The 230,686-nt window shown below is 31.0% G+C and carries 185 protein-coding genes, 7 tRNA genes, 6 rRNA genes, 1 other RNA gene and 1 CRISPR repeat array (2 of these 200 running past the window's edge); of the genes, 97 read left to right on the top strand and 102 right to left on the bottom strand.

Features of this window, described 5'->3' with window-relative positions; all coding sequences use genetic code 11:
• From fucP to WG945_RS15160, 3 genes are all read right to left on the bottom strand, one after another.
• Positions 1 to 654, bottom strand: partial view of an L-fucose:H+ symporter permease gene (gene fucP, locus WG945_RS15150; RefSeq protein ID WP_068451651.1) — the 5' portion only. 645 nt of this gene lie to the left of the window's left edge; the window shows 654 of its 1,299 coding nt (coding positions 1-654); the start codon lies at positions 652 to 654; the stop codon falls past the left edge of the window.
• Positions 655 to 754: 100 nt separating this feature from the next.
• Positions 755 to 2,194: an aldehyde dehydrogenase gene (aldA, locus tag WG945_RS15155; protein WP_068451653.1), complete on the bottom strand. Its 1,440-nt coding sequence runs from the start codon at positions 2,192 to 2,194 to the stop codon at positions 755 to 757.
• Between the two features lie 586 nt (positions 2,195 to 2,780).
• Complete coding sequence (locus tag WG945_RS15160) at positions 2,781 to 3,668, bottom strand: sugar phosphate nucleotidyltransferase (RefSeq protein ID WP_068451655.1); 888 nt, start codon at positions 3,666 to 3,668, stop codon at positions 2,781 to 2,783.
• A gap of 67 nt (positions 3,669 to 3,735) precedes the next feature.
• On the opposite strand from WG945_RS15160, the gene WG945_RS15165 reads away from it, so the two are divergent.
• On the top strand, positions 3,736 to 4,338 hold the full coding sequence (locus tag WG945_RS15165) for an alpha-ketoglutarate-dependent dioxygenase AlkB family protein (RefSeq protein ID WP_068451657.1): 603 nt from the start codon (positions 3,736 to 3,738) through the stop codon (positions 4,336 to 4,338).
• Positions 4,339 to 4,340: 2 nt separating this feature from the next.
• Here the strand turns inward: WG945_RS15165 and WG945_RS15170 are convergent, their stop codons facing one another.
• The 3 genes from WG945_RS15170 to WG945_RS15180 form a co-directional block, all read right to left on the bottom strand.
• Positions 4,341 to 5,048 carry a LytR/AlgR family response regulator transcription factor gene (locus tag WG945_RS15170; protein ID WP_068451659.1) on the bottom strand — a complete coding sequence of 236 codons (708 nt, stop codon included), beginning with the start codon at positions 5,046 to 5,048 and terminating at the stop codon, positions 4,341 to 4,343.
• A gap of 3 nt (positions 5,049 to 5,051) precedes the next feature.
• A complete protein-coding gene (locus WG945_RS15175) occupies positions 5,052 to 6,086 on the bottom strand; it encodes a histidine kinase (protein ID WP_197482109.1) in 1,035 nt (344 codons plus the stop codon).
• 159 nt (positions 6,087 to 6,245) lie between these two features.
• The gene (locus WG945_RS15180) at positions 6,246 to 7,253 is read right to left on the bottom strand and encodes a Kelch repeat-containing protein (RefSeq protein WP_068451664.1); all 1,008 of its coding nucleotides are present in this window, start codon (positions 7,251 to 7,253) and stop codon (positions 6,246 to 6,248) included.
• Positions 7,254 to 7,501: 248 nt separating this feature from the next.
• On the opposite strand from WG945_RS15180, the gene WG945_RS15185 reads away from it, so the two are divergent.
• The 7 genes from WG945_RS15185 to WG945_RS15215 all read left to right on the top strand — a co-directional run bounded on the left by WG945_RS15185 (position 7,502) and on the right by WG945_RS15215 (position 15,535).
• A complete protein-coding gene (locus WG945_RS15185; protein WP_068451665.1) occupies positions 7,502 to 8,824 on the top strand; it encodes a DUF4270 family protein in 1,323 nt (440 codons plus the stop codon).
• Position 8,825: 1 nt separating this feature from the next.
• Positions 8,826 to 10,070: a hypothetical protein gene (locus tag WG945_RS15190; RefSeq protein WP_068451668.1), complete on the top strand. Its 1,245-nt coding sequence runs from the start codon at positions 8,826 to 8,828 to the stop codon at positions 10,068 to 10,070.
• A gap of 76 nt (positions 10,071 to 10,146) precedes the next feature.
• Positions 10,147 to 11,037, top strand: coding sequence for a 23S rRNA pseudouridine(2604) synthase RluF (gene rluF, locus WG945_RS15195; RefSeq protein ID WP_082864295.1), 891 nt, complete (start codon positions 10,147 to 10,149; stop codon positions 11,035 to 11,037).
• 300 nt (positions 11,038 to 11,337) lie between these two features.
• Positions 11,338 to 12,468 (top strand): tRNA guanosine(34) transglycosylase Tgt, encoded by a 1,131-nt coding sequence (tgt, locus tag WG945_RS15200; protein ID WP_068451671.1) that lies wholly within the window; start codon positions 11,338 to 11,340, stop codon positions 12,466 to 12,468.
• 46 nt (positions 12,469 to 12,514) lie between these two features.
• Positions 12,515 to 13,606: an LptF/LptG family permease gene (locus WG945_RS15205; protein ID WP_197482110.1), complete on the top strand. Its 1,092-nt coding sequence runs from the start codon at positions 12,515 to 12,517 to the stop codon at positions 13,604 to 13,606.
• Positions 13,593 to 14,507 carry a DMT family transporter gene (locus WG945_RS15210; RefSeq protein ID WP_068451679.1) on the top strand — a complete coding sequence of 305 codons (915 nt, stop codon included), beginning with the start codon at positions 13,593 to 13,595 and terminating at the stop codon, positions 14,505 to 14,507. Before WG945_RS15205 ends, WG945_RS15210 begins: the two co-directional genes overlap by 14 nt.
• Positions 14,508 to 14,581: 74 nt before the next feature.
• Positions 14,582 to 15,535, top strand: a complete 954-nt coding sequence (locus WG945_RS15215) for an acetyl-CoA carboxylase carboxyltransferase subunit alpha (protein ID WP_068451681.1) — start codon at positions 14,582 to 14,584, stop codon at positions 15,533 to 15,535.
• Positions 15,536 to 15,610: 75 nt separating this feature from the next.
• On the opposite strand, the gene WG945_RS15220 is transcribed toward WG945_RS15215, so the two are convergent.
• From WG945_RS15220 to WG945_RS15230, 3 genes are all read right to left on the bottom strand, one after another.
• Positions 15,611 to 16,639, bottom strand: a complete 1,029-nt coding sequence (locus tag WG945_RS15220; RefSeq protein ID WP_068451684.1) for a TlpA family protein disulfide reductase — start codon at positions 16,637 to 16,639, stop codon at positions 15,611 to 15,613.
• A 159-nt stretch (positions 16,640 to 16,798) separates the two neighbouring features.
• Positions 16,799 to 17,521, bottom strand: coding sequence for an NYN domain-containing protein (locus WG945_RS15225; RefSeq protein WP_068451686.1), 723 nt, complete (start codon positions 17,519 to 17,521; stop codon positions 16,799 to 16,801).
• Between the two features lie 183 nt (positions 17,522 to 17,704).
• Positions 17,705 to 18,505, bottom strand: a complete 801-nt coding sequence (locus tag WG945_RS15230; protein ID WP_068451688.1) for a DeoR/GlpR family DNA-binding transcription regulator — start codon at positions 18,503 to 18,505, stop codon at positions 17,705 to 17,707.
• A gap of 296 nt (positions 18,506 to 18,801) precedes the next feature.
• On the opposite strand from WG945_RS15230, the gene WG945_RS15235 reads away from it, so the two are divergent.
• The 4 genes from WG945_RS15235 to WG945_RS15250 are packed head-to-tail and all read left to right on the top strand — an operon-like array spanning position 18,802 to position 23,459.
• Positions 18,802 to 20,361, top strand: a complete 1,560-nt coding sequence (locus WG945_RS15235) for a glycerol-3-phosphate dehydrogenase/oxidase (RefSeq protein ID WP_068451757.1) — start codon at positions 18,802 to 18,804, stop codon at positions 20,359 to 20,361.
• A 36-nt stretch (positions 20,362 to 20,397) separates the two neighbouring features.
• Positions 20,398 to 21,894, top strand: coding sequence for a glycerol kinase GlpK (glpK, locus tag WG945_RS15240; protein WP_068451690.1), 1,497 nt, complete (start codon positions 20,398 to 20,400; stop codon positions 21,892 to 21,894).
• 32 nt (positions 21,895 to 21,926) lie between these two features.
• Positions 21,927 to 22,664, top strand: coding sequence for an MIP/aquaporin family protein (locus tag WG945_RS15245; protein ID WP_068451693.1), 738 nt, complete (start codon positions 21,927 to 21,929; stop codon positions 22,662 to 22,664).
• Between the two features lie 24 nt (positions 22,665 to 22,688).
• Positions 22,689 to 23,459: a hypothetical protein gene (locus WG945_RS15250; protein WP_068451695.1), complete on the top strand. Its 771-nt coding sequence runs from the start codon at positions 22,689 to 22,691 to the stop codon at positions 23,457 to 23,459.
• A 150-nt stretch (positions 23,460 to 23,609) separates the two neighbouring features.
• On the opposite strand, the gene WG945_RS15255 is transcribed toward WG945_RS15250, so the two are convergent.
• From WG945_RS15255 to WG945_RS15265, 3 genes are all read right to left on the bottom strand, one after another.
• Positions 23,610 to 24,992: a M64 family metallopeptidase gene (locus WG945_RS15255; RefSeq protein ID WP_068451696.1), complete on the bottom strand. Its 1,383-nt coding sequence runs from the start codon at positions 24,990 to 24,992 to the stop codon at positions 23,610 to 23,612.
• On the bottom strand, positions 24,989 to 25,465 hold the full coding sequence (locus WG945_RS15260; RefSeq protein WP_068451699.1) for a hypothetical protein: 477 nt from the start codon (positions 25,463 to 25,465) through the stop codon (positions 24,989 to 24,991). Before WG945_RS15260 ends, WG945_RS15255 begins: the two co-directional genes overlap by 4 nt.
• 172 nt (positions 25,466 to 25,637) lie before the next feature.
• The gene (locus WG945_RS15265) at positions 25,638 to 28,202 is read right to left on the bottom strand and encodes an ATP-dependent Clp protease ATP-binding subunit (RefSeq protein ID WP_068451701.1); all 2,565 of its coding nucleotides are present in this window, start codon (positions 28,200 to 28,202) and stop codon (positions 25,638 to 25,640) included.
• Between the two features lie 273 nt (positions 28,203 to 28,475).
• Here WG945_RS15265 and gyrA point away from each other — a divergent pair, with 273 nt between their 5' ends.
• Together gyrA and WG945_RS15275 are read left to right on the top strand one after the other, a co-directional pair.
• A complete protein-coding gene (gene gyrA, locus WG945_RS15270; RefSeq protein WP_068451704.1) occupies positions 28,476 to 31,013 on the top strand; it encodes a DNA gyrase subunit A in 2,538 nt (845 codons plus the stop codon).
• Positions 30,997 to 32,280, top strand: coding sequence for a tetratricopeptide repeat protein (locus tag WG945_RS15275; protein WP_231874689.1), 1,284 nt, complete (start codon positions 30,997 to 30,999; stop codon positions 32,278 to 32,280). Before gyrA ends, WG945_RS15275 begins: the two co-directional genes overlap by 17 nt.
• A gap of 52 nt (positions 32,281 to 32,332) precedes the next feature.
• On the opposite strand, the gene WG945_RS15280 is transcribed toward WG945_RS15275, so the two are convergent.
• Both WG945_RS15280 and WG945_RS15285 read right to left on the bottom strand, forming a co-directional pair.
• On the bottom strand, positions 32,333 to 33,103 hold the full coding sequence (locus WG945_RS15280) for a C40 family peptidase (RefSeq protein ID WP_068451707.1): 771 nt from the start codon (positions 33,101 to 33,103) through the stop codon (positions 32,333 to 32,335).
• Between the two features lie 37 nt (positions 33,104 to 33,140).
• Positions 33,141 to 34,319, bottom strand: a complete 1,179-nt coding sequence (locus WG945_RS15285; protein ID WP_068451710.1) for an acetyl-CoA C-acyltransferase — start codon at positions 34,317 to 34,319, stop codon at positions 33,141 to 33,143.
• 134 nt (positions 34,320 to 34,453) lie between these two features.
• Here WG945_RS15285 and WG945_RS15290 point away from each other — a divergent pair, with 134 nt between their 5' ends.
• The 4 genes from WG945_RS15290 to WG945_RS15305 all read left to right on the top strand — a co-directional run bounded on the left by WG945_RS15290 (position 34,454) and on the right by WG945_RS15305 (position 36,897).
• The gene (locus tag WG945_RS15290; RefSeq protein ID WP_068451713.1) at positions 34,454 to 36,517 is read left to right on the top strand and encodes an HD family phosphohydrolase; all 2,064 of its coding nucleotides are present in this window, start codon (positions 34,454 to 34,456) and stop codon (positions 36,515 to 36,517) included.
• A 104-nt stretch (positions 36,518 to 36,621) separates the two neighbouring features.
• A tRNA-Ser gene (locus WG945_RS15295) sits at positions 36,622 to 36,703 on the top strand.
• A gap of 15 nt (positions 36,704 to 36,718) precedes the next feature.
• Positions 36,719 to 36,793 (top strand) — tRNA-Pro (locus tag WG945_RS15300).
• Between the two features lie 30 nt (positions 36,794 to 36,823).
• A tRNA-Arg gene (locus WG945_RS15305) sits at positions 36,824 to 36,897 on the top strand.
• A gap of 224 nt (positions 36,898 to 37,121) precedes the next feature.
• Here the strand turns inward: WG945_RS15305 and WG945_RS15310 are convergent.
• Positions 37,122 to 37,451, bottom strand: coding sequence for a YegP family protein (locus tag WG945_RS15310; RefSeq protein ID WP_068451714.1), 330 nt, complete (start codon positions 37,449 to 37,451; stop codon positions 37,122 to 37,124).
• A gap of 101 nt (positions 37,452 to 37,552) precedes the next feature.
• Between WG945_RS15310 and WG945_RS15315 the strand changes: the two genes are divergently transcribed.
• A complete protein-coding gene (locus tag WG945_RS15315) occupies positions 37,553 to 38,734 on the top strand; it encodes a site-specific integrase (protein WP_068451715.1) in 1,182 nt (393 codons plus the stop codon).
• Positions 38,735 to 38,815: 81 nt separating this feature from the next.
• Here the strand turns inward: WG945_RS15315 and WG945_RS15320 are convergent, their stop codons facing one another.
• Entirely contained in the window at positions 38,816 to 39,016 is a 201-nt protein-coding gene (locus WG945_RS15320) for a helix-turn-helix domain-containing protein (protein ID WP_068451716.1), read from the bottom strand.
• 109 nt (positions 39,017 to 39,125) lie between these two features.
• On the opposite strand from WG945_RS15320, the gene WG945_RS15325 reads away from it, so the two are divergent.
• From WG945_RS15325 to cas9, 11 genes are all read left to right on the top strand, one after another.
• Positions 39,126 to 39,686, top strand: a complete 561-nt coding sequence (locus tag WG945_RS15325; RefSeq protein ID WP_157603705.1) for a hypothetical protein — start codon at positions 39,126 to 39,128, stop codon at positions 39,684 to 39,686.
• Positions 39,687 to 39,699: 13 nt separating this feature from the next.
• Positions 39,700 to 40,044 (top strand): hypothetical protein, encoded by a 345-nt coding sequence (locus WG945_RS15330; RefSeq protein WP_157603706.1) that lies wholly within the window; start codon positions 39,700 to 39,702, stop codon positions 40,042 to 40,044.
• A gap of 30 nt (positions 40,045 to 40,074) precedes the next feature.
• Entirely contained in the window at positions 40,075 to 40,620 is a 546-nt protein-coding gene (locus WG945_RS15335; RefSeq protein WP_068451728.1) for an XAC2610-related protein, read from the top strand.
• Positions 40,621 to 40,808: 188 nt separating this feature from the next.
• Positions 40,809 to 41,552 (top strand): hypothetical protein, encoded by a 744-nt coding sequence (locus WG945_RS15340; protein WP_068451731.1) that lies wholly within the window; start codon positions 40,809 to 40,811, stop codon positions 41,550 to 41,552.
• A 186-nt stretch (positions 41,553 to 41,738) separates the two neighbouring features.
• Positions 41,739 to 42,083 carry a hypothetical protein gene (locus WG945_RS15345; RefSeq protein WP_068451734.1) on the top strand — a complete coding sequence of 115 codons (345 nt, stop codon included), beginning with the start codon at positions 41,739 to 41,741 and terminating at the stop codon, positions 42,081 to 42,083.
• Between the two features lie 119 nt (positions 42,084 to 42,202).
• Positions 42,203 to 43,093, top strand: a complete 891-nt coding sequence (locus WG945_RS15350) for an AAA family ATPase (protein WP_068451736.1) — start codon at positions 42,203 to 42,205, stop codon at positions 43,091 to 43,093.
• Positions 43,077 to 44,066 (top strand): DUF3871 family protein, encoded by a 990-nt coding sequence (locus WG945_RS15355; RefSeq protein ID WP_068451739.1) that lies wholly within the window; start codon positions 43,077 to 43,079, stop codon positions 44,064 to 44,066. Before WG945_RS15350 ends, WG945_RS15355 begins: the two co-directional genes overlap by 17 nt.
• Positions 44,067 to 44,103: 37 nt before the next feature.
• Positions 44,104 to 44,364, top strand: coding sequence for a hypothetical protein (locus tag WG945_RS15360; protein ID WP_068451743.1), 261 nt, complete (start codon positions 44,104 to 44,106; stop codon positions 44,362 to 44,364).
• Positions 44,365 to 44,884: 520 nt separating this feature from the next.
• Positions 44,885 to 45,991: an AAA family ATPase gene (locus tag WG945_RS15365; protein WP_068451746.1), complete on the top strand. Its 1,107-nt coding sequence runs from the start codon at positions 44,885 to 44,887 to the stop codon at positions 45,989 to 45,991.
• Positions 45,969 to 46,643, top strand: coding sequence for an NUMOD1 domain-containing DNA-binding protein (locus WG945_RS15370; RefSeq protein ID WP_231874690.1), 675 nt, complete (start codon positions 45,969 to 45,971; stop codon positions 46,641 to 46,643). The genes WG945_RS15365 and WG945_RS15370 overlap by 23 nt, the downstream gene beginning before the upstream one ends.
• A gap of 217 nt (positions 46,644 to 46,860) precedes the next feature.
• Positions 46,861 to 50,253, top strand: a complete 3,393-nt coding sequence (gene cas9 / locus WG945_RS15375) for a type II CRISPR RNA-guided endonuclease Cas9 (protein ID WP_068451749.1) — start codon at positions 46,861 to 46,863, stop codon at positions 50,251 to 50,253.
• A 12-nt stretch (positions 50,254 to 50,265) separates the two neighbouring features.
• A CRISPR array of direct repeats spans positions 50,266 to 52,009; the repeat unit is 36 nt; unit sequence GTTGTGGTTTGATTAAAGATTAGAAAAAACGATATT.
• Between the two features lie 160 nt (positions 52,010 to 52,169).
• On the opposite strand, the gene WG945_RS15380 is transcribed toward cas9, so the two are convergent.
• From WG945_RS15380 to cas1, 3 genes are all read right to left on the bottom strand, one after another.
• A complete protein-coding gene (locus tag WG945_RS15380; RefSeq protein WP_038527458.1) occupies positions 52,170 to 53,366 on the bottom strand; it encodes an IS256 family transposase in 1,197 nt (398 codons plus the stop codon).
• A gap of 100 nt (positions 53,367 to 53,466) precedes the next feature.
• Positions 53,467 to 53,796 (bottom strand): CRISPR-associated endonuclease Cas2, encoded by a 330-nt coding sequence (gene cas2, locus WG945_RS15385; protein ID WP_068453079.1) that lies wholly within the window; start codon positions 53,794 to 53,796, stop codon positions 53,467 to 53,469.
• Positions 53,787 to 54,674: a type II CRISPR-associated endonuclease Cas1 gene (gene cas1 / locus WG945_RS15390; protein WP_068453082.1), complete on the bottom strand. Its 888-nt coding sequence runs from the start codon at positions 54,672 to 54,674 to the stop codon at positions 53,787 to 53,789. The genes cas2 and cas1 overlap by 10 nt, the downstream gene beginning before the upstream one ends.
• 432 nt (positions 54,675 to 55,106) lie before the next feature.
• On the opposite strand from cas1, the gene WG945_RS15395 reads away from it, so the two are divergent.
• From WG945_RS15395 to rrf (WG945_RS15445), 11 genes are all read left to right on the top strand, one after another.
• Complete coding sequence (locus WG945_RS15395; protein WP_068453084.1) at positions 55,107 to 58,082, top strand: AAA domain-containing protein; 2,976 nt, start codon at positions 55,107 to 55,109, stop codon at positions 58,080 to 58,082.
• 1,333 nt (positions 58,083 to 59,415) lie between these two features.
• Positions 59,416 to 60,933 (top strand): 16S ribosomal RNA (locus tag WG945_RS15400).
• A gap of 84 nt (positions 60,934 to 61,017) precedes the next feature.
• Positions 61,018 to 61,091 (top strand) — tRNA-Ile (locus tag WG945_RS15405).
• Between the two features lie 81 nt (positions 61,092 to 61,172).
• Positions 61,173 to 61,249 (top strand) — tRNA-Ala (locus WG945_RS15410).
• A gap of 227 nt (positions 61,250 to 61,476) precedes the next feature.
• Positions 61,477 to 64,361: ribosomal RNA gene (locus tag WG945_RS15415) — 23S ribosomal RNA — on the top strand.
• A 107-nt stretch (positions 64,362 to 64,468) separates the two neighbouring features.
• A 5S ribosomal RNA gene (gene rrf, locus WG945_RS15420) occupies positions 64,469 to 64,578 on the top strand.
• A 1,155-nt stretch (positions 64,579 to 65,733) separates the two neighbouring features.
• A 16S ribosomal RNA gene (locus WG945_RS15425) occupies positions 65,734 to 67,251 on the top strand.
• An 84-nt stretch (positions 67,252 to 67,335) separates the two neighbouring features.
• Positions 67,336 to 67,409: transfer RNA gene (locus WG945_RS15430), tRNA-Ile, on the top strand.
• Between the two features lie 81 nt (positions 67,410 to 67,490).
• A tRNA-Ala gene (locus WG945_RS15435) sits at positions 67,491 to 67,567 on the top strand.
• 227 nt (positions 67,568 to 67,794) lie between these two features.
• Positions 67,795 to 70,679: ribosomal RNA gene (locus tag WG945_RS15440) — 23S ribosomal RNA — on the top strand.
• A gap of 107 nt (positions 70,680 to 70,786) precedes the next feature.
• Positions 70,787 to 70,896, top strand: a 5S ribosomal RNA gene (gene rrf, locus WG945_RS15445).
• Together the 16S, 23S and 5S rRNA genes with 4 tRNA genes alongside form the textbook arrangement of a ribosomal RNA operon.
• Positions 70,897 to 71,748: 852 nt before the next feature.
• Here rrf (WG945_RS15445) and WG945_RS15450 read toward each other — a convergent pair.
• The 4 genes from WG945_RS15450 to WG945_RS15465 all read right to left on the bottom strand — a co-directional run bounded on the left by WG945_RS15450 (position 71,749) and on the right by WG945_RS15465 (position 80,428).
• On the bottom strand, positions 71,749 to 72,618 hold the full coding sequence (locus tag WG945_RS15450; protein WP_068450077.1) for a hypothetical protein: 870 nt from the start codon (positions 72,616 to 72,618) through the stop codon (positions 71,749 to 71,751).
• A gap of 31 nt (positions 72,619 to 72,649) precedes the next feature.
• The gene (locus tag WG945_RS15455) at positions 72,650 to 74,518 is read right to left on the bottom strand and encodes a SusD/RagB family nutrient-binding outer membrane lipoprotein (protein ID WP_068450079.1); all 1,869 of its coding nucleotides are present in this window, start codon (positions 74,516 to 74,518) and stop codon (positions 72,650 to 72,652) included.
• Positions 74,519 to 74,530: 12 nt separating this feature from the next.
• Positions 74,531 to 77,533, bottom strand: coding sequence for a SusC/RagA family TonB-linked outer membrane protein (locus tag WG945_RS15460; protein WP_197482086.1), 3,003 nt, complete (start codon positions 77,531 to 77,533; stop codon positions 74,531 to 74,533).
• A gap of 891 nt (positions 77,534 to 78,424) precedes the next feature.
• Positions 78,425 to 80,428, bottom strand: a complete 2,004-nt coding sequence (locus WG945_RS15465; RefSeq protein WP_068450083.1) for a BCCT family transporter — start codon at positions 80,426 to 80,428, stop codon at positions 78,425 to 78,427.
• Positions 80,429 to 80,973: 545 nt separating this feature from the next.
• Here WG945_RS15465 and porQ point away from each other — a divergent pair.
• Positions 80,974 to 81,996, top strand: a complete 1,023-nt coding sequence (gene porQ, locus WG945_RS15470) for a type IX secretion system protein PorQ (protein WP_068450085.1) — start codon at positions 80,974 to 80,976, stop codon at positions 81,994 to 81,996.
• 1 nt (position 81,997) lies between these two features.
• Positions 81,998 to 82,690 (top strand): (d)CMP kinase, encoded by a 693-nt coding sequence (gene cmk, locus WG945_RS15475; protein WP_068450087.1) that lies wholly within the window; start codon positions 81,998 to 82,000, stop codon positions 82,688 to 82,690.
• Between the two features lie 192 nt (positions 82,691 to 82,882).
• Here cmk and WG945_RS15480 read toward each other — a convergent pair whose 3' ends face one another.
• Positions 82,883 to 83,512, bottom strand: coding sequence for a 7-carboxy-7-deazaguanine synthase QueE (locus WG945_RS15480; protein ID WP_068450089.1), 630 nt, complete (start codon positions 83,510 to 83,512; stop codon positions 82,883 to 82,885).
• A gap of 243 nt (positions 83,513 to 83,755) precedes the next feature.
• Between WG945_RS15480 and rpsA the strand changes: the two genes are divergently transcribed.
• The 3 genes from rpsA (at position 83,756) to WG945_RS15495 (ending at position 88,247) form a co-directional block, all read left to right on the top strand.
• Positions 83,756 to 85,567, top strand: a complete 1,812-nt coding sequence (gene rpsA / locus WG945_RS15485) for a 30S ribosomal protein S1 (RefSeq protein WP_068450091.1) — start codon at positions 83,756 to 83,758, stop codon at positions 85,565 to 85,567.
• 423 nt (positions 85,568 to 85,990) lie between these two features.
• Positions 85,991 to 87,382, top strand: coding sequence for a phosphoglucosamine mutase (glmM, locus tag WG945_RS15490; RefSeq protein ID WP_068450093.1), 1,392 nt, complete (start codon positions 85,991 to 85,993; stop codon positions 87,380 to 87,382).
• Positions 87,383 to 87,386: 4 nt separating this feature from the next.
• Complete coding sequence (locus WG945_RS15495) at positions 87,387 to 88,247, top strand: hypothetical protein (RefSeq protein WP_231874655.1); 861 nt, start codon at positions 87,387 to 87,389, stop codon at positions 88,245 to 88,247.
• A gap of 83 nt (positions 88,248 to 88,330) precedes the next feature.
• Here WG945_RS15495 and WG945_RS15500 read toward each other — a convergent pair whose 3' ends face one another.
• Together WG945_RS15500 and WG945_RS15505 are read right to left on the bottom strand one after the other, a co-directional pair.
• Positions 88,331 to 89,110: a lysophospholipid acyltransferase family protein gene (locus WG945_RS15500; RefSeq protein WP_157603641.1), complete on the bottom strand. Its 780-nt coding sequence runs from the start codon at positions 89,108 to 89,110 to the stop codon at positions 88,331 to 88,333.
• A 73-nt stretch (positions 89,111 to 89,183) separates the two neighbouring features.
• On the bottom strand, positions 89,184 to 90,077 hold the full coding sequence (locus WG945_RS15505; protein WP_068450097.1) for a lysophospholipid acyltransferase family protein: 894 nt from the start codon (positions 90,075 to 90,077) through the stop codon (positions 89,184 to 89,186).
• Positions 90,078 to 90,161: 84 nt separating this feature from the next.
• Between WG945_RS15505 and WG945_RS15510 the strand changes: the two genes are divergently transcribed.
• The 3 genes from WG945_RS15510 to WG945_RS15520 all read left to right on the top strand — a co-directional run bounded on the left by WG945_RS15510 (position 90,162) and on the right by WG945_RS15520 (position 92,755).
• Positions 90,162 to 90,818 carry a rhomboid family intramembrane serine protease gene (locus tag WG945_RS15510; RefSeq protein WP_068450099.1) on the top strand — a complete coding sequence of 219 codons (657 nt, stop codon included), beginning with the start codon at positions 90,162 to 90,164 and terminating at the stop codon, positions 90,816 to 90,818.
• Positions 90,819 to 91,071: 253 nt separating this feature from the next.
• The gene (locus tag WG945_RS15515) at positions 91,072 to 91,617 is read left to right on the top strand and encodes a Smr/MutS family protein (RefSeq protein ID WP_068450101.1); all 546 of its coding nucleotides are present in this window, start codon (positions 91,072 to 91,074) and stop codon (positions 91,615 to 91,617) included.
• A gap of 4 nt (positions 91,618 to 91,621) precedes the next feature.
• Positions 91,622 to 92,755: a cysteine desulfurase family protein gene (locus WG945_RS15520; protein WP_068450103.1), complete on the top strand. Its 1,134-nt coding sequence runs from the start codon at positions 91,622 to 91,624 to the stop codon at positions 92,753 to 92,755.
• Positions 92,756 to 92,822: 67 nt separating this feature from the next.
• On the opposite strand, the gene WG945_RS15525 is transcribed toward WG945_RS15520, so the two are convergent.
• The 11 genes from WG945_RS15525 to dnaN form a co-directional block, all read right to left on the bottom strand.
• Positions 92,823 to 94,367: a hypothetical protein gene (locus WG945_RS15525; protein WP_068450105.1), complete on the bottom strand. Its 1,545-nt coding sequence runs from the start codon at positions 94,365 to 94,367 to the stop codon at positions 92,823 to 92,825.
• 8 nt (positions 94,368 to 94,375) lie between these two features.
• The gene (locus tag WG945_RS15530) at positions 94,376 to 96,667 is read right to left on the bottom strand and encodes an FdhF/YdeP family oxidoreductase (RefSeq protein WP_068450107.1); all 2,292 of its coding nucleotides are present in this window, start codon (positions 96,665 to 96,667) and stop codon (positions 94,376 to 94,378) included.
• Positions 96,660 to 97,469 carry a formate dehydrogenase accessory sulfurtransferase FdhD gene (gene fdhD / locus WG945_RS15535; protein WP_068450109.1) on the bottom strand — a complete coding sequence of 270 codons (810 nt, stop codon included), beginning with the start codon at positions 97,467 to 97,469 and terminating at the stop codon, positions 96,660 to 96,662. The genes WG945_RS15530 and fdhD overlap by 8 nt, the downstream gene beginning before the upstream one ends.
• A 203-nt stretch (positions 97,470 to 97,672) precedes the next feature.
• The gene (locus tag WG945_RS15540; protein WP_068450110.1) at positions 97,673 to 98,860 is read right to left on the bottom strand and encodes a class I SAM-dependent methyltransferase; all 1,188 of its coding nucleotides are present in this window, start codon (positions 98,858 to 98,860) and stop codon (positions 97,673 to 97,675) included.
• Between the two features lie 6 nt (positions 98,861 to 98,866).
• A complete protein-coding gene (locus WG945_RS15545) occupies positions 98,867 to 99,949 on the bottom strand; it encodes an AI-2E family transporter (RefSeq protein WP_068450112.1) in 1,083 nt (360 codons plus the stop codon).
• On the bottom strand, positions 99,949 to 101,226 hold the full coding sequence (locus WG945_RS15550) for a hypothetical protein (protein WP_068450114.1): 1,278 nt from the start codon (positions 101,224 to 101,226) through the stop codon (positions 99,949 to 99,951). Before WG945_RS15550 ends, WG945_RS15545 begins: the two co-directional genes overlap by 1 nt.
• A gap of 113 nt (positions 101,227 to 101,339) precedes the next feature.
• Entirely contained in the window at positions 101,340 to 102,203 is an 864-nt protein-coding gene (locus tag WG945_RS15555) for an RluA family pseudouridine synthase (RefSeq protein ID WP_068450116.1), read from the bottom strand.
• Entirely contained in the window at positions 102,203 to 102,613 is a 411-nt protein-coding gene (locus tag WG945_RS15560) for a VOC family protein (protein ID WP_068450117.1), read from the bottom strand. The genes WG945_RS15555 and WG945_RS15560 overlap by 1 nt, the downstream gene beginning before the upstream one ends.
• A 32-nt stretch (positions 102,614 to 102,645) precedes the next feature.
• Positions 102,646 to 104,337 (bottom strand): gamma-glutamyltransferase, encoded by a 1,692-nt coding sequence (gene ggt / locus WG945_RS15565; RefSeq protein WP_068450119.1) that lies wholly within the window; start codon positions 104,335 to 104,337, stop codon positions 102,646 to 102,648.
• A 123-nt stretch (positions 104,338 to 104,460) separates the two neighbouring features.
• Positions 104,461 to 105,075, bottom strand: a complete 615-nt coding sequence (locus tag WG945_RS15570) for an ACP phosphodiesterase (protein WP_422894424.1) — start codon at positions 105,073 to 105,075, stop codon at positions 104,461 to 104,463.
• 117 nt (positions 105,076 to 105,192) lie between these two features.
• Positions 105,193 to 106,311 carry a DNA polymerase III subunit beta gene (gene dnaN, locus WG945_RS15575; protein ID WP_068450122.1) on the bottom strand — a complete coding sequence of 373 codons (1,119 nt, stop codon included), beginning with the start codon at positions 106,309 to 106,311 and terminating at the stop codon, positions 105,193 to 105,195.
• 266 nt (positions 106,312 to 106,577) lie between these two features.
• Between dnaN and WG945_RS15580 the strand changes: the two genes are divergently transcribed.
• The 3 genes from WG945_RS15580 to WG945_RS15590 all read left to right on the top strand — a co-directional run bounded on the left by WG945_RS15580 (position 106,578) and on the right by WG945_RS15590 (position 112,355).
• Positions 106,578 to 109,073: a PIG-L family deacetylase gene (locus tag WG945_RS15580; protein ID WP_068450124.1), complete on the top strand. Its 2,496-nt coding sequence runs from the start codon at positions 106,578 to 106,580 to the stop codon at positions 109,071 to 109,073.
• 338 nt (positions 109,074 to 109,411) lie between these two features.
• Positions 109,412 to 111,298 carry a sodium:solute symporter gene (locus tag WG945_RS15585; RefSeq protein ID WP_068450126.1) on the top strand — a complete coding sequence of 629 codons (1,887 nt, stop codon included), beginning with the start codon at positions 109,412 to 109,414 and terminating at the stop codon, positions 111,296 to 111,298.
• Positions 111,299 to 111,383: 85 nt separating this feature from the next.
• Positions 111,384 to 112,355: a Gfo/Idh/MocA family protein gene (locus WG945_RS15590; protein WP_068450127.1), complete on the top strand. Its 972-nt coding sequence runs from the start codon at positions 111,384 to 111,386 to the stop codon at positions 112,353 to 112,355.
• A 40-nt stretch (positions 112,356 to 112,395) separates the two neighbouring features.
• On the opposite strand, the gene WG945_RS15595 is transcribed toward WG945_RS15590, so the two are convergent.
• The 5 genes from WG945_RS15595 to WG945_RS15615 form a co-directional block, all read right to left on the bottom strand.
• On the bottom strand, positions 112,396 to 113,067 hold the full coding sequence (locus WG945_RS15595; RefSeq protein ID WP_068450129.1) for a 3'-5' exonuclease: 672 nt from the start codon (positions 113,065 to 113,067) through the stop codon (positions 112,396 to 112,398).
• Positions 113,068 to 113,069: 2 nt separating this feature from the next.
• Positions 113,070 to 114,986, bottom strand: a complete 1,917-nt coding sequence (locus WG945_RS15600) for a DUF294 nucleotidyltransferase-like domain-containing protein (RefSeq protein ID WP_068450131.1) — start codon at positions 114,984 to 114,986, stop codon at positions 113,070 to 113,072.
• Between the two features lie 30 nt (positions 114,987 to 115,016).
• Positions 115,017 to 115,784: a hypothetical protein gene (locus WG945_RS15605; RefSeq protein ID WP_068450133.1), complete on the bottom strand. Its 768-nt coding sequence runs from the start codon at positions 115,782 to 115,784 to the stop codon at positions 115,017 to 115,019.
• Positions 115,771 to 116,337, bottom strand: coding sequence for an NUDIX hydrolase (locus tag WG945_RS15610; RefSeq protein ID WP_068450134.1), 567 nt, complete (start codon positions 116,335 to 116,337; stop codon positions 115,771 to 115,773). Before WG945_RS15610 ends, WG945_RS15605 begins: the two co-directional genes overlap by 14 nt.
• Before the next feature lie 225 nt (positions 116,338 to 116,562).
• Positions 116,563 to 117,651 carry a M42 family metallopeptidase gene (locus tag WG945_RS15615; protein ID WP_068450136.1) on the bottom strand — a complete coding sequence of 363 codons (1,089 nt, stop codon included), beginning with the start codon at positions 117,649 to 117,651 and terminating at the stop codon, positions 116,563 to 116,565.
• Between the two features lie 228 nt (positions 117,652 to 117,879).
• Between WG945_RS15615 and WG945_RS15620 the strand changes: the two genes are divergently transcribed.
• From WG945_RS15620 to WG945_RS15680, 13 genes are all read left to right on the top strand, one after another.
• Positions 117,880 to 118,767 carry an ABC transporter ATP-binding protein gene (locus WG945_RS15620; RefSeq protein ID WP_068450138.1) on the top strand — a complete coding sequence of 296 codons (888 nt, stop codon included), beginning with the start codon at positions 117,880 to 117,882 and terminating at the stop codon, positions 118,765 to 118,767.
• Positions 118,768 to 118,850: 83 nt separating this feature from the next.
• Positions 118,851 to 122,504: an ABC transporter permease/M1 family aminopeptidase gene (locus tag WG945_RS15625; protein ID WP_068450140.1), complete on the top strand. Its 3,654-nt coding sequence runs from the start codon at positions 118,851 to 118,853 to the stop codon at positions 122,502 to 122,504.
• Positions 122,504 to 123,175 (top strand): lysoplasmalogenase, encoded by a 672-nt coding sequence (locus WG945_RS15630; protein ID WP_068450142.1) that lies wholly within the window; start codon positions 122,504 to 122,506, stop codon positions 123,173 to 123,175. Before WG945_RS15625 ends, WG945_RS15630 begins: the two co-directional genes overlap by 1 nt.
• A gap of 9 nt (positions 123,176 to 123,184) precedes the next feature.
• Positions 123,185 to 124,267 (top strand): esterase-like activity of phytase family protein, encoded by a 1,083-nt coding sequence (locus WG945_RS15635; RefSeq protein WP_068450145.1) that lies wholly within the window; start codon positions 123,185 to 123,187, stop codon positions 124,265 to 124,267.
• A 34-nt stretch (positions 124,268 to 124,301) separates the two neighbouring features.
• The gene (locus WG945_RS15640; RefSeq protein WP_068450147.1) at positions 124,302 to 124,823 is read left to right on the top strand and encodes a DUF6913 domain-containing protein; all 522 of its coding nucleotides are present in this window, start codon (positions 124,302 to 124,304) and stop codon (positions 124,821 to 124,823) included.
• Positions 124,824 to 124,922: 99 nt separating this feature from the next.
• On the top strand, positions 124,923 to 125,801 hold the full coding sequence (dapA, locus tag WG945_RS15645) for a 4-hydroxy-tetrahydrodipicolinate synthase (RefSeq protein WP_068450149.1): 879 nt from the start codon (positions 124,923 to 124,925) through the stop codon (positions 125,799 to 125,801).
• 5 nt (positions 125,802 to 125,806) lie between these two features.
• Positions 125,807 to 126,319 (top strand): ferritin, encoded by a 513-nt coding sequence (locus WG945_RS15650; RefSeq protein ID WP_068450151.1) that lies wholly within the window; start codon positions 125,807 to 125,809, stop codon positions 126,317 to 126,319.
• A gap of 239 nt (positions 126,320 to 126,558) precedes the next feature.
• Positions 126,559 to 127,419, top strand: coding sequence for an outer membrane protein assembly factor BamD (locus WG945_RS15655; protein WP_068450153.1), 861 nt, complete (start codon positions 126,559 to 126,561; stop codon positions 127,417 to 127,419).
• Between the two features lie 9 nt (positions 127,420 to 127,428).
• Complete coding sequence (locus tag WG945_RS15660; RefSeq protein ID WP_068450155.1) at positions 127,429 to 127,749, top strand: DNA-directed RNA polymerase subunit omega; 321 nt, start codon at positions 127,429 to 127,431, stop codon at positions 127,747 to 127,749.
• Positions 127,749 to 128,960, top strand: a complete 1,212-nt coding sequence (gene coaBC / locus WG945_RS15665; protein WP_068450157.1) for a bifunctional phosphopantothenoylcysteine decarboxylase/phosphopantothenate--cysteine ligase CoaBC — start codon at positions 127,749 to 127,751, stop codon at positions 128,958 to 128,960. The genes WG945_RS15660 and coaBC overlap by 1 nt, the downstream gene beginning before the upstream one ends.
• An 83-nt stretch (positions 128,961 to 129,043) precedes the next feature.
• Positions 129,044 to 129,934 carry a DUF4835 family protein gene (locus WG945_RS15670; RefSeq protein ID WP_068450159.1) on the top strand — a complete coding sequence of 297 codons (891 nt, stop codon included), beginning with the start codon at positions 129,044 to 129,046 and terminating at the stop codon, positions 129,932 to 129,934.
• A 72-nt stretch (positions 129,935 to 130,006) separates the two neighbouring features.
• Positions 130,007 to 131,659, top strand: coding sequence for a DNA repair protein RecN (gene recN, locus WG945_RS15675; protein WP_068450161.1), 1,653 nt, complete (start codon positions 130,007 to 130,009; stop codon positions 131,657 to 131,659).
• 87 nt (positions 131,660 to 131,746) lie between these two features.
• Complete coding sequence (locus WG945_RS15680) at positions 131,747 to 132,553, top strand: enoyl-ACP reductase FabI (RefSeq protein ID WP_068450163.1); 807 nt, start codon at positions 131,747 to 131,749, stop codon at positions 132,551 to 132,553.
• 244 nt (positions 132,554 to 132,797) lie between these two features.
• On the opposite strand, the gene WG945_RS15685 is transcribed toward WG945_RS15680, so the two are convergent.
• Positions 132,798 to 135,116, bottom strand: a complete 2,319-nt coding sequence (locus tag WG945_RS15685) for a DUF1566 domain-containing protein (protein ID WP_157603643.1) — start codon at positions 135,114 to 135,116, stop codon at positions 132,798 to 132,800.
• A gap of 727 nt (positions 135,117 to 135,843) precedes the next feature.
• Here WG945_RS15685 and leuC point away from each other — a divergent pair.
• The 4 genes from leuC to leuB all read left to right on the top strand — a co-directional run bounded on the left by leuC (position 135,844) and on the right by leuB (position 140,756).
• On the top strand, positions 135,844 to 137,250 hold the full coding sequence (leuC, locus tag WG945_RS15690) for a 3-isopropylmalate dehydratase large subunit (RefSeq protein ID WP_068450166.1): 1,407 nt from the start codon (positions 135,844 to 135,846) through the stop codon (positions 137,248 to 137,250).
• Positions 137,251 to 137,261: 11 nt separating this feature from the next.
• On the top strand, positions 137,262 to 137,861 hold the full coding sequence (leuD, locus tag WG945_RS15695; RefSeq protein WP_068450168.1) for a 3-isopropylmalate dehydratase small subunit: 600 nt from the start codon (positions 137,262 to 137,264) through the stop codon (positions 137,859 to 137,861).
• 197 nt (positions 137,862 to 138,058) lie between these two features.
• A complete protein-coding gene (locus WG945_RS15700; RefSeq protein WP_068450170.1) occupies positions 138,059 to 139,579 on the top strand; it encodes an alpha-isopropylmalate synthase regulatory domain-containing protein in 1,521 nt (506 codons plus the stop codon).
• Positions 139,580 to 139,700: 121 nt separating this feature from the next.
• Complete coding sequence (gene leuB / locus WG945_RS15705; protein WP_068450172.1) at positions 139,701 to 140,756, top strand: 3-isopropylmalate dehydrogenase; 1,056 nt, start codon at positions 139,701 to 139,703, stop codon at positions 140,754 to 140,756.
• A 74-nt stretch (positions 140,757 to 140,830) separates the two neighbouring features.
• Here the strand turns inward: leuB and WG945_RS15710 are convergent, their stop codons facing one another.
• The 9 genes from WG945_RS15710 to WG945_RS15750 all read right to left on the bottom strand — a co-directional run bounded on the left by WG945_RS15710 (position 140,831) and on the right by WG945_RS15750 (position 159,137).
• Positions 140,831 to 143,044: an endonuclease MutS2 gene (locus WG945_RS15710; RefSeq protein WP_068450174.1), complete on the bottom strand. Its 2,214-nt coding sequence runs from the start codon at positions 143,042 to 143,044 to the stop codon at positions 140,831 to 140,833.
• Positions 143,045 to 143,056: 12 nt separating this feature from the next.
• A complete protein-coding gene (locus WG945_RS15715; RefSeq protein WP_068450176.1) occupies positions 143,057 to 143,800 on the bottom strand; it encodes a LytR/AlgR family response regulator transcription factor in 744 nt (247 codons plus the stop codon).
• Position 143,801: 1 nt separating this feature from the next.
• Positions 143,802 to 146,642, bottom strand: a complete 2,841-nt coding sequence (locus WG945_RS15720) for a sensor histidine kinase (protein WP_082864244.1) — start codon at positions 146,640 to 146,642, stop codon at positions 143,802 to 143,804.
• A gap of 135 nt (positions 146,643 to 146,777) precedes the next feature.
• Positions 146,778 to 147,455, bottom strand: coding sequence for a putative metal-binding motif-containing protein (locus WG945_RS15725; protein ID WP_068450178.1), 678 nt, complete (start codon positions 147,453 to 147,455; stop codon positions 146,778 to 146,780).
• A gap of 10 nt (positions 147,456 to 147,465) precedes the next feature.
• Entirely contained in the window at positions 147,466 to 148,215 is a 750-nt protein-coding gene (locus WG945_RS15730; RefSeq protein WP_068450180.1) for a prolipoprotein diacylglyceryl transferase, read from the bottom strand.
• A gap of 242 nt (positions 148,216 to 148,457) precedes the next feature.
• Positions 148,458 to 150,563, bottom strand: coding sequence for a fibronectin type III domain-containing protein (locus tag WG945_RS15735; RefSeq protein ID WP_157603645.1), 2,106 nt, complete (start codon positions 150,561 to 150,563; stop codon positions 148,458 to 148,460).
• Between the two features lie 11 nt (positions 150,564 to 150,574).
• Entirely contained in the window at positions 150,575 to 156,181 is a 5,607-nt protein-coding gene (locus WG945_RS15740) for a hypothetical protein (protein ID WP_068450184.1), read from the bottom strand.
• 3 nt (positions 156,182 to 156,184) lie between these two features.
• On the bottom strand, positions 156,185 to 157,438 hold the full coding sequence (locus WG945_RS15745; protein WP_068450186.1) for a hypothetical protein: 1,254 nt from the start codon (positions 157,436 to 157,438) through the stop codon (positions 156,185 to 156,187).
• A gap of 1 nt (position 157,439) precedes the next feature.
• The gene (locus WG945_RS15750) at positions 157,440 to 159,137 is read right to left on the bottom strand and encodes a hypothetical protein (protein WP_068450188.1); all 1,698 of its coding nucleotides are present in this window, start codon (positions 159,135 to 159,137) and stop codon (positions 157,440 to 157,442) included.
• Between the two features lie 233 nt (positions 159,138 to 159,370).
• On the opposite strand from WG945_RS15750, the gene WG945_RS15755 reads away from it, so the two are divergent.
• On the top strand, positions 159,371 to 160,033 hold the full coding sequence (locus WG945_RS15755; protein ID WP_068450269.1) for a uracil-DNA glycosylase: 663 nt from the start codon (positions 159,371 to 159,373) through the stop codon (positions 160,031 to 160,033).
• Here WG945_RS15755 and WG945_RS15760 read toward each other — a convergent pair.
• From WG945_RS15760 to WG945_RS15810, 11 genes are all read right to left on the bottom strand, one after another.
• Entirely contained in the window at positions 160,017 to 161,030 is a 1,014-nt protein-coding gene (locus WG945_RS15760) for a glycosyltransferase family protein (RefSeq protein WP_068450189.1), read from the bottom strand. The genes WG945_RS15755 and WG945_RS15760 overlap by 17 nt on opposite strands.
• 6 nt (positions 161,031 to 161,036) lie before the next feature.
• Positions 161,037 to 161,915, bottom strand: a complete 879-nt coding sequence (locus WG945_RS15765) for a UDP-2,3-diacylglucosamine diphosphatase (RefSeq protein ID WP_068450271.1) — start codon at positions 161,913 to 161,915, stop codon at positions 161,037 to 161,039.
• Between the two features lie 288 nt (positions 161,916 to 162,203).
• Positions 162,204 to 162,344: a hypothetical protein gene (locus WG945_RS15770; protein WP_157603647.1), complete on the bottom strand. Its 141-nt coding sequence runs from the start codon at positions 162,342 to 162,344 to the stop codon at positions 162,204 to 162,206.
• Positions 162,345 to 162,362: 18 nt separating this feature from the next.
• Positions 162,363 to 163,223: a substrate-binding domain-containing protein gene (locus tag WG945_RS15775; protein ID WP_068450191.1), complete on the bottom strand. Its 861-nt coding sequence runs from the start codon at positions 163,221 to 163,223 to the stop codon at positions 162,363 to 162,365.
• Entirely contained in the window at positions 163,224 to 164,093 is an 870-nt protein-coding gene (locus tag WG945_RS15780) for a nucleoside phosphorylase (protein ID WP_068450193.1), read from the bottom strand.
• Positions 164,094 to 165,038 (bottom strand): DUF1835 domain-containing protein, encoded by a 945-nt coding sequence (locus WG945_RS15785; RefSeq protein WP_068450195.1) that lies wholly within the window; start codon positions 165,036 to 165,038, stop codon positions 164,094 to 164,096.
• A 50-nt stretch (positions 165,039 to 165,088) separates the two neighbouring features.
• Positions 165,089 to 165,412, bottom strand: coding sequence for a translation initiation factor (locus WG945_RS15790; protein ID WP_068450198.1), 324 nt, complete (start codon positions 165,410 to 165,412; stop codon positions 165,089 to 165,091).
• A gap of 78 nt (positions 165,413 to 165,490) precedes the next feature.
• Positions 165,491 to 166,438: an isopenicillin N synthase family dioxygenase gene (locus WG945_RS15795; protein WP_068450200.1), complete on the bottom strand. Its 948-nt coding sequence runs from the start codon at positions 166,436 to 166,438 to the stop codon at positions 165,491 to 165,493.
• A 61-nt stretch (positions 166,439 to 166,499) separates the two neighbouring features.
• A complete protein-coding gene (locus tag WG945_RS15800; protein WP_068450201.1) occupies positions 166,500 to 167,207 on the bottom strand; it encodes a DUF6048 family protein in 708 nt (235 codons plus the stop codon).
• The gene (locus WG945_RS15805; protein WP_231874657.1) at positions 167,188 to 167,661 is read right to left on the bottom strand and encodes a DUF6452 family protein; all 474 of its coding nucleotides are present in this window, start codon (positions 167,659 to 167,661) and stop codon (positions 167,188 to 167,190) included. Before WG945_RS15805 ends, WG945_RS15800 begins: the two co-directional genes overlap by 20 nt.
• On the bottom strand, positions 167,651 to 167,941 hold the full coding sequence (locus WG945_RS15810) for a 4a-hydroxytetrahydrobiopterin dehydratase (RefSeq protein ID WP_068450203.1): 291 nt from the start codon (positions 167,939 to 167,941) through the stop codon (positions 167,651 to 167,653). Before WG945_RS15810 ends, WG945_RS15805 begins: the two co-directional genes overlap by 11 nt.
• 252 nt (positions 167,942 to 168,193) lie before the next feature.
• Between WG945_RS15810 and WG945_RS15815 the strand changes: the two genes are divergently transcribed.
• Together WG945_RS15815 and WG945_RS15820 are read left to right on the top strand one after the other, a co-directional pair.
• A complete protein-coding gene (locus WG945_RS15815; RefSeq protein WP_068450205.1) occupies positions 168,194 to 170,776 on the top strand; it encodes a sulfatase-like hydrolase/transferase in 2,583 nt (860 codons plus the stop codon).
• Positions 170,773 to 171,234, top strand: coding sequence for a DUF6702 family protein (locus WG945_RS15820; RefSeq protein WP_157603649.1), 462 nt, complete (start codon positions 170,773 to 170,775; stop codon positions 171,232 to 171,234). The genes WG945_RS15815 and WG945_RS15820 overlap by 4 nt, the downstream gene beginning before the upstream one ends.
• A gap of 40 nt (positions 171,235 to 171,274) precedes the next feature.
• On the opposite strand, the gene WG945_RS17800 is transcribed toward WG945_RS15820, so the two are convergent.
• The 6 genes from WG945_RS17800 to WG945_RS15845 form a co-directional block, all read right to left on the bottom strand.
• Complete coding sequence (locus tag WG945_RS17800; RefSeq protein WP_082864246.1) at positions 171,275 to 171,484, bottom strand: type II toxin-antitoxin system RelE/ParE family toxin; 210 nt, start codon at positions 171,482 to 171,484, stop codon at positions 171,275 to 171,277.
• Complete coding sequence (locus WG945_RS15825) at positions 171,424 to 171,582, bottom strand: hypothetical protein (RefSeq protein WP_157603651.1); 159 nt, start codon at positions 171,580 to 171,582, stop codon at positions 171,424 to 171,426. The genes WG945_RS17800 and WG945_RS15825 overlap by 61 nt, the downstream gene beginning before the upstream one ends.
• A 1-nt stretch (position 171,583) precedes the next feature.
• Entirely contained in the window at positions 171,584 to 171,808 is a 225-nt protein-coding gene (locus WG945_RS15830; protein ID WP_068450209.1) for a type II toxin-antitoxin system ParD family antitoxin, read from the bottom strand.
• An 85-nt stretch (positions 171,809 to 171,893) separates the two neighbouring features.
• Positions 171,894 to 173,345, bottom strand: a complete 1,452-nt coding sequence (rlmD, locus tag WG945_RS15835) for a 23S rRNA (uracil(1939)-C(5))-methyltransferase RlmD (protein WP_068450211.1) — start codon at positions 173,343 to 173,345, stop codon at positions 171,894 to 171,896.
• 99 nt (positions 173,346 to 173,444) lie between these two features.
• Positions 173,445 to 174,140: an OmpA family protein gene (locus WG945_RS15840; protein WP_068450213.1), complete on the bottom strand. Its 696-nt coding sequence runs from the start codon at positions 174,138 to 174,140 to the stop codon at positions 173,445 to 173,447.
• 16 nt (positions 174,141 to 174,156) lie between these two features.
• A complete protein-coding gene (locus WG945_RS15845) occupies positions 174,157 to 174,633 on the bottom strand; it encodes a lipocalin family protein (RefSeq protein WP_068450215.1) in 477 nt (158 codons plus the stop codon).
• A 288-nt stretch (positions 174,634 to 174,921) separates the two neighbouring features.
• Between WG945_RS15845 and WG945_RS15850 the strand changes: the two genes are divergently transcribed.
• Positions 174,922 to 175,080: a YqaE/Pmp3 family membrane protein gene (locus tag WG945_RS15850; RefSeq protein ID WP_082864245.1), complete on the top strand. Its 159-nt coding sequence runs from the start codon at positions 174,922 to 174,924 to the stop codon at positions 175,078 to 175,080.
• 58 nt (positions 175,081 to 175,138) lie between these two features.
• Here WG945_RS15850 and WG945_RS15855 read toward each other — a convergent pair whose 3' ends face one another.
• Both WG945_RS15855 and WG945_RS15860 read right to left on the bottom strand, forming a co-directional pair.
• Entirely contained in the window at positions 175,139 to 175,477 is a 339-nt protein-coding gene (locus WG945_RS15855) for a tRNA-binding protein (protein ID WP_068450217.1), read from the bottom strand.
• Position 175,478: 1 nt separating this feature from the next.
• Positions 175,479 to 176,015, bottom strand: coding sequence for a YfiT family bacillithiol transferase (locus WG945_RS15860; protein ID WP_068450219.1), 537 nt, complete (start codon positions 176,013 to 176,015; stop codon positions 175,479 to 175,481).
• Positions 176,016 to 176,304: 289 nt separating this feature from the next.
• On the opposite strand from WG945_RS15860, the gene WG945_RS15865 reads away from it, so the two are divergent.
• Both WG945_RS15865 and WG945_RS15870 read left to right on the top strand, forming a co-directional pair.
• Complete coding sequence (locus WG945_RS15865; RefSeq protein WP_157603654.1) at positions 176,305 to 176,574, top strand: LysE family translocator; 270 nt, start codon at positions 176,305 to 176,307, stop codon at positions 176,572 to 176,574.
• A gap of 360 nt (positions 176,575 to 176,934) precedes the next feature.
• Positions 176,935 to 177,897 carry a glycosyltransferase gene (locus WG945_RS15870; protein WP_068450221.1) on the top strand — a complete coding sequence of 321 codons (963 nt, stop codon included), beginning with the start codon at positions 176,935 to 176,937 and terminating at the stop codon, positions 177,895 to 177,897.
• Between the two features lie 53 nt (positions 177,898 to 177,950).
• Here WG945_RS15870 and mazG read toward each other — a convergent pair whose 3' ends face one another.
• The 4 genes from mazG to ruvX form a co-directional block, all read right to left on the bottom strand.
• A complete protein-coding gene (gene mazG / locus WG945_RS15875; protein WP_068450223.1) occupies positions 177,951 to 178,730 on the bottom strand; it encodes a nucleoside triphosphate pyrophosphohydrolase in 780 nt (259 codons plus the stop codon).
• Between the two features lie 25 nt (positions 178,731 to 178,755).
• Complete coding sequence (locus WG945_RS15880; protein ID WP_068450225.1) at positions 178,756 to 179,175, bottom strand: DUF5606 domain-containing protein; 420 nt, start codon at positions 179,173 to 179,175, stop codon at positions 178,756 to 178,758.
• 56 nt (positions 179,176 to 179,231) lie between these two features.
• Positions 179,232 to 179,822 (bottom strand): peptide deformylase, encoded by a 591-nt coding sequence (gene def / locus WG945_RS15885; protein ID WP_068450275.1) that lies wholly within the window; start codon positions 179,820 to 179,822, stop codon positions 179,232 to 179,234.
• A gap of 265 nt (positions 179,823 to 180,087) precedes the next feature.
• The gene (gene ruvX, locus WG945_RS15890; protein ID WP_068450227.1) at positions 180,088 to 180,498 is read right to left on the bottom strand and encodes a Holliday junction resolvase RuvX; all 411 of its coding nucleotides are present in this window, start codon (positions 180,496 to 180,498) and stop codon (positions 180,088 to 180,090) included.
• Between the two features lie 199 nt (positions 180,499 to 180,697).
• Here ruvX and WG945_RS15895 point away from each other — a divergent pair, with 199 nt between their 5' ends.
• Together WG945_RS15895 and WG945_RS15900 are read left to right on the top strand one after the other, a co-directional pair.
• Positions 180,698 to 181,513, top strand: coding sequence for a 2,3,4,5-tetrahydropyridine-2,6-dicarboxylate N-succinyltransferase (locus tag WG945_RS15895; RefSeq protein ID WP_068450230.1), 816 nt, complete (start codon positions 180,698 to 180,700; stop codon positions 181,511 to 181,513).
• Between the two features lie 12 nt (positions 181,514 to 181,525).
• Positions 181,526 to 182,281 (top strand): glycosyltransferase family 2 protein, encoded by a 756-nt coding sequence (locus tag WG945_RS15900; RefSeq protein ID WP_068450232.1) that lies wholly within the window; start codon positions 181,526 to 181,528, stop codon positions 182,279 to 182,281.
• Here WG945_RS15900 and WG945_RS15905 read toward each other — a convergent pair.
• The 3 genes from WG945_RS15905 to WG945_RS15915 form a co-directional block, all read right to left on the bottom strand.
• The gene (locus WG945_RS15905) at positions 182,278 to 183,024 is read right to left on the bottom strand and encodes a glycosyltransferase family 25 protein (protein ID WP_231874658.1); all 747 of its coding nucleotides are present in this window, start codon (positions 183,022 to 183,024) and stop codon (positions 182,278 to 182,280) included. The two genes, WG945_RS15900 and WG945_RS15905, sit on opposite strands and share 4 nt — an antisense overlap.
• Entirely contained in the window at positions 183,021 to 183,824 is an 804-nt protein-coding gene (locus tag WG945_RS15910) for an alpha-1,2-fucosyltransferase (protein WP_068450236.1), read from the bottom strand. Before WG945_RS15910 ends, WG945_RS15905 begins: the two co-directional genes overlap by 4 nt.
• Positions 183,825 to 183,948: 124 nt before the next feature.
• Positions 183,949 to 185,964, bottom strand: coding sequence for an LTA synthase family protein (locus WG945_RS15915; protein ID WP_068450238.1), 2,016 nt, complete (start codon positions 185,962 to 185,964; stop codon positions 183,949 to 183,951).
• A gap of 369 nt (positions 185,965 to 186,333) precedes the next feature.
• Between WG945_RS15915 and WG945_RS15920 the strand changes: the two genes are divergently transcribed.
• Positions 186,334 to 187,755: a CCA tRNA nucleotidyltransferase gene (locus tag WG945_RS15920; protein ID WP_068450240.1), complete on the top strand. Its 1,422-nt coding sequence runs from the start codon at positions 186,334 to 186,336 to the stop codon at positions 187,753 to 187,755.
• Here WG945_RS15920 and WG945_RS15925 read toward each other — a convergent pair.
• From WG945_RS15925 to WG945_RS15960, 8 genes are all read right to left on the bottom strand, one after another.
• Entirely contained in the window at positions 187,752 to 188,525 is a 774-nt protein-coding gene (locus WG945_RS15925; protein WP_068450242.1) for a WlaTC/HtrL family glycosyltransferase, read from the bottom strand. The genes WG945_RS15920 and WG945_RS15925 overlap by 4 nt on opposite strands.
• A 62-nt stretch (positions 188,526 to 188,587) precedes the next feature.
• Positions 188,588 to 189,376 carry a polysaccharide deacetylase family protein gene (locus WG945_RS15930; RefSeq protein WP_068450244.1) on the bottom strand — a complete coding sequence of 263 codons (789 nt, stop codon included), beginning with the start codon at positions 189,374 to 189,376 and terminating at the stop codon, positions 188,588 to 188,590.
• Positions 189,376 to 190,071 carry a glycosyltransferase family 2 protein gene (locus tag WG945_RS15935; RefSeq protein WP_068450246.1) on the bottom strand — a complete coding sequence of 232 codons (696 nt, stop codon included), beginning with the start codon at positions 190,069 to 190,071 and terminating at the stop codon, positions 189,376 to 189,378. The genes WG945_RS15930 and WG945_RS15935 overlap by 1 nt, the downstream gene beginning before the upstream one ends.
• On the bottom strand, positions 190,055 to 191,248 hold the full coding sequence (locus tag WG945_RS15940; RefSeq protein WP_068450248.1) for a glycosyltransferase family 87 protein: 1,194 nt from the start codon (positions 191,246 to 191,248) through the stop codon (positions 190,055 to 190,057). Before WG945_RS15940 ends, WG945_RS15935 begins: the two co-directional genes overlap by 17 nt.
• Before the next feature lie 3 nt (positions 191,249 to 191,251).
• The gene (locus WG945_RS15945) at positions 191,252 to 193,081 is read right to left on the bottom strand and encodes an ABC transporter ATP-binding protein (RefSeq protein ID WP_068450251.1); all 1,830 of its coding nucleotides are present in this window, start codon (positions 193,079 to 193,081) and stop codon (positions 191,252 to 191,254) included.
• Positions 193,081 to 194,796: a phospho-sugar mutase gene (locus WG945_RS15950; RefSeq protein ID WP_068450253.1), complete on the bottom strand. Its 1,716-nt coding sequence runs from the start codon at positions 194,794 to 194,796 to the stop codon at positions 193,081 to 193,083. The genes WG945_RS15945 and WG945_RS15950 overlap by 1 nt, the downstream gene beginning before the upstream one ends.
• Positions 194,797 to 194,839: 43 nt before the next feature.
• Positions 194,840 to 195,796, bottom strand: a complete 957-nt coding sequence (locus tag WG945_RS15955; RefSeq protein ID WP_068450255.1) for a glycosyltransferase family 2 protein — start codon at positions 195,794 to 195,796, stop codon at positions 194,840 to 194,842.
• A 69-nt stretch (positions 195,797 to 195,865) separates the two neighbouring features.
• Positions 195,866 to 196,387: a DUF4199 domain-containing protein gene (locus WG945_RS15960; RefSeq protein ID WP_068450257.1), complete on the bottom strand. Its 522-nt coding sequence runs from the start codon at positions 196,385 to 196,387 to the stop codon at positions 195,866 to 195,868.
• Between the two features lie 173 nt (positions 196,388 to 196,560).
• Between WG945_RS15960 and ffs the strand changes: the two genes are divergently transcribed.
• The 6 genes from ffs to WG945_RS15990 all read left to right on the top strand — a co-directional run bounded on the left by ffs (position 196,561) and on the right by WG945_RS15990 (position 202,362).
• Positions 196,561 to 196,659: signal recognition particle sRNA small type (gene ffs, locus WG945_RS15965), an RNA gene on the top strand.
• A gap of 155 nt (positions 196,660 to 196,814) precedes the next feature.
• On the top strand, positions 196,815 to 197,618 hold the full coding sequence (locus WG945_RS15970) for an SDR family oxidoreductase (protein WP_068450259.1): 804 nt from the start codon (positions 196,815 to 196,817) through the stop codon (positions 197,616 to 197,618).
• A 286-nt stretch (positions 197,619 to 197,904) separates the two neighbouring features.
• Positions 197,905 to 198,558, top strand: a complete 654-nt coding sequence (gene fsa, locus WG945_RS15975) for a fructose-6-phosphate aldolase (protein WP_068450261.1) — start codon at positions 197,905 to 197,907, stop codon at positions 198,556 to 198,558.
• A gap of 284 nt (positions 198,559 to 198,842) precedes the next feature.
• Positions 198,843 to 200,531 (top strand): 2-succinyl-5-enolpyruvyl-6-hydroxy-3-cyclohexene-1-carboxylic-acid synthase, encoded by a 1,689-nt coding sequence (menD, locus tag WG945_RS15980; protein WP_068450263.1) that lies wholly within the window; start codon positions 198,843 to 198,845, stop codon positions 200,529 to 200,531.
• Positions 200,531 to 201,022, top strand: coding sequence for a DNA-binding protein (locus WG945_RS15985; RefSeq protein WP_231874659.1), 492 nt, complete (start codon positions 200,531 to 200,533; stop codon positions 201,020 to 201,022). Before menD ends, WG945_RS15985 begins: the two co-directional genes overlap by 1 nt.
• 143 nt (positions 201,023 to 201,165) lie before the next feature.
• Positions 201,166 to 202,362 (top strand): IS256 family transposase, encoded by a 1,197-nt coding sequence (locus WG945_RS15990; protein ID WP_038527458.1) that lies wholly within the window; start codon positions 201,166 to 201,168, stop codon positions 202,360 to 202,362.
• Positions 202,363 to 202,466: 104 nt separating this feature from the next.
• Here WG945_RS15990 and WG945_RS15995 read toward each other — a convergent pair whose 3' ends face one another.
• Positions 202,467 to 203,594, bottom strand: coding sequence for an alpha/beta hydrolase-fold protein (locus tag WG945_RS15995; protein WP_231874651.1), 1,128 nt, complete (start codon positions 203,592 to 203,594; stop codon positions 202,467 to 202,469).
• 98 nt (positions 203,595 to 203,692) lie between these two features.
• Between WG945_RS15995 and WG945_RS16000 the strand changes: the two genes are divergently transcribed.
• The 8 genes from WG945_RS16000 to ftsY all read left to right on the top strand — a co-directional run bounded on the left by WG945_RS16000 (position 203,693) and on the right by ftsY (position 209,766).
• Positions 203,693 to 204,532, top strand: coding sequence for a 1,4-dihydroxy-2-naphthoyl-CoA synthase (locus WG945_RS16000; RefSeq protein WP_068449909.1), 840 nt, complete (start codon positions 203,693 to 203,695; stop codon positions 204,530 to 204,532).
• Between the two features lie 79 nt (positions 204,533 to 204,611).
• Positions 204,612 to 205,481 (top strand): formyltetrahydrofolate deformylase, encoded by an 870-nt coding sequence (gene purU / locus WG945_RS16005; RefSeq protein WP_068449910.1) that lies wholly within the window; start codon positions 204,612 to 204,614, stop codon positions 205,479 to 205,481.
• Positions 205,482 to 205,576: 95 nt separating this feature from the next.
• Positions 205,577 to 206,185 (top strand): fumarylacetoacetate hydrolase family protein, encoded by a 609-nt coding sequence (locus WG945_RS16010; protein ID WP_068449911.1) that lies wholly within the window; start codon positions 205,577 to 205,579, stop codon positions 206,183 to 206,185.
• 315 nt (positions 206,186 to 206,500) lie between these two features.
• Entirely contained in the window at positions 206,501 to 207,748 is a 1,248-nt protein-coding gene (locus WG945_RS16015) for a competence/damage-inducible protein A (RefSeq protein WP_068449913.1), read from the top strand.
• Between the two features lie 82 nt (positions 207,749 to 207,830).
• The gene (gene rpmB / locus WG945_RS16020) at positions 207,831 to 208,070 is read left to right on the top strand and encodes a 50S ribosomal protein L28 (protein WP_068449914.1); all 240 of its coding nucleotides are present in this window, start codon (positions 207,831 to 207,833) and stop codon (positions 208,068 to 208,070) included.
• Positions 208,071 to 208,099: 29 nt separating this feature from the next.
• On the top strand, positions 208,100 to 208,282 hold the full coding sequence (gene rpmG / locus WG945_RS16025) for a 50S ribosomal protein L33 (RefSeq protein ID WP_068449915.1): 183 nt from the start codon (positions 208,100 to 208,102) through the stop codon (positions 208,280 to 208,282).
• A 50-nt stretch (positions 208,283 to 208,332) separates the two neighbouring features.
• On the top strand, positions 208,333 to 208,485 hold the full coding sequence (locus WG945_RS16030; protein ID WP_082864237.1) for a DUF4295 domain-containing protein: 153 nt from the start codon (positions 208,333 to 208,335) through the stop codon (positions 208,483 to 208,485).
• 306 nt (positions 208,486 to 208,791) lie between these two features.
• A complete protein-coding gene (gene ftsY / locus WG945_RS16035; protein ID WP_068449916.1) occupies positions 208,792 to 209,766 on the top strand; it encodes a signal recognition particle-docking protein FtsY in 975 nt (324 codons plus the stop codon).
• Between the two features lie 89 nt (positions 209,767 to 209,855).
• On the opposite strand, the gene cysK is transcribed toward ftsY, so the two are convergent.
• From cysK to WG945_RS16070, 7 genes are all read right to left on the bottom strand, one after another.
• Positions 209,856 to 210,782 (bottom strand): cysteine synthase A, encoded by a 927-nt coding sequence (gene cysK, locus WG945_RS16040; RefSeq protein ID WP_068449917.1) that lies wholly within the window; start codon positions 210,780 to 210,782, stop codon positions 209,856 to 209,858.
• A 324-nt stretch (positions 210,783 to 211,106) separates the two neighbouring features.
• Positions 211,107 to 213,308 carry a M1 family metallopeptidase gene (locus WG945_RS16045; protein ID WP_068449918.1) on the bottom strand — a complete coding sequence of 734 codons (2,202 nt, stop codon included), beginning with the start codon at positions 213,306 to 213,308 and terminating at the stop codon, positions 211,107 to 211,109.
• Positions 213,309 to 213,441: 133 nt separating this feature from the next.
• On the bottom strand, positions 213,442 to 215,571 hold the full coding sequence (locus tag WG945_RS16050) for a M1 family metallopeptidase (protein WP_068449919.1): 2,130 nt from the start codon (positions 215,569 to 215,571) through the stop codon (positions 213,442 to 213,444).
• 61 nt (positions 215,572 to 215,632) lie between these two features.
• On the bottom strand, positions 215,633 to 216,130 hold the full coding sequence (locus tag WG945_RS16055) for a DUF6702 family protein (RefSeq protein WP_068449920.1): 498 nt from the start codon (positions 216,128 to 216,130) through the stop codon (positions 215,633 to 215,635).
• A 29-nt stretch (positions 216,131 to 216,159) separates the two neighbouring features.
• Complete coding sequence (locus WG945_RS16060) at positions 216,160 to 216,954, bottom strand: hypothetical protein (RefSeq protein ID WP_068449921.1); 795 nt, start codon at positions 216,952 to 216,954, stop codon at positions 216,160 to 216,162.
• Positions 216,955 to 216,965: 11 nt separating this feature from the next.
• A complete protein-coding gene (locus WG945_RS16065) occupies positions 216,966 to 217,778 on the bottom strand; it encodes a hypothetical protein (RefSeq protein ID WP_068449922.1) in 813 nt (270 codons plus the stop codon).
• Between the two features lie 9 nt (positions 217,779 to 217,787).
• A complete protein-coding gene (locus WG945_RS16070) occupies positions 217,788 to 218,570 on the bottom strand; it encodes a carboxypeptidase-like regulatory domain-containing protein (protein ID WP_068449923.1) in 783 nt (260 codons plus the stop codon).
• 93 nt (positions 218,571 to 218,663) lie between these two features.
• On the opposite strand from WG945_RS16070, the gene pepE reads away from it, so the two are divergent.
• Positions 218,664 to 219,365: a dipeptidase PepE gene (gene pepE / locus WG945_RS16075; RefSeq protein WP_068449924.1), complete on the top strand. Its 702-nt coding sequence runs from the start codon at positions 218,664 to 218,666 to the stop codon at positions 219,363 to 219,365.
• A 3-nt stretch (positions 219,366 to 219,368) separates the two neighbouring features.
• Here pepE and WG945_RS16080 read toward each other — a convergent pair whose 3' ends face one another.
• The 8 genes from WG945_RS16080 to tpx all read right to left on the bottom strand — a co-directional run bounded on the left by WG945_RS16080 (position 219,369) and on the right by tpx (position 227,692).
• Complete coding sequence (locus tag WG945_RS16080; protein ID WP_068449925.1) at positions 219,369 to 220,103, bottom strand: SDR family oxidoreductase; 735 nt, start codon at positions 220,101 to 220,103, stop codon at positions 219,369 to 219,371.
• Positions 220,104 to 220,156: 53 nt separating this feature from the next.
• Entirely contained in the window at positions 220,157 to 220,759 is a 603-nt protein-coding gene (locus WG945_RS16085) for a TetR/AcrR family transcriptional regulator (RefSeq protein ID WP_068449926.1), read from the bottom strand.
• A gap of 158 nt (positions 220,760 to 220,917) precedes the next feature.
• The gene (gene ribB, locus WG945_RS16090; protein WP_068449927.1) at positions 220,918 to 222,063 is read right to left on the bottom strand and encodes a 3,4-dihydroxy-2-butanone-4-phosphate synthase; all 1,146 of its coding nucleotides are present in this window, start codon (positions 222,061 to 222,063) and stop codon (positions 220,918 to 220,920) included.
• A gap of 6 nt (positions 222,064 to 222,069) precedes the next feature.
• Positions 222,070 to 223,533 (bottom strand): LptF/LptG family permease, encoded by a 1,464-nt coding sequence (locus WG945_RS16095; protein ID WP_068449928.1) that lies wholly within the window; start codon positions 223,531 to 223,533, stop codon positions 222,070 to 222,072.
• Positions 223,534 to 223,595: 62 nt separating this feature from the next.
• Complete coding sequence (locus tag WG945_RS16100; RefSeq protein ID WP_068449929.1) at positions 223,596 to 224,252, bottom strand: LolA family protein; 657 nt, start codon at positions 224,250 to 224,252, stop codon at positions 223,596 to 223,598.
• A 37-nt stretch (positions 224,253 to 224,289) separates the two neighbouring features.
• Positions 224,290 to 226,767: an FtsK/SpoIIIE family DNA translocase gene (locus WG945_RS16105; RefSeq protein ID WP_068449930.1), complete on the bottom strand. Its 2,478-nt coding sequence runs from the start codon at positions 226,765 to 226,767 to the stop codon at positions 224,290 to 224,292.
• Between the two features lie 43 nt (positions 226,768 to 226,810).
• Positions 226,811 to 227,191 (bottom strand): diacylglycerol kinase family protein, encoded by a 381-nt coding sequence (locus WG945_RS16110; protein ID WP_068449931.1) that lies wholly within the window; start codon positions 227,189 to 227,191, stop codon positions 226,811 to 226,813.
• Between the two features lie 3 nt (positions 227,192 to 227,194).
• A complete protein-coding gene (gene tpx, locus WG945_RS16115) occupies positions 227,195 to 227,692 on the bottom strand; it encodes a thiol peroxidase (RefSeq protein WP_068449932.1) in 498 nt (165 codons plus the stop codon).
• Between the two features lie 160 nt (positions 227,693 to 227,852).
• Between tpx and WG945_RS16120 the strand changes: the two genes are divergently transcribed.
• From WG945_RS16120 to WG945_RS16135, 4 genes are all read left to right on the top strand, one after another.
• On the top strand, positions 227,853 to 228,422 hold the full coding sequence (locus WG945_RS16120) for a fasciclin domain-containing protein (protein WP_068449933.1): 570 nt from the start codon (positions 227,853 to 227,855) through the stop codon (positions 228,420 to 228,422).
• Positions 228,423 to 228,555: 133 nt separating this feature from the next.
• Positions 228,556 to 229,932 carry an MATE family efflux transporter gene (locus WG945_RS16125; RefSeq protein WP_068449934.1) on the top strand — a complete coding sequence of 459 codons (1,377 nt, stop codon included), beginning with the start codon at positions 228,556 to 228,558 and terminating at the stop codon, positions 229,930 to 229,932.
• Positions 229,933 to 230,023: 91 nt separating this feature from the next.
• Positions 230,024 to 230,248: a hypothetical protein gene (locus tag WG945_RS16130; protein WP_068449935.1), complete on the top strand. Its 225-nt coding sequence runs from the start codon at positions 230,024 to 230,026 to the stop codon at positions 230,246 to 230,248.
• A 368-nt stretch (positions 230,249 to 230,616) separates the two neighbouring features.
• Positions 230,617 to 230,686: the beginning of a S46 family peptidase gene (locus WG945_RS16135; RefSeq protein WP_068449936.1), read on the top strand. Its footprint extends 2,081 nt past the window's final position; only the first 70 of its 2,151 coding nucleotides appear in the window; its start codon is at positions 230,617 to 230,619; its stop codon lies beyond the right edge, outside the window.

Raw genomic sequence — 230,686 nt, forward strand, 5'->3', positions numbered from 1 at the left:
AAGCATTGCAATCACAACAAAGCCAAGAATTACATACGGATTTCTAATAATTGCTAAATCATGCGTTCTAATAACTGCTTTTTGAGCTTCATCTAGCGTGCTAAAAATTAACTCACCAGCTTCATTTCTTTTATCAGAATCTAAGGCAACCAAAATAAATTTTGATGCTATAAACATTCCGAATAAAGAGCCAATAGGATTAAATGCTTGTGCTAGATTTAAACGCTGTGTTGCGGTGCGTTCATCCCCCATAGAAAGGATGTACGGGTTTGCGGTAGTTTCTAAAAAAGCCAATCCGAATGTTAAAATATATAACGAACCTAAAAAGAAGCCAAAGACTTCAAATTGTGCTGCCGGAAAAAATAATAAGGCTCCAATAGCATATAAAGATAAACCTAAAAGAATTCCTTTTTTATAGCTGTATTTTCTTACAAATAAAGCGGCAGGAATTGCCATTGTAGCATAGCCTCCATAAAAAGCAAGTTGCACCAAAGCAGCTTTGGCAGTAGAAATTTCCATAACGGTACCAAATGCAGCAACCATGGGATTTGTAATATCATTGGCAAAACCCCAAAGAGAAAAAAGTGAAGTAATGATAATAAAAGGAATTAAAACCTCCTTGGAAACTACGGGGATTTTTTTTGACTCAGCCATAAATAAAGTTTTAATTTTAAAAAAAAAAGGAAGCACTTTTAAAAGATCTATAACTTGGGGGGATCTTAAAATAAAAGTGCTTCTAATGTATTATGAGATATTACCTGTATTGTGCGTATATAACTTTGGTTTGTAAATATTCTTCCATACCATGTTTACCATCTGCACCACCTAAACCAGATTTTTTCCAACCAGCATGAAAACCTTGAATAGCTTCAAAATGCTCTCTGTTGATATAGGTTTCACCGTATTGTAATTCTTCTGCGGCATGCATTACTTTATTAAAGTTTTCTGAGAATATAGAAGATGTTAATCCAAATTCACAGTCATTAGCTAAAGCAATTGCTTCATCTAAAGTACCAAATTTCATAACTGGTAAAACAGGTCCGAATACTTCTTCTTGAATAATCTGCATGTCTTGTTTTACGTTGGTTAATAAAGTAGGTTGATAAAAATATCCTTTATCAAATTGTGAAGATCTAGATCCACCAACTAATACTTCTGCTCCTTCTTTTTTAGCATATTCTATCATTTCAGAAACTTTATCTAGTTGCGCTTTAGAAACCAAAGCACTCATATCTGGATTGTTCTCAGAAAATGCATCTTCTACTTTAAGATCATTTATTTTAGAAGTTATCATTTCTAAAAATTGATCGTGAATAGATTCTTCTACATACACACGTTCTGCACAGTTACATACTTGCCCGCTAAAAATAAAACGAGAGCTTACTACTGCGTTTACAGCCAATTCTAAATTAGCATCTGCACACACAATAGCAGGCGCTTTACCACCTAGCTCTAAAGAAACTTTAGTGATGTTTTTAGAGGCAGCTTCCATAACCATTTGACCAGCACCAACACTACCAGTTAAGCTAATAATACCTGTAATAGGACTCTTAGAGAGTGCATTACCTACAATGCTACCTTTACCACAAACATAATTTAATACACCTGCAGGAATCTTTATTGCTTCTATTAATTTAGCAAATTCCATAACAGTGTTAGGCGCAATAGAACTTGGGTTTATGACACAAGTATTTCCTGTAATTAAAGAACCAGCTACTTTTCTTGCCATTACAAAAAATGGAAAGTTCCAAGGTAAAATACCTACAGCTACTCCAATGGGTGCCTTGTGTAAAAAGATGTGTTCTTTGCTACGATCACTTTGTATAATTTCTCCTTCTATTCTTCTTGCAAAACCTGCGTAATAATCAAAATAATCTGCAGTAACATCAATTTCTACTTGTGCTAAGCCAATTACTTTTGCTTGTTCTGCAGCTAAAGTTCTTGCTAAAAAAACTCTGTTTTCACGAATAACAGTGGCCATTTTAGTTAAATAATTAGCCCTTTGAATTGCAGGAAGTGATTTCCAAGCGTGTTGAGAAGCTTGTGCTGCTTCTAAAGCTAATTGAGCATCCTTAACACTACCTATAGGCATTAATGATAAAACTTCTTCGGTACAAGGGTTTAAAATTTCAATTACTTCTGTAGAGGTAGACTTTACAAATTTTCCGTTGATATACTGTTCAAATTGCTGCATAAAATATTTTTTAGTTAATTGTTTTTATAATGTATGAAGTCAAAAAAATAAGATAATTTTTAAACTTCTTCTGCTAGTAATCTGTTGGCTAAAAAAAGCCACCAAGCAAACTTATAAATATAACTGAGTAAAATTTTATCCATAATATGCAATAATATGTATAATTTAAACATATATGCATTTTTATAGGCCATCTAACCTTCTAAAAAATTACTTGCAGAGGTGTTTTATTATGAATATAATAGAGGCTTGATTTATGTATTTTATAGACTTTGTTGTTTTATAAAATAAAATTATTTAAGAAGAAATTTTATTCTTTTAAATAAGGTTGAATTAATTATATTCTAATTTTAAGAATATTATAGATACCGATTTTTATCAGATCTTTTCAATCTATGTAGGAGTTTGAAACTCGATATTATTAAAAGTCGTTAAGGTTGTGGTAAAAAAAAAGTCCTTCAGATAAGTTGATATCCTAAGAGTTTTTATTTAAAAAAAACATACAATTACTTAGATGAATATTGTCTTTTTAATAATACTGGAATTAAAGAATTATTCTTTTAGAAAGTAAATGTTAAGAGTGGCATTAATTCTTGTAAATGAAATTCCAATCTAATAGTGCGTAATGCTTTTTTAAATATGCTTTTACAGTAACAATATCGTCTTTAGAAGATAAATCTGGTACGTGTTCGGAAAGTGGAATTCCTACAACTTTATTGGTAGTTTCTGTAATGTAATTTAAAAGTGAAGTTTGCATTTCCTTTTCATTTCTAATAGGATGCACGGGGCAGTTCTTTAAAAAAGGATAAAATTCTTTTCCATCAAATTTAAAGATATTCATACTTACTCTTAGTTTACCGTCTCTGTCATAAAAATTAGGCACTTCTTTTTCAGAAGGTTTTTCAAGAATATTGATAAGGTTATTTTCTGCATTTAATTTGGTTAAAGCAAATTTAGAAATTCGTTCTAACGGAAACTCTAAAGTGTCTCTATTATAACTGATAAAAGCATTTTTATGTTCAGTTTTTCTAAGTAAGCTCAATGCTTCTGTAGAGTATAAATTATCGCTATTGCAAACCGTATAAAATTGATTGTTCAATTCTGGAAATTGTTCTACAGCTTGCAAAAGAGCATCTGCAGTACCAAAAGGTTTAACCCTGTCTTTAGGTATGTATTGTATTGGAAAAGATATGTTTAATCCGTTAAAATCGTTGTTTTTATCTTTGCTTCCATAAAACTCTTTAAACAAACCACCTTTTTCATTGATAACAATATAGATGTTTTTGTAACCCGCTTTTTTTGCATTGTATAACAGATAATCTAACACAGGTCTCCCTGTATTATCTAAACTAATTAAACTTTTACTTCTGTTGTTTGCTTGTGCAGTTTCATCAGAATTTATGGTTTTAGAAGTTGCTGGTTTTTTCATTCTAGAAGAAGCTCCGCCAGCTAATATTATCAAGTTATTGTGCATGTAAATTAGTGTTTTTTTTTGACTTTTTAAAAGTAATCAATTCAAGTTAAAATTGTATTTTTATTTTATGGATTTATTTTCTTCAGAAAGAATAAAAAATATTTTACCGTTTGATGGAGTTACAAATTATTACGGAATAATTTTAAATGCAAAGCAGTGTGCGTTTTATTATCAAAAGTTATTAGAAACCATTCAGTTTAAAAATGATGAAGCTATTGTTTTTGGTAAAAAGATACTTACTAAAAGAAAAGTAGCTTGGTATGGAGAGTCTGAATATTCTTATACCTATTCTAAAGTAACAAAAACAGCCAATATTTTTACCAAAGAATTGCTAGAACTTAAAGAAATAGTAGAGCAAGAAAGTGGAGAAACTTACAACGCTTGCTTGTTAAATTTATACCATTCTGGTGATGAAGGAATGGCATATCATTCTGACGGAGAAAAAATGCTGAAGAAAGACGGAGCTATTGCTTCTTTGTCTTTAGGAGCAGCACGTAAGTTTTCTTTTAAGCACAAAGAGAACAAACAACGAATAGATATTATTCTAGAGAAAGGTAGTTTACTGGTTATGAAAAAAGGAACACAAACCAATTGGTTGCACAGATTACCGCCAACTAAAAAAGTAAACTCACCTAGAATTAATTTAACTTTTAGAACGATAGAGCTCTAATATTAATTGTCTATTTTTTTAATAAAATCATCTCTGTAATTTAACCCAATAGGAATCCAATTATTATCAATAATAATTCTATTTCTCTGTACAGAGTAAATGTGTTTTAAAGAAACAATGTAGGATTTATGAACACGTATAAAATTTAATTTACCTAATTTTTCTTCAAAACTCTTAAGGCTACTTAGTGTTAAAATAGGTTTTTCTCTATGGGTGTGTATTTTAATATAATCTTTTAAAGACTCTATATATTTTATATCTGCTAAGTTTATTTTTAAATTCTCGTATTCAGATTTTACAAAAATAAATTCTGGAGTTGTCTCTAGATTTGTAATAGGTGTTTCTTCTTCCGTTTTAACCTTTAATAAACTTTGTGCTCTTGTAGCTGCTTTTAAAAATCTATGAAAAGGAATGGGTTTTACAAGGTAGTCAATAGCGTTTAAATTAAAACCTTCTACGGCATAATGAGAGTAAGCGGTTGTAAAAATAAACAGCGGTTTGTTGTCTAAAGATTTTATAAAATCGATTCCAGAAAAATCTGGCATTTCTATATCTGTAAATATTAAATCTACTTTTTGTGTTTGTAAAATGGTGGCTGCTTCAAAACCATTAGAGCAAGAACCTACCAATTCTAAAAACGGAACTTTAGAAATAAAGTCTTCTAATAATTCTAAAGCCAGCGGTTCATCATCAATAATTATGCACTTCATTTTTTATTTTTTTAAGTTGATTTTTAAATTTACTTCAAATGATTTTTTTGTGTTTGTAATCTCTAAAGTATGTGCGTTCGGGTACAACAAATTCAATCTGTTTTGTATGTTTTCTAAACCAATACCAGAGTCTTTATTTAAGGTGTTTTGTAGCGACGATAAATTGTGTACAATTAAATGTAATTGATCATTATTGGTTGCTATTTTTATGGTAATATCTGTTTTTCCTTTATAATCAGTACCGTATTTAAAGGCATTTTCTATAAAAGAAATAAGCAGTAAAGGTTCTATTTTATAGTTTAAATTTCCATGAACATTTATTTTTACACCACTAGAATCCTTAAGTCTTAATAATTGTAAAGAGATATAATTTTTTATATATTCTATTTCTTTTTTTAAGCAAATAAAATCTTCATTAGCTTCATAAATCATATAGCGCATCAGTTCAGAAAGGGTAACGATGGCAACGGTGGTGTCATCAGATTTTTTATTGGCTAAAGAATAAATACTATTTAAAGTGTTGAATAAAAAATGAGGATTTAACTGTGCTTTTAAGAATGATAATTCAGAGTTTACTTTTTGAGAGGCAACAATGGTTCGTTCTTTTTCAGATTTATACCATTCTGAAACAAGTTTAATACAAGTACTTAAAGCAAAAAATAATAGTAGTAAAATTGGTGGTCTTAAATTCATTCTATTTGTTCTGTCTCTTCTAAAATTCTGATGAAAATCTCTTTCGATAAAAGAAGGTCTTACAGAGAATTTTAAGAAAGACTCAATAATAAAAATTATAGAAAATATAATTACAACAGAAATAATAATGTATAAAATAATTTTTTTATTCAGTAAGAATTTAGGGATAAGAACCATGTAGTTCAGATAAAAAGCAGCAATAAAAATAAAGTTTAAAATGTAAAATTCATTCGGAATTGTGCTAAACCTAGTGTAAGATTGAACAGAGGTTATCACCAAAAAGAAAATCCATATAAGACTATGGACTATAATGGTAGTGTTCGTTTTTTTTAATAAGGTACTCAAATTTTTCATTATTTAACAAATGCAAAATTATAAGAGAAGTTTCTTAAAACTCTCCCAATAAACTGTTGTTTTTATCACAAAAAAAGGTTGAAAATTAAGTTACTTCAAAAAAGCAACTTAATTTTCAACCTTAAAATATGTCTTTAAAATAAAGAAGTATTAATCATCTTCATTTTCTAATTCATTTGGTCTAAATTCCCAAACATCATCAAAATAATAAGTACCACTTCTACCCATTAGAACAAATGCTTTTGTATCAAAAGTAAAAGTAGATGCGTTTTGTCTTGCAGATCCTTCAAATACTGGTAATTCTTCCCAAGTATCTGTAGCAGGGCTATATTCCCAACTATTTGTAGTAATAGAACCAGCAATACCGGTTGTTACATATCCTTTTCCGTCTAAAGAAAATGCAGCACCACTACTTAAAAGAATGCTATAATCGTCATCGTCATCTTCGTCGTCATCTAAATCTGTTAAACGTGTCCAAGTAGTTCCGTTAAAAGCATAAAAATCTTCTTCATAACCACCATTATGGATTCCTAAACCAATGTAAGCAACATCATCAATAGTAAAAACAGATGCATTCTGACGCTTTTGTCCTCCAAAACCTACAGATTGTTCCCAAGTATTTGAAGCAACATCGTATTTCCAAAAGTCTTTTTGCTCACTACCGTCATATCCTGTACCAATATAACCATCATTACCAATAGCAAAACCAATTGCACCGTATCTTGCAGTACCTGCAAAATCTGCTTTTTGAGTCCATGTGTCAGCGTTTGGGTCATATTCCCAAAAATCATTTAATTTATCTACACCATCATAACCAGTACCTAAATATCCTTTACCGTTTATAGTAAAACCAACTGCACCACTTCTTGCAGTTCCAGGAAAAGGCGCTTTCTTTACCCAATAATCACTATCAGAATTGTACTCCCAAGTGTCGGCTAAATAATCATCACCATCATAACCTGTTACTAAATACCCTTTAGAACCAATTGTAAAGCTTACAGAGTTTGCTCTAGAATCTCCATCAAAAGTAGAACTCTCTACCCAGTTTCCATATTCATCATCATCGTCATCATCACTACATCCTATAAAAAATAGAGACATTATTAATGTTGCTAAAAAGAGAATACTACTCTTCTGTATTAAATTTGTTTTTTTCATTAGATTTAATTTATTCATTTGCATAATTATTAGGCAAACTTATACGCTAATACATAGCTAACATTACAAAATAGACAAACAAGTGTATTTTATAGATGAACATGTAAACCAAATGTTAATTTTCTTAAAAGGTGTTAATTATATGGTTTAGCGGTGTTTTTTAGCGGTAAGTCTATAAAAAGAGACTGTTTATATATTTTATGATTTCTTATGATAGCTACCCTAATATTTTTGCTTGAAAAAGTAAAATGAAGTATTTAATTTGGGGTATTATAAGTATTGTTTTTTTAGCATCTTGCGCTACAGACGATACTACTTATGAGGTAGGGAGTGATTTTATTGATAACAATATTCAGGTTAGAGTTTTAGATACATTTTCTATAAAAACAGGAACTTTTAAATTAGATTCTATAATTACTTCTGGTACTAATAGAATTTTAGTAGGTAATGTAGAAGACCAAAATTTAGGTAGGTTATCTGCAAAATCTTATCTAGAGTTAATAACCTCTAATTTTTCTATAAGTACAGATGCTGTGTATGATTCTATAGGGATGATTTTAAATTATGATAATTATTATTATGGTGATACTACAAAAATACAGACTTATACGTTACATAGAATTACAGAAACGGTAGAGCCAGATGAAGATGCTAGTAGTTTTTACAATACCTCTTCCTTAGATTATGATGATGCCATTTTAGGGCAAATTTCATTTACGCCAAGACCTAATAAGTCTACAGATTCTTTATTTGTTAAAATGGATGATGTTTTAGGAGAAGAAATTTTCAATAAAATTGTAGACAATGATATTAATAACACAGATGATTTTTTACAGTATTTTAAAGGATTGGTAATTGCACCAGATACATCTGTAGATAGTCATGTTTTAGGTTTTAATGTACAAACAACATCAGGTACTATTGGCAATTCTATGATGCGATTGTATTATTCTATAAATGATGATGATAGTGAAGATAATGATTATTATATAGATTTTGTGATTTCTGGAACCGGACAGCAATTTAATCAAATAGAAACAGATTTGTCTAGTACAGATATTGGTGATTTTGAAGATGGAGAAGATATTAAATTAACCACAAGCACAGATGATTTATTATTCTCGCAATCAGGAACCGGAATTACAGCAAGAATAGAGATTCCAACCATTAAAAAACTTTCTGAATTGTATGAGAATGCTTCTACTTTAAGTGCAGAACTAACGTTTAGTCCATTAAAAGGAAGTTATAGTGATGATAACCCGCTACCACAATACTTGTCGGTTTATATTGTAGATCAAAAGAATAGAATTATACAGCAACTTACAGATATAGATGGTAATATAGCTTCTGCTATTTTAATAGAAGATACAGATGAGTTTAATGAAGACACTTATTACTATGTTAATTTAAGTGGTTTTGTAGAGCAAATCTTATTTTCAGACACCGATCTAGATTATGCTTTAATGATTCAGTCAGAAAACTTTTCTAAAGAAGTAAATAAGCTGGTTATAGAAAATAACGCAAGTACCAATAGAGAAGTAAAATTATCAGTAAAATATTTAAACTATTAAGATGAAAAAAAAGATATTATTAATAGTATTAGTAGCTTCTGTACATACTTTATTAGCTCAAAGTAATACAAACACACCATATTCTTTATTTGGTTTAGGTGTAGAAAATAAAACAGCTACAGGAGGATTAACTGGTTTAGGAAATACTGGTATTGCACAAGCTAATCCGTTTGAAATAAATTTATTCAACCCAGCTAGTTTAAGTAGTATTTTACCTAAATCTTTTTTATATGAGTTTGGTTTAAATGGTACTTATTCAACTCTACAGACTAAAAATATAAGTGAAAGCAGCAGTAATGGTAATATTTCTCACCTTGCCATTGCGTTTCCTATAAAACAAGGTTGGGGAATGAGTATTGGTTTGCTTCCATACACAAAAACTGGGTACAATATAGATGTAGAAAATGCTATTGAAGGTTCTGCAGATACGTATATTACAAGAATAACAGGAGAAGGAGGTCTAAATAAGTTTTATTTATCTACCGGTTTTAAAGTGGTAAAAAACCTATCTTTAGGTGTAGATGTATCTTTTCTTTTTGGGTCTATCAATCAAGAGAGTTTAGCTTACACTGGTTCTTTAGTTTCTATTACTGATCAGAATCATTACGGAGGCGTAAAATTAAAAACAGGTTTACAATATAAATTACCATCAATTAAGGGATTAGAAAATACTATTGGAGCTACTTTAGAGTTGCCATCCTCTTTAGGAGGAACACAGACAAGAAGTTCTTATAAAACATCTCCAAGTGGAACATCGATAAGTATAGAGGAAGAAGTAGAAAATGATTTAGCAAATTTTGAACTTCCGTTTTCTTACGGAGTAGGACTTACTTCTGTAATCAATAAAAAAATTACAACGAGTTTAGATTACCGAAAATTACTTTGGAGCGATACTTCTCAACCTCAAAATAACGAAAGTTATGCAGATCAATCTATTTATGCATTTGGGGTAGAATACGTATCAACATCAACAAAATATAATTATTGGTCTAACGTAAAATATAGAGCTGGTATTAATTATAATACAGGTTTTTTAAAGATTTCTAACCAACAAATAGATAGTTATTTTGTGTCTTTTGGTGTAGGTTTACCTATGAAAAAGTACAGTAATGATAATTTTAATATTTCTTATTCTTACGGTAGAGAAGGTACTTTAGACAGCAATTTAATTCAAGAAAACTTTCATAAAATTACTTTAAATTTAAACTTTGTAGGTCAATGGTTTAATAAAAAGAAAATAGATTAAATAAATAGGATTGTAATTTAAAATAAGTGCGGTAATCCCTTTAAATAATTTGTATTTTTGCACAAAATTATTTTCTTTGGATACTACAAATCAAAAATCGATAAACCTTAATAAATATATCAGTTCATCTGGAATGTGCTCTCGTAGAGATGCCGAAAAATTTATAAAAGAAGGTAGAGTTACCATCAACGGTAAACCAACTCAATTAGGAAACAGAGTTGCTAAAAAAGATGTTGTAAAGTTAGACGGACGATTAGTAGAACCTAAAAATGTTACTTTATATATTGCTTTAAATAAACCGGTGGGTATTGTTTCTACCACAGATGATAGAGAACCAAATAACATTGTAAAGCACGTAAATTACCCAGAGAGATTATTTCCAATAGGACGTTTAGACAAGCCTTCTGAAGGATTGATCTTTTTAACAAATGATGGAGACATCGTTAATAAAATTTTACGAGCAGGTAACAATCACGAGAAAGAATATTTTGTTTCTGTAGATAAGTCTATTACTGATGATTTTATTACTAAAATGGGAAATGGAATTCCTATTTTTGGGACTATGACTAAAAAATGTTTCGTAGAAAAAATAAGCGATAAAATTTTTAAAATCATTTTAACTCAAGGTTTAAATCGTCAAATTCGTAGAATGTGCGAATACTTAGATTACGAAGTAACCAAGTTAAAACGTACCAGAATAATGAATGTTGAACTTGGGTATTTACAATCTGGTGATTGGCGAGAGTTAACAGATGAAGAAATGAAAGAAATTAATAAAATGATTTCTAGTTCATCAAAAACTCAAGAAGCATCTGTAGTTAAAGAGAAGCCTAAAAAGCAAGTTTCAAAGAAAAAAACGGCTCCAACTAAAAACGATTTCAATAAAAAAAGTGCTTCTTTTAGAAAATCATCACCAAAAAGTAAAAGAAGTAGTGGTGGTTTTTCAGCTAAAAAGAAACGCTGGTAGTTTTTGGGCGTTCCCTTTTAGGGCAGGCTTTACACTACAATCTTTTTTATTTAAAAAAATAAAAAAGGATTTCCATTGCAATCCTTAACGCAGATTTTTGCTGCTTTAAGTAATGCAGTAATTTTTCGTTTTTTATAACACTTCATTTTATTTATCAATTCTTAAATAATAGTATCTTTGCCTGCAATGAAAAATAAAGTTTATTTACTTTTAAATAAATAAACTAGAGAACAAAGTAATTATATACGTTCTTAATTTTGTGATTAATTTTAATCACAAGAATCATCAAAAATTAAACGATTGAAATTCGACTTAAAAATTACCGACCCAAAAAGTAAGGCAAGAGCAGGAGTAATAACAACTGATCATGGAGTAATAGAAACTCCTATTTTTATGCCAGTGGGAACTGTTGGAACCGTAAAAGGAGTACATCAAACAGAATTAAAAAACGACATAAATCCTGATATTATTTTAGGAAACACTTATCATTTATACTTACGTCCTGGTTTAGATATTTTAGAAAAAGCAGGTGGTTTGCATAAGTTTATGAATTGGGATAGAAATATTCTAACAGATTCTGGTGGTTACCAAGTATATTCTCTTTCTGGAAGAAGAAAAATAAACGAAGAAGGGGTGAAGTTTAAGAGTCATATAGATGGTTCTATGCATCATTTTACACCAGAAAATGTAATGGAAACGCAAAGAACTATTGGTGCAGACATTATTATGGCATTTGATGAGTGTACACCATATCCTTGTGATTATAATTACGCAAAACGTTCTATGCATATGACGCATAGATGGTTGACTAGATGTATCAATCATTTAGATAAATTGCCTTATAAATACGGTTTCGAGCAAACTTTTATGCCTATTGTACAAGGAAGTACGTATAAAGACTTGCGTAGACAATCTGCAGAATATATTGCAAATTCAGGTCAACAAGCAAATGCTATTGGTGGACTTTCTGTAGGTGAGCCGGCAGAAGAAATGTATGCAATGACCGAGGTTGTTACAGAGATTTTACCAGAAGACAAGCCAAGATATTTAATGGGAGTTGGTACGCCAATTAACATTTTAGAGAATATTGCTTTAGGTATAGACATGTTCGATTGTGTAATGCCTACAAGAAACGCTAGAAACGGAATGTTGTTTACAGCACATGGTTCTATCAATATTAAAAATAAAAAGTGGGCAGAAGATTTTAGTCCAATAGACGATATGGGGATTACTGGAGTAGACACCATGTACTCTAAAGCTTATTTACGTCATTTATTTGCTGCAAAAGAAATGTTAGGAAAACAGATTGCCTCTATTCATAATTTAGGTTTTTATGTTTGGTTAACGCGTGAAGCAAGAAAACATATTTTAGCAGGAGATTTTAGAGAATGGAAAGATATGATGGTAAAACAAATGGATAAACGTTTATAAATATTTAAAGTTTAACCTCATTTAAATATACACTAAAGCCGCACTTTTGAAAATAATAGATTGGTACATATTAAAACGATTTTTGGTAACTTTTTTGTTTACCTTATTAATCTTGATTCCTATTGCTATTGCTATTGATATTTCTGAAAAGATTGATAATTTTTTAGAGCATACAGATTTAGGGTTATACCAAATTATAGATGAATATTACAAAAATTTCATCATCTATTATGCCAATACTTTTATGCCTTTGGCATTATTTATTGCTGTAATTTTATTTACTTCTAAGCTATCTAGTAATACAGAAATCATTGCTATTACAAATGCAAGGGTTTCATTTACACGTTTTTTATATCCATATTTTGTTGGGGCTACTTTAGTTACAATTATTTCTTTAGGAATGAACCATTTTGTGGTTCCGAATAGTAGTAAAGAAAGAAAAAAGTTTGAAAGAGAATATATAAAAAACAATAGGCAAAAGCACGAGTTAAAATATGTAAGAGAATTTAGCTTACAGCTTACAGATAGCACGTACATCTTTATACGTAGTTTTGATACAGAGGCTAATGCAGGTTATGATTTTACATCAGAAGTGTATGATGGCATAGAAATGAAATCGAAACTAGTTTCTGATAGAATCAGTTTTAGTGAAAAAGATTCTACTTTTACCTTGTCTAATTGGAAATTACGTAAAATTTTTAAAGACAGAGATAGTATATTTTCAGGGAGTAAAATAGATACTGCTTTTAACTTTACACCAAGAGATTTAATCTATAAATCTGCCTTAGCACAAGAAATGCCTTCTGGAGAATTACAAGAATTTATTGGTGTTTCTAAAAAGAGAGGTGTTAAAAATTTAAATGCATATTTAGTAGAGTTTTATAAAAGAACAAGCTTACCAATAGCTTCTTATATCTTAACAATTATTGCGGTTGCTTTAGCTTTTAGAAAAAGAAGAGGTGGTACTGGGGTAAATTTAGCAATAGGTATTGGTCTAATGTTTATGTATGTTTTTTTAATGAAAATTGCTGAGGTTTTAGGTGCTGTTGCTGGTGTTAATTCTCTACTTTATGTTTGGCTTCCGAATATTGTTTTTGGCTGTGTAGCTATTTACCTCTACTTAAATGCAAGAAAATAAATTAAACAATTATTTACAGTTACACCTTATCGTATTTATTTGGGGTTTTACTGCAATCTTAGGAGCGTTAATTAGCTTAGATGCTATTCCGTTAGTTTGGTATAGAATGTCTTTAGCGGTACTTTTTATTGTACTGTATTTCGTGGTTAAAAAGAAATCGTTTAAAGTTGATAAAAAAGGAATTGTAAAGTTTTTTGCAACTGGTGTTATCATTGCATTACATTGGATTTTTTTCTTTAAAGCCATTAAGGTTTCTAATATTTCTGTTGCTTTAGTAACTATGAGTACTGGGGCTTTTTTTGTAGCCTTAATAGAACCTGTTTTCTTTAAAAGAAAAATTAATCCGTTAGAAATGTTGCTGGGGTTAATTGTTATTTTGGGGCTTTATATCATCTTTAATTTTGAGAGTCAATATAAATTAGGAATCATCTACGCATTAATTGCTTCTTTTTTAAGTGCTTTGTTTTCTGTTTTTAATGGTCTTTTTATTAAAGAATATGCTGCAGATACAATTTCATTATATCAATTGGTTTTTGGGGTGCTTTTTATAACGGTGTATCTTTTAGCTACAAGTGGTTTCTCGATATCCTTTTTTGTGATACCAACTTCAGATTGGATGTACCTTTTTGTTTTAAGTAGTATTTGTACGGCTTATGCATTTATAGCTTCAGTTAAAATAATGAAATATATATCGCCGTATACGGTGATGCTTACAATTAATCTAGAACCTATTTATGCAATTGTTTTAGCGTTGCTTATATTTGGTGATAAAGAAAAAATGAATCCAGAATTTTATTTTGGGGCATTTATAGTACTGTTTGTAGTTTTATTAAACGGAATTATAAAAAATAAAACTGTTATTAGAAATAAGCTTAAAGCAAAGACTGTTAGAAAAAAGTAACTTCTTTTTTAAAAAAACAACTAATTTTATAGTATGTTTGTCTATTCAAACAACTAAAATCAAATAATTACAATATGGAATATTTAGATTTTGAAATGCCTATTAAAGAGCTTTTAGATCAACTAGATAAGTGCCAAATAATTGGTAAAGAAAGTGATGTAGATGTAAGTGCTACTTGTAAGAAAATCGAAAAAAAATTAGATAAAGCCAAGAAAGATATTTATAAGAACTTAACACCTTGGCAAAGGGTTCAACTATCTAGACATCCTAATAGACCTTATACTTTAGATTATATTAAAGCTATTTGTGGAGATACTTTTATGGAGCTTCATGGAGACAGAAATGTAAAGGATGATAAAGCTATGATTGGTGGGTTAGGAAAAATAGGTGATCAATCTTTTATGTTTATTGGTCAACAAAAAGGATACAATACAAAAACACGTCAGTATAGAAACTTTGGGATGGCAAATCCTGAAGGGTATAGAAAAGCGCTACGTTTAATGAAAATGGCAGAGAAATTTAGTATTCCTGTGGTTACTTTATTAGACACACCTGGTGCTTACCCTGGTTTAGAAGCAGAAGAGCGTGGACAAGGAGAAGCAATTGCTAGAAATATTCTTGAGATGACACGTTTAAAAACACCAATTATTACAGTTGTTATTGGTGAAGGAGCTTCTGGTGGAGCTGTAGGTATTGGAGTAGGTGATAGAGTCTATATGATGGAAAATACTTGGTATACGGTTATATCTCCAGAATCTTGTTCTTCTATTTTATGGAGAAGTTGGGAGTATAAAGAGCAAGCTGCTGCTGCCTTAAAGTTGACTGGTACAGATATGAAGAGGTTAAAATTAATTGACGGAATTATACAAGAACCAGTAGGTGGAGCACATACGGATAGAGAAGGAGCTTTTAAAGCTGTGCAAGAGCAGATTCTTATTGCTTTTGATGAATTAAAAGATTTAAATAATGTAGATTTAGTTATGCAGAGAATGGATAAGTATGCTGCAATGGGTGTTTACAAAGAGTAAGCTCTTAATATAAAGTCATAAAAAAAGCGAAATCTAAATTTAGATTTCGCTTTTTTATTTATGCTTATTAAGATATTAAATATCTAAAGATTCTAATAAAGATTTAAGTCTAGGATCTGAAGGTCTTGGAGCATTAGCTTCTACAATGTTTCCTTGTGGATCAATTAAAATAAATCTTGGTATTCCAGATATTTGGTATGCTTGCTGAAAACTGAAATCTTGTCCAGCCCAAAGCTGTACGCCACCAAGTTCATTTTCTTTTACAAAGTCTCTCCATTTTTTTTCTGCAGCTTCCCAAGAACCACCACTTCTTTTAGATTCATCAGTAGAAATACTTATAAATTCTATGTTTTTATTATGGAATTCTTTTTCGATACTTTTTAAAGAAGGTATTTCTCTAATACAAGGTCCACACCAAGTAGCCCAAACATCTATATATACGTATTTTCCTTTAAAAGAATCTAAAGATTTTTTTCCACCTTTTACATCTACATAGTTTTCGAATTTAGGAGATGCTTTTCCTTTAGCCATACCTTTACTTGATACGTATGTTTTTTCAAAATAATCAAACATTTGCGTATTTTGTTTAGTAGCCATGTCTACTAAAGAACTGTCTAAATCATTAAAAGAAGATAGAATACTATCAAAATCTTTTTTTAACAAACTCATTTTTGAATCAAAAGCTTCTTCGTCTAATGCAAAAATATCTGCAGGGTTACCAATTTCTTGACTCTTTTTTAATTGAGCTGCTATAAAGTTACTGTTAGAAGATCCTGCTCCAGAGTATTTTAAACTGGTCATAAATTCTTCTGCATCACCTTTAATTGTAACGTCAAATCCATTTTTTAAATATAATGGAGCTCTATTTGTGCTACTTGTTTGAAATGTATAAATATCTACAGTTGGTACTTTTAAAGTGTCTTTAAAAGAACCATCTTCATTAACAGAAATTGTTTTAAGGATACCTGTTCTACCAGAAATTGTTATGATAGAGTCTGTATTGTTTTCTAATTTACCAGATAAAGAAACGTATTCTTTAGAATGTTCTTTTGTACAAGAAGCAATTGCTAGTAGTGTAAAAAGTGCAAGTGTTAATTTTTTCATTTTTTTATTCTTAAGTTTAATTACAAATATATGATATATAGGTAAATAAAAATAGTTAAAATGGGTTGCAAAATAGCGTGTAAATTAATTTTGAAAAAGAAATACTAACGTATCGATGCGTTCCTTTATTTAGGTTCGGTTTGTTGTAAGTTGAATAGATTATTTATTTTTTACAAAGATTAATTTATTTCTACTTTTTGTGTTTTCTCTTTGTTCTAATTCAAATTTGCCAATAGATTTAATTAATGGTGTTAATTTATCGAAACCGTAGTTTCTAGAATCGAAATTAGGTTGTTTTTTTTGCAGTAAACTTCCTACATCTCCCAAAAAAGCCCAACCATCTTCGTCAGATAAATCAGAAATTGTAGAAGAGATTAGTTTGATAACTTTAGATGTTATTTTATCTACACTGTCCTTTTCGCTGTCTTTTTGATGGGTGTTTTCTTTCTTTTCGGTTTGTTTTCTAATAATTTCTATATAAATAAATTTATCACAAGCAACAATAAAAGGATTGGGAGTCTTTTTTTCTCCAATACCAATTACTTGTTTTCCGGCTTCTCTAAGTCTGGTGGCTAATTTTGTAAAATCACTATCACTAGAAACTAGACAGAATCCATTTACTTTTTCAGAATATAAAATATCCATAGCGTCAATAATCATTGCAGAGTCTGTTGCATTTTTTCCTGTGGTATAAGCGTATTGCTGAATAGGTGTAATAGCGTTTTGTAGCAATAGATTTTTCCATTTAGATAAATGCGGACTTGTCCAATCTCCATAAATTCTTTTGATTGTTGGGTTGCCGTATTTTGCTATTTCTTCCATCATTTCTTTTACGTGTGCAGAAGGTATGTTGTCTCCGTCTATGAGAACTGCTAAATTCATGTTAGTTGTTTATTTGTTAGTTTGTGTCTAAAATAAAAATGAGTTTTTAAACTGTTTTATTCTTTTGTGATAAGTAAAGTTAGTTTTTTAGTTTTGTAAAATCAATTCGTGCAACAGTTGTTTTAAAATAGGTTGTGTAATTCAAATACAATCTACTATTTGTTATGTGAAATAGAATCGATTTTACTGTAAATGTTCTGTTTTTATAGTTGGTGTATCTACAACTAAAACATCAATACCTAGTTTAATTAGTTTATTTCTATAATTATCGTCTAATCCAGAGTCTGTTATTATTTGGTCTACTTCTTCGAGTCCGCAAATTCTACCAAAACCTTTTTTACCAAATTTAGAGGAGTCTGCCAAAATTATTATTTTTTGAGCAGATTTTATCATTACTTGGTTTAGCGAGGCTTCCATAGTGTTTGTGGTCGTTAAGCCAAAATCAATATCGATACCATCTACGCCTAAGAAAAGTTTACAGCATGTGAATTCAGAAAGCATTTTTTCTCCAAATGGACCAATTATAGAAGAAGAACTTTTTCTTAAGGTACCTCCAAGCTGAATGACTTCAATGTCATTTAATTCAGAAACAATTAAGGCGGCGTTTAGAGATGCTGTTAAAACAGTTACACCTTTAGTAGATTTAATTTGATTTGCCATTTCAATAATTGTTGTTCCAGAAGCTAAAATGATACTGTCAAATGGCTCAATTAATTCGGCTGCTTTTATAGCAATCTTATTTTTTTCTCCCTGATGAAGTTTTTCTTTTTCATTAACCGTCCTTTCGTGAGTGTAAGGGTTTATTTGAATTGCTTTACCGTGTGATCTAAATAGTAAGTTTAATTCTTCAAGAAGTTTAAGGTCTTTTCTAATGGTAACCGAAGAAACGTTAAACTCTTTACTTAAGTCTAATACTGCAACATGTCCCTGTTTTTCTAGTTTGTTTAGAATTAGTTTATGTCTTTCAGCAATGTTAATTCCCATTTTTTTTGATTTTTTGTGTAACAAAGATAGTTAATAAAATTTCTGTAAAAGAAAAATAAAGGGTGTTTTGGCGTGTTTATTCGTTATTTAAGTTTCGTTTTTAAGTTAATAAGTAATAAAAAGAAACTTAAAATTACCTTTTTTATAGATTAAATTATCATTTTGTTTCCTTTTAACGCCTTGTAAAGCTTGGGGTTTCGAAAAATATATAAAAATTGTTTCAAAATGTTTCGTTTTGTTTCAAAAAGATGATATCTTTACATTCAGAAGTTTATAATAAATTAATAAAAGATATTATGGTAAGAAGTGAAATGATAAAAAAGTTAAGTAGCGATACTAAAGAGTATGATTTCATTGTGATTGGTGGAGGGGCTACTGGTATTGGTGTTGCTTTAGAGGCTTCGGCAAGAGGGTACTCTGTGTTGTTGTTAGAGAAATCCGATTTTACAAAAGGAACATCAAGTAAGGCTACAAAGTTGATGCATGGTGGGGTAAGGTATTTAGCTCAAGGTGATGTTGGTTTGGTAAGAGAGGCGGTTGTAGAAAGAGGTTTGATGTTAAAGAATGCGCCACATATTACTAAAAGTCAGTCTTTTATTATACCTACGCACGGTTTGTATGATGAAATTTTGTATACGGTAGGTTTAACATTTTATGATTTGTTGGCTGGAAGGTTAAGTTTAGGAAGATCTAAAAGAATTTCAAAAGCGAAGACTTTAAAACGTATATCTCTAATCAATCCAGATAAAATATCAGCAGGTGTTGTGTATTATGATGGGCAGTTTGATGATAGTAGGTTGGCTATTAATGCTTTGCAGAATTGTGTGGAAATGGGAGGTGTTGTGGTAAACTATTGTTCTGTTTCAGGGTTGGTTAAAGATGCTAACGGTAAGGTGACAGGTGTTCATGTTCGTGATGAGGAGGAAGGGAAAGAATATGAAATAAAAGGAAAGCAAGTGGTAAATGCTACAGGTGTGTTTGCAGATGATATTTTACAAATGGATTCGCCTGGAGCAGAAAAAACAATTGCTCCAAGTCAAGGAGTGCATTTAATTTTAGATAAATCATTTTTACCTGGCGATGATGCAATAACAATACCTAAAACAGATGATGGAAGGGTGTTGTTTTTGGTGCCTTGGCATGATAAGGTTATTGTTGGTACAACAGATACGCTTATAGAAAAAGAATCTTTAGAGCCTATTGCTCTTGAAGAGGAGGTAGAATTTATATTAAGTACAGCGGGTAGGTATTTAACAAAAGCGCCTAAAAGAAGTGATGTGTTAAGTGTGTTTGCAGGTTTGCGTCCTTTGGCGGCAACGAAAGGGCATAGTGATAAAACAAAAGAAATTTCTAGAAGTCATAAAATTTACACGTCAAAATCAGGGATGTTAACTATGGTAGGTGGTAAGTGGACTACTTTTAGAAAAATGGGTGAAGATTTAGTAGATAAGTCAGAGAAACTACATGGTTGGGCGCATATTCCAACCAAAACAAGACATTTAAAAATTCATGGGTACAAAGAAAATGTAGATTTTACAAAACCTTTTTATTTCTATGGTTCTGATGAGGAAAAAATGCTAAAACTAGCAAAAGATGAAGGTTTAGAAAGTTTTATCAGTCCTTCATCAAAAGTAATAGAAGCTCAAGTTGTATGGGCGGTTAAGTATGAGATGGCTAGAACTGTTGAAGATTTTTTAGCAAGAAGAACTCGTTGTCAATTATTAGATGCAAAAGAAAGTATAAAAATGGCTCCTAAAGTTGCTGGAATAATGGCAAAGGAGTTGGGTAAAGATTTGAGTTGGGAGAAGGATCAAGTAGCAGCTTATCTAGAAGTAACTTCAAATTATATTTTATAAATAAAAACAATTTTAATTAAAACCAATTAACTAAAGATGAAAGAAAAATTAATTTTAGCATTAGATCAGGGTACAACATCATCTAGAGCAATTCTGTTTAATCATAACGGTGAAATTGTTAGAACATCTCAAAAACCTTTTGAGCAAATTTTTCCGCAACCGGGTTGGGTAGAACATTGTCCTAATGAAATATGGTCTTCACAAATTTCTGTAGCAGCAGAAGTTACTGCGCAAGAGGGTATTTCTGGAGAGGGAATTGCAGCAATAGGTATTACAAATCAAAGAGAAACAACAATTGTGTGGGATCGTGAAACAAGTGAACCTGTTTATAATGCAATTGTTTGGCAAGATCGTAGAACTGCAAAATATTGCGATCAATTAAAAGAAGAAGGTCATATTGATATGATTAAAAAGAAAACAGGTTTGGTTTTGGATGCTTATTTTTCTGCAACTAAATTAAAATGGATTCTTGATAATGTTGAGGGGGCGAGAGAAAGAGCTGAAGCTGGTAAACTTTGTTTTGGTACTGTAGATACTTGGTTGGTTTGGAAGTTGACTCGAGGGAAAATGTTTATAACGGATGTTTCTAATGCTAGTAGAACGATGTTGCTTAATATCCATACTTTAGAATGGGATGAAGAATTATTAGAGTTATTTAATATCCCTAAAGCTATTTTACCTACTGTTAAAGAAAGTAGTGAAGTTTATGGGGAGACTGCAACAACGCTGTTTTCAACTAAGATTCCTATTGCTGGTATTGCGGGAGATCAACAAGCAGCTTTGTTTGGGCAAATGTGTACAAAACCAGGAATGGTAAAAAATACGTATGGTACAGGTTGTTTTTTATTGATGAACACAGGAGAGAAAGCAGTGTATTCAGAAAATAATTTATTAACCACTATTGGGTGGAAAATTAAAGGAAAAACGACCTATGCTTTAGAGGGTAGTGTTTTTGTTGGTGGTGCTGCAATTCAATGGTTGCGTGATGGAGCAAGAATGGTGAGAACAGCTCCTGGTATAAATCATTTAGCGGAAATGGCAGAGGATAATGGAGGTGTTTATTTTGTACCTGCATTAACAGGGTTAGGTGCTCCTTATTGGGATCAATATGCTCGTGGGGCAATGCTTGGTATTACTCGTGGTACTACAGATGCTCATATTGCACGTGCAACTTTAGAGGGTATTGCTTTTCAGGTGTATGATATTGTTAAGGCGATGGAAGCAGATGCAGGAGAAAAAAGTATCGAATTAAGGGTTGATGGTGGAGCTGCGGCAAGTGACTTGTTACTTCAAATACAATCAGATTTATTTGGTTTTAAAATTATTCGTCCAAAAACACTAGAAACAACGGCTTTAGGGGCTGCGTATTTAGCAGGTTTAGCAGTCGGTTATTGGGATAGTGTAGATGATATTCAATCGCAATGGGTTGTTGATAAAGAATTCTTCCCTAAAATGGAGGAGGAAAAAGTTGATAGAATGTTGCATTACTGGCATAAAGCTGTGGCATGTGCTCAAAACTGGATAGAGGATTAATAATTTGTTTAACAATGTAAAAAAATTAAAATATGTCAATTTTAGTAGCAGAAATATTGGGGACAATGTTAATGATTCTATTGGGTAATGGAGTTGTAGCTAATGTTGTTTTAAACGGAACAAAAGGAAATGGTTCGGGGTGGATTGTAATAACTACAGGTTGGGCGTTAGCTGTGTTTGTGGGAGTTATTGTTGCAGGGCCTTTTAGTGGTGCGCACTTAAACCCTGCGGTAACGATTGCTTTGGCAACGGCAGGTAAGCTTTCTTGGGGATTGGTGCCAGAGTATATTGCAGGAGAACTTATTGGTGCAATGTTGGGAGCGTTTTTAGTTTGGTTAATTTATAAAGATCATTTTAAAGCAACAGATGATGAAGGCGGGAAATTGGCTTGTTTTAGTACGGGGCCAGCAATTAAAAATTCGTTTTCAAATATGATGAGTGAGATTATAGGGACCTTTGTGTTAATCTTTGTAATTCTTTATTTAGCGGGGCCAAGTATTGATCTTATTGGAGATATTGATGCAAGTGCTGTCATTGGGTTAGGTTCTTTAGGGGCGATTCCTGTAGCGTTTCTAGTTTGGGCAATTGGTTTGTCTTTAGGAGGGACTACTGGTTATGCAATTAACCCAGCAAGAGATTTAGGACCAAGAATTATGCATGCAATCTTACCTGTAAAAGGGAGTAGTGATTGGGGGTATGCTTGGATTCCTATTGTAGGGCCTGTTGTTGGTAGTGTGTTGGCAGCGTTATTATATGTTGCATTATTGTAAAAATATATTTAAAGGTATAAGATTATGAAAAAAGTAATATTAGTAATTTTAGTAGCGGTTTTGTCAATGCAAGTTGGTTTTGCACAAGAAACTGATTTAAAAGATAGTCCGATAGATTTTAGTGTTGATATTAAAAGTAATCACCTTTGGAGAGGTTTGGTTATAACAGATAAGCCAATGGTTGCAGTTTTTACTTCAATTAAATTGAATAAATCTGGAAGTTTTACAACAGGTTTTTGGGGAGGAATGGCTTTTTCAAACGAAAGTGATGGTTCTTCTTATAAGGAGATAAATTATTATGTACAATATGCAGAAAATGGGTTTTCTATAGCTTTATGGGATTTGTTTAATACAAGAGGTGTTGCTAATCCTGATGTTTGGGATTATGATAAAGAAACTTCAGGGCATTTATTAGATTTAAGAACGTCTTATAATTTTGGAGAAAGTTTTCCTTTAAGATTAGAGGCTGATTTTTTATTGTTTGGAAGTGGTGATGGTCAATATGATCAAAATTTAGATTTTGAACAACGTTACTCTACTTATGTTCAGGTTTCGTATCCTTTGGTTAAAGATGCTAAAGTTAATTTAGATGGATTTGTAGGTGCTGGGTTTTCTTTAAATGGTGATACTCATTTGTATGGTGATGGTCAAGAAAATTTTGATTTAGTAAATGTAGGGCTTACGGCTTCTAAAACAGTAATGTTGGGTAATTATAGTTTGCCTGTTTCAACTACCGTGTTGTGGAATCCTTCGTTAAAATATGCGAGAGTTCAGTTGGCTTTTAATCTTTTTTAAAGCAATAGATTGTTTTTAATATATAAAAAATCCCAAACGTAAGTTTGGGATTTTTTGATTTTAATTTACTTTTAAATTGTTTTGGTGTTATTAATGAGTTGTTGTATTTGTCTCAGTTGAAGTAGCAACAGTAAACTTGGTTTTTAATTGTTATTCTTTAATTATTTTTTTAGAAACTTGTGTCCCGTTTTCAAATGAAAAATTGATAAAGTAGATTCCTGCAGGTAGATCTGTTAACTGTACTTGGGGACGTTTTTCTAAATTATTAATATTTTTAAGAATCAGCTGTTTTCCTGAAATGTCCTTAATGCTAACGGTGTAGTTTTCATTTTTACCAGTTACATCAAAATATAAAATACCTGGTGTTGGGTTAGGGGATAGGTTAATTTTAAAGCTATTTGTAGAAATATCATCAATACTTAACGTGCTTGGATTAATCGTCCAAAGGGTGGTAGAAAAATGTGTAGTTTCATGATTGTCTACTTTTAATAATGCGGATTGGTCTTTGATTGTTGCTAATAATTGATTATCTCCGCTGATTAAATCATCTTTTGTAATTGATACAGAAAAATCTTCATTATTTATTACGGTACCGTTTAGGGTCCATGTAATTTTTAAAGTGTTTGGTAGTGGGGCAATGGTGTTTACGTTAAAATCTAAGGGTTCGGTTAAATCTATGGTTCCTGTGTTTTCTGGTGTGTAAGAGTCTATTGGAGAGGTCATAGAGTGTATTTGTTCTATGGTTGCTTCTGTGCATACTGGGCAGAAAGATTTGTTTAAGTATTGCATCTTACAGTTTTGATGTGGCTTGTACCAACTTGCGGCATTTCCTGTAGTTCCGTATGGGTAAATACCGACACCGTTTTGATTGATCCAGTTTTTCCATTTTACATTTGCAGGATTTGTTTCTTGGGTCATGTTGATGCCTTCTCTAGTGTAGCTGTCTCCAGGGTAATACTCATCTATAAGATTAACAAAAGAATGACCTAGCTCGTGAATGGCAATTTGGTTAGCTGATGTATGTAGTGAAGCTACTGCTATTTGACCTCCACTACCACCGTAATAGGGGCTGTTAACTAGAACTAAAACAATATCATAAGTAGGGAAATTATTTGCTAAAACACTAAGTACTTTTGTGTTGTTTGAAACAAGTAATCTATGTATGTCAAAGGCATCAAAAGTAGATTCGAAATAGTTGTCTACAGTAATTGATGGTTGGTTGTTGGAGGTGGATTCATCTGTAGCTGTACCGGGATGATTTGCGCCACTTTCGTTAGAAGGTACTTTTATGGCATGTACATTAAAGTAATTTTTATATTCTTTATACGGTGTTTCTGCAAACAGGGCATTTGAGAAATTAGTAGCATCTGTTATAAATTGATTCAGTTCTGTACTTTGATATCCGTCTGATAGAATTACAATATTAATTCTACTCTCATTAGAACCAGATTGTGTAATTGTTGTTACGTCAAAAGTTTGTGCGGTAATAGATGCGCACAAAAATAGAATAGATAAGAGTAGTGTTTTTTTCATAACTGTATTTTTAAAAGACTATTATTGGTTTCACTGAGCAATTTAAGTGTTATAAATTTTGTTTGTGGTTTTAAGTCCATCCGAATAGATAGCATAGTGCTGTCTAATTCAATTGTTTTTCGGTTTAATTTACCAGAATCATCTGCATATTCGAAGTTTTTTATTAACGGATTTTCTATTTGTATACTATCAATTGCTATAGAATTGATGTCTTGTTGAATGCATATTAAGTCTCCCGAATTGCTATTTGCTTCTTGATAACGATTCTTTTTGAGGTTTCCTTCTGTAATTATTTTGTCGATAAAAGAAAACTCTATGTTTTGATGTGGGTTTTTGTAAACTTTATAATTTAAGAAAATAACTTTAGAGATTGTAGGTTTAGTTTCTTCGGTAGAGGAATTGCTGTTAGTATTCTTTTTTAAAGAAGTACAACTTGTTAAAGCTAGAAATAAAAGTATATAAATAGATTTCATTTTAATTATTGCTAGGGTTGATTTGGAGGTAATATCTAATATTTGCTTCCTGCATGCTGCTTTTAATTATTAATAAGCAAAGTTAACTTATTTCAGTTAGAAGATAATAGAGGTAAATTGTTCTTTTGTAAAAAAAAGAAATCCCAAACGAAAGTTTGGGATTTTTATAATTTTAAGATTCCTTTTCGGTTTCAGTTCTTGTTTCAGGTTTCTTTATGCCTTTTTCAATGGTAATGGTGAGTTTGTTTTCTTTCTCATCCAAATCCATATTTATGGTGTCACCTTCATAAAGTTTAGAATTTACAATTTCTTCAGCTAAAGCATCTTCAATGTATTTTTGTATTGCTCTTTTAAGTGGTCTAGCTCCGTATTTCTTGTCAAAACCTTTGTCAGCAATATAGTCTTTTGCTTTTTCGCTTAGTTTTAAAGTATATCCTAAATCTGAAATTCTGTTTAATAGTTTATCTAATTCGATATCTATAATTTTATGAATATCATCTCTTTCTAAAGCGTTAAATACAATTACATCATCTATTCTATTTAAAAACTCAGGGGCAAAAGATTTCTTTAATGCACCTTCTAGTACAGATTTTGCATGTTCATCTGCTTGTGCTGCTTTAGTAGCTGTACCAAAACCGACACCGCCACCAAAGTCTTTTAATTGACGTGCACCAATGTTAGAAGTCATAATAATTATGGTATTTCTAAAATCGATTTTTCTACCTAAACTATCGGTAATGTGACCATCATCTAAAATTTGAAGCAACATGTTAAACACATCTGGATGCGCTTTTTCTATTTCATCTAATAAGACTACAGAGTATGGTTTTCTTCTTACTTTTTCAGTAAGTTGTCCGCCTTCTTCGTAACCAACATATCCCGGAGGTGCTCCAATTAAACGAGAGATTGCAAATTTTTCCATGTATTCACTCATGTCAATTCTAATTAAAGAATCGTCAGAGTCGAATAACTCACGTGCTAGTACTTTTGCTAATTGCGTTTTACCAACACCGGTTTGTCCTAAGAAAATAAATGAACCAATAGGTTTGTTTGGGTCTTTTAGTCCAACTCTATTTCTTTGAATAGCTTTTACTACTTTGGTAACTGCTTCGTTTTGTCCAATTACTTTTCCTTTTATTAAGGCAGGTAATTCGTGTAATCTATTAGTTTCTGCTTCTGCAACTCTATTAACAGGGATTCCTGTCATCATAGAAACCACTTCTGCTACATTGTCTTCCGTTACAATTTCTCTATTTAATTTAGAGTCTTCTTCCCATTGATTTTGAGCAGAATTTAAAGCTGCTTCCATGTTTTTTTCATCGTCACGTAACTTGGCAGCTTCTTCATATTTCTGTCCGTTTACAGCTTTGGTTTTTTGCTCTCTAATAGTTTCTAATTTAGATTCTAGCTCTAAAACTTGCTGTGGAACCACAATATTTGTAATATGAATTCTAGAGCCAGCTTCGTCTAAAGCATCAATTGCCTTGTCTGGTAGGTATCTATCCGTCATGTATCTACTTGTTAGTTTTACACAAGCTTCAATAGCATCGTCTGTATAGTTTACATGGTGATGTTCTTCATATTTGCTTTTTATATTTTGTAAAATTTGTATCGTTTCATCTATCGAAGTAGGATCTACAATTACCTTTTGAAAACGACGTTCTAACGCGCCATCTTTTTCTATATTGGTTCTAAATTCATCCAACGTAGTTGCACCAATACATTGTATTTCTCCTCTTGCTAAAGCGGGTTTTAACATGTTAGATGCGTCTAGAGAACCTGTTGCTCCACCGGCACCAACAATGGTGTGAATTTCATCAATAAAAAGAATGATATCATCATTTTTTTCAAGTTCATTCATTAAGGCTTTCATACGTTCTTCAAACTGACCACGGTATTTTGTGCCCGCAACCAAGCTTGCTAAATCTAAAGAAACAATACGTTTGTCAAATAAAATTCTAGAAACTTTTCTTTCAATAATTCGTAAAGCTAAGCCTTCTGCTATGGCAGATTTACCAACACCTGGTTCTCCAATTAACATTGGATTGTTTTTCTTTCTTCTACTTAAAATTTGAGAAACTCGTTCTATTTCTTTCTGTCTACCAACAACCGGATCTAATTTTCCTTTTTCTGCTAAATCAGTTAAGTCTCTACCAAAATTATCTAGTACTGGAGTCTTCGATTTTTTTACTGTTTTTCCTTTTTGAGTTTGATCAAAAGGGTTTGATTTTTCTGAAGCAAATTCATCGTCAGAGGGTGTTTCTGCAATAGGGTTTATCGGCAACTCTATATCATCTACATGTAGTTGTTTGTAAAGCGTTTTAGCGTCATCATAATTTACATGATATTTGTGAATCAACTTTGTGGTTGGGTCGTTTTCATTTCTTAGAATACAAAGTAATAAATGTGCCGTATCTATAGATTCACTTTGATATAATTTAGCTTCTAAAAAAGTGGTTTTTAACGCTTTTTCTGCTTGTCTTGTTAATCGTAAACTTGGCTTATCTGTACTTTCTGTAAACGTTGGGTTTACAGGGTTTAATTGTTCTAGTTTTTTGCGCAATAAAACAAAATCAACATCAAATGCTGTTAATATTTCTACTGCTTTTCCTTCTCCTTGTCTTATTAAACCTAGTAAAAGATGTTCTGTTCCAATAAATTCTTGCCCTAAACGTAGCGCTTCTTCTTTACTGAAAGTAATTACATCTCTAACCTTTGGTGAAAAATTATCGTCCATATTTCTATCTGTCTATAATTGATGTGTTGTAAATTTAGTCCTTTTTTTTGTAGATAATTACAAAAAAGATGCCAATGGTAAAAAACTGACAGTTTGACTAAGATACCAAGGTAGAAAACTCTTGTAAATCAAGCAAATAAAATATTGTTAAAAATTATGAAATAATGTTGATAACTCTACTGAATTACAAGTGCTAAAACCTTTGTAAAAACAAGGAAAAATAGTAACTTGCCTTGTTTTAAAAAAATGACGTAAAATTAATCAAATATAAATATGGCAGACGGAGAAAAGTTAATTCCGATTAACATTGAAGAACAGATGAAAGCTGCGTACATCGATTACTCGATGTCAGTAATTGTTTCAAGAGCATTACCAGATGTAAGAGATGGGTTAAAGCCTGTTCATAGAAGGGTTTTGTTTGGTATGCACGAGTTAGGGATTAAAGCTACAGGTTCATATAAGAAATCTGCAAGAATTGTTGGGGAAGTTTTAGGTAAGTATCACCCACACGGAGATACTTCTGTTTATGATTCTATGGTGCGTATGGCACAAAGCTGGAGTGTACGTTATATGATGGTTGATGGTCAAGGGAACTTTGGTTCTGTAGATGGAGATTCGCCAGCAGCAATGCGTTATACTGAGGTTAGAATGCAAAAAATATCAGAAGATATGTTGGCTGATATTGATAAAGAAACTGTAGATCATCGATTAAATTTTGATGATACTTTGCAAGAACCAACCGTTTTACCAACTCGTATTCCAAATTTATTGGTAAACGGAGCTTCTGGTATTGCAGTAGGTATGGCAACTAATATGGCTCCACATAACTTAACAGAAGTTATAAATGGTACCATGGCATATATTGATAATAGAGATATTGAGATAGATGAATTAATGCAACACATTACAGCACCAGATTTTCCTACAGGAGGAATTATCTATGGTTACGATGGTGTAAGAGATGCATTTCATACTGGTCGTGGACGTATTGTTATGCGTGCTAAAGCTATTATTGAAGAGGTTAAAGGACGTGAGTGCATTGTTGTTACAGAGATCCCTTACCAAGTGAATAAAGCAGAAATGATTAAAAAAACTGCTGATCTTGTAAATGAAAAAAAATTAGAAGGAATTGCGAATATTCGTGATGAGTCTGATAGAAACGGAATGCGTATTGTGTACATTTTAAAACGTGATGCAATACCTAACATCGTTTTAAATAAACTATTTAAGTATACACAATTACAGACTTCTTTTAGTGTAAATAATATTGCTTTGGTTAATGGTAGACCAGAACAATTAAACTTAAAAGAGTTAATTCATTATTTTGTTGAACATAGACATGAAGTAATTGTTCGTAGAACAGAATTTTTACTTAAAAAAGCAGAAGCTAGAGCACATATTTTAGAAGGGTTAATTATTGCTTCGGATAATATTGATGAGGTAATTAAAATTATTAGAGCTTCTAATAATGCAGATGAAGCTAGAGAGAGTTTAATTGAGCGTTTTGAATTATCTGAAATTCAAGCAAAAGCAATTGTAGAAATGCGTTTGCGTCAATTAACAGGACTAGAGCAAGATAAATTACGTGCTGAGTTTGATGAAATTATGTTAACAATAACTGATTTAAAAGATATTTTAGCAAACGAACCTAGACGATACGATATTATAAAGGAAGAATTATCACTTATAAAAGATAAATATGGTGATGAGCGTAGATCTGTAATAGAGTTTGCTGGTGGAGATATGCGTATTGAAGACATGATTCCTGATACCAAAGTAGTTGTAACAATTTCTAATGCAGGATATTTAAAACGTACAAACTTAGAGGAGTATAAAGTTCAGAATAGAGGAGGTAGAGGTCAAAAAGGAGCAACTACTAGAAATGAAGATTTCTTAGAGCATTTATTTGTTGGTACAAACCACCAATATATGATGTTCTTTACCCAAAAAGGAAAAGTATTCTGGATGCGAGTATATGAAATTCCAGAAGGTGGTAAAAACACCAAAGGTAGAGCAATGCAAAACCTTATTAATATAGAGCAAGACGATAGTGTAAAGGCGTTTTTAGTAACTCAAGATTTAAAAGATGAAGAGTATGTAAATAACCATTATGTTATTATGGCAACAAAGAAAGGTCAGGTTAAAAAGACTTCTTTAGAGCAATACTCTAGACCAAGAACAAATGGTATTAATGCAATTACTATTAAGGACGGTGATGAATTATTAGAAGCGAAGTTAACAACTGGAGACAGTCAAGTTATGTTAGCGTTAGCGTCTGGTAAGTCTATTCGTTTCGAAGAAGCAAAAACACGCCCAATGGGAAGAACTGCTTCAGGAGTAAGAGGTATTACTTTACAACATGAAAATGATGAGGTAATAGGTATGGTTGCTGTAAATGATATGGAAAGCAACATACTTGTTGTGTCTGAAAAAGGATACGGTAAGCGTTCTAAATTAGAAGATTATAGAATTACTAATAGAGGAGGTAAAGGTGTTAAAACTTTAAATATTTCTGAGAAAACAGGTAATTTAGTAGCTATTAAGAATGTAGATGATTCTAACGATTTAATGATTATAAATAAATCTGGATTAACTATTAGAATGGCTGTTGAAGATTTAAGAGTTATGGGACGTGCAACACAAGGAGTTCGTTTAATAAATATTAAAGATTCAGACAGTATTGCTGCGGTTGCTAAAGTTGCTCATGAAGAAGAAGTAGTAGAAGAAGAAGCGATTGAGGGAGAAGGTGCTGAAGGAGAAACAGAGAATGGCACGGAAATTGAAAATGATTCAAATGAAAATCAAGAATAACAATAAATTAATAATTAGTAAAATGAAAAATCAAATATTAGCGTTAACAGTTGGTTTCTTATCAATAGCTTCTTTTGCGCAAAAAGATGAACTAAAAGCTGCTGAAAAGGCAATTAAAAAAGGTGAATTTAAAGAGGCGAAAGCAGCATTAGCTGGTTTAGAAGCTACAGAAGATTCAATGGATTCAAAATATAAAGCAAAGTATTACTTTTTAAAAGGATCTGCTTTTGGAAGTTCGAATGCAGAGAAGGCAGCAGCAGCATATAATAAATTAATAGCTTACGAAAAAGAAATTGGAAAGCAGAAATATACTAAAGAAGCAGAGCCTAAATTAAATGAATTAATACAGTCTGTTTCTAAAAATGCAATTAAAGCATACAACGAGCAAGACTATAAAAATGCAACAAGTGATTTTTATTTAACATACAAATTAAGTCCTAAAGATACTTCTTTCTTGTACAATGCGGCTTTAAGTTCTTCTTTAGCTAAGGATTATGATGGGGCTTTAAAGTATTATAAAGAGTTGCAAGAGATTAAATATACAGGTATTACTACCCAATATATTGCTGTTAATAAAGAAACAGGTGAAGAGGAAGATTTAGGAACTAAGGCAAATAGAGATGCAATGATTAAGTTTGGGAAATATACAAACCCAAGTAATAAAAATACCGAATCTAAGCAAGCAGAAATCATTAAAAATATTGGTTACATCTACGTAAATCAAGGGAAACCAGAATTGGCTGTTGAAGCTTTAGAAGAAGCTAGAAAATCTAATCCTAAAGACATCAATTTATTATTAAACCAAGCTCAAATGTACATTGAACTTGAAAAAATGGATAAATTTGGAGAGTTAATGAAAGAAGCTGTAGAGCTTGATCCTACAAATCCAACCTTATTTTTTAACTTAGGTGTTGTAAATGCTCAAGAAAATCATATTGAAGAAGCAATTGGATTTTATGAAAAAGCTATCGAATTAAATCCAGAGTATGGAGACGCTTATTTAAATTTAGGAGTTACTATTTTAAATAAAAGAATAGAGGTTATTAATGAGATGAATGAAAATTTATCGAATGAAAAGAAATACACAGAATTAGAAGGAGAGTTAAAAGTTATTTGTAAAGAAGCTTTACCTTATATTGTTAAAGCTGATAAGCTTGGTAGAACAGAAGGGACTGTAAGTACTTTATTAAATATTTATGATACTTTAGAAATGACATCTGAAGCAGATGCTTTAAGACCAATTTATAAAGAAATGAGAGGTCAATAATTAAGACTTTTTACTTAAAAAAAACCGAAACTATTTTTAGTTTCGGTTTTTTTTATATCATTTTTTTTATAATTCTTAATTTGTGTGTATGTTTTTGGAGCTCGGCATTAAAAATACCACTATGATCTAATGTGTCAATTCTCACTTTACCATGAGCGTGTATAATATGATAGTCGCTTAAAATTATTCCAACATGAATAATCTCTCCTTCTTCATTGTCAAAAAAAGCCAAATCACCAGCCTCACTTTCTTCTATAAAACTTAAAACTTCACCTTGCGTAGCTTGCTGGTTAGCATCTCTTAAAAGTTTATATCCACAAAGTTTGTAAACCATTTGTGTAAAGCCAGAACAATCAATACCAAAAGGAGTTTTTCCTCCCCATAAAAAAGGAGTGTTTAAATAATTAAAAGCAGTTTGTGCAATTTTATTTTTAGATTTTTCTTCTGATAAAACGGCTCCTTCATATATATATAACTCTGAGTTAATTTGAAGCTTACCTGCATTGTAAAATGGCAAATTAGCTCCTAGAGGAATTGTGGTTAACTCATTTTTATTATTGGTAATAAAATCAATCATTTCTCCTGAAAAATATTGCTTCTCAGTCTTTAGTTTTAAATAGAAATCTTCTGTGATTTCTGTATATTGTTTATTATCTATAAATCCTTCATAGTTATCAAAAGTCAAACGAATTTTACTCCATTCTTTTTGTTTTTCAATCACTTCAAAAGCTTCACCAAATAAAAGTTGGCTCGTCATTTCTGATTGGTTTGATTCTTCTGCTCTTAAAGGAACAATGCTTAAATTACAAATGCCGTATAACAAGTTATGAGTTTTGAGTTTAAATGTTGAATTAAATCTTTTACGAAATTCGTTCTATAACAAAAGCACTTGCTCCACCACCACCATTACAAATAGCTGCGGCACCAATTTTGGCTTTATTTTGTTTTAAAATAGAAGTTAAAGCAATTACTATTCTAGCTCCAGAAACCCCTAATGGATGCCCTAAAGAAACAGCGCCTCCATTTACATTTACTTTATCATCTGTAATGCCTAAAATTTTCATATTAGCCAATCCAACAATAGAAAAAGCTTCGTTTAATTCAAAATAATCTACATCATCAATAGAAATATTTGCTTTAGCTAAGGCTTTTGGTAATGCTTTAGCTGGCGCTGTTGTAAACCATTCTGGTTCATGAGCAGCATCTGCATAACTGATTACTTTTGCTAAAGGCTTAATGTTTAGTTCTTTTGCTTTATCTGCAGACATTAATACTAACGCAGCACCACCGTCATTAATTGTAGAGGCGTTTGCAGCAGTAACAGTTCCATCTTTTGTAAAAGCAGCTCTTAATGTAGGGATTTTATCCATTCTTACATTCTTGTATTCTTCATCTTCAGAAAATACAATTGGTTCTCCACGTCTTTGAGGAATTTCTACAGGTACAATTTCATCAGCATATTTTCCATCACTCCAAGCTTTTGCAGAGCGATTATAAGATTGTACAGCAAATGCATCTTGATCTTCTCTAGAAAAATGATATTCAGTAGCACAAGCATCTGCACAAACACCCATTGGTATATTGTCGTACGCATCTACTAATCCATCCTTTTGCAGGCCATCTTCCATGGTAATTGGTCCAAATTTAGATCCTTTTCTTGCGTGTTGATAATGAGGAATAGAACTCATGTTTTCCATACCACCTGCAACCACTATATCAGCATCGCCTAAAGCAATGGTTTGAGCTGCTAACATTATAGATTTCATGCCAGAAGCACATACTTTATTTACGGTAGTACAAGGTACTGTATTTGGTATTCCTGCAAAAATGGCTGCTTGTCTTGCTGGAGCTTGACCTAAACCTGCAGAAACTACATTACCCATAAAAACTTCTTCAACCAAATTTGGATTTAAATTTATTTTTTCTAAAGCTCCTTTTATAGCAATTGCTCCTAATTTAGGGGCAGCGATGGTAGATAAACTTCCCATAAAGCTTCCTATTGGAGTTCTGGCTACAGATACAATTACGACTTCTTTCATAAATATAGTGTTTATTTTGAGTAAGATTTGTTATGCTAAATTAACTATTTTTAATCAATTTTAGTTTTATTATTCTACTTGAATTTCTGAGCTTAACTTTTTTATGGTAAGTTTGTGGTAAGAAGATAAATTTTATGAGTAATATAGTTAATAAACTGTACCAAAACAATGCCATTATTTATAAGGTAATTTTGTTTTTAGTTGCCACTGTTGCAATTGTTTATTTGTTTCCAAAAGGAGGTCAATTTAAATATGACTTTAATAATGGGCAGCTTTGGAAATACGATAATTTATATGCGCCTTTTGATTTTTCTATTCAAAAAACTGCAGAAGAAATTGCTATAGAAAAAAAGGAAATTTCTGAAAATTCGAAAGTATATTTTTTACATGATTTGGAGGTGGAAAATAATGTAAAATCAAATTATAAAAGAAGAATTTCGTTATTAAAACAATCGGATTCTTTAAGTTTAGATGAGGTTGCAAACGTATCTAAAATTGGTCAGAAAGTTATAGATAACATCTACAAGAGAGGTTTTTTAGAAGTAGTAAGTCAAGAACGGGTATCAAATAAAAATGAAATAGTTGCTCTTAGAAAAGGGAATGAAGTAGAAGATGTTTTGTTTAAAAACCTGTTAACATCAAAAGAAGTTTTAGAAATAATTAGAAGTAATTTAGAAGCAGAAAAATCTTTTTATGGTAAAAAAATATTATTAAATTTATTATCCGAAATTATAAAACCGAACATCTATTTTGACAATCTTTATACTGATAAAGTAATTGAGAACGCAATAAAAAATATTTCTTATACAAAAGGAATAGTTGAGTCTGGTAAGTTAATTATCTTAAAAGGGGATATTGTAGAGGGAAAAAAACTAGCAATCTTAAATTCTTTAAAAACTGAATCTGAATCTCAGGTTTGGACCGACTCCAATTATAATTGGATTATCTTAGGTTATACTATTTTAGTCTCTCTAGCTTTATTGATGCTTTTATTATTCTTAAAAAAGTATAGAGTAGAAATATATGACAATAATAACAAGGTTACCTTTATATTTTTCAATGTTTTTTTAATGATTTTTATACAAACATTGGTTATAAAGTACAATACAGACTATTTATATGTGGTTCCTTTAAGTGTGTTGCCAATAGTTTTAAAAGCGTTCTTTGATGCTCGTTTGGGGCTATTTACACATGTTTTAACAGTATTGCTTTTAGGATATATTGTACCCAATAGTTTTGAGTTTATATACTTACACATTATTGCAGGTATGGTTACAATACTTACCGTTTCTGAACTTTATAAAAGAGGGAATTTGTTTATCTCTGTTGCGCAAATTACGCTTATTTATATGATTACTTATTTTGCTTTTTCTATCATTAAAGAAGGAAATGCTTCTCAAATAAATTGGAATTATTTTATGCTTTTTGCAGCCAATGGTCTTTTATCCTTTTTATCAATAATTATAATATATATGTATGAAAAGGTTTTTGGTTTAATGTCTGATATTACCTTATTAGAGCTTTCTAACACAAATGCGAAGCTTTTAAGAGAGTTAAACGAAAAAGCTCCAGGTACATTTCAGCATTCCATGCAAGTAGCTAATTTAGCAGAAGCTGCAGCTAATGAAATAGGAGCCAATTCTATGTTGGTTAGAACAGGGGCTTTATATCATGATATTGGTAAAATATTAAATCCAATGTATTTTACAGAAAATCAATCTACCGGGGTTAATCCGCACAACGATTTATCTCCAAGGGATAGTTCTAAAATAATTACAGATCATGTTATTAAAGGGGTAGAGTTGGCTAAAAAATACAAGTTACCAGATAGAATTATAGATTTTATAAGAACACATCATGGTACAAGTTCTACTTATTACTTTTATAAAAAAGAACAAGAATTAAACCCCGACACAAAAGTAGATATAAAGAAGTTTCAATATCAAGGCCCTATTCCTTTTTCTAAAGAGACAGCAATCTTAATGATGTGTGATGCTTCGGAAGCAGCGTCTAAAAGTTTAACAAAACCAACAGCTTTATCTATTAGTAATTTGATAGATAAAATTATAAGTAAACAAATGGCTGATAATCAGTTTTTAAATTCGAATATAACCTTTAGAGAGATCGAAATTATAAAGAAAGTGATCAAGAAAAAGCTGATGAATATCTATCATTTAAGGGTCGAATATCCAGAATAAAAAAAATAATTTAAAAAAAAATCAAAAAAGGCTTGTGTAATCCTTTTAATGTCTTAAATTTGCACTCGCAATTTCAAGGTTATGTTTTAAACGTAACGCCGAAAGGAGAGATGGCAGAGTGGTAATGCAGCAGATTGCTAATCTGTCGACCTTAGGGTCGCCAGGGTTCGAGTCCCTGTCTCTCCGCTAAGAAATTGCATTCGGGGTGTAGCGTAGCCCGGTCATCGCGCCTCGTTTGGGACGAGGAGGTCGCAGGTTCGAATCCTGCCACCCCGACACAGTTGGTCGTAACAACTTAAAAATTACGGGCTCTTAGCTCAGCTGGATAGAGCACCTCCCTTCTAAGGAGGCGGTCGAAGGTTCGAATCCTTCAGGGCTCACTTAAAGCTTCACAGAAATGTGAGGCTTTTTTGTTTTCTATAGGTTTTGTAAGGGTTTAGAGTGTTTTACAGTATTATATCAAATTTACCTAAATCATCATTTTTATAAAGAATAAGGTATATTAAAAGTACCCCACTTTTTCTAAAAGTACCCCTTTTTAAATTAGATATAAAAAAATGGAGCTCATATTTAAGCTCCAAATAATTAAAAATAGATTTATTTTTTATGATATATCTTCAGTAGCAGCTGATGGTGCATTTTTCTTTACAGATGCTATACCATTATCTCTTCCACTTGTACTTTCATACATTTCACTAGAACCTATAATCTGTCCATTACTAGCTTTTAAATTAAAATATGGCTTTCCATTAGTTGATGTCTTTTTATCAAATTTAGAGTCATCTTGAGAGTTAGTTTTAACAGATGAAATACCATTTTCACAACCTGCTTTTGAAGAATACCCCTCACTAGTTAATATTACTTGACCATTATCAGCTTTCAAGTTAAACTGAAACTCTCCATTGGTTCTTTTAGAAATAACAAATTTCCCCATTCTTATAAATTTTTAGATTAATAAAATTAAAGGTATAAAAAATATATAAATACCTGTCTAAAAGTTTTTCACAATTCATTAACAATCAAAAAGATAAAACTATGATATCATATAAATTACACATTCTATTTTACATAGATAAAGTCAAAATAAACCAGAAAGGGCAATGTCCTATGAAATGTAGAATTACTTATAAGAAAACAAGAAAGCAATTTTCTATAGGGATATTTATTGACCCTAATATTTGGTTAAGTAAGAAACAAAAAGCTTCCCCACAAAACAAAGAAAACATCATTTTAAACAACAAATTAAGCCTTATTCATCAACAGATAGATAAGGCTTTTTTAATGCTTCAAATCCTGCCAAATGAGTTTGATGTAGATGATATTTATAGAAAATATAAAGGAGAAGATTCTAAAGAAGAAATTACAATTTTGGGAGCTTATGATTTACATAATAATAAGACAGAAAAATTAATTGGAATTGATTTTAATAAATTGTCTTGGAGCAGGTATGTGGAAAGTAGAAGGAAAGTAGCGTTATTTATTACTAAATTCTATAAAAGAAAGGACGTCAAATTAAATGACTTAGATTTAAAATTTATTCAAGATTTAGAATATTTCTTTAAAACAGATTTAAAACTAAAACAAGCTACTGTTTATAGAAGCATCCAGCGAGTAAAGAAAATTATTCAGTTTGCAATTTCAGAGAACTATTTGAAGAAAGATCCATTTCATCTATATAAAAATAAGAAGCATAAAACAGTTATTATTTATTTGACAGATGTAGAGTTAAAGAAGTTAGAGAAACACAATTTTAGTCAAGTGAGATTACAGCAAGTAAAAGATATGTTTATATTCTGTTGTTACACAGGTTTAGCTTATACAGAAATGTCAACTTTGACAACTAAAAATATAGAAATTGGTTTTGATGGTAAAGAATGGATTCAGATGATACGTAAAAAAACGAATAGGAAAATATCTATTCCAATTTTACCAAAAGCAAGAGAGATTTTAGATAAGTATGATGACAAGTTGCCAACTTTAAGTAACCAAAAGTTTAATTCATATTTAAAAGAGATTTCGGAGTTAGTTGGTATTAATAAAAAATTAACCCATCATACTGCAAGAAAAACTTTTGCGACAACAGTATTATTATTTAACAATGTACCTATGGAAATTGTATCGGAATTATTGGGTCATTCTAATATGAATGTAACGCAATCTCATTATGGTAAAATTGTGCAAAAGAAAGTCAGTGATGAAGTTAATAGGCTTTATTAAAATAAAAACTCCACTTCTATAGAGAGGTGGAGTAAATTGCTATGAAAAAGAAAAAAGAAATTTCTTTCTATTCAAATATAGTTATTTAAAATCAAATAAATCTTTGACTTCAATATTCAATGCTTTTGCTAATACAAATAAAGTTGAAATAGTGGTATTTATTTCTCCTCTTTCAATTCTACCTATTTGTGATATTGATATATCGCAATCATTTGCTAAATCTTCTTGTGAAAGATTACAATTATTACGGAGTTTCTTTAGGTTTAAACCAAAAGCCCTCATAAACTCAATATTCTTAACTTTTATCACACAGTAAAAGTGAATAAACTTGTAATAAATAATAGACGCATATATGCGTTTTATGTTTATATTTACTAAAAAAAATAAAATTATGAAGAACACTTTTTTAACCTTATTAGTATTATGTCTGTTTTTACTAACTTCTTGCTTCACTTATTCACAAGATGAGAAAGACACACAAGAATTTATTATAGAAAAGTATAAAGAAAATCAATTAAAAATATATACCCCTTCATTTATTTTTTTTTCGAATAATATTTTTAGAGTTGATGCTGAGTTTTTTGCCAACAGAAAATTATCAGAAAAAGAGTTTGATAATATTTTTATTTATGGTGCGGATATTGAAGTTGGAATTAAAAAAACTCAAATTATTTCTTTCATAGAATCTATTGACATTAGAGACATTACAAAAGTTTCGACAACTAAACAAAATGACAATGAATTTCTTATCTCAATTTATCTTTCAGGAAAATACCCTTCATTAAGATCTGTTCATAATAGTTTGAATGGTGAGGTAAAAAGAAGGAAATATATTTCAAAAATGAAAATTCAAATTGGATCTAACAGAGAGGTAGCTATTCAATTGAAAAAAGCTATTATTCATTTAGGAAAGTTAAGACAAATGAATATTAAAGATGGTGATTTATTTTAAAATAAAAAAAAATATGAAACTCAAATTTAAAATTATAACAATACTTTCAGCTTTCTTATTAGTTAGCTGTTTTACGACACAATCTACATCTAAACAGGTAAAAGAACAAGAATTTAAAGAAATGATGGATTCTTGGGTAGGTTCTTCTAAAAAAGAATTATTAATGAGCTGGGGGAGTGCTGAATCTGTTACTTCAGATGGTGATAATGGCGAAATCATTACATTTAACGTGCTGAAAAGAGCTTATTTAGGAGAATTAGGATATGTTACTGTAAATCATAAATATATGTTTTATATTAATCCTCAAAAAAAAGTTTATCATTGGAACTATAGCAGGAATGGAAGGCAAGGTTATTAATTTGTGTAATAATCTGTAATCAAAAATGAAATGAAAAAACACCTATTATCAATAGTAATATTAATAACAACGATAAATTACGCACAACTAAAGCCATTAAAAGATGCTGATTTATTTACAAAAGAAGTAACTAAAAACACCTCTTTTAAAGTTGATAAGTTTGAATTTAAAATAGAATGGAAAGATAAATTAAGTCATTCCCCTAATTTAGGATATTTAGGGGGTATTGAATCTTTAAAAATATATTCAAAAGGTAGATTAATAAATGATTTTATATCTATAGAAGATGAGGTTGGACTACAAAAATTTATAATTGATTTTTACGACTTTAATTTAGATGGAACAATAGATTTTAGAATTCGTAGAGAGTGTGGAGGTAGTTGTTATTATAGTTACTATTTATCTAACATAAAACTAAATAAGTTTGAAAATCCAAAAGAATGGGATTATATACGTGTTAGAGCTTTAGATTTTAAAAATAAATTGTTGGCAGACCAAGTTGTAAGCGTAAATGAAGGAGCATATGTTTATAAAGTTAAAGGAAACCGATTGATTAAACAGCTAAAAGAAAAATAATGCTTTCATAAATTTTTTATTCTTGACTTTTATTAGTTGTTATAAAGAAGGTGAATTAAATTTTGTCGGATAGTAAAAGTAGTCAAGTATTCTTTAATTTAATAATGAGTTACGGTGAATTGGTTTTTTTGATGTAAAAATATCAGGAGAATCAACAGCTTATAAATCTTGGTGTAAAAATATAAAAGATGATTAAGGTTACTAGATTTGAAAAAGACGGAGAAACAATATGGGTAAAAGATAGTAAATTCTCTGGATGTATTAAAACTACATCAGAATCATTTGACCCTGAAACAGGTTTTATGAATGTGGATACACATATAAACTGGGTTAAAGGTAACTCAGAAGAAGTCGTTGAAAGAATGATTACAAGTGTATCAAAAATGATTGAAACTGGTAAATTAATACCTTATAGAGTATTCTCTGAAACACCTATGTACGAGGGACAAGACCAAGATAGAAAAGTCAATGAAGACGGTTCTCTTGGTGAAGAAATGGGTAGATATTCACAATCTAAACTTGGTTTACCTGAAAAAGCATTAACTATGAATAGAACTTTCATCACGCCCGCATTTGCAAAAGTTAATGCTGATGCGATTAGTTGTACAGTTGCAACTTTTTCTTTAAAAGATGATACATCTTTATTAAAGGAAACAGAAGTTTATAAAGGGACTATTCATAAAAACAACAATGTAGATCATTATAGTCAATATTTTGAAGAAGAAAAAAAAGAGAGACAAAGAAAGGTAGAAGATGAAAAAAGTTTTTCTTGGGTTAAGTCGATATTTTTTTTATTTGGATTACTCTTTGTTTTAATGATATTTTTTGGAGCTTTAAATGGAGTTGGTGAAGTATTGTCAAGTATTCCTTGGTATTTAAATATAGTTCTAACAATAGGTGGGGTCTATGTTATTGCAAAAATTATAGGGTAAAAAAAATAATTTTTTCAAAATTTTTCAAAACTTTTTTTATCAAAAGAGCAAGCTAACCTAATACATCACCCCCTCTTCCGTTTCGTTTGGGGTTACCACCCCTGCACTTCACTTCAGGGGTCACACGCTTCTTTAGCTTTGGAGGTAGTCTCCAAGTAAAGAATAATCTTTAAAATTTAAGAAACTATGGTAAAAATTGTAGGATTTAAGACCTTTGAAAGAAAAGATGGGTCGGAATTTTGTGCATTAATTGTACAAGGAGGAATTGAAGCTGTTAAAAGTAAAGAAACAGGAAAAACTTATTTTACAGCAAGAAAAGTAAATGTTGGCTGTACTTTTGACGAGGAAATGTGTGAAAGTTTAATAGGTTCAGATTTTCCAGGAAGTATTCAAAAAGTTGAGGTAGAGGCATATGAATATGTAATAGAAGAGACAGGTGAAATGATTACGCTTACACATAGCTATGAATATGTAAGTGAGGAAGATAACGTTGTTAAAAGCAATGTTGTAGAAAAAGAATTAGTGTTATAGCTATTTTTTTAGTTAAGATATATTTAGAGAGTTTACAGAAATGTAAGCTCTTTTTTTATGTCTTTTTTTTAGTGAGATACACTCATTAAATTTAATTATAAACAATAATATTTAAAATTATGCAATTACAAAAAGCACAAAGACAGCAAGTAAAATTAAGATTAGGATTGTCTGGAGCATCAGGATTTGGCAAGAGCTATTCAGCGTTATTACTTGCTTATGGAATTACAGAAGATTGGACTAAAATAGCTGTTGTCGATACAGAAAACAATAGTGCGTCACTTTACAGTCATTTAGGAGATTTTAATGTGGTTTCTTTAAATCAGCCTTATAGCCCAGAACGATATATTGAAGCTATTAAGCTTTGTGAAGAAAATCAAATGGAAGTAATCATTATTGATAGCATTACCCACGAATGGCAGGGTAAAGGTGGTTGTTTACAGATACACGAGCAATTAGGTGGTAAATTTCAAGATTGGGCGAAATTAACTCCAAGACATCAAGCTTTTATAGATGCCATTTTACAGTCTAATTGTCACGTTATAACCACTGTTAGAAAGAAAATGGACTACTCAATGGATAGAGATTCAAGTGGCAAGACAAGGGTTGTAAAGCACGGTTTAAAGGATATTACCAGAGAAGGATTTTCTTATGAATTGACCGTTGATTTTGAAATTATTAATGAAAACCATATGGCTAAGGCAACTAAAGATAGAACAGGTTTGTTTATGGATAAGCCAGAGATTTTAATTACAAAAGGAGTTGGTAGAATGTTAATTGATTGGTGTAATCAAGGTGTGTCTATTGCAGATGCTAAAAAGGAAATAGCAGAATGCACAACAGTTGAAGGTTTAAGACATTTATATCAAAAATATTTACCTCTCAAGAAAGAGTTGCACGATACTATCTTATATCGTAAGCAAGAGATTGAATCAGTAAAATCTATGGTAGTAGAAAGAAAAGAAATTATTCATAACAACAAAATGTCAGAAAATGGAACTCGTAGCTAATTATAACCCAATAGAAATGATACAAGAAGTGTCTCAAGTTGTTCAAAAGTCAGCAAGTAATTTTATAGGAGCCAATACAATAGAAGTAAGTTTAGAACATATTCAGAATAAATGCATTGTCCCTGTTTTTGCAAAAGATAATGAAGTTACTATTTCCCATTATGGATTTATAAACTCCGTTAAAGAAGTAGTTGAGTCTGTCTATTCTGATATTAATGTAATAACGCCCTCAATAAGAGCATCACATCAAATAAAAGGTAGAATACCTAGTGCAATTGGTAAACCTGTTAAGGAGTTGTTAGAACACGAAAAAACTATTTATTATGAACGAATGGCTTTTATGATAGAAATACCAAATAAGCAAGTAGTAGTTAATGATCAAATATTAAACCTTACAATTGGAGGAGTTAGAGCATATAATCAAGAAAATTTATTTTCTAAAAAATCAATTGAGAAATTTAAGGTTTTTATTGGTTTTAAAAATACAGTATGTACAAATTTGTGCATCGCTACTGATGGATTGCAATCAGAAATAAGAGTAAGTAGTATTACTGAATTAAAGGAAGGTGTACTTAATTTAATACAGGGTTATAACCAAGAAGCGCATTTAGGTGTTATGGAGAGAATGAGTAAGTTTCAGTTAAGTGAACAGGAGTTTGCTCATTTATTAGGAAAAATGAGAATGTATCATTTTTTAAGTAAAGAGGAAAGAAAAACTAAGTTTCCTTTACAGCTTACAGATTCTCAAATAGGTATAATAACTAAAAATTATTTTACAGATAAGAATTTTAAAAGAGCAAGTAATAAGATGATAAATCTTTGGCAGGTTTATAATTTGTTTACGGAGGCAAACAAGTCGTCTTACATTGATACTAATTTAGAAAGAAATGTCAGTGCGTATGAGTTTATCCAAATGCTAGGTTTTTCTAGAGAAAATAAACAGAATAATTTCTTTAACCATATAATTATATAGCTTTTTTATTAATAAAGTGTAATTCTAAACTGATGAAATGAATGATAAAGAATTAGCAGAATTTTTAAAATATATTTCTCCTTTTGAAATTTATATAGTTAATAGAGAAAATGAATTAGAGTGTTTAAAATGTCCTTTTGAGGTTGTTTTAAAAGAAGATATTTCTTTTTTAAGAAAGCATCAAGTAGTATTTGTAGAGTTGGTAAAAGTTACAAGGGATTTGAAAACTGTTTTTATTATAAGAGGAAAAGCTTTTTTTGCATTTCATTTTTACATTCCAGATATAAATAAAAGATAGAGGTTTTATATTGTATTTTCCATATTACTAATTGTGATATGTTTTGAGACTGATTTTAACTCTTTAAACTAAAATCTTCTGAAAAGGTTATGGATTCAGTATAAGTTTGTTGGGGATAGTTGTTGAATTGTCCTCAACAAAATTGCTGAAAAAATAAAGAGTTTTATTTTTTTAAACACATTAATGAAAAATAATTTAGTTTTTACTTGTGTATTCGTAAAAAAAGTTGTATATTACCAAAGATGGTGAGATACCGTTGATTAAGACTTCAAAAAAATAAAAAAACTACACAAAAAATAAAAAAACTCTAAGACAATAACTAAAAATCTGTCTTTTATCATATTATATCAAACCATACGCTAGTCAAATAGAGTATGGTTTTTTTGTATGTTGCATCCTCATCATTTATAAAAAATATAAATAGCACCTTGTTGCAGGGTGTAGGGTTAGTTTGAGTAACAAACTAGTCTGACTGTACTGACTTAAAAATATATATAGTTAGTATTAAAATTTTTGAAATATGAAGAAAGATTTAATGGAGAAAGAGAAAAGAAAAATTAAAATTGAGATGGGGTTTGATCAAATTCAAGATTTAAAAAATGAACCAGAAGTAAAGGTTTTATGGGAAGGTATTTCTGAAGGTACATTTGGTTTATTATGTGGAGTTGCAAAAACAGGTAAAACAACCTTTGCGGAAAATTTAGCAATATCACTTTCTGTTGGTAGAACTGAATATTTTGGAAAAAAAATGAATGGAGTACCTAGGAAAGTTTTGTTTGTAAATATGGAAGAGAGCTGGAAAATTAGAGGAAGAAGAAATACAAAGCAATTAAATGAATTATCAGTTGCAGAATTAGATTTGTATAGAGAAAACTATATGACTGTTCCTAAAGATTTTCCAGAGTTTTTAAATAATGAAAATGATTGGGAATATTTACGTGATTATATAGCAGAAGCAAATCCTGATGTAATATTTATTGATAGTCTAACACATATGTTTTCGGGTGAGATTGAAAAAAGTGCTAATTGTGTAAATTTCGTTCAAAAATTTAAGAAATATGTAACTTGTTTTGGTAAGACAGTAATTGTAATTCATCACAATGTAAAAGGAAATGATAAGCCAATTGACCAAAATAATGTAGCTGGTAGTAGAGTGATTTTACAATCATTCCAATTTGCCTATGGTTTTGCAAATATTCCTATGGGAGGTAAATACATGTGCCCTCTAAATAATAAGGAATTTGGAATTGATACAACTGAAGCGATACTCTATGATATTAAAGAGGATGGATGGATAGTAGCCACTGGAGAAAAATGTAATAAATATAAATTATATAAAGATTCTTATAAAAGTGACGGGAGAACAGATTCTACAAATACTGATCTAATCTATAATTATATAGAAAGTATTTCAAGTCAGGTAAGTCAGACTAGTTTGTATGGTAATAGAACAACTACTAGAATGTTAATGAGTGAATTTGTTGAGAACGATAGTAGGACTATGTCTAAAGATACATTACATAAAGGTTTATTAAAATTAGAAAAAGAGTCTAAAATTAAGAGAGAGAAAAAGGGGGTTTATATTTTAAATAGCAAGGTAGAAGATGAAAGAAATGACACAAAGTAAAAGTAGTAGTTTTATAATATATAAGGCGGAAAATACCCAAAATGGGTTTGTATATGTTGGAGCAACAAAAAAGTCTATTGATGATAGGAAAAAAGACCATTTAAAAAAGTCTAAAAAAGGAAAAAGCTATGCGTTTCAAAATGCAATAGCAACTTACGGAGCAGAAGTCTTTAGATGGGAACAGATTGATACAGCAGTCTCAACAAATGAATTAGCTAAAAAAGAGAAAGAATATATTTTAGAATATAATTCAAAAGAACAAGGGTATAATTCTGATAGTGGTGGTGGAATCCAAAAAACTGTCTATCAATATGATATGTTAACAGGAGTATTAGTTAATAAGTACTCTAATTTAACCCTTGCAGGGGCTCTAGTTGACTTAAATAAACAAGATTTATCTAGTGTTTGCTTGAGTGTAAATAAGGTCTGTAAAGGCTTCTATTGGACTTATGGCTGTTATGATAAATTCCCTTTGGCAAAAGATAAAAGGAGGAAAAAAGTAGCTCAATATACTTTAGAAGGAAAGCTTATAAAAGAGTTTAATTCTGTTGCAGAAGCTTCAAAGTATTCTGGATGCAATAAAACATCAATTGCGAAAGTCTGTAGAGAAGAAAGGAAAACCTGTGGAGGTTGTTTTTGGGAATATTTATAGAGTTAAGTTAAAAAGGAAAGGTAGTGTAAAAGCTACCTTTTTTTAATAAAAAAAGTCCTACCGAAGCAGGACTAAAGATTTTCATCTACGGCATATAGCCTTATTGTAATAAGATTAAAGATTAGAAATTTTAATCTGTATCAAATATAGTTAAAAAAAAGATGCCATTGAAAAATAAAATTATTAAATTTAATGAAAATAAAATTGCTATATAATTATGAATAAAATACTTGGACTAGATCTGGGCACCAATAGTATTGGTTGGGCATTGATTGAAAATAACATCATATTAGGAATGGGGAGTAGAGTCTTTCCTGAAGGTGTTGTTAACTTAGGAGAAGGCGAAGGAAGAGAAACCTCAAAAAATGCTAGCAGAACAGAAGCTAGAGGTGTTAGACGACAAATCTTTAGAAGAAGGCTACGTAAACGTTATTTACTAAAAGAATTGGCAAAACATAACTTATGCCCTATTTCACCTACTTTAATAAAAGATTGGAATGGAACAGATATTTTTAAGAATGAGCTAATTATACAATGGTTTCAATTAAATCCTTATGAATTAAGAGCAAAAGCGATACAAGAAGAAATTACCTTAATAGAACTAGGTAGAATCTTTTATCATATGATTCAAAGACGTGGTTTTTTAAGTAATAGCAGAAGTGCTGGTGCTGACGTTAAAGAAACAAGTACAATTTTTAAAGGTGATGCTAAAATTGGTAAAATAGGAATAAGTGATACTTTAAAAAGTATTGAACAAAATAAAACGCTAGGCTCTTTTTTACACTCCATACAACCAAAAGAAAATGAACCTTTTTCTGGCGAACTAGAACGTATTAGAAATCGATATACTACTAGACAAATGTATATTGATGAATTTGAAACTATTTGGGAGTTTCAAAAACAATATCACAGTGAGTTGAACTCTAATTTAAAGACTATACTTGGTGGTAGAAAAAAAGATAACTACAAAGAAGATGGTGTTTTATTTCATCAAAGACCTTTGCGTTCTCAAAAGCATTTGGTTGGCTTTTGTTCTTTTGAGCCTAAAAAGACTAAATGTAAGTTAAGCGCTATACCATTTGAATTGTTTAGAATTTACCAATGGGTAAATACGCTTTCTTATGATGTTAACGGAGTTAGACAAAAAATTACCCAAGAAGAAAGAAAAAAAATTATTGATTTATTACTATCTAAAGAAAAACCCAGCTTTAAAGAAATTAGAAAAGCTATTGGTAAGTTAGATGGAAGTTATCAATTTAACTATAAAGACGATGATAAAATAGTAGGATCACACACTATTAGTAATTTATCAAATAAAAAATTCTTTGGTAATAAATGGTTTGATTTTTCTGAAAAAGAACAAGAGAACATCTGGCACATCCTTTCTTTCTTTGATGATAGAGAAAAATTAAAAGAGTACGCCATAAAGAATTGGAGTTTTGATGAAGAACGTGCTGTAAAAATATCTAAATTTAATTTAAAAGACGGCTATTCTAACCTTAGTAGAAAAGCTATTTTAAATATTTTACCCTTTTTACAAAAGGGATTTATGTACGATGTTGCCGTTGGTTTAGCAGGTGTTAAAAATACATTGTCTGTAAATTGGGAAGAACATGAACAGTTTGTATTAGATAATGTGCCAGAAATAGTACGGTCTAATTTAAAAGGAGGTTATATAGAACCTCTTAAAAATATGCTTAAGAATGAATTTAATTGTAATGATAAACAATTAGAAAAATTATATCATCATAGTAGTGCGATTGAAACAGAAAATATTCTAGACAGGCTTCCTGTAAATTTACATGCAGATAGAGAAATACAAAAAATTAAAAACCCAGTTGTAATTACTGCTTTATTTGAAATTAGAAAATTGGTTAATGAAGTAATTGATACGTATGGTAAACCCAACGAAATAAAAGTTGAATTAGCTAGAGATTTAAAAGCATCTAAATCTAACCGTTTAGAAGCTAGAAAAAGACAAAAAGATTTAGAAAAACAAAATGATAGAGTAAAACTTGAATTAGAAAATTTAAATCAGCGAAGCAACCACATTAATATTTTAAAATATAAACTATGGGAAGAATGTAACCACACCTGCCCTTTTACTGGTCAAATAATTACCATAAGTCAACTTTTTACAGGAGAGGTACAAATAGAACATATTTTTCCTTGGAGCAGGTCTTTAAACGATAGCTTTAACAACAAAACACTCTGTTTTGCAGATGAAAATAGAGCTAAAGGAAACAAGACACCCTATGAATTATACAGTGAACAAGGAGACCAAAAATGGGAAGCTATAAAATTACAAGCATTAAGTTGTTTTAAAACTAAAGCGAACTATCCTAATTGCTATAATAAATTCAAGCATTTTGTAAAGAAAAAACACGATGAAGACTTTATCAGCCGTCAATTAAATGATACTAGGTATATTAGTAAAGAAGCAAAAAACTATCTTTCTAAAATATGTAGTAACGTATTGGTAGCTCCTGGGCAAATGACAGCAACGTTAAGACATCATTGGGGTTTAAATAGTATACTAAACTTAGAAGACGATACAAAAACTAGAGACGACCACAGACACCATGCAATAGATGCTTTAGTTATGGCATGTTCTACCAGAAGTCATCTACAAGAGTTAAGTAAAAGAAACAGGTATAACAAAAATTATGATTTAAAAGATTTTCCCGATCCTTGGCAAAATTTTAGACAAGATGCAGAAAACGCTGTAGCACAAATTTTAGTATCTCATAAAAAGAGTAAAAGCCTATTAACCGTTAGAACCCATAAAACGATAAAGAAAGGAGTTGAGCATAAAAATATTGGGGTTGCTGCAAGAGGACAATTACATAAAGAATCTGTTTATGGTTTAAGAAAAGCACCTAATTCTAATAAAGCATTTCATATAAGGAAACCTTTAGAAAGTTTAACTACAGAGAAGCAATTAGAAAAGATTGTTGACGATAGTATTCGATTATTAATTTTAAAAAGAATAAATATTATTGGAGGGTTTATAAAAGGGAAAATACCAAAAGAAACTTTTTTTGTAGTTGATGAGAACGGAATAAAGCAACCCCAAATATTTTTACCTAATAGAAATGGTAACCCTGTACCAATAAAAAAAGTAAGAATAAGAGAAAATATAGGAGGGGCAGAAAAACTAAAAGAGAACACAAACCAATATGTAAACCCAAGAAGTAATCATCATGTAATTGTTTATGAGGATTCTAATGGAGGATTGAAAGATGATGTAGTTACTTTTTGGACAGCTGTAGAACGTAAAAGACAAGGACAAGATGTTTTTAAACTTCCAAATGATGGTGAGAAAATTGTTTCTACACTTCAAATTAATGATATGTTTTTATTAGGATTGAATGATGATGACATTATTACCCTAACATCAAAAGAATTAAAAAAACATCTTTTTAAAGTTCAAACATTATCATCTTCTTTTTACGAATTCAGATTAAGTACAGATTCAACTCAAAATAAAAATACAAATTCTACTGTCTTTAGAAGAATTCAAAGTTTTGGAATGGGAAAAACAGGGTGGAAAGCATTTAATCCAATTAAAGTAAAACTTAATAGTATTGGTGAAGTGAAAATAATTTAAATTTTAAAAAGTTCTTTGACATGATTAAAGATTAGAAAAAACGATATTCTTCAATTTCTTTTTTCTTATCTATCATGTGTTGTGGTTTGATTAAAGATTAGAAAAAACGATATTATCTATTTATATTATACAACTTAAACCCATGTTGTGGTTTGATTAAAGATTAGAAAAAACGATATTTTCTTTTGTAGTAGTAGTTTCATCAACTCGTTGTGGTTTGATTAAAGATTAGAAAAAACGATATTTATTTAATTGCAACGCCTGGTAATATGGTAGTTGTGGTTTGATTAAAGATTAGAAAAAACGATATTTCGTTTGCAGACTTAGCGGCTGCTACTAGTGTTGTGGTTTGATTAAAGATTAGAAAAAACGATATTGCATTGATTAAAACGGCAATTCAGAATGCGTTGTGGTTTGATTAAAGATTAGAAAAAACGATATTTCATATTTTATTTTCGACAAATCTACAACCGTTGTGGTTTGATTAAAGATTAGAAAAAACGATATTTAGAAGTGTGTAAATATATTGCTGTATAATGTTGTGGTTTGATTAAAGATTAGAAAAAACGATATTAATCCCATATTTTTTAACAGATGTACAACAGTTGTGGTTTGATTAAAGATTAGAAAAAACGATATTGATGGTGGAATTTCTGTTAATTCTGGTACAGTTGTGGTTTGATTAAAGATTAGAAAAAACGATATTCCATTCTTTAAATACTGATAGTCTTTTATGTTGTGGTTTGATTAAAGATTAGAAAAAACGATATTCTGAAAGTGGTATTAGTCATGAAAGCCTTGTTGTGGTTTGATTAAAGATTAGAAAAAACGATATTTATGAGTGCTAACGTAGTTGGGTATGGTTTGTTGTGGTTTGATTAAAGATTAGAAAAAACGATATTTTATCCGAAGAAAAAGAGCCAGAAGGCAGTGTTGTGGTTTGATTAAAGATTAGAAAAAACGATATTCTGCTTATAATCATATCGGGCACAATCACGTTGTGGTTTGATTAAAGATTAGAAAAAACGATATTACTATCAAGTACCATATAGAAGTAGACAACGTTGTGGTTTGATTAAAGATTAGAAAAAACGATATTCATTAAACTCTAAAGAATATACTATTCTGTGTTGTGGTTTGATTAAAGATTAGAAAAAACGATATTTCCAATTTTACCGCTTAACAATGCATCTGGTTGTGGTTTGATTAAAGATTAGAAAAAACGATATTTAGCTGTTTTAGGTATCTATGAAAATGTAGTTGTGGTTTGATTAAAGATTAGAAAAAACGATATTGGCTTGACACTCCGTACACCGTCTCGATATGTTGTGGTTTGATTAAAGATTAGAAAAAACGATATTCCACCAACAATTACAGATACACAGGTGCATGTTGTGGTTTGATTAAAGATTAGAAAAAACGATATTCACATTCAAACAGAAATACAATCATGAGTAGTTGTGGTTTGATTAAAGATTAGAAAAAACGATATTGTATTCTGCTATTCCTGTAATTCAATATCTGTTGTGGTTTGATTAAAGATTAGAAAAAACGATATTACTACTATTTTATTGAATATCATAATACACGTTGTGGTTTGATTAAAGATTAGAAAAAACGATATTAATAAATCAATCCTATGAAAATTGGGAAAGTTGTGGTTTGATTAAAGATTAGAAAAAACGATATTGTAAGAGTTAAAATATCTTTCTCCTACTTTGTTGTGGTTTGATTAAAGATTAGAAAAAACGATATTAGTTGTGTTGTTAACTTCTGATTATCATAAGTTTAAGTAAAAATATCGGATACAAAAAATGCTTCTTACAAAGACATAATTGCTTTGTTTGAAGCATTTTTTGCTTTCTATGACACTATCCTAAAAAGTGTGTAAGTTCAAAATTTCAGGGTTAGGTTATTTATAACTTAATCCTGTTTTCAAATATAGCTAAAAATTGATTTAGTATCACTCCCCAATTTCTGATTGGCATGGTCCATTTTTTAGTGCTTTCTCTCAAAGCTAAAAACACGGATTTCATAACTGCTTCATCGGTTGGAAACGAGAGTTTGTTTTTTGTGTATTTCCGTATCTTTCCATTTAGGTTTTCTATAAGATTTGTGGTGTAGATTATGGTTCTTATTTCAATAGGAAAATCAAAGAATACTGTAAGCTCATCCCAATTATTTTCCCAACTTTTAATGGCGTAAGAATATTTAGAATCCCATTTAGTTTTGAAGTCATTTAAAGCAGCTTTGGCAGCTTCTTTTGTAGGAGCAGTATAGATTTGCTTCATGTCACGAGTAAATTCCTTTTTGTCCTTCCAGACCACGTAACGACACGAATTTCTTATTTGATGCACAACACAAATTTGAGTCGTTGATTTCGGAAAAATAGTTTTAATAGTATCCGTAAATCCATTTAAATTATCGGTAGCTGTGATAAGTATATCTTGAGTTCCTCGAGCTTTAATATCGGTTAAAACACTCATCCAAAAGGCTGAAGATTCATTTTTACCTAACCATAATCCTAGGACTTCCTTTTTGCCATCTGTTCTCAGGCCTACTGCAATATAAATAGTCTTGTTTATGACTTTAGAGTTTTCCCTAACTTTAAATACGATGCCATCCATCCAAACAATTAGGTAAGTGGCCTCCAAAGGCCTGTTCCGCCAAGCAATAACATCTTCTGTAATCTTATCTGTAATCCTTGAAATAGTGGATGTAGAAATATTAAAATCGTACAGCTCACGTATTTGTTCTTCAATATCACTGTTACTCATGCCTTTGGCATAAAGCGATATAATAATATTTTCGATGCCTTCTGTTGTACTTTCTCTTTTCTTTACAATTAAAGGATTAAAAGAACTATCACGGTCTCGAGGAACTTGAATCTCTGTTTCTCCTAAAACGGATTTTAATTTCTTTTTAGTGTAACCATTTCGAAGGTTGGCTGCTTTACTTTTTTTGTGCTTATCGTAGTCTAAATGGGCATCTAGTTCCCCTTCTAGTAACTTCTCAATACCACGTTTGTGCAACTGTTCTAAAAAGGATGTTAGCTCTGGTGCATTCTTGAATTGTTTTAAAAAGTCTTCGTTTAATAAATCTTCTGGTTTCATAAGTGTGTAAAAGTTAAAATTAATGAATAAAAAAATCTCAGATTAATATTTAACCTGAGATTTTAAAACTTACACAGTTTATGAGATACTGCCCTTTCTATTAAAACAACTCTAATTGCATAGGAGAGGGGTCTTTAGGTACAATTACCTTACCCCAAAAATTCATAATATTTCCATATTGTTTGTCGGTAATTCTTAGAATACTTACTTTACCAAATGGAGGTAAAAGTGCTTTTATTCTTTTTTCATGAGCATCTGCACTTTCACTACTAGCACAATGCCGCATATAAACAGAATATTGCATCATAGTAAAACCATCTTTTAAAAGGTTTTTACGAAATTGTTGAGCGTTTCTTCTATCTTTTTTTGTTTCTGTTGGTAAATCAAAAAATACAAATAACCACATAACCCTATATTTATTTAGTTCCATAAATTTGGATATACAATTTTTCTTGTTTTACCACTAAAGCATTGCTGCAAAGAACTTGTTGTACTAGATAAAGCTACCATTAATGGGCTTTCTTTATCTTTAAAATATACCGTTTGTGTAAGAATACTTAGCAAATCTAGTTTTATTGGAGTGATGAGGTCTTGTTCATCATAATTTTTCATAATTTCCATAACTTTTGCATCTACTAATGGTCTGTAAGGCTCCATTATATCATCTGCTAAACAAAATGCATTGTATTTATTATGATGATGAATTCCTAAAGTACTTAACAAGCCACTGCCAGAAAGTGCTCTTGCAACAGCTGCCCTTAAAACAATATACCCATAATTTAAAAACAAATTTGGATACACTCCTACGCGTTCTCTTTTAAAATTGAAGTCAAAAATATTTTTCCAATAGTAAGAAGCTGAAACAGCTTCCCTGTTATCAGAATCTCCACTTAAAACTTTTGATGCATAATAATCTAAAGGACTATTGTTTTTTCCAAGTTTCTTTAAAATTTGAGCTTGATTACTAATCTTCAATTTAACAATTTGTTGCCACAACTGTTTCTTTAAAGGTTCAGTCGCATTAATTTGATTTACAAAATGTCTTTGCTGTATATGATGATTATCTAAATTTAATAACATACTTTGAGGCATATGTTTATTATCGCAAAAGATTACACTAACATTATGACTTGTCAGTTTAGATAGTGCTGGAACAGAAATATATGTTTCTTGATTTTCTATAACTATAAAACCAATGTCTTCTATAGGTACTGTTTTTACAATTTGTGTGTCATTTTTTATTACTAGCTGTTCATATTTAGTTGTTAATGAGCATTTATTACTAAAGAAAAGGGTTCTTTTAATCATGTTTTTCTTTTAAAAGTAAGAAATTCCTCTATGAATCATCTATTTAAATTATAAAAGCTATTTTTTAGTATCCTACATTAGGGATAGTAAAGTTTACAATATTAAAATATAAGGCACAGTTTTAGGCACACTAAAAATAATAGAGTAGAGGTAAGTACCATAAACAATAATAAACCTAGAGAAGGTTCGAATCCTTCAGGGCTCACTTAAACCTTACTAGAAATAGTAAGGTTTTTTGTTTTATATAGTTTTTGTAATACTTCTCTTATAATTACTTTTTAAGTAAAAAGTTAACTCTCAGTAATTAACAATTTTTCTATAATTTTTCATTTAATTACAAAGTTCAATTCAGTAAGAATAAGCAACTAATAGTATATATTCGCACTCCATTTTTTTTAAAGATTTACTAACCTAGAAATTCTAAATATATACATGAGTAACGTAAAAAACTGGTTAAATTATTACAAGAACAGTTTAACAGACAGTGAAAACTTAGCTGTAGACATTTCTAGAATTAAAAACTTATTTCATCAAAATTATTGCGATTTAAGCAAAGCAACCATTAGTGCTAAAAATGCTGCTGAAATGCTTGATGTAGAAGAGAAAAGAATTAATAGGTTAAAAGGAGTTGCTAAGAAAGATAGCGATAATTGGCATAAAGTGTTTGATGCAGAAATTATTATAGCCCCTTTTCAGTTAGATTTTCAATCTGATGATCCTAATTTTAAACAAAAAACAATTCATCCATTTTGGATTACGGCAAGAGTAAATCGCTTAGGTCAATTATCAGCTCCAAGAGAAATTTTCCCATTAATAGTTCGTAATTATTTAGATCCAATTGCAGAGGTTGGTAATGATTTTATTTTTTCATCCATAGAAACAATTTCAGAAGCTAGAGAAATAGAAGAACCAGAAGTAGAGGAAGAAGAAGAATTAGATTGGGCTTCTTATTGGAATTATGTTAGTTTAGTTTTTTTAGAAATTACAGGAATAAGCATAGATGATTATAGAGCTGAAGGATATAAGACGAATAACAAAGTAACTTATTTTGCTAGAAGTTCTAAAATATCAGCAGCAAAAAGCATTCTATTTCTGTATGAGAATTTAATAAATGAAACAGAAGAGCTTCCGTTAATTTCAAAAATAATAAATCCAAGAAATAGAGAGCGAAGAGATCCAATTACCGACAGAGGTTTTTTAGATTACAATCATTTGCATTTAGGGCAAATGTCTAATGAATTTCCACTTTCTATTAGTCAACGTAAAACTTTACTATCGTATTTTACGGCAGAAGAAAATGCAATTACTGCAGTAAACGGACCTCCAGGAACCGGTAAAACAACCTTGTTGCAAAGTTTGGTAGCAACAGAAGTGGTTAGAGCAGCAATTAATGGAGAAGAAGCTCCTGTTATTTTGGCGTGTTCAACAAATAACCAAGCGGTAACCAATATTATAGATAGTTTTATAAACTCTAAAAGTACAATGGGTAATTTAGCAGAACGCTGGATTCCTGGTTTTAATGGCTATGCTACATATTTACCATCAAGTTCTAAAAGTGAAAAATCTCTAAAAGGGATCAATTACCTTAAAGGGAACATGTTTGGTAATGAAGGTACTTTGTGTGATTTAGAAAACGAAGACTATTTATACGATGCTAAGAATTTTTTTTATAGCAGATATTTAGATTACTTTGGTTTCGGAGCAAACTCATTAGAAGATATCTGTAATCATCTTCAAGAAGAAATTTCAGTGATAGAGGATAATTTAATGGAGGGAGTTCAAATCTCTCAAAATTATTTGTCGTCTATAGAAAAGGTGAATAACTTACTACTCGATAAGAATAATCACATAAAAAAAAATGTAATTAAAATATCAAAATTACAAGAGTGGAGAGATATTATTGTCAAGATAAAAACACTTTCTAAAGAAGGAAATTTTATCAATGAAATAAAACGGTATTTTCAAGTAGATTCAGAAGAAGGTACCAATAACTCAGAACATCTTTTTATTGTAAATAAAGAAACTCTTACAGATGATAAAACAGCACTTACTTTTATAAAAAAATGTATTGCAGATCTTAATTTAGCTTTGTCGTCAAACTTAAAACTAAAAAACTGGAAACATCAAAATGATATAACAGGCTATCCTTTTATTTCAGAAGAACAAATGTGGGAGTTCGAGTATGAAAAAATGGAGTCTAAAGACAAAACACATCGATTTTTTTATGATGAAATAGATTTAAGTTTACGTCATAAAGCCTTTTTACTAGCAACTCATTACTGGGAGGCAAGGTGGATTTTAGAAACAGAAGATGTTTTAGAAAATGAAACAGAAAAAGGAACCGGAGAAAAAACAGTCATTGCAAAATGGAAACGAAGAGCAATGTTAACACCTTGTTTTGTTGCAACGTTATATACAGCACCAACACACTTTTTATTTAGCCAATTTCAAGGAGAAAATGAAAACGGAAAACCAATTTTCGAATACCTCCCGCTATTTAATTTTCTAGATTTATTAATTATTGATGAAGCTGGTCAGGTAACACCAGAAGTTAGTATTCCAATATTTTCATTGGCTCAAAAAGCAATTGTTGTGGGAGATTTAAAACAGATAGAGCCAATTTGGTCTATTCCTCCAAAAATCGATTATGGAAATTTAACCGATCAAAATATTGTTACAGATCTCGCTCAAAAAGAATATTTAAATCAAATAGGTTTCTTAGCGTCTAGTGGAAGTATCATGAAAATGTCTCAAAACGCTTGTGAATATGAAACCCCATTAATTACTACAAAAGAAAATGGCTTATTATTGTTAGAGCATAGAAGATGTAATGATGAAATAATTGGGTTTTGCAATGAGTTAGCCTATGATGGTATTTTAAAACCCATGAAAGGGAAAGCGCATAAAGACCAAATATTTGCGTCCATGATGGCATATCACGTAGAAGGGTATAGCGAACGTAAATTTAACAGTCGTCATAATATGAATGAGGTAAAAGCCATCATTTTATGGATAAATAGGCATAAAGAAGACATACAAAAGGCATATAAGGTAGATAATATCGAAAGTGTTTTAGGTATAATTACACCATTTGCAAGTCAGAAAACAGAACTTTCTAAAGCATTAATAGAATCTGGATTTAAAGTTAATGACATAAAACTAGGAACCGTACATGCTTTGCAAGGAGCAGAGCGCAATATTGTTTTGTTTAGTTCAGTATATAGTAATGAAGATGAAGGTGTACTTTTTTTTGATAGAGATAATAAGCCAAACATGTTAAATGTTGCTGTTTCTAGAGCAAGAGATAGTTTTATTCTCTTTGGAGATACCAGAATTTTTGATGAAACAAAGAGCACGCCATCCGGAATTTTAAAAAAACACTTAAATATGTTCGAAATGCCTACGTAAGTACTAAATTTAATTATGTCACCAAGGTAATACTTTAAAATTATATAGACCTTACTAGAAATAGTAAGTTTTTTTTAGTTTTAAAGAAGTTTGTAATAATCTAAAATAGTAGCATTATTTATATCCGAGCTCATTTATTCATTAACAATAAAGAGGTCAAGGAGTAGTTTTTTAGAAGTTACTGGTAGAATTTTTTCTTTTGGGTGTTCCCTTTTTTAGTTCAATTCTAAAATAGTCCACATTATATATAAAGACATTCATTTAATTTCAAAGCAGTTTTTAGATAAAAAAGGTCGGGCTTTGCACTATATCTTTTTGCGAAAAGCAAAAAGGATGCCGTTACAATCCCTAACACAAAGCCTGTAATTGTAATTAGCAAGAAGAAACCAAGCCTAGAAAGAGCCATTTTAACAAATAGACACCCATTTGTTCTTCATGTAAAAAAACGTCATTGCGAGACACGAAGCAATCCCTTTATTTCAATAAATTAAGCTTCAGAGTAAATCGAAGCTTTCTATACTTGTCTTCTATTTATTAGATTTTTTTAGGTTTTAATCTATTTACAAAGTTTCTACTTTACTATAGAAAAGATCTTTTTCGTAATTTCCTTTCTGTTAAAATTAAAAAATAATCATTTAGATACTTTATTTAAAAGCTAAAAAAACAAATCCAAGTAGCCTAGTAAACTTATTTAGACAAAAAAATCAGCGCAAACTCTTCAATGTTTTTGAAGCTATTATGTTGTATAAAGTAGTTGCCATGCCTAAACCCCACATAAAACCCAATACGCTTAAAAAATATTCAAAAAAATAGAGCTTATAAATCACTAAAAACAAGTATGTTAAAGTGAAGTGTAAAATTAAATTAAAATAAGTGTAAAAAAATAGTTGTTAGATTAAAAATGAGTTGTAAGTTTGCACCCGCTAACGGATATAGTAGTTTGTTAGTTTCGTTCATTAAAATTTGCTTTAAGTCTTTAGAGAACTTTATTAAGAAGGTGTTAAAGATTTAATCTTAGGTTTAAAAACAAATAGAAAAAAGTTTATTTTTTTATTGTCAGATTAGAAATAGTTTGTATGTTTGCAGCCGCTAAGAAATGCAGCGAAAAACAATCATAGAAAATTTGGAATGACTATTAAATAAGTCAGTTAGTTCGATTCTAACGTTTCTACAAATTGAATTTTAAATACCTGTTTAAATACAGGGAGTGCAAGATTTAAGAAGTTCATTGAAAATATTGAAATTGACAGCGTAATTAAAGAGTAGAATAACCATGTTTAGATTTATTTAAACAAATTCTTTTGAAACTTATTCATTATAATATTTACAATATACAATGAAGAGTTTGATCCTGGCTCAGGATGAACGCTAGCGGCAGGCTTAACACATGCAAGTCGAGGGGTAACATTGTGCTTGCACAGATGACGACCGGCGCACGGGTGCGTAACGCGTATAGAACCTACCTTTTACTGAGGGATAGCCTTTAGAAATGAAGATTAATACCTCATAGTATTGAGACTTGGCATCGAGTTTTAATTAAAGATTTATTGGTAAAAGATGGCTATGCGTCCTATTAGTTAGATGGTAAGGTAACGGCTTACCATGACTTTGATAGGTAGGGGTCCTGAGAGGGAGATCCCCCACACTGGTACTGAGACACGGACCAGACTCCTACGGGAGGCAGCAGTGAGGAATATTGGGCAATGGAGGCAACTCTGACCCAGCCATGCCGCGTGCAGGAAGACTGCCCTATGGGTTGTAAACTGCTTTTATACAGGAAGAAACACTGGTATGTATACCAGCTTGACGGTACTGTAAGAATAAGGACCGGCTAACTCCGTGCCAGCAGCCGCGGTAATACGGAGGGTCCGAGCGTTATCCGGAATCATTGGGTTTAAAGGGTCCGCAGGCGGTCAATTAAGTCAGAGGTGAAATCCCATAGCTCAACTATGGAACTGCCTTTGATACTGGTTGACTTGAGTCATATGGAAGTAGATAGAATGTGTAGTGTAGCGGTGAAATGCATAGATATTACACAGAATACCGATTGCGAAGGCAGTCTACTACGTATGTACTGACGCTGAGGGACGAAAGCGTGGGGAGCGAACAGGATTAGATACCCTGGTAGTCCACGCCGTAAACGATGGATACTAGTTGTTGGGCATTAGCTCAGTGACTAAGCGAAAGTGATAAGTATCCCACCTGGGGAGTACGGTCGCAAGACTGAAACTCAAAGGAATTGACGGGGGCCCGCACAAGCGGTGGAGCATGTGGTTTAATTCGATGATACGCGAGGAACCTTACCAGGGCTTAAATGTAGTATGACAGGACTAGAGATAGTTTTTTCTTCGGACATATTACAAGGTGCTGCATGGTTGTCGTCAGCTCGTGCCGTGAGGTGTCAGGTTAAGTCCTATAACGAGCGCAACCCCTGTCGTTAGTTGCCAGCATGTTATGATGGGGACTCTAACGAGACTGCCTACGCAAGTAGTGAGGAAGGTGGGGATGACGTCAAATCATCACGGCCCTTACGTCCTGGGCCACACACGTGCTACAATGGTATGGACAATGAGCAGCCATCTGGCAACAGAGAGCGAATCTATAAACCATATCACAGTTCGGATCGGAGTCTGCAACTCGACTCCGTGAAGCTGGAATCGCTAGTAATCGGATATCAGCCATGATCCGGTGAATACGTTCCCGGGCCTTGTACACACCGCCCGTCAAGCCATGGAAGCTGGGAGTGCCTGAAGTCGGTCACCGCAAGGAGCCGCCTAGGGTAAAACTGGTAACTAGGGCTAAGTCGTAACAAGGTAGCCGTACCGGAAGGTGCGGCTGGAACACCTCCTTTCTAGAGAAAGATGGTGAGTTACAAAAAAAGGTCATTTTTACTCTTTGCTGTTAATTTTATAATATAAGTATTTTAAGCTATTATAGTCTCGTAGCTCAGCTGGTTAGAGCGCTACACTGATAATGTAGAGGTCGGCAGTTCGAGTCTGCCCGGGACTACAAAAAGCAAAATACTAAGGAAATTCTGGAAGTAAGAGGATTCTACATTCATAATTTAGGATTTATTCTGAATTTCATAATGGGGGATTAGCTCAGCTGGCTAGAGCGCTTGCCTTGCACGCAAGAGGTCATCGGTTCGACTCCGATATTCTCCACCAGGCAATGCCTGGAGATGATGTATATTATCTCTAGATTATTGCAGGAGAGCACTAATGATGATTTAAATTGTCAGTGGTGACTCACCACAAGTTCATTGACATATTGGTAAAATGATATCGTAAGAATCAAATAGATAGAGAACGATTAGATTTATCTAATCAAAAATTTTTTTATAAAAATATAAAAGAGTTCATTATAGTGTGGCAACACACTGTAGCAAAAAGTACAATAAGTTAAGTAAGGGCGTATGGCGGATGCCTAGGCTCTCAGAGACGACGAAGGACGTGATAAGCTGCGAAAAGCTACGGGGAGGGGCACATACCTTTTGATCCGTAGATCTCCGAATGGGGCAACCCGTCATGTTGAAGACATGTCACCTAGCAATAGGGGTAAACCCGGTGAACTGAAACATCTAAGTAACCGGAGGAAGAGAAAACAATAGTGATTCCGTTAGTAGTGGCGAGCGAACGCGGATTAGCCCAAACCTATTTTGTTACGGCAAAATAGGGGTTGTAGGGCCACGATATTCGAAGATAAGTGAATTAGAACAGTTTGGAAAGACTGACCATAGAGGGTGATAGTCCCGTAAAAGTAAGCGAATTATAGATAGTGGTACCCTGAGTAGTGCGGGACACGAGTAATCCTGTATGAATCCACCGGGACCATCCGGTAAGGCTAAATACTCCTGAGAGACCGATAGTGAACTAGTACCGTGAGGGAAAGGTGAAAAGAACCCTAAGTAAGGGAGTGAAATAGAACCTGAAACCGTACGCCTACAAGCGGTCGGAGCAGCATTTATGTTGTGACGGCGTGCCTTTTGCATAATGAGCCTACGAGTTACTGTTTCTAGCAAGGTTAATTGATTAAGTCAAGGAGCCGTAGCGAAAGCGAGTCTGAATAGGGCGCTTTAGTTAGTAGTAGTAGACGCGAAACCGAGTGATCTACCCATGGGCAGGTTGAAGCTGTGGTAACACACAGTGGAGGACCGAACCAGTTGACGTTGAAAAGTCTTTGGATGACCTGTGGGTAGGGGTGAAAGGCCAATCAAACTCGGAAATAGCTCGTACTCCCCGAAATGCATTTAGGTGCAGCGTTGAGTAAAAGTTTTATAGAGGTAGAGCTACTGATTGGATGCGGGGGCTTCACCGCCTACCAATTCCTGACAAACTCCGAATGCTATAAAATGTTTCTCAGCAGTGAGGGCATGGGTGCTAAGGTCCATGTCCGAGAGGGAAAGAACCCAGACCATCAGCTAAGGTCCCCAAATATATGTTAAGTTGAAAAAACGAGGTGAAATTGCTTAGACAGCTAGGATGTTGGCTTGGAAGCAGCCATTCATTTAAAGAGTGCGTAACAGCTCACTAGTCGAGCGATTTTGCATGGATAATAATCGGGCATAAACATATTACCGAAGCTATGGATTAACTTTGAAATATAAGTTAGTGGTAGGGGAGCATTGTAATCAGCGTAGAAGGTGTACTGTGAGGTATGCTGGAGTGTTTACAAAAGAAAATGTAGGCATAAGTAACGATAATGGGGGCGAGAAACCCCCACACCGAAAGACTAAGGTTTCCTCAGCGATGCTAATCAGCTGAGGGTTAGTCGGGTCCTAAGGCGAATCCGAAGGGAGTAGTCGATGGATAACAGGTTAATATTCCTGTACTTCTTATAATTGCGATGGGGTGACGGAGTAATGAAAGCAGCGCGAACTGACGGAATAGTTCGTTGAAACATGTAGCTATTAGAACTGTAGGTAAATCCGCAGATTTAGGTGAAATGTGATAGTACCAAGCGTCTTCGGACAATTGGATAGTGTGCCTAAGGGCTTCCAAGAAAAACCTCTAAGCTTCAGATTATAAGAACCCGTACCGTAAACCGACACAGGTAGTTGGGATGAGAATTCTAAGGTGCTCGAGAGATTCATGGCTAAGGAACTAGGCAAAATAGACCCGTAACTTCGGGAGAAGGGTCGCCCATCTTCGGATGGGCCGCAGTGAAAAGGTCCAGGCGACTGTTTATCAAAAACACAGGGCTTTGCTAAATTGAAAGATGATGTATAAGGCCTGACACCTGCCCGGTGCTGGAAGGTTAAGTGGAGGGTTTAGCTTCGGCGAAGATCTGAAATGAAGCCCCAGTAAACGGCGGCCGTAACTATAACGGTCCTAAGGTAGCGAAATTCCTTGTCGGGTAAGTTCCGACCTGCACGAATGGTGCAACGATCTGGACACTGTCTCAGCCATGAGCTCGGTGAAATTGTAGTATCGGTGAAGATGCCGATTACCCGCAGCGGGACGAAAAGACCCCGTGAACCTTTACTATAGCTTAGTATTGGCTTTGGATAAGTAATGTGTAGGATAGGTGGGAGACATCGAAGCAGCGTCGCTAGGCGTTGTGGAGTCGTCCTTGAAATACCACCCTTTGCTTATCTAGAGTCTAACTCAGAGATGAGGACAGTGCTTGGTGGGTAGTTTGACTGGGGTGGTCGCCTCCAAAAGAGTAACGGAGGCTTCTAAAGGTACCCTCAGTACGCTTGGTAACCGTACGTAGAGTGCAATGGCATAAGGGTGCTTGACTGAGAGACATACAGGTCGATCAGGTTGGAAACAAGAGCATAGTGATCCGGTGGTTCCGCATGGAAGGGCCATCGCTCAAAGGATAAAAGGTACTCCGGGGATAACAGGCTGATCTCCCCCAAGAGCTCATATCGACGGGGGGGTTTGGCACCTCGATGTCGGCTCGTCACATCCTGGGGCTGGAGAAGGTCCCAAGGGTTGGGCTGTTCGCCCATTAAAGTGGCACGCGAGCTGGGTTCAGAACGTCGTGAGACAGTTCGGTCTCTATCTGCTGTGGGCGTTAGAAATTTGCGTGGATCTGACTCTAGTACGAGAGGACCGAGTTGGACTGACCTCTAGTGTACCTGTTGTTTCGCCAGAAGCATAGCAGGGTAGCTACGTCGGGAAGGGATAAGCGCTGAAAGCATATAAGCGCGAAACCCACCACAAGATGAGATTTCTTTAAAGGGTCGTTGGAGATTACAACGTTGATAGGTCATAGGTGTAAAGGCAGTAATGTCATAGCCAAGTGATACTAATAACCCATAGACTTATGTACGCTTCCCGCCGAAAGGCGGGAGCATAGACTCTTTATTTATTAGACGATTTAGATATTATTTTACCATATGTTAACTTATACAGTTAAATAAATTTAGCTGAAAATTTTAGGGTGGTTATAGCATTGGGGCTCACCTCTTCCCATCTCGAACAGAGAAGTTAAGCCCAATCGCGCCGATGGTACTGCATTTATGTGGGAGAGTAGGTCGCCGCCTTTCTTTAATCTTGAGAAATCAAGATCCTAAACCTCAATTCTTATGAATTGAGGTTTTTTTTTGCTCTAAATTTAAATGGTTTATTTGTATTAGACATACTGCAAAAAGGTATCATTAATTTCTGCTGTTTTTACCTTATAATCCTACCAGACTAGGGGATTAGTAGTTCTATCGGTAATATATTATTTTAAGTGTTCTAAATGTTAAATTTTCTATGGTTTATTACATAGGTTAGTTTCATGAAAATAAAGGTTTAGAGAGCAATAAGACTAAGAAGTAATATTTTCCTTTGGGTGTTCCTTTTTCTAGGTAAATTCTTAAAAAATTAGTGTCATATATAAAAACACACCTTCAATTTCCATAAACTTTCAGATAAAAAAGGTCGGGCTTTTCACTGTATCTTTTACTTCATACTTCACAAAATGATGCCGTTTCTATCCCTAACACGAATAATTACCCAAATAAAATTCCCGATAAAGTAATTTTCAGACATGAATAAGTACTAATTTCTAAAATTTATAGCAAAAACCAACCAACAAAACTTACTGTATTGAATACTTTCTATAGCAAAATACCAAGAAATACTCCAGTCCATCAACAAACGGATAAACCCTCTAAAAAAAAATCAAAAAAATAGAGTTTATAAATCATTCAAAACAAGCTTATTAAAAGCAAGTGTAAAATTAAATTAAAATAAGTGTAAAAAAATAGTTGTTAGATTAAAAAGGTGTTGTAAGTTTGCACCCGCTAACGGATGTAGTAGTTTGTTAGTTTCGTTCATTAAAATTTGCTTTAAGTCTTTAGAGAACTTTATTAAGAAGGTGTTAAAGATTTAATCTTAGGTTTAAAAACAAGTAAAAAAAAAGTTTATTTTTTTATTGTCAGATTAGAAATAGTTTGTATGTTTGCAGCCGCTAAGAAATACAGCGAAAAAAGATTAGAGAAAATTTGGAATGACTATTAAATAAGTCAGTTAGTTCGATTCTAACGTTTCTACAAATTGAATTTTAAATACCTGTTTAAATACAGGGAGTGCAAGATTTAAGAAGTTCATTGAAAATATTGAAATTGACAGCGTAATTAAAGAGTAGAATAACCATGTTTAGATTTATTTAAACAAATTCTTTTGAAACTTATTCATTATAATATTTACAATATACAATGAAGAGTTTGATCCTGGCTCAGGATGAACGCTAGCGGCAGGCTTAACACATGCAAGTCGAGGGGTAACATTGTGCTTGCACAGATGACGACCGGCGCACGGGTGCGTAACGCGTATAGAACCTACCTTTTACTGAGGGATAGCCTTTAGAAATGAAGATTAATACCTCATAGTATTGAGACTTGGCATCGAGTTTTAATTAAAGATTTATTGGTAAAAGATGGCTATGCGTCCTATTAGTTAGATGGTAAGGTAACGGCTTACCATGACTTTGATAGGTAGGGGTCCTGAGAGGGAGATCCCCCACACTGGTACTGAGACACGGACCAGACTCCTACGGGAGGCAGCAGTGAGGAATATTGGGCAATGGAGGCAACTCTGACCCAGCCATGCCGCGTGCAGGAAGACTGCCCTATGGGTTGTAAACTGCTTTTATACAGGAAGAAACACTGGTATGTATACCAGCTTGACGGTACTGTAAGAATAAGGACCGGCTAACTCCGTGCCAGCAGCCGCGGTAATACGGAGGGTCCGAGCGTTATCCGGAATCATTGGGTTTAAAGGGTCCGCAGGCGGTCAATTAAGTCAGAGGTGAAATCCCATAGCTCAACTATGGAACTGCCTTTGATACTGGTTGACTTGAGTCATATGGAAGTAGATAGAATGTGTAGTGTAGCGGTGAAATGCATAGATATTACACAGAATACCGATTGCGAAGGCAGTCTACTACGTATGTACTGACGCTGAGGGACGAAAGCGTGGGGAGCGAACAGGATTAGATACCCTGGTAGTCCACGCCGTAAACGATGGATACTAGTTGTTGGGCATTAGCTCAGTGACTAAGCGAAAGTGATAAGTATCCCACCTGGGGAGTACGGTCGCAAGACTGAAACTCAAAGGAATTGACGGGGGCCCGCACAAGCGGTGGAGCATGTGGTTTAATTCGATGATACGCGAGGAACCTTACCAGGGCTTAAATGTAGTATGACAGGACTAGAGATAGTTTTTTCTTCGGACATATTACAAGGTGCTGCATGGTTGTCGTCAGCTCGTGCCGTGAGGTGTCAGGTTAAGTCCTATAACGAGCGCAACCCCTGTCGTTAGTTGCCAGCATGTTATGATGGGGACTCTAACGAGACTGCCTACGCAAGTAGTGAGGAAGGTGGGGATGACGTCAAATCATCACGGCCCTTACGTCCTGGGCCACACACGTGCTACAATGGTATGGACAATGAGCAGCCATCTGGCAACAGAGAGCGAATCTATAAACCATATCACAGTTCGGATCGGAGTCTGCAACTCGACTCCGTGAAGCTGGAATCGCTAGTAATCGGATATCAGCCATGATCCGGTGAATACGTTCCCGGGCCTTGTACACACCGCCCGTCAAGCCATGGAAGCTGGGAGTGCCTGAAGTCGGTCACCGCAAGGAGCCGCCTAGGGTAAAACTGGTAACTAGGGCTAAGTCGTAACAAGGTAGCCGTACCGGAAGGTGCGGCTGGAACACCTCCTTTCTAGAGAAAGATGGTGAGTTACAAAAAAAGGTCATTTTTACTCTTTGCTGTTAATTTTATAATATAAGTATTTTAAGCTATTATAGTCTCGTAGCTCAGCTGGTTAGAGCGCTACACTGATAATGTAGAGGTCGGCAGTTCGAGTCTGCCCGGGACTACAAAAAGCAAAATACTAAGGAAATTCTGGAAGTAAGAGGATTCTACATTCATAATTTAGGATTTATTCTGAATTTCATAATGGGGGATTAGCTCAGCTGGCTAGAGCGCTTGCCTTGCACGCAAGAGGTCATCGGTTCGACTCCGATATTCTCCACCAGGCAATGCCTGGAGATGATGTATATTATCTCTAGATTATTGCAGGAGAGCACTAATGATGATTTAAATTGTCAGTGGTGACTCACCACAAGTTCATTGACATATTGGTAAAATGATATCGTAAGAATCAAATAGATAGAGAACGATTAGATTTATCTAATCAAAAATTTTTTTATAAAAATATAAAAGAGTTCATTATAGTGTGGCAACACACTGTAGCAAAAAGTACAATAAGTTAAGTAAGGGCGTATGGCGGATGCCTAGGCTCTCAGAGACGACGAAGGACGTGATAAGCTGCGAAAAGCTACGGGGAGGGGCACATACCTTTTGATCCGTAGATCTCCGAATGGGGCAACCCGTCATGTTGAAGACATGTCACCTAGCAATAGGGGTAAACCCGGTGAACTGAAACATCTAAGTAACCGGAGGAAGAGAAAACAATAGTGATTCCGTTAGTAGTGGCGAGCGAACGCGGATTAGCCCAAACCTATTTTGTTACGGCAAAATAGGGGTTGTAGGGCCACGATATTCGAAGATAAGTGAATTAGAACAGTTTGGAAAGACTGACCATAGAGGGTGATAGTCCCGTAAAAGTAAGCGAATTATAGATAGTGGTACCCTGAGTAGTGCGGGACACGAGTAATCCTGTATGAATCCACCGGGACCATCCGGTAAGGCTAAATACTCCTGAGAGACCGATAGTGAACTAGTACCGTGAGGGAAAGGTGAAAAGAACCCTAAGTAAGGGAGTGAAATAGAACCTGAAACCGTACGCCTACAAGCGGTCGGAGCAGCATTTATGTTGTGACGGCGTGCCTTTTGCATAATGAGCCTACGAGTTACTGTTTCTAGCAAGGTTAATTGATTAAGTCAAGGAGCCGTAGCGAAAGCGAGTCTGAATAGGGCGCTTTAGTTAGTAGTAGTAGACGCGAAACCGAGTGATCTACCCATGGGCAGGTTGAAGCTGTGGTAACACACAGTGGAGGACCGAACCAGTTGACGTTGAAAAGTCTTTGGATGACCTGTGGGTAGGGGTGAAAGGCCAATCAAACTCGGAAATAGCTCGTACTCCCCGAAATGCATTTAGGTGCAGCGTTGAGTAAAAGTTTTATAGAGGTAGAGCTACTGATTGGATGCGGGGGCTTCACCGCCTACCAATTCCTGACAAACTCCGAATGCTATAAAATGTTTCTCAGCAGTGAGGGCATGGGTGCTAAGGTCCATGTCCGAGAGGGAAAGAACCCAGACCATCAGCTAAGGTCCCCAAATATATGTTAAGTTGAAAAAACGAGGTGAAATTGCTTAGACAGCTAGGATGTTGGCTTGGAAGCAGCCATTCATTTAAAGAGTGCGTAACAGCTCACTAGTCGAGCGATTTTGCATGGATAATAATCGGGCATAAACATATTACCGAAGCTATGGATTAACTTTGAAATATAAGTTAGTGGTAGGGGAGCATTGTAATCAGCGTAGAAGGTGTACTGTGAGGTATGCTGGAGTGTTTACAAAAGAAAATGTAGGCATAAGTAACGATAATGGGGGCGAGAAACCCCCACACCGAAAGACTAAGGTTTCCTCAGCGATGCTAATCAGCTGAGGGTTAGTCGGGTCCTAAGGCGAATCCGAAGGGAGTAGTCGATGGATAACAGGTTAATATTCCTGTACTTCTTATAATTGCGATGGGGTGACGGAGTAATGAAAGCAGCGCGAACTGACGGAATAGTTCGTTGAAACATGTAGCTATTAGAACTGTAGGTAAATCCGCAGATTTAGGTGAAATGTGATAGTACCAAGCGTCTTCGGACAATTGGATAGTGTGCCTAAGGGCTTCCAAGAAAAACCTCTAAGCTTCAGATTATAAGAACCCGTACCGTAAACCGACACAGGTAGTTGGGATGAGAATTCTAAGGTGCTCGAGAGATTCATGGCTAAGGAACTAGGCAAAATAGACCCGTAACTTCGGGAGAAGGGTCGCCCATCTTCGGATGGGCCGCAGTGAAAAGGTCCAGGCGACTGTTTATCAAAAACACAGGGCTTTGCTAAATTGAAAGATGATGTATAAGGCCTGACACCTGCCCGGTGCTGGAAGGTTAAGTGGAGGGTTTAGCTTCGGCGAAGATCTGAAATGAAGCCCCAGTAAACGGCGGCCGTAACTATAACGGTCCTAAGGTAGCGAAATTCCTTGTCGGGTAAGTTCCGACCTGCACGAATGGTGCAACGATCTGGACACTGTCTCAGCCATGAGCTCGGTGAAATTGTAGTATCGGTGAAGATGCCGATTACCCGCAGCGGGACGAAAAGACCCCGTGAACCTTTACTATAGCTTAGTATTGGCTTTGGATAAGTAATGTGTAGGATAGGTGGGAGACATCGAAGCAGCGTCGCTAGGCGTTGTGGAGTCGTCCTTGAAATACCACCCTTTGCTTATCTAGAGTCTAACTCAGAGATGAGGACAGTGCTTGGTGGGTAGTTTGACTGGGGTGGTCGCCTCCAAAAGAGTAACGGAGGCTTCTAAAGGTACCCTCAGTACGCTTGGTAACCGTACGTAGAGTGCAATGGCATAAGGGTGCTTGACTGAGAGACATACAGGTCGATCAGGTTGGAAACAAGAGCATAGTGATCCGGTGGTTCCGCATGGAAGGGCCATCGCTCAAAGGATAAAAGGTACTCCGGGGATAACAGGCTGATCTCCCCCAAGAGCTCATATCGACGGGGGGGTTTGGCACCTCGATGTCGGCTCGTCACATCCTGGGGCTGGAGAAGGTCCCAAGGGTTGGGCTGTTCGCCCATTAAAGTGGCACGCGAGCTGGGTTCAGAACGTCGTGAGACAGTTCGGTCTCTATCTGCTGTGGGCGTTAGAAATTTGCGTGGATCTGACTCTAGTACGAGAGGACCGAGTTGGACTGACCTCTAGTGTACCTGTTGTTTCGCCAGAAGCATAGCAGGGTAGCTACGTCGGGAAGGGATAAGCGCTGAAAGCATATAAGCGCGAAACCCACCACAAGATGAGATTTCTTTAAAGGGTCGTTGGAGATTACAACGTTGATAGGTCATAGGTGTAAAGGCAGTAATGTCATAGCCAAGTGATACTAATAACCCATAGACTTATGTACGCTTCCCGCCGAAAGGCGGGAGCATAGACTCTTTATTTATTAGACGATTTAGATATTATTTTACCATATGTTAACTTATACAGTTAAATAAATTTAGCTGAAAATTTTAGGGTGGTTATAGCATTGGGGCTCACCTCTTCCCATCTCGAACAGAGAAGTTAAGCCCAATCGCGCCGATGGTACTGCATTTATGTGGGAGAGTAGGTCGCCGCCTTTCTTTAATCTTGAGAAATCAAGATCTTAAACCTCAATTCTTACGAATTGAGGTTTTTTTATGACTATTTTTTTATCAATATTATTATCAAAAAAGTACATTTGGTTTTAGTAAACGGAGTTTTTATGTTTTCAATTAAAACTTGTTTTATTCTTTTATATACTCAGTTTACAAAGACATCATTATTAATTCTTGCTATTTTAACATTCTTTTAATCCTCTACCTTAATTTACAGCTAATTGCTCTTAATTATAGGTATATATTTTTTTATAATGATGTTTATTTTACCATATGTTTAGTTATAAATTTATTTTGCTTATAACATTAGGTATTCTTATTCCTGTTTTAAAAAGATAATTGAATACTAAGCATACACTAGTATTACTTTTATGTCGAAGATTGGGTTATTGATTTTCGTTTTGCTATATATCATTAAGGTTTTAAATTCAATAGTTTTTTGATTCAAAAAGAGATAACAATTGTTTCATTGAACTTTTTCTGTTCTTTAATGTAGTTTTATAGCACAAATTTTGCTTCTAATTGTAATGAGGTTGTATTGTCAATTTGTAAACAACGTTACTATTTATATTAAACTTTCTAGACAATTTATTTTTTAATTTGTTTTCTTTTGCGTGAAGGATAGTAATGGAAAGCCCACAGTGAGGTACGAACGAGGACTTGTAGTGAATAGCCTGACCATGCTTTTTTTGCATGGACACGCCCTAATTATTCTCCCTTTATTTTTCCTATTATTCTATTATAGATATTCTCAATAACTAACTATTTATATATAAGTATAAAAAAAGCCAACTCTAAAATGTTTAGAATTGGCTTTTTTTTTTAGGTTTAAACTTTTTATAAGGCTGTATGTTGATATACTCTAGCATAGTAAGATGTGTTATCTACTCGGTATCTAGAAAGAATATGTTGTCTATAACTACCAACATAACCGGTCCAATAATCACCATAATCTACGAAGCCCCAAGATCTTTCTATTGCTAAATTACCTTGGTCTGATCCATCATCACCTATTACTCTAATTCTGTAATCTACACGTCCATAACCAGAAGATACTTCTATTGTTTTGTTAACTGTTACTGGTTCCCATTCTGTTGCTTCTCCAAATAATACAGGATTTCCAACATTAATCCATTCACTTTTATCTCCTGTTTCGTTATCTATAGTATATTGATATTGATACTGAAGTTTTAAAGTAGTAGGTACACCAGGTGTTTCATAAAGTGAATTATGAAATTTAATCCATGTAGTTTCACCACTATTTTCTGTAATAATTTTAGGAAATACTCCATAATCAGTAATTGTTGGTGCTTTGTCAAAATCATGAACAATTATACTTGTTTTTCCAACAGGTAATTGAATATCTTCATCGTAAACTAATGTTAAATTATCTACCGCACCTTTATATAACTTAAGGTTTATTAGTCCTGATTCTGTGGTGAAAAACTTACCCCCAGTAGCACTATAAGGTATAAAGTTATTAGGATATAATGGAAATGTTTCATTGGTTATCAAGACATCATTGACCTCAATTTTATTTATATTATTTGCTGTTCCAGTAGCAAGAGGAACCATGTTATGTATTTGAAATTGTGCTGTTGTTGTTAGATCTATTTCAGTTGTATCGTATTCTACAACATGTTGATCACAGGCCGTAAATAAAAAAGTACAAACAAGAAAGAGTCCTATTTTTGTTATATTTTTCATATTATATATTTCTTAAGTTTAAAATCTTCCGTTATTGAGGTAAATCTCCAGGATAAACAAACCATGGAATTGAGGTATGGTAATTGTCTGCTGTTCCAGAAATAGGTTTTATAGTTTCTAAAGAAGGTATATTCCACATATATTCTGAATTGAATCTTGGTCTTATTCTATAACTTGGAGATCCTTCATTTTGTGTATAATAAGATCCTTTTCTACCTTCTACTTGTGCGGGAGCTAAGTAAAAACCCTTATAAACTTTAGAAGGGTCTGTATCTTTTTTCTGCTCTACTATACCATGTACAAATCCATTTCCTGTGCTAGGTACATCACCTGTATAATCTATATCATAATTATATTTACGCATATCTACCCAAGCCTCTTGTGCTCCCCATGGGTATAAAGCAACCCATTTTTGCATCATAATATGTGATAATGAAAAATCTGCTAATGGTAATCCTCCTGCATAAGGCCCGTTTAAATACTCTGAAGCTAGTGAATTAAAAGCACCTGTAGTAATTTTGTCACCTCCAGTTGCATTACCTTCACTTCCTGTTCGAATATAACGCGCTGTTGTTTGCATATCTGCACTAACACCTCTCTTAAAGGCTTCAAATGCTTCTGCTTTTTGTCCTATTTTCCAATATGTCTCTGCTAAACAAAATTGTATTTCTGAATAAGTGGTTAATATGTATGGTGCATCGTCTCTATATATCCAACGACCTATACCATCATTTACTGTTCCTTGATATTGAGAAGTTAAAGTTCTTCCGTAAAAAGAAGGAGCCTGACCTATTGGTCCTGTTTTTCCTGTAAAAGTTCCTCCATAATATTGATATGTTTTTACACTATCTATGTTATTTAAGTTTAAATAAGTTGGATTACTTTCTGTAGCTAATTTTACAGTAACTCTAGGGTCAAAGTGACCTAACTCATTAGATAACGTATCTGTAATTATTTGTTTGTCTGCAAGTTCTACAGGATAATATGGATTACCATCTAAAATATGAATTTTATCTCCTGTAGCTTCTTCATATTCTGGAACCGTACCTGTAAATACCTGTACAGCATAATCGTGTTGAAAATAACTATAGCTTAAATTACCTCTTGCTGTTCCCCAAAAATTATTATAGCTGCTATATGGTGCCGATTGTGATCCGGCTCCAACAGTTACTGTAGCATCATCACTTGGGCTTTGAAAAGATTTACCAGCTGCTGTAATTAATTCTTGAGCATATGTTCCTGAAAAATCTGTTTTGTTGGTTAAAGAAGCTAGGTTACGTACAATAACTGCGTATGAGAATTTTATCCACATTTCTTTATTACCACCGTAAATAAAATCATTATTAGTTAATTTATCACCATACGATTGATCGTCAGTTTTTTCTAACATTTCAATTGCCTCATAGGCCCATTTACGAACTTGTTCATAAACATCTTTTTGGTAATCATAATCGTGTTGTAATAAACCAGATACAAATGCATCATTCATTGGTACCTCTCCATTAACCTTTGTTAACAAATCCCAACTAAAGGCTTTCATTGCTAAACCAATTCCTGCTAACGTCCAATCTTCTGCTGCTATAGATTGATTGATTAAATTTTCTAGATTTTGACCTTGAGAGAAATAGGTCATTTTCCAAATTTCACCTCCAGCATCACTACCTAAATTATAGTAATTGCTTGCAAAATTAGAATAACTAGTTGTACCCATCATTTGCGTCATCGGAGCAATAGCTCGCAAATCATAATAGATATTTTGGTATTGTTGTGTAACTCCTGCAAGGTATAAGTACCCATCTACCTTGGCGGGTGCATCTATATTATCATTTACATCAAGATATTCTTCACAGCTCGTTAAACTGAAAAATACTATTAGTATGTATATTAATTTATTTTTCATGATGTTTTATTTTTAATTTAAGGTTATACTTACTCCAACTGAATAGCTACGAGGGTTTGGCATAGACCATACGTCAATACCTTCACCACCAGTACCTCCAGCTGCTGCAGAAACCGTGTTACCTACTGCATCAATACCTGAGTAATTTGTCCATGTAAACAAGTCGTTTGCAACAAAAAACAAATTCATTTGAGAGAAGAGTTTCGAATTTTTAAGTAAATTATCATCTAATCGGTAAGACAAACGTAATTCTTGCATACGTATATAGTTTACATCTTTTTCTAGCCAATCTTCATCTCCTCCTGTAAAAATAGAAGAACCATACATACTGTAATCTACTGCTATTGTATTTTGAGTAGGGTTGTCTGTATTCTCATTACCATCTCTAATGACACCTGTAAATACTTGTGGACCACTTTCTCGTAAATCAACCGATTCCCAACTTGTTCCTCGCTCCATCATATATCTTTTTGTACCATTTACAACGGTAGCACCTAAACGACCTGCAAATAAACTAGATAATCTAAAGTTTTTATATTTAAAACTTGTATTCATACCAAAACGTAATTTTGGTTCTCTATCTCCAATAATAGACCATTCATCATCTGTAATTGGCAAACCTGTTGTTGGGCTAATTAATATATCTCCGTTATCATTACGTTCGTAAGCTCTTCCTGTTAAAGAAGAAATTGATTCCCCTTGCATGATACCATTTCGTATGTTTCCAGAATTCCAAGTATATGAATTATAGTATTCTGTTACATTTTCTGGTAGAGAAACCACTTCTGAACTTCCTTGAGAACCATTAACACCAACATTCCAAGTAAAATCATTATTTCTAATAACATCAACATCTATGTTTGCTTCCCATCCTTTTGTTTTAAATGTACCTACATTTAGTGTATTTAATACAAATCCTGTTGCATAACTTAATCTAAAACCTTGTACTATTTGATCTGAATTTTCTGTTGTAAAATAAGTAAAGCTTGCTTTTACTCTATTTTTAAACAAACCTAAATCAACACCAATTTCATTAGCGGTTGTAATTTCTGGTTTAAGATTTGGGTTAGGTCCGGTAAAACCATATTGAAAACCACCACCAGTTAAATTTGTTTGTTGCAGTTGTGGATCAATTTGTAAAGGTCTTGCATCTTTTCCTACTTGCGCCCATGAACCACGTAACTTTAATAGGTTTATAGCTTCATTGTTTTTCATGAAATCTAAATCAGATATAATTAAAGAACCTTCTATAGCAGGATAGAAGTAACTATTATTTTCTACAGGTAATGTAGATGACCAGTCATTTCTAGCTCTTAAAGTAAGGAAGGCAAGATTATTATATCCAAACTCAAAAGATCCAGAAACTCCTTGTACTCTACGTGTGGTATTTCTTTGGATAGCTGTTTGTGATAAAGGATCTGTATTGTTTATCGATTGAAAATCTGTTTCGATAAAATTACTACCATAACTAGCAGCTCTTGTTACTCCATTTTCTACTTGATGATATCCTAATTGAGCAGAAAAAGAAAATTTGTCATCAAGAAATTTATTATTGTATCCTCCAATGATGTTAATTGTTGGGTCAGAAAAATTAGATTGAACTAGATTGTATTGACCTTCACCTGCATTTGCATTTGCATAATAAGGGTGGGTAGAAGTAACATACGTTTGCATACCTACATCCCAACCAACTTGAGCTCTTAAGAAAGTATTTTTTAGAGGGGTGATGTTTAAAGAGATATTACTGATAAATCTATCTGATTCGTCATAATATTTATTTTTATGCATTCCAAAAAGTGGATTTAATAAATCGTCATCAAGGTAATATTCTGGAGATCTCATATGGCTTCCGTCTTCTGCAAGATAGTTGCTCATATCATCTACCATAGGCCATAACATTGCACGATATAATGGACCTGCTGTACCTGTTCTAACTTTATTGTTACCTGTATTGGTATATTGCAAAGCTCCTTCAAAAGTTAACCAATCTGTAATTTCAGCTTTACCAGATAAACTTAAATTGGTTCTTTTGTACTCTGTAGTTTTTATTACACCAGTTTCGTTTAATTGAGAAAAACTACCACGAATAGTTGCTTTATCTGAACCACCTTCTACAGAAACATTATATCGTTCTTGAACACCTGTTTGAAGTACAGCATCTATATTATCATATATCTTTGTATCTTCTGGGTATAACCCACCGTACTTACTTGTGTAATAATAATTAGTTGTTCCTTTGGCTCCATTTGAATATTTGTCTTGCATTTCTGGATAGCCGTATGCATTACTAAACTTTAAAAAATTACTAAATCTAACAGTACCTTTACCGGCTTTACCTTTTTTAGTAGTAATAATAATGGCTCCGTTAGATGCATCTGAACCATACAATGCTGCGGCTCCAGCTCCTTTTAAAACAGTTATAGATTCAACATCCTCTGGGTTAAAATCATTACCTCTAGAAGAAAAATCCATATCACGAACAGAGAATCCACCACCAGCCATTCCGCTTGGGTCAAAAGTAGAGTTGTTCATAGGAATACCATCCACTACGTAAAGAGGTTGATTATTACCCGATATAGATGTAATGTTTCTTAGTACCACATTTGTAGAAGCTCCTGGATTACCACTGGTAGAACCAATATTAAGTCCGGGTACTCTTCCTGCTAATGCGGTAATGAAATTTTCTCTACCAGAATCTTCAATGGTTTTACCATCAATGTGCTGTACAGAAGAACCAATACTTCGTTTTACACGTTTTAAACCAAATTCTGCAGTTATTACTACTTCTCCAAGTACAGAAGTATCTTCTTCTAAAACGATCTTACCTGTTATGTTCTTAACAAGAACTTCCTTTTTTTGATATCCAATAGAAGAGAAAACTAATGTTTTACCCTTTGCAACTGATATGTTATAATTTCCATAAAAATCAGTTGACGTTCCCTTATTACTTCCTTTAATCATTATGGTAACCCCTGGTAATGGGGTGTCAATTTTATCAACAACAGTACCTTTCACAACTATATTTTGTGAAAATAGAACGGAAAATGAAGTTGTAAAAAAAACCAGAAGTGTAACTTTAATTTTTTTAGTCATAGTTATTATTAATTGATTAGTTAAGACAAACTTAACAAAATATTATAATAATCTTGCATTTTATTTATTTTTTTGCGGCATTTTTGCGTTTTTAATGCATATTTACAGTTGGTTAGTGTTACTTTATTGCGGTATTTTATTTTTATTATATCTAAATATAAAGTATTGTTAATTTTACATACTTGTTTTTGTGAATAATATTCATGATTGTTTATAATTGCATTTAGATAAAAAAAATATTTTTTTTTCTCTTTTCTTAAATACTCAATTTGATGGGGAAGAAGTATATTATTTTTTTACTATTTCAAGTTTTTCGAAATAAGTAGAATATCATATAGTAAATATTTCTTTTAGAAGGTGGTGATTGTTAAATCGGAAAAATGATGTCGTTAATAAACATTTTAAAAATGGAGTTTTTTATTATTTTCTAGTAAACAGAATATTCTTTTTTTTACTTATAAGAGCAAATATGTTACTTAACATTGTTATTACTTAGATAAAACTAGTGTTAAATAAGGTTATATTTAAATACTCAGCTTTTATACCGTGGTCTTAGAATAAAAAAAAGTATTCCTAAAGCTAGGTTGCCTTCCTGACTTAAATTTACAGTAATCGAATACATACATAGTATTCTCTGGAAAAATATCAAATTTAAATATTTATCAAATATCTCTTAATGAGGTTTATATGACTATTATTTACAAAACCTTTGAATGGTTTCGTAAGTAGTAGTCATTGTTATGTTGATATTATTGTTTTGACTTCGTTTTTTAGAGAGATGTATTTGTTTTAAAGGATGAACATCGGACTGATTTATTTTTTATTTGCATTACTACTAATAAACATTTCGTTTTTTTCTTCGGAAATAATAGCTAAAAGCCTTTCGTAATGTTTGAGGACATCAGAAATTAGTTCATCTTTAGTAAAAAGACGTACGTCATATCCTTTTCTGTAATCACCAAAATAAGTTATAGGAAGGTACGAACAATCTTCTTCAAATCCTCCAAGGTTGTCTTCATCAATTAAGTATTGAGAAACTAATTTGGATTGATTTTTTACGCCATATACAAAATTATTAACGACATCATACTTAATTTCGATTTCTACGCTTTTGGGTTTGTCGGAAAAATGAACAGTTGCTTCAATTCCATTATTTACAAATTCTTGGTGTAGTTCTTTAAAGGCAGGTTTAACCGTGTTTTCAATAAATTCATCAACAGATTTTTGGTCATCGTATGAAATAATTTGTTTTAAACGTTCTTTCCAAAATAAACCAGACCAAGGGGTTACTTGAAAATCACGTTTGTAATAATCATTATCTATAGCGAGTGCTTTTACAAGGCTCACAACAAATAAAAGAATAATTATAGAAAACGGTAGTGCTGTAATAAGTGTCATGCTTTGTAAGGCTTCAAGCCCTCCAGCGTTTAATAAAAATAGGGCTAGAATAGCAAGTAGAATTCCCCATCCTGCAGTTTGCCATTTAGGAGAATTTTGTGAGTTCTTACTAGAGATACTATTCATTACAAACATACCTGAGTCTGCAGATGTTACAAAGAAAATAAGAATGATAGAAATAGCTAATAAACTAATTACTTTAGTGAATGGTAGGTATTCTAAAAAATTAAACATCAAGGCATCAGGATTACTAGATAATTCACTAAGTAGTCCATTTGCGACATTAATATCAAACCAAATAGCGCTATTTCCGAATACAGACATCCAAATAAAATTGAATAATGTTGGTATGATTAATACTGCCGAAATAAATTCTCGTATAGTTCTTCCTTTTGATATTTTAGCAATAAAAAGTCCAACATAAGGAGACCAAGAAATCCACCACGCCCAGTAAAGTATGGTCCAATCGTAAAACCAAGGCAGTGTTTCTTCTTCATAAATATGTGTATTAAATGTTAGTTTAAAAAAGTTATGAATATAACTACCCATTCCTTCGGTAAAACTGCTTATTATATAAACAGTTGGTCCAAGAAATAAAACAAATAATAATAAAATAACAACACTAATAATATTAATATTACTCAGTATTTTAACACCTTTATCTACGCCGGTTACAGCAGAAAAAATGGAAATAGAAACCAATACACCTACTATTATAATCTGATAGATAAAACTACTCTCGGGTACTATGTTTAGGGTTTCTAATCCAGAATTGATTTGAACAACACCAAAACCAAGTGTGGTTGTTATTCCAAAAAAGGTACTGCAAAGAGCGAATACATCAATTGCGTTTCCCCATTTTCCTTTAACCTTATCTTTCAATATGGGGTATAAACAGCTTCGTAATGAAAGTGGAAGTTTGTATCGGTATGCAAAGTAGGATAATGATAGTCCTACAGTACCATAAATAGCCCAAGCATGAATTCCCCAATGGAAAAAAGTATATAATTGAGCATTTTTTGCAGGACTAATGGTACTGTTGCCCATTAATACTTCATTGGAGTAATGCTGCATAGGTTCTGCTACACTAAAATACATCAACCCAATTCCCATACCAGCGGAAAATAGCATTGAAACCCATGAAAAGAAAGAATAGTCTGGCTTGCTATCGTTACTTCCTAGCTTAATATTTCCGTACTTACTAAACATTAAATAAACCAAGAAAATAACAAATATTGTAACACACCAAACGTATACCCAATTAAAGTTAACAAATATGAAGTTTTTAACCTTATTCAGGAGGGTTTCTGTAAAATCAGGAAAAATAGCAGAAATTAGACAAATGGAGATTATAAAAATTAGACTAGGTATAGTTACGCCTTTATCTAAAGTGGTTTTGGTTCTAAAAGAATTACTCATATTGTAGTTTTCGTAAAATATTTAGGTTAATTAATTTAGTGTTCTGTTTAATACTGTTTTCAAAAGGTAAAATTTAATGTGCAGTGAAGATAAAGCTTAAAGACAGAGATTATAAGAAAAAATAAAAGCAGAAAAACAGTTGCATCCACAAAATTACAATAAAAATAATCAATAGAAAGGATTTCGATAGCCAATGGCCTTTGTAGCTAATAAAGTGTAGTTAATTTTCTTAGCCTTAAACCTTTAATTTAATATGTATTCAGAACAAGTAGAAGATTCAATTTTATACTTTTTGAAGTACCTTTTTAAGAAAAAACCATGTATAATTGTATTCTTAGTAAATAGAGGGTAGGAACTTAATAGATTTTATATGTCTGTTGAGTATCAATATTAATTATTCAGAAAATATAAATATATTTCATGAATAATATTCAGGGTTATCTTATAATGACATTTAAATGAAAATATTTTATAGTTTTAAATAGTAATTTTTATGATGCTACTACGTTATAAAGTATATTTGTAAATTGAAACTAAATTAGTTAATGATAAAATTATTTTTTATTTCTATTTTATTTTTTTCTTTCTCTTTAAACGCACAAGTTGGAGGGGAAGAAGTGTATCAGTTTTTAAATATTTCTACTTCTGCAAGACAAGTAGCTTTAGGTGGTGAAGTTTTAACACTTTTAGATGATGTAAATCAGCCTATTTGGAATCCTTCTGTAATTAGTGTTGAGCTAGATAATAAACTGTCTGCAAATTATACAAGTTTTTTAGCCGGTATAAATATTGGTTCTTTGTCTTATGCGAGAACTATTTCTAGAAGATTTGGAACGATACATGGAAGTATTAAATATATAGATTATGGGGCTTTAATAGGAGCCGACGAACAAGGAAATGAAACGGGCGATTTTAACGCTAGTGATATAGCAGTTTCTTTAGGATATGCTATAAACATTCCAAGATCTAATTTTTTTATTGGTTCTAATATTCGGTTTATAAATTCTAATATTGCTAACTTTTCTTCTATAGGTGTTTCTGCAGATTTAGCCCTTTTATATAGTAGCCCTTATAAACCTTTTACATTTACTATAGTTGCCAGAAATATTGGTACTCAAATACAGACTTATAATGGCGTAAAAGAAAAACTGCCTTTTAAAGTTGCTTTAGGAGGTTCTTATAAATTAGAACACGTTCCGTTAAAATGGTATGCTACTATTGATAATTTACAAAAATGGAATCTTTCTGTTGCCAACCCATCTGATCAAACAACTGATTTAGAAGGAAACATTACTAATGAAGATGTAGGTTTTATAGGAAACACTTTTAGACATTTTGTGATAGGTGGTGAGTTGTTCCCAGAGAGTTTGATTAATTTAAGATTGGGTTATAACTTTAGAAGAGCTGCCGAGTTAAAACTACAAAATGCTAGAACTTTTAGTGGTTTTTCTTATGGATTTGGAATCCAGATGAATAGGTTAAAGTTTAATTATGCCTATTCTAAGTTTCACTCTGCAACAAATGCAAGTACTTTTAGTTTATTAATAGATTTAGATAGTAGAAGATAATATGAATAAAAAAATTATAATAGCTATTGATGGATTTTCATCAACAGGGAAAAGTACCATTGCTAAATTATTAGCAAAAAAATACAATTATATTTATGTAGATACAGGTGCTATGTATAGAGCGGTTACCTTGTTTGCTATGAATAATAATTTTGTGAGTAAAAATCATTTAGATGAAAAATCACTTATTTTAAACTTAAAACATATTTCTCTAACATTTCAATTTAATAAAGATTTAGGTTTTGCAGAAATGTTTTTAAATGCTACTAATGTAGAAAAAGAAATTAGAACACTAGAAGTTTCTCAACTAGTAAGTAAAGTATCTGCTATTTCTGAAGTAAGAAAAAAATTAGTTGCAGAACAGCAATTAATGGGGAAGAATAGTGGTATTGTTATGGATGGTAGAGATATTGGAACGGTTGTTTTTCCTAATGCAGAACTAAAATTATTTATGACTGCTTCTGCAGATAAAAGAGCTACAAGACGTTATAAAGAATTAATTGATAGAGGTGACAAAGTAGATTTTAAAGACATTCTTTTTAATGTAGAAGAAAGAGATAGAATAGATTCTACAAGAAAAGACTCCCCATTAATGAAGGCAGAGGATGCTATTGAGTTTGATAATTCTGATATGGGAATTACAGAACAATTTGAACGTATTTGTGCTTTGGTTGATAGAAAACTTTCTGAATAGCCATTATTATAGCAGGTACACTTAGCCCTGATTGAAACGGCATCCTTTTTATAGCTCCTTAAATACAGCTCGTAATTTTAAATAAAGAGATTGCCACAGTTTACAAAAAAGTAAACTTCGCAATGACAACTATAAAAAGATATAGTGTAAAGCAGGAAATGGCTTCTAATAAAAAAATTAAATATCTGAATATTAAGGAATATTCAGATATTTATGTGTTTGTAAAGAAATTTTCCATTTTGGATTTTTCATTACATAATCTACAATCAATGCTGTCATTTTTTCTTTTTTACTCCACTCTGGTTGTAAATAAAGTTGACATTTAGCACCAACCTTAGCAGCTTCTTGTTCTGCAAAAGCAAAATCTGAGGTATTATGAATAATCATTTTTAACTCATCTGCTTCTGGGTAACACTCTGCTAAAGGCATTTTTGTTTTCTTGGGTGAAAGGCAAAACCAATTCCATTTTCCAGAAAAAGAATACGCTCCAGAAGTTTCTATGTGCGTTCTAATATTATTTTTTTGTAGTAAATCTGTAATATAATCCATAGACCACATTAAAGGCTCACCACCAGTTATTACAACTGTTTCAGCATATTTTTTAACATTATCTACTATCGTGTCAGCCAAGGTTGGTGGGTGCAATTCTGCATTCCAACTTTCTTTAACATCACACCAATGGCAACCAACATCGCAACCACCAACTCTAATAAAATAAGCGGCAGTACCTGTGTGAGCACCTTCTCCTTGTATTGTATAGAACTCTTCCATTAACGGAAGCATTATCCCTTTATCTACTAAATCTTTTGTATTTTTATCCATCTTCATTAAAATCTACCCATAACGGTTTTAAGAGTGCAAAGGTAGTTTTTTGTATATCAAGAATAAAAGGAATAATAAATTAATTCTAATTGCTTAATAATCAAAACATTTTTGTAAATTTGCACTCCTTTTTACGATAACAGATTTATAAAAGGATTATTTAAAACAATTTATAAAAACAACTCTTTGCGTTTATATCGTTAAAATCTGATAAACAATAAGATACAAAATTATTTTAGACACATGTCTGAAGAAACAAAAAACACTGAAGAGCAAGTTGTTGCTGCTGAAGTACAAGAAACAGCGACTCCTGCTGTAGATCCAAAACAATTTTTAGCTGATTTTAACTGGCACAAATACGAACAAGGTATTGAAGCTGTTGATGAAGAAAAATTACAAGCATTTGAAAAAGCTTTAGAAGGAACTGTAGGTTTTGTAAACGAGCGTGACGTAATTGAAGGAACTGTAATCAGAATTACTGATAGAGATGCAATCATCGATATCAACTCTAAATCTGAAGGAGTTATTTCTTTAAACGAATTCCGTTACAACCAAGGTTTAGCTGAAGGAGATAAAGTAGAAGTATTAGTAGACAAAAGAGAAGATTCTTCTGGTCAATTAGTATTATCTCACAAAAAAGCAAGAGTTATTAAAGCATGGGAACGTGTTAACAATGCTCATGAAACTGGTGAAGTAGTTAACGGTTTCGTTAAATGTAGAACTAGAGGTGGTATGATTGTAGATGTTTTCGGAATTGAAGCATTCTTACCAGGATCTCAAATTGACGTTAAGCCAATTAGAGATTACGATCAGTATGTTGAGAAAACAATGGAATTTAAAGTTGTTAAAATCAACCACGAATTTAAAAACGTTGTTGTATCTCATAAAGCTCTTATTGAAGCTGATATTGAATTACAGAAAAAAGAAATTATTGGTCAATTAGAAAAAGGACAAGTATTAGAAGGTATTGTTAAAAATATTACTTCTTATGGTGTCTTTGTTGATTTAGGTGGTGTAGACGGATTAGTACATATTACTGATTTATCTTGGTCTAGAATCAATCATCCAAATGAGGTTGTAGAATTAGATCAAAAATTAAACGTTGTAATTTTAGACTTTGATGATAACAAATCTAGAATTCAATTAGGATTAAAACAATTATCTGCTCACCCTTGGGAAGCTTTAAACAACGAATTAAAAGTTGGTGATAAAGTAAATGGTGAAGTTGTTGTTTTAGCTGATTATGGTGCGTTTGTAGAAGTAGAACAAGGAGTAGAAGGGTTAATTCACGTTTCTGAAATGTCTTGGTCAACTCACTTACGTTCTGCACAAGATTTCGTAAAAGTTGGAGATAAAGTTGAAGCTCAAATTTTAACTTTAGACCGTGAAGACCGTAAAATGTCTTTAGGTATCAAACAATTACACCCAGATCCTTGGACAGATATTACTACTAAATACCCAGTTGGTTCAACGCACACAGGTACTGTAAGAAATTACACAAACTTTGGTGTTTTTGTTGAGTTAGAAGAAGGTATTGACGGTTTAGTTTATATCTCTGATTTATCTTGGACTAAGAAAGTGAAGCATCCTTCAGATTTTGTAACTGTTGGTGATAAACTAGAAGTACAAGTATTAGAATTAGATGTAGAGAACAGAAAGTTAAACTTAGGTCATAAGCAAACTCAAGATAACCCTTGGGATGCACATGAAGATACGTATGCTATCGGTTCTAAACATGAAGGAACAATCAAAGAAAAGAATGATAAAGGAGCAGTTGTAACTTTTGCTGATGGAGTAGAAGGATTTGCACCTACAAGATTCTTAGAAAAAGAAGATGGTTCTAAATTAGAAAAAGGAGACACAATAGAATTTGTAGTTTTAGAATTCTCTAAAGAATACAGAAGAGTTGTTGTTTCACATACATCTTTATTTAAAGAGCAAGAGAAAAGAAATGTGAAAGTTGCCGTTAAGAAAGCAGCAGAAGCAGAAAAAACTACCTTAGGAGATATTGGTGGTCTTGCAGCATTAAAGAAAAAAATGGAAGAAGGTAAATAATCATTTACATTTCTATTATATTTTAAAGCCGATACAATTTGTATCGGCTTTTTTTGTGCCTTAAAGTTTCTATAAAATTTGTAGATGTTACTATTCAAAAATTTTAATTTTTGAATACTGAATACTGAATACTGAATACTCTTTTGGGCGTTACCTAAAGGTCGGGCTTTCCACTATATCTTTTTATAGCTGTCATTGCTAAGTTTCTTTTTTTGTAACCTGTGGCAATCTCATAATTAATAAACAGATTGCTTCGTTCCTCGCAATAACGCTTGTTAAAAAGCGCTATAAAAAGGATGCCGTTTCAATCCCTAACGCTAGCTAGTTATCAATACGTTACAATATCAAAATTAACAGCTCACTAATTTATTTTATCACTTAATAGAATTATATTTGTTCCGCTTAAAAAGACAATAATAAATTATGACATTAATAAAATCAATTTCAGGAATTAGGGGAACTATTGGAGGTAAAACTGCCGATAATTTAACACCAATAGATGCTGTAAAATTTGCTTCTGCTTACGGAGCATTTATTAAAGCAAGAAATGTTAATAAGAAAAATATAAAAGTAGTAATTGGTAGAGATGCTCGTATTTCTGGTAAAATGATATCTAGTTTAGTAGCGAATACTTTAGTTGGTTTAGGTATAGATGTAATAGATTTAGGTTTATCTACAACACCAACCGTAGAAGTTGCAGTACCTTTAGAAAAAGCAGATGGTGGAATTATTTTAACAGCATCTCACAATCCGAAACAATGGAATGCTTTAAAGTTACTTAACGAAAAAGGAGAATTTTTAAACGGAGCAGAAGGAGAAGAAATTTTAGCTTTAGCAGAAAGTGAAGATTTCTCTTTTGCAGAAGTAGACGATTTAGGTTCTTACAAAAAGAATAAAAAATACTTAAAAAAGCATATTAAAGAAGTTTTAAAGTTAGATTTAGTGGATGTAAAAGCCATTAAAAAAGCAAAATTTAAAGTAGTTGTAGATGGTGTAAATTCTACAGGTGGAATTTTTATTCCTGCTCTATTAAAAGAATTAGGTGTAAAATGTATCGAATTATATTGTACACCAAACGGTGAGTTTCCTCACAATCCAGAGCCTTTAAAAGAACACTTAACAGATATCTCTGAACTAGTAGTAAAAAAGAAAGCAGATTTTGGAATTGTAGTAGATCCAGATGTAGATCGTTTGGCTTTAATTTCTGAAGATGGTTCTATGTTTGGAGAAGAATATACATTAGTTGCTTGTGCAGATTATGTTTTAGGAAAATTAGGTGGTGGAAATACTGTTTCTAATTTATCTTCTTCTAGAGCTTTAAGAGATGTTACAGAAAAACATGGCGGAACGTATACTGCATCTGCAGTAGGTGAAGTAAATGTGGTGATCAAAATGAAAGAAACTAATACTGTAATTGGTGGAGAAGGAAATGGAGGAATTATTTATCCTGCTTCTCATTATGGTAGAGATTCTCTAGTAGGTGTTGCTTTATTTTTATCACACTTAGCTAATAAAAAAATGTCTTGTAAAGAATTAAGAGATTCGTATCCAAGTTATTTTATGAGTAAAAATAAAATTCAATTAACACCAGAAATAGATGTTGACAAGATTTTAGAAACCATGGCTTCTACTTATTCTAATGAAGATGTAAATACAATAGATGGTGTAAAAATTGACTTTGCAGAAGAATGGATTCATTTAAGAAAATCGAATACAGAGCCAATTATTAGAATTTATACTGAAGCAAAATCGCAACAAGCTGCAGATGATTTAGCGGTAAGATTTATCAATGAAATTAAAGCAATAATAGCGTAACGTTTTGAAAATAAAAATAATAGTAGGTTCCTTTTTATTAATGAGTTTCTGTTCTTTTTCCCAAGAAAATGATACAGAGAATATTGATATTTTAAAAGATGTAAAAAAAGTAACCAATAAAGGAAAATTCTTTTTTTATTGGGGTTGGAATAGGGCTAATTACTCTGATTCTGATATTCATTTTACTGGAGATAATGGTAGTTATGACTTTACCTTACAAAATGTAAAAGCTAAAGATAGGCAGACTCCATTTAGTTTTAACGATTATTTAAATCCGGGTAGAATTACCATTCCTCAAAATAATTATAGAATAGGATATTTTTTAAAAGAAAATTATACAATTTCTATAGGTGTAGACCACATGAAATATGTAATGGTTGCAGACCAAACAGTAAAAATTAATGGAGAAATAAATGCAGGAACTCCATTTGATGGTGTTTACAATAATGCGAATCAAATATTATCTGAAGACTTTTTACAACTAGAGCATACGGATGGTTTAAATTATGTAAATGTAGAGTTCAGACGATTTGATGATATCAGTCATTTAATAGGACTAAACCATAAAAACTTTCAAATAAACCTTACCGAAGGTTTTGGAGCCGGAATTTTGTATCCAAGAACAGATATAAAGTTATTTGATCAAGAAAGACATGATGAATTTCATGTTGCAGGTTGGGGATCATCTGCTGTTGTAGGTCTTAATTTAACGTTCTTTAAATATTTCTATATTCAATCAGATTTAAAGTTTGGTTATATTTATATGCCAGATGTTAAAACAACATATAATCCTAATGATGGAGCTACTCAAAGTTTCACTTTTTTTCAAAGAAACATACTTATTGGAGGAAGATTTCATCTTTAATAACTAAAAAAGGAAATAAAGTATCAAAAGATTTATAAAAACTCTTTTGGTACTTTATCTCTATGTTTAAAGCGTTTATGAGATCATAAATAGAATTCGGGTTGTAGTCTTATGTTTTCTTCCGTTATTTTGGTGTATTTATCTGTAATTTGATAGTTATCAAAATCTCTAGGTGTTTCCGTTATTAATTGAAATTCAATTTCATAATAACCTCTTTTTACTTTTCTTGCTACATAATTAATAACAACAAAGTCAAACTTTTTTGCTAGCATTTCTGCACCTGTATGTATCGGTACTTTTACACCAAAAAACTCACTCCAATAATACGTTTTATGAGGTTGTGGAGATTGATCACTTAGTAAAATATAGGCAGCTAATAAGTTGTTATCAATATTTTTTTGAATATTAGTAATTGTTTCAGAGGTTTTGTAACCATTAATACCAAATCTCTTTCTACTTTTTTTAATTGCTTTTTCGTAATACTTGTTTTGTATTTTAGTGTACGCGCCTAAAATTGTTGTTTTTAAAGCAAGTGGCATACTTGTAGACCATTCCCAGTTGGCTTGGTGTGCTCCAACAATTATAATACCTTTTTTCTTTTCACTATAGTTGTCTACTAATTCTGGATTTAAAAATTTGTAACGTTTTTTTATCTCCTTTTCACCCATAGAAAAATACTTGATGCTCTCTACAACTAAGTCTGTAAAATGTTTAAAGAATTTTTTAGAAATTAATGCAATTTCATCTTCAGGTTTTTCAGGGAAAGCTAGATGTAGATTTTCTAGAACAACTTTTTTTCTATATCGAAAAACATAATAAACTAGAAAGAAAAAGAAATCTGAAATTATATATAAAACTCTCATAGGTAAAATAGAGAGTAGTTTTATTAAAGGGTGTAAGTAAGCGCAAAACTTAGAAACTGCATATAATTATTGTTTATGATGTAGATTTTGGAACTTTATCCTTATGTTTAAAACGTTTGTGAGACCATAAATAAACTTCAGGTTGGTTTCTAATATTCCTTTCTGTTAATTCTAGAAATTTATCTGTAAGTTGGTAATCTTTATATTTTTTTGGGTTTTCTGTAATCAGCTCAAATTCAATTTCATAATAACCTCTTTTAATTTTTCTTGATGTCCAATATACAAAAGACATATCATATCTTTTAGATAAAGTTTCTGCACCAGTATGAATTGGTACTTTTATCCCCATAAATTCTGCCCAATAATGAGTATTCTTTATTTGTGGAGATTGATCGCTTAACAAAATATAAATACCTTGTTTTTTATTTACAAAATTTCTGTGAAGATTTCTTATGGTGTCCGAAGTTCTGTATAAGGTTCCACCAAATTTAGAACGAGACATTTTAATTACTTTTTCAAAGTGCTTATTTTGTACTTTGGTATAAGCAGCATAAAAATCTGGAGTTTTAATTTGTAAAGGTAAACCTGTAAGCCATTCCCAATTTGCCTGATGAATTCCTACTAAAGAAATACTCTTTCCGTTTTTAGCAACTTCTTTAAGTACATCGATGTTTTTATATTTTATCCTTTTAGAAATTTCTTTTTCAGAAATGGTAAAGGTCTTTATACTTTCTACAATAAAATCAGTTAAATGTTTAAAAAAACCTTTACTAATCTTTTTAAGTTCTTGCTCGTTTTTTTCTGGAAAAGCCAATTTTAAATTTTCTAAGACTACCTTTTTTCTATAACCAATTACGTAATAATTTAAGAGGTAAAGTCCATCAGAAATGATGTATAATATCCTCATAGGAAGTTTAGATATTAACCAAATAAAAGGGTATATAAAACTAAAGACAATTAAATGCATGGAGTATTATTTTAGATTGCAAATATCGGATATAAATTTAAAATGAAGTAGTATAAGTAAATCAGATTTTAGTAAGTTTGTTATATGATGAACAATATAAATCAAGCAGTATTAATACTGATTATTGCCAATGTTTTGGTTTCTATGAAAGGGTTTAAAGATTACTCTTTTTTAAACAAATATAAGTTTCAAGTAAATAGTATTTTATCTGGAGAAAAAATAAGAACCTTAACTTCTGGATTTTTGCATGTAGATTGGATGCATTTAGGTTTTAATATGTATGCACTCTATCTTTTTGGAGATATTGTAGCTCAGATTTTAGGAATTTCAAGTTTCTTATTAATCTATTTTGGTAGTTTGTTATCGGGTAGTTTGTATTCACTTAAATACCATAAAGACGAGCCATATTATAGTGCTGTTGGTGCCTCTGGTGCTGTTTCTGGTATTGTATATGCTTCGATACTTTTATACCCTGCAATGGAGTTGTATTTGTTTTTTATTCCAATACCAATTCCTGGATATATTTTTGGAGTTGGTTATTTATTATACTCAATTTACGGAATGAAAAAACAATTGGGTAACGTAGGTCATTCTGCACATTTAGGTGGAGCAATTGGTGGTTTTGCTATTACACTTTTATTAAATCCTTCTTTATTTGAGACCAACAAGATTTTAGTAATCTCTTTAGGGATTCCAATTATATTGTTATTACTTTTTGGTGATAAATTGAAAAACTTATAATTTAAAAATCCGAAACTTTTAGTTTCGGATTTTTTTTCTTTTTAATTTGATGTTTTAACCAGAACCTACTATACGAGTTTTAAGAATATAAAAGATGTTGAGTTCTTTTAGTAAATCATCTTCTTTTATTAGTCAGTATAATTTTATTATGAGAATTTATAACGATTTTAGATATAAATCTTGTGTATCTTGTTACTTTTGTAGCAAATATACTTTCTAAAAAAGCTATAATAAAATTAATTCAAAATTAAGAATGTGTTTAGAAGTTGGAGATAAAGTAGCCGTTTTAGATGATGTTCTAAAAGGAAGAGTCATCGGTATTACCGGTGATGAAATTTCTGTAGAAACTACTGATGGTATGATGTTTAAATTTAATTCGTCCGAATTAGTAAAGATTGATGTTGAGCAACATGAGTTAACTAAATTTAGTGATATTAATAATTCATTATTAAAAGATAAGATAGCACAAAATAAACCGAAGAAAAGTTTATTTAAAAAAGAAAAGAAAGAAGTGATTTTAGAAGTCGATTTACATATTAGTAAACTGACTAAGTCTACAAGAAACATGGATAATTATGATATGTTAAACCTACAATTAGATACTGCAAAAAGTAAAATTGAGTTTGCCATATCTAAAAGAATTTCTAAAGTTGTTTTTATACATGGAGTAGGAGAAGGTGTTTTAAGATCAGAGCTTTTAAGATTGTTAAATAAATATCCAGTAAAATTTTATGATGCTTCTTATAAGAAATATGGCTTAGGAGCTACAGAAGTTTATATTTTTCAAAACCCTATTTAATATTATGAAAACTGTTTATTTAGATAATGCAGCAACCACTCAAATTGATGACCAAGTTATAGAGGTAATTTACTCTTCTATGCAGCATAATTATGGAAATCCGTCATCTATTCATCAATTTGGAAGAAAAGCAAAATCAGCCGTAGAAACGGCAAGAAAAAATATAGCAAAGCATTTTAATGTAACGGCGAGCGAAATTATTTTTACTGCTGGAGGTACAGAAGCAGATAATTTAATTTTACACAATGCTGTTTGTAATTTAGGTGTTAAAAGAATTGTTACTTCTAAAATTGAACATCATGCTGTTTTACATACTTGTACTCATTTACAAAAAGCATATAACATTATTGTAGATTATGTTAATGTTGATGAATTTGGAAATGTTGATCCTGTACATTTAGAGCAGCTTTTATCAGCGTCAAAAGAGAAAACATTGGTAAGTTTAATGTTGGTCAATAATGAAATTGGGAACATTTTAGATGTTGATGTAGTTGCTACAATTTGTAAAAATAACAATGCTTTATTTCATTCAGATACGGTACAAGCTATTGCGCATTATGCAATAGAATTACAAAAAATACCTCTAGATTTTATGGTAGCGAGTGCACATAAATTTCACGGACCAAAAGGAGTAGGTTTTGCTTTTTTTAGAAAAGGATTCGGAATTGTACCAATGCTTCATGGTGGCGAACAAGAAATGGGTGCAAGATCTAGTACAGAAAATGTACATGCTATTTTAGGGATGGAAAAAGCATTGGAAATAGCTGTTTCTAGTTTAGAGGAAGATAAAAATTACATTGAGAATTTAAAAAAGTATTTTATTTTTGAACTAAAGAGTATTTCAGAAGATATTCAATTTAACGGACTTTCTTCAGACTTAGAAAAAAGTAGTTATACCATTTTAAATGTGCGTTTTCCTTTTACAAATGATATGTTATTATTTAGTTTAGACATGGCTGGCATAGCTATTTCTGGAGGAAGTGCCTGCCAAAGTGGAAGTAATAAAGGTTCTCACGTATTACAAGAAATATTAAATGATACTGATGCCAATAAAACCTCAGTTCGTTTTTCTTTTTCTAAATATACCACCAAAGAAGAAATTGATTTTGTTGTTAAATATTTAGAAACGGCTATATAGGTAAAGTACTTTAAATATATCAATAGCGCTACTTAAAGACATCGTTTAAGTAGCGCTATTTTTTTGATTATTGTAACTTTAAAAATGAGATGTTATACTTTAACCCCAAATTGATAAAAGGGCTACTAAGGTCACCTCCTTTAGCTTTTACATATCCAGCGGCAGCTCTTAAATTTAGGGTTTTAGAAAGTTCATAATCTACACCCAAACTTGGTTTTATTATTAAACCTTGTCCTGTACTGATATTTCCACCACCTGCTGCACCACCTATAAGTTGTGTAAATAAAGAAGTAGAATTATTAAATAGAGGATTTGATTTTATACCTAAACCAACCAAACCTTCACCGTAAGCACCTGCGTTACCAAAGTTTGCAAAAGAAGTTTGCGCTGTAACATATAGGTTTTTATTTAAATCTAAATTTATTTGTAATGAAATTTGATGCATGTGTTCCGTAGGGGTTTCCATTCTTTTTGCATTCAAATACATGTCTTGCTTTACAATTACCTCAAAGCCTTTAAATTTTCCTTTCTTAAAAGAAGTATTGTCTGTTTTTATACCATTTCTTTCTATGTAGTATTTAATACCGGCTCCAAATGTAGATGTGTAAAAATCTTTATTCGGAGTTAATAAATATCCTTTATTAACAGAAACATAGATGTCTTTAAATAGCTGTTGCTCTATAGATAGATCAGGATAGAATAAAAAACCACCTTTACTATCTACACCACCACCACCACCAGCACCAAAACCTAGTTTAGCTAAGATATTAGTTCTGTTTTTATTCATAGATAAATGATATCCTCCACCTAATAAAACATCCATATAACCAGCTCTAATTCCATCGTAGGCACCATCTACTTTTAAAAATGTAAACCAGTTATCGTTTAGGTAAGACGTAAATTCAAACCCTGCTAATTTTATCGTTTTTCCTTTTATATGGTTGTTAGATTTAGATTCACTTAAAACTTTTAAATTGTTAAAATGAACCATTAAAGAGTTTCTTTTAGGTTTTGTATCCCAATTAGTGTTTTCAAAATTTTGTAACTCCATTTCATTTTCAGCTGATTTATAAGATGCATATTCAAAATCTAAGGGAATTTCTAACGCAATATTTAGTTGATGACCTTTAATTCTTCCTCCATCAAAAAAGTTAACATAACTCCAACCTCCATTTAAAGAGAAGTTTTTAAATTGATATCCTAAATTAACATGTGGTAAAATAAAAGCACCACCACCATCAGCAGCACCTGCACCACCACCGCCACCAAAGTGAAAACCTGTGTCGATATATAATTTTTCTGAAAGGTATTTTTTAAGACCTGCATTTACTCCTAAGGTAAAAAAACCACCTCTAATACCTGCAATAGAACCATAAAGTCCAACACCTGTATAGAAAGATTTATTTAAAAATAAATTATAATGGATACCCGTAAACCCCATATTTGGCTCGTTAAAAGTAGACCCAATATCTTCTGGAGGAGGCATTTTGATAGAAAGGAAATCTATTTTGGCAAAACCTTTTTGAGTAATTCTTTCAGGAATATTTTCTGTTTGAGAAAATAACACATGGGAAGAAGTAAGTACTATTAATAATAATATAATTTTTTGCATAATGTAATTTATCTTTTTCTAATGGTGATAATAACTGTTTTAGAGGTAGGTGTATTGCTAATGTCTGCTTTACTTTTTAAAGGGACTAATACATTTGCTTCTGGGAAATAAGTAGCTGTACATTGTTTGGGAATCTGATACGGAACTACCAAAAATCCTTTTGCTTCTCTTTCTTCTTTATTAAAATGACTTGTTAAATCTACCAAATCTAATTTTTTTAAATGTAAGGAATTCATGTCATCTTCATTCATAAAAATAACCCTTCTTTCATTTAAAACACCTCTGTATCTGTCGTCTAAACCATAAATAGTGGTATTGTATTGATCATGAGTTCTAATCGTCATCATCATAAATTGATTTTTTTCTAGTTTAATTTCAGAAGGTGTATTGATGCTAAAATTAGCCTTTCCTGTTTTTGTAGGTGTAAAATCATTTTCTCTAGCATTGTTAGGTAAATAAAATCCGCCTTTAATTCTTACGCGGGTATTAAAATCAATAAAACCAGGAATGGTTGCTTCAATTTTATTACGAATCAAATCATAATTAGAAATTAATTCGGCCCAATTGGTAGTTGAATTTTGCAAGGTTGCATTGGCAACACCTGCTACAATAGCGGCTTCACTTAATAAATTTTTAGAACAAGGGGCTAAGGTTCCTTTAGATTGATGCACAACTCCCATAGAGTTTTCTACGGATACAAATTGTTCTCCCTTTTCTTGAAAGTCTTTTTCAGTTCTTCCTAAACACGGTAAAATTAATGCTTTTTTACCTGTAATTAAATGACTTCTATTCAGTTTGGTAGATACTTGTACTGTTAAACTACAGTTTTGTAATGCTTTTGCAGTAAAAGTAGTATCTGGTGTTGCGGAAATAAAATTACCCCCCATTCCAAAGAATACTATGGCTTCTTTTTTATGCATGGCATCAATGGCTTCTATTACATCAAAACCAAATTTTCTTGGTGCTTTAAATTGGAACTCTTTTTCTAAATTGTCTAAAAATGAAGCGGGAGGTCTTTCCCAAATCCCCATGGTTCTATCTCCTTGTACATTAGAATGTCCACGAACGGGACAAGTACCTGCGCCTTTTTTACCAATGCTTCCTTTTAGTAATAATATGTTTACAATTTCACGGATGTTATCCACGCCGTTTTTATGCTGCGTTAAACCCATTGCCCAACAAATAATAATATTTTTATTGTTGATGATAAGTTCTGTAGTTTCTTTAATTTTATCGAATGTTAAACCTGTTTGTGGTAATAATTCATCAATAGAATAGGTGTCTAAATCTTTTAATAACTCTTCTAAACCGGCTGTTTTTTCTTCAATAAATTGATGATCGAAAACGCTATTAGGTTCTGCATCTTCCTTTTCTTTCATTAACTTTAAGATGATTTTTAACAAAGCAACATCACCATTTATTTTTACGGGTAAAAATAAATCGGTTAAATCTTGACCAGATCCCACCCATTTTAAAGGATTTTGTGGATCTTTATAATTCATTAAGCCAACCTCCGGTAACGGATTTATTGTAATTATCTTTCCGCCTTGTTTTTTTGTTTCACCTAAGGCACTTAACATTCTAGGGTGATTGGTTCCTGGATTTTGCCCAATAACAATGACTAAATCAGCATGATTAAAATCGTCTAGTGTAACCGAGCCTTTTCCGATTCCTAAAGTCTGAGAAAGAGCAACACCACTAGATTCGTGGCACATGTTAGAGCAATCTGGTAAATTATTTGTTCCGAATTGACGTACAAACAGCTGATATAAAAAAGCGGCTTCATTACTAGTTCTTCCAGAGGTATAAAAAATTGCTTCGTCAGGAGAATTTAAAGAGTTTAATTCTTTACCAATCATTTTAAAAGCATTCTCCCAAGAAATCTCTTCATAATGCGTTGCGCCTTCGGGTAAATACATTGGATGTGTTATTCGTCCGCTTTTACCAATTTGATAATCAGATAATTCAGAGAGTTCTTGTACCGAATTTGTGGTGAAAAAGATTGGAGAAACTTTATTTTTAGTTGCTTCTTCTGCAACTGCTTTGGCTCCGTTTTCGCAATATTCTGCTAAAAAAGCCCTTTTTTCATCAGGATCTGGCCATGCACAACCGGGGCAATCAAAACCATCTTTTTGATTTAATTTTGATAATAATTGAATTCCTTTGGTAACACCAACTTCATCTTTAATATGAGTAAGTGCAGAAACAATTGCCTTAACACCAACTGCTGTTTTAGGTACTTCGGTTAAATGAATTCCTGTTAGTTTTTCTGGTGGTTGTACTTTTCTTTTTTTAGACATCGCTTTTTGTTGTTTTAACAAATGATGGATTTGAATAAATCGTCATTTTTTGTTCTCTTGTAAAACCTATTAAGCATATACCAAATTCTTTTGCAAAATCTACAGCTAAAGAAGAGCACGCAGAAACTGCAACAATAATTGGTATTTTTGCAATAAAGGCTTTCGAAACAATTTCGTAAGAAACTCGCCCGCTTACCAATAAATATTTTGCATGATTTAAATAGTCTTTTATCAACAAATCTCCAATTACTTTATCTACTGCATTATGTCTGCCAATATCTTCTTTAACGGTTAAAAATTCATAGTTTTTATTAAAAAGTGCTGCTGCATGACTACCTCCAGAATTTTTAAAAGTATGCTGAAAACTATTCATTTTTAAAAACATTTCATGTAAAAGATCACTAGAAAAAGTAGTTGTTTTAGTTAGTTTTTCGCCTTCAACTTTAATGTCTTTTAATTCTTTCTTGCCACAAATTCCGCAAGAAGAAACAGAAAGTAATGTTCTTTTGTTTAAATAGCCTTTGCCTAGTTTCTCTTTAGAGATAGTAACGTTTATAATAGTAGGAACTTCATTTTCTTCTTTAACTACTTCAAAAATTAAAGCTTTGTTACTTTTATAAATATCTTCGGCAAAAAGCAAACCTCTTATTAATGCTTGGTCATTATTTGGTGTTCTCATAACCACAGTATAAGGCTCATCATTTATATTAATTTGTAATGCTGCTTCAACAACCAAAACATCCTGAATTGAAGATTGAATATTTTGATTAATTTTTAGGCCTTGGTAGGTAATTGTTTGCATGATGAGAAAGTTAAGCTTTCAATACAAACTTACTGAAAAAAGTAGTTTTAAAAAACAAAAGTCTCGAAAGTGAATTCGAGACTTTTTATTTAAGTGTTTTAAGCCCCTAATCAAAAAACACTTAAAGTATATGTAAATTTAGTAAAAAAACTTAATAAAATGTTAAAATGGTGATTTAATTTATTAACATTTAGTTGCTTAGGTTAATCTAGGTTTGTTTTTTTCTTACAAAGAATAACAATATACTCATTTGTTTTAAGCGTAGTAAAAAACAAGTATGAATTTCCTCCATCTTTAAGTTTTGTTTCTTTTCTAATCTGAGCAACCGTTTTTGGGAAATTTCTTGTGGTAATATTTGCTTTGTTTTCTGATACTAATTTTTTTAGTTTCTTTTTATCATAATTTAAAACCTTTTCTATTTTAAAGACTCTTCCAGGAAAATTGATCATTTCATTGGATGTATATAAATGTGAATGTTGCTGAATTTTAAATAGATTTAATTGATGAGAAACTTCATGAAAACCTCCAGATTTTAGAATTGCAGCATTTGGCTCATACAGATAGGTGAGTGGCTTAGAATAAGAAGATGTTATCTGTTCTTTGTAATTAAAGTTAAAGGTTTGAATGTCTTTTTTACCAATATTAATGGTTTTAATTTTTATCGGTTCATCATATTCTTTTTCTAATAAAAACAACAATTCTTTTACTTCATTATTTACAGCAATAATATGAATCTCTTTTACAAATTTTAATTCATTTATAGTGCTTGTAATATCTAAAATAGGGGAGTTTTTAATTAGAATTTGATTGGTTTTAGTGAATAGGAAATCGATGTTTTCTGGAACATTAGGCAAACAGTCATTTAGTAAGAATACCTTTCCTTTTACATCACTTCTTCTTGATGGGTCTATGTAAATACAATCAAAATTTGCTTTGTGATTTTTTAGATATTCAAGTCCATCTCCAGAAATAGTAGTTATATTTTTAACCTCTAATTGCTGGTAGTTGTGTGTTACCTTTTTAGATAAATCATCATTAATTTCACAATGAGTAACTTCTTTAAATTGTTTAGAAAAATAAAAGCAATCTACACCAAAACCTCCTGTAATATCTATAATTGAATTACCAGATATTAAATTACATTTATAGGCAGCCGTAATTTCTGAGGAGGTCTGTTCTATGCTTATTTTAGGTGGATAATAAATGTTTTCTGATGAAAACCAAGTATAAAGTTTAAGCTCAGATTTTTGTTTAGCAACAATTTGATTGGCTATTTCTTGTATGGAAACATCTTTAAAAGGACTTCCTTTTAAAATCAGTTTTGTAATATTTGATTTTAAATGATCAGTTATAAATTGCTGAACTTCTGGACTTAAAATGGCTTTATTCAAAAGAAATTATAGATCTTTAGTTAATGATTTTACAATTTTATTATCAGACAAAAACTCTTTTAAAATTACTTTTAATGCAGTATACATAGGCACTGCAGTTATCATACCTACAACACCAAAAAGTAGTCCTCCAATAATTATTATTAAGAAAATTTCTAATGGATGAGATTTTGTTGTTTTAGAAAATATAATTGGTTGACTTGCAAAATTGTCGATTAATTGCGCTATTAAATAACCTGTCATTACATACATTGTGGTAGGTAATATTTCTGATTGAAAATCTTGACCAATATTACTCGTCATCGATAAAATAAACATAATTACAGCACCAATTAAAGGGCCTACATACGGAATTAGGTTTAATAAAGCACATAAAAAAGCAATGACAACGGCGTTATCTATTCCAAAAATTAGTAAGATAATAGTGTATATTATAAAGAGGATGGTAATTTGAGAAATTAAGCCAATAAAGTATCTAGACAGTAAATTATTAATTGTTTCTAACGATTTAGAAAACCTATTTTCATTGCCTTTTGGTACAATTACCATTACGCCATTTTTAAGTAAGTGACTATCTTTCATAAAAAAGAAAGAGATAAAGAGTACCGAAAATAAGCCAACACTTAGCGTACCTACAGCACCTAAAACGGCATTTAATAAATCTGGTATTTCTTTAAATTGAGAAGCAAAATCTACATTTTTTATCTCACCTAAAACATCGATTCCTTTAGATGAAAAATAACCTGTTATTTGATTAAAAATTTCTTGAACATTTGCTTGTAGTTTATCTACTTCTAATAACGATAAATTTTTACCTTGCTCCATAATTAATGGAATAAACATTACAATTAAACCAGTTAAAAGGCCTAACATAAATACCATTGTAAAGACAACAGCAAGGGTATTAGGAAACTTTAATTTTGTTCTTAGAAAAATAATAATTGGCCTTGCAACTAAAGATAAAATTCCTGCAATTATGATATAGATAATAACAGATTGAATAGCGTATAAAAAATAGCCTAGAAGAAAAATACCTAAAAGGATTCCTATAGCTCTTAAAATTCCGTTGGCAATTGTTTTAGATTTCATTAGTTATACCCTTTTACAGTTCCCATACTTAAAACTCTTCCATTACCAAAAGTATGATTAGTTGGTAACAACGTACCACTTTCTGTAGTAACCCAATCTTGCCAAGTAGCAGAAACACCATCCATTTTCATGCTTGGTACAAACATTTTATAGCTTTTAGGTACAAAATTAGAATCTAAAATCCACAAATATGAATCACCAGGTGTTGAGCCTCCTGTTGTATATTTTACTAACAGCGCGTCTTTCTCATCTACTTGCTGTATGCTTCTTATAATTCCGTTTTCGAATAATTTATGCGGAGCAACCAACCAAAAAGAATCGTTATTAAAAATATTCCACGCTTTTTTTACAATGGTAGAATCTGCAACTTCTTGTTTTTTATTGTTGATGTAAATTGTGCTTTTTTTTGTGTTTCTAGTGTCTAAATTTACACGAATTGAATCCCAAGAAACGTCTGCAACATTTTTTTCTTTGTCCCACTTAAAAGATCTTTTACTAGCAAAACTCCACTCTAAATATCTAGTGTTTTTATACGCTTTATGTTTTATCGCTTTTAAAACTTTATCAGCTAATTCGTCTGCTTTTTCATTGTAAGCTTTTACGTCTCCCATATCTATCTTTAAACCAAATAAAGAGAGCGTATGTTCTTTTGGTAATTTAATTCCGGATTCGGTGTTTTTTAAATCAGACCAAGTTGCAGCAACCCCACCAATAGGAATTATTGAAGTCCACATTTTAAAAGAAGTAGGTAAGTAGTTGTCATCTAAAATCCATAAGTAAGAATCTCCGGGAGTAGAACCGCCAGAAGTGTAGGTAATTAACAATGCGTCTTTACCTTCATGTTTTACAATACGTCTTTCTGTACCAGAGTCAAAAACTTTGTAAGGAGCAATTAACCAAAAAGAATCGTTATTAAAAAAGTCTTGTGCTTGTTTAACTAATTCTGGTTTATCAGTAATATTTCCATCAACATATACTTCAGATTTATTAGGAGCATTTGTATGTAGTGTTACTTTATAATTTGCCCAAGAAATATGTACAATATTTTCTTGTTTGTACCATCTATAAGTGTGTTCTCCTCTAAAGCTCCATTTTAAAACTTCTGTGTTTTTATAAGCATCAATATTTAATGCATTTAACATTTTAGTAGCCAATGCGTCTGCTTCTTTACCTTGTTTTCCTTCGGGTAAAGGTTCGTTAGTGGTAAAGTAATAGATTCCTCCAGAAACTATAATAAGTAATAAAAGAATTCCGATAATTTTAAAAAACTTCTTCATGTGTATAATTTTAAAATATGTGGCTAAATTAATATTTTTAAAATGAAGATACTATTTGTAGGCTTCATATAAATTTAAATTGGTTCTCTATTTAAAATTAGAGGTTAAGAAAGTTAAAATTGAGGAAATATTTTTTTGAATTTCTTTGGAAGTTCTTTTGATATAAAAATTTGTGTTTTTGTAAACGGATGTTTAAATTCTAAAGTTGCTGCGTGTAAATACAGTCCTTTTCCGTTAAGAATTTTACCGTCTAAAAAATACTCTTTATCACCTAAAATAGGATTTTCAATGGCTAATAAATGCTTTCTTAATTGATGTTTTCTTCCTGTTTTTGGTTGTAATTTTACCAAGTTTAAAAACTCAAAACGGTCTGAAATTACAGAATCTAAAACTTCAAATGTTGTTTGAGATTTCTTTTCATCGATAGGAAGGTTTATAATTCCGTCTGAACTCATTTTTCCAATAGAAATAGCAAAATAGGTCTTCTGAATTTCTTTATCTTTAAATAATCTTCCTAATTCTGTAATTGCAGCACTTGTTTTTCCTACTAATAAAAGTCCACTTGTGGGATGATCTAGCCTATGAATTGGTTGTGGTTTTACAGCATCAGCTAAAGTACTTTTTTTAAGGTTTTGTGCCAAGCCATTTGCAATGGTCACAAACTTATTTCCACTAACTAAAATGCCTGCGGGTTTGTAAATAATGGCTAAATAATCATCTTCAAATAAAACTTCAATAGCTAGTTCTAATCTTTCAAAAGTAGATGAGTTTTCAGACTCAAAAAGTGTTATTTTCTCACCTCCAGAAATGTATTTGGATGTGGTGGCTAATGTTTTATCAATAAAAACAAGTCCTTTTTTAATGGCTTTTTTAATACCAGATTTTGTGGGAATTGTGTTAAAAATTCCAACGCTATATTCTTGAAAACGAATTGGTTTTTCTAGTTTAGGAACAATATGAGTTTCTTGTAATTGCATTATTTAGCAAATAATTGATTCATATCTTGAAAAGCTTTAAACTCTAAAGCATTATTTTCTGGATCTTTAAAAAACATGGTTGCTTGTTCACCTACTTTTCCTTTAAAACGAATACAAGGAGCAATTTCAAATTTTGTGTTGGCAGTTTTTAATCGATCCGCTAAAGAATGCCAATCTTCCCAAGTTAAAACAACTCCAAAATGCGGAACCGGAACATCATGACCATCAACAGGGTTTGTAACCGCTTCTGTTGGTTGATATTCAATTACCAATTGATGTCCGAAGAAATTAAAATCTACCCATTGTTCTGTACTTCTACCTTCTTCACAGTTTAAAATATCTCTGTAAAAGGTTCTGCATTTTTCTAAGTTTTGTACTGGAATCGCTAAGTGAAATGGTTGTACTTGCATACGTTTTATAGTTTATTTTTTATTAAATTTTATTAAAATCCTACAGCTGTATCATCTCCACGTTTGTCTGCTCCACCTTCTAAACTAGCATTAGGTAAAACTAAAATTGCAGAAACTTTACCAATAATTCTAGAAGTAGTTTCATCAATTGTGTAGCCAAGGTCTTTTAATTCAGAAATGGCTTGTTTATCAAAACTTTTTGGTTCCATCTTAACTACATCTGGTAACCATTGATGGTGAAATCTCGCAGCATTTACAGCTTCTTGCATTCCCATTTTATATTCATGTACATTTAAGATAGTTTGTAATACCGAAGTTATTATAGTTGAACCTCCTGGAGTTCCGACTACCATAAAAAGTTTGCCGTTTTTTTCTACAATAGTTGGTGTCATCGAACTCAACATTCTTTTTTCTGGATGAATTTCATTGGCTTTTGCTCCAATTAACCCAAACATATTTGGCACACCAGGTTTGCTGCTAAAATCGTCCATTTCATTATTGAAGAAGAAACCTAATTCAGGTGAATATAATTTAGAACCATACGCGCCATTTAAAGTTGTGGTTACAGAAACTGCATTTCCAAACTGGTCTACAATAGAGTAATGGGTTGTTTCATCACTTTCTACAATTTCTATATTTCCATGAGAAACATCAGCAGATTTTGTTGCTTTTTCAAAAGAAAAATCTGCCATTCTTTTTGTTGCATATTCTTTAGAAATCAATTCTTGTTGTGGAATGGTTACAAAATCTGGATCTCCTAAAAAGAAACTTCTGTCTGCATACGCACGTCTTTCTGCTTCTGTAATAACTTGAATAGATTTGGTTGAATTATGACCAAATTGGTCTAGATCATAAGGCTCAATTGCTTTCATTATTTGTGCTAAAGCAACACCTCCACTAGAAGGAGGGGACATAGAAATAATTTTTAAATTATCATACTTAAAAGTAACAGGAGTTCTCCATCTAGCTTCGTATTTTGCTAAATCTTCTAAAGTGATAATTCCTCCATTGGCTTGAATAAAACTGACCATTTTTTTAGCAGTTTCCCCTTTGTAAAATTCATCTACTCCATTTTGTTGAATGCGGATTAAGGTTTCTGCTAACGCAGGATATTTAATGGTGTCATTTTCTTTCCATTTTTTACTTAAAGGAATGGAATCTTTATTTGCTTTTAAAAATAAGGCTTGATAATTTTTGATTCTATCTTCTTGTTTTTTAGTAACAACAACACCTCGTTTTGCTAAAGCGATTACAGGCTTTAAGATTTCGGACATCGGCATTGTTCCAAATTTTTTATGAGCAGTAAAGATACCTGCCAATGTTCCTGGAACTCCTACAGCCATTGCTCCTAAAGTGCTTTTTTCTTTTACAACGTTACCTTCATTGTCTAAATACATGTCTCTGTCGGCTGCTAATGGTGCCTTTTCTCTATAATCTAAAGCGCCAATTTCTCCATCTGCTTTTCGGTATACCATAAAACCACCACCACCAAGGTTTCCAGCAAAAGGGTATGCAACTGCCAAAGCTAAATCTGTTGCAGCCATTGCATCAAAAGCATTTCCGCCATTTTTAAGAATTTCAGAGCCAATTTTAGAAGCTTCAATTCTAGCAGAAACTACCATTGCCTTTTGAGTGATTAAACCCGTCGTTTTTTCTTTTTTTACAACGTCTTTACAGTTGATTAATAAAAAAGAAAATATAAAAAGTAAAATTATTTTTTTCATAAGGTTTGTATTTAGTGTTATTAAAGTTTGCCAATAAAAACCGATTTATATTACGGGTTAATTTTATGGAACGTTTGATAAAATACTCTTTTTTAACTTCGGTGTGCTATTTCATTAAAAGTACTATTCATTTTCATTAGTGTCTGTATCGCTAGTTAATTCTTTAAACTTTTGATTTGTATGCTCGATTAACTCTTTAAAAAACAACGTGAAATCTTCTTGAAGTTCATCTTCTAACAGGTGTAAATCTTCAATGGCTAAATTCATTTGAGATTTCCCTTTTGTTCTAGCATTCATTCCATTTAGTACTTTTTCAATTCCGTCTTTATATTGATAATTGAATAGAATGTTATATTCTATCATGTATTTAATGAAATTTTGAGATTTCACAGGTAAATCAGCAGCTATTTTACTAAATAACTCATACACGTTATTGGTGTAAACCTCTAAAGGAATGTTAGAATAATCAGACCAGTTCTTAGCCAAGAAGTAATCATAAAAAATATCGATAATTACGCCATCGTAATGTCTGTAGCGTTCGTGCAAACGACGTTTACTTTTTCGTACAATTTCATGAGCATCTGTAAACGTATCTATTTCTCTGTGTAAGAAAATTCCTTGCTGAATTTCTTTAGAAAAGCCTCCGTAATTATTGCCTCTAATATGGTCGGCAATAAAATTACCAATCATTATATTGGTGTTGTCTTGTGATAAATATAAATGGGCTAAGAAATTCATAATAGTAAATGTAAAGAAAAAACCACAATTAATTTTTAATCAATTGTGGTTTTAAATATTATAGATTCTTGTTTTCACAAGAAAGATAAATCATTTTAATAAATGACAATATATGTCTTAACTATTTAACATTACTGGCATTACAAGCATTGTAACCTGTTCACCTTCGTCAGTTCCATCAATAGGTGTTAAAATACCTGCTCTGTTTGGTAAAGACATTTCAATTAAAACTTCGTTAGAACTTAAATTGTTTAACATTTCGCTTAAAAAACGAGAGTTAAAACCAATTTGCATATCGTCTCCTTGATAATCACAACTTAAACGTTCGTCTGCTTTGTTAGAAAAATCTAAATCTTCAGCAGAAATATTTAATTCAGTTCCCGCCATTTTTAAACGAATCTGGTGTGTTGTTTTACTAGAGAAAATAGAAACACGTCTTACAGAGTTTAAGAAAGAAGCTCTATCTACAGTTAGTTTATTTGGATTCTCTTTTGGTATTACAGCTTCGTAATTAGGATATTTTCCATCAATTAAACGACATACTAAAACTACATTATCAAATGTAAATTTTGCATTAGCGTCATTATATTCAATAGTAACATCACTTTCAGAGCCACCTAAAATACCTTTTAATAAATTTAAAGGTTTCTTTGGCATAATGAATTCTGCTGTTTGATCTGCAGTAACATCTGTTCTTGTATATTTTACCAATTTATGAGCGTCTGTTGCAACAAAAGTTAAACTTTGTGAACTAAACTGAAAAAACACTCCACTCATTACTGGACGTAAATCGTCGTTTCCGGCAGCAAAGATTGTTTTAGAAATTGCTGTTCCTAAAATGCTTGCAGGTACCACTGTTTTACTTGGTGATGGTAAAGAAACCGCTTTAGGAAATTCATCTCCACCAAAATAAGCCATGTCATATTTACCTTGATCAGAACTAATTTCAATAGCATTATCTCCATCCGTTTTAAACGTTAAAGGTTGATCTGGAAACGTTTTTAAAGTATCTAATAATAAACGTGCAGAAACAGCTATAGAACCAGAACTATCACTTTCTACATCTATTACAGAGCTCATTGTTGTTTCTAAATCTGATGCAGAAACTTTTAATTGATTTTCAGATAATTCAAACAAAAAGTTGTCTAAAATTGGTAAGGTATTGTTGCTATTTATAACGCCGCCTAAAACTTGTAGCTGTTTTAATAATTGCGAACTCGATACAATAAATTTCATTGATTTTTTATCTTAATTAGTCTTACAAATATAATCTTATTAAGTGATTCTGAAAATTAATTTATTAACAGGTTATGAGCATTTTGTTAATGAAATTAGAAACGTTATAATTATGTTAACAAATTTCAAGAACCCTGATAAAAAACTACATTTGTTTTTATGGTAATCTAAGATTTTTCTAAAGATTATTTTCAAAAATGTTGTTGACACGTTTATATTCAGTATCAACGGTACTTTACCAAAGAAGAATTGACCAATATATAAATATGAAGAAATTTTTACTTTCTACACTTGCAATTTTACTGATTTCTATTTCAGTATTCGCTCAAAAACCTCAAAAATTAACCTCGAATCAGATTTACGAGAAAGTTCAAAAACTGAACTTCTTAGGAACTGCTCTCTATATTGCAGCGCATCCAGATGATGAAAATACGCGTTTAATAGCCTATTTATCTAATAATGTAAAAGCAAGAACAGGTTATTTATCGTTAACAAGAGGAGATGGAGGTCAGAATTTAATTGGTTCTGAAATTAGAGAATTATTAGGGGTTATAAGAACTCAAGAATTATTAGCCGCTAGAAGAGTTGATGGTGGTGAGCAAATGTTTACAAGAGCCAACGATTTTGGATATTCTAAACATCCAGATGAAACGTTAGAAATTTGGAATAAAGAAGCGGTTTTAAGTGATGTTGTTTGGGCAATTAGAACTTTTAAACCCGATGTAGTTATAAATAGATTCGATCATAGAACTCCAGGTACAACACACGGGCATCATACAAGTTCTGCAATGTTAAGTGTAGAAGCTTTTGATATTGTAGCAGATTCTACAAAATATCCATCTCAATTAAAATATACAGAAACTTGGCAACCAAAACGTTTGTTTCATAATATTTCTTCTCGTTCTTTTAAAAGTCAAGAAGCATTTAACGAAGCTGCAAAAGATTTAATTTCTTTTGATATTGGAGAGTATTACCCTTTAAAAGGTTTGTCTAATAATGAGATTGCGTCTATAGCAAGTAGCCAACATTTGAGTCAAGGTTTTGGACGATTGACAACAAGAGGTTCTCAAAAAGAATATGTAGAGTTTTTAAAAGGAGATTCTTTAAAAGTGAAAAATGATGTTTTTGCAGGAATCAATACTACTTGGAGTCGTTTAAAAAATGGTAGTTCAATTGGTAAGATTTTAAAGGATGTTGAAGATAATTTTGATTTTATAAATCCGTCTAAACATTTACCTAAATTAATGTTAGCCTATAGCATGATTAAAGATTTAGAAGACAACCATTGGAGAACAATTAAAGAAAAGCAGATTAAAGAAATTATTGAAGCTTGTGCAGGTTTGTATATAGAAGCCTCTGCAAATAGCTCTTCTGGAACACCGAATTCTAAAATTGATGTAAATTTTGAAATCTTAAATAGAAGCGATGTAAATATTCAATTAACATCTATTATTTCTGAATTAGATAATAATGAAATTTTTAAAGGTTTTAATTTAACAAAGAATACAAAGTTTACATTTAAAGAAACAGTTGCTTTAAAAACAACTGCTTATACAGATCCTTATTGGTTGCGTAAAGAAGCTAGTTTAGGTATGTATGCTGTAGATAATCAAGAGTTAATTGGGTTGCCAGAAACACCAGGTATTTCTAAAATAAGCTATAAATTAATTATAGATTTTATTCCGATAACAATTTCAAAAAATATTATTAGAAGATATGCTGAAAGCGATAAAGGTGAAATTTATGAACCTTATCAAGTTTTACCAGAAGTAACCACAAAAATTAAAAACAAAGTACTTATTTTTTCTGATAGCATTCCTAAAAATATCGATGTAGAAGTAAGAGCAGGTATTCCTTTTGTACAAGGAAAAGTAAGTTTAAAAGTTCCAGAAAATTGGAGTGTAACTCCTACAGAAGTTAATTTTAATATTGAACAAAAAGAAGATGTACAAACGGTTTCTTTTTTAGTAACACCACCTAAAACTGCTTCGGAAGGAAAACTAGAGGTTGTTGCTGTTTCTAAAGGAAAAAGTTATGACAAAGAATTGGTAGAAATTAATTACAATCATATTCCTAAACAAAGTGTTTTGTTAAACTCAGAAGCAAAAGTTGTTCGTTTAGATATTAAAAAAGCAGGAAATAAGATTGGTTATATAAAAGGAGCAGGAGATGCGGTTCCAGAAAGTTTACGTCAGATTGGATATACCGTTGAAATTATAAAACCTCTTGATATTAATGAAGAGAATTTATTAAAATACGATGCTATTGTTTTAGGTATTAGAGCTTATAATGTTGTTGATGAACTAAAATTCAAACAAAAATTCTTGCTAGAATATGTAGCAAAAGGAGGAAATATGATTGTGCAGTACAACACCAATAGAAATGTAGATGTTGCGGCACCGTATCCTTTAAAACTGTCTAGAGATAGAGTAACAGATGAGTCTGCAGATGTTTTAATATTAGCAGAAGACAACCCTTTAATGAATTTTCCTAATAAAATTACCAACGAAGATTTTAATGGTTGGGTACAAGAACGTGGTTTGTATTTTCCTAATATTTGGCATGAAGCATATGTGCCTGTTTTATCTATGAACGATAAAGGAGAGCACATGAAGTTGGGTAGTTTGTTAATAGCAAAATATGGTAAAGGAAATTATATTTATACAGGTTTAAGTTTCTTTAGAGAGCTTCCTGCTGGAGTTTCTGGAGCATATAGATTATTTGCAAATATGTTGTCTGTAGGAAAAGAAGTTTCAAAGTAAGGTTCAGGGTTTAAGGTTTCAAGTTTGAGGTTTCAAGTTGGAATATTAAAGTGAAGTTTAAAAAGGACAAAAGTGGCAAACAAGTTTAGCCCTGATTGAGTTAGTTGTTTGAGCTCTTTTTTACTGTCAGTTCGAGTGAATTTGAGAAGAATGAGCAAATTTGTATCGAGAACAGAAGTAAAAAAAGCGAGTAACGAAAGCAGGAAATAGCTTCTAATAAAAATAAGATGAAAGAAGAAAAATACACTTGGAAAAAAGAATATTCATTGGTTTTAATAGCAAATGTAATTTACATTATTGCGTTTTATTTAATTACTAATTATTTTACAGCTTAAGCTATGGAAATTACAAGTAAACTACATCTTATAGATTGGATAATTCTGTCTGTTACCCTTATTTTTATAGTAGCTTATGGTACTTATGTAACTAGAAAAAACGACAATGTAACCGATTATATTAAGGGAGGAAGTGACTCTAAATGGTGGACGATTGGTTTGTCTGTAATGGCAACACAAGCGAGTGCTATTACGTTTTTATCTACACCAGGACAAGCGTTTCATAGTGGTATGGGGTTTGTACAATTTTACTTCGGTTTGCCAATTGCAATGATTATAATTTGTGTCGTTTTTATACCTATTTATCATAAATTAAAAGTTTACACCGCATACGAGTTTTTAGAAGGAAGATTTGATTTAAAAACGAGAAGTTTAGCAGCAATTTTATTTTTAGTTCAACGTGGATTAGCGGCTGGAATTACCATTTTTGCACCTGCAATTATTTTAAGTGCAGTACTAGACTGGGACTTGTTAACGCTGAATATTATCATCGGTTTTTTAGTGATTATTTACACCGTTTCCGGTGGAACAAAGGCCGTAAACGTAACGCAGAAACAACAAATGATTATCATTTTTATTGGAATGCTAATTGCATTTTTTATGATTATGAGCCAGCTTCCGGAGAATATTACCTTCACCAATGCATTAGAAATTGCAGGTGCTAGTAATAAAATGGAAGTGCTAGATTTTTCTTTTGATTTAAGTAACAGATATACCGTTTGGACAGGTATTTTAGGAGGTACTTTTTTAATGTTATCGTATTTTGGAACAGATCAAAGTCAGGTGCAACGTTATTTGTCTGGAAAATCGGTTAGAGAAAGTCAGTTAGGTTTAATTTTTAACGGATTTTTAAAAGTGCCAATGCAGTTTTTTATTCTGTTAATTGGTGTGATGGTTTTTGTTTTTTATCAATTTAATGCATCACCATTAAACTTTAATCCTACCGCAAATGATGCCGTTCAAAATTCTGAATATGTTACAGAATATCAAGAATTAGAAAGAGAACACATTATTATAGAAAACGATAAAAGATTGTTGTTTTCAGATGGATTTCAGGCAGAAGAAGCTACTAGAATTCAAGAACTAAATACGAGAGATTTGGCTTTGAAAGAATCGGCTAAAGAAATCATTAAAAAAGTAAATGAGAAATCAATAAAAAAAATAGAATCGAACGACAAAGATTATGTATTTATCCATTTTATTTTAAACAATTTACCGAGAGGGTTAATCGGACTTTTATTAGCTGTAATTTTATCTGCAGCTATGTCTTCTACGGCGTCAGAATTAAATGCGTTGGCAAGTACAACTGCGATCGATCTATACAAGCGAAACGTAAGGGAAGATAAAGGCGAAGAACACTATGTAAAAGCTTCTAAGTGGTTTACATTGCTTTGGGGAATTATAGCCATTTCGGTGGCTTGTGTGGCTAATTTATTCGATAATTTAATTCAGCTTGTAAATATTATTGGGTCTATTTTCTACGGAAATGTTTTGGGTATTTTCTTATTAGCGTTCTTCTTTAAAAAAGTAAATGGAAATGCGGTTTTTAGAGCAGCTTTAATTACTCAAATATTAATTTGTTCTATTTATTATTTCGGAATTTATAACTTAGAATCGCAAGGGTTAGAACCGATAATTAGTTATTTATGGCTGAATTTTATAGGATGTATTTTAGTGATATTTTTCTCACTATTATTTGTGTTTAAAGCGATAAATAAGCAAAGTAAAGTAGCGTTGATTATCAGTTTATTGGCTATTTTAAAAATTACGTACGATGTGTTAAACGATGTTTCTTTAAACATAATTCACGTTGTTTCTTTAATTGTTTTATTTTTCTTTTTAGGTTTTTTTAATATTGATAAAACGATTTTAAATGAAAAAGAAAGTTAATTGAGAATACTTTAGATTAACTAATGTAGACCTTTCATATTTTTAAACTGAAAGACCTTTTTTTGATATTATTACAAGAATTAGTATGGAAAAGAAAGTAATTAAATGGGGAATTATAGGGTTAGGTAATATTGCTCAAAAATTTGCGACAGATTTAGCAACAGTAGAAAATGCAGAGTTAGTTGCTGTGGCATCTAGAAGTCAAGAAAATGCAGATAAATTTGCGATAAAACATAACTCCAAAAAAGCCTATAACTCGTATCTAGATTTAGCAAATGATGCAGAGGTAGATGCTGTTTATATTGCAACTCCACACAGTTTTCATAAAGAACACGCTATACTTTGTTTACAGCATAAAAAAGCAGTTTTATGCGAGAAGCCTTTTGCAATGAATTTGCAAGAAGTAGAAGAAATGATAACTGTAGCCAAGGAAAATAATGTGTTGCTAATGGAAGCATTATGGACGTATTTTTTACCACATTATACCTATGTTTTAGAATGTTTAAAAAATGAGAAATTTGGTAAGCTTTTAAAGCTAGAAGCAGATTTTGGTTTTTCTAGAGCATTCAATAATGATAGTAGATTATTTAAAAAAGAAGTGGGCGGAGGTAGTTTGTTAGATATTGGTATTTATCCAATTTTTGCAGCATTATCTACTTTAGGTACTCCAAGTTCTATAGAAGCAGATGCTACTTTTTTTGATAACGGAGCAGACTCAGCCTGTAATATGATATTTGATTATACTGACACTAAAGCCGTTCTAAAAAGTACTTTGTTAGAAAATGCTGCTACAGTAGCTATTTTTACTTGTGAAACAGGAATTATAAAAATAAATACCATGTTTCATATGCCTACAACTGTAACTATTACAGAAAATGGTAAAGATGAAATTATTGATTTTAAAACTAAAACAATTGGTTATAATTTTGAAACGGAACACTTTAATAACCTTCTAAGAGCAAACAAAAAAGAAAGTGATATAATGACTTTTGATTTCTCTAAAAACTTGATTAAAACCTTAGATAAGGTGAGAGGTATTATCGGTTTAGAATATTAAGGAGGATAAATTATTTACGGTAACGTGATATGATGAAGTTTTAGTTAGATAGTAGTTCTTTAACCGTTAGGTTATCATTTTTATTTAAACGAGCTATTATTTTTAAAAATACAATTGCCGTAATTAAAGCGTCTCCACTTGCGGTATGTCTATCGCTTTTAGATACGTTTAACTCATCACATAATTTATCTAAAGTGTAGCGCTCTTTTTGTAATGTATTTTGATAAACGGTGTGTTTAGAGGTTCTGTATAAATGCTCTGTATCTAATGTTTTGTTTTTAATTTCTGGTAGTTGGTTTCTTTCTAAGATTTGATTGATCATTATAATATCAAAACCAACGTGATGTCCTACTAAAATAGAGTTACCAATGTATTTTAAAAATAGCTTTAAGGCTTCTAACTCTGTGATTTTTGTAATGTTCCCTTCTTTTAAAATTCCATGAATGTGTACCGTTTCTGGATTAAATACTTCTTGCTTTAAATACACCTCAAAACTATCATTTACATTTAAAGTATTATTGGTTAAAGATACAGCACCAATAGATAATACACGATCTCTCATTCTATTAAAACCAGTAGTTTCGGTATCAAAAACAACAAACCTGGTTTCATTAAGAGGTAACTTAGGCGTGTTTAAAATACTTTCTTCATATTCTAGAAAGAATTCTGGGAGTACTTTTTTGCTTGTTTTATTAAACCAATTAAATTTCATGATTATAGCCTGTTGGTTAAATTAAATCTGATAGAAAGTACTTCTTGAATTTCTCTAATGGGTTTAAAGCACCTTTTTAGCTTTAATTTTTCTTCTTTAGTTAAAGAGTCTAATTTAATAAATTTACCAGAATCATTGTGTAAGATACCTTGTTTTGTTTTAAACTTTAGCAAGGCTTTAAAAGCATATGAACACGATTGGTACAGTTCTTTATTTTGCGGCTCTATTTCTGCTAACCTTTCAAAACGGTGAGCGGTATTATTAATTTCAAAAATATTGTTAGAGAGTGTTAAAAGTCTTGCCGCATTAATTAATGGCATTAATGCTCTTTGTTTTATGTTAAAAGAGTCTTTGTGATCCCCATTGTTCTCTACTAGAAACTGTTTAAAAAAACTTAAAGGAGAAGGGCTTGCAATTGCCTCTTTTCCTAAAAATGTAAATAGAAGACTTCTTTCATTAAGGGTTTTAAAAATACTTGTAGTTAGATCTTTAGCCATAGAAACCTCACCATAAATGGCATTAAAATCAAAGAAAATCGATGATAATAAAATAGCTTCTTCGTTAACATTAAAAATCCAGTCGTTAAATTGATCCTTCCATTCAGACAAAGATAAACACCATTTAGGATTGCTTGCCATCATTTCTGCAGGACAATATTCGTAGCCAATTTTATGCAACGATTTTGTAATATGTCCGGCTAGTTTTAAAAAATATTCTTTAGTTTCTGTATACTTTTCTTTAGCAACATCTTCAAAAATTAAAGCGTTGTCTTGGTCTGTATATAAAAGTTGTTCTTTTCTACCTTGACTCCCTAATGCTAACCAAGTAAATTTAACAGGAGGCGTAGTTTCCATCTTTTTTAAAGAAAGTTCTATAACTCTTGTGGTAACACCGTCATTAATTTCTGAGATAATTTTAGAAATATGCGATAACGGAATATTTTGTTCTAAATAAGATTTTAAAAGTTGGTTTGCTTTGTTTCTAATATCACGAATTTCTTTGGTCTTTTTAGCGCGTTTAATCTCTTTTAAAATAACTGTAGGGTTGTTTCCAAGAGATGCTAAAACATCATGATTTGTTAAAATTCCAATCAATTTAGAGTTCCCTGTTCCATCTGCTGTAATACACAAATGGCCAACGGTATGTTTTATCATCTGTAATTGAGCGTCTAAAACAGTTAGGTTTTTAGATTGCGTAATTACCGGAGAAGACATAATTTCTTTCACCGAGGTATCTATAGAAAAAAGACCTGTCGCTATTTTATTTTTAAGATCACTATTTGTGATAATTCCTAGAGGAACACAAGCATCATCAACTACAATAATACAGCCAATTCTTTGGTCACTCATTTTAATTGCAGCCTCTTTAACGGTAGATTTAATGGTACAAGTTAAAGGTTTCTTTGTATAATTTACAGAGTGTAAATTAGAGTATGCTAAATTATCAGTCTCTATATAATCTGTAAAAACATTGTTGTTTTGTTCATTTGTGTAAGGGTCAAAAGAGTTTGAAGCAAAGGATGTTAGCAGATATTTATTGATTTTTAAGCTTCTTTCTGATACCGATTCAAAAATTTCAATAGGAATAGCGTAGACAATAGATTCTTCATTGGCAATTGCGTCGAGTAAATAATTTTCTTTACTAATTAACGGTCGTAAACCAAAAATGTCTCCACCATCACAAATGTCTATCAATGATTTTTTGTCATTAGAGTTTTTGTACAAGCTAATTCCACCATTTCTTACAATGTAAAACTGTTTATGGATTTCATCATGCTCGTTAAAAATAACTTTCCCTTTTTCTAAATATATGATGGATACTTGAGAGGCAATTTCAAGTATTTTATTATTCGTTAATAAATTGAAAGGCGGGTAGTTTTTTAAAAAATCGTAAACACGTTCTGCAATTGAATTTTTCATCCTTTTTTTATTTGTTGATAAATTTTATTCTTAACTTTTACTTACGGGAGTTTTTTCTAAATCAAAAACGGCCGTAGAAATAGTTACCTGAAACCAATTTTTAAACATTTTGTAATTACGTTTTTGTGGCCATTCTTTTTTATTAGTATGCCAACCATCTAGTTCCATCATAAAATATTTATCGAATTTCTTTTTTAAATGCACTTCGATATTTTCAAAACTATTATTGTTAATTAAATAAATATTAACGTCATTAAAGGTAGTTGCATCAATTTTAGAATCTGGATAAATAGTGTTATGCCAATCTATAAAAGGTTGTAGAGGTTTTATAGAAATTGCAGATCTATTAATAAAATTTTCTTCAAACTCATCGGTTTCTTCATTAGGGAAATCCATTTGCAACATCTCAGTAAGGTAGTCGTCTTCAGATTGTGTTGTTACATTTAATTTTGGGGTTCCATTCTTTTCAAAGAAATGAAAATCGACTATAAATTCTGTAAATTCTTTAAAATGATTGACTTTGTAGGTTGTCATTTTTTCTAATAATCGATAATCTTCGCCATCTTCTTTTGCTAACGTAATAATGTTTTTAAATTCAGATGTATCTAAAATAGATCGCATATTTCCTAAGTTCCAAGTATTTTGGGCAAACTCATATACGTCTTCGTGATATTCGTAATCTTTAAATTCATCATCAAAGTGATTCACAAATTTTTCTAATAATGTAGAGTAATTTACTTCTGTATTTTGAATATTATTACTGTCTCCAAATAAATTTACAACCTTATTTTTTTTCATTTTGATGTGAGTTTTGAATGTTTTTTATGATCTGATTATATACCGAACAGTAATAATCGTGAAACCTTGGTAGTAAAACGTTTTCTATGTTTTTAGTATTTTTTAATACTGATAAATCAAATAATTGAATGGCATCAACTTCTTCTTCCTGAATTTTTAAAGTTGATAAAGGAACTTTTAGTTCAGCTATAAAAACATGATGATGTTCGTTATCTATAATTCCGTTTGAATGAGAAACTTGATGAATTCTTGTACCAATCTTGATGAGGTCTTTTTCGGTTAATAGTAAACCGATTTCTTCTAAGACTTCTCTTTTTGCTGATGTTAAAAGATCTTCTCCTGCACCAGCATGTCCTGCAACAGAAATATCCCACAAACCAGGAAATACTTTTTTAGTCAGCGCTCTTTTTTGAAGTAGTATTTTTTCATCCGAAGTAAAAAGCCAAATATGAACAGTGGCATGAAACCAACCATTTTGATGTGCTTCAGATTTTAAAGCTGTTTTTCCTGTAGGTTTTCCTTCGGGAGTTAAAATGTCGATGAGTTCGTCCATTATTTTATAGAAGACTTTTTCAGGTTTCAAAAAACCTGAAAAGTCTAGGTATTTAGCTTTTGCTGATAAAGAGTTCGTTTGTCATTTCGAAATGAGCTTTTTTAAGCGATTGAGAAATCTCATAATGCTTGTATATAATTATAAGATTCCTCCTCATTCTTCGTTCGGAACGACAAAACGGAATTTTATCAGTGTGAATTAGTGAAATTCGTATCTATTTTTTATTTATTCAAAATAAGAAAAAGTTTCTCCTCCTTTAATATTCAATAAAGTTTCATAAATCATTTTAATAACATTTTCTACATCGTCTCTATGTACCATTTCTACAGTAGTATGCATGTATCTTAAAGGTAAAGAAATTAAAGCAGAAGCAACGCCACCGTTACTATATGCAAAAGCATCTGTATCTGTTCCTGTTGCTCTAGAAAGTGCAGAACGCTGAAAAGGTATCTTTTTAGCTTCGGCAGTCTCTGTAATTAAATCACGTAATTTTTGTTGTACAGCTGGTGCATAAGCAATAACCGGACCTTTACCTAACTCTAAAAGACCAGCAGATTTTTTCTCGATCATTGGAGTAGTGGTGTCGTGTGTTACATCGGTAACAATAGCTACATTTGGTTTAATAGTTTGTGTAATCATTTCTGCTCCACGTAAACCAATTTCTTCTTGTACAGAGTTGGTAATGTACAATCCGAAAGGCAATTCTTTTTTGTTTTCTTTTAATAAACGAGCTACTTCGGCAATCATAAAACCACCCATTCTGTTGTCTAAAGCTCTACAAACAAATTTGTCTCCGTTTAAGATGTGAAATTCATCTGGATAGGTAATTACACAACCAACATGTACGCCTAAAGCTTCTACTTCTTCTTTAGTAGCACAACCTGTATCAATAAAAATATTATCTGGTTTTGGCGCTTGTTCACTTGCTTTATCTCTAGTATGAATTGCTGGCCATCCAAAAACACCTTTTACAATGCCGTTTTTAGTATGGATGTTTACAATTTTACTTGGTGCAATTTGATGATCAGAACCTCCGTTTCTAATCACGTAAATTAATCCGTTGTCAGAAATATAATTTACATACCAAGAAATTTCATCTGCATGCCCTTCAATAACTACTTTGTATTTTGCATCCGGATTTATAACCCCAACAGCAGAACCGTAAGTATCTGTAATAAATGTATCGACATAAGGTTTTAGGTAGTCCATCCAAATTTTCTGACCTTCCCATTCGTAACCGGTTGGTGCAGCATTATTTAAGTATTTCTCTAAAAATGTAAGTGAATCTTTATTTAAAATTGATTTTTTTGCCATTATAAAAGTTTATAAAGTTTAATGTGAAAATTTCTAAAGTAAAATGTGAGTTCGGTTATTTTTTTCTATTTAAAAAATTATAAGAAAAAATAGCGAGTACATTTTATACTTCCAATGGTAAAAATAATACGATTTTTTAGGAATTCCACATAAATAATCACAAAAAAATGTAACAAAAGTGCTTACTTTTACACTAATCACCAAAGTAATATCACTAAAACCAAGAATATGAAGTTAGTAATTGAAAATTTAACCAAGACATATAAAAACGGAGTAAAAGCTATTGATAATTTAAGTATCGAAATAGGTACCGGAATGTTTGGTTTATTAGGACCAAATGGTGCAGGGAAATCATCTTTAATGAGAACCATTGCAACGTTACAAAGTCCAGATTCTGGTTCAATTACTTTTGGTGATATTAAAGTTTTAGAAGACAATATGTCTTTGCGTAAAGTGTTAGGTTATTTGCCACAATCTTTTGGTGTGTATCCAAAAATGTCTGCAGAAGAATTGTTAGATTATTTTGCGACTTTAAAAGGAATAGCCAATAAAACAGAAAGACAAGCAATTGTAAAAGAAGTTTTAGAAATTACTAATTTATACGAAGTAAGGCACAAACATGTTGCAGGATATTCTGGAGGAATGAAACAACGTTTTGGTATTGCACAATTACTTTTAAATAACCCAAAATTAATTATTGTTGATGAACCAACTGCAGGTTTAGATCCAGCAGAAAGACATCGTTTTTTAAATGTTTTAAGAGAAGTTGGTAGCAATTGTACAGTTATTTTTTCTACACATATTGTAGAGGATGTAAAGGAATTGTGTAATGAAATGGCTATTTTAAACGGAGGTAAAATATTAAAACATTCTACACCACAAAAAGCTACAGAAGAATTAAAAAACACTATTTGGACCAAGATTATAGAGAAAGATGATTTAGAAGAAAACATGAAGCTTTATAATGTATTGTCTAGAAATTTTAATACAGACAATACATTAAACATAAGAGTACATGCTGCAGAAAAACCTTCGGAAGATTTTATTGCTGCAACACCACAGTTAGACGATGTGTATTTTATCGCTTTAAAACAAGATGAACCAGTTTTGGTTTAAAAATTTTAAAGAGAAAAGTTAGAAAGTAAAAATTCTAATTTTCTAAAAATCCAACAATCTAATCATCCATCAATCTAAAAAAAATGTTTTCAACTATTTTTAAACAAGAATTAAAATACTGGTTTAACAAGCCTGTTTTTTATATTTATATATCTATATTTTTAATAGTTTCTTTCTTTTTATCAGCAACATCTGCAGGTATTTGGGACGGAATTACAGGAACAACAGGTTCTTCTAGAATTGTAAATTCGCCAATTGGTGTTACCGGTATTTTTAATGCATTTACAATTTTAATATTTTTCTTATTTCCCTCTATTATTGGGGTTTCTATTTATAGAGATTTTAAAAGTGAAATGCACACCATTTTATTTTCGTATCCGTTTACAAAAACAAATTATTTATTCGCTAAATTTCTTAGTGGTATTGTAGTGGTTTCTGCTATTGTTTTAGTGGTTGCACTGGGTATGGTTATTGGTTTTAGATTCCCTGGAACCAATTCAGACATTGTGGGCGATTTTAATATAATGACTTATTTAACAGTTTATTTGGTGTATTTATTACCCAATATATTGTTTTTTGGAGCTGTTGTTTTTGCGGTTGTTACTTTCTCTAGAAATATTGCCGCTGGTTTTATTACGGTAATTATTTTAATGTTTGTACAAGGAGCAATTACTAGCATTTTATCAGAACCAGAACACGCAACTTTATTAGCAATTTTAGATCCTTATGGTTCTTCTGCATCTTCTTATTATACTAAATATTGGACTGTTTCTGAACAGAACGAAATGCAAATTCCTATTAAAGAATTAGTTGTTTACAATAGGTTATTATGGTTGGTAATTTCTTCTTTAGTTTTTGGTTTGGTTTTTAAATTCTTTAAATTCAATCAGAATGCAATTACATTTTCTTTTAGAAAAGTAAAATCAGAAAGAGTTACAAAAACTAATTTTAGCGGTATTACAAAAATAACTTTACCAAAAGTAACGTACAATTATTCTTTTATTCAGAATTTAAAAGTAATGTGGAGGTTGTCTAATATTGATTTTAAATATATTTTTAAGAGTTTACCATTTATTTGTATTCTTATAGTAGGGCTTTTAATGTTATTTGGAACCTTATTTATTTCTAGCGAAATTTTTGGAACAGATACATTACCTGTTACTTGGCAAATGCTAGGCGGCGGAAATATTTTTAGTCTATTTGTAATTAATGTTTGTACTTTTTTATACGCAGGTATGTTGGTGCAAAGAGCAAGAACTGCAAAAATTAATCATTTGGTAGATAGTACACCAATACCAAATTGGACTTTATTATTCTCTAAATTAATTGCTATTTTAAAAATGCAATTGGTTTTATTGGCAGTAATTATGGTTTCTGGTATGTTGTTTCAAGCCTATCAAGGATACTATAATTTCGAAATTGGTCATTATATAAAAGAGCTATTCGCACTAAAGTTTTTAAACTATGTAATTTGGGCTTTCTTAGCAATATTTGTACAAACACTATTTAAAAATCAATATTTAGGTTTATTGGTTTTGTTGATAATCGCTATCGGAATTCCGTTTTTAGATTTAGTAGGAATCGAATTAGCTATCTTTAAATACAATGAAGGACCCGGTTTTAGTTATTCTGATATGAATGGTTATGGCTCTGCATTGTCTAGATATTTATGGTACAAAATCTATTGGATTTTAGGAGGAACTTTATTATTAATTGCAAGTCTTTTATTTTGGGTTAGAGGCTTACCAAGTTCTTTTTCTGAAAGAGTAGATATAGCAATTGCTAGGTTTAAAAGACCTCAAAAAATTAGTTTAACAGTAGTTTTAGTTGCTTTTTTAACTTTGGGAGTTACTATTTATCAGGCAACAAAGTCTGATGAAGAACACTCAGCATCAAAACAAGCAGAATTAAATGCTGTTAAATGGGAGAAAACATATAAAAAATATGAAGATTATAAACAACCAAGAATTGTAGCTGTAAATGCTGATGTAGAAATTTATCCGAAGAAAAAAACGTACAAAGCGAGTGCTATTTTTACAATGATAAACAAAACAGATAAGGCAATAGACAGTATTTTATTAAACCATAATTCTTTAAAAAGTACTTTTAAGTTTAATAAGCCAAACAATTTGGTTTTAGAAGACACTGTTTTTAATTTTGATATTTATAAGTTCGATAAAAAAATACAACCTGGAGATTCTTTACAATTAACAGTACATCTAGAAAGTAATAAAAACACCACTTTCGAGCAGAAATCTCCTATTAGAGAAAACGGAACATTTATAAATAGTAGTATGTTTCCTACTTTAGGCTATTCTTCTGGTGGAGAACTTACAGACAATAAAACACGAGAAAAATACGATTTACCACCAAATAATTTGCGTCCGCAACCTACAGATTCTTTAGCTTTAGGAAACACTTATATTTCTAAAGATTCTGATTGGATAGATTTTGAAGCAACAGTTTCTACGTCTGATGATCAGATTGCAATTGCACCAGGTTATTTGCAAAAAGAATGGACAGAAGGAAATCGTAAATATTTCCATTATAAAATGGATAGTAAAATGTTGAATTTTTACGCATTTAACTCCGCAAGATATCAAGTTAAAAAAGAAGTTTGGAAAGGGATTAGTTTAGAGATTTACTATCACAAACCACATGATTATAACTTAGATAGAATGATGAAGGGGATGAAAGCTTCCTTAACATATAATGCAAAATACTTTAGCCCTTATCAACATAAACAATTAAGAATTATAGAGTTTCCAAGAACACAAGGAACTTTTGCGCAATCATTTGCAAATACAATTCCGTTTTCTGAAGGTTTTGGTTTTATAGCCGCTGTAGATGATACAAATGATGATGGAGTAGATTATCCTTTTGCAGTAACGGTACACGAAGTAGCACATCAATGGTGGGCGCATCAGGTAATTGGTGCCGATGTTTTAGGAGCAACAATGTTATCAGAAAGTTTATCTGAATATGTTTCTTTAAAAGTTTTAGAACATCAGAATGGAAAACCTAAAATGCGTACCTTTTTAAAAGAGGCTTTAGATGGTTATTTAATGCAAAGAACTTTAGAAAGAAAAAGAGAAAACCCTTTAATGTATAATGACGGACAGGGATATATTCGTTATCAAAAAGGATCTTTAGTCTTTTATGCTTTAAGCGATTATATTGGTGAAGAAACCTTAAATGGTGCTTTAAAAAAGTATGTAGAAAAAGTGAAGTTTCAAGAAGCGCCTTATACAACTTCTGTAGAAATGGTTAATTATATAAGAGCAGTAACTCCAGATTCTTTACAATATGTAATTAAAGATATGTTTGAGACGATAACGCTTTATAAAAACAGAATTGTAGAAGTGAAATCTACAGAATTAGAGAGTGGAAAATATCGAGTTGATATTGAATTTGAAGTTTCTAAATATAGAAATGATGAAAAAGGGAAGAAGTTTTACGGAGAAAAGGTAGGTGATACGTTAACTTATAAATCAGAAAAAATGAGCAAGCCAATTTTGTCTCTTCCTTTACAAGATTATATTGATATTGGTATTTTTGCTGAAGAAAAAGTTGATGGAAAAAAGAAGGAAAAAGAACTGTATTTAAAGAAACATAAGATTACACAAATTAATAATAAAATTACAATTATTGTTGATGAAAAACCAGTTGAAGTAGGGGTAGATCCTTACAATAAACTGATAGATACAAAATCTGACGATAACAGAAGAAAATTATAATGACAAACAACCACAACAAAACATTATCGGCATCAGCATTTTTTTTAATAATTGCTGCATTGCATATTTTAGGGCTATTATTTAATGATTTTTTATCTTTTGTAACAAAACCTTTTATCGCTATTTCTTTAGTGATGGTGTATTTGTCTGCTGTAAATAAAGCTAGCTTTTGGTTTGTTTCGGCATTGTTTTTTTCTTTTTGGGGAGACCTTTTCTTGCTCTTAGAAGCAGAGTTTTTTATGTTTGGATTGGTTTCTTTTTTAATGGCTCATATTTTTTATATTAAAATATCAGCAGGTTATTTAAAAAAAATAAGTTTCATTAAAATAATAACAGCTTCCATTCCGTTTATAATTGTTTTTGGAGGTGTTGTTTTTTTGATTAATGAGCGATTAGGAGAAATGCTATTTCCAGTAATTATGTATGGAGTTGTTATTTGCTCTTTTGGTACCCTTGCATTGTTAAATTATCTTCAAGAAAAGAGTACAGAGAATTTATGGTTTTTTTTAGGAGCCGTATTTTTTATACTATCAGATACTTTATTAGCTATTAACAAGTTTTATGAAGCTAATGAAATGTTTGGTATCAGTATAATGATTACCTATATTGTAGCGCAATTTTTAATATGCAAAGCAATGATTGGTAAAAGTAACCGTGTTTTAAATAGTTAATTGTATTCCATGAGAAAGCTCTTTTTACTAATTGTCATATTCAGTTTTTTGTTGTCTTGTACAAGTGAAAAAAAAACAAAACTTAATTTTTTAGACGAATTTGTTTTAGCAGATTCAATATCATTTCAAAACACAATTATTGGTGGTTTGTCTGGTGTAGATTATGCAAACGGAGCTTATTATTTTGTGGTGGATGATGCAAGAAATCCTCGGTTTGTAAAAGCAGAAATTAAGATCAATAAAAATAAAATTGATGCTGTAGATTTTAAAAATGTAGTTTTATTAAATGACAGTACAACTGCTTTTTATAAAGAAAATGCCTTAGATTTAGAATCGATATTTGTAGATGAAACTACAGATGAGGTTCATTTTGTAAGTGAAGGATCTATTTATAAAGATAAAAGTCCGACTATTTTTAAAACAGATATAAACGGAAAGTTTATAGAAGCCTACGAACTGCCTAAAAGTTTAAGTGAAAATAAAAATATAAAACACAATGCTGTTTTTGAAGGTTCTTCTAAAAGTATTGATGGCAAAGGATTTTGGGTTGCCATGGAAGGACCTTTAAAAACGGATGGAGAAGATCCTACTTTTACAAAAAAGTCATCACCAATTAGAATTACTTATTTTGATAAAATATCTAAAAAACCAATAAAACAGTTTGCATATCAATTAGAACATATTACAAAACCATCCAAAGGAGATATCAATTTAAATGGACTTACTTCAATTTTAGAATACAAAGAAAATCACTTTTTTATTATTGAAAGAACGTACCAAAGTGGTTATGGATCTCATGGGAATATTGTAAGAATTTTTGACGCTGTTATTAAGGAAGAAACTACCAATGTTTTAAATATGGATTCTTTAAAAGAAGCAGCTTTTATTCCGCTTGAAAAGCGCTTGTTATTAAATTTTGAAGAAGTTGATAGTAAATTAACGGATAGTATTATAGATAATATAGAGGGGATTACATTTGGTCCTAAATTAGTCAACGGAAATCAATCTTTACTATTGGTTGCTGATGATAATTTTCAGGTGTATGGTAGACAATTAAATCAATTTATTTTATTCGAAATTACACAAGAATAATTTCTGTTTTTATCAAGTTAACGTTATTTAAGTAATGAATTTTTTGAAGTTAAAAGAAGCTAGAATCAAAAAAAAGTTTGATAAAAACATCAAGCAAGTGTCAGAACACAGAATTGTTTATCAAAAGGAAATTAAATCTGTAGGTATTTTAACAACAGAAATTATTTCTTCGAAGATAGATTTGCAAGCAAAAATAGAAACAGTTCTTGGAGTTAGAAATGTTAAGATCTATAGTTTTAAGAAAAAGGATAAAATAAAAGATACTTCCTTTAAATATTTTACACAAAAAGATATCAATTGGAGTGGCGTGTATATTGAACCTAGTTTTAAAAGTTTTTTAGACGAACCTTTCGATTTATTAATAGGTTATTTTAAGGAAGCTAATTTGTATTTAGAAAATGCTGTTTTGCAGTCTAATGCCACATTTAAAGCAGGTTTTTCTGAAGTTAACTCTAAATTGTACGAATTAGAAATTTCTGAAAACACAGAACAAGTAGAAGCATTTTTATTAGAGCTAAAAAAATACCTTCAAATTCTTAAAAAACTAAAAAATTAAACTTTAATAATAAAGTTGTTTATTCTTGGTAAGAATTGTCTTTTTAGTGATGAAGTTCAGCATTAAATTGTAATTTTACGCCTTATAAAATACATAATAATGCAGAAATTTATTGGAACTGGAGTTGCGTTGATAACACCTTTTAAAGAAGATTTAAGTGTAGATTTTGATGCACTTGTACAATTGGTGAATTTTAACATCGAGAACGGAACAGATTATTTAGTAATTAATGGTACAACAGCAGAAAGTGCAACCATTACTAAAGAAGAAAAACAAGAAATAATTAATGTTATTATTAAGACAAACAATAAACGTTTGCCGTTAGTTTTAGGAGTTGGAGGTAATAATACTGCTTTAGTTATAGAAGAATTACAAACAAGAGATTTTACAGGAATAGATGGTATTCTATCTGTTGCACCTTATTATAGTAAGCCCACGCAAGAAGGTTTTTATCAGCATTTTAAAGCCATTGCACAAGCTACAGATTTACCTATTATTTTATACAACGTTCCTGGTAGAACGGCAAAAAATATGGAGCCAGCAACTACTATACGTTTGGCAAATGATTTTGCAAATGTTGTGGCTGTTAAAGAAGCAGGAAATAACCAACAACAGTATTATACATTGTTAAAAGACAAACCAGCAGATTTTTTAATTATTTCTGGTGATGATGATATGGCTTTAGGAGTTGCTTTAGCGGGTGGTTCTGGAGTGATTTCTGTAATAGGACAAGCTTTTCCTAAAGAGTTTTCTACCATGATAAACCATGGTTTACAAGGAAATAATATAGAAGGTTATGCCATTCATTATAAAATGATGGATATTATTGATTATATTTTTGAAGAAAATAATCCTGCAGGTATAAAAACAGTTTTAGAAGAGTTAGGTATCTGTAAAAAAGACGTTCGTTTACCTTTAGTGCATACAAGTGCAGAACTTCAATCTAAAATTGCTAAATTTGTAGCGAACTTTAAATAGAAATTATGTTATCACCAATTATTGAAAAAGCATTAAACGAACAGATAAGAGTAGAGGCACAGTCTTCCCAAATATATTTGTCAATGGCTTCTTGGGCAGAAGTTTTAGGTTTTGAAGGCGTTGCACAGTTTATGTACGCACATTCAGACGAAGAAAGAATGCACATGTTAAAGTTGGTGAAGTTTGTAAATGAACGTGGTGGACATGCAAAAGTATCTGCATTAGATGCACCTCCGGTAGAATTTGGTGCATTTAAAGAAATGTTTCAAGAATTATTTAACCATGAAGTACATGTGTCTGCTTGTATTAATGATTTAATTGATATTTGTTTACAAGAAAAAGATTATGCAACTCACAATTTCTTACAATGGTACGTTTCTGAGCAAATTGAAGAAGAAGCATTGGCAAGAAATATCTTAGATAAAATAAAGTTAATTGGTGATGATAAAGGTGGTTTTTATCTGTTTGATAACGATATTAAGCAATTAATTACTGCAGTGCCACCTGTGCAACAATAATATTAACAAACTTTTAGTAACAACTAATCGCTTTTTTTGCGTCTTTTGTGTCGTTATTATATGACATAATTTATTGTCAAAAAAAGCGTTTTAGTTTTATATATTATTCTTAATACTTATTATTAAGAGTTTTCATTAAAACAGTTATCCTAAAGTTGTTTTTAGGAGCTAAAAGGGAAGAATTATTCGAGAAAAAATAAATTCTTTTATTATCCATATTTAATCACTAATTTTGCACGATGCAAAAAATTAAAAATTTAGCGTGTTTATTGATGTTCTCACTTGTATTATTTTCATGTGGTGAATATCAAAAAGTATTAAACAAAGGTACTACAGAAGAGCAGTATAAAATGGCTGTGAAATTGTACGAAAGTAATAAGTTTAGTAAAGCTTTACGTTTGTTTGAGAAAATTACACCAACCTATAGAGGGAAACCACAAATGGAACGTATCCAGTTTATGGTAGCGCAATCTAATTTTAACGAGAAAAATTACAGCATGTCTGGTTATTATTTTGATCGTTTTGCAAAAAATTACCCTAAAAGTTCTAAGCTAGAAGAAGCAGCTTTTTTATCAGCTTATAGCTATAAATTGGCTTCTCCACGTTTTAGTTTAGATCCAAAGGAAACAAATAAGGCGCTGGATGCTTTTCAAGGTTTTATAAATACATACCCAGATTCAGATAAGATTGAAGAAGCGAATCTACATTATAAAGAATTAAGATATAAGCTTCAGAAAAAATATTTCGAAATTGCTAAGACGTACTATAGAACAGCAGAGTATGATTTAAGAAACTATAAAGCAGCAATACAAGCTTTTGATAATTTATTAGCAGACTATTTAGGTTCTGAGTTTAAAGAAGAAGCATTGTATTATAGGTTAAAAGCAGCACATGATTTTGTTTTAAAAAGTTATGACAGAAGAAAACTTGAACGTATAAAGGATGCTATTGATGCATACGATAAATTAAAAAGAAATTACCCAGAATCTCAGTTTATGGAAGATTCAAACAAAATGTTAGCAACCTTACAAAATGAACAAGTAAGAATTGATGCATTGATTGCAAAACAAGTTGAAGTTCAAAATTCAAAAAAGAAATAATAATTAATTATGGATTATAAAGACACAAAGGCACCTTTAAGTACTATTACTTATAATAAGAATGAAATAGAAGCTCCTACACAAAATATTTATGAAGCTATTTCTATTATTGCCAAAAGAGCAAATCAAATCAACGGAGATTTAAAGAAAGAATTGGTTGATAAATTAGAAGAGTTTGCTACTTATAACGATAGTTTAGAAGAAGTTTTTGAAAATAAAGAGCAAATAGAAGTTTCTAAATTTTACGAAAGATTACCAAAACCAACTGCTATGGCTGTTGAAGAGTGGTTAAACGGAAAAGTATATTTTAGAACTCCAGAAGCAGAATAATGTCTGTTTTAAGTGGTAAAAAAATTCTGTTAGGAATTACTGCTGGAATTGCGGCATACAAAACGGCTAGTTTAGTTCGTTTATTTATAAAATTAGGCGCAGAGGTCAAAGTTATTATGACTCCTGCGTCTAAAGATTTTATAACACCTCTTACACTTTCCACGCTTTCTAAGAATCCTGTTCATTCTACGTTTTACGACAAAGAAGATGCAGAAAATGAAATGTGGAATAATCATGTAGATTTGGGGCTTTGGGCAGATTATATGGTAGTTGCTCCTGCAACTGCAAATACCATGTCTAAAATGACAAATGGTACTTGCGATAATTTATTATTGGCAGTCTATTTATCGGCAAAATGTCCTATTTATTTTGCCCCTGCAATGGATTTGGATATGTACATCCATCCATCAACCAAAGAAAGTTTACAGAAATTAAAATCTTTTGGAAACACAATTATACCTGCAACTTCTGGTGAGTTGGCAAGTGGTTTAGTTGGTGAAGGTAGAATGGCAGAGCCAGAAGATATTGTGTCATTTATAGAAAATGATATTCTATCAAAATTACCTTTAAAAGGAAAAAAACTGTTATTAACTGCAGGACCAACTTATGAAGCTATAGATCCTGTTCGTTTTATAGGCAATCATTCTTCAGGTAAAATGGGGTTTGCAATTGCAGAAGCAGCAGCTAATTTAGGTGCAGAGGTTTTTTTAATTTCTGGTCCAAGTCATCAAAAAATACAACATTCTCTAGTACATAGAGTAAATGTTATTTCTGCTGATGAAATGTACAACGCAGCCCACAAATATTTTAAAGAAGTAGATATTGCTATTCTTGCAGCTGCGGTTGCAGACTATAGACCCAAAAATGTAGCAACTCAGAAAATAAAAAAGACAACTTCTGCGTTAGAGATTGAGTTAGAACCAACAAAAGATATTTTAGCATCTTTAGGTGAAATTAAAGAAAATCAATTTTTAGTAGGTTTTGCTTTAGAAACTAATAATGAGTTAGAAAATGCAAAAGGAAAATTAAAGCGTAAGAATTTAGATGCTATTATTTTAAATTCTTTACAAGATAAAGGCGCTGGTTTTGCAACAGACACAAATAAAATTACTATTATTGATAAAGATTTGACTGAGAAATCATTCGAATTAAAATCTAAAGTGGAAGTTGCCAAAGATATTATCAATGAAATTGTAAAAAATATTTCTTAATATTTTTTGTCTCCTCGAGCGCAGTCGAGAGGTTTTGGTTTAGGTCTCGACTGCGCTCGACCAGACAGTGAAAAACAAAATAAATGCGTAAACTTATATTCTTTTTTCTGTTATTATTTTCAGTTTCTGTACTAAAAGCGCAAGAATTGAATTGCTTGGTTACTGTAAACTACAACCAGGTACAAGGTTCAAATACCCAAGTTTTTAAAACATTAGAAAAATCTTTGTCAGAGTTTGTTAATCAAACAAAATGGACTAATAATGAAGTAAAGCCAGAAGAAAGAATAGATTGTGCTTTTACAATTATAATAACCTCTAGAGATGCAAATAATTTTAATGCAACTTTGCAAGTTCAATCTACAAGACCTGTTTTTGGGTCTACGTATGCAACACCTGTATTAAACTTAAAAGACAACGATTTTAATTTTAAATACAATGAGTTCGATCCTTTAATTTATAATAAAAACGCTTACGATAGTAATTTAGTTTCTACCATTGTTTTTTACGCAAATATTGTTTTAGGGGCAGATGGTGACACTTTTAAAAGAAATGGAGGAGAAGCATCTTTTAAAGAAGCAGAGAATGTAATGTTGCAAGCCCAACAAAGCGGAATAGCATCATGGCAAAATGTAGTAGGAAAACAAAATCGTTTTTTATTGATTGATAGTTTTTTATCCCCTAAACTCTCTGCATATAGAACTGCTAGTTACACCTATCATAGAAGAGGGTTAGATGAGTTTTCTTTAAACAATGGTATTGCTAAACAAAATATGGAAGAGGCTGTAATTTCTTTAGAAAGCATCTATAACAGAACTGTTGGTAATTATTTAATCCGTGTATTTTTTGATGCTAAAGCAGATGAAATTGTAAACATGTATTCTGATAATAGTACTTCTAGAAATAAAAATAGATTGCTTGAAATAGTGAAAAAAATATCTCCGAATAACAATTCTAAGTGGAAAGATATTAAGTAAAAACATTCCTTCTAATTATTGTTTAAACTTGATACAATTTTCCTTAATTTTATCTTCTAAAATTCAGAAAATTTGTTAACACAACTTTCAATTAATAACTACGCATTAATCAATCACTTATCTATTGATTTTTCTTCAGGTTTGTCTATTATTACAGGTGAAACTGGAGCAGGTAAATCGATACTTTTAGGTGCATTAGGTTTAGTTTTAGGTAACCGAGCAGATTTATCTTCATTAAAAGATACGTCAACCAAATGTATAGTAGAAGCTAAGGTTGCGCTTTCTAGCTATAATTTAGAAGAATTTTTTAAAGAAGTTGATTTAGATTACGAAGCAGAAACAATTATTAGAAGAGAGATTTTACCCTCTGGTAAATCGAGAGCTTTTGTAAATGATACGCCTGTTACGCTGTCTGTTTTAAATCAATTAAGAACTAAATTAATAGATGTGCATTCTCAGCATCAGACAATGCAATTGTCTGATAATAGCTTTCAGTTTACTATTTTAGATGCATTGGCAAAAAATACAGCCAAAATAGCATCTTACAAACGTGGTTTTTCTCAGTTATCTAAATTAAAAAAAGAGTTAGCTGTTTTAGAAGCAGAACAAAAAGAAGCAAATAAACAATACGATTACAACTTGCATCTTTTTAAAGAATTAGAAGAAGCTAAGGTTAAAGTAGATGAACAAGAAGATTTAGAAGAAAGGTTAGAGAAATTAAATAATATAGAAGATATTAAAGATAATTTGTCTGAAGCTTTAAGTATTACGGTAAATGATGAAATCGGAATTCAGAATTTACTAAATACTTTAGAAAATAGATTGTCTAAGATTGCTCCTTTTTCTAAAGAATACCAAGATTTATCAGAAAGGGTAACTTCTGTAAAGATTGAAATTGATGATATTGTTTCTGAGTTAGAAGATGCAAATGAAAATGTAGATTTTAATCCTAATGAAGCAGAAGAGATTAACGACAGGTTACAATTACTATATAATTTACAGAAGAAACATACGGTAGGTAATAACGTAGAATTGATTCAGATTTTTGAAGCACTTTCAGACAAAGTAGCTCAGGTAGAATCTGCAGATGAAGTTATTAACGAAAAACAAAAAGAAATAAACGATGTTTCTGAAAAGTTAGATAAAGTTGCCGATTTAATTTCTAAAGCTAGAAAAAATTCTATACCTAAATTAACTAAAGAATTACAAGCTTTATTAACAGATTTAGGGATGGAGAACGCTCGTTTTTCTATCAAAATTAAAGCTACTAAAAACTATTTCTCAAACGGAAAAGACGAATTAGAATTCCTTTTTTCTGCAAATAAAGGAGGTAGTTTTGGTGAACTTAAAAAAGTGGCTTCTGGTGGAGAATTGTCAAGAATTATGCTTTCTGTAAAAACAATTTTATCAGAAAACACACAGTTACCAACCATTATTTTTGATGAAATTGATACTGGAGTTTCTGGTGAAGTTTCTAACAAAATAGCTGCTATTATGCAACAAATGAGTAAGAATATGCAAGTAATTGCTATTACACACTTACCACAAATTGCAGCAAAGGGAAGCAACCACTACAAAGTATATAAAGAAGAAGTTAAGGGAGTTACTACTACCAATTTAAAACAATTATCTACAGAAGAACGTATTGTAGAAATTGCAGAAATGCTAAGTGGTAAAGATATTTCAGACTCTGCACTTACACACGCAAAAGAATTATTGAATTAGTTTATATAAAACTTAAAAAGTTAGAAGGTCATTTCTAAAGAAGCTTATGAGCTATTTAGAAATTTCATAAAAGAAATATTTAGTAGCATGTACAACTTATTAAAAGGAAAAAAAGGAATTATTTTTGGTGCTTTAAATGAAAACTCTATTGCTTGGAAAACGGCACAAAGAGCTTATGAAGAAGGTGCTGAGTTTGTGTTAACCAATGCGCCAGCTTCCATAAGAATGGGGGAGTTAGATGTTTTGGCAAAGAACACAAATTCTCAAATTATCCCTGCAGATGCAACTTCAATCGAAGATTTAGAAAACTTAATAGAAAAATCTATGGAGATTCTAGGTGGTAAAATTGACTTTGTTTTGCACTCCATCGGTATGTCTGTAAATGTTAGAAAAAAGAAAGCATATACAGATCCAAATTATGATTTTACTCAGAAAGGGTGGGATGTTTCTGCAGTTTCTTTTCATAAAGTTTTAAATGTTTTATATCATAAAAAAGCAATGAATGAGTGGGGTTCTATCGTTGCCTTAACTTATATGGCGGCACAAAGAGTGTTTCCAGATTACAATGATATGGCAGATAATAAAGCCTATTTAGAGTCTATTGCACGTAGTTTTGGGTATTATTTTGGTAGAGATTTTAAAGTGAGGGTAAACACCATTTCTCAGTCTCCAACACCAACTACGGCCGGAAACGGTGTAAAAGGTTTCGACGGATTTATCAATTTTTCAGAAAAAATGAGCCCTTTAGGAAATGCATCTGCGGCAGATTGTGCAGATTATACCATTTCGTTATTTTCGGATTTAACAAAGAAAGTAACGTTGCAAAACTTATTTCATGATGGTGGATTTTCTAACATGGGCGTTAGTGATGCCGTTATGGACAAATTTGAGTAAACATACTGTCAATCTAAATGTACTCTAGATTGACAGTATATAAAGTGTTTTTATTTGAAGCTATTTCCTGCTTTCCGCACTCGCTTTTTTTAGTTTGTTCTCGATACAAATTTTTCATTCTTCAAAATTCACTCAATCCCAAACTAAAAAAGAGCTCAAACAACTGCTACAATCAGGGCTAAACTTGTTTGCCAATACACAGAAAAACTTAGTGTTAAATAGTCCTTTTTTTAAGCGAATCGTTTTATCGATTTCCTCTTTTGGTCATTTCTTCTTCAGTGATAAAACCATCTCCGTTTTTATCTCTTTGATCAAAATTTTCTTTCAATTTTCCCTTAACTTCAGACTTACTTAATTTTTTATCTTTATTCGCATCCATTTTGGTTAACAATTCAGAAAAAGATGGAGGCGTATTATTGCTGTTATTATTCTTTTTAGTGGGTTGCTGCTTGTTTTGTGTAGTTACTTTTTTGTCTTGTGGCGTCTTAATTTTTGTGTTTATTTTAGTTGTAGGTGTTATGTCTCTAACGGCTCTTACATAATTATAAACATATCTCACATCACCTTGAGGACCAAAATATTCAGGATAATTTTCTTTAACACCACTCTTAGGATCGCTTCTTTGTGCACCTGCACCGTGTACATCCATGATTTCATTTCTCATTTTTCCTTGAGATGCTCCAAAGGCAATGTACACTGCACTTGCATTGGGGTTTTTACCATCTAAATGAGTGGTACTTGTCCAAAAATAAGGATATTGTTTTTTACCGTTCGGGTCTTTAATTTCTGTAGTTTCAAAAATAGGATCAATAGCCGGCGAATTGGTGGTTTGTATAGAACGCGTATAATCTACAATACTCTGTAACTCTTTAGCGTTTGGTAATCTCCAATCTGAATGAGATGCCAATTCTAAATTCTCTGCATAAGACAAGGATGTTTCCCAGTTTTTACCTGTTCCATCATTGGCTTTTTGCCACATTAAACCCGTTGCATAATCACTAACGGTACCGTCGCCATTGTCTATAAAATTATTTTTTCCATAATCGGTATTACCACGGACCAAACGAAAATACATTTTGTTTTCATTACCCGTTCTAGGTTGATTTTTCGGATACCCTTTTATTCTACCGTCCACAAAATTAACACCAAATATAGTTTCATTATTTTTCATGGTGCGTCCAACATATTCGGTAGAAGACCAAGTTTGTGCATAAATTTCTCGTTCGTTATTCTGAGTGTTTCCTAAAGGTTGTTTAAAATAATTGGTATCTATAAATAATTCTATTGCCGTGGCTCCTTTTACTTTTCCTGTAAACAGAATCAATGAATACAATTCTTTAAGGGTAGGCACTCTCCAATCATTATAACCACCTAATTTAGAATTTTTTGCTTTTAAAAGTGCTTCTTTAAGCGTCATTTTGGTTCCCATATCTTGTTCCCAAATTAAACCTGTAACGGTATCTGTTATAGTACCATCTCTGTTGTTGATGTATGAAGGCTGATTGCCGTTATAGTTGGCATCTTGTCCATAAAAAGAAGCTCCTTTTGTAGGTGTAGTAATTTCTGCACTGTCAGAATAAGAATCTTTTATGCCTGTGTCTACTATTGGGTAGCTAACTTTTAAATTAGAAGTCTGGTTTACAGTGCTGTTTTCTGTGTAAGGTAAAACCATCAAGTCTTTTCCGTAAAGTACGTTGCCCGAATAGTTTTCACGTATGGCTGCAGTTGTAGCTTCTTCATCTACATCTGTAAAGTTAAAATGGGTTAAGACTAAATCTTTAACGTTCGCTTCTTTTGCCATTTGTGAGCTTTCAGACAAGTTAACGTGTGCGTGTTCTTTTGTACTATTGGTTTTACGGTTTCTGTTGTTGTTACTTTTACCCGTTTTTCTTTTTGAACCTAAGGCAATGGCGCCACCAGAATCCATAATTAAATAATCAGCATTTTTTGCTAAAATAGGTAAGGTTTTCGAGTAGGTTAAATCGCCAGAAATTACAATAGATTCGTTACCAACATCAAAACGATAGGCAAGTGTAGCAATTGCATGGTTTACAGGTGTGTAAGTAATTTTAATGTCTCCAATACTAAAAGAGTCATTTCCTGATAAGTTTTTAGCGGTGTAATTTGCAGTAGCATCACTTAGAGTTCTTCCAGATTTCGATAATCGATACGCAATATCCTCTTCGTAACTTTCTAAAATATTATCAATGATTAAAGTGGTTTGTTTAGGACCTGCAATAATGGTTTTGTTTCGTCCAAGAAGCGATTGTATAAAAATGGGAGCAAACTCTTCGTTATGGTCTAAATGATGATGTGTAAAAAGTAAGCCATCTAAGTCTTTAATTTTTGTATTTATCTTGTTTAGATTGGCTTGGGTTCCATTTCCCATATCTACCAAAATCTGTGTGTTTTTGTAGCTAATTAAAACCGAAGGACCAGAGCGTTCTGTATTAAATTTTGGAGAACCAGAACCAATAATTGTTGCCGTTAAATGGTTGTTATGCTCTTGTGCGAATAGTTGTATTCCTATAAAAAATAGTAGGAAAGCGAATTGTTTTTTCATTTTTATACCTTTTGCTTCTTTGACACGTACTTTTCTTAATGGTTTAATTGAAAGTAATAAAAACAGAAATATTTAAAATGGTTAGGAGTTTTTGGAGTTATCTGTAAATGACAATTGGTTTTATTGTACATATAGTTTGTCATTCCGAATGAGGCACGAGGAGGAATCTCATTATAAGATTTCTCGTCACTCCTTCGTCTTTCTGTCGAAATGACAATTGGTTTTATTGTACATATAGTTTGTCATTCCGAATGAGGCACGAGGAGGAATCTCATTATAAGGTTTCTCGTCATTCCTTTGTCGTTCTGTCGAAATGACAATTGATTTTATTTTACATGTAGCTTGTCATACCGAATGAGGAACGAGGAGGAATCTCATTATAAGATTTCTCATCATTCCTTCGTCATTCTGTTGAAGTGAGAATGATTTCTATTTTACGTTTAGCTTGTCATACCGAATGAGGAACGAATAGGGATTATTTTAAGATTTTAATAAACATTTTAGCACTTTTATACAATTAAAATTAAAGAATTATCATAAAAAATGAATACCCTATAAAATAAATAGACATCGTATTTTTAAATAGGTTAATGATCTGTTTATCAATGTTATAATGATTGGTTTAACAGTTGGGTATAATGTTCAGAAATATTTAAAAGAGCTTAAAACAGAATATATTCTTATTTTTGGTAGCTGATTATCATTTAAATAATTAAAGAACAAACAAATGGCAAATACATTATTTGACAAAGTATGGGATTCACACGTTGTTCGTCAAGTTAAAGACGGACCAGATGTGTTTTTTATAGATCGTCATTTTATCCACGAAGTTACAAGTCCCGTAGCTTTCTTAGGTTTAGAAAGTAGAGGAAACAGTGTTGTATATCCTGCGCGTACATTCGCAACAGCAGATCACAATACACCAACAATAAATCAACATTTACCTGTAGCAGATCCTTTATCTGCAAATCAGTTAGATGCTTTAGAAAGAAATGCAAAAAAGCATGGTATTTCTCACTGGGGTTTAGGAGATCTTAATAACGGAATTGTACACGTTGTAGGTCCGGAAAACGGAATTACATTACCTGGTGCAACGATTGTTTGTGGAGATTCTCATACCTCTACGCATGGTGCTTTTGGTGCTATTGCTTTTGGTATTGGTACTTCTGAGGTAGAAATGGTATTGTCTACACAATGTATTATGCAACAAAAACCTAAAGCGATGCGTATTAACGTAAACGGAAAATTAGGTTTGGGTGTAACCCCTAAAGATGTTGCTTTATACATTATTTCTAAGCAAACAACTTCTGGAGCAACTGGATATTTTGTTGAGTATGCAGGAGATGTTTTTGAAGATATGTCTATGGAAGGTCGTATGACTGTGTGTAACTTATCTATTGAGATGGGAGCACGTGGAGGTATGATTGCTCCAGATGCAAAAACGTTCGAATATTTAAAAGGTCGTGCTCAAACTCCTAAGGGAGCAGATTGGGATAAGGCAATGAAATATTGGGAGACTCTTTATACAGAAGAAGGAGCAGAATTTGATGTAGAATTTAATTATGATGCAGCAGATATTGAGCCAATGATTACTTACGGAACAAACCCAGGAATGGGAATGGGCGTAACAAAATCGATTCCTACTGCAGAAAGTTTAGAAGGTGGAGTAGATACTTACAAAAAATCATTAGGTTATATGTCTTTTAACGAAGGTGATTCTATGATTGGTAAAGAAATAGATTTTGTGTTTTTAGGTTCTTGTACAAACGGACGTATAGAAGATTTTAGAGGTTTTTGTTCTATTGTAAAAGGCAGACAAAAAGCTCCTAATGTTACGGCTTGGTTAGTACCAGGTTCTCATAAAGTAGTAGATCAAATAAAAGCAGAAGGTTTAGATAAAATTATTACAGACGCAGGTTTTGTATTAAGAGAACCAGGATGTTCGGCTTGTTTGGCAATGAATGACGATAAAATTCCATCAGGAAAATTATCAGTTTCAACATCAAACAGAAACTTCGAAGGAAGACAAGGACCAGGGTCTAGAACCTTATTAGCATCGCCCTTAGTGGCTGCAGCATCTGCAGTTAGTGGTGTTGTTACAGATCCAAGAACAATTTTAAACGCTAACGCTTAATAAAGAAAACAATGGCTTACGATAAATTTGAAGTACTTACAAGTACAGCATATCCTTTACCTACAGAGAATGTAGATACAGATCAAATAATTCCTGCTCGTTTCTTAAAAGCTACTGAGCGTAAAGATTTTGATATTAATTTTTTCCGTGATTGGAGATACAATGCAGACGGAACACCAAAAGCAGATTTTCCTTTAAATAAAGAAATTTATGCAGGTTCTAAAATATTAGTAGGAGGTAGAAACTTTGGTTCTGGTTCTTCTAGAGAGCACGCAGCTTGGTCTGTGTACGATTTTGGATTACGTTGTGTAATTTCATCAGCATTTGCTGATATCTTTAAAAATAACTGTTTAAACGTAGGGGTTTTACCTGTACAAGTTTCAGCTGAATTTGCAGATACTTTGTTTGCAGCAATTATGGCAGATCCTAAAACAGAAATTAAGGTTGATTTACCAAATCAAACAGTAACGTTACTTGCTACTGGAGAGTCTGAATCTTTTGTAATTAATACTTACAAAAAAGACAATATGTTAAACGGTTTTGATGATATCGATTACTTAAAAAACATCGAAAATGAGATTACCGCTTTTGCTGAAACAAGACCATTTTAGATTGTTATCATAGATAAACCTAAGAAATAATTAAATCTTTGATTACACTTTAGTTTTGTCTTTTCGATCAAAGGGAGAAATCACATAAAGTTTTATAATTTTGGTTTTTAACGTGATGAGATTTCTCCTAAAGTCTAAATGACAAGTTGATATAAATATTAAAAATGATAAATCACTTTTTTTTTACATTTGATTAAATGATAGGTAGAAAGATTGAAATAATGGATACGACACTGCGTGATGGAGAACAAACATCAGGAGTGTCGTTTTCAGTTTCTGAGAAATTAACAATAGCAAAATTATTGTTAGAAGAATTAAAAGTAGATCGTTTAGAAATTGCATCTGCAAGAGTTTCTGAAGGTGAATTACAAGCAGTTAAAAAAATAACTTCTTGGGCTTTAGAACAAAAATGTTTAAATAAAATAGAAGTATTAACCTTTGTTGATGGAGGGAAATCTATCGACTGGATGATAGATGCTGGTGCAAAAGTCCAAAATTTATTAACTAAAGGTTCTTTAAACCACTTAACCCATCAACTTAAAAAAACACCAGCACAACATTTTGCAGATATTAAAGCAAATATTGAATTGGCTGCTACGCATGATATTAAAACCAATGTGTATTTAGAAGATTGGTCTAACGGAATGCGTAATTCTAAAGAATACGTTTTTGAATATTTAGATTTTTTAACAGCTCAAAAAACAGAACGTGTATTATTACCAGATACTTTAGGAATTTTAACACACGATGAAACTTTTAAATTTATAACAGAAGTTCGAGAAAAGTACCCAACAACACATTTCGATTTTCATGGTCATAATGATTATGATTTGGGAGTTGCCAATGTTATGGAAGCTATAAAAGCTGGTGCAAACGGTTTGCATTTAACCATAAATGGGATGGGAGAGCGTGCTGGAAATGCTCCAATGGCAAGTGTTATTGCTGTTATTAATGATTTTTTAAAGGATGTGAAAATCACCGTAAATGAAAAAGCATTAAATAAAGTTAGCAAGCTTGTAGAAACCTTTTCTGGATTTAGAATTCCTGTAAACAAACCTGTTGTTGGTGCAAATGTATTTACACAAACAGCCGGAATTCATGCAGATGGTGATAATAAAAACAATCTTTATTTTAATGATTTAATGCCAGAACGTTTTGGTAGAAAACGTAAATATGCATTAGGTAAAACCTCAGGGAAAGCCAATATTCAGAAAAACTTACAAGATTTAGGGCTGAGTTTAAATGATGAAGAGCTTAAGAAAGTTACCCAAAGAATTATAGAGTTAGGGGATAAAAAAGAAGTTGTTTCTCAAGAAGATTTACCTTATATAATTTCTGATGTTTTAGATAGTGATGCTATTGAAAAGCGTGTAGTTGTAGAAAACTATGTTTTAGGTCATGCCAAAGGAATGAAACCCTCTACTACTTTACAGTTAATTGTAGAAGGTGTGCAATATGAAGCACATGCGCAAGGAGATGGACAATTTGACGCTTTTATGAATGCATTAAAAAAGCTGTATAAAACACATAGTAAGAAAGATTTACCAAAGTTGATTGATTATGCAGTAAGAATTCCTCCTGGAAGTCATTCTGATGCATTATGTGAAACAATTATTACTTGGAAATTAGAAGAAAAAGAATTTATTACTCGTGGGTTAGATTCAGATCAAACAGTATCTGCTATTAAAGCCACAGAGAAAATGTTGAATATAATATAATATAATATAATATAATACAATACAATCTGTCATTCCGAAGGAAGTATGACTGAAGGAATCTTTTTAATTATTAAAGAGATTGCTTCGTATCTCGCAATGACAAAAAATAAAAAATAAAACAATGAAATTAAATATCGCATTATTAGCAGGAGACGGAATAGGACCTGAAGTAATTGACCAAGCAGTAAAAGTATCTGATGCAATTGCTACCAAATTTAACCACGAAATTACTTGGAAACCAGCTTTAACAGGTGCTGCTGCAATTGATGCAGTTGGTGAACCTTATCCAGATGCAACACATGATATTTGTGTCGCTTCAGATGCTGTTTTATTTGGTGCAATTGGGCATCCTAAGTATGATAATGATCCTTCTGCAACGGTTCGTCCAGAACAGGGGTTGTTAAAAATGCGTAAGAAATTAGGTTTATTTGCCAATGTAAGACCAACCTTTACATTTCCATCTTTATTAGATAAATCTCCTTTAAAAAGAGAAAGAATAGAAGGAACTGATTTGGTTTTTTTACGTGAATTAACTGGTGGTATTTACTTTGGAGAAAAAGGTAGAAGAGATGAAGGAGAAACTGCATTTGATAACTGTGTATATACAAGAGCTGAGGTTCAAAGATTAGCTATAAAAGGTTTTGAGTTGGCTATGACTCGTGGTAAAAAATTATGTTGTGTAGATAAAGCAAACGTTTTAGAAACATCAAGATTATGGAGAGAAACTGTACAAGCAATGGAAAAAGATTATCCAGAAGTTGAGGTTTCTTATGAATTTGTAGATGCAGTTGCAATGCGTTTGGTACAATGGCCAAATAGTTATGATGTATTAATTACAGAAAACTTATTCGGAGATATTTTAACAGATGAAGCTTCTGTAATTTCTGGTTCTATGGGATTAATGCCATCGGCTTCTGTAGGAACTGAAAATGCTTTATTTGAGCCAATACATGGTTCTTACCCACAAGCAACAGGATTAAATATTGCAAACCCAATGGCTACGGTTTTATCTGCAGCAATGATGTTTGAAAACTTTGGCTTACAAGAAGAAGGAAAAGCAATTAGAGCAGCTGTAAATAAAGCTTTAGATGCTGGTTTTGTTACTGAAGACTTAGCAGACGGAGGAAAAGCTTACGGCACTAAAGAAGTAGGAGACTGGTTAGCAGCAAATATCTAGTATTTGCTAGTTTAGATATAATTAAAAAAAGGTTCGCAAATTGCGAACCTTTTTTAGTTTTTAAATGTATGTTATTATTTTGTTTTTTTAGCTCTTTTTACCAATTCTAATTTATCTGTAGTTGTTTTTGTGGTAAAGAAACCATAATTAATAGTTACTTTTTTCTTGTCTATCATATCAATAGTTCCTACAGAATTAGAGCCAATAACTTTTACACTATCATTAATTTGATAAATATATTCAGATTTCTCTTTGGCTATTTTTGCGGCCTCTATTTTCTTTTCTTTTCTAACCTCTACTACTTTTTCTAATACTTCCTTTTCTACTTTTTTAATAATCTCTTGCTGTTGTTTTTCGGCAACTTTAGCTTTTTGTTTCTGAGCTTTTGTTTTAGGTGCTAAAGGAGTTTTCATTACTTGCTTAACCTTTAGGTCTGCAACCCATTTATTAAAATTAGTATTTAATTCTTTTTTATTGTTGGTTTGAAAATATTTATTAAGTAGCTCGTTTGTTTTTCTACCTAAAGTAAGCATCCTTTGGTTTTGGTCGTATAATTCTTGAAACCCAGATAGTTTATCTTGTACTTTTTGCTCTTTTTCTTGTAAATTATCTAGATGTTCTTGTCCTTTCGATTTTTGTTTTTCTAAATTATCAGAATGCTTTTGTAACCTATTACGCTCTTTTTGTAGTTTAGAAATTGTTCTATCTAAACGTACTTTTTCTGTTTCTACACGCTTTTTGGCTTTGTTGATAATACTAAACGGAATTCCGTTTTTCTGAGCAACCTCAAACGTAAAAGAACTACCTGCTTGCCCCACAAATAAGCGATACAAAGGTTCTAAAGTACGCTCATCAAATTGCATATTTGCGTTGGTAACATTCTCTAATTCGTTTGCTAAAACTTTTAAGTTAGAGTAGTGGGTGGTTATAATTCCGAATGCTTTTTTATAATAAAATTCCTCTAAGAAAATTTCTGCCAAAGCCCCCCCTAATTCAGGGTCAGAACCTGTACCAAATTCATCAATTAAAAACAAGGTGTTTTCTCCACATTTACGTAAAAAGTTACGCATGTTTTTTAAACGATAACTATAGGTGCTTAATTGGTTTTCTATAGATTGATTGTCTCCAATATCTGTTAAAACTGTATCAAAAATATAAGTTTGACTGCGTTCATCAACAGGAATTAAAATTCCACTTTGCAACATAATTTGCAATAGACCAATAGTTTTTAAAGTGATACTTTTTCCACCGGCATTGGGACCAGAAATAACAATAATTTGCTGTTTTTCATTCAGTTCTATACTTTGAGAAACGGTATGTAAATCTTGTTTTTTATTTTTTCTCCATAAAATGGGATGATACGCATTTTTGAAAAATATTTTTTTCTCCCTAGAAATTTTTGGCAAAACAGCATTCATTTCATTAGCATACTTTGCTTTTGCACCCACAACATCAATATGGATTAAAAAAGAAAGATATTCTTCTAATAAATATACATACGGACGAACGGTAGCTGATAATGCTCGTAAAATTTTTACAATTTCTTGCTTTTCATCATAAATTAAATTTTGATATTCTCTAGAGTACGCAAGTGTTGCTTGTGGCGCAATATAAACGATGTTACCTGATTTTGAAGAACCTAATAAACTACCAGCAACCTTTTTTCTGTGCATTGCAGAAACGGCTAAAACTCTTTGATTGTCTACAACGGTTTCTTTAATATCATCTAAATAACCAGCAGATATAGATTTAGACAAGGCACTAGAAAAACTTGCTCCAATTTTACCACGAACATTATTTATATCTTTTCTTATTTGCCTTAAAGAATCTGAAGCGTTGTTTTTTACTTCACCAGAAATATCAATAATTTTCTTTATTTCATCATCTATAAAAGTGGTGAATTCAATTTCCTGTGAAAGTTCGAAGAAAGTTGGGAATTGCACATTAAATTTCTTAAAAAACTTAATCAATTCGTTTACAGTTAAAGAAGTAGTGGCAATTTTTAGAAAAGCATCTGTTTCTACAAAACTATTTTCTATAGCTAATCGTTTTACATTTTCTGTAATATTATCGAAACTATGGTTAGGTACTCTGTTTTCACTTTCAAAAGAAGAAACGTATTCGTTAACCAAATACAACTCTTTAAAAAGTGCTTTTTTATTAACGATAGGCTCAATTTCAGTAACTTTTTCTTTACCTAAACCAGAGATGCAATACTCTGCAACATGCTGTAAAACTGTTGAAAATTCTAAATCTTGTAATGTCTTGGATGATATGTTATTATTCAAAAAAAATCGATTTTATTGCGAACACAAATCTATAAATTCTTTTCGTTTGGTTTTAGAAACTGGCACTCTTTTTTTGTTCTCTAAGATAATATATCCTTCATTTTCGAAATGACGCACTTTTTCTAGGTTTATAATATGAGATTTATGGCATTTGTAAAATAAATTATTCATCATTTTTTCGTATTTACCTATATTATAAGAGCTTACAATTTCTGTGTTGTCTATAAGATGAATCTTGGTGTAACCATCAAAGCCTTCTATATGTATCACTTCTTTTTGTGGAATAAAAGAAACACCTTTAATGGTTGGTATAATTAATTTATTAGAGTTGGAGTTTGTCTCTGAAATAAATTTTAAAAGGTTTGCATTTTTATCGTTTTCGTGTATTAAGGAGATATTTTCTTTTGCTTTGTCCACTGCTTTTATAAGATCATCGTCATCTATTGGTTTTAAAACATAACCAATAGCACATTTCTTAAAAGCTTCTATAGCATATTCACTAAATGCGGTAACAAAAATTACTTGAAAGTTAATTTCTCTTAGTTTAGACAACAATTCAAAACCATCAATTCTAGGCATTTCTACATCTAAAAATAAAATATCTGGCTGTTGTTTTTCGATACTTACAATTGCTTCTTCTGGTTTTTGGTAGGTACCAATTATGGCTATATCTGGAAACAAATTAGCCATCTTTTTTTCCAATCCTTTAAGGTTAGAAATTTCATCATCAACTATAATGGCAGTAATTGTACTCATTTTATTTGCTTTTAATTATAAAGGTAGATATGTTTCCTTTTTCATCATTTTTAGGGTGTAATTCTTTTGTAAAATACGTTATTTTCCATTCTTCTAAGGTATTTAAATACGTTAAACGTTGTTGTAAAACGTTAGAAGATTTTACTTTTTTACTTTTTGATTTTGTGTTTACAAAACCAACACCGTCATCAATAATTAAAACTTTATAGGTTAAAGTATCAATTTTTTTAAAATTGATGGTAACTGTGCCTGTCTCAAATTTATTAAATATTCCATGGTTAACAGCATTTTCTACAATAGGCTGCAATAGCATGGTAGGTATTTTCGTTTTGTTGGTTTCTAGAAGGTCATCTATATTAATTTTGTATTCTAATTGTTCTCTAAAGCGTAGTTTTTCAATTTCTAAATAATTGGTAAGTAGTTTAATTTCTTCTGTTAATGAAATGGTATTTTCTTTAGAAAGTTCGAAAAAGCGTCTAATTAGTTTAGAGAATTTAACTAAATATTTTTCTGATGCTTCAAAATTATTTTCATTAATAAAATATTGTATTGCAGCTAAAGAATTGAATACAAAATGAGGATTCATTTGAGAGCGAAGTGCCTTTAATTGAATCTCAGAAAGTTGTTTTTCTTGAAAAAGTTTTTTACTTTTTTGTTGTTGGCTTCGTTTACTTAAATACCAAACAGTTCTAAAAAATAAAGTGATTAAAGTTAAAAGGACAATACTTTTAAACCAAAGGGTTTGATACCATAAAGGAGATATGGTAAATTCAATTTTCTTTTTAAAATTTTGTGATTCAATTTTAAAAACATATTTATTAGGCTGTAAATTATTGAAATTAATAAGAGTAGTTTCTGTAGTTTGCCAATTGTTTTGAAGTGGTTCTAATTTGTAGTTATAACTAAAGTTGGTATTGTTTTCAGAAAAATCGATGCTAGAAACTGCAATGCTAACATTATTGTTTTCAGAGTATTTAAAAGCATGATTATCTTGAGTTACAACTTGGTTATTGTAGCTTAGTTTATCTATGTAAATATCTAACAATTGGTAAGGTGTTTCTTGCTTTTTTGGTAAAATAGCAATACCATTATTTGTACTTACAATAATGTCGTTTTTATAAATATAAATGTCATTTACTTGTAGAGAAGGGAGGCCATTGGCTAAGACTATTTCTTTTTCTAAAATATATGTATTATTACTCAATACATATTTTAAAATACCAGAATTGGTGGCTAACCAAATGTTTTTATTTTCTACAAAAGCATTGTTGACAATTAAAAACTCTGATTTAGGTAATTGATATATTTCATTTAAATTGGTAATAAAAGACCCAAAACCATCTGTATTTAGTAACAAATCTGTTTTAGAAACCTTTGTTATACTTAAAATAGATTTTGAAAATTTTTGTTGATTAAAAGAAACTTCACTTATAATTTCATTTTTAAATTTTTTCAAACCATTTGTAGTTGCGATTAAAATTTGTTGATTAAAAACAATTAAGTCATTGATGCCTCGTTGCATGTAACTTTTAATAATACTTAAATCTTGTTGATTAATTTTATTTATTCCTCCGGAATAATGACCATAGATGTAACCATTAAGGTATACCAGTTTTCTACCAATTTGATTACTGTAATATGGAGAATTTGAAAAATCAAAAACTTCTTTTTTTTGGTTCTCTCTTAGTCGTTTAATTTTGTTTTCAGAAATAAAAAACTCTGTTTTTAGACTGTCTAAATATATGGAACTAAATAAGTATTCTGTTTCTTTAACGTAAGGTGAGAATGTTTTTTTATCTGTATCATATTTAAAAAAACCTTGGTTATAAACGTTTGCAATAATGGCTCCGTTTAGATTGTTTGTTTTATAAACCTTTTCATGTTCAAAGGCATATTTAATATTTTTTTTAACTTTGTTAAGTTGATAAATTCCATTTAAAAATGTTGCAATCCAAATAGTTTCGGTTTTATCAATCATTGCAAAATGTGCATCTAATTTTTTAGGTATTAAAAATGTTTTTGTAATATGAAAATTAGCATCTAGGATACCTACAAAACCTCTACCAGCTATTTGTATTTGATTATTTATAAAATTTACTCTAGTATGTTGTGATTTTTCAATACCTATTTCATCTTTAAAATTACGCTTATAAAGTTTTAACGTATTTAAATTTAAAATTGAATATTCTTTGTCTGTTGTCCAATAAAACAAATTATCTGTTATTTGTCCTCGATAATGAATAGAAGTTAAAATGCTTTTAAGGTTGGCTACTTTTTTTATTTGTCCGTTTTTGTAGATTACTTTAATTGTATCTAGGGCGGTACCTGTTTCGAAAGCAGTAATAGTTGGATGTTTAATGTATAATGATGGCTTGTTTTTTAATGAATTATTTACATGTAATAAAGTCCATTTATTATTTATTAAATGATGCGACCTAGAATTACTTGTTAGAATAATTTTATTACCTATTTGACTGGTGTAGTTAGGTGTAAAAATTTCATTTTTTAATTCACTCTCAAAAGCATAGACACTATCGTTTTCTATATATCCTAATTTAGAAGTTTTGGATAAATACCATAATTTGCCATCTGGTGTGGGATGCATTCCCCAAATATCATTTGTAGATAAACCATTTCTAGTAGTAAAAGTTTTTAAAGTATTACCATTGTATTTTACTAAACCTTTGTCTGTTGCAAACCAAATAAAACCATTAGCATCTTGTATTGTTTTATAAACATGGTTACTAGGTAAACCTTCTTTAACAGTAATATTTGTGAATTGTTGAGAATAGGAAAAACTCCATAACATAATTATAAATAAAGTGATATGGAGTTTTAACATTACAATTCTAATTTCCCTTTTTCAAATGTGGTTATAGATTACTAATTTACAATAACTTTTTTTAGAAGAATATTTGTTTTGCTTGAACTTTAATGAGTTTTTTTAAGTCTAAATTATTTTCTAAAAGTAGCTCTATTATGTATTGTCTTCACCGTTACAATTACTATCAATTTTATCGTTTAAAATTTCTCTTGTATACGGGTGAATTTCAGCGTTGCTATCATCACAATCTAAATTATTAGTAACACCCTCTGTTGGCGAGATCTTTTCTGAACCATAGCCGTCTCCGTCTTCATCTATATAGTATTCGATAATGTCTGTAATACCATCGCAGTTATCATCAATTCCATTTTTAGGTATTTCTACAGCTTTTGGATGTATCTCGGAATCATCGTCATTACAATCTCCTGCAAACCAAGAATAATTGTCTGGCGCATTGGTATTGTTATCAATTTCAATAATAATTTTTGTATCGCTCCCAAAACCATCGCTATCTTTATCTACATAAAAAGTGTAGGCAAATTTTCCGTTACAATCTTCATCTATATCATTATCTGGTATTTCTGCTGCACCAGGGTATACATCAGCATTAGTATCATCGCAATCTGTATCATCCAATACATATCCTTCAGGTTGTTCGTTTTGCAATATAGAATTACCTGTTAAACCATAACCATCACCATCTGCATCTTTAAACCAAACACTGTTTTCTAAGTCACCTACTAATCCAGGAGAACAACCTGCTCCAATAATAAAAATAGCAGATATTAGAAGTGCTATTGGTATAATAGTATTTACAATTAATTTTTTCATGATTTTTAGTTTAAATAGTTATTTTTTTTGATTTTAATTTGAGATATAAATAAGCCGTTATGCTTATAAAAATAAATGCAATAAATTGAGAGTGTGATATGTAGTTTTGAATAATAAATCCTCTTAAATCTCCTCTAAAAAACTCTAATACACTTCTTGCAATTGCATATAGTATTACATAAGAAAAAAATACTTGTCCATCAAATTTCTTGTTTTTTTTAATCACAAAAAGCAAACTCATAATGATTAAAATAGAGATTACTTCATATAATTGAGTTGGATGTACCGTTACAGAATTTGTAGTTGGAAAACTAATTCCGAAATAAGAATGTGTAGGCTTTCCGTAACAACAACCTGCAAAAAAACACCCCATTCTTCCAATAGCATGCACAATTGTTGTAGTAATAGCTAGTATGTCTATTATAGGTAAAATAGCTATTTTATTTTTTTTTAAGAACCAAATAGTAACGACGATTATGCAGATAAAAGACCCATAAAAAACAAATCCACCAGAAAAAATATTAAATATACTTTTTGGATTTTGTAAATAATAAATTGGTCTTTCAAAAAATAAAAATAGTTTTCCACCAACAAAACCAGCTATAAAAATTAAATAGAAAAAGGTATTGGGTAAAATAAGATCTAATGTTTTTTTAGCTTGCCATTTTGTATATAAAACAGCTAATAAAGTTCCAAAAGCAATACAGAATGCATAGGTGTAAATAGTAATATTTTGATATTCTAATAGTTCTGGATACATTTTCTTAATTTTAATATTTAGTAGTTTTATTTAAACTTGACATAAGATAAAATCACTTTATTTGAATATATTTAGATTTATTTGATCTGTAACGAGACATTTATGGAGTCTTTGAGTTCATTAAAACAAAGCTGCTTTTGATTAAAGGAAAGAAAAACTCCATATCGTTTTTAAGGATATGGAGTTTTATGTGTATAGCTTTATAACTTATAAAGTAAAGAATGAATGTGATTTTAATTTTATCAATCTTTAGTAATTGATACTGTTTCACTAATCTTAGATTGTCCACCGTCTTTGGTAAAAGCTTTTACTGCATATTCTACCGTTTTTTCATTCTTAAAATTTTCAATATAGTTTAATTCGGTAATGCTTTTATATTGAACTAAATTCCCTTTTTTATTTTTTTTGTAAATAACAAAAAAAGTATTTTTATTTATTTTTTTATAATCCCACTTTAGGGTTATTGCTTCTTTATTTTTTAATATAGTTAAGTTTGTAACGGGATCTCTAAGGCCGTCATCATAAGGCTTTCCATAAACAGGATTTGCGTATTCAGAAAACAATTCACTATCATCTTTTGCTCTAAGGGAGTAATAGTATTTTGCTCCTTGTTTTAATTTTTCGTCTTTATATTTTGTAGCATTGTTTTCTATGTTTGCAAGTAATTCCCAATTGGCATCTATTTTTAATTTTCTGTATAAATAATGGTTTGCAACATCTTCACTTTTACTTAAAACAAAAGAGAGCTCAATATTATCTTTACCAACTTTTACTTTTTTGAAAACAGGAGTTGTTGGTGGTATAATATCTGGTCGTTTTACTTTAAGAATATCTGAATATTCAGATTGATTGAAATTGTAGTCTAATGCTTTAATTTTATAATAAATATAAGGAGTTAATGAATTAATGGTAACTGTATCTTTAAAAATGTTTTGAGCTTTTGTAAAGATAGTATCCTTTTCATGAAACCCTTCGTTAATTACAGAAAATTCATGTTCTGCGCTATTAGATCTATACAAACGATACCCCATTAAATCTCGTTCTTTATTTAAGTCTATATCGATGGTGACAACACCCAATGAATCTATTTTACCTGAAATAAATTTTGGTTTTAATGGAGGAATAGAGTCTATTATTGTTACTAAATAAGGACTAGAAGAGCTGATATTTCCTGCGGTATCTATTGCTTGAACAACATAATAATTGTCTTTTTCTTTGTTAAAGGTTTTATCGGTATAACTTTTTATGTTTTTTGGAAGTAATTTAGAATGCAAAAGTTGAAAATTCCCTTTATTTTTTTCTGATCGAGCAACCACAAAACCTTTTAAATCTGGTTGTTCTATTTGCATTTTCCATGCTATTTTTATCTCTTCAGGTTTTACATGTTTAGCCATTGTAATGGAAGGATTTACAGGAGGTGTTAAATCTCTCGGCATTCCTTTGGCTTTCCCAAAATACACTTTTTCACCAAAAGGATTCATTCCATAAAATTGATATTCGTAGGTTGTGTAATTAGTTAGATTGCTGTCGGTATAACTATTTCTTACAGAGTTTGCAGAAGAGTTTAAAACAGGATTTTTATTTAACAATTCAAAAACACCAGTTACATTGTTTTTTCTTTCAATAAATGCACCAGATACCATGTCATTTTCTTCCCAGATAAAGGTGAGTTTACTATCCCAAGTTTTTACAAATATTTCTCTGTTAATAGTTTCTTCTTCTTTTTTTATTTCAATTACAGATAAGGCTTCTTTAACGCTATAACCATCAATGGCTTCATTTAATGAGATACGATACACGTATTTTTTGTTTAATTCGGCTGTTTTATCAGTATAAGATAGCCCTAGTGCTTTAGCAACTTTGTTGTCTTTTATAGCATTCATAACAAAAAGTAAATAGGCAAAATCTTCTTTAAATTTTTGTTCTTTCATTTCTTTAATTCCTTTGTCAAAAGAAAATTGTCCTCCTGTCTCAACCTCTCGGTTATCATAAAATTCTTTTGCAAGATTTAAGTTTTTCTTTTCTTCTTCATTGCTAGTTGCAAGTGCCTTTTTCCAGTTCTCTTCTGTATAAGGAAAAACCTCATCTAATTTTTTGAACTTTAATTCTTCAAGAGAGAAAATAGAATCATTTAACTCTGCTCTTTCAACCAAAAAACCTTTTTTTAACCCTTGATACAATGCTTTGTTTTTATCAGGAAAGTAAATAAGTTCTAGGGCATTGTCTTTATATCTGTCAACAATATTTATATTACTAGAAGGGGTTATTTTAGCTTTTTCTTGAGCAATATAAGGCATGTACATGAACAAGATTAATAGTAATACGATGTATTTTTGTATGTGTTTCATTTTTATATTTTTTACTTACTAACACGTTTTTTACTTTTATCAGACTTTTTCTTAGCTTTATTTTTTTCTAAGATTTTTTTATTCTCAATTATTACTTTCTTTGCAATAGGAGAGACCTTCTTTTTTGTGAAAACAACTGTTTTTGGAGTGTTTGTGTTGTTTGGTGTAGTTTGCTCTTTAGTTAAAGAGACGTCTGCTTTAGAGGCTTCAATTTGTTTTATTGGACCTGTTCTAAATAGTTTCTCTTTGGTTTCAGTTACACTACTATTGTCAGATTTTTTAGCATTTACCCAAATGTTATTTATTTTTTCTTTTAAAGTTGCTGTTATAATAATTTTATAGGTTTTATTTAAATCGAGATTATTTACAAGTGGGGCAGCTGCCGGAGGTAAAGTTCCATAATTTGCAGTACCAGTTTCACCTTCTTCTTCATTATCGAGTTCTGTGTTAGATGTTGCTGATCCAGAATCTGTAGGGGCTGCAGGAAAACGAACTACCGTAGCTGTTTGTTTATTTTGTAAAGTATTACTAGAAAATACCCCCGCATTTAAGATAGAACCAGTACTTGTTACTGCAGCCATTTGCATATTGTTAATAGAATTTGGTTGGTTATTGTCTATTATAGGGTTTGCTATTTGTGTTTGCATATTAATGTTCTCATTAATATTTATAAAATCAATAGTATACAGTTCTTCTCCTAGGTTATTATTAGACATTATTAATGTTTTTCTATTAGGTTGTAATAATTGAGTGTTTTTAGGTATTTCTACATAAACTCCATTATCTTGTTCATCAACATACATTTTTACTTGACGTTCTAGTTTAAATATTCTGGTAACCACAGCTCCTGTACTTTGTTGTTCTCCAACATCAAATTCTTCATCTGGCGTTAAACCATATTTTATTGAAATAGGTTTTGTGATTTCGTAGTTATATATTAAACTACTAGGATCTGGTTTAATATATGTAATAAGTCTTTGTGCTTGGTCTGCGGCAGCATCTTGTTGTGTAAATATTTGGTTAGACGTTGGGTCTGTTCCGTTGCAATCGGTTCCCCAATCAAATTGTTTTTCAAAGCTTTTATTAACAAGATAATGGTATTGATAATGAGTACATGCTGTCCATTGTAAGGAATGTCTTAGATGGTAAGCACCACCATCTTTTTTACAATCTCCAAGTAAATGAATCCATGTTTTTATGCGTCCGATTTTAGCTTGTCCTCTAACTTCTCCTGCAACATACGTAGGCCCAGGAAATTTGCCTTCTAGCCAGCCACCAGCTTTTACATTAAGTAAATCCCAACGTTTAGAGTTTTTAGATACATAGGCATCTACAGCTCCATAAAAACCAACAGAGCCTCCTGCACGCCAACCATTTAATCCAAATTCTTTACTAGAATCTTTACAGTTTATTCCTGTTTTTTGAATCATACTTAAATTTAATTCTGCACCGGCAGCTACATCTAAATTTACGGAGTAGCCATTAATTAAATTTTGATTTAAATTTTTATCGAATTGAAAACCAACACCAAAAGCAAATCCTTTTCCAAGTGCCGAATTGTTATCTACTCCAGAACCAACAGGGATTCCTGGTTGATCTCCATTCCAGACACTTGCCCAACCATTCTTAAAGGTTTGTGTAAAACCAGAAGGTGTTTCTATATTGTTACCAAAAGTTAAATATTCATATAATGAAATTCCAAAAACTTCTACGGTATTTAAAGCAGAGGGTTGTCCAAATTTAAAATGCCATTTGTTTGTTGTTCCATTAATATCCACATTTAAATTTGCTGGATATGGAGTACTAATTACGTCCGTGTCTACCGAAGCATCTACATTCATAAAGAAATGTTTGTTAGGAAAGTTGTAATCAACAATTACATTACCTTTTACTTGTGCTTTGTCTCTTTCTGTTTGAGGTAATAAAGGGCCTCCTATATAAAAATCTCCGGTAAAACCAATATTTATCAATCCATCAGAAGATGAAAATTGACCATTTAAGCCCACATCTGCATTAAAAGACTCTACTTTTGCTGCGGCTCCAATTGTTGCTTCAACTTGAAAACCAAGGTTTCCTTTTTTCGGTGAAAATGAATAATGTGCTGGTGTTGATCCGCTACTTGCTACCAATGCTCCTTCCATATTTTTATAAGCACCACCTCCAAAGCCATAAAATGCAACTCCAGGTAAAAACGGAATTCCTGCAGAAAATTTAGCAGCTGCTTCTACACGCCAATATCTATATGTAGCTCCATTGTTTAAATAATTGGTATTTCCAAATTCTGCCAATGCAGTGATGCCAATACTTGGTGTTTTAAAGGATGCATTTAAAGTTCCTTTAAAACCGTTTCCGTAAACAGGATGATCATTTCTAAACGCTAGTGTTCCGTCTATAGAAACAGCAGGAAGATGCGCATAAATAGAAATATCATCAATACCAGTGCTGATGTATTTTGGCTTAAATTTTCCAACTCCAGAGCCTCCTGGGTTATCTTCTATAGCCATTTCTACAGCCATTTTGCTTTGTCCTCCAATATCTTCTGTTAAATTAAAAATAACATCAAAATTTAAGTCTCCATGTATAAGTTGATTGCCCGTGCTTGTTTTTTCATTAAAATCTATATTTTCTATAGTTACAGGAAAATTTGACATAAATTTTTGAGGACTTGCAAATGCCCAAGAACCTACATTAAAATTAAATTTATTGGTAAGACTAGAGTTGTAATTCATTTCTAGACCTTGGAAACCTAAATTCATATTTATATGTTTTACCGGGCCTAATTTTACATCGTCCCAAACAAAATTTCCATTTAAAGTTGATTGAAATGTTTTTTTGTTTTTATCTACATAGGCTACAATATTAGATGTTTGATCTAGTTCCATAGTACCTTTCATTAATGATGCATTGATAGGTCCGGTGGGTTCTATGGTTAATTGAAATGAAGGTGTTTGTGTTGCTGTTGAAAATAAAGCATTGTATTTAAGTGGGTTTTGAATGGAATCTGCTTTACTAATTGGCAAACCTATTTTACCTTTAACATACGCATCATGAAAAGAACTACTTCTTATATCTACATGTACAGTATCTATACTCGCAATTAAATCGGCAACATTAGCTCCTCTAAAGGCAGCAACATTTGTAGCTTCTGCTACTAAAGTTACCCCAGTGTCATTAATAATCATGTCATATACAGAAAGTGTAGGGGTTCCATCATTATTTGTTTGCCAAGAATCTGGCATTCCTACGGTAAGTTCTTCCATATGAAAACCTCTAAAAAGCATGGTGTTTTCTCCTGTATAATTCTCTGGAAAATCACTTGCAGTTTGTAAACTAATAGGGTTTAATGTGTCTGATAAATCAATTGAAATATTACCAGCCATAATAGTCATTCCTTGTGAGTCAACTAATTCAGATTTTTCTAAATTACCTGTTAAAACAAACGCATCCCAATCTTGTATAGTTCCTACAAAACTAGCTTTAGATCTAGAAGTGCCGTCATCTGGTACAGGAATAAACCAATCTCTTGTAAAAGAACTTACTAATTCTATTCCAATTTCAGAAAAACCATTTTCATCCCATTCTATATAACAACCATTTGAAGAATTAGCAGGACTAATAAAAGTAAAAGTTACTTTATTATTCATATTACCTATATTAACATTTTCTACCAACTCTAATCTTTCTGGCGGTGTTTCAACTGAATCTGGATGGAATTTAACATTTACTGCTTTAAAACCAATTAATTGAGGATCTTCTCCTGGTGCTTGCCAACTTGGAGGTGTATTTTTAGCGGCTACTAAATTAAATTCAGATAAATTACTACGAAATACTATTTCAGTAATTGCAAATTGATCTCCATTTGCATAATTAACACCTAAGGGGAGTTTTACAGGCTCCGTATTATCGGTTAAAGGACCATCAGGAATTGGAGCTTGTGGATCTATAGTAGGAGCATCTATTGAGGTTCCTGCAGTATTGTTGATCCATTCTACAGCATCACCTGAGGTGTTATTTGTCCAGTCAATTACATCTCCTACAACATCATTCCCCCAATTAGCTACAGAGGTAGCTACATTATTTGCAGTATTGTTATTTGCTATAATTTCTTCACCCCATGCCTGTGGATAAACAGGTGCAGGAGCATCATAAATTTCTCCAAGAATGTTTCCTGTTAATAAATTTTTATTTGTGTCTAACGTTATCGCATTAAATTTTACAGCAACTCTAGCGCCTAACCAATTTACATAAACATTTCCTTTTCCTGTAATTTTATTAGTAGCGCTATCTATGGCGACTTCGGTTACTTTTACTTCAAACTCATGATTTTGACCTGCATGAATACTCTCTCCAACTGCAATAACATCTGTGTCTGTATCGCTTGTGTTTAGGTTTAATAAGTTTTCTGGAACATCTATACAAAATTGTCTAACACATTGTCCGCCACTAATACCTGGCATTGGATTTATGGTGTAATTGATACAAATTTCTTCAGGAATTTCATGAGTATTGGTGTTGTACAAGTGCTCAAAAGCATTGTTTCCTAAAATAGATTCAGAAGCGTGATCTTCTCCCCAATTTATGGTTGCTTCTATGGTATAATTTTCAGAATTATCGCTATAGAGAGATTGACAATTAATTAAATAATCTCTTAATTGAGTTACATTGGTTAGACTCAATTTTCTGGGATAATTGTTCGATTCTAACTGCACGATTTCTACAACAGGTTGTGTTAAATTGTACGTATCACATTCACAATCTTCAACCGTTTGATCTGCTGCGGGAGTTATTGTAAAAGTTTGTGGAGGTACAAAGCCGTTAACGCCCTGTTGATATTGATTATCATTTGATGTGGATAACGCTTTTACACTCCAAACATATTGTGTAAGTTCATCGGGTGCATCAATATCTGATGGCCATGTAAATTGTGTTCCAACAAGAATTTCTTCTTCTATAATTGGTGTGTTTATATGAAAGGCTTGAGTTGCGGAAGATTGACCGCTATAAACCTCAGATATTGCAATAATGTATTTAACACCTAAATCTGCAGGTGGCATAGGTGTTACAGGTGTCCAATTAAAAGTAATTGTAGGTACTAATTGAGAATCGAAATTAACATTACTAATAGGATTTATAAGTTCTGGCATTTGGTATGCCGTCATTATCATTGGTTGACAAATAGGACTTGTAGGAGAACTTGTTAAAGGTAAGCCGGTATCTACATGAATTAGACTTAAACAAAACGAGTATTCGCCAGCAGGAAGCATTCCTGTTTGCAAAACCGTTTGCTCAAAACTATTATTTGTAAAATTAATAGCATTATAAGGAATAATTTCATCGGCAAGAAAAGTAACGGTTCCTAGTTCTAAAGTTTGTGTAATAACATTGTTATTTGTTTCAAACATTTTATTACCATCCTTATACATTTCTACTTTAATCTTATAATCAGGTTCCCAATCTGGATCTGTATTGGTAACGGTAAGTATTGCTAAATTGGTACGGTTTACCCATTCAGAAATTTCTGGTGTTGGGTTTGAATCTACATTTAACGAAACTTGTAATTGGGCTTTTGTGTTTAGAATAAGAAATAAAAACACTACGAGTATATAAAGTTTTTTCATGTCTTAATTTTTAACTGTTAAATTCACTAACTCTTCTGCCATCGCTTTTATGTCAGCGAGTTTGTCTTTTTTGATAATTTCTTCGGGGTTGCTTTTTATGGTTAAGTTTACCAAACTTTCAGCCATTGCTTTTATATCTGCTAATTGTTCTTTTTTTTCTTTTTCGCTGATATTATTTTCTGCATTCTTATTTTTAATCAAGACTAATTTTTGAGAAATATCCTTAATAGTTGCATAATTTATGTTTTGTTCTTTTATGGATAATGAATTATCACTTTTAGTATTGGTTGTTAAGCTTACTATGCGTTCTGTCATTTCATTAATATCTGCTTTTTCATCGATAAGTAAAACAGCATTTTCTGTTTCTTCTGAAAGTGAAGTACTATCTACTTGTTCTTCTTCTATTTCTATATTTTTATCTTCAACTTTTAACGTAAAAGTTTCTATATAAGAAAAACCATTTACTCCTGATTTATAAGGATTGTCATTAAAAGTTACTGGTTTTATACTCCAAACATACTGTGTGGTTTCATCTGGAGTATTTAAATCTAAAGGCCAATTAAATTGAGTACGCCCAATAACTTCTTCCTCAATAATTGGATAATTAACATGAAATGCTTGAGAAACAGATTGTCCGGGTTGTACTTCTGTAATTGCAATTATATATTTAACACCTAGTTGTGCAGGTGGAGTAGGCGATACAGGAGACCAAGTAAATAAAATAGTAGGAGCTAAGCTTGCTGTAATAGAAAAATTATCAATAGGAAAAAGAAGTTCTGGTAATTGGTAGGCTGTAATAAGCATTGTTCTACATACTTCTGCAGGAGTAGAAATTGTTTTACCATTAAGATCTATTAGAGAAACACAAAATGTGTACACTCCTGCAGGTAAAAGCCCTGTTTGAATCATTTTATTTTTAAAACTATTATTTTTAAAATTAATAGCATCATACGGTATTATTTCATCAGCTAAAAAGGTTTGTGAGCCAAGTGGTAGTTTTTGAGTCATTACCCCCATATTCGTTTCTAGAACCAACTCATTATCTAAAGATACTTTTACTTTTATTTTATAATCCGTACCAATAAGTCGTTCATCAGAATTAGTAACCGTTAAAATTGCTAAATCTGTTCTATTTGCCCATTCAAATAATTCTGGAGTGGGGTTAGAGCTGACATTTAAATTTACTTGTATTTGGGCATTAAGGGCTATTGAAACAAATAACACCAGTATAAAAATTATGTTTTTAGGATAGGTCATCTTAGAATTTTTTTAATAATGAAAGTTGTATTCTATTCTCTTTGGTTAAAGCATTTGGTCTGGTGCTTCCATAAGTATATTTGTTAAATCTATATGAGAATCTAAATTTTAATTTTTTGTTTATTTTGTAGTCAAATTTAAAGCGAGTACTTACTCTCTTATCTTTTGTAAAACCTTGATTTTTAATACTCGCTAGATTTAAGGATAAGGAAGGCGTTACTTTTTTATCAAATAATTTATAACTAATTGTTGTGATGTAATTTGTCATTATAAAATCACTAACAGGAGTTTCATTTTTTAAATTAAGTAACATTGTATTTATATTTAAAGGGATTTCTTTAAATAATAAATTATAGTTTAAGCTGTAACTTTTAGATTTTGAAGCAATAAAGACAGCAGTAGTAGTATCAAATTGATCAAAACTATTAAAGTTTGCATTTGCACCTATTTGATGATTAAATTTTTCTGTATCAAAACGGTAAGTAGGAGATAAGCTAAAAGAATTATTGACCATTTCTATTCTTAATAGATCTTCTGATATATTATTGTTAAACCCAAAATTAGCATAGCTTGTATTAAAAGAGAACGATTTACTAATTTGAGAGAAAATATTTACATTACTTATAATTCTTTTAGTACTTTGAAGTGTAGTGTTTTGTAGGTTATTGGTTCTAATACCAAACATTGCATTAATGTTTGTCTTTCCTTTAAATAGTTTAACAGTAGTTTTAAACTTGTAGTCTAAAATATCTTTTTCTATATTTCTAAAACCAGCAGGTACAAATCCTGGACCTATATATTTTACCTCACCACCTAAAGTCAATTTTTTTGATTTCCACTCTAAAGAAGATACGTGAGAAAAATCACCTTTACTAGAAGCATTAATTTTAATAATATCTTTAAAAGAATCTACAATATCATTATCTATATCAAAACTATTTAATAAATCACTTGTAAAAACAGATACTGCTGTTTCTGTTTTAAAGAAGATTTTTTTTCCAAATTTCACTTCAACTAAGGGAGATAGTGATATTCCTTCAATTGGTTTTGCGTCTATGGGTGTACTTAAAAGTGAATTAACATCGTCTTTAATTTTTACAATATTAATAGTAAATTTAGAACCTTCTATTTTACCAAATCCTATTCTTGCGGCAATTATTTTTTGCTCATACGCACCTACAATGTTAAACATAGTGTTTTCTTCAATAGCTCTTTGAGAAACACCATAATTGAACGAAAAGATAAATTTACCGGGGTTTAAGTCTATTCCCCCTCCAAATATATTAATGTCTCCAGTAGATAATTCTGAGTAATCTGGTGTATGTGTACCAATATGAGATTGAATCCATTTGTATTTAGGATGAATACTAATATTATTTCTAGGATTACTAATATAATCGATTAAGTTTTCATTTGGTACAGATGGTAGATTGTATAAAGTACTTTGATTTGTTATGTTTATACCAAACGGAATGGAAAGGTGTTTTCCTATTTGTAAAGTAGCATTTGCATTTAATCTAAAAAGGTCTTCTGGGTACCTTGCTCTAAAAGTTGGGTAGTTTTCTTCGGAATAATCATAGATATCATAATGTAAATCTATAGACCCAGATAAATTAACTTTAGGTTTTTCTTTTTCAGATTGAGCGTAAACTATAAGCGTTAAAAAAAAGAAAGTAAAAAAGAGTAACCTTGTTTTCATAATTATAGATTTATTATGTAGTAGAATGTGGTAATAATATGACTTAACTATTTTCCAAAATTACTACTACTGTTATAAAATATACCTAGGCAAAACACTGTTTATTAGTTGTGTAAACCTTATTAAAGGTATTGATATATAGGTGTTTATAATACTTCATTTAAGCAAGTATGAGGTTGGTTAAAGGAATTGTCTATTTAATTTATTCTAATAAAAGAAGTACTTTTGCTTGTATGAACATGATACTAACAAAAAGTTGGCAGCACCTTTTACAACCAGAGTTTGATAAAAACTACTTTAAAGAATTAACAGAATTTGTAACATCAGAATATAAAGCACATCAATGTTTTCCTAAAAAGGAGGATATTTTTGCAGCATTTGATTTTTGTTCTTTTGATGATTTAAAAGTGGTTATTATTGGGCAAGATCCTTATCATGATGATGGGCAAGCAAATGGTTTGTGTTTTTCTGTAAAAGACGATATAAAACATCCTCCGTCTTTAAAAAATATTTTTAAAGAAATTGCTACGGATTTAGACCAAGAAATTCCAGAAAGTGGGAATTTAGAAAAATGGGCAAAACAAGGAGTTTTATTATTAAATGCTACTTTAACTGTAAGAGCGCATGAAGCTGGAAGTCATCAGAAAAAAGGATGGGAAGATTTTACAGATGCTGTCATTAAAAGTATCTCCGAAGAAAAAGAAAACATCGTTTTTTTACTTTGGGGTAAATTTGCAGAAAGTAAAACGAAATTAATAAATTTAGAAAAACATACTGTATTTACAGCTCCACATCCGTCTCCTTTAGGAGCTTGGAGAGGTTGGTTTGGGAGTAAGCATTTTTCTAAAACCAATGCCGTTTTAAAGAGCTTACAAAAACCTATGATAAAATGGTAGGTAGAACAGTTTGGTTCTCATAAGGTAATAAAATAGCATCTAAAATATCTTCAGTTGTGTCTGGGTAATCTACAGGTATAAGAACATCACTCTGAATCCATTTTGCAATTTTAAGAACTTGTTTTTTGTTTAATTTTTTTAAAACTGCAACGCCCATTTCTTTTAAAGCTAAGGCATTACATTGCTGCTCATATTGGTTTTTCATGGGAATTACCATTAATTTTTTCTTTAGAAATAAAGCCTCAGATGGCGTTTCAAATCCAGCTCCACAAAGCACGCCAGAAGAAGAGGCCATACTTTTTATAAAATCGAATTCGTTTATTGGGTAAATTGTAATATTCTTTTTAAAAATTAATCGCTTGGTTTCTTTAGAAAATATATGCCATTTTACAATTGGTATTCTAGATAAAACACTTACAATTTTGGCAACATTATAAGATGGTAAATAGACCGTAATATGCCCTTTATTGCTGTTTTTTTTAGCACGAATACTTTTTCTTATAATTGGAGTAAAAGTAGCTGAACTGTAAGGTTTAAAATGAAAACCAAACCTAAGATTAGATGGAGCATAATGTTTTAAAATTAATTTTTCAATTTTGTATTTTCCGTATTTGGGAGAAGCCGGATCTAATACTGCATTTTGATGACTTAAAGATATAATATTTACATTATTTAGCTTTGCAGCCCAAGCAGAAACAGGTTCAAAATCGTTTACAACTAAATCGTATTTTTTTATAGGTAAGTTTTTAATTTCTTTATAAAAACGAGATAGCTTCATTCTTTTATAGCTAGTCCAAAAATCGATGCCTCCTTTTTTACCAAAAATAAAATTTAAACCGTAAAGTTTATATTTTATATCGAAACCGAGGTTTAAATTATTCTCATTTCCACTAACTAAAATATCTAAATCACCTTTTTGTTGAAGTATTGGTATAATTTCTTTAGCCCTTGTTAAATGACCATTTCCCGTGCCTTGGATTGCATATAAGATTCTCATAAATATTTATTTTAAGGGTTTTTGAATATCGAATTCTTTCAGTAATTCTTCAAAAAGGAAATTATTTTTGGCTTCCTTGTTTGCTAGTTTTAATTCTTTCTTATTCAGTTTCTTTTCGGTGTTTTGGGCTATTTCATCATTTGCATATTCATACAAACACCATTGGTGGTTATTGTATTCTAATGCAGTTAAATTTTCAATCCAATCTCCAGAGTTGAGGTAGGTTGTTTTTCCTTTATGGTTTTTAATTTCTCTAATTTCTGGTTGATGAATATGTCCGCAGATAACATAATCATACTCATTTTCAATAGCAATGTCTGATGCCGTTTTTTCAAAATCGTCAATAAACTTAACAGCGCTTTTAACACCATTTTTTATCTTCTTAGAAAGTGATAATTTGCCGTAACCAAGAAGTTTACTAATCCAATTTATAAAGGTGTTTATTAGAATTAAGAAATCGTATCCTTTGCCTCCTAATTTGGCAAGCCATTTAGAATGCTGCATGGTGATATCAAATACATCTCCATGAAAAATCCATGCTTTTTTATCATCAATATTTAATACGAGTTTATTTAAAATTTTAAAGTTCCCTAATTCAAAACCTTTAAATTTTCGTAACATTTCATCGTGGTTTCCTGTAATGTAATAGATAGTTGTTCCTTTAGAAAGGAGAGAAGTAATGTGTTTAATTACATTCATGTGAGACTTTGGGAAATAACGTTTGTTAAATTGCCAAATGTCTATAATGTCACCATTTAGGATTAATACTTTAGGTTGAATGGTTTTTAAATAATTTAATAATTCTTTTGCTCTGCAACCATAAGTGCCTAAATGTACGTCTGAAATTACAACATAATCTAACTTTCGTTTTTTGTGTTTTTTCATTTTTTTTTTAATAAAAAGAAAAAGAATTGTTTGTTGTCTAAACAAGTTTATAAAGAAAACGATGTTCTAAATTTATACGCAAACAATTGTCTTACTTCTAAGTTCTTTCAAACATAAAAAGAGCGTGTGTTGTAAACGTAAAATAAAAATGAAAAAAAGGTAAGATAAACTTTATGATAAAGTTTACTAAAAGTTAGCTTATTATTAAGAGGTATAGCTATTTAGGGCAAAAAAAAATCCGCAGTAAACGCGGATTCATTGAATTTGAAATTAAGAAACAAATAGATTTTAAGTTAAATCTACTTGCTTTAAGGTTGTTTGAATAGTTGTTGTGTTGTCTGCTAAACCGCATGATTTAGACGTACTTCTACAAGAAGAAAAACAAAGAATTCCTAAAATACAAACTGCAATAAATACTACTTTTTTCATTGGTGATGGTTTTTCGTGTTAAATGTACATATTTTTTATGAAATTGCTCGAATTTTTCTTCTTTTCAATAACCTTAAACTGTACCATTTTATTTTGTATGCGTGTAATTATGTTTTTAGAAATAGGTTTTCCGTCATTCCATTCGGTAATTTTTAACCATTGCTGAATGTCTTCTAATTGCTGTTCATAGCGTTCGGCTAAAATTCTATTAATCGCATCAATTTGTTTAAAGTTTTTTGTTTTACCATTTATAATGTCTAAAACTTTTTTAACTTCTTCAAAATTATTTTCTAAAACTTCATCTCTAACTGCAATTACAAAGCAAGGCCAAGGAGTAGGGCAGTCGTCTATTAATCTAAAAGTACCATCGTCTACCAAGGGTTTTGTGGTAAAATGTTCCCACATAAAATAATCTGCTTCTCCGTTGGTTAAAGCATCAATTCCGCCTTGTAAATTACCAATTACTTTAAATTTTAAATTAGCTACATCCCAACCTTGGTTATAGGCATTTACAATTGCCATTAAGTGAGAACCAGAACCAAATCTGCTGATAGCAATGGTTGCATGTTCTAAGTCTGAAATATTTTTAAAAGATGATTTTGCTCCTACATGAATCCCCCAAATTAAAGGAGATTTTACAAAAGTTTGTACAATTTTAGAAGGATTTCCATCTGCAATATCTTTAATTATCCCTTCGGTTAAAACAATAGCAATATCTACATCTCCAGCACGTAAAGCTTTACACATAGCACCTGTTCCGCCAGGGAAATCTTGCCAACGTAGATTGATATTTTGTTTATTGTATTCTTTATTTTTTAAAGTTAAATACCAAGGATAATTAAAATGCTCCGGAACTCCGCCAATTGTAAGATTTGTCATCTACTCAATTAATTTTTCAAGTGTATATTCTATTAAATCGGCTACTACTTTTCCTGGGTTTTCGCTAAAAGATCCATTGGCTCTATTGGCAATAATTGCGTTTATAGAACAAGCTTTGTGACCTAGAAGTTTAGATAAACCATAAATAGCTGAGGTTTCCATTTCTAGATTGGTAATTCTATGTTGGTTAAAACTAAAACTATCAATTTTATGGTTTAATTCATTGTCTTGTAGTGCCAAACGTAAAATTCTACCTTGTGGACCGTAAAAACCACCTGCAGTAGCTGTGATACCTTGATGCGTTTTATCAGATTTTAATCTGTTTTCTAACTCTTTGCTATTTTCTATAACAATAGGATATGATTTTTTTGCACTCCAATTGGTATGTTTAACAAATGCGTCTTCAATTTCTGTATTAGAAATGGCATCAATTTGGTAGGAGTGTAGCAATCCATTTAAATCTAAACCATGAGAACCAATTACAAAAGAATCTACCGGAATATCATTATGCAAAGAACCAGAAGTTCCTATTCTTACAATGTTTAAAGAGGTTAAAATCTCTTTTGGTTTTCTTGTTTTTAAATCGATGTTTACAAGTGCGTCCAATTCGTTTAATACAATATCTATATTATCTGGACCGATACCTGTAGAAATAACAGTAAATTGTTTGTTCTTGTAGGTACCTGTTGTTGTTTTAAATTCGCGTTTTTGGGTAGTAAACTCAATAGAATCAAAATGTTTTGAGATTTTATCGACTCTATCTTGATCGCCAACAAAAATTATATTTGTGGCAATATGTTCTGGTCTTAAATTTAGATGATAAATACTACCATCTGGATTTAAGATAAGTTCAGATTGTTTTATAGACATTTATGATGTAATTTGTAACAGTTTTTCTGACTGATTATTGAATAGAAAACTATATTTTTTTGCTCCACCAAGATACGAATTTTCATTGCGAAGTTCGCCATAAAAATTTAGCTGGTTTTCTAGTACTTTTTTTCCTTTTCTAGATAATTTAACAGGATTGAAAGACGTAAATAATTTTTGAAGTTGTTCTGTATGATGTTCGTATTGCAAATCTCCAAAACCATAAGTAGTTTGTGTTTTTAGTAATTGTTGTACCAATTGGTTTTTAGATGTAAATTTATGAGAGTTTGCAGTTTCTAGAATTGTATTTTCTATTTGGTTTAATCCATTTTTAATGGAAGGAAATCTTTTTAAGTGTGCTTCTAAGGCTTCTACTAAATAAGTAAAAGGAGACATTGGGTTAAATTTATAAACAGTTTCTAATCTAAGTGGACTGTCTGAGCAGTAAAGTTCCCAAATATAATCTGCATACTCAATATCATCTTGAGATAAATCTATTCTGTTTTTATAAAGTTGCTGAATTTGATTTTCAGTATGTTCAGATAATCCTTTTATTTTTTTACTTCCTTTAGTTTTACTACTTGTTACTAAAGAAATATGGTAGCCTTTTCTATAGGTTTTTAGCCAGCTAATAACAGCAATCATGTTAATTAGACAAAACAAATCGTGATCAAACCATAAGACTATTTCTTTAGATTCTTTTTTACTACAAAGATTTCTATATTCTTTTAAGGTAAAATCTACAAACTTTCTTTTACTAATATTATAGGACGTTTTTAAAAAGTCGAACCTGTTTTTCCAGAAAGTTTCACTGCCTACATCTACGGTAGTTTTTCCTTCACATAACATTTCTCTCCAAGTTATAAAACCTCCAGAAAAATGAAGTCTTTTAAGATAGTTTGTGGTGCTATCTCCATTTGTAATATGTAGTATAGAGGAGCTCATAATTTATTAATAACGTTTACAGTAATTATTTATTGTAAGAGTACTAAAATTTATCCGCCTACGCGCTTTACTTTAAAGCCTTTGTCTTTTAACATGGTCATTATTTGATCTCTAAAATCACCTTGAATAATAATTTTATCATCTTTAAAGCTCCCGCCAACAGAAAGTTTTGTTTTAATTTCTTTTGCAAGTTTTTTAAAATCTGATGTTGCGCCTGTATAACCTTCTAAAATAGTAATAGGCTTTCCTTTACGTTTTTCGTATTTGCAAATAATCGGGTCATCTTGTAACCAAATATCCGATTTTTCTTTTACAGGTTGAACAGTTTCTATATGTTCTGGAAATAAATTTTTTAATTGATCTTTGAAATCCATTTTTTATCAGTCTTGAGTCTTCTGTTATCTGTCTTCAGTTAACTTGTTACTGCCAACTGAAGACTGATAACTGCTTACTTATTTCTTTAATCCTAATTCTCTTAATCTTTCGTCTAAGAATTCACCAGCAGTGATATCTTCAAATTGTTTTGGGTTGTTTTCATCGATACAGTTTTCTAAAACATCTAATTTCATATCAGAAACTGGATGCATAAAAAACGGAATTGAATATCGTGATGTTCCCCACATTTCTTTTGGTGGATTTACAACTCTGTGAATGGTAGATTTTAGTTTGTTATTGCTATGACGAGATAACATATCTCCAACATTTATCATTAATTCATCTGGTTCTGCCATGGCATCAATCCAATCTCCTTTGTGGTTTTGCACTTGCAATCCTTTACCTTGTGCACCCATTAATAAGGTAATTAAATTAATGTCTCCGTGTGCAGCTGCTCTTTCTGCTCCTTTAGGTTCTGTTTGTATTGGTGGGTAATGTATTGGGCGTAGAATACTATTTCCACCTTTGATATAATTATCGAAGTAGGTTTCTTCTAAACCTAAATGCAAGGCTAAAGAACGCAAAACGTATTTAGCTGTTTTTTCTAACATTTGGTAAGTTTCTTTACCAACAGCATTAAATTTAGCCAATTCATTAACGGTTACATTTTCTGGGTATTCTTTGGCGTATTTAGAAGCTGCATCTACATACTGACCAAAATGCCAAAATTCTTTTAAATCGCCTTCCTTTTTTCCTTTTGCAGATTCTTTTCCAAAAGAAACATAACCACGTTGTCCTCCAATACCTGGAATTTCATATTTTTCTTTGATTTCTATAGGTAAATCAAAAAAGTTTTTAATTTCTGTATATAAGCTTTCTACAAGTTTATCATCTAAAAAATGACCTTTTAAAGCTACAAAACCTATGTTTTCGTAAGCATGACCAATTTCATCAATAAATTGTTGTTTTTTGTTTTCATCCGAAGATAAAAAGTCTGCTAAATTTACACTAGGAATTTTATTCATGATGTTTTGTTTAAAAAATAAGGTTGATAAAGTTACTAAAAAATACTAAACTGTAATAAAATTACTTTTTCTTAAAAGGAATTAAGTAGGTAAGTGTGTAGTTAAATCCAAAACCTGTACCACTGTCAAATATTCTATTAAAGCCTGGTGCGTATAGTGTTTCAAAATTATCTGGCTCTTTTACGCTCATTGAAATCTTATAAGAACCACTAAAAGAAACGAAGAAGTTTTTAAAGGTTTCAACTTTTAAACCGATTACAAATTCAGTCCAATGTACATTTAAATCTGTAGCAGAAACAGTTGAGGTTATTTGGTCTGCAGGGAAATACAATGTATTAACGTTGGGTGTGTAACTATTTAAGGTTTGATCAAAAAGGCTAAGACCATAACGAGCTCCTATAAAGATCTCATTGTTCATGTCTAACCAATTTTTATACACATTATAGTTGACTCCAAGTCTTAAATACGTTCCTTTTGATGTTGAATTAGTATAGTCTTCAGTGGTTGTTTCTTCTTCAAAACCAACTTCTGCTGCAAGGTATAAGTTTTTCTTAATTCTATAATCTCCTACAATTTCATAGCCTGTATAAGAACTATTAAATTGTGCCAATATGGGTTTGCTAATGTCCATCCCCAATCTTAAACCATATTTAGATTTATAGACAATAGAATCTTTTTTAGCATCTACAAGTGTGTCTTTTTTTTGTTCTTGAGATTGTCCATTAACAAAAACAAAAAGGAAACAGATGCTAATGATATATTTGTACATGCGCTGTGTTTTGATTGTCTAATGTTGTTAATGTTGATGGTGTAAACTCTTTAATCCAAGTTTTATCAGAATAAAAAGTAACATCATTAAAAATTACTTTATAACCGCAAGAACGAGAAACATAATCTTCTTTTGGAGTGTAGGTGATGGTAAAAGTATCTACATCTGTTCCGTTAGAAAATTTATAAACGGTTTCTGTTGTTAAACTATTTAAAGGAATGTAGATAGAGTCTGAACTTACACCATTAAAATCTGCAATGGTATCTTTTCCTTCTGCCCAAACATATAACTTACTTACGCTTTTTACAGTTTCTTTGTTGGTATCATCATAAAAACGCAATACCAAATTTGGCGTAACAGGGTTTTGCAAACAGAAATCATCTTTTGTACAAGAGGCGTTTACAAGTAATCCAATTACTAAAACAACTATTATTTTATAGGTACTATTCTTCAACTTCTACAATTTTATTAATGGCTTTTGCCAGTTTAAAATCTAGTTTCGTAACACCGTCAACATCATGTGTGGTTAACTTAATGTCTAAAGTATTGTAATTATTTGTCCATTCTGGATGATGATTTAAAGCCTCACATTCAAATGCAATTCTATTCATTGCAGACATACAATCTTTAAAGTTATCGAACTCAAAATCGGTGTGCAGTGCATCATCATAATAATCCCAATCTTGTAGTTTTTCTAATTTTCTATTTATTTCAAAGTCTGTTAGTTTTTTCATATTGGAGTTTTAGGTGCTAAAATACTTTCATTTTCAGAGATAAAGCCTAAATTTTTAGAAATTATGATTCGATTTAACATTTGTATGACAAATCATACTTTTATTTAATAAGTTTTTAAATAAATCTACTGACAATTAAACTTTTATCATAATAATGGGTCTAAACTTTTAGGCACCCTAATTTAACGATAAAGGAGCCTAATATATTTTATACATTATCTTATCTCTTTCAACAACCAAAAATAAACTAAAATGAGAATTTTAATACCAGTTTTATTGCTGATTTTTTCAACAACTACCTTTTTTAGTCAGCAACAATCCCCAAATATATTATTAATTATTGCAGATGATATGGGAATAGACTCTACTCCAGGGTTTGGTATTAATGAAGATTTACCTAGTACACCAACGCTAGATTCTTTTAGAGAACAAGGACTTTCTTTTACCAATTGTTGGGCAGCACCACAATGTACGCCAACACGTGCTGCAATAATGAGTGGTAAATTTGTTGTTAAGACTGGGGTTATGAGACCTCCTTTAATTTTAGAAAGGAGCCATACTTCTTTGTTTACAAAGATAAAAGAACAAAGTACAACAGATTATGCCATGGCTTTAATTGGTAAATGGCATATTGGTGGTAATGATGTAAGTAATTACAGTCACCCAAAAGATTCTGGTGTACCTTATTACGAAGGGCTTTTTACGAGTCAGGTAGCTGATTACTATAATTGGACAAAAGTAAATTCTGAAGGGAATGAAGAGCAAGTAACAGAATATGTAACAACGCATTTAACTAATAGCGCAATATCTTGGATTGATAATCAAACAAAACCGTGGTTTTTATGGTTAGCACATGTTGCACCACATTTGCCTTTTCAAGTACCACCAGAAGGAACTTATACAACTACACCTACAGATAATAGATCTACTTATTTATCTATGATTGAGTCTATGGATTATGAAATAGATAGGCTTATAAAAAGTATGGATGCAGAAACTTTAGAAAATACGGTAATTATTTTTATTGGTGATAATGGTACGCCTGGTCAAGCAAATAGTTATTGGCCAACAGGACATGCAAAGGCTTCTATATATGAAGGAGGAATTCGTGTACCTATGATTATTACTGGTAAATCTGTAGAAAGAGTAAGTGAAGTAGAAACAAGTTTGGTGCAAGCTACCGATTTGCATGCTACCATTTTAGAGTTAGCTGGAGTGCAATTGTTAGGTGGTACAGAAAATAGTTTAAGTTTAAAACCTACGTTAAAATTTGAAAAACAAGTTTCAAAAAAAATAAATTATACAGATTATGAAAATGGAGGTATTCAATATTGGGCAACAAGAAATGATACCTATAAATTAATTGAAGATGATAACGGTAACGAAGAGTTTTATAATATTGTTACAGATATTAAAGAAGAAACCAATTTAATAGGCAGTTTAACTACAGCGCAAGAAACTATTAAAACGATGTTGCAGCAAGAAGCTCAAATTATTAGAAGTGATTGGTCTTGTAGCGACGGAATTAAAAATGGAACAGAAACTACCATAGATGATTGTGATAGTTCTTGCGGAACTACAGATGTTTTAAGTTATGACAATATAGATTGTTGTGGCACACCATCTAACCCAAGTGTTTATTACGAATTTGTAGAGCAAAATGAACGAGTTGTATACTCTAATAATTACCCAAATCATAATTTTTGTTTTGTTGCAGACAGAACGCCAGAACCTTATTATAGGGTTTACAGATTCGATTTAGAACCTAAATTATCAGGACAAGTTACCAATATTTCTAGAACAAATGTTAGACCTGTAAACTTTTTTGGTATTGCTTTAAATGGTGTTTATATGATGCCTGCACCTGCGACACCGTTTATTTTTGAAGATGTAAATACAGGAGAATACAATTGGGATTGGGTTTTTGAGCCTACAACAAATATTGGCGATGGAAGAGATTTTGTTGGTTTAGATTGTGCTTCTGCTCATGTAAATCCAAACTCGGGGTATCACTATCATGGAAATATGTTTGAATATGTAGAGGAATTAGAAGAAGGAATTTCTACACAAGAATCAGCTACAACAGACGTTTTACAAGTAGGTTGGGCATCAGATGGTTTTCCTATTTTATATCGTTTTGGCCCAGATAAAGATGGTAACATTAAGGAAATGTTTCCGAGTTTTCAATTAAAAAGCGGTTTAAGACCTGGAGATGGATTGAGTGCTCCTTGTGGTCCGTATTCCGGGAAATATACAAATGATTTTGGTTACGTAGCAGGAAAAGGAGATTTAGACGAATGTAACGGAATTGAAGCTTCAGTTACATTAACAACTGCACAAGGTGAAGAAACTTTTGAATATTACTATGTGGTAACGCAAGATTTTCCTCAGATTTCTAGATGTATGAAAGGGAATTTTAACGATAGTTTTATTAGTAATGCTGCTGCTTTAAATGATGTTGATGCAGATAGCGATGGTTTTGTAAAAGCGTATGATTGTGATGATACCAACCCAAATGTTAATCCATTTGCTAAAGATGATCCTACAACAAGTTTCGATGAAAGCTGTGGCGCTACTTTAGGTACAAAAGAGCTCGCTTTAAAAGATCTAGGGTATTACATCAACTCAAACCCTAATAATGGTGATTTTTCTATAGTGTCTACAAATTTAGAAGCTTACCAAGCTAAGTTGTTTTCTATAAACGGACAGTTAATTAAGGTAAAAGTGGGCAAGGGTGTTGTAGAAATAAACAATATAACAGGTGCAGGAGTTTATGTATTGAGTATTCTAAAACAAGGAAAACTATTAGGAACAACTAAAATTATTGTAAAATGAGAATTTTAATAATAATCTGTTTTGCTTTCTTAAACATTAATATGACAAATGATGTACACGAATCTATTTCGGCAACATTTAATGTGATAAAAAGAGGACATGTTTTAATGCTAGAAATTGAGTTTGATGAAGAAAACTTTATTAAGTTTGGTGAGTCTAGTAGTTTGCATGTCTCTAAAGAAGATTTTGGTAACTATTTAAACAAAACAACAAGTTGGGAGTTTGATGGTAAAAAGTTAATACCCCAAATTTTAGATGTACAATCAGGAGAACATCATACAAAAGTGATCTGTTTCTTATCCCAAAATCCAGATAATATAAAGTCCGTTACCATAAAAAACGAATTTTTACTGAATGTAACATCGCACTCTAATATTGTTCAATTAGACATCAACAATACGTTTAAAGATTTTAGGTTACATAAGGGAAGAAGAGAAATAAAAGTAGATTATAATTAAAATAATAGACTTAATTAGGGTAGGGAATAAGTGTTAGTTTTTATTTAGGTTTTAAATGTTTTGGCATATCTCTACTGCCATGTAAAACCCTAATAATTATTAATTTATTGATGTCTATTGTATAAAAAACAAGATGTTTTTGAATAGGGAAACTATACAGATTTTCTTTAATATCGTTTCTTAATCTACCTAAATTTGGTTGTTTACATAACTTAAAAAATAAGTCTTCGATGTTTGATAAATATAGTATGGCTTGGTCTTGGTTATGTTTTTTTCTGTATAATCAAAAATAGCATCTAAATCTGCATCAGCTTCATTAGTTAACTCATAATTTTTGATAGTAAGCATATTATTGATTACGTTTAGACGCTATAATATCCTTAACCGAACGTTTGCTTATTCCGCTTTCAAATCCTTTTTCAATTTCGGCTCTTAAGTCATTTATAACTTTATTTCTATAAATTGTATGAAGGCGTAAAGCATCTCTAATAACTTCACTATTATTTTGATATTCACCAGATTTTACTTGATTAGATATGTATTCTTCTTGCTGTTTTGTAAAACTAATATTCATAATATCATTAATTTAAAGACATAAAAATACAAACTATATCCATATTAAGCAAATATGGATATAATTGTTCAGTAAGTAACTATTTTTATCTCTCAAATAAAACCACCGTTTCTATATGACTTGTATGTGGAAATTGATCGACCAAACTAATTTTTTTAATCTGGTAACCAGCTTCAGCTAACAATTCTGTATCTCTTGCTTGCGTTGCAGGGTTACAAGAAACATACACCATTCTGTCTGCGTTTAAGTTGATGATTTTTTGCAGTGTTTTTGGCGCAATTCCTGCTCTAGCAGGATCTAAAATAATTGTTTTAATTTTATTCTGATATTCTGGATGTGCAATTAAAAACTTACCAACATCGGCAGCATAAAATTGTAAGCCCTCAATGTTATTTCTTTTGGCATTTTTTTCTGCATCTTCAATCGCAGAAGCTACAATATCTACACCAACAATTTTTGCGTTTTCACTTTTAGAAGCTACAATCTGACCGATCGTTCCTGTTCCGCAGAATAAATCCATTACAACTGTATTGTCTACTTTTGTTTTATCTTCTAAAACATATTCAACCACTTTGTTGTATAATTTTTCGGCACATTTTGGGTTTGTTTGAAAAAAGCTTTTCATGCTAATTTCAAAGTTTAAACCTAATAATTCTTCTACAATTTTATCTTTACCATACACCAAATCTAAACTACCAGCAGTTGCAATAGTTCTATCTCCAGTTTCATCATTAATTGTATGTAATAATCCAGCTAATCTTTCGCCAAAAATATTTTTTAAAAATTCTGCAAAAGCTTGTAGGTCGAACTTCGACAACTCAGGAGAAGTGGTTACTAAATTACATAGTAATTCGTCTGTTTTAAAAGATTTTCTTACTACAAAATATCTAAAGAAACCTGTCTTTTTTGGTCCATGCCAAGGCTCTAAACCAGTATCTATACAATATTGACGAATGTTTTTTAGATTGTCTTCTAGTTGTTTATCAAACAAACCAGAATCTTTTTCTAAATTATCTCCCATCCACCAAACACCACGTCTTTTAAAACCTAGTGTAAACTCGTCTTTATCTGTTTTGTTAATTCTATCATAACCAATTGCAGAAAAACCATATTCCATTTTATTTCTGTAATGAAATACATTTGGCGAGGTTACAAATTCATCAAAAAGATCTTCAATGTTTTCTACTTTTCCTATTTTTTTAAATAAGGTTAAAGTACTTTCTTTTTTATATTGATGTTGTAATTCGATAGGTAATTGAATGTAAGGTGCACCAGGAATGTCTTGAAAAGGTACTTCCACTTCATCTTCAGATGGTACTAAAACATCAATTAATTTAGCTTCTGCATAGTTTTTACTAGACTTACTTATTTGTGCTTTTACCAATTGACCAGGTAAGGTATTGGGTACAAAAATCACAAAACTACCGTCTTCAGATTTTATTCTTGCAATTCCTTTTCCGCCAAAAGCGTAATCTTCAATTTTTAATTCTAAAACTTGATTCTTCTTTACAAATTTATTTCGTTCTCTACGTGGCATTCTTAATTGTTTATGGTTGCAAAATTAGGGAAAATATAGTTTGATGAAACAAAAAAGGCCACTCATTTGAGTAGCCTTTTTATAATTGTCAGATTCTATTTAGTTTCCAGCTTCTTTTTGTGCTTCTTGAATCATTTGTTCATTGGCAACAATAGCAAACTCTACACGTCTGTTTTTACTTCTTCCTTCTGCAGTTTCGTTTGTTGCAATTGGGTCATTAACACCTAAACCTTTGGTTTCAAATCTTGCATTTTCAAGACCTTTAGTGGTTAAATACTCTTTTACAGAATTTGCTCTTTTTGCAGATAAAGTTTGGTTGTATTCAACTCTACCAGTGCTGTCCGTGTAACCATAAATAACAATATTAGTATTTTCGTAACTATTAAAAATAGGAACTAATTTTTCTAAATTTGCTTTTGCTCCTGCAGATAATGTAGCTTTATTAGTATCAAATCTAACGGCATTTTCACCTAAAGTTAACATAATACCTTCACCAACTCTTTCTACTTCTGCACCAGGTATTGCTTCTTCTATTTCACGAGCTTGTTTGTCCATTTTATTACCAATTACACCACCGGTAACACCTCCAATTACACCACCTAAAACAGCGCCTAATTCAGAATTTTTACCATTTCCAACATTGTTTCCAATTACGGCACCTAAAATAGCACCTGCTGCAGTACCAATACCAGCACCTTTTTGTGTGTTGTTTGCATTTTTAACAGCTTCACAAGAGGTTAGCATGCTTGCTGTTATAAATAATACTGATAAACTATAAATTATTGATTTTTTCATTGTGTTTCTTTTTTAATTATTTTCTTTGAAAAGAGTAAGTAATATCTTTTGTTTGTCCTGCAACGTTAATTTGGTCTACCAATTGGAAGCTTGATTCTGTTACATTTATAATATCTAAAACAAAACCATTATTTACTTCTTTTGCTTTGTAGTCGTTAATGATTTTTAAAACAAATTTTCCATCTTTATTTAGGTACCAAGTTATTGGAGAACTAAATTCTTTACAAGAAGTACTTAGACTAGTAAGTGCCATTTCTCCTTTGTTGTTATTAGAAATAAAACTCCAGTCACTACCAACAAAACATTTAGAGTCTGCTATGTAAAAAGAAGTTACACTTAAAAAGTCTGATCCAGGAAAGTCAACAGCAGTCATTGTAAAATTTCCTTTTAAAATACGTTCGGTTTTATTGTCTAATTTGGTACTAACTGCAGAGGTAGATTTACATGCAATAGCTATTGAAATAAATAAAACAATACATAAAATTTTTTTCATAAGTAATATAGATTAGTTTTTTGCAAAGTTAAGAATACTAGTTAGCATATTCTTTATTTTTATATGATATAGTTTAAGACACGTTTTTATAAAGATAGTCACTTTTAGTGACATATTTTTTGAGTTTTTTTACAATTTATTTTAAATAAAGTATATTTTATTATTAAATGTTGATTTTGTTTAGTTTATAAATAGAAAATAACATATTTAAACTTTATTTTTTTAGCATTTCTCTGTAACAAATTTATTTTTGGTTCGTCTTATTTCTGTAACCAACTAAATATAAAAATGAGTTTTATAAGGGTATTACTTGCTATTTTCTTTCCGCCACTTTCTGTGATAGATAAAGGTTGTGGTTCTTTCTTTATTATTTTTTTACTGACGCTTTGCGGATGGATTCCGGGTGTAATCGGAGCTTTAGTTATTTTAAATAACCCTAAGAATTAGTAGAAATAGTCGTTTTAGAAGTTTCTGGTAGTTGTTTAAATTCATTAAGGACTAATTGCTAATTAACTTGTGTTCCGTTTTTAATTTCTTTAGAAGCTTGTAATAGAACTACATTTCCTGTTGTATTATAAACACCTATTACCAAACATTCACTCATAAAATTAGCGATTTGTCGGGGTTTAAAGTTTATAATAACAAGAACTTGTTTGTTAAGTAAATCTTGTTTTGTATATAAATCAGTAATTTGTGCGCTCGATTTTTTAATTCCTAGAGCACCAAAATCAATTTTTAGTTGATAGGCTGGTTTTCTAGCTTTAGGGAAATCATTGACTTCAATAATAGTTCCCATTCTAATATCAACTTTTAAAAAATCTTCGTAGGTAATTTCTTCTTTCATCCTATTTCCAACCTTCTCTAATCATTAGCTCTTCTATGTGTGCGTAATGATGTTTACTATGCCAAGCATAAATGCAGATGTTCTCTTTTAAGCAAACCTTTTCGTTTCTCGAAGGGTGAATAAATGTTTTTTCTAACTGTACATCTGTTAAGCCACGTAAGAAATAAACCCATTTAGAGTGTAAGGCTTTTAAGGCATCGATTGATAAAAATACAGGTGCAGCTTTAGAATCGTCCAATTCTGCCCAACGTTCTTCATAATATGCTTTAATAACAGGTTTGTCTTCTGTTAAAGCCCATTTAAAACGTGTATAGGCATTATGATGACTGTCGTAACAATGATGTACTACTTGTCTAATTGTCCAACCTTCCTCACGGTAAGGAGTGTCTAATTGATTGTCAGATAGTTTTTTAATTAAGAATTCCAATTCTTGGGGGAATCTCTCTAAAATAGAAATCCAATCTTCAATGTTTTTTTGGGTGATATTTTCAGGAATATTTGTTCTTCCAATCGGATATTTTAATTCTTCTAGTGTCATTTTTTTTCTTAGTAATTTTCTTTAAAAATATTCAGAATTTTTGTTTTCTGTATTTATAATTAACGCTTTTCTAAAGTTGATAATTGTATTAAGCATATTTTTTTATTGTTTTAAAATAGGCAACTTCTACGATATTAAAAACATTTGATTTATTTGGGTATAAGATAGTCTTTATTTTAAAAAGTATGAATCTCAAATATAAAAAATATCCTTTCACTTATCCTTTACCAATTTACAAAATTCAATAATCTTTTTGATTGTTTTATTAGGATCTTTTTTTCTCTAACTAATGAATAAATCTATAGCTCAAGGGAGAAAGTCTAGCATACGTTCTCCTTTGGGTATTAATGCAGGGGGTTTAATACATACTTTTTTAGGAACTTTGGGGCTTTATTTACTAATTTCTAAATCATACTTTGCTTTTGATATGATAAAGTATGTTGGTTTTTTTAAGCTTAAAAATAATAAAGTGGTAATGGATTTTGAAGATGAAAACAAACCGCAAAAAAAAGGGAAAAGTGATTTTTGGGTCGGATTTTTTACCAATACTTTAAATTAGGAAGTTGCATTATTCTTTTTGGCCTTTTTTCCTCAGTTTATCAATCTTTTAGAAATAGAAAACCCAGTACCTTTTATTTTACTAGGTTTTACATTTGCACTTATTGGTACTATTTGGTATTTAGGATTGTCTTTTTTTTGCGATTCTTTTTTCTCAAAAACTACAAAGTAATTCTAGTTTTAATGTCTGGTTAAATAAAATAAATGGTTTTGTTTTTATTTTGATGGCATTTTCAATACTACTAAGTTAAAGCTACCTATATTTTGTTATTTTTTCTGAATTAAGAACTTTCAATTTTTTACATTTACAAGATAGTTTTAAAATGGTTTAATTTTTTGAAACTTTGAAAATGTTTATAATTTGAGCCTAAATTTTTCTATAATAGTTCCTGTTTACAACCGTCCTAATGAAATAGAAGAGTTGTTAGATAGTCTTACAAAACAAGATTTTTCTAATGATTTTGAAGTTTTAATTATTGAAGATGGTTCTACTGAAAAAAGTGAAAATATTGTTGAGGAATATAAGTCTCGGCTTAACTTAAAATATATTTTTAAAGAAAATAGTGGAGCAGGAGCAAGTCGTAATTTCGGAATGCAAAAAGCTTCTGGTAATTATTATATTATTTTAGATTCGGATGTGATTGTCCCTCCACAGTATTTATCCGAAGTAAACAACGCTTTAGAAATCAATTTTACAGATGCTTTTGGTGGTCCAGATGCAGCTCATAAAAGTTTTACATCGTTACAAAAGGCAATTAATTATTCTATGACTTCTGTGTTAACTACAGGCGGAATTCGGGGTAAAAAACAAGCTGTTGGTAAATTTCAACCAAGAAGTTTTAATCTTGGTCTTTCTAAACGAGCTTTTAACAAGACACAAGGTTTTTCTAAAATGAAAAACGGAGAAGATATCGATTTAACATTCCGACTTTGGGAAAATGGTTTTGGAACACAATTGATAGAAAAGGCATTTGTCTACCATAAAAGAAGAAGCTCTATTCAGCAATTTTTTAAACAAACTTTTGGTTTCGGAACAGCAAGACCCATTTTGAATAAAAAATATCCAGAAACTGCAAAACCAACCTATTGGTTTCCTTCTTTATTTATTATAGGAATTGATATAAGTATCATTTTAGCCATTTTTGGCTACAATCAACTGTTGTATTTCTACGGATTTTATTTCTTGTTAATTTTCTTAGATTCTTTAGTGCAGAATAAGAACTTAAAGGTCGCTTTTTTGAGCGTATTTACTTCTTTAACACAGTTTTTAGGGTACGGGTTAGGCTTTTTAGAGTCGAAATTTTATCCGAAGAAAAATAAGTGATTTTATTAAGAGATCTCGACTGCGCTCGACCTGACATTGAGATTGAAGATGTCTTATTTATAAAACTCTTTTGATTTTTCCCAATAGACATCCATTTCAGTTAAAGACATATCAGCAAGTTCTTTGCCTTCTTTTTTAGCTTCTTGTTCTAGAAATTGAAAACGATTGATAAACTTTTTATTCGTTTTTTCTAAAGCATTTTCTGGGTTTACACCAATAAAACGAGCGTAGTTTATCATAGAAAATAAGACATCACCAAATTCTTTTTCAGTTTCTTCTTTGTTTCCAGCTTTTACTTCTTCGTTTAACTCAGTTAATTCTTCTTGTACTTTTTCCCAAACTTGTTCTGGGTGTTCCCAATCGAAACCAACACCTTTTACTTTTTCTTGAATTCTGCTTGCTTTTACAACAGCAGGTAAACTTTTAGGTACACCTTCTAAGACAGATGTGTTTCCTTCTTTTAATTTTAATTGTTCCCAATTACGTTTTACTTCTTCTTCGGTATCAGCAACAACATCACTATAAATATGAGGATGTCTGTGTATTAACTTGTCAGAAATTGAGTTGGCAACATCAGCAATATCAAAAGCTTTTTGTTCACTTCCAATTTTAGCATAAAAGACGATGTGCAAAAGCACATCGCCTAATTCTTTTTTTATTTCTTGTAAATCGTTATCTAAAATAGCGTCTGCCAATTCGTACGTTTCTTCAATAGTAAGATGACGTAAGCTTTCTAAGGTTTGTTTTTTATCCCACGGACATTTCTCACGAAGGTCGTCCATAATATCTAACAATCTATTAAAAGCGGCTAATTGTTCTTTTCTGCTATTCATTTTTTTAGATTTGAATACTGATTTACTATTTCTCAGTTTCTTCAGTAGCAACTTCTTCTACTTTAGGAAACTCCATACCAGCTTTTACTAAAATATTAAACCACTGAATTACTTTTTTTATGTTAGAAGCATATACTCTTTCTTCATCATAACCAGGTAATACTTCAGAGAAAAAGTTAGTTAAGTTTTTACTACTTTCTTTATGAGATATCGCTTCTTTTCCTGCTGTTTTTTCGAACATAGAAGTAAAAATGGTTAATAAAGGTACATCTTCTTCATACGTGTAAATTGCTATGTTTTCTAACAAACTTACGTTTTGAGCAGCGTTAATTGCTACACGTTTTTTTTCTACTAGAGATTCTGCAATTACTGCATTTTTAGATTGTGAGATTACTTGAAATAATCCTGGTTTACCTGTTACGGCAATAATTTTGTTAAATTCCATCTTGTATGTTATATTAAATATCTTTTCGATTTAGTTCGAACAGACATGGTTGTATATTATTTACCTTTTTTTGCATTAGGAAAACGCATTCTGTAATCTGCATTAATCTTTCCTTTAGAAATTTTCTCTAATTTCTTTGCAATCAATCTTTTTTTAAGAGTAGACAGTTTATCTGTAAATAAAACGCCATCTATATGATCGTATTCATGTTGAAAAACTCTAGCTGCTAAACCATCTAAGGTTTCTGTATGCGTTTTAAAATCTTCATCTTGGTATTCAATAGTAATTTCTGGCTGACGAAAAACATCTTCTCTTACATCTGGTATGCTTAAACATCCTTCGTTAAAAGCCCATTCATCACCTTCTTCTTTCAAAATTTTTGCATTGATAAAAACTTTATTGAAGTTTTTTAAAGCTTCTCTATCTTTTTCAGATAAATCTTCGTCTTCAGCAAAAGGAGAAGCATCAATAATAAATAAACGTATTGCTTTACCAATTTGAGGAGCTGCCAAACCAACACCAGAAGCATTGTACATGGTCTCCTTCATGTTAGAAATTAATTTCTCTAAATTAGGGTAATCTGCATCTATCTCAGTTCCTACTTTACGTAAAACAGGATCTCCGTAAGCAACTATTGGTAAAATCATTTCTTTTTTTTTTAAGATTGGCAAAAATACAATTTAGAATTACGAATTACGAATTTTTTGAAATTGGATTTCTTTTTTTTTTTGAAGTTTTGTTTTAAACAGTTTTGTCTTTTTTAGAATAAAATAAATTATACGTAAAAAATAGCTGAAAAGCATGCCTTATTTAAAAGTGTATTTCTCATTCTTCGGATGTGTAAACTGTTTGTTATAAGTTGCTTAATTGATGTTGTAATATCTGAATCAATTTAACAGTTAAGCATTGATTTTATTTATTATATAAATAAGACTGTAAAATAATGGTAGCACTAATTTCATCAATTAAAGCTTTGTTTCTACGTTGCTTTTTATTTAAACCACCATCTATCATGGTTTGAAAAGCCATTTTAGAAGTAAAACGTTCATCAATTCTTAACAAAGGAATTTGAGGTATTTGTTTTTCAAGTTTTTTTAGAAGTGGTAATATCAAGGCTTCACTTTCACTATCGGTATTATTCATTTGTTTCGGTTTTCCTACTATAAAAAGTTCTACCTCATTTTCTGAAATATATTTTTTTAAAAATGAAATTAAATCTTCTGTATTTACGGTTGTTAAACCAGAGGCAATAATTTGTAGTTCGTCTGTAACTGCAATACCTGTTCTTTTTTTACCAAAATCGATGGCTAGAATTTTACCCAAATTAAAAGTTTTTTTGCAAAAATAAAAGTTATAAAATAATAACTGCTGTTTAATTGAAATATTATCAATTAGTTAACACTTTTTTTTAAAAAGATTGAATAATTGTATTTTAAACAAGATGTAATAATCTGTTTAAAAAACGTATATTCGTCCACGTTTTTGTGGATAGATTTATATTTGCGCAAATATACATATTACGATGAAAGAAATTAGAGAAATCATAGAGTCAGCTTGGGAAAACCGCGAGTTGTTAAAAGAAGAAAATACAATTAACACAATTAGAAAAGTTGTTGATTTATTAGATAAAGGAGCTTTAAGAGTTGCAGAACCTATAGATGGTGGATGGCAAGTAAATGAATGGGTGAAAAAAGCAGTAGTTTTATATTTCCCTATTCAGAAAATGGAAACTTTAGAAGCAGGTATTTTCGAATATCACGACAAAATGCCATTAAAAACAGATTATGCAGCGCAAGGAGTTCGTGTAGTTCCTGGAGCGTCTGCTCGTAAAGGATCTTATCTTTCACCAGGTACTATTTTAATGCCAAGTTATGTAAATATTGGTGCGTATGTAGATGAAGGTACCATGGTAGATACTTGGGCTACGGTTGGTTCTTGTGCACAAATTGGTAAAAACGTTCACCTTTCTGGTGGAGTAGGTATTGGTGGTGTTTTAGAACCATTACAAGCGGCACCTGTAATTATAGAAGACGGAGTTTTTGTTGGTTCTAGATGTATTGTTGTAGAAGGTGTAAGAGTAGAAAAAGAAGCAGTTTTAGGTGCAAATGTTGTATTAACAATGAGTACTAAAATTATTGATGTTACTGGTGATGTTCCTGTAGAAACTAAAGGAGTTGTTCCTGCTCGTTCTGTAGTGATTCCTGGTAGTTATACAAAGAAATTTCCAGCAGGAGAATTCAATGTCCCATGTGCTTTAATTATAGGGAAAAGAAAAGAAAGTACCAATAAAAAGACTTCTTTAAACGATGCGTTACGTGAATATGATGTAGCTGTTTAATAATTAAAAACTATGACAAAAATTACTGCAATTATTCCTACTTTAAATGAAGAAATTCATATTGCTGATGCTATAAATTCAGTAAGTTTTGCAGATGAAATTATTGTTATAGATTCTTTTAGTACAGATAAAACAATTGAAATAGCTGAAAAGCTACATGTAAAAATCATCAAACGAAAGTTTGATGATTTTTCTTCTCAAAAAAACTTTGCAATTGAACAAGCAACACATAGCTGGATTTATATTTTAGATGCAGATGAAAGAGTTACGGCAGCGGTAGAAAAAGAAATTTTAGAAGCTGTTAATAATCCAAATGGTTTTGTTGGTTTTTATGTAAGAAGAGCGTTTTATTTTGCAAAACAAAAAATAAATTACTGCGGTTGGCAAAGAGATAAGGTTGTTCGTTTGTTTTTAAAAGAGCACTGTAGGTATTCTGGAGTTGTTCATGAAACAATTTATACAAAAGGTAAATTAGGATTTTTAAAAAGCAAAATAGATCATTTTGGATATAGAAGTTATGACCATTTTATCTCGAAAATAAATCATTATTCTTCTTTAAAAGCGAAACAACTTCATGCCAATGGGAAAAAGGTAAGTGCGTTTCATTTATTAATTAAACCAGCGGCTAGGTTTTTTATTCATTATGTAATTCGTTTGGGCTTTTTAGATGGATTAGCAGGCTTAATTTTAGCTAAAATTTTGGCATATTCTGTCTTTACGAGATATATTAAACTATGGTTACTAAATAAAGGGATTAAGGAAAGCTAATTATTTTTATAAAAGGAATAGTTATTAATAGCTCTATAACTTTTGTAAGTCAGTAAAGTTAATAGTTGCCATAAAGGTCTTAAAACTTCTCTTAATACTTTTTTAAATTTAGGCATACTTTTCTGCTGAATTGTAGTTCCTCCAACATTCTTATCATTGCTAGTTACATATTTTTTATTGGTAGTATAAATACTTACTTTGTGTTTAAAAACATCTTGTTTTAAAACATCTATGGGCGCATAATAGGAGGTTAAGTTTTGAGCTAGTGTTTTTGCAGCTTCTTTACCTATAATTTGTCCGGTAGTTTGCAGTGAAGGAATTAAAAATTTTGATAAATGTTCATTTTTTTCTAATAAAGAAAACCCTTTTCTACCAGTAATATCAACAAAATCGTTTGTTGTAATTAAATCTAATAAACTTTGTAAATCTTTAAAAAAGTGAGGAGTTAATAAGGCATCGTCCTCTAAAACAATGGAAAATTCTTCTTCTTGTTTGGCTATAATTTTCCATAAATCGAAATAGGTTTTTGTCAAACCAATTTCACCATCATTTAAATTTGGGAAATGTGTAAGAATTTTATGTTGATTTTTTGCTTCCTTTAAAAATTTTTGAGGTAATTCTTTACCATAAACGGCAGGCATTCTTTTAAGCGGAATGCTCAGTTCTTGAAACTGATTTTCCATAAAATTTCTCCTTTCAAGACTTTTATCTAAATTAATATAATATACTTTAAAAGACTTCATATTTTTATCCAATTTAGGCAGGCAATTTCATTTTCTTTATCAATATACCATTGCTTAGGAGCAATAACAGTTTTAGTTTCATTTTTATTTAACCAAGCTCCCCACCAAGAAAAACTACTATTTGCGGTAATATTATGATTACATAAACTCATTAAGTACATATCTTCATGCGGAATAGATTTAATGTCAATATAGGTTACGCTTTCTATTAATAGGTTTTCTTTTGTCCAGCTAATATCATCAGAAAAAACAAAGAAAGTAATATTTGAGTATTTATTACTTATAACTTTTATTGCTTTTTTATAATATTCTAAATCGCAGGTTCCGTGAACACTATTTGCTTTTTTATTGGATATATAATCTCCTCTTCTAATATGAAGAGAGCAACTGTTTTTAGCGGCTTCAATTTGTTTAGTTATACTTAGCATTTCTTTTGATGCCTTTTGTTTAATAACAAATTCGGTTAATAATGTATTTCTTATTTCTTTAAAATATTTTTCAGTTTGAAAGTATCCTTTCAAATATTCATTTCCATTTAATAATTTTAAATTATTATCAAACAATAAACTTTTTTCCTTTTTATTTCCTTTTAATCCAGTTTTACCTAAAAGAATTGAAAAAGAATCGGCTTCTTCTAAATCAATATTATATTTATCTAGCTGATAACCACCGTGTAGTTTGTATTTTTTTATCTTTGAAAGATCTAGTTTTACGTTATAACCATTAAGAGATAATGCTCGAGCATACGCATACTGAAACATTTGATTTCCTAAACCTCCAAGTATTCTTACAACTATCATGCTTCTTTTTTAAGTTTGAGATAAAAAACGCTTAAAAACAAAAGTACGAATGTTATTACAATTTTCTTTTATTAACTTTAAGTTTAAAAGTTTTGAAAACAAGAAATTATATTTTAGTAAAATTTTACTTTTCATTTAGTTTAGGCAGTTTCTTATTATTAAAATATAAATACTTTGTTGCGTGATAGTAGGCCGATAAAAGGCTGTCCATTTGTTGCGTAACTTTAGGGTTGTCTAACTGAATATCTTTGACTGTATTTGCTTCTAAACTGTACAGCCCAGTTTTCTTAGAGATGTTTGTTTTTTCATAATAAAAATTATCTTTTAATATACCAACTCCCTTTTCTCCTTTGCTTTGTACATACACAAAGGCAGCAGTATCTGTGTTAGTGCTGTCTAATAGATCTCTTCCTAAAGTATAATTGGTGTAGTTTACTTTCGCTAAACTAGTTGCGGTAGGAAACATATCTATTAATTTAGCATATTTATCAACTACTTGAGGTTTTACATATTTTGGGGCATGAATAAAAAATGGTACATGATGTACTTGTATCCCTAAATCATCTTGATTATTTTTCAAGAAATTTAGTTTTTTCATACCACCTCTATGATCACCAAAAAAGACAAAAATAGTATTGTCATAATAACCAGTTTCTTTTGCTCTTTCTAAAAAACGTGCAACGTTAAAATCTAAATATCTAATTCCGTTTAATTGACCTAAAGATCTAAAACCTCCTTTTAACAAAGTTTCTTCATCTATTTCGTCTTCTAAAATAGGTTTAAAACTTTCTTTTTGATCAGGTACTGTAAAAGGCATGTGGTTTGTTGCTGTTTGTATGTAGGCAACAAAAGGCTTTCCACTGTCATGTAGTTTTTTAAATTCTTTGTCAGACTCCTTAAATAAATCGTAATCATCAATTCCCCAAACATCTGCTCTGTTTTCTTCTTCGAAACTACCTTCTTCAAAGATTTTTAAATCTTTTACATTTGACTGAAATACACCTCTTATGTTTGCCCAATTTGCAGATCCTCCTATAAAATATTGCTTTTGATACCCTTCATACTGATCAAAAATAATACGCTGATCTATAATCATAGGGTTTCTAGAAGCCGTTTTTACATCTTCTATATCTGGTAAACCTGTAACACTAGCAAAAACACTTGCTGCGGTACCTGGTTTATGAACGTAGAATTTAGAGAAGCTTAAACTTTCCTTTATAATAGAATCCATTTTTGGACTAGAGTTTAAAGGATTACCATAGTGACTCAATGTTGCAGTTCCTGTAGACTCTAGCATTACATAAATTACATTTGGCTTCTCTTTATATGGTTCTTTAAAAGTTACTTTCTTTGCAAAATTTATAGTGTCTTTTGGTAAGTTTAAGTGTTTTGCAATTACAGGGTAATAAGCTTTAAATTTTTCAATATTAGCACCTTCACTTCTAAATGAAAAACTGTCAAAGAAATATAAAACAGGGTTTAATGCAAATTGATTTACAGTTGTATTTTTAGAGAAAAAAGCCTCACTCCAGCGCAATGGGTAGTGTGTAATACTGTTATAGATACCAAAAGATAAAACGAGTACGGTTAGGATAATAATTAGTGCTTTTACTTTTTTTGTTATTTCTTGATGTGCTTTTGAAAATAAATTATAAACAAAATTGGCATATTTATAGATGATAAAACATAAGATTATCAACCCTATAATACCTTTATAAATAGGGTAACTCTCAACCAAAACTTGACTAGATATTTTTAAATTACCTAAAAATCGAAGTGAAGAAGCATCTAGTCTAATTGCCAAATACTCATAATATCCAAGATCGAATAAGAAAAATAATGTTAAGGTTAAATAAGTTAATACGAGATATGTATTTGCTATCTTTTTATAAATTTTCCTTTTAAAAAAGCCGAAATTAGTAATTAAAAGCAATATTGCTAATGGAAAAAAAGCAATAACGGCAAGTTTTAAATCAAAACGTAGCCCTAAGAAAATAGCCTTTTGCAATTTTAATGGATCAAGATCTTCTACTTGTATAAATAGAAGGTAGAAGATTCCTCTAAAAAGTACTGCGAAAATAAATAGTAAAAATACATTTGTAAAAATGTATTTTATGTAACTCGGAATTTTTTGAAACATAGGTATTATATAGGAGCGCAAAGATAGTGTTTTTAGAATACACAGTTATAAAGTTCATTTCATTATTTGAAGGAATGTAGCATCGGTTTTAATTTATACCTATTGCTAAAGACTTGAATAAAACAAAGCACTTATATATACTGATCACTAAGTTGTTTTTATTATTTATTATTTATTAGTTATATGAGAGATTATTGCTATGCTGATTGTATTTGTAAATATTACCTTAAAATCATTTTAAGAAAAAGTAATTCATTTTTTTGTGTAGCATGTTTTATATAGTAAATTTGCGGTAAATTAACATGAATGTAAAATAACCAATTACTTATAAATTGGTGACTTATATTCGAACTTTAAGAGCATAAATTCATGCAAAAACAATTCTTTAAAGAAGCAATTTCTTTAGAAATATTTAATGTTATATCCAAAGCATCCAGAGAGTTACAGATAGAGAGTTATGTAATTGGTGGTTATGTACGTGATTTTTTTTTAAAAAGAGGAAACTCTAAAGATATTGATGTTGTAGCGGTTGGTAGTGGTATAGAGTTGGCTCAAAAAGTTTCTAAACTATTGCCAAATAAACCCAAAGTACAGGTTTTTAAGACCTATGGAACTGCAATGTTGCGTTATAATGATATCGAAATTGAATTTGTTGGCGCTAGAAAAGAATCTTATTCTGAAGATAGTAGAAATCCTGATGTTTCAGAAGGTAATTTACAAGACGATCAAAATAGAAGAGATTTAACGATTAATGCGTTGGCTTTAAGTTTAAATGAAGATAATTTTGGCGCTTTATTAGACCCTTTCAATGGAATAGAGGACTTGAAAAGTAAGGTGATTAAAACACCTTTAAATCCAGATATTACCTATTCAGATGATCCTCTAAGAATGATGCGTGCCATTCGTTTTACTACGCAGTTAAATTTTAATATTGATACAGAATCTTTAGATGCAATTTCTAGAAATGCATATCGATTAAAAATTATTACTCGTGAAAGAATTGTAGACGAATTGAATAAAATTTTGTCATCTCCAAAACCTTCAATTGGTTTTTTATTGTTAGAACAAACAGGTTTGTTAAAGCAAATATTACCTGAGTTAATAGCTTTAAAAGGAGTAGAGGAAGTAGAAGGACAGAAGCATAAAGACAATTTTTATCATACCTTAGAAGTAGTTGATAATATTTCTAAAAATACTGAAGATGTTTGGTTGCGTTGGGCGGCTTTATTGCATGATATTGGAAAAGCACCAACTAAAAAGTTTAGTAATAAAGTGGGCTGGACTTTTCATGCGCACGAATTTGTAGGTTCTAAAATGGTGTTTAAGTTATTTAAGCGTTTAAAAATGCCTATGAATAACAAAATGAAATTTGTTCAGAAAATGGTTATGTTAAGTTCTAGACCGATTGTTTTAGCAACGGAAGTTACAGATTCTGCTGTAAGACGTTTGGTTTTTGATGCAGGTGATGATATTAATTCTTTAATGACACTTTGTGAAGCAGATATTACTACAAAAAATCCGAAGAAATTTAAAAAATACCACAGTAATTTTGAAGTTGTTCGTTCTAAAATTAAAGAAGTAGAAGAAAGAGATCGAGTACGTAACTTTCAGCCACCAATTTCTGGAGAAGAAATTATAAAAGCTTTCGATTTAAAACCCTGTAAAGAAATTGGAATAATAAAAGAAGCTATAAAAGAAGCTATTCTAGATGGTAAAATACCAAATGAACATAAAGCATGTTATGATTTTATGGTTGAAAAAGGAAATGAATTAGGTTTAAAATTAAGTTAAAACCACCAAATTGATTTTCTTTTTTTATACTTGTTTGAGCAATATTCTAAGAGATAAAACCATCTGCTTTTAGTTATTTTTGTTTTTCTTGAAGGAATTAAATTTACCAATTCTTTATTCTCAAGAGCTAAAGTACTTAATAGACCTTGGTCGCAATTCACAGAAGAGTTTTTAATATAAGTGTTAAAAACAGTATCATATAAAGAAATCCATTTTTCCCATGTTTTTTTTGTAGCAATTTGTACGCCTCCACCCAATCTTTCTTGCTGTTCTGGGTGAAATATATATCCTGGTTTTAATTCTTTAGATTTAAATTTCTTTATTTGAAGCAGTGTCATTTTATCGTCATTTAAATGAGATATAATAGGAAAGTTTAAATCTAACTTATCTCTAAAACAGCCAATATCGCACCAAACAAACCAGTTTATTTTTGGATATAATTTAATTGCTTTTTCAATAAACTTACATTTTTCATTGTAAAGAAGCCCTAATTTCCAAGATCTATTTTTATTTGGATCTATTTTTTCTTGTTCTATCCAAAAATCTAAACCATAATTCTTAAAATAATATAACTCTTCAAAAGGTAAATCGATAAAAATTATTTTATCATTTGATGAGTCTAAATATTTTTTTGAGCTTTCATCAGTAAAAACAATTATGTTACAAGTTAAAGAGTTTAATAAATTTAGAAACCATTCTTTATATAGCACATGTGATCTTCCCGGTTTAGGGTCTACTAAATAAAAGCACGTAACTACTATTTTATTCATAATTATTATTTAAAAATGTACATAACAAAAATTAAAAAGCTATTTATTTAATAATGGATCTGTTATTTCTTATTGTAATTTGATTCTAAAAATTCTTTTATTGTGATAAAGTTTCCTTTATTTTTTATTTTTTTTATAAAAAGTTCAAATTTTTTCGTCATTTTTTGCCCATGTATTTTTTTAATAAAATTAGGAATTTTAAATTCTTCTAAATCAGAAAATTCCCACGGATGAAAATAGAGGTGAAGGTACTTGTCTTTTTTTAAAGTTCTATTACATAAAAAGGAATAAATTGTTAATGGTAAATTTTTAAAACTTAGCCAAAATAAAGGAAATCTTATTATTGGTGATACTGAAAATGGTACAATAAATAAATTACGGTTGTTATTATAAAAAATAGTTCTTGGTTTTTTAAAATTGTTATACCTACCAGGTATAAAGGTAGGGTTTAAAGAAGAACTATAAATATAGCCAGATTTTTCTATTTCTTCTAAGCTTAGAGGTCTAAGTCTTGGGCTTCTAATGCCATAAATTTTTTTTCCAGAAATTTCTTCGAGTTTGTGTTTAGAGCTAGCAATATGCTCTATATTATAATCGGAATGATAATATAGGTGTGACGCTAATTCATGACCATCTTTTACAATCTTTTTAATTAATTGTGGCCTGCTTTCTGCAAAAAAGGCTGTAGTAAAAAAGGTTGCTTTTATGGAATGTTTCTTTAATATCTCAAGTAAAATTATAAGTCCGTTTGTACCTATTTCTAATTGTTTATCTATACTTATCTCTAAATTATATTCTAGAGGTAAATCAAACTCTTCTAAATCGAAAGTTATTAATATTTTTTTAGTCATTAATTATTAAAGTACATTTTGAATAGATTATACAGTTCTTTTTTTAATGTTTTAAAACTAAAATTTGTAAAAACAATATCTTCTCTTAAAGATATTTTTAAGTTTTGTTTTAAAATTCTTTTAATGAATTCAAATTCAAAAATAAAGCTATTTGTTTTTGTTTCTATAAAATGTAATTTTCCTTTTTCATTTACACCTTTAAGCCCTGCTTGTGTATCAATGTTTTTAAAGCCAAATAGTATAAAATTTAGAACTCTTAACCCAATGGATATTAATTTTCTAAATAAAGGAAGTCTTTTGTAATAATTGGATGTTCTTGTACCAATAATTACATCTGCGGTTTTAGTTTTTAAAAGTTCATAAGATTTATATAAGGATTCTATATTAAAAGGGAAATCCCAGTCTGTATAAATATAGTATGTAGAATTTGCGTTTTTAAAACCTTCTTTAACAGCAAAACCTTTTCCTTTATTATTAATATAAGTTATAAATTCTAAATTTTTATAGTTTTTTTTTAGCGCATCAATTTCTGTTATAAGGTTTTTTGACGAACCATCGTTAACAATAATAGTTTTAAAATCTACATTTTTAAAAACTTCATTTAACTCATCTAATTTAATGTTTAGTAGTTTTTCCCAACCTATTTGTGGGTTATAAATTGGTAATATTATTGTTAATTCATTTTTTATGCTCATTATTTGAGATGTTTTTTTTGTGCATCATTGTTTTATATACCATAATTAACCAAGTTATAAAAAAGATGATTATTCCTAAATGTAGTTTGCCTAAAATAAATTTAGAAATTGTTACTGGGCAAAAAATGTCTATTGGGAAAATTACTAAAAGGAAAAAATTAATCCATAACAGAATTTTATCTAGTTTATTTTTTTTAGAAAAAAGATACCAAATTGCATAACCAACCATTGCAATTACATATGTGTGCAATTCAGAACCTACTCCAAACAAAATAGAGTAACTCATTAAAACCCCTAAGTATTGTGCTCTTTTTGAGAAATTTTTTATAAAAAGATCTTTTTTAAATAATGAAAAAACAAATAAGGTTAAAAGTATAACTAGAGAAATTATAGAGCCAATTTGGTTGATATCTGGAAAAAAATCATAGATAGGTCTATAGATGCTATAAAAATCCTGCATTCTTGTGTGTCCAGAAATTGTATTCACCCAACTTTCATAATAGGGAATTAATTGGTTAAAATTCAATTTTAATAGCGGTAGTAGAAAAAAAACAATCCCAATTGCAAATCCATAAAGAACTTTTTTCCAAAATTTCGGATAAAAAATAAGCATTGATAATTGGAAAATTCCATAAACTTTTGTGAAGCCAGATATCAATATTAAAAATACTGCTAAAAAAGGCTTGTCTTTTTCTAGAGCAGAATAAGAAAACAAAAATATTGCAGCTATTAATGGGTTAAACTGCATTGAAAGTAGTGTTGCAAATAGTAGTAAGCTAGAAATAAAAAAAATAAATTTTTTATCTTTAAAATTATATTTTTCTGGTAAATTAAATATAGATGTATAGAACATTGTATATGTAAAAAAGTTCCAAAGAAATGCACCAATCCAACTAGGGGCAATGGTAAAAGGTGTAAATAAAATTGAAAATAGCGGTAAGTATAAAAAGAGATCTAAAGGTGTTCCTCTTAGGTTTAAATGATTCCAATTTGAATATGGATTTACACCATTCCAAAAATCGATAGAACCAAATGAGAATATTTGAAAATTATTATAGGAAAGGTTTAAGACTTCTTTTAAGGTAATTGCAAATGCAAAAAATGCTCCGAAAAGAAAAATACTTTTAGTTGTATTAAAAGTATTTTTTTTAAAGCTTTCAATTTGTTTCTTTATCATTTTTTAAGCTAAACTTTGCATTGTAACTAACTTAAAGTATTCACCTTTTTTAGCAAGTAATTCTTCGTGTTTACCTTGCTCAACAATTTTTCCTTTTTTCATGACTACAATTTTATCTGCTTTTTGTATGGTAGACAATCTATGTGCAATTACTAAAGAGGTTCTGTTTTGCATCATCTTTTCTAATGCAACTTGTACCAATTGTTCAGATTCTGTGTCTAGAGCTGAAGTAGCTTCGTCTAAAACCATTATTGGAGGGTTTTTTAAAACAGCTCTTGCAATAGATAAACGTTGTTTTTGTCCACCAGAAAGTGTATTTCCACTATCACCAATATTTGTATTGTATTTTTCTGGTAAATTCTGAATAAACTCATCTGCATTTGCAATGGTTGCAGCTTCTAAAATAGCTTCATCTGTTGCTTGTTGTGTACCTAATTTAATATTATTGGCTATTGTATCATTAAATAGAATTGAATCTTGAGAAACAATACCCATTAAATCTCTTAACGACTTTTTTGTGATGTCTTTAATATTGTTGTCATCAATAAGAATTTCTCCCTTGTTAACGTCATAAAAACGAGTAATTAGGTTGGCTAGGGTAGACTTACCACTACCAGATTGACCAACTAAAGCAACCGTTTCACCTTTATTAATCGTTAAAGAAAAGTCTTTTAAAACATATTCATCTTTATATTTAAAAGAGATGTTTTTAAACTCTATTTTATTTGTAAAGTCTTGTTTTTTGGTTGCGTTTGGTTTGTCTTTAATGGTGTTTTCTGTATTAAGAACTGTCATAATTCTTTCTGCAGATGCTTCTCCTTTTTGAATATTATAAAAGGTTGTTGTAATTAATTTTATAGGATTTAAAACAGTATAAAAAAGCACAATGTACCCTAAAAACTGACTAGCTTTTAAATTACCTGTATTAGACAAAACTTCTGTACCACCATACCAGAGAATCGCTATAATTGTTGCAGATCCTAAAAATTCACTCATTGGCGACGCTAATGTTTGCCTATGATAAACACTTGTCATTAATTGCTTAAAATGAAGTGTTGAGTTATTGAATTTTTTTGCGATTACATGTTCTGCATTAAAGCCTTTAATAATTTTTAAGCCAGTTAATGTTTCTTCAATAAAAGATAAGAAATTACCAGTTTCCTTTTGTGCTTTTGCCGATTTCGATTTTAACTTTTTACTAATAGATGATATTATAAAACCAGAAACGGGTAATAAAACAAAAACAAACAATGTTAGTTTTAAACTCATGTACAGCATAATTGTTATAGAAATAACAACTGTTAAAGGTTCTCTAACAATGGTTTGTACAGAACTTATTATAGAATTTTCTACTTCTTGTACATCTCCGGTCATACGAGCTATAATGTCTCCTTTTCTTTTTTCTGAAAAATAGGCAATAGGGAGTTCTACAATCTTATTGTACAAATTATCTCTTAAATCTTTTACAATTCCTGTTCTTAAAAAAGCAATTGCATAAGAAGCTAGATATCTAAATAAATTTTTAAAAAAGAATAAAGAGAGCGATAATGTACAAATAAATAAAAGCACATTGATTTCTCCATCATTAATGATTTTTTGAGAAATAAAATAGTTGAATTCATTTTCTAAATAACTCCCAATATTTCCAATACCACTATAAACAGGTTTTGAAATAGCTACTCTTTCTTCTCCAAATAAAATCTTTAAAACAGGAATAAACGCCAATACCGAAAGCACATTAAAAATTGCGTAAAGTATATTAAATAGAATATTTAAAATAGTAAATTTTCGATACTTTTTCTCATATTTTAGAATGTCCTTAAAATATCCCATTAATTCAATTTCATTTCTTTAATAATTCTTTGAATTTTTGCATCTAAAGCAGCTTCTATAGAAGTAGCGTTTTCTTTAGTATCTAAAGAGGTGTTCACACTAAAATAGAATTTTATTTTAGGTTCTGTTCCACTTGGTCTCGCCGCAATTCTTGTTCCAGATTCGGTTTGATAAATTAAAACATTCGATTTTGGTAAATCAATAGTTGTTACTTCACCAGTAATTAAATTCTTTTTTGTTGATGCATCATAGTCGCATAGCGATTCTACTTTTTCTCCATCAATTTCAGTTAAAGGATTGTTACGCATGTCGCTTAACATTTGCTGAATTTCTGCTGCACCATCCATTCCTTTTTTTGTAATAGAAATTAAGTGCTCTTTGTAGTAACTGTTCTTAACATAGATGGCTAATAACTCTTCATAAAAAGAACTTCCGTTTTGTTTTGCATATGCAGCAACTTCACAAGCTAAAAGGGTTGCTGTAACAGCATCTTTATCTCTTACAAAACCACCAACCATGTAACCAAAACTTTCTTCTCCACCACCAATAAAATCAAGTTCTGGAAAATCTCTTACCATTTTGGCAATCCATTTAAAACCTGTTAACCCCACTTTGGTATCTACACCATAAGTAGCAGCAACATCATTTACCAATTCTGTAGAAACAATCGTAGAACCTACAAATTGTTTTCCATTTATTTTACCTTCTTCTTTCCATTTTTTTAATAGAAACTCAGTCATAACAACCATTGTTTGGTTCCCATTCATCAATTTCATGTTTCCATCTAAATCTCTAATAGCAACCCCTAATCGATCACAATCTGGATCTGTACCAATAACAATATCAGCTCCAATTTTGTTAGCTAAATCAGTTGCCATTTTTAAAGCTTCTGGCTCTTCTGGGTTTGGAGATTTTACTGTTGGGAAATCTCCATTAGGTACTCTTTGTTCTTCAACAATATGTACATCTGTATACCCTGCTTTTGCCAATGCATCTGGCACAGAAACAATAGATGTTCCGTGTAAAGAGGTAAATACTATTTTTAAATTTTTACGATCTACTTTATCAGATAAAGAACCATTTTTTACAGACGCTTCAATAAAAGCATCATCAACATCTTTACAAATAACTTCAATTAAGTTTTCGTTTGCATCAAACTTTATTTCAGAGAAATCTAAAGCATTTACTTTACCTATAATTCCACCATCATGCGGAGGAACAATTTGTCCACCATCTGCCCAATATACTTTATAACCATTATATTCTGGTGGGTTATGAGACGCTGTTAATACAATACCAGCATCACAACCTAAATGACGTACTGCAAAAGATAACTCAGGTGTTGCACGTAAATCTTCGAAAAGAAAAACTTTTATATTATTTGCAGATAAAACATCGGCAACAACTTTAGCAAACTTTTTACTGTTATGTCTACAATCGTAAGCAATTACTACGCTTAATTGTTCTTTTTTTACGTTTTCTATTAAGTAATTAGATAAACCTTGTGTAGCTCTACCTAACGTATATTTATTAATTCTGTTGGTTCCTGCCCCCATAACTCCACGCATACCACCAGTACCAAATTCCATATCTTTATAAAATCTGTCTGCTAAAGCATCCGGATTATTAGAGATTAATTCTTGAATTTCTGTTTGAGTTTCAGCATCAAAAGTAGCTGTTAACCATTGTTTTGCTTTGTCTAAAATATTATCCATTGTATAAAGATTGTATTACTTAATTGATGTACAAATATACTGTTTAGAAATTGAGTTTTTCTTTAATTGTATAGTGTTTTTCGTTACTTTTTGTTTTTATAATGAGTTCTCCAATAAATCCTGCTAAAAATAATGAAGTTCCTATAACCATAGAAGTTAAGGCAATATAAAACCAAGGGTTGTCAGTTATTAATATTGTTTTAATCCCATTAAATACTTTGTATAGTTTTATGGCGCCAATATAAAATGCGGATGTTGTTCCGAATAGAAACATTAAAGTTCCCCAAAGACCAAAAATATGCATAGGTCTTTTTCCGAATTTTGATAAAAAAGAAATGGTAATTAAATCTAAAAAACCGTTTACAAAACGATCCATTCCAAACTTAGTTTCTCCGTATTTTCTTGCCTGATGTTGTACTACTTTTTCGCCAATCTTGGTGTATCCTTCGTTCTTAGCTAAAACAGGAATGTATCTGTGCATTTCTCCGCTTACTTTAACCGATTTTATAACCTCGTTTTTGTATGCTTTTAAGCCGCAATTAAAATCATTCAGTTTTAATCCTGAAGTTTTTCTAGCGGCAGCGTTAAATAATTTTGAAGGGATGTTTTTGGTAATAACGTTGTCATAACGTTTCTTTTTCCAACCAGAAATAAGATCGAAATCTTCTTTAATGATTAAATCGTATAATTCAGGAATTTCGTCTGGATTGTCTTGTAAATCAGCATCCATTGTAATAACAACAGCTCCTAACGCCATTTCAAAACCAGCGTCTAAAGCTTGAGATTTTCCATAATTTTTTTGAAATCGAATTCCTTTAACTTCCGTATGTTCTGTTGATAGTTTTTCAATTACACTCCAAGAATTATCTGTGCTTCCATCATCAATAAATATGATTTCATATAAATAACGATTGGATTGCATAACTTTTGCAATCCAATTGTATAATTCTTGTAAAGATTCATCTTCGTTAAGAAGTGGTATTACTACCGAAATATCCATATTTTTTTATTCAAGATTAAAATTTATAATTCAAAGTAGCGTTTGCACTAAAACCTTGAGTATAAAATTTTAGTATGTTTCTTCTTCTGTTTTTTTCATGATTGCAGAAGCAATTGCAGAAATAATAAAACCTAAAATTGCGGCTCCAATAATTGATATAGCAGCTAAAATACCTGGTGATTGAAATTTTTGTCCTATTTCATTTGCAGCTTCAATTTGCTCTTCTGTCATTCCAGAATCTAAATATACTTGATTTTGAAGTTCCATTGCTTGTTGCATAAAGTCAGGTTCTATATACGTCATAAAAATATATTGATAAATGGCTGTTATTAATGTAGAAAGAATACAAATACCAACACCAATTTTGACACCTTGTCCCCAAGAAATGAAGCCTTTATTTAGTTCTTTATATTTTTTTATTCCAAAGACTATTAAAGCAGTTGTCATTGCGATAGATATAACTGATATAGACCAATGTGGCTTAAGATGTGCACCCATTGCATAAGTAATAACACTTAATAATATACCAGCACCTGCTAATATGATACCATAATTTACAATAATACTTTTACTGTTTGCCTGATCTTCCATTTTTTTAAAGTTTAGTTATACAAATATATTGATTTCATTGTTGATAGTTTTTAATTTTTCATAAAAGTTTGTTTCCTATCACAACAATACATTAGTATTCAGACTGTTGAAAATGTTACATAAAATTTATACTTTTTTTATTGCTAAAATGAAAAAAGCGTGTAAATTTGCATCGGCAAGTCCTACACAACTAGCTCCCTTTGAATCCTCCAGGGCGGGAACGCAGCAAAGGTATTAGGTTGTAGCAGTGTGATGTAGGTAGCTTGCCATTTTTTATTTATCTCTATGTAATTCTGAATCTCTTCAGAATTTTTCTTTTTTATAGAGGTATTAACTTTCTCCTTTTTAGTTTCCCTCGTTTACTTTTAAGATATTTGTGGCAACATTTAATTATTAAGTATTTTTAATTTTCAAGCATTTACTATTTATGTCTAAAGTTGTATTAATTACTGGAGCTTCATCCGGAATAGGAAAATCTATTGCTACGTTTTTATCTGAAAAAGGGTACAAAGTATACGGAACAAGTAGAAACCCTAAAAACACAGAAAACTTTTCTTTTACGTTAATTGCTTTAGATGTTTTAAAAGTAGATACCATTAATTCGGCAATCGATCTTATCATTCAAAAAGAAGGGCGATTAGATATTTTGGTAAACAATGCAGGAATGGGGATTACAGGTCCTATAGAAGATACACCAACTGATGAAATGCGTGCTGTTTTTAATACCAACCTTTTTGGAGCTATCGATGTAATGAAAGCTGCTTTACCGCAAATGCGTAAACAAAATTCTGGACTTATTATAAACGTAACTTCTATTGCAGGTTATATGGGATTGCCTTTTAGGGGATTATATTCTGCTACAAAAGGAGCTTTAGAGACTATAACAGAAGCGACGAGTATGGAGGTAAAACCATTCGGAATTAAAGTAACATGTGTTGCTCCAGGAGATTTTGCTACCAATATTGCTGCAGGAAGATATCATACACCTGTTTTTGAAACTTCTGCTTACAAAGAAAATTACCAGGCAAACTTAAATTTGATGGATGCGCACGTAAGTGGAGGGATGGATCCTATAGAAATGGCAAATGCTATTTTTAAAATTATAAATACTAAAAATCCTAAGATTCATTATAAAGTAGGTGGCTTTATGGAGAAGTTTTCTATTGTTTTAAAACGAATTCTGCCAGACAGAATGTATGAGAAAATCTTAATGAATCATTACAAATTATAGTTTTAGAAGATTTGTTTTTATGTTTATAAGTAGTAAAAAAATATTTTTATTTCACTTCTTATACTTACAAGCAAGTAACTATCTTTGCGTTAGGGATTGAAGTGGAAATCCTTTTTATTTTTTAATTGGTGTCATTGCGAGGGACGAAGCAATCTGTTAATTAATTATGAGATTGCCGTATAAAGCAGAAAAAGATTTATGAGCAAAGACAAAATAAAAAGATTGCAGCGAAAAGCCCGCTCGAACGCCCAAATAAAACAGAACAATTACAACTAAATATATACAAATGAAATTTTTTATTGATACTGCAAATTTAGAGCAAATTAAAGAAGCGCAAGCTTTAGGTATTTTAGACGGTGTAACTACAAACCCATCTTTAATGGCTAAAGAAGGAATTACTGGTGAAGCAAACATTATTAACCATTATAAAGAAATTTGTAATTTGGTAGAAGGTGATGTTTCTGCAGAAGTAATTTCTACAGATTTTGACGGAATGGTAAAAGAAGGTGAAGCTTTGGCTGCTTTAAATCCGCAAATTGTGGTAAAATTACCAATGATTAAAGATGGTGTAAAAGCGTGTAAATATTTTTCTTCTAAAGGGATTAAAACAAACGTAACGTTAGTATTTTCTGCAGGTCAGGCTTTATTGGCAGCTAAAGCAGGAGCAACGTATGTTTCTCCGTTTATTGGTCGTTTAGACGATATTTCTACAGACGGAATGAATTTAATTAAAGAAATTCGTTTAATCTATGACAATTACGGTTTTGAAACTGAAATTTTAGCAGCTTCTGTGCGTAATACAATGCACATTATTAACTGTGCAAAATTAGGTGCAGATGTTATGACTGGACCTTTAAGTGCAATTGAAGGTTTGTTAAAACACCCTTTAACAGATAGTGGTTTAGCTACATTTTTAGCAGATTACAAAAAAGGAAATTAGAAAATAGTTTTTAATTATTAGTGTTTAGTTGTTAGTAATTATTGATAGTTAAACACTAATAATTTAAAATTTTAAAATAATAAGAAGCTATTTCCTGCTTTACACTTTATCTTTTTGCAGAAAAAGCAAAAAGGATATCGTTTCAATCAGGGCTAAGCTTATTTATTAGCTATTAACAAAATTAAAAACGGTTTTTGGTTTTTAGTTTTTTTTAGTTTTAGAACCTCACTAAAAACTAAGAACTGAAAACTAACAACTTTTAAATCTTAAAAAAGATTTAAAAAATGTATCCAAAAAAAGAACTCGCACAAATTGTAATTTCAGCATGTAGTCAATTTAATATTGATACCGTTGTTATTTCTCCTGGTTCACGTAATGCTCCTTTAACGGTTGGTTTTTCTAATCATCCAGAAATAGAAACATTAAGTGTGGTAGACGAGCGTTGTGCTGCTTTTTTTGCTTTGGGTATTGCCCAACAAAGGCAAAGACCAGTTGCAATTGTTTGTACTTCTGGTTCTGCTTTGTTAAATTATTATCCTGCAATTGCAGAAGCTTTTTATAGCAATATTCCGTTAGTGGTAATTTCAGCAGACAGACCAAAACATTTAATAGATATTGGAGACGGACAAACGATTCGTCAAGAGAATGTCTTTGAAAATCATATTTTGTTTTCTGCCAATTTAATTGATGAAGTTGTCAGTTCGAGCGCAGTCGAGAACTCAAAACTTATTTGTGAGGCTTTGCAAATAGCAGTTTCGCAAAAAGGACCTGTGCATATAAATGTTCCGTTTGATGAGCCTTTGTATGAAACTGTTTCTACAATTGATACGGTCATTGCGAACAAAGTGAAGCAATCTTTTGATGAGATTACTTCGTCGTTTGCTCCTCGTAATGACGATACAGATTATGATGCTTTGTCTAAAATTTGGAATGAAGCCGAAAAGAAAATGATTCTTGTTGGCGTTAATTATCCGGATGAAGAACTACATCAGTTAATGGATTTTTATGCTGATGATACTTCTGTTTTAATTTTAACGGAAACCACTTCTAATTTGCATCAAAAGAAAGCGATAGATTCTATAGATCAATTAATTTCTTCTTTAGATAATACTCAGTTTGAGGCTTTAAAACCAGACGTGTTAATCACTTTTGGAGGAATGATTGTTTCTAAAAGAGTAAAACAGTTTTTAAGAAAATATTCGCCAAAGCATCATTGGAATATTGATAAGAAAAAAGCAATGAACACGTTTTTTTGTTTATCAGAATTTATTCAAATAGAACCGTTAGATTTCTTTTCGAAATTTAATGGAACAATCGTAAAAAAAGAAAGCAATTATCAGCAAAAATGGTTGCAATTTCGTGATGACAAGCGCGAGAAACATACTGCCTATTTATCAAAAACAACACATTCTGATTTTAAAGTTTTTGAGCAAATTATAGAAAGTATACCTACTAATAGTCAATTGCAAATAAGCAACAGTTCTATAATTAGATACGCGCAATTGTTTTCTATAGATAAAACAAACAATATTTATTGTAATAGAGGAACAAGCGGAATTGATGGTAGCACAAGTACGGCTATTGGAGCGGCTTTTGCAGCTAAAAATCAGACTGTTTTTATAACAGGAGATATTAGTTTTTTTTATGATAGTAATGCGTTGTGGAATATTAATATTCCTAAAAACTTTAGAATTATTTTAATTAATAATTCTGGTGGCGGAATTTTTAAAATTATTCCAGGACCAGGAACCACAAACGCTGCCAAATATTTTGAAACTCCGCATTCTTTAACTGCAGCGCATTTATGTAAAATGTATCATTTCGATTATTTAAAAGCAGATTCAACAGAAACAGTAGCAGCACAATTAAACGGTTTTTATGAAACATCAGAAAAACCAAAAATATTAGAAATCTTTACGCCAAGTGAAGAAAATAATTTAATTTTAAAAGAATATTTTAAATATATACAATAATGGATTCACAAGAAGATTTATACGAAGGAGAAGAGCACTTACAAGAAGACGAAAATAATTCGGAAGCGATAGACATGTACCTGAAAGAAGGTGATAAAGTAAACTTAGTCATTGAAACAGAAACAGGTTTAGGATATACTGTTTTAATTAATGAAGAGTTTGATGGTTTGCTTTTTAGAAGTGAAGTTTTTCAGGAATTAGAAGAAAACATGGAAGTTGTTGGGTATATAAAACAAATTCGTGAAGATGGGAAAATAGATGTTTCGCTTCGTCCACAAGGTTTTAGAAACGTAATCGATTCTGATGTAGATAAAGTATTAGCAAAGTTAAAAGATAGTAGAGAAGGTTTTTTATTGCTAACAGATAAAAGTTCGCCAGATTCTATTCGTTTTCATATGAAAATGAGTAAAAAAGCATTTAAAAAAGCAGTTGGTAATTTGTATAAACAAAAGCTGATTGCAATTAAAGAAGATAGAATAGAGTTAATTTAAAAACTTTATTTTTATAAAAGTAAAAAGTTACAGTATAGCAAAGTTTAAAAGGCAGTATCTCATAAACTGTGTAAGTTTTAAAATCTCAGGTTAAATATTAATCTGAGATTTTTTTATTCATTAATTTTAACTTTTACACACTTATGAAACCAGAAGATTTATTAAACGAAGACTTTTTAAAACAATTCAAGAATGCACCAGAGCTAACATCCTTTTTAGAACAGTTGCACAAACGTGGTATTGAGAAGTTACTAGAAGGGGAACTAGATGCCCATTTAGACTACGATAAGCACAAAAAAAGTAAAGCAGCCAACCTTCGAAATGGTTACACTAAAAAGAAATTAAAATCCGTTTTAGGAGAAACAGAGATTCAAGTTCCTCGAGACCGTGATAGTTCTTTTAATCCTTTAATTGTAAAGAAAAGAGAAAGTACAACAGAAGGCATCGAAAATATTATTATATCGCTTTATGCCAAAGGCATGAGTAACAGTGATATTGAAGAACAAATACGTGAGCTGTACGATTTTAATATTTCTACATCCACTATTTCAAGGATTACAGATAAGATTACAGAAGATGTTATTGCTTGGCGGAACAGGCCTTTGGAGGCCACTTACCTAATTGTTTGGATGGATGGCATCGTATTTAAAGTTAGGGAAAACTCTAAAGTCATAAACAAGACTATTTATATTGCAGTAGGCCTGAGAACAGATGGCAAAAAGGAAGTCCTAGGATTATGGTTAGGTAAAAATGAATCTTCAGCCTTTTGGATGAGTGTTTTAACCGATATTAAAGCTCGAGGAACTCAAGATATACTTATCACAGCTACCGATAATTTAAATGGATTTACGGATACTATTAAAACTATTTTTCCGAAATCAACGACTCAAATTTGTGTTGTGCATCAAATAAGAAATTCGTGTCGTTACGTGGTCTGGAAGGACAAAAAGGAATTTACTCGTGACATGAAGCAAATCTATACTGCTCCTACAAAAGAAGCTGCCAAAGCTGCTTTAAATGACTTCAAAACTAAATGGGATTCTAAATATTCTTACGCCATTAAAAGTTGGGAAAATAATTGGGATGAGCTTACAGTATTCTTTGATTTTCCTATTGAAATAAGAACCATAATCTACACCACAAATCTTATAGAAAACCTAAATGGAAAGATACGGAAATACACAAAAAACAAACTCTCGTTTCCAACCGATGAAGCAGTTATGAAATCCGTGTTTTTAGCTTTGAGAGAAAGCACTAAAAAATGGACCATGCCAATCAGAAATTGGGGAGTGATACTAAATCAATTTTTAGCTATATTTGAAAACAGGATTAAGTTATAAATAACCTAACCCTGAAATTTTGAACTTACACACTTTTTAGGATAGTGTCGTTTAAAATAGTATTCTTAAACTTTGCTAACTGCTAACTGCTAACTGCTAACTGATTATCTTCCACCTAGTCTTAAAATATTTTCATAAAACTTATCTGCATTAGGGTCTGCAGGATCCATTTTTCCATAACCAATTTTGTATTGTACAATTGCTTTACTAATTTGTTTACCGCTTTCGTAAAATTTACCAATATAATAGTCGCCTAAAGGAGAAGAAGGGTAGAGTTTTAAAATCATTTTACCAAAAGGAAGTAACTGATCTCCATTTTCCTTTTCCATAATTATTTTTTCCACAGCAAAAATATCAGTTTCTCTTATTCCTAAACTACTACCAAAAAGGAATTCGATTTCTAAGTATTTATTTTCTAAATAAGCAATAACATCCGAAGGCGATAAATCTTTGATGTTTTTATCAAACTCTTCTTTAGAAATTGCAGAATAAACCTGAAAAACTTGATTTAGTGCTCTAGGAATTGCTTCGCTAATAGCAGATATACTACTAGCGGTGTTGATGGTATCATTTATAATGTTAAAGTTTTTTAGCTCTAAAGACTTTAAACCTCCTTGTAATTCTCCGATTTTTGTTTGTTTGTCAGTAGAAAATGAAGTAGAATTGTTTATGTATAGGTAAAAAGTATTGTCTTCTTTCTCATATCTTGGTAAGTTGTACGCTTGTAATTGTTGTCCTATAAAGTCAGAGAAAATAGGATTTATACAGATGTATGAATTAATAAGAGGAATTCTTTCGCCTAAAAAAAAGGAAACTAAGTTTGCCGAAGTACCTTCTCCAATAATAGAAATAAAAGGAGAAGTTTTATAGGTGCTTTCTATTTCAAAAATAACTTCATCTTTTATAAATTGATAAAATTTCTTGTTATCTGTAGTTAATTCTCCGGTGGTTCTATTAAAATAGGTGTCTTTTTTTCTGGTTTTAGCCATTTCAATTCCTACTACAATTTGCTTTGGAGCTTTGTCTTTAGCTGCAAATAAAACAGAATTACCTACATACGTATCAAACAAAATCTCACTATCTAAAACAACTGCCAAAGGATAGTTTTTATCCTCTTCAGGGTCATAACCTTCTGGTAAATATATTTTTATATCTCTTTTGTCATCTGCATAATCAGAGATAATTGTTTTTTTTATTATTTTTTGTGCATACCCGCTAAGGCAAATCAACATAAATATTAGGGTGAACGATTTCTTTATCATAAATTTGAATCTTTATTTTTGTAACCAATTTTTTTGTTCTTCTAAAAGAACGTCCAAAATACAAAATTATGATACAACCCGAGTGGAAAACTGTTAAAGAATACGAAGACATTACCTATAAAAAGTGTAATGGAGTTGCTAGAATTGCATTTAATAGACCTAATGTTAGAAATGCTTTTAGACCAAAAACAACCAAAGAATTATACGATGCTTTTTACGATGCAGGCGAAGATGTAAATATTGGCGTTGTGCTACTTTCTGCGGAAGGACCAAGTACAAAAGATGGTGTTTATTCTTTTTGTTCTGGTGGCGATCAAAAAGCACGAGGACACCAAGGTTATGTTGGTGACGATGGTTATCACAGATTAAATATTTTAGAAGTACAACGTTTAATCCGATTTATGCCAAAAGCAGTTATTGCTGTGGTTCCGGGTTGGGCAGTTGGTGGCGGACACAGTTTACATGTTGTTTGCGATTTAACTTTGGCATCTAAAGAACACGCTATTTTTAAACAAACAGATGCAGATGTAACTTCTTTTGATGGTGGTTATGGTTCTGCATATTTGGCAAAAATGGTTGGACAAAAAAGAGCTCGTGAAATCTTTTTCTTAGGAAGAAATTATTCAGCACAAGAAGCTTATGAAATGGGAATGGTAAATGCTGTTATTCCGCATGATGAGTTAGAATTTACTGCTTATGAATGGGCACAAGAAATTTTAGAAAAAAGTCCGACCTCTATAAAAATGTTAAAATTCGCAATGAACTTAACAGATGACGGAATGGTTGGTCAACAAGTTTTTGCTGGTGAAGCAACAAGACTTGCTTATATGACTGAAGAAGCAAAAGAAGGAAGAGATGCTTTTCTTGAAAAGAGAAAACCAAACTTTCCTAAAAAATGGATCCCATAGAGAGTTTGTGGTAAGTCATTTTTAGTAAAGTAGTATGAGTTGTCTGGTTGAGCGCAGTCGAAACCTAAATAATATAACAATGAAATCACAAGTAGTTTCTTTTTTAATAAAATGTCCAGATCAAAAGGGATTAGTAGCAAAGATTACTAGTTTTTTTTATGAGAAAGGATTCAATATTTTAAGTTCTCAACAATATGTAAATTCAATTGAGAATACCTATTTTATGAGGGTTCGTTTAAATGCAGAGGGCACTGATATTTCTAAGGAAACATTAGAAAATAATTTTTTGCAGTTGGCAGCACCTTTAAATATAGATTGGTCTGTAAATTATGGCGATAAAAAACAAAATGTTGCTATTATGGTTTCGCACACAAGTCATAATTTATATGATTTGTTAGAGCGTTCTAAAGAAGGGCGATTAGATTGTAATGTGAAGATGATTATTAGTAATCATAATAAATTAAGATACATTGCAGACATGTTTAATGTCCCTTTTTATCATTTACCTGTTACAAAAGAGACCAAAAAAGACCAAGAAGATCAAATTGTACAATTGTTAGATTCTAATGGAGTAGATTTGGTAATTATGGCAAGGTATATGCAAATTTTATCTGCAGATTTCATCAATCATTATCCAGAGAAAATTATCAACATTCATCATTCTTTTTTACCCGCTTTTCAAGGAGCTAATCCCTATAAAAAAGCATATGAAAGAGGTGTAAAATTAATTGGGGCAACAGCACATTATGCTACGGTAGATTTAGATGAAGGACCAATTATTGAGCAAGATGTAAAACCTGTAACGCATGAAAGTACACCAACAACTCTAAAAAGGATTGGTGCAGATATAGAGAAATTGGTATTGGCTAGAGCAGTTAAAAACCACTTAAATCATCAAATAATTGTTTCTGGAAATAGAGCAGTTGTTTTTCCAGAAGCAGGAGAGTAAAAAAAGTAGGCAGTAATTCACTTGCAGTTGGCTGTTTAGAATTAAAATCTACTTTAATTATAATTTTTGAATCATTTAATTTTCAACGTATATAAATGAAAATAATCTGTATTGGGCGCAATTACGCAAAACATATCGAAGAATTAGCAAACGAAAGACCAGAAAACCCTGTTGTTTTTTTAAAGCCGGATTCTGCTATTTTACCAAGAAAAAATCCATTTTTCATACCTCCTTTTTCTAATGATGTTCATTATGAAGTAGAGGTTTTGGTGAAAATAAATAAAGTTGGTAAACATATTGATGCAAAGTTTGCTCATAAATATTATGATGAAATTGGTTTAGGAATCGATTTTACAGCAAGAGATGTTCAGGCAAAATGCAAGGAAAAAGGTTTGCCTTGGGAGAAAGCAAAAGCTTTTGACGGAAGTGCTGTTGTAGGAGAATTTTATCCGAAGGAAGAATTTGATTTAGAGAACTTAAAATTTCAATTGTTTAAGAACAATGAAATTGTTCAGGACGGAAACACAAATGCAATGTTGTGGAAAACGGATGAACTAATTTCTTATGTTTCTCAATACTTCACCTTAAAAAAAGGAGATATTATTTTTACAGGAACACCAGCAGGAGTTGGTAAAGTTGTAGAGAATGACAATTTAAAAGGAGTTATTGAAGGAAAAGAAGCTTTTAATATTAGAGTGAAATAGGTTGATAAATTTTACAATACAAATAATAGCATCAATATTTGTTGGAATTTGTTTTATGTATTTGGCTAAAAGGTTTCAAAAAAATAATATCTTTTACTTTTGTATAGGTTTTTTTGTCTCTCTTGCAATCCGAATTATTTATTTACTTATTTATGGTTTTTTTACAGGTTTTAAACTTCAGCAAGATTTTGAGTCTAATAGAAATTTATCGATCTTATTGAGTGTTATTCTTTCATATTTCCTTTTTGTTTTTTTACGAAAAAGATTAAAGAATAAAAATTTAGATTATCAAAATATAAATGAAATAGGCGCATAATGCAGGCAGAAATTATTACAATAGGAGATGAAATTCTCATCGGACAAATTGTAGATACCAATTCACAATTTATTGGTCAAGAATTAAATAAAATCGGAGTTTCAGTTTATCAGATAACTTCTATTCAAGATGATAGACAACATATTCTTAATGCTTTAAAGGAAGCACAAAAAAGAGTAGATATTGTTATTATTACTGGCGGTTTAGGTCCAACAAAAGATGATATCACTAAAAAAACAATTGCAGAATATTTTAATGATCATCAATTAATAGAATATCCAGAAGTAATTGCGCAAATTAAAGAGATGTTTATAAAAGTAAATCATCCTTTTAATGATGTGCAAAGGTATCAAGCGCAATTGCCATCCAAAGCTACCTTATTAAAGAATGTTTTTGGTACAGCACCCGGAATGTGGTTTTATGAAAACGAGACTGTCTTTGTGTCACTTCCTGGAGTTCCGTATGAAATGAAAGGTTTAATTACCAATGAGGTATTGCCAAAAATTCAAAAGCAGTTTAAATTACCTTTCATTATTCATAAGACAATTATGACCTATGGACAAGGAGAAAGCATGATTGCAGAAAGAATAGAAGATTTCGAAAACAATTTACCAACTTATATTAAGTTAGCGTATTTACCATCATTTGGTAAAGTTCGATTGCGTTTATCCGCCAAAGGCGCTCACAAAGAAATTTTAGAAAAAGAACTGAATGATAAAGTAGCTGAAATTTATAAACTAATACCAGAAATTATTACTGGTTTAGATGATGATAGTTCTTTAGAAAAAAGAGTAGGAGCGTTGTTAAAAAGAAATAATGAAACAATTTCTACTGCAGAAAGCTTAACCGGAGGTCAAATTGCCGCAAATTTAGTGTCTGTTGCAGGTTCATCGGACTATTATAAAGGTAGTTTTGTAACGTATTCTGCAGAAACAAAAATTAATTTATTAGGTGTTTCCGCAGAAACGATTGATAAATATAGCGTTGTTAGTAAAGAAGTAGCTTTAGAAATGGCAAGAGGAGTGAAGGCTAAATTACAGACAAATTATGCAATTGCAGTTACTGGTAATGCAGGACCAAGTGCAGATAATACAGACAAAAGTGTAGGTATTGTGTATATTGCTTTTATATCGGATACTACAGAGTTGGTGCAAGAATTTAACTTTGGCCAGCCAAGAGAAAAAGTAATTAATAGAACGGTAAGTAAGGCTTTAGAAATAGCAAATAAAGAAATTCTTAAAAAATAATTAAAATTGTTTTGTTCAGAATTAGAATTAAGTGTATATTTGCACCTCGTTTAGAGATAACACTATAAATACTGTCGAAAAGATGTCTAGAGTTTGTGAATTAACAGGTAAAAAAGCAATGGTTGGGAACAATGTATCTCATGCTTTAAATAGAACTAAGAGAAAGTTTGACGCTAATCTAATGACCAAGCGTTTTTATATCCCAGAAGAAGATAAATGGATAACATTAAAAATTTCTGCTTCTGCATTAAAAAATATTAACAAGAAAGGAATTTCTTCAGTTATAAAAGACGCGAGAGCTAACGGATTTTTAACTAAATAAGCGCTCAAGCGATTTAAAATTTTATACAAATGGCAAAAAAAGGTAACAGAGTTCAGGTAATTTTAGAATGCACAGAGCACAAAGCTTCTGGTAAAGCAGGTACATCTAGATATATTACAACAAAGAACAAAAAGAACACTCCTGATAGAATGGAAATTAAAAAATTCAATCCTATCTTAAAGAAAATGACTGTTCACAAAGAAATTAAATAATTAAACTATCTAGAACTCAGAATAGAGCACATAGATTAAAAACTTAGACAATGGCAAAGAAAACAGTAGCATCGTTACAAACATCTTCAAAAAGATTAAGTAAAGCTATCAAAATGGTAAAATCTCCAAAATCTGGAGCTTATACTTTCGTAGAAAGTATTTTAGATCCTTCTAAAGTAGATGCTTTTTTAGCAAAAAAGTAGTAATTACTACATAAAAATATATAAAACTACTTTCTAATTTAGAAGGTAGTTTTTTTTGTGTCTTATAATTACGTATTTTTGGGCGTTTCCTAAAAAGGTCGCGCTTTACATTGTATCTTTTCTTAGACTGTTATGGTTAAGAAAAATTTGTGGTTTTAATGATAATCTTTAAATTTAAATAATTTATATTTATAAGAAAAGGATGCCATTTCAATCGCTAACGCAATCTTTTTTAGTGACAATATGACCAAACCCAACAAATGGCACGTTTTTTAACGTATTGCTATTATAGTATAAAAGATAAAAATGAGTTTTTTTAAAAAAATATTTTCAAAAGAAAAAAAAGAAACCTTAGACAAGGGATTAGAAAAGTCTAAAGAAAGTTTCTTTGGTAAATTAACCAAAGCGGTTGCTGGTAAATCTAAAGTAGATGATGCTGTTTTAGATAATCTAGAAGAAGTACTTGTAGCATCTGATGTTGGTGTAGGTACAACTCTTAAGATTATTGAGAGAATAGAAGAAAGAGTTGCTAAAGATAAATATGTTGGTACAGATGAACTAAATAGAATTCTTAGAGAAGAAATTGCAGGTTTACTTTCTGAAACGAATGTTGGTAACGAAACAGAATTTGTTATTCCAGAAATTCCTAAAGATAAAGACGGTAATAAAATGCCTTATGTCTTGATGGTTGTTGGTGTAAATGGAGTTGGTAAAACAACCACTATAGGTAAGTTAGCGAGTCAGTTTAAAAAACAAGGATTAAAAGTTGTTTTAGGTGCAGCAGATACTTTTAGAGCTGCAGCTATAGATCAATTACAGGTTTGGGCAGATAGAACAGATGTACCTATTGTACGTCAAGAAATGGGATCAGATCCTGCTTCTGTAGCTTATGATACTTTAAAATCTGCAGTAAATCAAGATGCAGATGTGGTAATTATAGATACCGCTGGTCGTTTACACAATAAGATAAATTTAATGAATGAGTTGACCAAGATAAAACGTGTTATGCAAAAAGTGGTAGCAGATTCTCCACATGATGTATTATTAGTTTTAGATGGTTCTACTGGTCAGAATGCTTTTGAACAAGCAAAGCAATTTACGTTGGCTACAGAAGTTACTTCTTTAGCAGTTACTAAATTAGATGGTACAGCAAAAGGAGGAGTTGTAATTGGTATTTCAGATCAATTTAAAATACCTGTAAAATATATTGGAGTAGGAGAAGGTATAAATGATCTACAAGTGTTTAATAAGCATGAATATGTAGATTCATTTTTTAAATAAACCAATCTAATTTTATTTTATAAAAATCTGAAATAAATTTAGATTGACAAAAAAAGCCTCACAATTTGTGAGGCTTTTGTATTAAACTACTATATGGGGTATTTTGCTGTAAGCAAACCTTCTACAGATAGGTAACGTTCTCCTGTATCATAATTCATAGTTAATATAACTTCTTCACCTTTTAAGGTTGCTAACTGTTTTCTAACAGCTGCCAAAGAGGCTCCTGTAGAAATACCTACTAAAATTCCTTCTGTTTTTGCAATGCTTCTAACTTCTGCAAATGCTTCTTCATTTGTTATTTTAACTGCACCATCAATTATATTTTTATTGAAAGTTTCAGGGAAGAAACCTGGTCCTATTCCTTGTAATTTGTGAGGCCCTGGTTCTCCGCCAGAAATAATAGAAGATCCTGTAGGTTCTACTGCCAATACTTTTATGCCTGGAAATTTTTCTTTTAAAACTTCTGCCATACCTGTAATATGTCCACCAGTTCCAACCCCTGTAATTAAATAATCTAAACCTTCAGGAAAGTCGTTTACTACTTCTTGAGCAGTGGTTTTATGGTGTATTTCTGGATTTGCAGGATTTGTAAACTGAGAAGGCATCCACGCATTTTTATTCTCTGCAACCATTTCTTTTGCTTTTGTAATCGTACCTCCTAAACCTAATTCTTTAGGTGTAAGGACAAGGTTTGCTCCGTAAGCTTTCATTAAAGCACGTCTTTCTACGGACATAGACTCTGGCATTACCAAGGTAAGTTTTAGGTTTTTTACAGCAGCAACCATTGCTAAACCAATACCAGTGTTACCAGAGGTTGGTTCTATAATTTCTGTATCTTTATTAATTAAGTTTTTGTTTTCTGCATCTTCAATCATAGCTAATGCAATTCTATCCTTAATACTTCCTCCTGGATTTGCTTTTTCTAGTTTCATCCAAACATTTGCATTTGGAAATAATTTAGCTAATCGTACAACGGGTGTGTTACCGATGCTTTCTAATATATTATTAATTTTCATATAGATTCTATATTTAGTTTGTATTGTTATTTTATAAGAGTAGCTAAGTTAAAAATTTAACTTAAAAGATCCTTAGCATAACTCCTAATTTATTGCTAAAAATAGTGAATCACCTTTATAAATCAGGACAAATTATACTTTTACTTTGTTTAGGAGTTAGTTGTTTTTTAAGAGTGAAAACACGGTAAAATTATGATTAATTTAAACTGACAAGACTTAATAAAAGTTAATACTATTTTTAAGTACAATACAAAACCTATAAGTTTATCAAAATAAAAAAGCCTCACAAACGTGAGGCTTTTAGCATATTCTAAAAAAAATAAATTATTCTTTTACTTTATTTTTAAATTTATCAAATTCATTGGTTACTTTCTTTGGCCAACTGTTGTTAGAAGTATCTACATCTGCAGTTTCAAAATCTGGATCTACCGTTATGTTTGTTATTTCTTGTGTAGAAGAAAAAACTCTTTTAACACTTGTATCATTTTTCATCCAAATTTGTGCAGGAAATGTTTGTTTTTCTGTAGTACCATCTTCATATGTTAATCCTACAATTATTGGCATTACCAAACCTCCTGGTTTTTCAAATTCTACAGCATAAATATAAGAAGGTACTTCTTTACCTTTAGCGTATGTATCCATTGCTTTTGCATTGGCATCTTCTTTTTTATCTGTAATGTATACTAAATCTCCTAAGCCATCAAAATATTGCTTGTATTGCTCTTTTAATTTGTTAACTCTTTCATTAGGTTTGTCTGTTAAGTATAAAGGTTTTACTTCTTTAATACCTATATCAGTTACATCTGTAGTGTAAAACCAACCTCTCCAAAACCAATCTAAATCCATAGCAGAAGCATCTTCCATTGTTCTAAAGAAGTCTGAAGGTGTAGGGTGTTTAAACATCCATCTTTGTGAATAGGTTCTAAATGCATGATCAAATAATTCTGGCCCCATAATAGAGGTACGTAAGATATATAATGCAGCTGCTGGCTTTGTATATGCGTTAGGTCCAAATTGTTTTACGTAATCTCCTTGAGACATAATAGGAGAGATGCTACTTTGGTCTCCTCCCATATATCTTGTAATTTCTTTAGCAGGATTTTTTGAAAATAAATCATAATCATAGGTAAACTCAGCTAATATTTCTACAAAAGAGTTTAAGCCTTCATCCATCCATGTCCATTGTCTTTCATCAGAATTGACAATCATCGGAAAAAAGTTATGCCCTACTTCGTGAACAATTACACCTATCATTCCTTTTTTAGTTCTATCAGAATAGGTTCCATCAGGATTTGGACGTCCAAAGTTGAAACAGATCATTGGGTATTCCATTCCTTGTCTTTCTGAGTGTACAGAAATTGCTTTAGAATATGGGTAATCGAATGTTAATTTAGAGTATTCAATTAATGTGTGTGCAACAGCTCTTGTAGAGTGCTCTTCCCATAAAGGGTTTCCTTCTTTAGGATATAAAGAAACAGCCATTACTGTTTTACCGTTTATATTGGTAGCCATTGCATCCCAAATATATTTTCTAGAGGTTGCAAATGCAAAGTCTCTTACCTTTTCTGCTTTAAATTTCCATGTTTTTGTATTTGTAGCACGTCCTTTTTCTGCTTCTTCAGCTTCAGCTTGAGTAACAATCATCACTGGGTTATCAAAAGTTTTTCTTGCTTTTTCCCAACGATTACGTTGTGTCTTCGTTAAAACATTTTTTTCGTTCTGTAACTCACCTGTTGCGTCAACAATGTGATCTGCTGGTACTGTTATGTTTACTTCGTAATCTCCGAATTCTAAAGCAAATTCACTACGACCCCAGAATTGCATATTTTGCCATCCTTCTACATTGTTATACACTGCTAATCTTGGAAAGAATTGTGCAATTGTATAGTTGTTGTTGCCGTCAGGAAAAGTTTCTAAACCAGAACGTCCTCCGTCTTTATTGATATCGTTGATTTTATAATTCCATTTAATACTAAATTTAAAAGTATCACCAGAAGCCAATGGTTTTGGTAAATTAATACGCATCATTGTGCTGTTTATAAAATGAGATAAAGGTTTACCATCACTTTCTACTTTCTCAATATTAAAACCAAAACCTTTACCTTCCTTCATAAAATCTTTTTTGAAATTTTCTGGAGTTATAAAAGGAGTTGCACCTGTAGATTGTGTTAAAGGAGTTTTAGAATCATCTGCTCTCATGTTCTGATCTAACTGTACCCATAAATACTCTAATTGATCTTTAGAGTTGTTGTGGTACGTAATCTTTTCATCTCCATAGACTTTGTTGGTGCTTTCGTCTAAACGAATATCCATAACATAATCAACTTTTTGTTGGCTATATTGACTACCTGGTGCCCCAGAAGCAGTATGTTGGTCATTTGGTGTTGCTAAAACATCTTTTAGTTGTCTAAACTTGTTTTGATCTGTGTGCCCTTGTTGGGCTTTACTTTCTTCTTTTTTTTCTTGTGCAAAAGTACCTGCAGCAACAAAGAATAAAGAAAGTACGAATAAAGTGAGTTTTTTCATTTGAGTTATTTGAATTTAAAGTGAGCTAAACTATGAATATTGTTGGTTATTTGTTAAAAAAAGTTAAAACTTTAACAAATTTTTATAAAAAAAAGCGATATGTTGTCATATCGCTTTAATTATTGAGCTTTTGTTATCCTTTTATTTTGCTTTTAAATTTGTCGAATTTATTATTACTCTCTTTTGGCCAGCTATTGTTAGTGGTATCTACATCTGCTGTTTCTAAATCTGGATCTATAGTAATTTTAGAGATTTCTTTATCAGAAGAAAATACTTTGGTTATTTCTTGATCATTAAGCCTCCAGATTTGAGCAGGATATACTTTTCTCTCCATGCTTCCGTCTGTATATGTAAATTGTACTATAATTGGCATTACCAATCCACCTGGTTTGTTGTACGTAATTTCGTAATGAAATTTAGAATTTTTGCTTTTTGCACTGCCAAAACCTAAACCTTCAGTGGTGTCTTCAATAAAATCTACTTGATCATCATTTGCTTTTGTATGGTATTTTTTTACACCTTTAATTCCAATATCTGTTACATCGGTAGTGTAAAACCAACCTCTCCAAAACCAGTCTAAATCCATAGCAGATGCATCTTCCATAGTTCTAAAAAAATCTGCAGGTGTTGGGTGTTTAAACATCCATCTTTGAGAATAGGTTTTAAAAGCATGATCAAATAATTCGTGCCCCATAATAGTTTCTCTTAAAATCCATAACGCAGTTGCTGGTTTACCATAGGCATTGTTACCAAATTCATAAACGTTATCTCCTTTAGACATAATAGGTGCAATTTTAGATTGATCTCCAGCCATATATTTTACAATATTTTTAGGATACCCTCTTACAACAGGAAAATCTTTGTCGTATGCTAATTCTGCTAACATTTCCATATAAGAATTTAAACCTTCGTCCATCCAAGTCCATTGTCTTTCATCAGAATTTACAATCATCGGAAAAAAGTTATGTCCAACTTCATGTATGGTTACTTTTATCATTCTGTATTTTACTCTGTCAGAATACCCTCCATCAGCTAAATCTGGTCTACCAGGATTGAAACAAATTTGTGGATATTCCATTCCCATTTGTCCGTCTACAGAAATTGCTTTGTGATACGGATAGTCAAATGTGTATTTAGAATAAGTTTTTAATGTTTGTGCTACTGCTTTTGTAGAATGGTCTCCGTATAATGGGTTTGCTTCTTTAGAATATAAAGAATGTGCCATTACCGTTTTACCATTAATATCTACTGCCATTGCATCCCAAATAAATTTTCTAGAACTTGCAAAAGCATAATCACGTACATTTTTAGCAACAAATTTCCAAGTCTTAGTCTCTTTAGATTTGCTCTTTTCTATTTTAGTAGCTTCCTTTTGTGTACGAATCACAACAGGCTTGTCAAATGTTTGTTTTGCCTTAGCAAATCTTTTTAATTCTGTTTTTGTAAAAACATCACTTTCGTTTTGTAAAACACCAGTTGCACCTAACATGTGGTCTTTAGGGGTTGTAATGTTTACGGTAAAATCTCCAAATTCTAAAGCAAATTCACTTCTTCCCCAAAACTGATCATTTTGCCAACCTTCTACATTGTCATACACGCACAATCTTGGGTAAAACTGAGCAATTACATAATTGTTATTATCATTTTCTGTAAAGTGCTCAAAACCAGATCTACCACCTTGAGTTCTATGGTTGTTGATGTTGTACCACCAGCTAATATTAAAAGAAAAAACTTCTCCAGAAGCCAACGGTTTTGGTAAATTAATGCGCATCATGGTTTGGTTAATGGTATGCGATAATTTGCTACCATTGGTATTGGTTACACTAGTAACACTAAAGCCACCATCAAAAGGTTCTGAGTTATAAGTACTTTCAAACTTACTTTTAGAGATGCTTTTAGTAATTTTACTAGACTGAATATCTGGTGATTTAGAATCTTTAGCTCTTACATTTTGATCTAATTGTACCCATAAATATGCCAATTCATCTTTAGAGTTGTTATGATACGTAATGGTCTCATTACCTATTATTTTTTCATTTTCATCATCTAAAACAATATCCATTACATAATCTACTTTTTGCTGCGTGTAATTTACACCAGGAGCACCAGAAGCAGTTCTTTGACTATTAGGAGTTGCTAATTCATCTTTAAGTTGTTTAAATTTATTTTGGTTGGTATGACCTTGTTTTGTTATTTTTTCTTGGGAAAACGTAGTTGTCCCCATAAAAAAAATGCTCAATAAGAGTAATGTGATTTTTTTCATATATGCCTGAGTTTAATTTGCCTACAAATTAAGGATTAGTAGGAGAAAAAGTTAAAAAGAGTTAAAATTTTAACAAACCTTTATCATTTTTAGCACTTAACAAGATACTTTTGTGTTTTTTGCCAATTTTAGATTTGATTAAATTTTGTTGTTCTGGAAAGTGCTTTGTTAAAACCTTATTGATGATTTCTATTTTTTCTAGTTGTTTAATATCTTCTATTTCTAGATAAAAATAAACCAAATCACCATCATATTCTTTACCGATGTAATTAAATGCTCTAGGAACATCATCAATTTTTAATTGCAGTTTTTCGTTTAGATATTTTATAAAATAAATATCATTGTTTTTTAATTCTTTCTTGGTGGTTAGTTGCAAGTCGATATTGTAGTCTTTGTTTATGGCGAGTTCAATATCATCCATAAAGACATTCATGGTTATTTGAACAGCTTGCAATTCGCTTCTATATTCAATTTGAGTTAGGCTCAGATAATATTTGTGAGTAGAGAAGGAGAGAAGGGGAATTAAAAATAAAAGTAAAATAGTTTTTTTAGTATTCATGCTGGATTTAAAACGATTATTTTGCCAATTTACTCTTTTTTTATGATTTTTAAATATTGCACACTTTCTTTCTGAAATATTTTTATGAGTTCTAAAACCTTTCCTTCTTTATGAAGATCTTCAATACCTAAAGGGTTGCAGTATTCTAAAAAGTGAAAATAATTGTCTTTTGGAATCTCTAATTCCTCAAAGAAGAATTGTTCTCCAAGTTCTGATAGTATTTTATCCGGAACTTCTTTTTTTCGGTTTAACTCTTTACGTAATATTAGGTCTTTGTATTTAAAAGGAATTGAAGCGCTGCCGCCGCCACCTCCAAACGAATTTGCAACCGTGCTAACAATTGGAGGTTTCATTCTTATGTTCGCATCAATTCTTGTGTCTACTAGTTTAAAATCGACTTTAGAAAAATCTAAGGTTTTTTGTAACAAAGAATCTTTTCTATCTGTTGGTACTTCTTTTATATCGACTCCTAATCTTCCTATTAAATGATGTTTTTTTAATTCGAATTCATCTAAAACAAACGTATTTGTTCCCAATCTAATGGTAATAAATTTATTATTGATAATTTCTTTGCTTATTCTAAGTTTTCTGGTAATGTGCTGTACAGACGAAATTTGTAAAGAATCTCCTTCTTTAACATAGATTCTAAACAGTCCATCATCCGAAGAAAAAGTACCTTTATTAGTCTTTAGGTTGATGATGTTCACGTTTTTGACAGTACCTAAAGAGTCTACAACTTTACCAGAAATTAAGGTTTGCCTTTCTTGTGATAAAGTGGTATATGTTATAAAAAACAATAAAAATTGAAGTAAATTTTTTTCCATCCACGCCTGTTTTATTCTTCTTTTATGATTTCTAAATAGGGGATACTTTCTTTTTGAAATATTTCTATAAGTTTTAAAACTTTATTTTCGTTATATATTTTATCGAGATCTAAATAATCACAATAATCTAAAAAATGATAATACTTTTCCTTAGGGATTTTTAATTTTTCAAAGAAAAAATCTTCACCAAGTTCTAATAATATTTTGTTTCCAAATGCTTTTTTACGGTCTAACTTTTCATCAAGTAATCTTGATTTTTCGAATTTTTTAGAAGAAAAAAGTCCACCTATTAGTCCTGCTGCATCAATTCCTGAATAAGAATTAGCAACCGTATTTACTACTTTAGATTTTGCTATGTCATTTGCATCAATCCTATGGTCTTTTATAGAAAAATCTACGTTAGAAAAATCCATGTTACTTTTTAACAACGCAAATTTTTCATCAGTTGGTATGTTTTTAACGTCTACGGCTAACTTACCAACTAAATTATGTCTTTTTAATTCGAACTCATCTAAAACATAGGTATTGGGTTTTAGAACAACAATAAGTGCTTTATGTGCTATAATTTCTTTGGTAATCTTTATTTTTTGTGTGATGTGTTGTATCGATGAAACCCTTAAAGTGTCTCCTTTTGAAGCATAGATCTCAAACTTACCTGAATCAGAAGAAAATGTACCTTGATTGGTATTTAGATTGATAATATTGGCGTTTTTTACAATGCCAAGAGAATCTAAAACTCTACTAGAAATTAAAGTCCCATTATTTTGAGACAAAGAGGGGAGTGTTATGATAAATAAGAAAATAGTAAGTAGTTTTTTTTCCATTCAATAAGGTTATTGGTTTGTTAAATAAAGTTCTTCCTCAACTATTCGTTTAGGAAATAGTTTACTTTCTCTCATTAATAACTGAAGCACATCTAATTTATTTTCTCTCTTAAATACTCGAATGATATTTTTATCAATACAGTCATTTAAAAACTGATTGATATAGATTTTTTCAATTTTTAAGTCTGTGATAAAAAAGTCATCCGTAAAATAGTCTCTTACTTTTTTAAGTTCCGTATCTTCTAAAGCCATTTCCTTTAGTTGCTTTTCCCTTTTTGCATTTCCGTTTAATATATTTATTAAATTGTCTAAATTAACAGAGGCTCCAGATTGAAATTTTACGATAGATTTATCTTCCTTTGCTTTTACATTAGCATAAGGTAAATTTAAGGATGTTGCGTCTACGACGATACCATTATTAGGCAGTATTTCTGGATCTTGGTAAAAAATACTACGTTGTTTCTCTAATACCATTTCTTTTAAAACAACTGTTTCTTCTTCTAATGGAATGCTTATTTTTTTAGTTAAAAGCATTTTGTCTGTAATAACAATATGCTTGTCTATATATTTTAAATGAGAGTAATATAAAGTATCACCTTTTTTAACTGGTATTTCAAAAAAACCTTTGGTATTGGTAATCGTACCAACACTTGTATTTTGGTTAATGATATGAACATCTGGAACAGACAAACTATCTAAAACAGTTTTACCAGTTAGGTTAGTTCTTTTTTCTTGAGCTTCTAAGGATAGAAAACTTATAAAAAAGGCAAGAAAAGTAATCGCTTTTGACATTATTACAAAGTAAAGAGGTAGGTGTCTTAAAACTCTATTAAGAGAATTGTAAACTTGTGTTAAAAAGAAGGGATAAATTGTTATTTTTGAAGTATGAAAAAAATGATTATTGCAAGTACATCAACTGTACACGGAAGTAGCTATTTAGAATATTTATTACCCACTTTACAATTACATTTTAAAGGAGTTAAACAAATTGTATTTATTCCGTATGCAAGACCTAGTGGAATTACTTATGATGGTTATACTGCAATTGTAAAAAAAGCTTTTTCAAATATTAATATCGATGTAAAAGGAATCCATGAGTTTGACAATGCTAAAGAAGCAATTGGGACTTCTGAAGCTATTTTTACTGGAGGAGGAAATACTTTTGAGTTGGTCAATCAATTATATAAAAACGATATTTTATCAATTTTAAAAGAAGTAATTGCCAAAGGTACACCTTATCTTGGTACAAGTGCCGGAAGTAACATTTGTGGTGTAAACATGAAGAATACCAATGATATGCCAATTGTGTATCCACCTAGTTTTACAACTTTAGGTTGTATTCCTTTTAATATAAATGCGCATTATTTAGATCCTATTGAAGGTTCTACTCACATGGGAGAAACAAGAGAAACACGTATAAAAGAGTTTCATGTTTTTAATGAAACTGCAGTTTTAGGTCTACGAGAAGGAAGTTGGTTAGAAGTTAATAATGATGATATCTTTTTAAGAGGTAAATTGACTGCCCGTTTGTTTGAACAAAATAAGCAGCCAATAGAATTAAAAAGTGGGGGATTAATCAAATTTTAAATGCTATACCATAGCGTCGTTTGCGCCTATAATCTGACCGGAAATCCATTTAGATTCATCACTCGCTAAAAATAGAGCAACTTTAGCAATGTCAATTGGTTTTGCCAATCTGTTAAAAGCGTTCATTGCACTTAATTGTTCTATAAATTCAGGAGATTTTCCAGTTAAAAACAATTCTGTTTCAGTTGGTCCAGGAGCTAATGCGTTTACAGATATTCCTCTGCCAACCTCTTTAGAGAACACACGTGTTATTTGTTCTACAGCAGCTTTTGTTGCAGAATAAATGGAGTATGTAGGTAACATTAATTTCACTGTACTAGAAGAAATATTAATGATGTTTCCGTTATCAGCAAGTTTACTTTCTGCTTCTTGTAAAGTATTATAGAGGCCTTTTACATTTACGTTAAAGTGGGTGTCAAAATCTTGTTCTGTAATGTCTTTTAATTTTTTAGAAGTCATAACCCCTGCATTGTTTACAAGAATATCTATTTTACCGAAAGTCTCAATGGTTTTGTCAAATAGATGCGTAACTTCTTTTCTTTTACTAATGTCTGCTTTTATTGCTATAGCTTCTCCACCGTTTGTAATTATGGTATGAACGGTCTTGTTTGCTTCCTCTTCACTATTAGAATAATTAACAATTACTTTTGCTTTATTTTCTGCAAATAATAAGGCCATCTCTTTTCCTATTCCTTTAGAAGAACCTGTTATAATAACTACCTTGTTTTTTAGTTTCATTTTTTAGTTTTTTAATAAAGATACTATGTAGTATGTTTTTGTGTGAAAAAAAATCATGCTTTTATATGATTGATGTATGTTGATAAACCTAACATAAATTGATCAATAATTTCGTCATTTTCATATAGTTTTCGAATTCCTCGGATGCCTTCAAAAGAGCTGATTAAATAGATTGCGGTAGATTTATTAGATATAGATTGATTGATAGAATTATCTTTTTTACCTCTTTCTATTAGCTGAATTAAGGCTGATTTCCATTCTTCAATAATATTTTTTAATGCAATTTGATAGACTTTCTCGGTGTCTCCAAGTTCATTTATAAAATTATTCATTGGGCAACCAGATTGCTTTTCTTGTATAGGAAAAGATTTAATTCTGTCTATAAAAGTAGATTTTAATATTTCTATTACATTACCCGAATTGTAGAGTGGAGAAATCATTGCATCATAAACTCTTTGTTGAATTTTTAGTTTAATAACAGCAAGACCTAATTCTTTTTTGTTTTTGTAATGGTGGTAAAAAGCTCCTTTAGTAAGCTGTGTTTTTACCATTATTTTATCTACACTAGTTGCTTTAAAACCGTCTTTATAAAATAATTTAAAGGATTCATTAAGAATCAGTTCCTTGGTAAATTCTGACTTTTGTTTCTGTAACATAAATCAAAGTTAATAAAAAATACCAAGTAGTATGTTTTATTAACTTTAATTAACACTTAACTTATTTTAATGGAAATCAAATATCCTCTAGGTTGCGCCTAGAGGATATTTGATTTCAAAATAAAAAATGTTGATTTTTATAATAGGCTATAAGGTTATTAGTACCCTACGTAATCTACAATTTCTAACCCATAACCAATCATACCAACACGTTTTGTTTGTTGTGTATTTGTTATTAATTTTAATTGACGGATGTTTAAATCGTGTAATATTTGTGCTCCAATTCCAAAATCTTTGTTATCCATTTTAATTGCAGGAGCTTTAATATTTCCGTTTTTTTGGTTCTCTTTTAAAACAGCCAATCTGGTTAATAGGTTCTGAGATTGATTTTGTTGATTTACAAATATAATAGCACCTTTACCTTCGTCATTTATCACCCTAAACATTTGGTCTAGTTTCTTGTCTGCATTGTTTGTTAACGTACCTAAAATATCATTATTTACTAAAGTAGAGTTTACTCTTGTTAAAATAGGTTCGTCTTTAGACCAAGAACCTTTTGTTAAGGCAATATGTACTTGGTTGTTGGTAGTTTGTTGGTATGCTCTTAATCTAAAATCGCCAAATCTTGTTTGTAAATTAAAATCTTCTTTTATTTCAATTAAAGAATCATGCTCCATTCTGTAAGCAACTAAATCTTCTATAGAAACAATTTTAATATCAAACTTTTTAGCAACTTCTAATAGTTGAGGTAAACGAGCCATGGTACCATCTTCGTTCATAATCTCAACAATAACACCTGCTGGTTGTAACCCTGCTAAACGAGCAAAATCTATAGCAGCTTCTGTATGTCCTGTTCTTCTTAAAACACCACCTTCTTTAGCTATTAGAGGAAAAACATGTCCTGGTCTTGCTAAGTCAAAAGATTTAGTGTCTTTATCTACCAATGCTTTTATGGTTAAAGCTCTGTCTCCTGCAGAAATACCTGTGGTAACTCCTTTACCACGTAAATCTACAGAAACAGTAAAAGCTGTTTCCATTGGATCTGTGTTGTTATTAACCATAACGTGTAAGTCTAATTCTTTACAACGTGTTTCTGTTAATGGAGCACAAATTAAGCCTCTACCATGTGTTGCCATGAAATTAATCATTTCAGGAGTTACTTTTTCTGCTGCAGCTAAAAAATCACCTTCATTTTCCCTGTTTTCATCATCAACAACAATAATAATTTTACCGTTTCTTATGTCTTCAATTGCTGCTGAAATTGAATTTAATTCTGTACTTTTTTTAGTGTCTTGAACAGTCATAATATGTTATGCTTCTTTTTTTGAAAATATTTTTTGAAAAAAATTGATAATCGGTTGCGTTATGGCATCCATATTAAAAATCCCTTTGTCTTTTGTTGCTCTTCTTGTTAAAATAATACCTATTGGAACCATTATAAAAGCAGATACCCAAGAACCTAAAAAGGAGGTTATAGTGCTTTCTTCTGCTAAATTTTTACCAAAAGTATTACTAAAAAAGTAGGTTACATATATGGCAATAGCTAAGATCATAGGCAAACCAAAACCACCTTTTCTAATAATTGAACCTAATGGTGCTCCAATAAAAAAGAGAATTAAACAAGATAACGAAAATGAAATTCTATTATAATATTCAGTGTCGAAAAAGTTTAAGTTTTTTCTTTTGTATTTAATAGATGTTTGGTTGTTTTTTATAGAGCTTAAAGTACGTTCTGTTTTTGTGGTTGCAGAGTTTAGAATATTGATTTTAGATTTTAAATCAAAATTCTCCAATACATCAATATCAATGTTTTCAGACTTTAAAGAGTCTGGATACTTGTATAAATCTTTAGCTACCACAGTGGCATATAAGTTCTTAGATTTTAGTAATAAAGCTTCATCATAACTTGCTTTTAAATCGGGAATTGTATCACCTAATTGATTTAAACTAAGCATCATAAAGTTTTTGGTGTGATCTGTTTTACTTAAATCACCATCTCCAGTAACAGAAGACATATCAATGTTAAATTCGTATTCTTTAAAGGTAGCGTTTGATGCCGCCATTTTTTTTCTTTGTAAATTCGTTTTGGCCGTTTTTACGTGTTCTTGATAGTAATAACCATCATAAAGAATAAAAGTCATATAACGACTTCCTTCTTCAGAGATAATCTTACCTCTTTCTGCGGTAATTACCTTTTGGTTCCCTTTTCCAGCTGTTAAATCGTAGATTAATACTTTTTTTAATAAACTTACTTCTTTTCCGTTTTTACCTTCTTCGTCAAATTTTTCATCAAATTTAATTTGAAAACCAGGTAAATCACTATTAAAACTTCCTGCGACTAATGCAAGTGCTGGTTGTTTCTTTTTTATATTTAAATATAAATTCTTCTGCTTTAAAACCGCATAAGGATAAATATTGTTTAAAAATAAAAAGTTAATTCCACTAAGAATTAGAGTTAAGTAAACTAAAGGTCTAACCAAACGTTGTAAGGAAATACCTGCAGATTTTGCTGCTGCAAATTCGTAGTTTTCACCTAAGGTACCCAATGCCATTATAGAAGATAAAAGAACTCCAATAGGCAATGCTTGTGGTGTAATAATTAAGGTAGAGTAGTATAAGAATTTTAATATAAAAGGCAAGCTAATTCCTTTACCTGCAATGTTTTCGAAGGTTTGCCATAATACTTGCATCACCAAAACAAAAAGCACGATTAGAAATGTAGCTATAAAAGGAACTAAAAAGGTTTTTAGGATGTATCTATCTAAAATTTTCATCTAGGCAAAAGTAGTTTCTTATGATGAAATAAGCTACTAAATTTCTGTTAATTGGAAAATTATTAATCTATTGAGAAGTTTAACTTTTTGTATTTAGCTTCATCAAATGAGAAATGATTATTTGGTAAGGTTTGATTGCTTTTAAATTCAGTAATTGTAAAGGTTGTTTTAGAACCATTAGAACCTGTTTGAATTAACTTATAAATATGCTTTGTCTTTGCATCAATCGCTAATTCTACTTTTACAATATCAGATGCGCTATCTATTGGGCTTAAGGTAACTAATTGTATATTTCTACCTTTTAAGTTTTTTAAATCTCCCATTTCAAAATTATAACCTTCTTTGTAAAAAGTTAATAATTTAGAAGGATAAATAAAACCGTCATCACCACTCATATCTCCATCTGTAACTGTAATTTCTTTTTCGTCATTATTAATTACATATAATTTTTTACCATCAAAAATAAATTGATTCCCTAAGTAATTAAGGCTGTATTTTTCTCCGGATAACGTGATTTTCCCTCTAATTGGTGGCTCATCACCTTCCATTATACCTGCGTCTTCATTACTTAAGGTTTGACTAAAACTTATAGACATATTTTTATAAGCTCCCATTGTTGTAGAAACTTCATCTAAAAGAGATTTTGCTTTTTCTGCATTTTGTGAAAAAGTGATCGTTGTTAAAAATAAACTTAAAAATAAAATTGTTATTTTTTTCATAATTATAATTCTTGTCATCTCGATTTCTGTAGAGATACTATTGGTTTTTTTCGTTTTCTAATAATTGTTCTAGGGCTATAAAATCTGGAACTAAAACTTGTCTTGCTTTACTACCTTCAAAACCACCAACAATACCAGCAGCTTCTAACTGATCTATTAATCTACCAGCTCTATTATAACCTAATTTTAATTTTCTTTGCAATAGAGATGCAGATCCTTGTTGTGCTGTAACAATAATTTCTGCAGCATCTTTAAAGAGTTTGTCTCTATCGGAAATATCTATATCAAGACTCGTGCCACTCTCATCATCTACATACTCTGGTAATTGATATGCTTCTGCATAGGCTTTTTGAGAACCAATAAAATCTGTAATTTTTTCTACTTCTGGTGTGTCTACAAAGGCACATTGTATTCTGCTAAGGTTGTTACCTGCAGTGTACAATAAATCTCCACGTCCTATTAATTGATCTGCACCACCAGCATCTAATATCGTTCTAGAGTCAATTTTAGAAGTAACTCTAAAAGCAATTCTTGCAGGGAAATTGGCTTTAATAATACCGGTAATAACGTTTACAGAAGGTCTTTGTGTTGCTACAATTAAGTGAATACCAATAGCTCTTGCAAGTTGTGCTAAACGTGCAATTGGTGTTTCTACTTCTTTACCAGCAGTCATAATTAAATCTGCAAATTCATCAATAACCAAAACAATATAAGGTAAAAATTGATGTCCCTCATTAGGGTTTAATTTACGTTGTTTAAACTTAACATTGTATTCTTTAATATTACGTACCATTGCTGCTTTTAGCAAGTCGTAACGATTATCCATTTCTATACACAACGAGTTTAAAGTATGCACCACTTTTGTAGTATCCGTAATAATTGCTTCTTCTACATCTGGTAATTTTGCTAAATAATGACGCTCTATTTTGTTAAACAAAGTAAGTTCTACTTTCTTTGGATCTACTAAAATAAACTTTACTTCTGCAGGATGTTTTTTATATAAAAGTGATGTCAATACCGCATTTAAACCAACAGACTTTCCTTGACCCGTTGCACCTGCCATTAATAAGTGAGGCATTTTAGCTAAATCTACCACAAAAGTTTCATTAGAAATGGTTTTACCTAAAGCAATAGGTAATTCCATTGTAGATTCTTGGAATTTCTTCGAAGAAATTACAGAATGCATAGAAACAATGGTCGATTTTTTATTAGGTACCTCTATACCAATAGTTCCTTTACCAGGGATAGGAGCAATAATTCTAATTCCTAATGCAGATAAAGAAAGGGCAATATCATCTTCTAAATTTTTAATTTTAGAAATTCTAATTCCGGCTTCTGGTACAATCTCATACAAAGTAATTGTTGGACCTACAGTTGCTTTTATTTCTGCAATACCAATTTTGTAGTTCTTTAAGGTTTCTACAATTCGGTCTTTATTTGCTTCTAATTCTTCTGGATCTATAGAAATAGATTCATTATATTGTTTTAAAAGATTAAAAGTTGGGAACTTAAAATTCCCTAATTCTAGAGTAGGATCGAACTCACCAAAATCTTTTACCAATTGATTGGATAAGTTTTCTGTAGAATGTTCTTCTTCTCGACCGATGGCAACATCAATCTCAACTTCCATTTCTACTTCTTGCTCTTCTTCTTTAGGTATTTCTGTTTTTAATACAGGTCCCGACGTTTTATCAACATTTAAAGATATTTCTTCTTTTTTAGCAGTTACATCAGAATATTTAGAAATCGTTGGTTGTTGTTTTTCTAATGATAATTCTACTACAGATTTTTCTTTTTGATCTGTTTTTAAAGGTACTGTTTCTATTTTTTCTGTGGTTTTATCAGGTGGTGTAACTATTTCTTGTGCTGTTTTGCTTAGAACTTGTTCTTCTGCTTTTCTAGCTTCTCTTTCTTCTCTTTTTATTTTTAAGGTTTCTATGTGTTTATCAAAAGTAACTTTATAACGTAAAACTAAATAAGCAATTAAAAAGAACGTTAAAAGTATTACTAAGCCAGTTTTACCAATAAAGGCCTGTAAAAATTCATTAATTTCAAAACCGACAACGCCAGATAGTAATGCATATTTGTTATATACAAATCCTAAAGATATAGAAATCCAGATCATGGCTAATAGAGACCAGTTCCAAGAAATTATTAGTGAAGAGAATTTCTTTTTAAAAAGGATGTACCAACCTGTTAATAGTATTTGATACGCTAGTATAAATGCCGCTATACCAACTCCTGTATAAATAAAAAAGTGACTTAAATTAGCGCCAATTTTCCCTAATAAATTTTTACTTCTAACCGTTTTATCTGCAAATTCTGTAAGTATGCTTTGATCTTCTTGCCAATTAAAGAAAAACGAAATAAAGGCAATACAAAGAAAAGCAGAAAATAAAATTAAGAAAGATCCTAAAATTGTCTTTGCCTGTCTTGTTTTTAAATATGCAAAAATACTCGGTTTCTTATCCGAAGAATTTAAGGGCGTTTTTGTACTTGTTCTTCTCTTGGCCATTAATAATTTTTGGTCGTTTTTAGCAGTAAATATAAAAATTCACCTAAAATAATAAAGCTATTTTAGGGATGTATATAAAACCTGCAATAATTAATGAAGTAAAAGCTGCAAAACTTGGTGCGCCTGCAGCTATATCTTTAATAAAACCTATTTTCTTGTGATATTCTGGATGTACAAAATCTGCTATTTTTTCTATAGCTGTGTTTAGAGCTTCTGCCACTAAAACGAGGCCAATAACTATAAACTGAAACATCCATTCTATATTAGAAATATTAAAATAAAAACCTAAAATAGTAGCAAGTACAGCAATAAAAAGTTGTGCTTTTATACTGTCTTCCGTAGTCATTAAAAGCCACATACCTCTTAGTGCAAACTTAAAACTACGAAGTCTTCCTCTTAAAAAGCTATCATTAGGATTCTTCATAAATTAAATAGCGTTTAAAGCAGCTGTATAATTAGGTTCGTCAACAATTTCAGACACTTGTTCTGTATAAATAATATCTCCGTTTTCATCGATAATAACAATAGATCTAGAGTGTAAATGTGCTAAAGGACCATCTGCAATTTCTAATTCGTAAGATTTTCCGAAGTTACCATCAGCAAAATCAGATAACATTACTACATTATCAATACCTTCTGCACCACAAAAACGAGCTTGCGCAAATGGTAAATCTTTAGAAATACATAAAACAACTGTGTTTTCTAAATCTGCAGCTTTTTTGTTAAATTCTCTAACAGAAGTAGCACAAGTACCTGTATCTACACTTGGAAAAATATTTAAAATTACTTTTTTACCAGAAAAATCTGATAAACTTTTTTGAGATAAATCTACCGCAGTTAGTTTAAAATCAGCAGCTTTTGTTCCTGTTTTAGGTAAGTTACCTATTGTATTTATTGCGTTTCCTTTTAATGTGATATTTGCCATTTTAGTATGTTTTTTAGAACTTCAAAAGTAATGATAATTAAATTATTTATGGAAATATTCTGGTGATTCATTTTAGTTTTAAATTTATTTTAAAACCGTATGTCAATAAATCTCGTAGATATGTTGAACACAAATTATTATTAATTTTAAATATCAAATTATGAAAACCTTAAATTTTTTTAAAGTAACAGTTTTAATGCTTAGTTTAGTAATTAGTCAAAATTTTAGTGCGCAAGAAAAAACAAAAATGGTGGGTGGTGCCGAAATGTATCCTTCTAAAAATATTGTAGAAAATGCAGTAAACTCTAAAGACCATACTACGTTAGTAGCAGCCGTAAAAGCAGCAGAATTAGTAGACGTATTAACTAGTGAAGGACCTTTTACTGTCTTTGCGCCAACAAATAAAGGGTTTGATATGTTACCAGAAGGTACAGTGAGCACCTTATTTATGGCAGAAAATAAAACGAAATTACAAACAATTTTAAAATACCATGTTGTTGCAGGTAATTGGAATGCAAAAGAAATTGTTACATTAATTAAAAAAGGAAATGGTAAAGCTGTTATTGAAACAGTAAGCGGAGGAATCATTACTGCTTGGATGAAAGGAAAAAATGTTTATATTTCTGATGAAAACGGAGGTAAAGCAAAAGTTACTATTGCAGATGTTAATCAATCTAACGGAGTTATTCATGTTATAGATGCTGTTTTATTACCGAAACCAGCAATGTAGAAAAACGATCGTTTTTAGTATTAAAAATCCACTTTTAGAAAAGTGGATTTTTTGTGTTTTTATTTTATAGAATAGCGACTATTTATTCTAATAACAAGTTGTATTTTTGCACTCCGTAAAAAGAACAATAGACGTGAATATTTCTCAATATACATCAGAATTTAAATACAATTGGAAACTTGCAGCACCAGTAATGTTAGGTATGCTAGGGCATACATTTGTAAGTTTTATAGATAATATTATGGTTGGCCAAATGGGGACAGCAGAGTTAGCTGCAGTTTCTTTGGGAAATAGTTTTATGTTTATAGCCATGTCTATAGGTATCGGTTTCTCTACGGCTATTACACCTTTAATTGCAGAGGCAGATTCATCAGATAATTTAAAACAAGCAAGAGCTACTTATAAAAGTGGCTTGTTTTTATGTACAACATTAGGTATCATATTATTTTCTGGAGTTTATTTTTCAAAACCTTTAATGTATTTAATGAAACAGCCAAAAGAGGTGGTAGAATTGGCAATTCCGTATTTAGATTTGGTGGCTTTTTCTTTAATTCCTTTGGTTATATTTCAAGCAATAAAGCAATTTAGTGATGGTATGTCTATGACAAAATATCCTATGTATGCAGCTCTAATTGCAAATGTTATAAATATTGTTTTAAACTATTTATTGATTTTTGGGAAATTTGGTTTTCCAGAAATGGGAATTATTGGTGCTGCTTATGGTACATTAATTTCTAGAATTATAATGGTTATTTATTTGTGGTTATTACTTCGTTATAAAGAAAGATCTGCACAAATAGTAAGAAATATAAAATTCTTTGTTTTAGATGTTTTAACCATAAAAAAAATCGTCAATTTAGGTTCTTTAAGTGCGATGCAAATGCTTTTTGAAGTCGCTATTTTTACAGCAGCAGTTTGGTTAAGTGGTTTGTTGGGAAAAAATCCTCAGGCGGCAAATCAAATAGCATTAAACTTATCTTCTATGACATTTATGGTTGCAACAGGTTTAAGCGTTGCTGCTATGATTAGAGTTGGGAACCAAAAAGGATTACAAAATTATAAAGAATTGCGTAGAATTGCTTTTTCTATCTTTTTATTAGGCGTATTGTTGGCAATGTTCTTTGCATTACTATTCTTTGTTTTTCACAAAAGTTTACCAATGATTTACGTAGATTTAAACGATACTGCAAATTATATAGACAATATGGAGGTGGTTTCCATTGCTTCAAAATTATTATTAGCAGCAGCGTTTTTTCAAATATCAGATAGTATACAGGTTGTTTTTTTAGGAGCTTTACGTGGTTTACAGGATGTTAAGATTCCTACAATTCTTACTTTTATTTCTTATTGGGTTATTGGTTTTCCGGTTTCTTACTATTTAGGAAGTGAAGAAATGTATGGTAGTTTTGGTATTTGGCTAGGTTTATTAGCAGGTTTAACTACAGCTTCTATCTTATTATTTATAAGATTTAATTCGTTAACTTTAAAGTTGATAAAAGAGAAAAAATAATAGTGTCCTCTCGAGTGCAGACGAGAGGGTATTTATATATAAAGTTTAAATAAATTATCGACTGCGCTCGAACATACTTAAAACGATAACAATGACTTTACCTAAATTTTTATTAGCAGATAATAGTAAGTTTCCTGAAGATATTTTTGTGTTACATACAGAATTTCCTCGTTTTTTAATTAATTTAAAAGATGATGAAGTAGAATGGTTTGAAGATTTAACAGGAGAGAGTGAAGAGGATATTGCAACAGAATTAGCAGATTTAATGGATAAAGCTGGTGCTTTTTATGATGATGAAATGAAGGAATTCGATTAAGGTTCTTTAACTTGTTCTTCGTTTTTATTTATAATAAAACACTTAAAACGATCATTCAACCTTATCAATAGAATATTTATAAATAACGCTTAAAAAAGGAAAGTTAATTTCTGTTTTTTAAGCGTTTTTTTATGCCACTAAAAGTTATTTTAAATCTCTTTAATTATTCTTTTTTAGCTGTTCTAATGTTAAAAAAATGAACTTTTTTTCTATAATAAAGATCAAAAATAATTTCACGAAATAAGTTGTTGGAAATCATGTTGTTTATGCCGTGAATAGAAATAAAAATAACATATTTTAACATGTTCTCGCCTTTAAAAAGAGCCTAATTTTTAGTATTTTTATGCCCATAATTAAAACAAGATAAAATGAAAAAAATACTGATTACATTTATTGTATTTATAATGTCACTTCCGTCTGCAATGGCAAATGAAGGGA

The organism is Polaribacter atrinae, assembly GCF_038023995.1.
GTDB classification, from domain to species: domain Bacteria; phylum Bacteroidota; class Bacteroidia; order Flavobacteriales; family Flavobacteriaceae; genus Polaribacter; species Polaribacter atrinae.

Bases quoted from the DNA above. Each gene is read 5' to 3' on its own strand.
- aldA (WP_068451653.1), bottom strand. From the start codon at position 2,194: ATGCAGCAATTTGAACAGTATATCAACGGAAAATTTGTAAAGTCTACC.
- WG945_RS15160 (WP_068451655.1), bottom strand. From the start codon at position 3,668: ATGCACAATAACTTGATAATATTAGCTGGCGGAGCTTCTTCTAGAATG.
- WG945_RS15165 (WP_068451657.1), top strand. From the start codon at position 3,736: ATGGATTTATTTTCTTCAGAAAGAATAAAAAATATTTTACCGTTTGAT.
- WG945_RS15170 (WP_068451659.1), bottom strand. From the start codon at position 5,048: ATGAAGTGCATAATTATTGATGATGAACCGCTGGCTTTAGAATTATTA.
- WG945_RS15180 (WP_068451664.1), bottom strand. From the start codon at position 7,253: ATGAAAAAAACAAATTTAATACAGAAGAGTAGTATTCTCTTTTTAGCA.
- WG945_RS15185 (WP_068451665.1), top strand. From the start codon at position 7,502: ATGAAGTATTTAATTTGGGGTATTATAAGTATTGTTTTTTTAGCATCT.
- WG945_RS15190 (WP_068451668.1), top strand. From the start codon at position 8,826: ATGAAAAAAAAGATATTATTAATAGTATTAGTAGCTTCTGTACATACT.
- WG945_RS15210 (WP_068451679.1), top strand. From the start codon at position 13,593: ATGCAAGAAAATAAATTAAACAATTATTTACAGTTACACCTTATCGTA.
- WG945_RS15215 (WP_068451681.1), top strand. From the start codon at position 14,582: ATGGAATATTTAGATTTTGAAATGCCTATTAAAGAGCTTTTAGATCAA.
- WG945_RS15220 (WP_068451684.1), bottom strand. From the start codon at position 16,639: ATGAAAAAATTAACACTTGCACTTTTTACACTACTAGCAATTGCTTCT.
- WG945_RS15225 (WP_068451686.1), bottom strand. From the start codon at position 17,521: ATGAATTTAGCAGTTCTCATAGACGGAGACAACATACCTTCTGCACAC.
- WG945_RS15230 (WP_068451688.1), bottom strand. From the start codon at position 18,505: ATGGGAATTAACATTGCTGAAAGACATAAACTAATTCTAAACAAACTA.
- WG945_RS15235 (WP_068451757.1), top strand. From the start codon at position 18,802: ATGGTAAGAAGTGAAATGATAAAAAAGTTAAGTAGCGATACTAAAGAG.
- glpK (WP_068451690.1), top strand. From the start codon at position 20,398: ATGAAAGAAAAATTAATTTTAGCATTAGATCAGGGTACAACATCATCT.
- WG945_RS15245 (WP_068451693.1), top strand. From the start codon at position 21,927: ATGTCAATTTTAGTAGCAGAAATATTGGGGACAATGTTAATGATTCTA.
- WG945_RS15250 (WP_068451695.1), top strand. From the start codon at position 22,689: ATGAAAAAAGTAATATTAGTAATTTTAGTAGCGGTTTTGTCAATGCAA.
- WG945_RS15255 (WP_068451696.1), bottom strand. From the start codon at position 24,992: ATGAAAAAAACACTACTCTTATCTATTCTATTTTTGTGCGCATCTATT.
- WG945_RS15260 (WP_068451699.1), bottom strand. From the start codon at position 25,465: ATGAAATCTATTTATATACTTTTATTTCTAGCTTTAACAAGTTGTACT.
- WG945_RS15265 (WP_068451701.1), bottom strand. From the start codon at position 28,202: ATGGACGATAATTTTTCACCAAAGGTTAGAGATGTAATTACTTTCAGT.
- gyrA (WP_068451704.1), top strand. From the start codon at position 28,476: ATGGCAGACGGAGAAAAGTTAATTCCGATTAACATTGAAGAACAGATG.
- WG945_RS15275 (WP_231874689.1), top strand. From the start codon at position 30,997: ATGAAAATCAAGAATAACAATAAATTAATAATTAGTAAAATGAAAAAT.
- WG945_RS15285 (WP_068451710.1), bottom strand. From the start codon at position 34,319: ATGAAAGAAGTCGTAATTGTATCTGTAGCCAGAACTCCAATAGGAAGC.
- WG945_RS15290 (WP_068451713.1), top strand. From the start codon at position 34,454: ATGAGTAATATAGTTAATAAACTGTACCAAAACAATGCCATTATTTAT.
- WG945_RS15310 (WP_068451714.1), bottom strand. From the start codon at position 37,451: ATGGGGAAATTTGTTATTTCTAAAAGAACCAATGGAGAGTTTCAGTTT.
- WG945_RS15315 (WP_068451715.1), top strand. From the start codon at position 37,553: ATGATATCATATAAATTACACATTCTATTTTACATAGATAAAGTCAAA.
- WG945_RS15320 (WP_068451716.1), bottom strand. From the start codon at position 39,016: ATGAGGGCTTTTGGTTTAAACCTAAAGAAACTCCGTAATAATTGTAAT.
- WG945_RS15325 (WP_157603705.1), top strand. From the start codon at position 39,126: ATGAAGAACACTTTTTTAACCTTATTAGTATTATGTCTGTTTTTACTA.
- WG945_RS15330 (WP_157603706.1), top strand. From the start codon at position 39,700: ATGAAACTCAAATTTAAAATTATAACAATACTTTCAGCTTTCTTATTA.
- WG945_RS15335 (WP_068451728.1), top strand. From the start codon at position 40,075: ATGAAAAAACACCTATTATCAATAGTAATATTAATAACAACGATAAAT.
- WG945_RS15340 (WP_068451731.1), top strand. From the start codon at position 40,809: ATGATTAAGGTTACTAGATTTGAAAAAGACGGAGAAACAATATGGGTA.
- WG945_RS15345 (WP_068451734.1), top strand. From the start codon at position 41,739: ATGGTAAAAATTGTAGGATTTAAGACCTTTGAAAGAAAAGATGGGTCG.
- WG945_RS15350 (WP_068451736.1), top strand. From the start codon at position 42,203: ATGCAATTACAAAAAGCACAAAGACAGCAAGTAAAATTAAGATTAGGA.
- WG945_RS15355 (WP_068451739.1), top strand. From the start codon at position 43,077: ATGGAACTCGTAGCTAATTATAACCCAATAGAAATGATACAAGAAGTG.
- WG945_RS15360 (WP_068451743.1), top strand. From the start codon at position 44,104: ATGAATGATAAAGAATTAGCAGAATTTTTAAAATATATTTCTCCTTTT.
- WG945_RS15365 (WP_068451746.1), top strand. From the start codon at position 44,885: ATGAAGAAAGATTTAATGGAGAAAGAGAAAAGAAAAATTAAAATTGAG.
- WG945_RS15370 (WP_231874690.1), top strand. From the start codon at position 45,969: ATGAAAGAAATGACACAAAGTAAAAGTAGTAGTTTTATAATATATAAG.
- cas9 (WP_068451749.1), top strand. From the start codon at position 46,861: ATGAATAAAATACTTGGACTAGATCTGGGCACCAATAGTATTGGTTGG.
- WG945_RS15380 (WP_038527458.1), bottom strand. From the start codon at position 53,366: ATGAAACCAGAAGATTTATTAAACGAAGACTTTTTAAAACAATTCAAG.
- cas2 (WP_068453079.1), bottom strand. From the start codon at position 53,796: ATGGAACTAAATAAATATAGGGTTATGTGGTTATTTGTATTTTTTGAT.
- cas1 (WP_068453082.1), bottom strand. From the start codon at position 54,674: ATGATTAAAAGAACCCTTTTCTTTAGTAATAAATGCTCATTAACAACT.
- WG945_RS15395 (WP_068453084.1), top strand. From the start codon at position 55,107: ATGAGTAACGTAAAAAACTGGTTAAATTATTACAAGAACAGTTTAACA.
- WG945_RS15450 (WP_068450077.1), bottom strand. From the start codon at position 72,618: ATGAAAAATATAACAAAAATAGGACTCTTTCTTGTTTGTACTTTTTTA.
- WG945_RS15455 (WP_068450079.1), bottom strand. From the start codon at position 74,518: ATGAAAAATAAATTAATATACATACTAATAGTATTTTTCAGTTTAACG.
- WG945_RS15465 (WP_068450083.1), bottom strand. From the start codon at position 80,428: ATGAGTAATTCTTTTAGAACCAAAACCACTTTAGATAAAGGCGTAACT.
- porQ (WP_068450085.1), top strand. From the start codon at position 80,974: ATGATAAAATTATTTTTTATTTCTATTTTATTTTTTTCTTTCTCTTTA.
- cmk (WP_068450087.1), top strand. From the start codon at position 81,998: ATGAATAAAAAAATTATAATAGCTATTGATGGATTTTCATCAACAGGG.
- WG945_RS15480 (WP_068450089.1), bottom strand. From the start codon at position 83,512: ATGGATAAAAATACAAAAGATTTAGTAGATAAAGGGATAATGCTTCCG.
- rpsA (WP_068450091.1), top strand. From the start codon at position 83,756: ATGTCTGAAGAAACAAAAAACACTGAAGAGCAAGTTGTTGCTGCTGAA.
- glmM (WP_068450093.1), top strand. From the start codon at position 85,991: ATGACATTAATAAAATCAATTTCAGGAATTAGGGGAACTATTGGAGGT.
- WG945_RS15500 (WP_157603641.1), bottom strand. From the start codon at position 89,110: ATGAGAGTTTTATATATAATTTCAGATTTCTTTTTCTTTCTAGTTTAT.
- WG945_RS15505 (WP_068450097.1), bottom strand. From the start codon at position 90,077: ATGCATTTAATTGTCTTTAGTTTTATATACCCTTTTATTTGGTTAATA.
- WG945_RS15510 (WP_068450099.1), top strand. From the start codon at position 90,162: ATGATGAACAATATAAATCAAGCAGTATTAATACTGATTATTGCCAAT.
- WG945_RS15515 (WP_068450101.1), top strand. From the start codon at position 91,072: ATGTGTTTAGAAGTTGGAGATAAAGTAGCCGTTTTAGATGATGTTCTA.
- WG945_RS15520 (WP_068450103.1), top strand. From the start codon at position 91,622: ATGAAAACTGTTTATTTAGATAATGCAGCAACCACTCAAATTGATGAC.
- WG945_RS15525 (WP_068450105.1), bottom strand. From the start codon at position 94,367: ATGCAAAAAATTATATTATTATTAATAGTACTTACTTCTTCCCATGTG.
- WG945_RS15530 (WP_068450107.1), bottom strand. From the start codon at position 96,667: ATGTCTAAAAAAAGAAAAGTACAACCACCAGAAAAACTAACAGGAATT.
- fdhD (WP_068450109.1), bottom strand. From the start codon at position 97,469: ATGCAAACAATTACCTACCAAGGCCTAAAAATTAATCAAAATATTCAA.
- WG945_RS15545 (WP_068450112.1), bottom strand. From the start codon at position 99,949: ATGAAATCTAAAACAATTGCCAACGGAATTTTAAGAGCTATAGGAATC.
- WG945_RS15550 (WP_068450114.1), bottom strand. From the start codon at position 101,226: ATGAAGAAGTTTTTTAAAATTATCGGAATTCTTTTATTACTTATTATA.
- WG945_RS15555 (WP_068450116.1), bottom strand. From the start codon at position 102,203: ATGCAATTACAAGAAACTCATATTGTTCCTAAACTAGAAAAACCAATT.
- WG945_RS15560 (WP_068450117.1), bottom strand. From the start codon at position 102,613: ATGCAAGTACAACCATTTCACTTAGCGATTCCAGTACAAAACTTAGAA.
- ggt (WP_068450119.1), bottom strand. From the start codon at position 104,337: ATGAAAAAAATAATTTTACTTTTTATATTTTCTTTTTTATTAATCAAC.
- WG945_RS15570 (WP_422894424.1), bottom strand. From the start codon at position 105,075: ATGAATTTCTTAGCCCATTTATATTTATCACAAGACAACACCAATATA.
- dnaN (WP_068450122.1), bottom strand. From the start codon at position 106,311: ATGAAATTTATTGTATCGAGTTCGCAATTATTAAAACAGCTACAAGTT.
- WG945_RS15580 (WP_068450124.1), top strand. From the start codon at position 106,578: ATGAAGAAATTTTTACTTTCTACACTTGCAATTTTACTGATTTCTATT.
- WG945_RS15585 (WP_068450126.1), top strand. From the start codon at position 109,412: ATGGAAATTACAAGTAAACTACATCTTATAGATTGGATAATTCTGTCT.
- WG945_RS15590 (WP_068450127.1), top strand. From the start codon at position 111,384: ATGGAAAAGAAAGTAATTAAATGGGGAATTATAGGGTTAGGTAATATT.
- WG945_RS15595 (WP_068450129.1), bottom strand. From the start codon at position 113,067: ATGAAATTTAATTGGTTTAATAAAACAAGCAAAAAAGTACTCCCAGAA.
- WG945_RS15600 (WP_068450131.1), bottom strand. From the start codon at position 114,986: ATGAAAAATTCAATTGCAGAACGTGTTTACGATTTTTTAAAAAACTAC.
- WG945_RS15605 (WP_068450133.1), bottom strand. From the start codon at position 115,784: ATGAAAAAAAATAAGGTTGTAAATTTATTTGGAGACAGTAATAATATT.
- WG945_RS15610 (WP_068450134.1), bottom strand. From the start codon at position 116,337: ATGGACGAACTCATCGACATTTTAACTCCCGAAGGAAAACCTACAGGA.
- WG945_RS15615 (WP_068450136.1), bottom strand. From the start codon at position 117,651: ATGGCAAAAAAATCAATTTTAAATAAAGATTCACTTACATTTTTAGAG.
- WG945_RS15620 (WP_068450138.1), top strand. From the start codon at position 117,880: ATGAAGTTAGTAATTGAAAATTTAACCAAGACATATAAAAACGGAGTA.
- WG945_RS15625 (WP_068450140.1), top strand. From the start codon at position 118,851: ATGTTTTCAACTATTTTTAAACAAGAATTAAAATACTGGTTTAACAAG.
- WG945_RS15630 (WP_068450142.1), top strand. From the start codon at position 122,504: ATGACAAACAACCACAACAAAACATTATCGGCATCAGCATTTTTTTTA.
- WG945_RS15635 (WP_068450145.1), top strand. From the start codon at position 123,185: ATGAGAAAGCTCTTTTTACTAATTGTCATATTCAGTTTTTTGTTGTCT.
- WG945_RS15640 (WP_068450147.1), top strand. From the start codon at position 124,302: ATGAATTTTTTGAAGTTAAAAGAAGCTAGAATCAAAAAAAAGTTTGAT.
- dapA (WP_068450149.1), top strand. From the start codon at position 124,923: ATGCAGAAATTTATTGGAACTGGAGTTGCGTTGATAACACCTTTTAAA.
- WG945_RS15650 (WP_068450151.1), top strand. From the start codon at position 125,807: ATGTTATCACCAATTATTGAAAAAGCATTAAACGAACAGATAAGAGTA.
- WG945_RS15655 (WP_068450153.1), top strand. From the start codon at position 126,559: ATGCAAAAAATTAAAAATTTAGCGTGTTTATTGATGTTCTCACTTGTA.
- WG945_RS15660 (WP_068450155.1), top strand. From the start codon at position 127,429: ATGGATTATAAAGACACAAAGGCACCTTTAAGTACTATTACTTATAAT.
- coaBC (WP_068450157.1), top strand. From the start codon at position 127,749: ATGTCTGTTTTAAGTGGTAAAAAAATTCTGTTAGGAATTACTGCTGGA.
- WG945_RS15670 (WP_068450159.1), top strand. From the start codon at position 129,044: ATGCGTAAACTTATATTCTTTTTTCTGTTATTATTTTCAGTTTCTGTA.
- WG945_RS15680 (WP_068450163.1), top strand. From the start codon at position 131,747: ATGTACAACTTATTAAAAGGAAAAAAAGGAATTATTTTTGGTGCTTTA.
- WG945_RS15685 (WP_157603643.1), bottom strand. From the start codon at position 135,116: ATGAAAAAACAATTCGCTTTCCTACTATTTTTTATAGGAATACAACTA.
- leuC (WP_068450166.1), top strand. From the start codon at position 135,844: ATGGCAAATACATTATTTGACAAAGTATGGGATTCACACGTTGTTCGT.
- leuD (WP_068450168.1), top strand. From the start codon at position 137,262: ATGGCTTACGATAAATTTGAAGTACTTACAAGTACAGCATATCCTTTA.
- WG945_RS15700 (WP_068450170.1), top strand. From the start codon at position 138,059: ATGATAGGTAGAAAGATTGAAATAATGGATACGACACTGCGTGATGGA.
- leuB (WP_068450172.1), top strand. From the start codon at position 139,701: ATGAAATTAAATATCGCATTATTAGCAGGAGACGGAATAGGACCTGAA.
- WG945_RS15715 (WP_068450176.1), bottom strand. From the start codon at position 143,800: ATGAGTACAATTACTGCCATTATAGTTGATGATGAAATTTCTAACCTT.
- WG945_RS15720 (WP_082864244.1), bottom strand. From the start codon at position 146,642: ATGTTAAAACTCCATATCACTTTATTTATAATTATGTTATGGAGTTTT.
- WG945_RS15725 (WP_068450178.1), bottom strand. From the start codon at position 147,455: ATGAAAAAATTAATTGTAAATACTATTATACCAATAGCACTTCTAATA.
- WG945_RS15730 (WP_068450180.1), bottom strand. From the start codon at position 148,215: ATGTATCCAGAACTATTAGAATATCAAAATATTACTATTTACACCTAT.
- WG945_RS15735 (WP_157603645.1), bottom strand. From the start codon at position 150,563: ATGAAACACATACAAAAATACATCGTATTACTATTAATCTTGTTCATG.
- WG945_RS15740 (WP_068450184.1), bottom strand. From the start codon at position 156,181: ATGAAAAAACTTTATATACTCGTAGTGTTTTTATTTCTTATTCTAAAC.
- WG945_RS15745 (WP_068450186.1), bottom strand. From the start codon at position 157,438: ATGACCTATCCTAAAAACATAATTTTTATACTGGTGTTATTTGTTTCA.
- WG945_RS15750 (WP_068450188.1), bottom strand. From the start codon at position 159,137: ATGAAAACAAGGTTACTCTTTTTTACTTTCTTTTTTTTAACGCTTATA.
- WG945_RS15755 (WP_068450269.1), top strand. From the start codon at position 159,371: ATGAACATGATACTAACAAAAAGTTGGCAGCACCTTTTACAACCAGAG.
- WG945_RS15760 (WP_068450189.1), bottom strand. From the start codon at position 161,030: ATGAGAATCTTATATGCAATCCAAGGCACGGGAAATGGTCATTTAACA.
- WG945_RS15765 (WP_068450271.1), bottom strand. From the start codon at position 161,915: ATGAAAAAACACAAAAAACGAAAGTTAGATTATGTTGTAATTTCAGAC.
- WG945_RS15770 (WP_157603647.1), bottom strand. From the start codon at position 162,344: ATGAAAAAAGTAGTATTTATTGCAGTTTGTATTTTAGGAATTCTTTGT.
- WG945_RS15775 (WP_068450191.1), bottom strand. From the start codon at position 163,223: ATGACAAATCTTACAATTGGCGGAGTTCCGGAGCATTTTAATTATCCT.
- WG945_RS15780 (WP_068450193.1), bottom strand. From the start codon at position 164,093: ATGTCTATAAAACAATCTGAACTTATCTTAAATCCAGATGGTAGTATT.
- WG945_RS15785 (WP_068450195.1), bottom strand. From the start codon at position 165,038: ATGAGCTCCTCTATACTACATATTACAAATGGAGATAGCACCACAAAC.
- WG945_RS15790 (WP_068450198.1), bottom strand. From the start codon at position 165,412: ATGGATTTCAAAGATCAATTAAAAAATTTATTTCCAGAACATATAGAA.
- WG945_RS15795 (WP_068450200.1), bottom strand. From the start codon at position 166,438: ATGAATAAAATTCCTAGTGTAAATTTAGCAGACTTTTTATCTTCGGAT.
- WG945_RS15800 (WP_068450201.1), bottom strand. From the start codon at position 167,207: ATGTACAAATATATCATTAGCATCTGTTTCCTTTTTGTTTTTGTTAAT.
- WG945_RS15810 (WP_068450203.1), bottom strand. From the start codon at position 167,941: ATGAAAAAACTAACAGACTTTGAAATAAATAGAAAATTAGAAAAACTA.
- WG945_RS15815 (WP_068450205.1), top strand. From the start codon at position 168,194: ATGAGAATTTTAATACCAGTTTTATTGCTGATTTTTTCAACAACTACC.
- WG945_RS15820 (WP_157603649.1), top strand. From the start codon at position 170,773: ATGAGAATTTTAATAATAATCTGTTTTGCTTTCTTAAACATTAATATG.
- WG945_RS15825 (WP_157603651.1), bottom strand. From the start codon at position 171,582: ATGCTTACTATCAAAAATTATGAGTTAACTAATGAAGCTGATGCAGAT.
- WG945_RS15830 (WP_068450209.1), bottom strand. From the start codon at position 171,808: ATGAATATTAGTTTTACAAAACAGCAAGAAGAATACATATCTAATCAA.
- rlmD (WP_068450211.1), bottom strand. From the start codon at position 173,345: ATGCCACGTAGAGAACGAAATAAATTTGTAAAGAAGAATCAAGTTTTA.
- WG945_RS15840 (WP_068450213.1), bottom strand. From the start codon at position 174,140: ATGAAAAAATCAATAATTTATAGTTTATCAGTATTATTTATAACAGCA.
- WG945_RS15845 (WP_068450215.1), bottom strand. From the start codon at position 174,633: ATGAAAAAAATTTTATGTATTGTTTTATTTATTTCAATAGCTATTGCA.
- WG945_RS15850 (WP_082864245.1), top strand. From the start codon at position 174,922: ATGAGTTTTATAAGGGTATTACTTGCTATTTTCTTTCCGCCACTTTCT.
- WG945_RS15855 (WP_068450217.1), bottom strand. From the start codon at position 175,477: ATGAAAGAAGAAATTACCTACGAAGATTTTTTAAAAGTTGATATTAGA.
- WG945_RS15860 (WP_068450219.1), bottom strand. From the start codon at position 176,015: ATGACACTAGAAGAATTAAAATATCCGATTGGAAGAACAAATATTCCT.
- WG945_RS15865 (WP_157603654.1), top strand. From the start codon at position 176,305: ATGAATAAATCTATAGCTCAAGGGAGAAAGTCTAGCATACGTTCTCCT.
- mazG (WP_068450223.1), bottom strand. From the start codon at position 178,730: ATGAATAGCAGAAAAGAACAATTAGCCGCTTTTAATAGATTGTTAGAT.
- WG945_RS15880 (WP_068450225.1), bottom strand. From the start codon at position 179,175: ATGGAATTTAACAAAATTATTGCCGTAACAGGTAAACCAGGATTATTT.
- def (WP_068450275.1), bottom strand. From the start codon at position 179,822: ATGATTTTACCAATAGTTGCTTACGGAGATCCTGTTTTACGTAAAGTA.
- WG945_RS15895 (WP_068450230.1), top strand. From the start codon at position 180,698: ATGAAAGAAATTAGAGAAATCATAGAGTCAGCTTGGGAAAACCGCGAG.
- WG945_RS15900 (WP_068450232.1), top strand. From the start codon at position 181,526: ATGACAAAAATTACTGCAATTATTCCTACTTTAAATGAAGAAATTCAT.
- WG945_RS15905 (WP_231874658.1), bottom strand. From the start codon at position 183,024: ATGAAGTCTTTTAAAGTATATTATATTAATTTAGATAAAAGTCTTGAA.
- WG945_RS15910 (WP_068450236.1), bottom strand. From the start codon at position 183,824: ATGATAGTTGTAAGAATACTTGGAGGTTTAGGAAATCAAATGTTTCAG.
- WG945_RS15915 (WP_068450238.1), bottom strand. From the start codon at position 185,964: ATGTTTCAAAAAATTCCGAGTTACATAAAATACATTTTTACAAATGTA.
- WG945_RS15920 (WP_068450240.1), top strand. From the start codon at position 186,334: ATGCAAAAACAATTCTTTAAAGAAGCAATTTCTTTAGAAATATTTAAT.
- WG945_RS15925 (WP_068450242.1), bottom strand. From the start codon at position 188,525: ATGAATAAAATAGTAGTTACGTGCTTTTATTTAGTAGACCCTAAACCG.
- WG945_RS15930 (WP_068450244.1), bottom strand. From the start codon at position 189,376: ATGACTAAAAAAATATTAATAACTTTCGATTTAGAAGAGTTTGATTTA.
- WG945_RS15935 (WP_068450246.1), bottom strand. From the start codon at position 190,071: ATGAGCATAAAAAATGAATTAACAATAATATTACCAATTTATAACCCA.
- WG945_RS15940 (WP_068450248.1), bottom strand. From the start codon at position 191,248: ATGATAAAGAAACAAATTGAAAGCTTTAAAAAAAATACTTTTAATACA.
- WG945_RS15945 (WP_068450251.1), bottom strand. From the start codon at position 193,081: ATGGGATATTTTAAGGACATTCTAAAATATGAGAAAAAGTATCGAAAA.
- WG945_RS15950 (WP_068450253.1), bottom strand. From the start codon at position 194,796: ATGGATAATATTTTAGACAAAGCAAAACAATGGTTAACAGCTACTTTT.
- WG945_RS15955 (WP_068450255.1), bottom strand. From the start codon at position 195,796: ATGGATATTTCGGTAGTAATACCACTTCTTAACGAAGATGAATCTTTA.
- WG945_RS15960 (WP_068450257.1), bottom strand. From the start codon at position 196,387: ATGGAAGATCAGGCAAACAGTAAAAGTATTATTGTAAATTATGGTATC.
- WG945_RS15970 (WP_068450259.1), top strand. From the start codon at position 196,815: ATGTCTAAAGTTGTATTAATTACTGGAGCTTCATCCGGAATAGGAAAA.
- fsa (WP_068450261.1), top strand. From the start codon at position 197,905: ATGAAATTTTTTATTGATACTGCAAATTTAGAGCAAATTAAAGAAGCG.
- menD (WP_068450263.1), top strand. From the start codon at position 198,843: ATGTATCCAAAAAAAGAACTCGCACAAATTGTAATTTCAGCATGTAGT.
- WG945_RS15985 (WP_231874659.1), top strand. From the start codon at position 200,531: ATGGATTCACAAGAAGATTTATACGAAGGAGAAGAGCACTTACAAGAA.
- WG945_RS15990 (WP_038527458.1), top strand. From the start codon at position 201,166: ATGAAACCAGAAGATTTATTAAACGAAGACTTTTTAAAACAATTCAAG.
- WG945_RS15995 (WP_231874651.1), bottom strand. From the start codon at position 203,594: ATGTTGATTTGCCTTAGCGGGTATGCACAAAAAATAATAAAAAAAACA.
- WG945_RS16000 (WP_068449909.1), top strand. From the start codon at position 203,693: ATGATACAACCCGAGTGGAAAACTGTTAAAGAATACGAAGACATTACC.
- purU (WP_068449910.1), top strand. From the start codon at position 204,612: ATGAAATCACAAGTAGTTTCTTTTTTAATAAAATGTCCAGATCAAAAG.
- WG945_RS16010 (WP_068449911.1), top strand. From the start codon at position 205,577: ATGAAAATAATCTGTATTGGGCGCAATTACGCAAAACATATCGAAGAA.
- WG945_RS16015 (WP_068449913.1), top strand. From the start codon at position 206,501: ATGCAGGCAGAAATTATTACAATAGGAGATGAAATTCTCATCGGACAA.
- rpmB (WP_068449914.1), top strand. From the start codon at position 207,831: ATGTCTAGAGTTTGTGAATTAACAGGTAAAAAAGCAATGGTTGGGAAC.
- rpmG (WP_068449915.1), top strand. From the start codon at position 208,100: ATGGCAAAAAAAGGTAACAGAGTTCAGGTAATTTTAGAATGCACAGAG.
- WG945_RS16030 (WP_082864237.1), top strand. From the start codon at position 208,333: ATGGCAAAGAAAACAGTAGCATCGTTACAAACATCTTCAAAAAGATTA.
- ftsY (WP_068449916.1), top strand. From the start codon at position 208,792: ATGAGTTTTTTTAAAAAAATATTTTCAAAAGAAAAAAAAGAAACCTTA.
- cysK (WP_068449917.1), bottom strand. From the start codon at position 210,782: ATGAAAATTAATAATATATTAGAAAGCATCGGTAACACACCCGTTGTA.
- WG945_RS16045 (WP_068449918.1), bottom strand. From the start codon at position 213,308: ATGAAAAAACTCACTTTATTCGTACTTTCTTTATTCTTTGTTGCTGCA.
- WG945_RS16050 (WP_068449919.1), bottom strand. From the start codon at position 215,571: ATGAAAAAAATCACATTACTCTTATTGAGCATTTTTTTTATGGGGACA.
- WG945_RS16055 (WP_068449920.1), bottom strand. From the start codon at position 216,130: ATGAATACTAAAAAAACTATTTTACTTTTATTTTTAATTCCCCTTCTC.
- WG945_RS16060 (WP_068449921.1), bottom strand. From the start codon at position 216,954: ATGGAAAAAAATTTACTTCAATTTTTATTGTTTTTTATAACATATACC.
- WG945_RS16065 (WP_068449922.1), bottom strand. From the start codon at position 217,778: ATGGAAAAAAAACTACTTACTATTTTCTTATTTATCATAACACTCCCC.
- WG945_RS16070 (WP_068449923.1), bottom strand. From the start codon at position 218,570: ATGTCAAAAGCGATTACTTTTCTTGCCTTTTTTATAAGTTTTCTATCC.
- pepE (WP_068449924.1), top strand. From the start codon at position 218,664: ATGAAAAAAATGATTATTGCAAGTACATCAACTGTACACGGAAGTAGC.
- WG945_RS16080 (WP_068449925.1), bottom strand. From the start codon at position 220,103: ATGAAACTAAAAAACAAGGTAGTTATTATAACAGGTTCTTCTAAAGGA.
- WG945_RS16085 (WP_068449926.1), bottom strand. From the start codon at position 220,759: ATGTTACAGAAACAAAAGTCAGAATTTACCAAGGAACTGATTCTTAAT.
- ribB (WP_068449927.1), bottom strand. From the start codon at position 222,063: ATGACTGTTCAAGACACTAAAAAAAGTACAGAATTAAATTCAATTTCA.
- WG945_RS16095 (WP_068449928.1), bottom strand. From the start codon at position 223,533: ATGAAAATTTTAGATAGATACATCCTAAAAACCTTTTTAGTTCCTTTT.
- WG945_RS16100 (WP_068449929.1), bottom strand. From the start codon at position 224,252: ATGAAAAAAATAACAATTTTATTTTTAAGTTTATTTTTAACAACGATC.
- WG945_RS16105 (WP_068449930.1), bottom strand. From the start codon at position 226,767: ATGGCCAAGAGAAGAACAAGTACAAAAACGCCCTTAAATTCTTCGGAT.
- WG945_RS16110 (WP_068449931.1), bottom strand. From the start codon at position 227,191: ATGAAGAATCCTAATGATAGCTTTTTAAGAGGAAGACTTCGTAGTTTT.
- tpx (WP_068449932.1), bottom strand. From the start codon at position 227,692: ATGGCAAATATCACATTAAAAGGAAACGCAATAAATACAATAGGTAAC.
- WG945_RS16120 (WP_068449933.1), top strand. From the start codon at position 227,853: ATGAAAACCTTAAATTTTTTTAAAGTAACAGTTTTAATGCTTAGTTTA.
- WG945_RS16130 (WP_068449935.1), top strand. From the start codon at position 230,024: ATGACTTTACCTAAATTTTTATTAGCAGATAATAGTAAGTTTCCTGAA.